This window comes from Marinobacterium lacunae, assembly GCF_000705555.1.
In the GTDB taxonomy this organism is placed as follows: Bacteria; Pseudomonadota; Gammaproteobacteria; order Pseudomonadales; family Balneatricaceae; genus Marinobacterium_D; species Marinobacterium_D lacunae.
Genome location: NZ_JMQN01000048.1, coordinates 1 through 184,090 on the forward strand (window position 1 = coordinate 1; position 184,090 = coordinate 184,090).

Consider the following 184,090-nt stretch of genomic DNA (forward strand, 5'->3'; position numbering starts at 1 on the left):
CGGTTTCGATTCAGCCCCGAGGGGCGTTCGTCTCAAGCGAGGAGGCGCATTCTACAGACCTGCCCGAGGGAGTCAACAGGGGAAATGTAAATTTTTTACCGCCGAGATGAAAAAGCGAGGTAGCCAATATTAGATATCCGCTTCCTCGCCCTCTTCAACCCTGTTTTCACGGCGTTCACGGCGGGTGACCCGCGCCATAATAAGGCCAAGCTCGAAGAGCAGCCACATCGGCACTGCGAGCAAGCTCTGAGAGATAATATCGGGAGGCGTCAGCAACATGCCAACCACGAAGCAACCGACGATCACATATGCACGCTTGGCAGACAGCGATTCCACATCCGTCATACCGGACCACACCATCAACAGTGTCGCCACCGGTATTTCAAACACGATGCCAAACGCGAAAAACAGTTTAAGCACAAAGTTGAGATAGCTGCTGATATCCGTCATCACTGCCACATTTTCGGGCCCAACACTGGTGAAGAACCCGAACACCAGCGGAAACACGACAAAATAGGCAAAGGCAATACCGAGATAAAACAGAACAACACTGGAAAGCAGTAACGGCACAGCCAAACGCTTCTCGTGCTTATACAACCCGGGCGATATAAAGCCCCATGCCTGATGCAGCAAAAACGGCATCGCTATGAAGATGGCCGCAACCAAGGTCAGTTTAAAAGGCGCAAAAAAAGGCGAGGTTACGTCTGTCGCAATCATGCTGGCCCCTTCCGGCAAAAGAGCCGTTAACGGGGCGGATAGCCACTCATACAGATCATTGGCAAAATAGAATAGCGCCAAGAAAATGGCCAATATGATCAAAACACTGTGCAGCAGCCGTTGGCGCAACTCGACCAGATGAGAAATCAGTGGCTGCTCAGGATCGATATGTGGTTCAGTCATTGTCTGTCGACTTCTTCAGGCTGGCTTCGTCGGCTCCTGGCTTTGAGTCCTGACGAGCCTCCGCCCTGGACTCTGGCACGGCAGCATCAGATTCAGTGGTCGAGAACGGCTTACGCATTTCAGAAAGCTCCTCGTCGAGCTTTTCCTTGTTGATCGCTGTTGTGCGGCGCATCTCCTCCACACGCAGCTCTTCATTGATCTCGCGCTGAATGTTGCTCACCGTGCGTCGAACGCGCCCCAGCCAAAGACCACAGGTACGCGCGGCCATGGGTAATTTTTCAGGCCCCAACACCAGAAGCGCAACAACTGCCACTACCAGCAGTTCGGCAAAGCCGATATCAAACATCTTTGAGCCAGCCGCGTGTTATTTGCTTTCAGTCTTTTTGTCGGACGTCTCTGCAGCTTTGTCGGCAGCATCGAATTCAGCATCGTCCTTGCTGATCGTCTTCTGTGCGTTGTTTTCCTCTTTGGCGCTCTCTTCGTTCATTGCCTTTTTAAAGCCTTTTACAGCACCGCCAACATCACTGCCCAAGTTGCGCAGCTTTTTGGTGCCGAACAGCAGGATGATAATGCCGAGTACGATTACCAACTGCCAAATGCTGATACCACCAAATCCCATGATCGTCTCTCCACTTCCAAAGCCGAACGGCTTCTGTTGTTATCTATTTAGGCGTGCGGGACGCTTTTTCTTCAAGCCCCGACAGATCAAAGCGACGGGCCAGCTCATTGAGCACACTGTCCGGCGTTTCTCCCAAGTGCGACAGCATGACCAGAGTATGAAACCAAAGGTCGGCGGTTTCATAAATCAGGTCGGCATTGTCGCCGCTAAGCTGGGCGTCCTTGGCCGCGAGAATCGTCTCAGTCGCCTCCTCGCCCACCTTCTCCAAAATCTTGTTCAACCCTTTCGCATGCAGACTGGCAACATAAGAGGTATCGGCCGCCGCACTCTTGCGCTGCTCCAACACTGCACCAAGCTGTTCAAGCACTATGCTCATTAATTGCTGCCCTGCTTCGTGTAAATTTCATCCGGATCCTTGCGTACGGGATCCGTCACTTGCCACTTACCCTGCTCGTCCAGCTTTCTGTAGAAGCAACTTTCACGACCGGTATGGCAAGCGATCTCGCCAAGCTGCTCAACCTGCAACAGGATCACATCACCATCGCAGTCAAGTCTCAGCTCATGCAGCGTTTGAACATGGCCCGACTCTTCGCCTTTTCGCCACAGCTTACCTCGCGAACGTGACCAGTAGATGGCACGGTTCTCACTTACCGTAAGCGCTAAAGCCTCACGATTCATCCAGGCAACCATCAGAATTCTGCCGGTAGCCCTGTCCTGCGCTATCGCGGGCACCAGACCCTGTTCGTCCCACTTTACCTGTTCCAGCCAGTCATCATTCATCGAAAACAACTACGTTATAAGCCCATTGTCGACGGCGAAGCATACCGGATCGGTTCGTGCCCGACCACATCTAGACTCGCCACAAAACCAGCAACCCAACTAAGGCACTGAGCCATCCATACCAAGGCATCTGTTCAACAAGTGCTCGCCCTTCCGGCTGAGCACTGACCAGTGCAAAAAGCATTAACAGTGCCGCCACACTCAAAGAACGCCGCCCACGGGTATTGCGACGAACCTTATCCGCATCATATTGCTGAACCAGTTGCCGCTGAGTTTCTTCCAGACGGCGCATCTGCTGCAACCCGTCAAATACCAATTGCGGCATGTGCGGGAGCTTATCCAGCCAATCCGGTGCCTGCTGCTTCATCTTACGGTAGACTGCTTTTGGACCCATCCGTTCATGCATCCAGTTTTCCAAAAATGGCTTGGCGGTCTTCCACAGATCAAGCTCCGGATAGAGCTGCCGCCCCAACCCCTCGATATTAAGCAGTGTCTTCTGTAACAGCACCAGTTGCGGCTGCACTTCCATATTGAAGCGCCTTGCAGTTTGAAACAGACCCAGCAGCACCATACCGAAGGAGATATCCTTGAGAGGCTTTTCGAATATCGGCTCACAAACACTGCGGATCGCTGTCTCAAATGCATTGACGTTAGTATCCGCCGGCACCCACCCTGAATCGATATGCAGCTGAGCAACCTGTCGGTAATCACGCTTGAAAAAGGCCAGTATATTACGCGCCAGATAGCTTTGATCCTCAGGAGAGAGTGCACCAATGATGCCAAAGTCGACGGCTATATAGCGGGGATCCGACGGTGACTCTGTTGATACGAAGATGTTGCCCGGGTGCATATCGGCGTGGAAAAAGCTGTCTCGAAACACCTGAGTGAAGAAGATCTCCACTCCACGCTCCGCCAAAACTTTCATGTCGGTGTTACGCCGCTTCAGCGCCTCAACGTCAGCCACCGGCGTGCCGTATATGCGCTCCATTACCAGCACATTCTGCCGGGTCAGGTCCCAGTAGATCTCCGGAACATATAGCATGGCGGAATTTTCAAAGTTACGGCGCAATTGCGAGCCATTCGCCGCTTCTTTTCGCAGATCCAGTTCATCGAAGATGGTTTGCTCGTATTCAGCAACCACTTCCACTGGACGCAGACGACGCCCCTCGGACCAAAGCTTCTGAACCAGATGCGCCAAAGTGTAGAGCAATGCGACATCCTGTCGTATCACAGTGGCGATACCCGGCCGGATGACTTTAACCACAACATCCTGACCATTGTGCAGACGCGCACCATGGACCTGAGCGACCGATGCCGATGCAATGGGATCGACGCTGAACTCGGAAAACAGCTCGGTAATCGAGCGCCCGAGCGAGCGCTCCACAATACGCTGCGCATCTTTTCCGGCAAACGGCGGCACCCTATCCTGTAGTCGGGCAAGTTCGACAGCCAGATCATCGGGCAGCAAATCCCGTCGCGTCGAGAGCATCTGCCCGAACTTGATAAATACAGGACCCAGCGCCTCCAGCGCCAGACGCAATCGAACGCCTCTTGGCTCCCGTGCGCGAATGAACCAGCGCGAGGGGAGAAACAGCAGCAGGAAACGCAGATAACCCGGTAATGGCGCGTCTTGAATAAAGGTATCGAGGCGGTAAAGCGCAAATACGTGCGCAATTTTAATCAGACGGAAAACCGTTCGCACTGAATCAACTCCGGAAGATAGGTAAGCGGGGAGCAGACGGACGGTGTTGCTAGGCAGACACCACCTTATTTCGCCCTTCCTCTTTTGCCCGATAAAGAGCGGCATCGGCGCGTGCGAACACGTCTTCTTCCGCGTCTTCAGCTCCCACCTGCGCGACCCCGATCGACGCCGTTACTTGCACAGGCTCGCCTCGAAAGTGGAATGGGCTGTTCTGAACGGCATCGCGGAGCTTGTCCGCCGCCGATTTTGCGTCGGTGCCGACCGTAGACGGGAAGATAATAACAAACTCTTCCCCGCCATAGCGGGCGATGAAGTCACTGCCTCGAAGGTTGCGTTGCAAGACCCGGGCGACCAGACGCAGCACTTTATCCCCGGCCAAGTGACCATACGCGTCATTGATCTCTTTAAAGCGATCAAGATCGACGACCGCAATGGCAAAGGGGGTTTGATACCGCTGCCAACGTCCCAGCGCCTCTTTCAGCTGGTCGTCATATGATACCCGGTTCGGCAATCCGGTAAGAGGATCCGTGCGAGCACGCAGCTGCTCCTCTTCCATACGCGAGCGCACTCGGCTAGCCTCAACCTCCATCTGATCGACTTTTTCAAGTAGCGACTCGTAACGGACCTGCATCCGCTTCTCGCGCTCACTCTCATGAGAGCGATATTGGTCCATCGTGCTTACGATACTGGCCAACTGCTGGGATACGGCCAGTTTAAGGGATGGGAGATCATTCGAGGCTTTTACACTCTGGTGCAACTGCCTGACATTCTGACGCACGGCATTATCGAGGTGCTGATGCGCCTCAAACGCCTGTCGCTCTTCGTCCTGACTTTGGCTTAAAAATTCCTGCACATAAGCGAGCTGCTCATTCAGGTTAATCAGGTAATTTTCAAACTCCTGATGCTCAAGACCAGCCGACAGCCTCGCCAACCGAACCAATTCGGACATCAGGTCGGGAATATCGGCAGATTTCAGGCCAGCCTCTATGCGCTCGATCAGCTGCCTCGCTAATGCGAGCCCAGAGCTCTGCACATTCAAGGCATCGATCAGCTTGAGCATTTCGTCTGCGACGCGACGCTCCAGCATCTCGACTTCGAGTGCATCGGTATCGCCTCGACCATTCAGCTCATAGGTTTCGGTCGAAGAGGAAGCGGGAAGCAGGCCTTTCTGGAGCTCGACCATTTCGAGCAGCAGGCCTGAGAGTTTATACAGATGCTCTGAGGCATCAGGAACACGTTTGGCCGTATTTTTCAGCAGATTAGCAAAGGCTTCACTCTGACTCAGCCCTTTCAGTTGACCAATCCAGCGGTCAAACGCATTGCGAATATCGCCTGAGACCGACAGGCGCTGATCATCCAGCAGTTTGATCTGCCGTTCAACACGACCAAAAGTCTTGTCGAGGGTACCCGGGTTACCGGGTTTAAGTAGAAGTTCGCGGAGCTGATCCAGCTCGGCATCAAGTGTGGCGCTCTGTCCACGCACACCCAATGCCAGCTGAGCCGTCAGAGAGCGATTGAGCGCATGTGCAGCTTCAACATTCTGCTGCAACGCCTCACACTCTTGAGCCAGCTCCTTGAATTTTAGTTTCCAATCTTCTTGCTCTAACGCCACGGGAAAGCTCCGCGCCACGACTGCACTGTGCAACGCCTGATTAAACCATGCCCGCAATATATCACGACGGGGGGCACTGAACAGGTCGAACCGAAGCGCGAGAGCACATTTCCTGCATTAGATCAGGTATATCACTTCGCTTCGCGTTCTTTTTCGACCAGATAGTCAACAACCTTGAGCATCGCTTCATGACCACCGGCGGTACTCGCGGTGATGCGATACTTGCCATTGACGATCATGGTCGGAACGCCGGTGATTTCATATCCCCGAGCCTTGGCGTCGCCCTGTTTGAGCTTCATGTTGACAGCAAAGGAGTTGTACTGCTTCACGAAGTTGTCTTTGTCGACACCGAAATCAGCGTAGAAATCAGCGAGATCTTCCTCGGAACGCATCCGGCGACGCTCCTTGTGAATCGCGTCGAACATCGCCTTGTGAGTTTCATCAACCTTGCCGAGCAACTCAGCTACGTAGAAAGCACGCGCAAACGGCTCCCAGCTGCGGCCGAACACAACCGGAATGGTGACCAGCTGCACGTCATCTTTCTGCTCCGCTTTCCACTTTTCGAGCAACGGCTCGAAATTATTACAGTGCGGGCAGAGATAACCGAACATCTCCACGACCTCGATCTTGTCACCGGTCGTCGTCGGCACAGGACGAGAGATACGCTCGTACTGAACACCTTCTTCATAGCGGGGCGCATCCGCGGCCCAGGCCGATACTGCAAAACAGGCTGCCACCACAGCCAACAACCATTTTTTCATCGCGCTATCTCCAATCCATAGGCATTCAACGTCGTTCAGAGACTGTACTAAGAGGAGTAAAGTTCATTCCACTGCACAGAAACAGCAAAGGCAGCTCTAGGCTGCCTTTGTATTATGTCACCGCTGAATCAGCGATTAATGCAGGCCCTGTACGTACTGGGCGACCGCTTTGATCTCTGCGTCATTCATTTTGACGGCGATATCGCGCATCATGCCAGCCGGATCGTTGGCACGCTCACCTGCTGCGAACTTCTTCAGAGAGCTCTCGACGTAAGCAGCGCTCTGACCACCCAGCGCCGGGAAGGCTGCAGAGTTGTTGCCCTTGCCCTGAGGACCGTGGCATGCGGTGCACGCCGCGACACCCTTGTCGGCGATACCGGCGCGGAAAATCTCCTGACCTTTGGCAACCTGGTCGGCAGCGGCCTGACCCAGCTGGACTTTCTGGCTGGAGAAGTATGCCGCGATATCTTCCAGATCCTGATCGTTCAGGTTATTCAGCATACCGGTCATCTCCAATACGGTACGATCGCCAGCCTTGATGTCCTTAAGCTGCTTGAGGAGATATTTCTCGTTCTGGCCCGCCAGCTTCGGGAAGTTGGGGGCAAGACTGTTACCGTCTGCACCATGACAGGCCGCACACACGGCAACCTTCTGTTTGCCCTGTGCAGCGTCGCCTGCGGCGTGCGCGACACCGGTGAGACCGAGAGTAACCAGTAAGCTGATCAGTAGTTTGTTCATTGTGAATAACCCAGACCCTGTAAGACTAAAATTGTGTCGCTTCCACCGCGTAATGTGCAGTAAAAACATCCGAAGTCGTGCTATCCCTGACTGGAGCGCTAACCAGATCGCGGGTAAAATTGGCGGCATTATAAACTAATATCCCCACAAACTGGAACGTAAATAAACGTATCTATTCGTCGGGGAGCCAGCAGCGGAATCCCATGTCCTTAAGCGAACCGGTCATCCATTACTCCTCAGCGCGCTTCAATACCAGTGCCTCCAAGCTCAGCCAATGTCCTGCCGACGAAGGCGCTGAAGTCGCATTTGCCGGTCGATCCAATGCGGGCAAATCCAGCGCCATCAATACGCTGACGCAACACACCCAACTGGCCCGGGTGTCGAAAACCCCGGGACGTACGCAGCTGATCAACTTTTTCGATCTAAACATCGAAGGCCTGCGTCTGGTCGACCTGCCAGGCTACGGCTATGCCAAGGTGCCGATTGCACTGAAACAGCACTGGCAGAAACACCTCGATGCGTACCTTCAGCATCGTCAGTGCTTGCGCGGCGTGGTGCTGGTCATGGATATTCGCCATCCGATGAAAGAGTTCGACGAAATGATGGTGCAGTGGTGCCAGTCGACCGGCGTACCCTTGCATGTTCTGCTGACCAAAACCGACAAGCTCAAGCGTGGCCCAGCGCAGAGCACGCTACTGCAGATACGCAAGTCATTGAAAGCGGCGCTGGGAGATCTGGTCTCGGTACAGACGTTCTCGGCATTGAAAAAGACCGGTGTGGATCAACTCAAGGAGCGACTGGACGCTTGGCTGCTGCCGGATAGCGAAGACGACGCTGACGATCAGGCATAAAAAACCCCGGTACCGCGAAGGGGAAGGGAAACGGTTACCGGGGTCAGTCGATTTGTCATGACACAGAGGCCGCCTCTTCTTACATGCTACGTCCTGAACACCAACGGCCTCTGTTGTTAAGAGTAGTCAAAATTTGAAAAGTTCACTGGTGTTGAAAAAAAACTCAGTGAGCTTGCTCCCAGTTATCGCCCGCCTGCGCCTCAACCAGTAATGGCACGTCCAGCTGTACCGTTTTTTCCATCAGCGGATGCACCTGCGCGAGAAACGCGTCGACTTCGGATTCTCGTACCTCAAATACCAGTTCGTCATGCACCTGCATGATCATGCGGGCATCGAACCCGCTCTGACGCAGCCAGTTGTCGACACTGACCATCGCCTTCTTGATGATATCGGCCGCCGTCCCCTGCATCGGCGCGTTGATCGCGGTGCGCTCCGCGGCTTGGCGGCTCATTGGGTTACGGGCGTTGATCTCGGGCAGATAGAGTCGGCGACCGAAGATGGTCTCGACGTAACCCTGCTCGCGCGCCTTCTCGCGGGTGCTGTCCATATAACGTTGCACGCCGGGGTAGGTCTCGAAATAGTGATCGATATAGGTCTGAGCCTCCTTGCGCCCCAGCCCCAACTGTTTGGCAAGACCAAACGCCGACATACCGTAGATCAGTCCGAAGTTGATCGCCTTGGCGCTTCGACGCTGATCCGAGGTGACCTCATCACGCGACACCTTGAACACCTCGGAGGCTGTTGCCCTGTGGATATCTTCGCCGTGCGCAAAAGCCTCCAGCAGCCCCTTATCACCGGACAGGTGCGCCATGATACGCAGCTCGATCTGCGAATAGTCCGCCGCCACGATCTTGTAGCCCTCAGGTGCAATGAACGCCTGGCGAATACGACGCCCCTCACTCGTGCGCACCGGAATGTTCTGCAGATTGGGATCAGAGGATGACAGACGTCCTGTGGCCGTCACCGCCTGATGGTAGGAGGTGTGGATTCGCCCTGTCCCCTTGTTAATCATCTGCGGCAGTTTGTCGGTATAGGTCGACTTCAGCTTGCTTAAGCCCCGGTGCTCGATGATTACCTTCGGCAACGGATAGTCCAGCGCCAGCTCCTGAAGCACCTCTTCCGCCGTGGAGGGTGCCCCTTTGGGGGTCTTCTTCCTCACCGGCAGCCCCTGTTTCTCGAACAGGATCTCCTGCAACTGCTTGGTCGAGCTCAGGTTGAACGGACCGCCCGCCAGCTCATGCGCCTCGATCTCCAGCTCCTTGAGCCGCTGTTCAATCTCCATGCTCTGCTGCGCCAGCAAGGTGGCATCCACCAGCGCGCCGTTGCGCTCGATACGCGACAGCACCGGGACCAGCGGCAACTCGATCTCATTGAGCACCGAGACCAGATTGCCCTCCGACTCAAGTTTTGGCATCAGCGTCTGGTGTAGACGCAGGGTGACATCCGCATCCTCAGCGGCATAGGGCGCGGCCTGTTCGAGATCGATCTGGTTGAACGTCAGCTGTTTTTTGCCCTTGCCGGCGATATCCTCGAAGCTCACCGTTTCGGTATTCAGGTAACGCTGTGCCAGCGTATCCATATCGTGACGGCTGCCGGTGGAGTTGAGCACGTAGGATTCGAGCATCGTGTCCGAGCCGATGCCCTGAAGCTCAATGCCGTAGTTCGCCAGTACATTCATGTCGTATTTGATGTGTTGGCCGATCTTTTTCAGGCTGGCGTCTTCCAGAAGCGGCTTAAGCTGCGCGAGTACCGCCTTGCGGTCAAGCTGATCCGGCGCGCCGACATAGTCGTGCGCCAGCGGCACGTAAGCTGCCTTGCCCGCCTCGACGGCGAAGGACACACCGACGATCTCGGCCTCCATATAGTTGAGGCTGGTGGTTTCGGTATCGAAGGCAAAACTGCCCACCGCTCTCAACCTGTCCAGCCAGCGATCCAGTTCAGCCTGTTCAAAAACCGTCTCATACTCGATCTCCAGCGCCGGTGTTTGTTCAACTGCCGCATCAGAGGCCGGTGAACTTTCAGCACGCTCAAGTTCGGTAACCCAGGTTCTAAACTCGAAGCGTTTGAACAGCTCCAGCAGTTTTTCCCTGTCGGGTGCAGGCAGGGTGATATCACCCAATCCGACATGCAGCTCAACATCGGTCTTGATGGTGGCCAACAGGTAGGAGAGCTCCGCCATTTCGCGGTTCTCTTCCAGTTTCTTGGGCATGGTTTTGGCGCCGCGAAAGCCAAGATCCGGAATCTTGTCGAGATTTTCATAGAGGTCCTTAATACCGCCGATCCCCTGCAACAGCGCCAGCGCGGTTTTCTCGCCGACACCCGGTACGCCGGGAATGTTGTCGACCTTGTCACCCATCAATGCCAGATAATCGATGATCAACTCTGGCTCGATGCCGTATTTTTCGCGCACGCCTTCCACATCCATCACCGTATCGGTCATGGTGTTGATCAGTGTCACCTTGGCATCGACCAGCTGCGCCATGTCCTTGTCGCCGGTGGAGATCACCACATCACAGCAGGCCGCTTCCGCCTGACGCGCCAGCGTACCGATCACATCGTCGGCTTCGACCCCCTCCTCAACGAACATCGGGATACCCATGGCGCGGATAATGTCGTGAATAGGCCCGATCTGGTCGCGCAGATCATCCGGCATTGGCGGGCGTTGCGCCTTATACTCGGTATAGAGATCGTCGCGGAACGTCTTGCCCTTGGCATCGAACACCACGGCGACTGGGCTATCGGGATATTGCTTGAGCAAACTGCGCATCATCGAGGTCACCACGCGCACCGCGCCGGTGGGGAAACCCTCTGCCGTTCTCAGGTCTGCCTGCTGGGAGGCGAAGAAGGCTCTATATAAATAGGAGGAGCCGTCTACTAGAATAACGGGAGGTTTCTGTGCGCTCATCGGTGGTTTCCATCGACTGGTGAATTCTGGTGCGGGCTTGTCCAGCCTGCCGCAAGGGCCCACAATCATAGACAAATAAGGCCGCTTCCACCAATGTACGACGGCCTTTGTTCAAACAGGGAAAATGCAATGATGAAAGAGTTTCTGCTGGCGGGACTGCTGGCCATGGCTCCGTTGGCGCAGGCCGAGGTCGTAACCAATACCGAGACCAGCGAACCCGAGATCACAATCTCCCACGACAAGGAAGCCACCTACTACGAGTACAAGATTAACGGCCAGCTCAAGGAGATAAAAGTGGTGCCCAAGGTCGGCAAGCCCTACTACCTTGTACCGGCCCCGGGCTCAGGCGACGAGTACATTCGTGCCGAAAAATCACAAATCCTCCTGCCCAAATGGGTCATTTTCAGCTGGTAACAATCGATCGTGGCAGTCTACACCTCCGTATCCAAGGCCGAGCTGAACAAGCTGCTGGCTGATTATGACCTTGGCATCTGCGTCGACCTCAAGGGGATCGATGGCGGCATCGAGAACACCAACTATTTCGTCACGCTGGAGCACGAGGGCGCGCGCGCAGAATATGTACTGACACTGTTCGAAGAGTTCAGCTACGACGAGATGCCTTTCTTTGTGGAACTGGGCAAATGGCTGGCCGAGCGCGATGTCCCTGTGCCCTATGCCATCGAGGACCGCAACGGCATTGGTCTGAAGCAGCTCTGTGGCCGTCCCGCCTTTTTACAGCCGCGATTCAAAGGTGGCCACGTCGCTCAGCAGGAGCTCACCCCTGAGCACTGTGCCAGTATCGGCAAGGCACTGGCCCGACTGCACCTGGCCGGGAAAGACTTCTACCTGACCCGCCAGGCCCATCGAGGTGTTTTCTGGTGGCGCAGGGAGAGCGAAAGCATCGCGCATCACCTGAGCGAAGAGGATGCCAACCTGCTGCGTGAAGAGGTCCGCCTGTTCGATGAGTTGCGCCAGAGTGCGGAACAGCTGCCGATGGGCATCACCCACGGTGACCTGTTCCACGACAACGCCCTGTTCGTCGGCAACGACGTCGAGGCGATTCTGGATATCTACAACGCCGCCACCGCTTATTGGCTCTATGATCTCGCCATCGTCGCCAACGACTGGTGCGTCAAACCCGACGGTAGCATCGATAGCGCGCGCGAGCGTGCCCTGCTCGACGCATATGCCAGTGTACGCCCGTTCAACGACGCCGAGCATCAGGCTTGGCCGCAGCTGTGCCGTACGGCTGCGATGCGTTTCTGGCTCTCACGCCTGATTCCCTGGCTTGGCATCGCGCAGGCATCACGCCAAGGGGGCGAGATGAAACTCAAGGACCCAGACGAGCTCAAACGCATACTGCTCGCACGTATCGCCCATCCGGCGCGCCTGAGCTGAACCATGATCGATAATGGCCCCGGAAACGGGGCCATTTCCTGTATACTTTTCCAGTATTCCGTCACTTCGGTATACTGCCCTTTCCTTTCATACACCTGACTGCACAGATCCCATGGACGTTACCCACATCATCGACTCCCTCAACGATGCCCAGCGCCAGGCGGTCACCGCCGACGTGAAGAACCTGCTGGTACTGGCCGGCGCCGGGTCCGGCAAGACCCGCGTGCTGGTGCACCGTATCGCCTGGCTCATCGAAGCCGAGGGGATCTCGCCCTACTCGATCATGGCGGTAACCTTCACCAACAAGGCGGCTCGTGAGATGCGCGGGCGTATCGAACATCTGCTTGGGCTCAACACCCACGGCATGTGGGTCGGCACCTTCCACGGCCTTGCGCACCGTCTGTTGCGGGCGCACTGGCAGGATGCCGGGTTGCGGGACAACTTCCAGATCATGGACAGCGATGATCAGCTGCGTCTGGTCAAGCGTCTGTGTAAAGAGATGAATCTGGACGAAAACCGCTGGCCACCAAAGCAGATGCAGTGGTACATCAACGCGCAGAAGGATGAAGGGCTGCGCAGCAAACATATCGAACGCAGCGGCGATCTGTTTCAGGACACCATGGTCCGCGTCTATGAAGCCTACGAAGAGGCCTGCGAGCGCGGCGGCATGATCGATTTCGGTGAGCTGCTGCTGCGCGCACTCGAGCTGCTGCGCGATCGTGCACCGGCACTGCTCAAGCACTACCGCGAACGCTTCCGCTATGTGTTGGTGGACGAGTTTCAGGATACCAACGCCATTCAGTACGCCTGGCTGCGCCTGCTGTGCGAAGGTGACGACAAACTGATGGCGGTGGGCGACGACGACCAGTCGATCTACGGCTGGCGTGGCGCGCGAATCGAAAACATCCAGAACCTGCCGGAGCACTTCCCTGGCACCGAAACTATCCGCCTGGAACAGAATTACCGCTCCACTGCCAACATACTGGGCGCTGCCAACGCCGTCATCCGCAACAACTTCGGACGCCTCGGCAAGGAGTTGTGGACAGATCTGGGCGATGGCGAAGCGATCAGCCTATACGCGGCCTTTAACGAGCAGGATGAAGCCCGGTTCATCATCGACCAGATCAGCAAGTGGATTGACGAGGGCAACCGCCGTGACGAGAGCGCCATTCTCTACCGCTCCAACGCCCAGTCCCGTGTACTTGAGGAAACCCTGATACGCGCCGGTATCCCCTACCGCATCTACGGTGGCCAGCGCTTCTACGACCGCCTCGAGATCAAGAACGCGCTTGCCTATATGCGTCTGGTAGCCAACCGCGACGATGACACCGCCATGGAGCGCGTGATCAACGTGCCCACCCGAGGCATCGGCACCCGCACCATCGAGCAGATTCGCGAACATGCGCGGGCCGAAGGCGTCTCCATGTGGCGCGCGGCCAACGAGATCATCGAGTACGGCAAACTCGCCGCCCGCGCCGGCAACGCCCTGCAGGGGTTTCTCGATCTGGTCAACAACCTGGACAGCGCTACCCGCGATACCGAGCTCCATGAGCAGACCGAGCATGTGATTCAGCACTCGGGCCTTATTGCGCACCACGAAAAAGAGAAAGGCGAGAAAGCGCAGTCGCGTATCGAGAACCTTGAAGAACTGGTCACTGCCGCACGTCAGTTTGCAGGACAGTGGCAGGAGGACGAAGCACCCGAGGGGTTCAACTCGGTACTGGCGGCGTTTCTCGATCAGGCGGCACTCGATGCGGGTGACGCTCAGGCCGATGTTCACACCGACAGCGTACAGTTGATGACGCTGCACTCCGCCAAGGGTCTGGAGTTTCCGCTGGTGTTCCTCGCTGGCATGGAAGAGGGCCTGTTCCCGCACAGCATGTCGGCTGAAGAGCCGGGCCGGCTGGAGGAGGAGCGCCGCCTCTGCTACGTGGGCATCACCCGCGCCATGAAAAAGCTGTTCCTGACCTACGCCGAGTCGCGCCGACTCCACGGACAGGAGAACTACAACCGGCCCTCACGCTTTATTCAGGAGATTCCGCAGGGGCTGGTGGAGGAGGTACGTCTGAACGCCACGGTGCGCCGCCCCTACGGCAGCAGCGACTATCAACAGGAGGGCAGTTCACTGTTTGGAGGCTCTTCAAGCCTTGCCGGCAGCAACATCCCCGACACCGGCATTAGTCTGGGGCAGCGTGTACGCCACCCCAAATTCGGTGAAGGGCTGGTGGTCAACTTCGAGGGCAGCGGCCCGAAAGCCCGGGTACAGGTTAACTTCGATTACGAGGGCAGCAAATGGCTGGTGGTCGGATTTGCCCGCCTCGAAGCGATCTGACCCTCTCTACGCGGTGACCGCCCGGCCCTGCTCGGCCCGGCGCGGTCCCGACTGCATGTCAAACAGCCCATAACGCGCCACCACCAGAAAACATACCGCCGGTACCAGAAACGAAGTTGCGGTTCCCCAGGTATCGATTACCGCACCCTGTACCATCGGCAGGAGCGCCCCACCGAGAATCGCCATCACCAGACCTGCCGCACCGAATTTGGTATCAGCACCCAGGCCCTTGAGGGCAATCCCATAGATGGTCGGAAACATCAGCGATAAACAGCCAGAGATCGCAACCAGCGCCCAGACTGCCGCATATCCGGAGCCGACGGTCAGGTAAGCGCTGAGCAGTGCAGCCAGCACCGAGAGTCCTGCCAGCAGTCGTGAGGCACTGACGTATCCCATCAGCCAGGTCATGGCAAAACGCGCCAGCAGAAACAGAATAAGGCTGTATTGCAAGTAGTCACCGGCGCGGGCCTCGTTTACCGACAGCGCGTCCATGACATATTGAATGGTGAAGGTCCAGATACAGGTCTGGGCACCCACATTGAAGAACTGGGCGATAACGCCAAAGCGATAATGGGGGTTGCGCACCAGCCGCGTTAACGTCTCGCCGAAGCGCACATCGCGCGTATGAGCCACGACCTTTTCACGTGTGGGGCGGATCTTCAGCGCCGCGATCGCCAGCCAGATCAGTACCAGCGCACAGGCCATGCCCACGTAAGGCAGCATAACCGCATCCAGCTCCGCTGCCTGAATCGCGCTTAGCTGATCGGCCGCCATTTCGGCTCGCTGCTGGGCTGTGGCCGGGTTGAGCTGGGTCAGAATCAGGGTCGCGCCGAGAAAAACACCTATATTACAACCGACGGGATTGAAGGCTTGGGCAAAGTTCAGACGTCGAGTGGCGTTTTCCACAGGCCCCATTGCGATAACAAAGGGGTTCGCGGAGGTTTCCAGAATCGACAGCCCAGCCGCCAGAATAAACAGCGCAGCCAAAAAATAGCCGTAGCTCATCGACTGACTGGCGGGATAAAACATAAACGCGCCGGCAGCGGCGAACCCGAGGCCCGTCAGCACACCGGTTTTGTAGGAGAAGCGCCGATTGATAAACGCTGCCGGCAGTGCCAGACAGAAATAGGCGCCGTAGTACGCAAATTGAACCAGCGCGGACTGGAAGGCACTCATGGTGAATATCTTGCTGAACACCTTGACCAGAGGGTCGGTCATATTGGCTGCGACGCCCCAGGCCGCAAAGCAGGTGGTGAGCAGGATAAAAGGGAGAATCATCTCCCGGAAAACCATTGGGGTACGTGTATTCATGGCCGCCTCGCCTGTTGTTTTAGTTTGACCGAACCCTCAGTGGATTCGCTGGCTAAAGACAGTGTCTGTCCGAGTCTGTGATTTCAGCAGAGGCTTAAAAACCGAGAATGAACACCCCAAGGGGGATCTGTAACATTTGTAACCGACAGGCTCGGCGCTGGTTAGCACACCGGCGGCGCTGTAGAATCCCCAGCCTCAAAAAATTGACCGAAGAGTCACCGCAGATTTTTTTCAGGAGTTATGCCAGTGCCCGGTAGTAAAATCACCTTCCCTCTTGCCCTGATAGTCGCTGCGGCGATCTATTTTCTGACCGACTTCGATCCTGCCCTTAAGACCGGACTCTCGGTTCTGTCACTGGTGGCGATCCTGTGGATGACCGAAACCTTCAACATCACCGTTACCGCACTGTTGATACCCGTGTTGGCGGTGCTGACCGGCATCTTTTCCGTGGCGGATGCGTTGAAGAACTTTGCCAACCCGATCATTTTTCTGTTTCTGGGCGGGTTTGCATTGGCGGCAGCATTAAACGAGCAGCAGCTGGACCGTTACATCTCGAACCATGTGCTGCGCATTGCCCGTGGCAAACTCAGTCTCGCCGCGATGCTGCTGTTCCTCACCGCGGCGGGGCTTTCGATGTGGATATCCAATACTGCAACCACGGCGATGATGCTGCCACTGGTGCTGGGTCTGCTCAAACAGCTGCCCTACGAAGAGAACAAGCGCACCTACTGGTTTGTACTGCTGGGCCTTGCCTACTCAGCCAGTATCGGCGGGATAGGCACACTGGTGGGCAGCCCGCCCAATGCGATTGCAGCGGCCGCCGTGGGTCTCACCTTTCTGGACTGGCTCAAGATCGGCATGCCGCTGGTCATCGTATCCTTCCCGCTGATGATTCTGGCGCTCTGGCTGGTTATGCGTCCGGATCTGAATCACCACTTCGAAAAAGAGATGCACCATGAGCCTTTAAACGCCACCCAGTGGATGACGCTCGGCGTCTTCGCGCTAACTGTCTGCCTATGGCTGTTCAGTGCGCCGCTGTCTAAATGGGTCGGGGTGACCAAAGGGTTTGATGCCCTGATCGCCATCGCCGCCATCCTCATGCTGTGTATGCTGAAGCTGGTGTCGTGGAAATCGGTAGAGAAATCAGCGGACTGGGGCGTACTGTTGCTGTTCGGGGGCGGCCTGACGCTCTCGGCCATGCTTAAGGAAACCGGCACCAGTCTCTATCTGGCGCAGTCGATCAGTGACCTGTTGCACGGCGCGCCGGTGGTGGTGTTTATCCTCGTGGTATCGGGATTCGTCGTCATGCTGACCGAGATCGCCAGCAATACCGCCAGCAGCGCACTGCTGGTACCCATCTTTGTCGGCATTGCCGGTGCCATGGGCATGTCTGAAGTGGTGATGGCGATGGTAATTGCGGTTGCCGCATCCTGTGCATTCATGCTGCCGGTGGCAACACCGCCCAACGCCATCGTGTATGGCTCGGGCGCTGTTCCACAGTCACAGATGATGCGCGCCGGTATCGTACTGAATGCGGTGATGACGGCCGTTATCACCGGCGCGGCGATGCTGATGCTTTAAGACTGATGCTCGGCAGGTGGCAGACGTCGGATGTGACCATCGGCGTCAATCGCCACCTGTACACACTCGCAGGCCGTCACTTTACGTGGCGCTCTGCCATCCGGGCACTGGCCCCAGCATTCAACGACGATGCGCAGTGAGCTGTGCCCACGCTCCAGCACCCGGGTATAAAAGCCGAGAATGGTGCCTTTCATGACCGGTGACATAAAGGTCATCCTGCCCACCGAGACCGTGGCAATACGGCCCTTGGCTTCCTGACCTGCGCGAATCTCGCACGCCAGCACAGCCTGGGCACTCACCCAACCTCCGTAGACGTCACCGAACATGTTCACCGCATCCGGACCGGCCGGGAGCTGTAGACTCAACTCTCCTTCGGGCTGGAGCAGTTGATCATCCTCTATTTTCATTGTTCTTGAGCCTGCTCTGTAAAAAAGGGGGCCGAACGTCGGCACCGATACTTTGTTGCAGTGCATTATACCGTTCGCGATCCCGTCCAAAATAGAAATTTACGTTTCGTGACACACTGTAACATTGCGGTCATATAGCACCCCTATAGTACCCCCACGAATTAAACACCAATGCACCGATCAGGAGCGTATGATGAAACCGATGAACAAGCTGTTCGCAGCCGTAGCGATCTCCGCTGCAGCAGTGACTGCGAATGCCGCTGACCTGCTTGACCCGAACCTGCCGGCCTACGAAAAGGCGTCCGGCGTGTCTGGCAACCTGTCCAGCGTGGGTTCCGATACTCTGGCCAACCTGATGACTCTGTGGGCTGAAGAGTTCAAGCGCAACTACCCGAACATCAACATCCAGATTCAGGCAGCCGGTTCTTCTACCGCTCCCCCAGCTCTGACCGAAGGTACGTCTAACATCGGCCCGATGAGCCGCAAGATGAAGGACAAGGAACTCGAAGCGTTCGAGAAGAAGTTCGGTTACAAGCCGACTGCTATCCCGGTTGCTATCGACGCGCTGGCTGTATTCGCGCACAAGGACAACCCGATTTCCGGTCTGAGCATGGCTCAGGTTGACGCTATCTTCTCCTCTACTCACAAGTGCAGCGAAGGCGACGCCAACAAGTGGGGCGATCTGGGCGTAACCGGTTCTCTGGCAGATCAGAGCATCCAGCTGTTCGGTCGTAACTCTGTATCCGGCACCTACGGTTACTTCAAAGAGCACGCACTGTGCAAAGGCGACTACAAGAACAGCGTTAACGAACAGCCGGGCTCTGCTTCCGTTGTTCAGTCTGTTTCTACCTCTATCAACGGCATCGGCTACTCCGGTATCGGTTACAAGACCGCTTCCGTCCGCGCTCTGCCGCTGTCCAAGGAAGGCACCAACTACGTAGAAGCGACACCGGAAAACGCTGCCAACGGTACTTACCCGCTGTCTCGCTTCCTGTGGGTGTACGTGAACAAGAAGCCGGGTCAGGAACTGGCTCCGCTTGAGCGCGAATTCGTGAAGCTGGTTCTGTCCAAGGTTGGTCAGGAAGTTGTCGTCAAGGACGGCTACATCCCGCTGCCGGCCAAGGTCATCGAAAAGCAGCGCGCCGATCTGGGTCTGTAAGCTTTAGATAACCTCTAAAGCCGACCCACGGGGGAGTCCACAGGACTCCCCTTTCGCGTTTCCCGCACGCTGTAACATTACCGTCATACAATTGACTTATCGTACGCTGCAAATCACGTTCAGAGCCCCTCAGGATCCTCAATCATGAGCATTGACCAAACCACTGCTGCGCCGCCGGATCTCGACTTCACGACGCCGGCGTCCCGGCGTCTGCGTCAGCGTCGCATGCTGCAGGACAAGCTGGCAGCCGGTGGCATCGCCGTTGGCGGTGTCAGCGTCATCATCGCTGTCGTTATGATCTTCTTCTACCTGCTGTATGAGGTAGCCCCGCTGTTCGAGTCTGCCAAGGTCGAACCCTGGAATGTTCAGGGCAAGCCGATGGTGCCGTATACGCAGCCAGGCAGTAGCGCCGACACCCTGTATCTTGCAGTAGAAGAACAAGCCGAGATCGGTTTCCGCGTCAGTGGCGATGGTCAAATGACATTCTTCAGAGCGGCCACCGGTGAATTGGTCGACCAGGCGCAGTTGAGCCTGCCTGAAGGGGTCGAGATCACCAGTTTCGCCCTGCTCTCAGAAGCCAGCCGCATTTTCGCCTTCGGCCTTAGCAACGGCGAAATCCGTGTGTTGAAGCACAGCTACACAGCCACCTACCCTAACGGCGTGCGCGTGCTGACTCCGGTGATCGAGTATCCGCTGGGCGAGGCAGGCATTCCCGTGGCGGACGGTCCGATCGAGAAGTTCACCATCACCAACGATGGTGATCGCTGGGGCGTTGTGGCCGCTAGTGGCGGCAAACTCGGCTTTACCCGTTTGGCAATGACCGAGAACCTGTTTACCGGCGAAACCACCGTTGAGCGCAGTGAGAAAGATCTGCCGCCGCTGGGCATCAACCCGCGCAAATTGCTGATGACGCCGGACCTCGCCTGGCTGATGGCCAGTGCCGCCGATGGCAAAATCGCCGTGGTCAACCTGCGTGGCACGCCGGAAATCACCCAGCTGCTGGACGCCTCCGAAGGCCAGATCACAACGTTCAGGCTGCTGCTCGGTGCTAACTCCCTGCTGATCGGCGACGACAAGGGCAAGCTGTCGCAGTGGTTCTTCGTGCGTAGCGATGCCGGTGCACCCGAGCTGACTCATATCCGTGATTTCGACCATGCAGGCAATGCGGTCGTCAGCCTGACCACCGAACAGCGCCGCAAGGGTTTGGTCAGCGTCGACCAGTCCGGCGAGCTGTCGCTGTACAACTCCACCGCCCGCCGCACCGCCTTTAATGAGTCGATCTTTGGCGGCCCGGTTGGCCAGATTGCGCTGGCTCCGCGCTCAGACGCTCTGCTGGTCGAGCAGGACGGCAAACTCTCATTCTGGCACGTGGAAAACGAGCACCCGGAGATCTCCTGGTCGGTGCTGTGGGAGAAGGTCTGGTACGAAGGCTATTCGGAGCCTGCCTTTATCTGGCAGTCGTCCGCATCGAACAATGACTTCGAGCCCAAATACAGCCTGATGCCGCTGGCATTCGGTACCCTGAAAGCGGCGTTCTACGCCATGCTGCTGGCGACCCCGCTGGCGATCTGCGGTGCGATCTATACCGCCTACTTCATGGTTCCGGCCATGCGCCGCAAGGTGAAGCCGTTCATCGAACTGATGGAGGCGCTGCCGACCGTTATTCTTGGCTTCCTCGCTGGTCTCTGGTTGGCACCGTTCATGGAAGCGAATTTGGCCGGTATATTCACCTCCTTGCTGGTGATCCCTGTTGCGGTTGTTGGCTTCGGCTTCCTCTGGCAGAACATGCCTGAGCGTATCCGCTTCCTGCTGCCAGAAGGCTGGGACGCCGCGCTGCTGATACCGGTCGTCATTCTGGCTACCTGGTTTGCACTGGGCATTGCCCACCCGATCGAAAACCTGCTGTTCGCCGGTGACCTGCGCACCTGGCTGACCAACGAAGCGGGCATCCCTTACGATCAGCGCAACGCGCTGGTAGTCGGCATCGCCATGGGCTTCGCTGTCATCCCGACGATCTTCTCGATCACCGAGGACGCGATCTTTGCCGTGCCGAAACACCTGAGCTACGGCTCTCTGGCCCTGGGCGCGACCCAGTGGCAGACGCTGATCCGCGTGGTTCTGCCCACCGCAAGCCCGGGTATCTTCTCGGCGCTGATGATCGGCATGGGCCGTGCCGTGGGTGAAACGATGATCGTACTGATGGCCACCGGTAACACCCCGATCATGGATGTGAATATCTTCGAGGGGATGCGTACGCTGGCGGCCAACATCGCCGTCGAGATGCCTGAATCCGAAGTCGGCAGTACCCACTTCCGCATCCTGTTCCTGGCCGCGTTCGTGCTGTTCCTGTTCACCTTTGTCGTGAACACTCTGGCGGAGTCGATTCGCCAGCACTTACGCAAGAAATACGGTTCACTTTAAGGCACCATTGAGGATTGACTATGCGTATCTCATTCAGCGAATGGACCAAGTCGGGCTCTCCCTGGGTCTGGCTCAACGCCGGTGCCGTGGCGATCTCGATCATCATGGTGGTCGGCCTGCTCGGCCTGATCGCCGTGCGTGGCCTCGGCCACTTCTGGCCTGCCGATGTAATTCAGGCAGACTATGAAGAGAACGGCAAACAACACACCATCATCGGCGAACTGGTCGACCGTGAAATGGTACCCGCCCCGCAGCTGCGCGGTGCCGGTATCGAGGTTCCGGAAGGCGTCGAGGCGATGGCCCGCGATCTGCTCAAGGTCGGCAACCGTGATTTCGGCAGCGCCGACTTCATCTGGGCGATGGACCATTTCATTACCCATATTCAGCGCCCGGCCATGCTGTTTGCCGCCGAGCGTCTTGAGTGGGGCAACTTCTACGGCTACCTGCGTGAGGTCAAGGAAGCGGGCAAGAGCGTCGGTCACTATGACGGCTACGACAAGACCCAGGAATACCTGGCACTCTGGGGCGAGTTCCAGCAGCGTATCGACCGTGTACTCGATATTCGTGAACAGATCCTGACGATCGAAAAGAAAGAGATCGGCAGCATCAACTACGAGATCGAGCGCCTGCGTCTGAAAGAGCGTCGTCTGGATCTGGATCAGTCCACCGATACCGATGCCTATGCCAAGATCGATGCGCGTCGTAAAGAGCTGAACGCCGACTACGAAGAGTTGCAGAAGCGCCTGGGCGACCTGTACCAGCAGATCAACCGCGACACCTTTGTCGCCGAGATCGCAGATGGCCGTAAGGTAGAGCTGCCGGTGGCCAAGATCGTGCGTGCGTTCCTACCCAATGACATGGGTATCGGCGCCAAGATCGTGCATTACGCCGACAAGGTGTGGGAGTTCCTCTCCGACGAGCCCCGTGAAGCCAACACTGAAGGCGGTATCTTCCCGGCGATCTTCGGTACCGTAATGATGGTTATCCTGATGTCGGTACTGGTGACACCCTTTGGCGTGGTTGCGGCGGTCTACCTGCGCGAATATGCCAAGCAGGGCTTCATCACCCGCCTGATCCGCATCGCGGTAAACAACCTGGCCGGTGTGCCGTCCATCGTATACGGCGTATTTGGCCTGGGCTTCTTCGTCTACTTCCTGGGCGGTCACATCGATGACCTGTTCTTCCCCGAAGCCAAGCCGTCACCGACCTTCGGTACCGGCGGTCTGATGTGGGCGTCGATTACCCTTGCGCTGCTGACCGTACCGGTGGTGATTGTCGCCACCGAAGAGGGTCTGGCCCGTATCCCGCGTGCGGTACGTGAAGGCTCACTTGCGCTCGGTGCGACCAAGTTCGAAACGCTGTGGAAAGTCGTGCTGCCGATGGCGAGCCCTGCAATGATGACCGGTGTAATCCTGGCGATCGCCCGTGCAGCCGGTGAGGTTGCGCCGCTGATGCTGGTCGGTGTGGTCAAGCTCGCGCCGAGCCTGCCGCTTGATGGCAACTACCCCTATCTGCATCTGGATCAGAAATTCATGCACCTGGGCTTCCACATCTATGATGTGGGCTTCCAGAGCCCCAACGTCGAAGCGGCCCGTCCGCTGGTCTACGCCACGGCGCTGCTGCTGGTGATTGTGATCGCGCTGCTTAACTTCTCGGCTATTGCGATTCGCAACCACCTGCGTGAGAAGTACAAAGCGCTTGAAATGTGATGCCGGCACCGATTACTGAATAAAGGTTTATAGACATGACTAGCGAAATCAAAACTCACGCCATCGACATCGCCTCCATGCAGCGTGATACCCGCACACTGCGTCCGGAAGAGGAAACCCATACGCTTCAGGTCCGCGACCTCAAGCTGTACTACGGTGAGAAAGAGGCGCTGCACGGCATCAACATGGATATCGCCAAGAACCGCGTGACCGCCTTCATCGGTCCGTCCGGTTGCGGTAAGTCCACACTGCTGCGCTGCTTCAACCGCATGAACGATCTGGTCGACAGTTGCCGCATCGAAGGCCAGCTGCTGCTGGACGGCGAAAACATCTACGACCGTACGGTCAACGTGGCCGACCTGCGCCGCCGTGTCGGCATGGTGTTCCAGAAACCGAACCCCTTCCCGAAATCGATCTATGAAAACGTAGCCTATGGCCTGCGTATTCAGGGCGTGAAGAAGAAGCGCGTAATTGACGAAACCGTCGAGTGGGCACTGCGCTCCGCCGCACTCTGGGATGAGGTGAAGGACCGCCTGCACGAATCAGCTCTCGGTATGTCCGGCGGTCAGCAGCAGCGTCTGGTTATCGCCCGTACCGTGGCGGTAAAGCCTGAAGTGCTGTTGCTCGACGAGCCGGCCTCCGCACTGGACCCTATCTCGACACTGAAGATCGAGGAGCTGATCCACGAGCTCAAGCGCGACTTCACCATCGTCATCGTTACTCACAACATGCAGCAGGCGGCCCGTGTTTCGGATTACACTGCCTTTATGTACATGGGTGATCTGATCGAGTTCGGTGTCACCGATACACTGTTCACCAACCCGACCGAAAAGCAGACCGAAGATTACATTACTGGTCGTTACGGTTGATGACGCCTTGGCGCCATCCCTGAACTGCCCAGCAACATTCCGTAACGGAGACAGAGACCGTGGAATTCGAAAAGGATAGTTACTCCACCCATATCTCTCAGCAATTCAATGAAGAGCTGGAGACCATTCGCACACAGATGCTGACCATGGGCGGAATCGTCGAGCGTCAGGTACATGACGCCATCGAAGCGCTGCTGACCAGCGATAACGAACTGGCCGAGCAGGCCCGCCGTATCGACAAGCAGACCAACGAAATGGAACTGATGATCGACGAGCAGTGCACCATGACCATTGCGCGCCGTCAGCCGGCCGCATCGGACCTGCGCCTGATCATCTCCATCAGCCGCGCCGTGGCCGATCTGGAGCGCATCGGCGATGAAGCCAGCCGTATCGCCCAGCAGGCGATCGAGATGGCCGAAGGCACCCGTACCCAGCACGGCTTCCAGGAGGTCCGTCATATCGGCAACCTGGTCCGTGACATGGTCAAGGATGTGCTGACCGCCTTTGCCCGCAACGACCTGGAGATGGCCTACCGTGTCGCCAAGCAGGATCGCAGTGTCGATCAGGAGTACCGCACCGCCATGCGTACGCTGGTGACCTACATGATGGAAGATGTACGCTCGATCTCCAGCATCATGAACGTGATCTGGGTACTGCGCAGTCTGGAGCGCATTGGCGATCACGCGCGCAATCTGGCCGAGCACCTGATCTATCAGGTCAGCGGCACCGACGTCCGTCATCAGAGCCTGCAGGCGATGAAGAAAACCGTGCGTGAGGAAACCGGTCAGGCCGACGACGAAGCCGACGACATCGAGTAAGCGCGCCTGCGCTTACTCAGGCCAGTAATCGGCCAGAGGCGGGAACTGCGCCAGCAGACCCGCCTTGCCCATCTCCTTCAGCCTCGCGATATTGCGCTCGGGGATAGACTCGGGGTCGCGATAGCTCGCCAGCGCCCGGCTCATCTCGTCTTGCCGGATCAGATGTAGCGCCGGATAGGGTGCTCGGTTGGTCCAGTGACTGATGTCGTCCTCATCCACACCGTCGAACAGATAGCCCGGATGGAAGGTCGCGATCTGGAACAGATCCTCAACCCCTGCCCGCTCAATCAACGCCTCGGCATCCTCAACCAGATCCAGAAAATCCTCAAAATCGGCCAGCAACCAGGGTGTGATCAGCAGCGTGGTGGAGAGTTCGGCCTCCGGCGTTTCCACCAGGTCCGACAGCTGCTGCAGGAAATCGCGCAGGAAATTATCTTCGTCGCGGGCGTAGGATACCTGATACCGAATGGTCCCTGCGCGCACGACAGGGGCCGCAAAGGGGCAGAGATTCAGGCCCACGACCATCTTCTCGACCCAGTCTCGGGTCAGCGATTGAGCCTGTTCAAGCAGGCGTTGTTCATCAGTCATCGTTGTCATGGCGCGATCCTACCGCTAAGTGAAGAAAAAGTAACCTGCCAGCACCGGGCACAGATGATACACTCAGCCCCCCTTGTAAACGTGCCCAGGCACGCCTTTGATCAACGTCGGGACCACCGTGAACGCTGAAGTATTGCTGCCCAGACCTGAACGTACCCGGCACTGGCGTACGCTCAAGCACCCGACACAGGCCCCACGCCCGCTGCACCGATGGCTGACCGACGACAGTTCACTGACCCGACTGCTCCAGCGCGCCAGCCAAGGCCGCTTTTCGGTGCGTGTGCTCAGTCAGCGCTATGCCCACCCCGGCGCCAACGAAGCCGTGGCACTGGGCATGGGCGTGCGCCGAACCGCACTGATACGCGAGGTACTGCTGTGCGGAAACGGCGTACCCTGGGTATATGCGCGCACCGTGATACCGGTCGATACGTTGCGCGGGCGCCATCGCACACTGAAAATGATCGGATCGCGCTCACTGGGCTCATTATTGTTCAAAGACCCGGGTATGCAGCGCGACCCTCTGCAGATCGCACGTGTGCTTGATGACAGCGGCCACCGCTATTGGGCACGACGCTCGATCTTCCATCTCGATCGCAAGCCGCTGCTGGTATGCGAGGTTTTTCTACCACCACTGCTGGACGTACAATACCCAGCCTGACCAACCGGGGGACTTCATGGCAATGTCGATGACCAACAGCCCGAACAGCGACAAGCTGACCGCCTATATCCAGCTGATGCGCGCTGACCGTCCCATCGGTACCTACCTGCTGCTCTGGCCCACGCTTTGGGCGCTGTGGATCGCTGCCGAAGGCGTACCGCCGCTGCACCTGCTGGTGATCTTTTCGCTCGGCGTATTCCTGACCCGCTCCGCCGGATGCGTGATCAACGACTATGCCGACCGACATTTCGACGGCCACGTAAAGCGCACCAAAGAGCGCCCAATGCCCACCGGTCGTGTCACCGAACGTGAGGCGCTATGGCTATTCGCCGGCCTCATGCTGGGCGCGTTCGCACTGGTACTCTTTACCAACGGCATGACCGTCCTGATGTCGATCGCCGCGCTGGCGCTGGCGTTCAGCTATCCGTTCATGAAGCGCCATACCCACCTGCCACAGGTCGTGCTCGGCGCCGCGTTCGGTTGGGCGATCCCCATGGCCTTTACCGCCGTCCAGGAGCAGCTCCCGCTGCTCGCCTGGCTGATCTTCATGGCCAAGATATTCTGGACCGTGGCCTACGACTCGATGTACGCCATGGTGGACCGTGACGATGACCTGCTCATCGGTATCAAGTCCACAGCCGTGCTGTTTGGCCATCACGACCGACTGATTATCGGCCTGCTGCAGGTCTTCACTCTAGTGCTGCTGATCGGTGTTGGCCTGCTGGCGGGCCTTGGAATCTACTTTTACATCGGTCTAGCCGGGGCTGCGAGCCTGTTCATCTATCAGCAATGGTTGATTCGCGAGCGCGAGCGCATGCCCTGCCTGAAGGCGTTTCTGAACAATCATTGGGCCGAACTGCTGGTTCTGATCGGGATCATCGCCGATTATGCACTTCGCTAAGGTGCTCTGATCACTGCTACCTTTGGCTTAACCTCTGCTATTGTCATATTTATGTAACCTAAACGTCTTGTAATAGTCGCGGTTGATAACAGCAGAGAACTCAGAGGCAGAAGACAGATGTCTGCATCAAAACGCGTGTTGATCGTTGACGACGAAGCCCCGATCAGGGAAATGATCGCTGTGGCCCTGGAGATGGCAGGCTATGAATGTCTGGAGGCGGAAAACGCCCAGCAGGCTCACGCCCTGATCCTGGATCATAAGCCCGACATGGTGTTACTGGACTGGATGATGCCCGGCACCAGCGGTGTCGAATTTGCCCGTCGCCTACGCAAGGATGAGGTCACCGCCGATGTGCCGGTGATCATGCTCACGGCTAAGGCCGATGAAGACAACAAGATCAAAGGCCTCGAGGCTGGCGTCGATGACTACATCATCAAACCCTTCTCGCCGCGCGAACTGGTTGCACGCCTGAAGGCTGTGCTGCGTCGTGCCACGCCGAAAGGCGTTGAGGAGCCGGTGACCGTAGACGGCCTGACACTGGACCCGGTTTCCCACCGTGTCACCGCCGACGGCCGTCCGGTAGAGCTGGGCCCGACAGAGTTTCGCCTGCTGCAGTTTTTCATGACCCATCAAGATCGTGCATACTCTCGCAGCCAACTGCTTGATATGGTCTGGGGCGGTAATGTCTACGTCGAAGAGCGTACCGTTGATGTTCATATCCGCCGGTTGCGCAAGGCGCTCGGCGAGCGCCACGACTACCTGGTACAGACAGTCCGCGGTACCGGTTACCGATTCTCGGCCCAAGTCGCCTGATCAACGGCCCCCGCGGATCGAACATAAAGGGATAGTATGCGACGTTCGCGCCCATCGATGTTTTACGAGTTCCTGGCCTACGTCAGCGCCGGGTTCCTGCTGGGGTTGTTGGTCTCCTACCCCGGTTGGGGCGTGGCGTTGGGCGTCTGCCTCTGGGCGCTGTACCAGATGCGCCAGTACAACCGCCTGATGAACTGGCTGCAGCGCGAAGACCAGAGCGAACCGCCGGAGAGCCCCGGGGCCTGGGGCGAGCTGCTCGATGAGCTGGCCCGCCATCAGAAGCATGCCCAGAGCCGCGAACAGGATCTCAAGGCGATCATCGCCCGCTTCCAGCAATCCACGGCCGCTCTGGACGATGCCATCGTCATTATCGACCGCCACAACTGTCTGGAGTGGTGGAACAGCACGGCCAACACCCTGCTCGGGCTCAGACCCGGCGATCGCGGCAAGCCGCTGCTCAATCTGGTGCGTGATCCGCGCTTCGTGCGCTACTACCGCAAGAGCAACTATCAGGAACCGCTGCAGCTATCGTCACCGGCCAACCCCGATATCCACCTGCAATACCAGATCAGCCGTTTCGGCGAAGGCGACAGGGTACTGGTGGCGCGGGATATCACCCGTCTGGTCAAGCTGGAACAGACCCGTCAGGACTTCGTCGCCAACGCCTCCCATGAGCTGAGAACGCCGCTGACGGTGATTCGCGGTTATCTGGAAACCTTCCTCGACCAGGAACTGCCGCGTCCTCTGCAACGGGGCATGTCGCAGATGCAGCAGCAGGCCAAGCGCATGGAGAGTCTGGTTGCCGATCTATTGCTGCTCTCCCGTCTCGAATCCACCCAGCATATCAGCGACGAGCAACCGATCCGGATTCAATCCCTGATCGCACAGATCGCGCAGGACGCACGGGACCTGTCCGCCGACCGCGGCCACATCATCAGCCTCGAGGTGGATCCCGAACACGATCTGATCGGGCAGGAGCTGGAGTTGCAAAGCGCATTCTCCAATCTGGTATTCAACGCCGTGCGCTACACACCGGGTGCCGGAGAGATCCATATCAGCTGGAAAGTGGATGCCCGCGGCGGACATTTTTCGGTGCGCGACAACGGCATAGGGATCGACCCGATGCACATCCCCCGCCTGACCGAGCGTTTCTACCGGGTGGATGAAAGCCGCTCATCAGCCAGCGGCGGCACGGGACTTGGGCTGGCCATCGTCAAGCATGTGTTGATGCGCCACGGCGCCCAGCTCAGCATCGAGAGCCGCAGCGGCAAGGGCAGCACCTTCAGCTGCCACTTCCCGCCGGATATGCTGCGCAGCCTGAACTATCAGGACAGCGCCGCCGGTTGATCATCGATTGGCAATACGCCCGACGCTGACCAGACGCTCATCGCCATGATCGCCGGCGTACTCCTCCACCCAGTAGATCGTCGCGCCGACGACGGCAGCCGGCATGATGATCAGGTTAAGGAGCGGTATCAGCATACCGAACTGCACCAGTGAGCCAAAACCCACCGCGGTAAACCGGTGCGACTTCAACAGCCCCTTCATGTTGGCGAAACTGACCTTATTGTTGTCCATCGGATAGTCGCAATACTGGATCGCCATCATCCAGGCGCCGAACAGAAACCACACCACCGGCATCGCCAGATTGATCACCGGGATAAAACTCAGCACCAACAGCAACAGCACACGCGGCAGATAGTAAAGCAACTTGGCGAGCTCTCGGTGCAGCGCCCGTGGAACCATCTTGATCACTTCAGCCCAGCCTTCGTTACCCAAGGGATCGCCTCGTAACTGGCGCTCCACCTTTTCCGCCAGAAAACCGTTGAACGGCGCGGCGATGAAGTTGGCCACGATCGAGAAGCTGTAATAGACCACCACCAGTACCAGCAGTGCGAACAACGGCCAGAGTATGTAACGCAGAAAATCCAGCCACTGCCAATCCGGCAGCCATGCCTGCATCAGGTAGTCGATCCAGTTGCCGAACTGGCTCATCAGCAGCCAGATGGCACCACCGAACAGCAGAATATTGATCAGCAGCGGAACCAGCACAAAACTGCGAATGCCCGGCTGTGGCAACATCGCCAGCCCCCGCCCCAAATATCCTGCCCCCCTGACCGGGTTACCCCTCATAAAACCTCCTTAGGCCATAAAATAGATAACGAACCGAATCACCACGGCGACCAGCATCAGCGACAGGCCGATGCGGTTGATTCTAAACTCCAGTGGTGTAAAGCTGATCAGCGGCTGCCAGAACCTCAGCACGGCTTGCCAATCCTGGGTACGTTTTACGTAAAGCCCCAGCGAGGCCACAAATACCAGCAGGCCGCCCCAGAACAGGAACGGCTCGATCAAGGCCAGATAGATCATCGGAATCCTTACCTTTTACCTTAAACATCATGGGTTAGCGCCAGGGTCGGCAACCGCCCTGAGCTGATAGACCACGGAGATTAACATGAAAGCGATACGACTCCATGCCTTTGGCGGGCCGGAAAACCTGACGCTGGAGGAGGTCGACACCCCGATTCCGGCCCGTGGAGAAGTACTGATCCGAAACCGCGCGGCAGGCGTCAACCCGATCGACTGGAAAACCTGTTCCGGCGGCGGTGCCAGCGCCTTCATCGGCGAGCTGCCTTATATACCGGGCTGGGAGTGTGCCGGCACCATCGAGGCCCTTGGCGACGGTGTAAGCGAATTCAGCGTCGGTGACGAAGTGTTCGGTTTTCTGCGTTTTCCCGAAGCGGCCGGTTGCTACGCCGAATATGTCTGCGCACCGATCAACCAGATTGCAAAACGACCCCAGGCGCTTTCCGTAGAAGCCGCCGGAAGTCTCGGTCTGGCGGGGTTGACTGCCTGGCAGGCACTGCATGACAAGGCCGGTATTCAGGCCGGGCAGCGGGTGCTGGTGCTGGCAGCGGCCGGGGGGGTCGGCCATCTGGCAGTCCAGCTGGCAAAAGCTGCCGGCGCCCATGTCATCGGCACCGCCTCATCCGCCAATCAGGATTTCATCGCCTCTTTGGGATGCGATGAGTGCATCGATTACACCAGTGCCAATCTGTCCGTGAGCCTGCGTGATATCGATATCATCATCGACGGTGTCGGCGGTGCTACCGCCATAGAGGCCCTGCCCTGCCTGAAATCAGGCGGCGTAATGGTGACCCTGCCGTCGGTAACCGCGGCTGAGGTCGCGCAGGCAGGTGAAAAGAGCGGCTATCAGGTCATGGGTATACGTGTAGAGCCCAACGGGGCAGACCTTGCCAAACTGGCGGCACTGGCCGAGACCGGCCAATTGACGCTGAGTCTGGCACAGGCGCTGCCGCTGGCCGAGGCGGGCGAGGCTCATCGGCTTAGCGCCAGCGGCCACCAGCGCGGCAAGTTGGTACTGACACTGGCGTGATCAGGGCTGGCCGGTGGCGCTCGCGCTGCCGGTCGCCGCGTCAGAGTCGGGGTTCTGGCAGAAAAACTGTTGCTGACGCATCAGCAGACGGCAACCCTCACCGCGCACATCACGGGCCCAGCAGCTTTCGCGGGCCCAGCTCTTATCCTCTTCGGTTTTCTCTTCCCGGTAAGGCGGCACGCCGTCACAGAATCCGGCCTTTTGTGCAGCCGTTTCAAGACAGGCATTGAGAAACTTGCCGTAGCGCACGGTACAGCTAAAGCCGCTGCACTGGGTATCAAACTCCTCCAGTGCCTTATCCAGACAGGCCTGCTGATCATGGCTGCGCCCGTATTCGAGCCCCTCGTTCCTGAAACGCTGCGCTTCTTCAGCCCGCTCCTGATTGAACTCGGACAGGAAGCTGTCTTTGTTCAACCAGAGATATCCGCTACCGAGCAGCGCTACAACCAGCAACACCAGCAGGATCTTTTTAAACATTCGATACTCCGAACAAGATCAGGTACGGCCGCGGTAGAGCCCCACCATGCAGAACAGCAGTCCCACAACAGACAACAGCATGCCACCGTTCACCAGAACCGGGTGACGCATCATGAAGGGAACAAAGGGAAAAGTGCCGGACGCCGCATCATCTACACACACACGTTCAACGTAGTTCCAGGCACCGCCGGCATCCAGACAGGCATCGACCTCTGCCTGCTCCATCATGTAGCCCGTCATCAACGCCAGGGGCGGCAAAATCAGCAGTAGGAGACCAACCTTCAGCATCAGGCATCGTCACCGCTGATACCGATGTTGCTCACGCCTTCGTTCTGGGCCAGAAGGCGCAGATCACGAATAAACCCAGCATTGGCAGTAGGCTGAGCACGCAGGCGCTCGAGCACCTCCTCACGGAAGGCATCTTCGTCGAGCATCAGCTCATGGGTGTTGATAAAGCGCACCAGCTCTTCGTCAGACATCTGGTCGTTTGCCGCGGTCACCTCAATGAAGTTGGCCACGCACTCATAGGACAGATTGGCAACACCGGCCGCTTCTGCAGCGTCCCCCTCGATCAGGCAGGTCAGCGTGGAGTATATGGCCACGGCGGCATCGTAGGCGGGCATGGCGCCATACATGTCGAACTCATCGAGATTTGGAATGTTGGCCTCAACATTGTCGAGCTGCACTTCCGCATTGATTTTGGCGCCGCTTCCGGCCAGCTGATTCCAGATGCCATCCAGAATGCCGCGCAGTTGCTGGTGGTCTCCGAACCCTACCAGACGGGAGAACAACTGATAGTTTGGAAACAGGCGCTCACTCATAGCGGCGCTGAAAGCCACCAGCTGCCAGCCCTCCAGACCCTCGAGTTGCTTTTCCAACTGTATCAGTTCAGTCATTCATCCTCTCCGCGGCTTGATTACATCGTTACCGGTTATTGTACGGCCTCATTCTCCACATCTGTAGGAAAAAGCGCTTACATAGCTTAATAACATCAAAATATCGTTCATATTTTTCCGTTATCCTCCGATCAAGCGCATGCCAGCCGGTTTACCGCTTGGGCGTCTGTAATACTCGGGAAAACCTTGTACCCAGACTCCAATGACAGGCAACATCTGAACATTCATAACTCAAACCCGGACACGACAGGTGAAAGATGGCTTCTACCCTCTGTGTATTCTGCGGCTCCAGTGAGGGCGTAAAACCTCAATATCGACAGCTTGCCTATACGCTGGGCGAGAAACTCGCCCAACAGGGACATGCACTGGTCTACGGAGGCGGTTCCGTTGGGCTGATGGGTGCGGTCGCCGATGGCGTAATGGAGAACGGCGGCCAGGTAACCGGCGTGATCCCCGAAAGCCTGTTCAACGCCGAAGTTGCCCATCAAGGGCTGACATCCCTGGAAGTGGTGCCCGATATGCACGCCCGCAAGGCACGCATGGCCACACTGGCCGATGCCTTCATTGCACTGCCAGGCGGTATCGGCACCTTCGAGGAGCTGTTCGAAGTCTGGACCTGGGCGCAGCTTGGCTACCACAACAAGCCTATCGGCCTTTTAAATGCCGATGGTTTCTACGACCCGCTACTGGCGTTTCTCGACCACACCCAGGAACAGGGCTTTATACGTCATCGCTGTCTGGAACTGCTGTGGGTCGAAACGGAGATCGATCCGATACTTGAGCGGCTACTGTCGAGCGTCGACCTGAGCCCGGTCAACTGGGAGCCGAGCGAAATTTGATCGGTTAACATCTGTCTGGTAATTGCCCCCTGCTTCTCGTACTCTCCTACTCTTCAGGTTAATACGATAGAAGTTATCCACATACGATGCCACGGCAGTACTCGCGCACGTCTGTTTCCCTGTTCAGCTATTTCATGCTGATACTCGGCGTCGCCGCCATCCCGGTATCGCTGTGCGCCCAACCTCTGGTGATCGCTCAAGTCAGCGAGCGGCCGAAAAAGGATTATGCCCACCTCAGGCCGATGGCGAGCTATGTTGCCGAACGCTTGGCCGCTTTTGGATTCGACTCAGCAGAGGTCAAGCTGTACCGCAGTGCAGACGACCTGATCCGCGCAGTAAAGACCGGTGAAGTACACTGGATCACAGAGACGCCCTACACCGCCGCACGAGTGATTCAGGAAACGGGGGCCAGGGCGCTGGCAAAAAAGTGGAAAAATGGCCAGCGTGAATATCAAACCCTGATCTACACCCGACAGGAATCGGACGTCAGGAATATTGAGGACCTGGTCGGCCAAAGTATCGCCTTCGAGCACCCCTACTCATTCAGCAGTTACTACCTGCCCAAGCATATACTCGAGCGCAGCGGCTTGACGCTGGTTCCGCTGGAGGGTTCATCCAGCATGCCCTCGCGTCACCAGGTGGGATACGTTTTCAGCCGCAATGAAAAAAACAATGCTCTCTGGGTCGATAAGGGCATCGTCACGGCGGGCGCATTGAACGACGGAGACTGGAATAACCCTGAAAGAGTCCCGCCGAATCTACGCAAACGACTGAAGATCATCTACCGGTCGGAGTTCTATCCGCGCGCGTTCGAAGTGGCCACCAATGCCCTTTCTCCAGAAGCGGCGACCGCCTTGCAATCACTTTTGCTGAGTCTGCATCGCCCGGAGCACGAGGCCTTGCTGGATCGGTACGAAAAAACCGAAGCCTTTGCCGCCGTTCAGCCGGAAGATCTGGCACTCCTAACGGAGATGGTCATCAACGCGGGTAACGAAGCACCATGAACCGCCAGTTCTCTGTCATCACCCGCCTGTCTCTGCTGCTGACGCTGGTGTCAGCCATCATGATGGTTGTGCTGATGATGGTCGTGGATGACACCCTCAAAGCCTACAACGAGCAGTCCGCGCAAACCGACCATAGTTATATCACCGGCACCATCCGCGAGCAGCTTGAAGATGACGCCCGCTTGTTGGTAAAGGCGCTGGGCGCCAACCTGAGCGAGTCGATCTATCAACTGGATTTGAGCCGAATCGGTGCATCGTTCAAGCGGCTGCGAAACTATCGGAAATACGATTACATCTATGTATTCGACGCCGAAGGCAAGATCATCCACGATGGTAGCGCCGAGGTATCGGCCTATGGTGATGATATCGCCGATTACGTGCCACAGGCTTCGCGGCCCACGCTTGAAGGTCAAATGAGCTGGGACGGCACCCACTTGAGGCTCGTATGCCCCGTCACAGCAGGCGGCGCGCCCTTTGCCGCAATTGCCGTCAGTTTCGACTTTGCGGGACCGATTAAGGCCGCCGCCGACAGCGCGCAGGAGCTTGAAGCCCACGAACAGGAGATGTTCGACACCGTGCGTCAGGCGATCCTGATCGCATTCTCTCTGTTGCTACCATTGGGTATGCTCAGTGCCCGCATGGTCACCAAGCGGCTGCTCAATCCGCTTCAGACACTTACCGAGCGCAGCACCCGCTACGCCGATGGCGAGCGCGATATCAGCTTTGACCTGCACCGCGCCGACGAGATTGGTCGGCTAGGCACGGCCCTTGAGCGCATGCGACAAGCTCTGGAGGAGAGCCACCATCAGGTGCACCAGATGGCATACGAGGACGCCGTCACCAGCCTTCCCAACCGGCGCAGCTTCCAGCACAAACTCAGCGACCTTATGCACCGCAGCGCCAGCCTCGATAACCGCTTTGCCGTACTGTTTATCGATCTGGACCATTTCAAGCAGGTCAACGATACCGCCGGACACGCTCAAGGCGATCAGCTCCTGCGCGAAGTCTCGCGACGACTGACACAAACCCTGCGTGAGCACCGCAACCGCCGACGCCCCGATCCGTTCCTGGCACGTCTAGGGGGTGACGAATTTGTCATCCTGATGCCGTCGATCGACAGCGCTGAGGAGGCGGCCGAGCTTGCGCGTACCCTGTCCGCCTCTTTGGCCACGCCATTCCTGATTTCCGGTCAGTATTTCTCTATCTCATGCAGTATCGGCATCACGCTGTATCCGGACGACGGGGTCAGCAGCAGCGAGATCCTGAAACATGCCGACATCGCCATGTATTCGGCGAAACAGCATGGCCGCAATCAGTTCGCCTTCTTCCAGATGCAGATGACGGACGACATTCGCGAGCGGATCGAGATACAACAGGGTATACGCGAGGCGATTGAGCACGATCACCTCTATCTGGATTATCAGCCGATCTACAGCATGAGTAACGGCCGGATACAGGGTGCCGAAGCGCTGCTACGCTGGAACCACCCGCAGCATGGCCTGCTCTCGCCCGCCCGCTTCATACCGATTATTGAGGAGTCCGATCTGATCGAGGATGTCACCCGCTGGGTAGCCGAACGTGCGGCGGGTGACCTCATATCCTTGCTTGAACTGATCCCCGACTTCAACCTGTCGATCAATATCTCCGGTGCAGCCCTGCATCAGTCCTCAATCTGCGATTACATCTGTAATATCAAGCAGCGCTTAGCGCTGCCCGATAACAGCCTGTGTATCGAGATAACCGAGACCAGCATGATCACCCATCTGGAGAGCAGCGAAAAAGCGCTGCGTCGCTGGAAAGCTGCCGGTATTGAGATCTGGATCGATGATTTCGGCACCGGCTACTCGTCGCTGGCCTACCTCAACAGCCTGTCCATCGATGGCCTGAAGATAGACCGCTCTTTCGTCCACAACTTGATCGACGGGCATTCCCGCCCACTGATCGAGGCGATGATCGCACTGGCCGAGTCACTCTCCATCCAAACGGTCGCCGAGGGTATCGAAACCGACCAACAACTGGCCGCGCTGAAGGATATGGGCACAGGGCTGGCTCAGGGCTTTGGGCTGGCCCGCCCCATGCGACTGGACAACCTTATCCACAAGATCCAACAAGAGCTCAACGAGACAGCATGAAGCGTTATCCGGCCCCCCTACTTCTGGTGCTGTTAACCTCCCCCGCCATGGCGCTGGAGGGAGAGATCAAGACCCAGCTCAAGTACCTCGATGGTGCCTCGACAAACACCATCGAGTACGAGTCCGACGGCAGTTTCGATCAGCGGGAGGAGCGACGCAAAACCCGTTGGGAGAGCGAAACCCGGCTCGACCTTGAACTAACCCCCGAATCGGAGTGGCGCTGGACAGCACGCCTTGGCCAGAATGTTCGCCGCACGCGCGATCACAAGCGTACCTTCCGGGAAGATGACAGCCTCAAAAAGGACAAGACCCGTACCGAGTGGCGCCGTTACCCCTATCTGGGCGCTGGCCTGCGCTATGACCTTGGCTCCCTGCTCGGTGGCGACGCCTGGTCGGTGCGCCTCTATCACGACCGATTTCTCGATGTAGCCTACGATGCCGGTGAACTTGCCCCCGACGCCAAGCCAATATCGGGACGTGGCACCGGTTACGAAAGCGAGCTGAGTGTACAAGCCGAATACATGACACCCTGGTACAGCCTCTACCTGTTGCCAAAACTATCGCTGACCCACACCCGGTTCAGCGCCTGGAACAACACCGCTCAGGACAAGGTCGAGAAAGCGGAGCAGGAACTACAGTACGAAGCCCGCCTCTGGCTGGACTGGATCACCCCGATGGATGGCTGGGAGATGATGTTTGGCCCCACCTGGCAGTTGGAAGATCAGGCCGAGCGTAAACCGGGCGACCCTTGGGAGTGGGAAAATCAGGAGCAGTGGCTGGCCACACTACGTTTCGAATATGCCTCCCCCGCCCCCGGTTTCGAAATGGAGTTGCAGGCCGAGCAATGGCTGAACGGCTCAGACCGCGACGACACCCGCTACAAACTGGAACTCAGCTACGAGTTCTGACACCCCACCGGCGCTGCAGGAGGCAACGCCGGACGACCCAGAGGAGAGACAAGGATGTCCGCCACCCTGATGTACCCAAGTGCCCTGGCACTTCTGACCCTACCCGCCATCGCCGTTGCCCAGGCGCCTGCGCTAATGAGCGGCGTTACGCTGCAGTCCCATCAGGCTATCGAAACCGCCGAGTATCTGGTCAGCGAAAAGCTCGACGGAGTTCGCGCCCGCTGGACAGGACAAGCGCTACTGACCCGGAGCGGCCACAGAATAGCCGCGCCTGATGCCTTGACCCGCAATCTGCCACCGGTACCGCTCGATGGCGAGCTATGGCTTGGGCGCCAGCGGTTCGACGCCCTCAGCGCGCTGGTCAGACGTGCCGATCCAGCCGACGACCTCTGGCAGGAGGTCAGTTTTCAGCTGTTCGACCTGCCGGCACACAGGGGAAGCTTCAGCGAACGCACCGAAGCGCTGGCGCAGATTGTCGCCGCTGTGGATAACCCGCATATACAGGTCATAAAGCAGCATCGCGATCTCACACGTGCACAGCTGGATTCACGGCTTGGGCAGATAAAGCAGGCAGGTGGTGAAGGTCTCATGCTGATGCACGGCTCGGCGCATTATATCCACGGTCGCAGCGAGCTGCTGCTCAAATACAAAGGGTATGAAGATGCCGAAGCCGTCGTCGTCGGCTACACCGAGGGCAAGGGCAAATACGACGGCATGACCGGCGCACTGATCGTGGAAACGAAATCCGGTGTGCGTTTTCGCATCGGCTCGGGACTGAGCGATGAAGAGCGCATCAGCCCGCCGCCTCTGGGCTCGACCATAACCTACCGCTACAACGGCCTGACGGCTCACGGCAAGCCGCGGTTTGCACGGTTCATGCGCCTGTACAGTGCCGAGCTCTAAACATTGCGGGTGCAACGCGCCCGGTTATGACCGCTAGAAACAAAAAAGCTCCCGTTCGGGAGCTTTTTCGACAGGGCCAGAGGCTTAGAGGCGAACCTCGATTCCGCGCTCGCGCATGTACTGCTTGGCCTGAGGAATGGTGTACTCGTTGAAGTGGAAGATCGACGCCGCCAGTACCGCGTCCGCCTTGCCTTCGATACAACCCTCAACCAGGTGGTCCAGATTGCCGACGCCGCCAGAGGCGATCACCGGTACGTTGACCGCTTCGGAGATGGCGCGGGTAACGCCAAGGTCATAGCCGTTCTTCACGCCATCCTGATCCATGGAGGTGAGCAGGATCTCGCCGGCGCCGTATTCGACCATCTTCTTCGCCCACTCGATGGCATCCAGCCCGGTCGGCTTGCGTCCACCGTGGGTGAAGATCTCCCACTTGTCCGGCTCGCCGGGCTGGGACACCTTTTTGGCATCGATGGCGACAACGATGCACTGGCTGCCGAAACGCTCGGCCGCCTCACGCACGAACTCCGGATTGAACACCGCCGCGGTGTTGATCGACACCTTGTCGGCCCCGGCGTTAAGCATCTTGCGGATATCCTCGCAGGTGCGGATACCACCGCCCACGGTAAGGGGGATGAATACCTGCGATGCCATACGCTCTACGGTATGCACCATGGTATCGCGGCCCTCATGGCTGGCAGTGATATCGAGGAAGGTGATCTCATCCGCGCCCTGCTCGTCGTAGCGCTTGGCCACTTCGACCGGATCACCGGCGTCGCGGATATCAAGGAACTTCACGCCCTTGACCACACGGCCGTTCTCCACGTCCAGACAGGGGATGATGCGTTTTGCCAGTGCCATGGTGCTTAACCTTCTTGACTGTTTTTACGTACTCAGCTTTTGCTCAGCTCATCGCTGAGTGTCTGCGCCTCGGCCACATCCAGCGTACCCTCGTAGATGGCGCGCCCTGTGATGGCACCGAGAATGCCCTGATCGGCCACGGCCGCCAGTTTGCGGATATCCTCGATATCGGTCACGCCACCGGAGGCGATCACCGGAATGCCCGCTTCACGCGCCAGCTCGACGGTCGCTTCCACGTTGACACCCTGCATCATGCCGTCACGACTGATGTCGGTGTACACGATGGCGCTGACGCCGTCGTTGCGGAAACGCTTGGCCAGATCAACCGCCTTCACATCGGTGACTTCTGCCCAACCATCGATCGCCACGTAGCCGTCCTGCGCATCCAGACCGACAATGATGTGGCCCGGGAACTGCTTGCACATCTCGGTGACGAACTCCGGCTCTTTCACCGCCTTGGTGCCGATGATGACATAGTCGACGCCGGCATCCAGATACGCCTGAATGGTTTCGGCAGAACGGATACCGCCGCCGATCTGGATCGGAAGATCCGGATACGCCTTGGCGATGGCGTTGACGATCTCGCCGTTGACCGGGTTACCGGCAAATGCGCCGTTGAGGTCAACCAGGTGCAGTCGGCGGCAGCCCGCTTCGACCCACTTGGCGGCCATATCGACCGGGTTGTCGGAGAAGACGGTGGAGTCGTCCATACGGCCCTGACGCAGGCGTACGCACTTGCCGTCCTTGAGATCAATCGCGGGGATAATCAGCATTGTGGATAAAACCTTGAAATAGTGTCTCGTCGGGCCGCTCAGGCGCGGCCGTCCCAGTTAAGGAAATTCTTCAGCAGTTGCAAACCGGCGGTGTGGCTCTTCTCCGGGTGGAACTGCACGGCAAACACGTTGTTGTGCGCCAGCGCCACGTCGAAATCGACACCGTAGTTGCAGGTGGCCGCGACCTGTTCGCGCTGCGCCAGCTTCACGTAATAGCTGTGCACGAAATAGAAACGGGTACCGTTGTCGATATTGGCCCAGAGCGGGTGATCGATGCTCTGCTGCACCTCGTTCCAGCCCATATGCGGCACCTTCAGGCGCTCACCGGCCTGATCGCGCAGATCGTCGCCAAAGTAGTTAACGCGACCTTCGAACTCGCCCAGACAGTCGATGCCCTCGTTCTCCTCGGAGAACTGCATCAACGCCTGATAGCCGACGCAGATACCAAGGAACGGCTTACCGGAGGCGATCGCTTCACGCACCTCTTTGTCTACACCCAAACGGCGGATCTCGGCCATACAGTCGCGAATCGCACCCACGCCGGGCAGCAATACACGGTCAGCCGTACGCACCTGCTCGGGATCGGCGGTCACACGCACTTCGACACCGGGCTGCACATGCTCAAGCGCCTTGGCGACCGAGTGCAGATTGCCCATGCCGTAATCGATGACTGCAATGCTGCTCATGGCTTACAAGCACCCCTTGGTCGACGGCATGATATCGGCGGCACGCTGATCCACCTCCAACGCCATGCGCAGTGCACGGCCGAACGCCTTGAAGATCGTCTCGGCCTGATGATGGGTGTTCTTGCCCTTGAGGTTATCGATGTGCAGCGTGACCCCGGCGTGGTTGACGAAGCCATGGAAGAACTCGCTGAACAGATCCACATCGAAGGCGCCGACCCGGCCACGGACGAACTCCACGTCCATCGCCAGCCCAGGGCGACCGGAGAAATCGATCACCACACGCGAGAGCGCCTCATCGAGGGGTACATAGGCGTGTCCGTAGCGGCGGATGCCCTTCTTGTCGCCCACCGCCTGCTTGAACGCCTGGCCCAGAGTGATGCCGATATCCTCCACCGTGTGGTGATCGTCGATATGCAAGTCGCCAATGGCATTGATCTCCATATCGATCAGGCCATGACGGGCGATCTGATCCATCATGTGGTCAAGGAAAGGTACGCCGGTATCGGCCTCGAACTGGCCTGTGCCATCGAGGTTGATCGATACGGTGATCTGGGTTTCCAGAGTGTTGCGGGTCACTCTGGCGGTACGATCGGCCATCTCTGTCTCCGCCGTTGCGCGTTGGTTTTAATGCGAAACGATCATTATACAGGCAACCGGCGTCCAACGGCAGATCAGAGCGGGATCAATAGTGCTTGAGCTTGAAGGCCATAATCTGATCATCAATGGGTTTGATGATCACCTCGTTGACGCCCATTCCCAGCACCAGTTCAACCTTCTCCCGGTCGCCGGCCTGGGCCATGACAAACAGCTTCGCGTTCGATAGCGAGGGCGATTTCTTGATCTTCTCGATCAGATGAAAAGCGGGCATATCCGGCAGGGTCAGATCGAGCAGGACAATATCGGCGCTCAGACTGTCAACTTCGCGAGCGAAATCGCTACCGTAACTGAAGCAAAACGTCTCGCAGCCGTTCTTCTCCAATATCGCCGTCACCTCCTGCATCGACGCTGCGTTGTCCTCAACAACGACGACACGCTTGCCTCGCGGTGGGATATCCGAATACTCACGGCCGATGGATACCCGCTGATCGATCGCCATATCGGCCATCTCGGCGGTCACCTCTTTTACCCGGCTAACGGCCTCGCTGACATGGGAATGGATGGGTTTGTGCACCAGATCGTTCGAATGCTGGGAAATCAGCTCACTGGCAGACACCCCCTGGCCACTGCTGACCTGTTGTTCTACCGCATTGGCCAACGTACTCATCGCCAGCTGGATAGTGTCACTTAACCGCTGCAGCATCTCAGCGTTGATTCCGGATACACGGCTATCGGTCTGGGCTATCTGTTCAAGAGAGTCGCAAATGGCACTGATCGAAGAAGGCTTCACCGAGCCCATGTGCCCGTCATCCTGAAGCGCCTTGAGCTGTTTGAAGCGCAGCAGCAGATGATAGGGGTCGTATAGGGGATGAACGATGTAATAATCGTTGAACAAACCTTTGCGACAAAGCTGGAACGCCTGCTTGACCTCATTGCGATCACACAGCAAAAGCGTAGAGCCGATGTACTGCTCGATATCAGGGTCTGTCTTGAGCAGCCGAAAGTACGCCACTTCGCTCTGTTCAATGGTGGCAAGACCGAAGATCAGCGCATTGATCGGCTTGGTGTGAGCACGGCGGATCAACTCCTCGACGTTGCTGATGATGGTGAAGTCACGGCAACTCTTGCTGAGGATTTCAACCAGCTGCTCATGTTTCTGGCGGGATTCGACAAGCAGCACCACCGAAAAACTGGAACTTGCAGGCATTGGCATCTGTCCCTTTGAAAGCTCAACCCTATCACTTAAGAGTCCAGTTGAGAGACTCAGACCGGCTTTTGCTGTGTATTTTACGCTCGATTTTAGTCAAACCGGACAGCAGTTGGCTAGAATGGCACACTACCCCTAAGAAGACCGACGCATACAGGAATCTCTACGCATGAAACTTCTGACAAGGTTGTTAATCGGCATACTGGTGTTCGTTGTACTGGTAATCGGAGCGGGCGGGATCATCCTCGGCTTCGTTATCGACCCGAACGACTACCGCACCGAGATCGAGCAAGCCGCGCTCGAAAGCGGTGGCGTCGAGCTCAAAATCAATGGCGAGATCGACTGGTCGGTATTTCCCTGGCTCGGTCTTGCGGTGAATGACATCAGCATCCGCTACCCCGAACAGCCTCAGCTGGCGACCCTTAATCAGGCCCAGCTATCGGTCAAGCTGATGCCGCTGCTCTCGGCCAACGTAGAAATGAGCAGTATTCTGGTGGATGGCCTGAAGCTGAACCTGATCACCACCGGTCGCGCCAATAACTGGTCCCGTATCGATGCAACGAAAGAGAGTGCTGCAGCGACAAACAATGGTGATGAGAAGTCCGGCTCAGGCAGCCCGCTCAGAGGGCTGGATATCGAGTCCATTGCACTGACCAATGCCCAGATCCGTTACGTCGACGAAGCGCTCGGCAATCGCATCGAAATCAACAACCTCAACCTCAACACCGGCCGCGTGTTTCCCGACCAGCCGGTACCGGTTGAGCTCAGCGCACAGGTGAACCAGTTTCAGGGCGATACTCAAACCCTCAACGCCACCACGTCGCTCTCGACTGCGGCCCTGCTGAACCTGGCCAAGAAGCAGTATCAGCTGGATAAGCTCAACGCTAATCTGGAGCTGACCCACGCCGCCCTTGGCGACAAACCGCTGAAGCTGGCACTGAAAGGCAAGCTCGACGCCGACGCTGCCGCGCAGAAGATCGATCTCAATCTTGAAACGCTGTCACTGGCCAATTTGGTCGCCAGCGGCCAGATCGGCATTCAGAGTTTTTCCGCACCGATCTTCAGCGGCGAAATCAATCTGGCCACATTCAACCTCAAAGAGCTGCTTGAGCAGCTCGGCCAGAGCGCGCCCCAAACTCAGGATGCCAAGGCGCTCACGGCGGTCAGCCTGAATGCCAAGCTCGACGGTCCGGCCAATACCCTCGGTCTCAACCCACTGACATTGACGCTGGATGACACCCAGTTCAACGGATCCCTGTCGGTCGATCTGAAATCTCAGGCTCAGAACATCGTACTCAAGGGCGGCAGTTTCAACGCCGACCGCTACCTGCCACCGGCAAGCAACAACGCCGGTACCAAGCCGGCGGACAACACCGGCAACGCAAGCAACAGTGGTGAGCGCTGGTCAAAAGAGGAGATCATTCCCGTTGCACCAATCAAGGCGCTTAACCTGGATGCCAAGTTTGACCTCCAGTCGCTGAAGGTCTCCGGCCTCGATGCCAGCAATCTGGGCCTGACGGTCAGTGCCCATAACGGTTTGGTGAAGATCAGCCGCATCAATGCTGATCTGTACTCCGGCACCGTCCGCAACGCGGTGACACTCGATGCCCGTAAGTCTCCGCTGCAGCTCGCCATCGACAAGAAGGTCAGCGGCGTTCAGATCGGTGAGCTGCTCAAAGCGATGAACGGCGAAGCACCGATCACCGGTGCCGTCAGCGCGAATGCCAAGCTGACCGCTCAGGGCCAATCGCTGTACGCCATCATCAACTCCCTCAACGGCACCGCCAACGTCAACGCTGCCGATGGCGTGATCGAAGGAATCGACATGGCACAGACCATCTGTCAGGGCATCAATAACGTGGCCAGTCTCGGCATCAACACCACACAGGTAGACCAGTCCACGCCGTTTGCGAACATGGGCGGCAACTTCACCATCACCAACGGTGTCGTCAGCAACAAGGATCTGGCCGCTACGCTGGATGCCATGTCACTGGCCGGACGCGGCAACGTCAACCTGCCCAAGGCTCTGATCGACTACCGCCTTGGCCTCACCATCAAGGAAAACCTGTTCAAGCAGACCTGTTCGGTTAACAACCGACTGGAAGGGGTCGAGTTCCCAGTCAACTGCAAAGGCTCGTTCGACACCCCGCCTGCGAAGATGTGCAAACCCGACGCCAGCGTCTTCACTAACCTTCTGAAGGCTGAAGCCAAGAAAAAGGTCGAAGAGAAGGTCGGCAAGCAGATCGAGGAGAAACTCGGCGAAAAACTGGGTGACGAAGGCGCTAAGTCCCTGCTCAAGGGGTTGTTCGGAAATTGATGAACAGCGCCGTTAACACCCTGTCGCCGCAGCAGTTCCACGGCGCCGTGCTGGAGTGGTTCGACCAGCACGGGCGCAAGGACCTGCCCTGGCAAAAAGAGAAAACCGCTTACAACACCTGGGTCTCGGAGATCATGCTGCAACAGACCCAGGTCGCGACGGTTATCCCCTATTACCAGCGCTTTATGGAGCGCTTCCCCGATGTGGAAGCGCTTGCCGATGCCGAGATCGACGACGTCCTGCACCTCTGGACAGGGCTTGGCTATTACGCCCGTGCGCGCAACCTGCATAAGGCCGCGCGTATTGTCAGCCGGGATTTCGGCGGCCAGTTTCCCGACAGTGTCGAGGGCCTTGAGGGTCTGCCCGGCATTGGCCGCTCCACGGCCGGTGCCATCCTGTCGATCTCTACAGGCAAACCCGCCGCCATTCTCGATGGCAACGTCAAGCGAGTGCTTGCGCGGTTCTACGCCGTAGAAGGCTGGCCCGGCCAGCCCGCGGTGATGAAACGGCTCTGGGCCCTGGCCGAGCGCAACACGCCAACGGCACGGGCCGGCGAGTATACTCAGGCGATGATGGATCTTGGGGCAACGCTCTGCACCCGTAGCAAACCCAGCTGTCTGCTCTGCCCATTGCAGCAGGAATGTAAAGCCTTTGCGCTGGGGCTTACGGCGAGCCTGCCCTCGCCTCGCCCGAAGAAGACACTGCCGGTGAAACAGACGCACATGCTGATCATTCGCGACAGCAGCGACCAGATCCTGCTGGCCCAGCGACCGCCCAGCGGCATCTGGGGTGGCCTCTGGAGCCTGCCCGAGGTGCAGGACCTGCGCGACGCACCAAGCGAGCTGGGCATCGATATCCTTAACGCTGACGCCATGGAGCCGGTACGCCACACCTTCAGCCACTACCATCTGGATATAACGCCGGTGCAGATCACGCTGAAAAACCCTACAAACTCAGTCATGGAAGGCCCGGCAACACTCTGGTATAACACCCGCCAACCACAAAACATCGGTCTGGCCGCGCCGGTCAAGCGTTTGCTTGAAACACTCGCCAGCGACAGCCACAAGGGAGGTAAGCGATGAGCCGTACAGTCATCTGCCGCAAATACAAAAAAGAGATGGAAGGACTTGAGCGCCCACCCTACCCCGGCGCACTGGGTCAGGAGATCTTCGACAACGTGTCCAAACAGGCCTGGCAGGAGTGGACCGACCACCAGACCATGCTGATCAACGAGAAGCATCTGAACCTGATGGACCCGCAGAGCCGCAAATACCTGCAGGAAGAGATGCAGAAGTTTCTCTCCGGCGAAGACTATGACAAGGCCGAAGGCTACGTCCCGCCATCGGAAGGCAAGTAACGGAAAGAAAAGTGAAAACAGGGCGTTGACACCCACCATCAAGTCGGGTTTAATACGCGCCTCGTTGCCCGGATAGCTCAGTCGGTAGAGCAGGGGATTGAAAATCCCCGTGTCGGTGGTTCGATTCCGCCTCCGGGCACCACCTCTTTCAGAAGCCCTGCATCATTGATGCGGGGCTTCGTCGTTTCAGGCGCTGGCAAAGCGCTTAGCCCCCGCCACACAACCTACTGCACCCAGTGCTGCGCCCAGCATCGCCCCGCTGACGGTTTCCTGTAGCAGCAGTGCAGCCAACGCCAGCCCGAAGAAAGGTTGCAGCAGTTGCAGCTGACTGACCGAGGCGATGCCGCCCAGTGCCAGACCGCGATACCAGAATACAAATCCGATCAGCATGCTAAATAGCGCCACGTAGGCAAGCCCAATCCAGGCAGGTGTGCCTGTCTGTCCTAGCGTTGCCGGCAGCGTATACAACGTTACCGGCAGCATTACCGGCAATGACAGCACCAGTGCCCAGCTGATCACCTGCCAGCCCCCTAGCGAGCGTGACAACTTCGCCCCTTCGGCATACCCCAGTCCGCATACGACAATGGCCGCGAGCATCAGTAAGTCGCCCTGAAGGGTGGCGGTCAGATCGCCAAGGGCGGCATATCCGGCGACGCAGGCGCTACCCAAAAGCGAGAACAGCCAGAACGCCGGTCGCGGGCGTTCCCCGCCACGCAACACGCCGAAGATGGCCGTGCACAGCGGCAACAAGCCGATAAACACCAGGGAATGTGCAGACGACACCTGTTCCAGCGCCAGAGCGGTCAGCAGTGGAAAACCGACAACGACCCCGAGCGCGACCAACACAAGTGAAGGCAGCTGCGCCCTGTCCGGACGCCGTTGTCGAAGCAATACCAGCAGCGCCATACCCAGCAGCCCCGCGATGCTCGCCCGTGCACAGGTTAGAAACGTGGGCTCGAAATCACCCACGGCGATGCGGGTTGCCGGCAAGGAGCCAGCAAAGATCAGCATGCCGATAAAGCCGCTAACCCAACCGCTCAGCGTTTTGTCCATCTCACGACCTCCTGTTCTTGATCAGCCGTCAGTAGACCACCGCAGGCAGCCGCTCCCCAGATACGATCCAGTACAATTTTGAAGAACTGTTATGTATGCTGAGGCAATACAGCATGAGGGAGTGAACGTGAGCCAAGCCAAAACCCGTATTGCGGCCGTGATGGACGAGATCCGCCTGAGAATCGCCTCGCGATCCTATCTGCCGGGTACGCGGCTGCCGTCGGTACGGGCGCAGGCCAAGGCGATGACGGTTTCGGTATCAACCGTGGTGGAAGCCTATGAAAGACTGGCAGCAGAAGGCGTTATCCACTCGCGCCCCGGTTCAGGCTTTTTTGTCTCGGGACCGGTAGCGCCGTTAGCGCTGTCGGAGATGGGCCCAAAACGGGAGCGCGAAATCGACCCGCTATGGATATCACGACAGTCACTTGAATCCAACGCTTCGACACTGATGCCCGGATGCGGCTGGTTGCCGGACTCATGGATGTATGAGGCAGGTCTTCGTCGTGCGCTGCGTACGGTGGCACGAGCCGACAGTTCGGTGCTTGCGGACTACGCCACGCCGCTAGGCTTACCGGCCCTGCGGGAGGTTTTGGCCCGGCGCATGATCGGCAGCGGTATCGAGGTACCGCCCGAGCAGATCATGCTGACCGAATCGGGCACCCAGGCGATCGACCTGATCTGCCGCTTTCTGCTGGAGCCGGGGGATGTGGTGCTGGTGGATGATCCCTGCTACTTCAATTTCCACGCCCTGCTGAAGGCACATCGTGTCCGCATCGTGGGCATCCCTTACACACCGAGCGGACCGGATCTTGACGCGTTTTCAGCCGCGTTGAATACCCTCTCGCCCCGGCTGTATATCACCAACTCCGGCATCCATAACCCCACCGGCGCGACGCTCTCGGCGACCACAGCACACCGCCTGCTGTCACTGGCCGAGCGCTCGGATCTGGTGATTGTCGAGGATGATATCTTCGCCGATTTCGAAGTTACGCCCGCGCCCCGACTCGCCGCATTCGACGGCCTGTCACGGGTTATCCACCTCGGCAGCTTTTCAAAGACGCTCTCCGCCTCGCTGCGCTGTGGCTATATCGCAGCCCGTGCCGACTGGATCGACAGTCTGCTCGATTTGAAGATCGCCACCAGTTTCGGCGGCGGCAATCTGGCGGCCAACGTCGTGATGAGCGCGCTCACCGACAGCGGCTATCGCAAGCATATTGAGTCGGTGCGCCTGAAGCTGGCCAAAGCGATGGTTACGACTGTCGAGCGGCTCGAGACCCTGGATATACGGCCCTGGCACACTCCGCAGGCCGGCATGTTTATCTGGTGCCGGATACCCAAAGGGCGCGATGCGGCCGACATCGCCCGGGCCTGCCTGCAGGCAGGTGTAGTGCTGGCGCCGGGCAACGCATTCAGTCAGTCGCAGAGCGCGGGGGATTTTCTGCGCTTTAATGTGGCGCAATGCGGTGATGACAGGATATTCCAGACGCTGGCCCGCGTGCTCTCGAGCTAACCGGGTACGGTTCGATCAAGTGGAAGACGGTGCCACGCCAAACTGGCGCTTGTACTCGCGACTGAACTGGGCCGGGCTGTTGTACCCTACCCTGTAGCCCGCATCACTGACACTGTGTCCCTCTAAGATGTAAGTCCGTGCGCGGTTCAGGCGGATCAGCTTGATGTACTGCAAGGGCGAGAGATGCATCACCTCTTTGAACTTCTTATGAAAGCCGGAGACGCTCATGTTGACGGTAGAGGCCAGCTCTTCCACCGGCACAGCCTTGTCTAGATTATCGTGCAACAGCTCTACCGCCTTGGAGATCTGTTGAATCTGTCCGTGCTGTCGCAGCAGTAACTTCAGTGCACCGCCCTGCTCATCACTGAGGATGCGGTAGTAGATCTCGTCGATGATCGACTCGCCCAAAACCCGCGCTTCGGTGGCATCGTCCAGTGTCTGCATCAGCCGCACGGCTGCATCGAGCAGCTTGTCGCTGACCGGCGCCGAGAACACACCGGAGCTGTTGTCCGCCTCAGCACGATTATCGCCCTGTGTGGTCGATTCCATCTTCAGCAGCAGGTTGGCCAGCCGGTGGCGATCAAGCCGAATACCAATAGCCAGCAACGGCTGCTCAACCGTGACGCCCACCAGCTCGCACTCGAACGCCATCGGTGTAAACAGGGCGAGAAACTGGCCCGCACCGTATTCAAACCGCTCCCCCTCCAGGTACACATTCTTGCGCCCCTGTGCGGCCAGAATCAGCATCGGCTCATACACCGCGGGGGTACGGCACTGCTCTTCGGAGGCGCGCACGGCGATGAGGTTCGCGATGGGGGTCGCGTTAAGCCCCTCATCATGCGTGTGGCGGTCGATCAGATCCCGCAGTTGAAGCAGCTTTTTTTCGGTGTGTGCCATGGTCTACCTCCGAAAAGGGTTATAGCAGCAGAGGAAGCCACGCCAAAGTCCGCCCTGTTTATTTTAGAGTTTTGTGCAAGAGATCTGGATCTTCATGCATCCGCCCACCCGTCTACCTCGCCTATATTGGATGACTTGACGCGCTACCAGCGCCGCCCCTTTTTACCTACCCGAATACGACAGGACGAGGTCATCATGGAGTATCAACTGAAGATTAACGGCCGGATGCGCTCCCTGAACGCGGAGCCGGGTACGCCTCTGCTCTGGGTCATCCGCGACGAACTGGCGCTGACCGGCACCAAGTTCGGCTGCGGCGTCGCCTCCTGCGGTGCCTGTACCATCCACTTGAACGGCAATCCAACGCGCAGCTGCATTACCCCGGTTGAGAGCGCAGTTGGCGGCGAGATCACCACCATTGAGGGTCTTGATGACCCGATCTCGGCGGCGGTGCAGAGCGCCTGGCGCGAAAAGGATGTGGTGCAGTGCGGTTACTGTCAGTCGGGCCAGATCATGTCGGCAGTTGGCCTGCTGCGCCAGAACCCCCGCCCTAGCGACGAGCAGATCGACAGTTTCATGTCGGGTAACGTGTGCCGTTGCGCTACCTATGTACGGATCAAGGATGCCATCAAACTGGCGTCCGACACGCTGGAGGCCTGAAGATGAGCGCTCAACTATCACGTCGTAATTTTCTCAAGGCCGCCGGTGCGTCAGCTCTGCTGGTGGGCTTCACGCCCAGAGGCCTGCTTGCGGCCGGTTATGAAGACAGCACACTCAACCCCTTTGTACGGATCGACAGCGACGGTGTCGTGACCGTAATTCTCAAGCACTTCGAGATGGGACAGGGCACCAGCACTGGCCTTACCACGCTGATCGCCGAAGAGCTGGATGCGGACTGGGCCAGCGTGCGCATCGACTTTGCCCCGTCTGATACGGCGAAATATAAGAACCTGTTATTCGGTGCTCAGGGCACCGGTGGCTCCACGGCCATCGCCAACTCGTTCATGCAGTACCGTAAGGCTGGCGCGGCCGCGCGGGATCTGCTGGTACGGGCCGCCGCCGAGCAATGGGGTGTCGGTGTCGACCGGATTCGTATCGACAAGGGCGTCATCACCGATGGCCAGCGCACCGCGGGGTTTGCCGATGTTATCCACAGCGCCGCCCGCCTTGAGCCCAACCCGGAGCCCCAGCTGAAAACACCCGATCAGTTCAAGCTTATTGGCAAGCTCAAACTGCCACGCAAGGACTCCATTGCCAAAACCGATGGCAGCGCTCAATTCGCCATGGACGTGAAACTGCCGGGCATGGTGTATGCCGTGATCCTGCGCAGCCCCCGATTCGGCGGACGGCTCACCGGTTTCAACGCCGACAAGGCGGCCGAGATCGCCGGCTTCATCGATGCCAAGGCGTTGCCCAACGGTGCAGGCGTCGCGGTATATGGCAAAAACACCTGGGCGGCGCTCAAGGCCCGGGATGCGATCACCGCCGAGTGGGATTTCAGTGACGCCGAAATGCGCAGTACCGGTGCGTTGATCGAGGCACACCGTGAGCTTACCGCAGCGCCTCAGTATCAGGCACGAGCGCTGACAACGGACGCGGTACAGGCACGGCTATCGGCAGCACCGCGCACGCTCGACGCCGAGTTTGTCTTCCCGTTTCTCGCCCATTCACCGATGGAGCCGCTGGTCTGTGTCATTGAGCCGACCGCATCCGGTGTGCGGGTACACGATGGCTGTCAGTTCCCGACCGTTGCACACGGTGCGCTGTCCAGCGTACTGAAGCTGAAACCTGAACAGGTGGAGATCAAAACGCTCTATGCCGGGGGCTCCTTTGGCCGGCGCACCACCCCAACGGCCGACTATCACGTCGAAGCCGCAATGGCGTTCGCCCTTCTCGGCGGCAAGACGCCGGTGAAGATGCTATGGAGCCGCGAGGACGATATCCACGGCGGCTACTACCGCCCGATGGCGCTGCACAAAGCCAGCATCGCGCTGGACGCCGACGGCGCTATTCTCGGCTGGGACCACCGTGTCGCGGCCAAATCGATCGTCAAAGGCTCAGCCTTCGAAAGCGCGCTCGTTCACGAGGGGCTCGACCACACCACCGTTGAGGGTCTGGCCGATACGCTTTATCAGGTGCCAAACATGGCGCTCGGCGTCAGTGACTTCCTGAGTCCGGTACCGGTGCTCTGGTGGCGCTCGGTCGGCAATACCCATACCGCCTACGTTATGGAGAGCCTGATGGACATGCTCGCCCACGAGCGTGGCGAAGATCCGATCGCGCTACGCCTGTCCCTGCTCGACAGAAGCAACAAGGAGCAGGCCCGAATGGCGGGCGTCATTGAGGCAGCCAGAGACATGTCCGGCTGGCAACCGGGGCAGAAGCGCGGCTTTGCCGCCCACTACTCGTTCAACACCTTCGTGGCCGTGGTGGCAGACATCACCGTGGAGGGTAACAAGGTACATGTGGATAAGTTGCACATGGCCGTGGATTGCGGCGTGGCGATCAATCCGGACGTGATCCGTGCCCAGATGGAAGGCGGCGCCGGTTATGCGCTCGGCGCGATCATGCGCAACGAGATCACCCTTGATCAGGGCCTGGTGGTACAGGACAACTTCCCGCAGTATCTGCCGCTGCGCATGCCGGATATGCCCGAGATTGCGGTGACCATCGTCCCCTCGGCCGAACCGCCAACCGGTGTGGGTGAACCCGGCGTTCCACCCACGGGGCCTGCGCTGGCCAACGCCATCTTCGCCGTGACCGGCAAGCGGATTACCGAACTGCCGATGACCACGGCCGGTTTCAGCTTTGTCTGACCGCCATACGCAGGAGTCTCGCCATGAGTAACCAACTCTCGGATCTTCTGGCCGCTTGGCAGAGTGACAGCTCCGGCACCCAGTGGGTGCTGGGCACGGTCTATAAAACCGAAGGCTCGGCGTACCGCAAGGCGGGTGCGCTGATGCTGATCAATGGCTTCGGTCAGCAGTTCGGACTGCTCAGTGGCGGCTGCCTGGAGTCTGATATCCTGCGCAATGCCCGCCGGGTCATGCTCAGCGGCAAGGCAATGACGCTGGTGTATGACGGCAGCGACGAGGACGATCTCTCGTTCCGCCTCGGCATCGGCTGCGGTGGCAAGGTGTACATCATGCTGCAGTTGATCAGTGCCGATAACGATCTCGGTTTGCAAGCACTTGCTACCGCACTTAAACGCCGCCAGCCAGGTACTTATTATCAGAAGATCGGTGGCAACCAAGCCTATTTCAAGGTGGGAGAGCACCGCCCGCCACAGCGCAGCCAGATCAAAGATGGCTGGCTGGTCACACCGATACGGCCCGAACCGCACTTGCTGGTCATCGGGGGCGGCATCGATGCGCGCCCACTGGTTGGCATGGCCAAACTGATGGGCTGGCAGGTCACGCTGGCCGACCCAAGGCCCGCCAATGCACGGGCCGAGCACTTCCCTGAGGCCGACCACGTTCTGCGCGACTGCGATAACCTGTCCGCTATTGTAGCCGACACCTCGGTGGATGCCGCGGTGCTGATGTCGCACAGCATCGCGCTGGATGCACATGCGCTTGGCCAGCTGCACAACGCAGGTCTCAAGCACATTGCCCTGCTCGGCCCACGTCACCGCTTTGCACAGGTGCTGGGCCGGGCCGGTTTGAAGGAGTCCGAGCTCAGGTGCCGGGTATCGGGCCCTGCCGGGCTTCCCATCGGCGGGCAACTTCCGGAGAGCATCGCGTTGTCGATTCTCGCCGAGTGCCACGCCGTGTTGCATCAACACACTCTGCAGCCCGAGCTTCGGGTTGCCGTCGCGCAGTGAATATCGCCGCGCTGGTACTGGCCGCTGGAGCGGGTTCCCGCTTTGGCGGGCGCAAGCAACTGGCGTTGCTCGAAGACCGGGCACTGGTTCAGCACGCCCTCCAGCCCCTGCTGCCCCGGTTTGAACACCACCTGTTCTGCGTGATCGGCGCCTATGCCGACGAGGTGCGCCCACTGGTAGAGGGGTATGCAAGGGTCATCGAGCATCCCGACTGGTCGCAGGGGCTGGGTACCTCAATCGCCAGAGGCGTACGGGCCATCGCCGATGACGACTACGACGGCGTGCTGATCACGCTGGCCGATCTTGCCTGCCTCGACACCGAGCACTACCGACAGCTGGTCGAGCGTTTCGACGGCCAGTGCATCGTCGCCTCCCACTACGCGGGCAAAACAGCTGTGCCGGCGCTGTTTCCGAAAGCCCTCTTTGCGCAACTGATGCGACTTGAGGGTGACCGCGGAGCACGCAATCTGTTGCGCGACAACGCCGACCGGGTCGTCACCCTCCCCATGCCCACCGCAAGTCAGGATATCGATACCCCGGAGGACCTGCTCGCGCTGGCGAAAGGCCCTTGGCGATAGTTGTATATACTGGTGGGCAGATCATGACCGAGCCGGACAAACACATGGACAGCAACGACCACCTGCTTCCCCTCCCGATCGAGGAGTGGGACTCATCGCTTGAGCCGATCATCAACGACATGAACGGCCGCCCGATCAATGTGCACAAACTGATGGCACACAACCCGGTTTTGCTCAAGGCCTGGTGGGATTACCGCAACTACTCGGTTACCGGCGGCACGCTGGGCAAACGTCTGGGCGAGCTGATTATTCTGCGCGTGGCAACGCATATGCGGGCCTGGTACGAGTGGGGATCCCACGTCGAGCGGGGCCTTGCATGTGGCCTGTCGCGCGAAGAGATCGAGCGCATCAAGGACACGCCCAATCCCGATGAGTGGCTCGAAAAGGAGTACCTGCTACTGCTGGGCGTCGATGAACTGATCATACGCAAGGGTCTCTCACCCGAGCTGCTTGCCCAGTTGCGAACACACTACACCGATGCCGAGCTGATGGATCTGATCGCGATTCACGGCATGTATGTCACGCTGGGCTGCATGATCAACACCTGGGGGCTAGAGCTGGACACACATGTCCGCGACAAACTGCCGGCTGACGAGACGCGTGAGCGCTTCGAGTCACGCTTCCCCCGGGAGCTCTGAACTCGCCGGTTCGCGGTTTGTGCATCGCCGTTACGGCAACTATAGTGAGGTTTACTCTCACCCCAAGCATCTCTCGGCGCCCTCCGGGCTATCTGACTCATCGGGTGAAGGGAGTAGGTAATGGAGCAAACCTTATTCGACAAGTATGGGGGCTTCGCCACGGTCAGCCGCATCGTGTCCGCCTTTTATGACGAAGTCCTCGATTCACCCCGCCTGAGCCCCTACTTCGACGGCCTCGACATGCGTCGGCTGGTCGATCACCAGACCAAGTTCATCGCCTCCCTGATGGGTGGCCCTGCCAGCTTTTCGAACGAGGCGCTGGTGCGTGCCCACGCCAAGCTCGGTATCGACAGCGACGACTTCGACGAGGCGGTCAAGATACTCAAGTTCACGCTTGAAGACTTCGATCTGGAAGAGGGCGACATCTCACGCATCATCGGCGACGTGGTCAGCCGACGGCATTATATAGTCACCCAATCCTGAGGGCCGAACGATGGACGACGATCAGATCGACACCCGCGCCCTGCTTCAACAGCTCCATCTGGCCGTGGCCCTGACCGATATCGAGGCGGATACGGTCTGCTTCGAAAATGCCTGCTTTTTCGACTGGTTTCCCCCACCGGCCGGTGAACAGGGCCGCCTGAGTGAGCGCATAGTGACGCTGGAGCTGGAAAAGGCACGCAGCCGGCTGTCCGATCGTGGCAGTTTCCGCTTTGAGGTAGAGGTCCAGATCAAGGGCCGCGCAACGCCGATCAGGCTGGAGATGCGACGGATCGACCATCAGGGCAAGCCGATGGTGCTGATCGAAGGACGCGACATCTCAAAGGAGAAAGAGAACCAGTACATGCTCGACTCCTACTCCCGCATGGCGGAGCGCAACGCCAAGGCGCTGGAGAAGGAGAAAGATCGGGTCGAACGCCTGCTGCTGAACATCATGCCCAAGCAGGTATATGAAGAGCTGAAGGACTACGGCACCACGACGCCCCAGCACTTCGAGCACGCAGCCATTCTGATGCTGGATTTCGTTCGCTTCACCGATATGCAGATCTCCAGCGACGCCAGTGCACTGGTTTCGGAGCTCAATGACATCTTCTCCGCCTTCGACCGCATCGTCGAGATGTTCGGCTGCGAACGCATCCGCACCATCGGCGACTCCTACATGGCGGTATCCGGTGTACCCGAAGAGAGCAGCGAAGATACGGCCAACATCGCCCGGGTCGCCCTGCGCATGCGCCGTTATCTGGAAAAACGCAACGCCGCCCATACCAACCAGTGGAAGGGCCGCATCGGTATCAATACCGGCCCTGTCATCGGCTCGCTGGTGGGCATACAGAAATATGTCTACGACCTGTTCGGCCCCGGCGTGAATCTGGCTGCCAGAATGGAAAGCCTCTCGGAGCCGATGCGGATCACGCTCAACGCGGCCACCTACGAGCTAATCAAGGACGAGTTTATCTGCAGTGAACGCGAAGAGGTCGACGTCAAAGGCTTCGGCCCGATGACGCTCTACTTTCTTGAAGAGGAGGCGCGCCAGCACTATCGCTAGCGCGCCGGTGGTTCAATCGGATGCCCGCGTCAGAATGGGGTCCAGCCAGCGGGTCGGCAGCAGTCTGCGCATCCAGCCCATGAAATAGGTCGGCAGCGTGACATAGTAACGCGGCCGCGGCCGTCGGCTTTCCAGCGCGTGGCGCAGCGGTTTGAAAACCGCTTCGGGTGAAAGCGTAAAGGCTGGCTCCTTCCCCGGTGTCTGGTTGCTCAGGCGCTTAACCACCGCCTCATAAGTGGTGCGGTGGGCACTGTTCTTCACATCGATATTATCCTGGAACGCCTTGAACGCATTCTTGCGAAATGCACTCTCGATCGGCCCCGGCTCGATAAGGCTGACATGTATGCCGCTGCCTGAGAGCTCCAGCCGCAGGGTGTCGGTCAGCCCCTCAAGCGCGAACTTGGAGCAGTTGTAAGCCCCCCGGTACTTCAACGCGACCAGCCCCAGCACCGAGGAGTTCATGACGATACGGCCCCGCCCCTGCCTGCGCATCACCGGCAGGACAAGGTTGGTCAGCTCAAGCCACCCCAGCACGTTGGTTTCCAACTGGGCACGCAGTGCTGCCCTGCTCAGGTCTTCCACTGCACCGGGCTGGCCATAGGCACCATTATTGAACAGCGCATCCAGCGTACCACCGGTGCGCGCGAGCACCTCGTCCACCGCCTGCCTGATCGAGTCACTGTCATCCAGATCAAGGAGGATGCCCTCAAGCCCAAGGTCAGTAAGCGCTTGCACATCTTCGGGCTTTCGTGCACCGGCAAATACGCGGTACCCCTCCTCTTTCAACCGTAAGGCACAGTGACGCCCTATTCCGGTTGAACAGCCGGTAATCAGAACCGTCTTGATCAAGCCCTCCCCGTGCATTACTCAGCGCCTCCCGCCTGTTCTTTCGCATCGAGCTTCTGCTTGAGGTTCTTCAGGGTGTAGCGCAGGGAGTCCAGGTTCATACGATCCTCCACACCCTGTATCTGCAAACGAAAGTTCTCGTCTTTCAACTCTTTGTACTTGCTGTACTGGTAAAGATTAAGACCAAAGGCGACGAGGAAAAGCAGCAGAATCACCACTGCCGCATCCAGATGCAATGTGAACTTCTTCAAGGCCGTTTCCTTAATTGATAAACGGGACTGGCGTGCAATTGGCACCGCCGATACTGACTGCGCATCACGATACCACAAGGTTGAACGCTTCACGTCTCTTGCCGACGCATGCCGCGCTTTCCAGACAACACCGGCTACACTATCGATATCTCCAGTCACTCCAATGTATGAGGTGGCGCCATGAACAAGAGTATCTGCAAAAAACTGATGGCCACACACGATGGCCTTTCCCCCCTGATTCTGCGCGTACCGGTCGGACTGGTACTGATGCCCCATGGCGCGCAGAAGCTGTTCGGCTGGTTCGGTGGCGGCGGCCTGGAAGGCACAGGTCAGTGGATGGCCTCCATAGGACTCGAACCGGGATTTCTGATGGCCTTACTGGCCGGTAGCGCCGAGTTCTTCGGTGGCCTTGCCCTTGTACTCGGCCTGTTGACCCGCCTCGTCGGTCTTGTGACCGCTTTCACCATGCTGATCGCGATCCTGTTCGTTCACCTTGGTAATGGTGTGTTTGTCAGCGAAGGTGGTTGGGAATACGCGCTGGTTCTGCTGGCAGCCTCGCTGTCTCTCACCGTCTCCGGTGGCGGACGTTTCAGTCTGGACCGCCGCTGCGCCTGCTAAAGCGCCCATAAAAACTGCCTGAGCTGACATGCAATTTTCAATTTGTCATGTCATTTCAGGCAGCACGCTATAAAATCTGCCACACCCGATACAACAATATCTTTTATATCAAACACTTAAAAACATTCAGGGATAATAAAAAACTGGCACCCATGTTGCGATATCCGAAGCAGAGAAACAGTCACATGAGGAGAATCAACATGGCTGCTATGCACGAAGACGAACGTTACGAAGAGCTGGGTCTGGCACCGTCCATCGCCATGGTGCTGGTGGGGTTTGTAATCGCGATAGTCCCGGCACTGGTACAACTTGGGCTGCTGATCGGCGGCTGACACCAGCGTGCCACGGATAAAATGCCTCGGTATGATGCCGGGGCTTTTTTATAGCGCGGGCTTTACTACCGAAAACGGCTGGATAACCCACCACACGGGTTATGCAGGCAAATGCCAAGCACGAAAACACGCACAGAAGACAGATCAATAAACGGGATTTTCTATCAGGAGAGACCTACCGGGAAGAGAACCCGGTGGTGCAGATGGGGAGACTCGAACTCCCACGCCCGTGAAGGCACTAGCACCTGAAGCTAGCGTGTCTACCAATTCCACCACATCTGCGTCGGTTTGCGCGGGTTTAGCCGTTCAGGCCTGCGGTGCGCACCGCATTTCGTCACTTTCGTCAGTTACTGCGCCACTCTTTTGGGGGAGTGGTGCAGATGGGGAGACTCGAACTCCCACGCCCGTGAAGGCACTAGCACCTGAAGCTAGCGTGTCTACCAATTCCACCACATCTGCTTCGAAAGTGGGGCGCATTATATAGAGAGGGCTTTTTGTTGTGAAGCCCCCTCAGTGAATCTTTTTTACTCCGCCAGACAGGACTCGATACGCTGCGCCAACTCAAGCAGGTACAGCGGGTAAGCATCGGCGGTCGGCGACACGCCCATAGCCAGCGGGTCAAGCTCGGCATGGTTCAGCGGCAGTCCACTGGTAATCGCGTCGACCACAGCGCTGCTGAACTGCGGCTCACTGAGCACACACACGGCATGCTGCGCCTCCAGCTGCTCGCGTATCTCAGCCAGGTGGCGCGCTCCGGGCTTCTGGCTTGGATTGAGCGTGAAGTAGCCCAGCTGGTTCAGGCCGTAATGCCCGACAAAGCCACTGTAGGCATCGTGAAATACGTAGAAACCCCGCGTGCTGACGGGCTTCAACATTTCATCGATGCGCTCGTCCACCGCCGCCAGTGAGGATTCAAAAGCGCGCAGATTACTGGCGATCAGATCGGCGTGCTGGGGGTAAATCTTCTCCAGTTCCGCCGCGATCTCGTGCGACATCTCGAGCGCCTTGCCCGGATCAAGCCAGGGATGGACATCGACGCCGTGATGATCGTGTTCGTGCTCGTCATGTGTGTCGCCGTGATCATCATGCGTATCCTCGTGCTCGTGCTCGTGATGATCCGCCTTGTCCGTCGCGTCGTGGCTCTGGGTCAAGGCCAGTGTATGGGCCTGAGTGCGAGATAACGGCTTGTCGAGAAAGCGCTCGAGATCAGGGCCGACCCAAACCACGAGTCGCGCGTCTGTCAGGCTGCGCATATCGGACGGCTTAAGTGCATAGTGATGGGGAGAGGCACCATCCGCGAGCAGAATGCGGGGTTCACCGATACCCTCCATCAGTGCGGCTGTAATCAGCGCCAGCGGTCTGATGCTGACCACCACGTCCCCGTCCGATGCAGGCTCCTGCGCTTCAGCCTGCGCACTCGCCGTTGCCACCAGAAACAGCGCTAAAAGAGCTGAACCCCGCGCCATACGGCTTATCCAGCCCATACAGCCATCTCCATTCACATTCACTTAAATTCCTCATCTCATACGGATCATTATGTTATACTATAACAATCACTTTTTCCGGAAGAGTCAAGATGAATCAGGAAGACCCGGGATTCGAGTCAGATCACAATCACCAGCACTGTATCGCGCAAGCGCTTGAGACCGCGCACACACTGTGCCGCACCCGGCACCAGCGACTGACGCCGGTGCGCGAACTTGTGCTCAAGCTGGTATGGCAGAATCATCAACCACTGGGGGCATATGAATTACTGCCGGCGCTGGCCGACGCGGGCTTCAACTCCGCACCGCCAACCGTGTATCGTGCGCTGGAATTCCTGCAGGAGCAGGGTTTCGTGCATCGCATTGCTTCACTCAATGCCTATGTCGGCTGCCCCCACCCTGAACGTCCGCACCGCAGCGGATTCCTGATTTGTCGAAACTGCAAGCGTGCGGTCGAGCTCAACACCCACGATGTGCACTCGGCACTGAAAGACAGCGCGGCCACACTCGGCTTCGAAATTGAACAGGAGATGGTGGAAGTGGTCGGCTTATGCCCTGACTGTCGCACCTCGGGAGCAGACCATGCCCAATAGCGATCTTATCCGCCTGAGCGAAATCGACGTGCAGTTCGGCAGCGACAAGGTGCTGAACCATATCGATCTGAACCTGCACACCGACTGCATCACCACGTTGATCGGCCCCAACGGCGCGGGTAAAACAACGCTGGTGCGTGTCGTGCTCGGCCTGCTTAAGCCCACACGCGGCACGATCTGGCGCCAGCCGGGTCTACGGGTCGGCTATATGCCGCAGAAGCTGCATATTGATCGCACCCTACCGCTCACCGTTGCGCGCTTTATGCAGGTTCCCCACCGCATCGACAAGGAAGCGGTGCTGGCCTCGCTGACATCCGTCGGTGCCGATCACCTGCTGAACAAGTCGATCCATGACCTCTCAGGCGGTGAAACCCAGCGCGTACTGCTCGCCCGGGCGTTGTTGCGCAATCCGCAGCTGCTGGTACTGGACGAGCCAGTGCAGGGCGTCGATATCAACGGCCAGATCGAGCTGTACGAGCTGATCGCCCGCATCCGCCGTGAGCGCAAGCTCGGCGTACTGATGATCTCCCATGACCTGCATCTGGTGATGGCATCAACCGACCATGTGGTCTGCCTCAACCACCACATCTGTTGCTCTGGCCACCCTGAAACCGTGAGCAACGACCCGCTGTTTCTGGAGATGTTTGGCCCTGCGCAGGCCAGCGCGCTGGCGCTGTACAACCACCACCACAATCATCAGCACGATATCCACGGCGATGTAATCGCCGATCAACCCTCTGCACACTGCTGCGACGGACATTGACCTCATGGCTGAATTCTTACTCCTGGCTCTGGCCGGCGGCGTCGGCATAGCCGCTATCGCGGGGCCTTTGGGCGCATTCGTGGTCTGGCGGCGCATGGCCTACTTCGGTGACACCCTTGCCCATTCAGCCTTGTTGGGGATCGCACTTGGCTTTCTGTTCGACATCAACCTCAATCTGGCGGTCGTCGCCTGCTGCGTGCTGCTTGCCCTGCTGCTGGTGAGTCTGCAACGCCAGCATATTGTCGCCACCGACACCCTGCTCGGCATCATGGCCCACAGCTCACTGTCACTGGGTCTGGTGGCCGTGGCCCTGCTCGACAATATCCGCATCGATTTGATCGAGTACCTGTTCGGCGACCTGCTGGCGATAGCGCCCGAGGATCTTTACTGGATCTACGGTGGCGGTGCGCTGGTAATGCTGCTGCTCTGGCGCTTCTGGGATCAGCTGCTGGCGATCACCATCAATGAGGAGCTGGCCTCCGTCGAGGGCGTGAACGTACTGCGCGTACGTCTGGCACTGATGCTTCTGATCGCGACTGTTATCGCGGTGGCGATGAAGCTGGTGGGTATTCTCCTGATCACATCGCTGCTGATCATTCCCGCGGCCGCCGCCAGACGCCTCGCCAGCACCCCCGAGCAGATGGCGATCTATGCATCGGTGCTTGGTGTGCTCGCAGTTGTCGGCGGTATTACGGCGTCCTGGTTCTGGGATACCCCGGCCGGCCCCTCTGTAGTGGTTGCGGCGCTGGCCGAGTTCCTGCTGCTGTATGCCGCGCCACGTGGCTTATCCAGGGCATGATGCAGGCGCTTAAAGGCTGGCGTTACTGGCCGGACAAGACACTACACCGCAACATCTGGGCGCTTGCCTGGCCGATGATGCTGTCTAATATCACCGTGCCATTGCTCGGCTTAGTGGACACTGCCGTGATCGGCCACCTGCCCTCGCCCCACTATCTTGGCGCCGTCGCGGTCGGCGGCATGATCTTTTCCATACTGTACTGGGCGTTCGGCTTCCTGCGCATGGGCACCACCGGGCTGGTTGCCCAAGCCTCGGGACGGGACGACGGCACCACCGTGCGCACCCTTCTGGCCCAGTCGCTGATTCTGGCGACGCTGATCGGCAGTGCGCTTATTCTGCTGCGCACGCCACTGATCGAGCTGGCACTGACACTGATGGATCCAGCCGCCGATGTGCTGGCCGAAGCGCGAGAATACAGCGCCATACGGGCTTTCGGGGCACCGGCTGCGCTGTGCAACTACGCCCTGCTGGGCTGGTTTGTGGGCAATCAGAACACCCGAGTCCCCCTCTTGCTGCTCACCTTTGGCAACCTGCTCAACATGCTGCTGGATCTGCTGTTCGTTTATGGATTCGGCATGCACGCGGCCGGCGTCGCGTTGGGCAGTGCAATCGCCGAATGGTCGTGTCTGCTGCTGGGGCTCTGGTTCTGCCGCCGCATGCTCAGGACCATACCCGGTCAGTGGCAGATAGAGCCACTGAGACGGCTTAAAGCCTATGCGGCCATGATCAACGTAAACCGGTACCTGTTCGTGCGCACGGTAACACTGCTGCTCACCTTTGCATTCTTTACGGCTCAGGGCGCCAAGCAGGGCACCGACATCCTCTCCGCCAATGCCGTATTGCTGAACTTCCTGATTCTCATATCCAATGCGCTGGACGGCTTTGCACACGCCACAGAAGCCCTAAGTGGACGCACACTGGGCAAGCAGGATCAGGTGCGGTTTTATCGCACTGTCGTCAGCGCCGGCATATGGTCTTTGGCCAGTGCGCTGCTACTGACGCTGATCTTTGCTTTCGGCGGCAATCTGATCGTTGCGCTGCTCACCGGTATCGAAAGCGTACGTGAAGAGGCCGCGCGCTACCTGCCCTGGCTGGTGGCACTGCCACTGATCGGTATCTGGAGCTTTCTACTCGACGGCATTTTTATCGGCACGACTCAGGTCCGGGCGATGCAGAACACCATGCTGTTTTCCGTATTCTGCGTCTTCGCACCGATCTGGTGGCTGACCCAGCCGTTGGGAAATCACGGTTTGTGGATTGCATTTTTGAGCTTCTTTGCCGCTCGGGGGATCAGCGGCGGCTATGTGTACTGGCGTATTAGCCGCGAAAATGGCTGGATGAAGGGGTAACAGATTAGGCTTTATATCTAAGCCAGCCGGTATGTGAACATTTACACACCGGCTAACCCAGACGTAGAGTTATTCGACTAGTGGTCGCGGCGTTTCTGGCCAGGGTTCGGATCGAAGTTGATCACCTGAATACTGTCACGCTCCTGCTCAGAGACTGACGGGGCTTTGTCATCCCGCTCCTGATTGACGCGCGTTTGCAGCTCCTCAGGATCGGGCCTGCCATCGAGGCGCAGCGAGTCTTCAAAACCGCATTTTACGCACTCGCGATACTCTCGCTCTTCATCACGGTACATGCGTACGCAGTCCATCTGCGCACAGCGCGGACAGACAGCCCCTGCGATAAACCTTTTCGTCACACTCATGATCTTTCTCCGCGGCTGTTACAGACTACGGTCGAAAAAATCCCGGATCTCGCGATTAAGTTCGGTATGGAAAACCGCACGGTCGAAACCATCGCTATCGATACACACCATCTGCCAGATACGGGGATTAACCTCTTTCAGCCGAGGGTTACAGGGTACCATAAAAGCGAAATGCCCGGCGTCTTCGACCCGGTGCAACTGAGCGCCATTGGGCAGATCGCGCGCCAGCGGCACGGCGTTACTCGCATCGGGCACACGCTGATCCAGCTCACCCGACCAAATCTGAACCGGAACGCTTACCCCTTGCAACCCCTCGCTGTCGAAGGCGAACGCCAAGCCGGGAGCCGCGATGGAGATAGCGCCGATCCGGCGATCACCAGCAACCGCACCTACAAGCCCTGTCTGCACACTGGGATCAAGATCGTCCAGCACACCTTCACTGCAGATGAACTCGTCCGGTGCCTCATTGCAGTAGTTTGACGCCTTAACGAAATCAGGTTTGCCACCGGCAGCGACCAATGCGGTGTAGCCGCCAGCCGAGAATCCGTAGACGCCAACGCGGTCAGCATCGATACGCGATGCATCCGACCAGCTCTGTAGCATGAAATCCAGCACGCGCGTGATATCCATCGGGCGCGACACCAGCCACCGCGCAGGCGGGGCGCTCTCATCGTTGCTGTTGTTACCCGGGTGCTCAGGCGCCACCACGACATAACCCGCTTCGGCCAGCGCTAACGCCAGATCGGCATGCCCTCCCATCCAGCCACCGTAGCCGTGCGATATCACCACCAGCGGACGGTGAGTACCGGCAACCGGCGCATCCAGCGCCAGCGCCTGTCGAAAAGGGGTATTGGCTTGCTCTGGCACCGGAGTATCCGACGGATACCAGACCCCCAGCGCCATTCCTGCAGCTTCATTGTCCACTATCCGGGTAAAGCCCACGGCACCCGCCGAGGCCGAGACAATACACAATACAAACGTCAGCAGTGCCGCAGCACCCATCCTTCCCTGGTTCATGCCTATCCCTTTCAATCGTTTGAGTAGCCGGATACACCGCCTGCCGGCTTATTCAATGCCCGAGTGGCGCAGCAGCGCATCGACCTGTGGCTCACGGCCCCGGAACTCGACAAACAGATCCATCGCTTCTCGCGAGCCGCCCTGCTCAAGTATTGCCTGGCGGAAAGCCAGACCGGTTTCGGGATTGAAGATGCCATCCTCCTCGAAACGTGAGAAGGCATCGGCCGAGAGTACTTCAGCCCACTTATAGCTGTAGTAACCGGCGGCGTAGCCCCCGGCAAAGATATGCGAGAAGCCGTTCTGGAAGCGGTTTTCACGCGGCGGCTGGAAAACCGCCACTTCATTTCTCACCTCATCGAGCACCGCCTGAACCTGTGTCCTACCCGGCTCGTATTCGCGGTGCAGTCGAAAATCAAACAGTGAAAACTCCAGCTGACGCAGCATCATCATGCCGGCCTGGAAATGCTTGGCCGCCAGCATCTTGTCGAGCATCTCCTGGGGTAGCGGCTCGCCGGTTTCATAGTGACCGGAGATCAGCGCCAGCGCCTCCGGCTCCCAGCACCAGTTCTCGAGGAATTGGCTGGGCAGTTCTACCGCATCCCAGGCCACACCGTTTATGCCGCTGACATCGGCACACTCGATCTTGGTCAACATATGGTGCAAACCGTGACCAAATTCATGGAACAGAGTTGTAACCTCATCATGGGTCAGCAACGCCGGATGGTCGGCCGTTGGCGGGGTGAAGTTACACACAAGGTAGGCCACCGGCAGTTGCAGGGAACCATCCGGCAGACGACGGCGTACACGGCAGTCGTCCATCCAGGCTCCTCCGCGCTTTTTGGCCCGTGCAAAGGGGTCCAGATAGCAGTAGGCGATCGCCTGGCCATCGCGGCTTAAGCGGAACAGGCGTGCATCCTTGTGCCAGCTGTCGAATTCGGTGATCTGTTCGAACTGGACGTCGAACAGCCGTCCGACAATCGCAAACAGTCCATCAAGCACCTTGGGCAGCGGGAAATAGGGCCTAAGCGCCTGCTGTGAAATATCAAAGCGCGCAAGCTTCAACTTTTCGGCGTAGTAGCTGATATCCCAGGCACAGAGCTCGTCCAGACCATCGGTTTCCAGCGCAAACCCTTTCAGCTCCCCCAGCTCACGTTCTGCCATCGCCCGGCTCTTGGTCGCCAGATCCTCGATAAATCCAATCACCTGATCGGCAGACTGCGCCATTTTGGTCGCCAGCGAGTAATCGGCGTAACTGTCAAAGCCAAGCAGCTTGGCCAGCTCTGTGCGCAGCTCAAGAATCTCGGTCATAACCGCCGAGTTGTCCCACTGGCCCGCTGTCGGTCCCTGATCGGATGCCCGGGTGCTGTAGGCGCGGTAAAGCTCTTCTCGCAGGCTGCGATCTTCGGCATGGGTCATCACCGCATAATACGACGGGAAATCCAGCGTGATCACCCAGCCCTCCAGCTCACGCTCCTGCGCAGCCTCTCGGGCGGCGCTGACCGCGTGTGAGGGCAGTCCCTGGAGCTGCGCCTCGTCGGTGACATGGCGATACCAGCCCTGAGTCGCATCGAGTACGTTCTCGGAGAACTTGGTGGTCAGCTCCGACAGCTTCTGCTGTAGCTCGGCATAGCGCTTCTGCTGCTCTGGCGCCAGCGCGATACCGGACAGCCGGAAATCCCGCAGCGAGTGATCGATCACCGTTTTCTGAGCCTGGGACAGGCCTGCGTAGGCATCGCTTTCCGACAGAGATTTGAACGCCTGATACAACGCCTGATTCTGGCCAAGCTCAGTCCAGTACTGCGACAGTTTCGGCAGGCAGCGGTTATAGGCTTCGCGCAGCTCGTCGGAGTTCATCACCGAATTCAGATGCGATACCGGAGACCAGGCCTGGCTCAACTCATCGTTCATCTGTTCAAGCGCACCTACCAGAGATTCCCAGTCCGGTTGCGCTGTATCCCGCGTCAGCTGGGTTATGCGGTCACGGTTGCGCGCAAGCAGTTCGTCGATTGCCGGCTCCACATGCTCGGGGAGGATACGGCTGAAAGGCGGTAACAGATGCTGCTCTAGCAAAGGATTGGACATGGTATAACACCTCCGGAGTCTGTGCGGGCCGATACCGGAATCAACGGCATCAATGGCTGAATCTAATGCTATACAATGGAGTCCATCCGGAGCCTTTTCAACAGGAGCGAAAGAATGAAGATCCGCAGCTATCAGGGTATGACGCCAAAACTGGGCGATCGGGTGTTTGTTGACCCCAGTGCAGTCGTGTTGGGAGACGTTGAGATCGGAGATGATTGCTCCATCTGGCCCCTGGTGGTGATTCGCGGCGACATGCACCGCATACGGATTGGCCACTCCACCAGCATTCAGGACGGCTCGGTGCTTCATATCACCCACGCTGGCCCCTACAACCCGGATGGTTTCCCGCTGGAGATCGGCGATCACGTCACGGTTGGCCATCAGGCGATGCTGCATGGCTGCAAGATTGGCAGCCGTGTCCTGGTCGGCATGGGCGCCATGGTCATGGATGGTGCCATTGTCGAGGACGAAGTCATCATCGGCGCAGGCACTTTGGTGCCTCCGGGTAAGCACCTCAAAAGCGGCTACCTTTACGTGGGCCGGCCCGCGAAGCCGCAACGGGAGCTCACCGAGAAGGAGCGCAGCTTCTTCACCTATACTGCGAATAATTACGTCAAACTGAAGGACAAGCACCTTCAAGAGGCATGGGCCAGCCTCGACTGAGTCAAATCGGCCGGGGCCTCCACGCCTCGGCCACCACCGTGAACCCCGCGTCAACCGGCTTATCCAGCCTGTAACCCTGTGTCGTTACAATCCCCCTTACCGCTACAAACCTCATATAAATTGTGGATTTATATGCAACACGCATTGCTATTGATAACGGTTTTCATTTAGATTAGCGTGTAACGCAATTCGAGACAGGATTAAGGAGCCCATCGCATGACCCTTCGACGCGCCCTCGGAGCAGGCCTGATCAGCGCCGCACTGTTTGCCCCGCTAACACTGAGCAGTGCCGTTCACGCTGCCACTGAAGCGCCCACGGCGGACGCTGTGGTCGATCATTACGCGGAGCTTGCTCTGACTGTGTACAGCGACGCACTGACCAGCGCCAACACACTGCATGATGCGGTCAAAGCGCTGATCGAGAATCCGTCGGAAGAGACGCTCAAGAGCGCCCGAGAGGCGTGGATAGCGGCGCGCGTACCTTACCAGCAGTCAGAAGCTTTCCGCTTCGGCAACAGCGTAGTCGATGACTGGGAAGGTCGGGTCAACGCCTGGCCGCTGGATGAAGGGCTCATCGATTATGTCGATGCCGACAGCTACGGTGCCGAGTCCTATGAGAACCCCTTCTACACCGCCAACGTGATAGCCAATCCGTCATTGAAGATCAGTGGCCAGACCATTGATGCAACGACTATTACACCGGAGTTGATCCAGCAACTGCACGAGATCGATGGCGTCGAGGCCAACGTGGCCAGCGGCTACCATGCCATCGAGTTCCTGCTTTGGGGTCAGGATCTGCACGGAACCAAGCCCGGTGCCGGTGAACGACCTTACACGGACTACGCCATCGACAACTGCACAGGCGGCAATTGCGATCGCCGTGGGCAGTACCTGGAAAGTGCCACCCGCCTGCTGGTTCAAGACCTGCAGGAGATGGTCAACAACTGGAAAGAAGGCGGCGCGGCGCGTGCCGAACTGGAGGCGAAGAGTGCCTCCGAGGGCCTTGCCAGCATCACCACAGGCATGGGCAGCCTTGCCTACGGTGAGCTCGGCGGCGAGCGCACCAAGCTTGGCCTGATGCTACATGACCCGGAAGAGGAGCACGATTGCTTCTCCGACAACACCCACTGGTCGCACTATTACGACGCCAAGGGTATTCAGAACGTTTATCTCGGCCAGTACACACGCATCGACGGCACCGAGGTAAAAGGTCCGTCTCTGTCCGATCTGGTCAGTGCATCCGACGCTGATCTGGACAAAAAGATGCGCGCGCAGCTCGATAACACTCAAGCAGCAGGCCAGGCGATGGTCGACTCCGCCGCCAACGGCGCCCCCTTTGACGTGATGATCGCATCCGGTAACACCGAGGGCGGTCAGCTGGTGCAGAACTTCGTCGACTCTCTGGTTGCCCAGACCGGCATCACCGAAGAGATCATCGCCGAACTGGCGCTTGGTGACGTTGCCATCGAAGGCTCCGACAGTCTGGACAACCCCTCAGCCGTAGGCGCTGAATAATCTCGATGGCGTCGCCCGTACTCACTGTACGTACCCCACTCTGCTTCGGCCTGCTCGTACTGATACTCGGTACGCATCAGGCCGAAGCAACGCCTTCACACACGGCAGCATCCTTGGCAGCCGGTGGCGATACCACGCTCACCGGCACACCCGGACGCCACCCCTTCTCGCAACCGGCGGCCAATCTGGATCTCCAGACCCGCATGTCGTTTGTGCTGGGCGAGGCGATTTTTAACAAGATCTGGGTACCCTCGCCCTCCTCGACCACTGCCAGCGATGGTCTGGGCCCACTATACAACGCCCGCTCCTGCGGCCAGTGTCATGTCAACGATGGCAGGGGAAACCCCATCACCGGCAGCGGTGTCAACGCGCTCTCATCGCTGCTCCGGCTCAGCGTGCCCGCTCACAGCGCCGATCAACACGCCCGTGCCCGCACAGACGGTCTGGTTGGGGACCCGAACTATGGCACCCAGCTGCAGCCCTTCTCCGTCGCCGGTGTACCCGCCGAAGGCCGCGTTGAAGTCGACTACACCACGCAGCAGGTCAGTCTTGCAGATGGCACGCAGGTTGAGCTCAGAGCCCCCGTGGTCAGGGTTATCCAGCCAGGTTACGGAGACTTTGATCCTGCCCTGCGCACCTCATTTCGCATAGCACCGCCCATGATCGGACTGGGGCTGCTTGAACGCATCCCGCAGGCGGATCTCGAACAGCAGGCCGATCCTGAGGATCGCGACGGCGATGGCATATCCGGGCGAATCAACCGTGTATACGACCACCACAACAACAGCTTCACAGCCGGTCGCTTCGGCTGGAAAGCCGGGCAACCGACGCTTGCCCAGCAAAATGCCAGCGCCCTGGCCAACGATATCGGTATCGGTAATCCGACCTATGCTTCTGCATTCGGTAACTGTACCGCCCGCCAAACCGCCTGCCTGAACCGGCCCGATGGCAACACTGCGCAGCAAGGTGGCTTCGAGGCCTCTGAAGAGATGATGTCGGTGTTGGCTTTCTACACAGGCCACATCGCCGTTCCCGCGGCACGAGACCGTAACGATCCTCAGGTTAAACTCGGCCGGGAGCTGTTCTCCCGTGCCGGTTGCGCGGCGTGCCACAGCCCTGTGCAACGCACCGGCGATTCTCCGGACTGGCCTGCTTTGGCGCATCAGCAGTTCCAGCCCTATACCGATCTGCTGTTGCACGATATGGGCCCGGGTCTGGCTGATCGCCACCAGGAGTTCGAAGCACAAGGCAGTGAGTGGCGCACAGCACCGCTATGGGGGTTGGGTTTGACACGCCAGGTCAGCGACAATGGCTATTTTCTGCATGATGGGCGAGCCCGCACCCTGCTGGAAGCCATACTCTGGCACGGTGGCGAAGCCGAAGCCTCGCGGAACAACATCATCAATATGAGTCAAAAGGACCGGAATGCACTGATCCGGTTTCTGGAGTCGTTATGAAACATGCAATCAATACCAGCCTGCTCCCGACCCTGGCAGGCGCCAGTGCCATCTTTTTACTGGCGGGTGTCATCCACATCAACCATGCAGCGGCGCAGTCCGCCGACTGGCCAGCCTACAACGCGGAAACACTGCAGGAGGATATCCTGCCCCGTTATCAACACTTTGCCTCAGAAGCCAGCGAACTGGCCGATGCGGGCACCGCGTTGTGCCAGAAGCCGGACGTGCAATCACTTGAGCAGACCCGGGCCGCTTTTCGCAGCACGCTTAATGCCTGGCAGGGGATCTCCCATATCCAGTTCGGTCCGGTCACCTACCTGATGCGAAACTACAGCATCGAATTCTGGCCCGACCGCAAGAGCATTGGCCGCAAACAGCTGCGTGCCACCCTCGAGCTGCCTGCCGACACGGCTTTCGACGACGAGTTTTTCCATCAGGCCAGCGTTTCAATCAAAGGACTCCCCGCCCTTGAACAACTGCTGTACGGCCCTGATGCACTGTCCAGACTACAACAGGAGACGACCTACTGCCGTCTGACTCAGGCGATCTCCGGCAACATTGCCGACATGGCCAACGGTATCTATCAGGACTGGCAGAAGAACGGCGAACAGTTGCTTGCTGCAAGCAGCGACGGCGGTGAGGACGAGACCTCAAGTGCAGACATACCGGCCATCAGTACCGATCTGATGAAATCACTGGTTGAGCCCATCGAGCTGATCCGTGACACCAAGCTGCTCGCGGTCATGGGCAAGGGCCCCGATGCGACCTATCCGCACCGCGCCGAGAATTGGATGAGTGAGCAATCACTTGCCAGTATCCGAGCCAACCTTGATGCCGCACACGACATGTTCACGGGCAGCACGGCCGGTCTTGCGCAGTTGCTGCGCCAGCGGGGTGAGCCCGACATGGCCAAGGCGATCGAGCAGCAGTTCCAGTTGATCGACGACCATCTGGAGCCTCTGGGCGACTCACTGACCGCCGCACTGGATAACCACTATGAAGCGCTGAAGTCGATCACCGACTCGCTCAAGGTGCTCGATGTACTGCTCAACAAGGCGGTACAGTCACTGGATATACAGCTGGGATTCAACAGTCGTGATGGAGATTAACCGCCGCAGGCTTCTGCAACTGATGGCCGGCGCCGCGGTTTTGACGGCACTGCCGTCCCGGGCTCAGCCGGCGCCCATTCTGATTGCCAGCGCCGCCGACACCACCGATGGCAAGCACTGGCTAATCGTGATGGACGATTTGGGTGTAGAGCGGCTACGCCACCTGTTGCCGGAGCGCGCCCATCATGTGGCCGCGCACCCTACACGCCCTTGGGTGGCAGCTGTGGCCAGACGTCCGGGGTATTACATCGACGTTGTCGACTACAATAACGCCCAACTGGTGCACAGGATCGAGCCTCAGTCTGGGCGACATTTCTACGGCCACGCGATATTTACGCCGGATGGCAACGGTCTCTGGGCAACGGAGATGGATATGGACAGCGGCGAGGGGCGCGTAACCCTGCGCACGCTAGCCGATCCAGCCAAACCCTTGCTTGATTTCAGCACCGCCGGCATTGGCCCCCATGAGTTGCTGCTCTCGCCAGACGGCTCCACCCTTGTCATCGCCAATGGTGGCATCCTCACGGACGGGCGCGACAAGCTCAATATCGACAGCATGCAGCCCTCGCTGGCCTATCTCGATGTCGCCTCAGGTGCCCTGCTGGAGCAGCGTTTCCTGGCGCCTGACGACCACCAGCTCAGCATTCGCCATATGGATATCAATGCCAACGGCGAGGTGATCATCGCGCTTCAGTATCAAGGAGAGGCCACTGATGACAAACCGCTGGTTGCTCTGCACAGGCGTGGCGAGGCACTTCTGTTACTCAGAGCCCCGGCCGATATCAACCGTCAAATGGCGCAGTACTGTGGCAGCGCCCGCTTTGACAGCAGCGGGCGCATCGCTGCCGTGAGCGCCCCCCGGGGTAATCTGATTACATTCTGGGACGTGGCAGAAAATCGCTTTCTGACCAGCCTGAGAACAGCTGACGGCTGCGGTCTGGCCGCAACCGATGAGCCCGAAGTGTTCATCGCCAGCAGCGGTCGTGGCCGCTGCTATACGCTCTATCCACGGGACGATTACCGAGAACCCCTTCTCCTGCCCCCTCAGCTTTCCAGCCTCGCCTGGGACAATCACATGGCGCTGTTTCACGCCCTCGGTTAGGGCGTAAAAGAAAGGGGCCAATTCGGCCCCTTGTAATATACGGTCTAGGCTTTCGCCTTGGCGATCTCCCGTAGCCGCTTGACGATCTGCGCACCGACGCTGCGCTGGGTGAAATGTCCATCGTCCTTGAGCCGTCCAGCCGGTTTACCCGTCAGTATCTCCAGACACTGGTCCACCGTAGCCACTGCGTACACATGGAAGAGACCTTCATTGACGGCATCGACCACTTCGCGCTTCAGCATCAGGTTACGCACGTTGGCCTGGGGGATAATCACTCCCTGCCTGCCGGTAAAGCCCCGCGTCTGGCATAGACGGAAGAAGCCTTCGATCTTCTCGTTTACACCGCCGATAGCCTGCACCTCGCCATACTGGTTGATGGAGCCGGTAAGTGCATACTGCTGCCGAATCGGTATATGGGTCAGCGCTGAGATCAGCGTACAGATCTCGGCCAGAGAGGCGCTGTCACCGTCCACATAGCCGTAGGACTGCTCCAGCGCGATGCTGGCCGACAGCGAAAGCGGAAAGTCACGCGCATACTTATGGCCGAGATAACCGGAGAGGATCAATACGCCCTTGGAGTGGATCGGCTGGCCAAGGGTAACCTCTCGCTCGATATCGACGATACCGCGATTCCCCGGGTGTACCGTGGCGGTGATACGCGCAGGCGTACCGAAGGATACATCGCCAACCTGAAGTACGGTGAGCCCGTTGGATTTGCCCACCGCTTCGCCATCGGTATCGATCAGCACCGTTTCATTGAGGATGCCATCAAGAATTTTCTGCGCCAGACGTCCGGTGCGGCGCTCCTTGGCCGCCAGCGCATGTTCCACGTGGATCGCATTGATCAGATCATCACCGTTCTCGCGTCGACGGTAGTCTGCCTCGCACAACAGATCGACCAGCTCTCCGATGTGCGCAGAAAGCAGTTCCTGATCCTCCGCCAGCCGTGAGCTGTGTTCGACCAACCGGGCAACCCCCTCACGCGTCAGGGCTGCAAGGTGCTCCTCACTCGACAGCGTCTTCATCAAACGCGCATATTGACGAATCGAATGTGGTGTACGACTCACATCCTCATCGAAGTCCACCACCACCCGGAACATTTTCTCGAAATCGTGATCCAGCTCCTGCAGCAGATAATAGGTATCGCGGCCCCCGATCAGCACAATCTTGACCGTTAGCGGAACGGGCTCAGGATTCAGGGTAATGGTGGTGACCCCGGTATATTCGTTGACCGGGTTCTCAATACGGATCTCATGGGCTTTCAGCGCCCGTTTTAGCGCCCCGTACACAAACGGCTGCTCAAGCAGCTTTTCGGCCTCCAGAACCAGGTAACCGCCGTTGGCCCGGTGCAGCGCACCCGGGCGGATCAGCTGGTAGTTGGTGACCATGGCACCCATCTCGCTGGTGTACTCAATACGCCCGAACAGGTTGTCGTAACTCGGGTGCGCCTCGAACACCACCGGCGCGCCCTTGGTCTTGTCGTTGTCTACCAGCAGATTAAGGCCGTAGTTGTCTTCGAGCCAACTGCGACGCCCCGCCTCGGTTTTCGCCTCGATAGCACCGTCCGCCACCAGCTCGGCACCGTGCTTGATCAAGTCACGTTCAACATGATCGAGATGCGCGGGCACACCGGGCAGATTGGTATAGCTCTCTTTAAGTGCCTGTATCGGTGCAGATACGGCCTGACGCGCCGTATCGCGCTCAAGATCACGCATCTGTTCGGCAGCTTCACGCCGCCACTTCGGCAGCTCTGTCAGGTTGTCATTGAGCATATCCTCAAGCTCGGCGATGTTGCGCTGAAACGCTTCGCGCTCCTCCTCGGGAAGAGCCGAAAACTGCGCTTCATCCATCGCCTGGCCGTTGGCCACAGGGGTGAATCCTATCTGTCCGGCCTCACGGTACACCGCGATGCTGAATTCACGCCCCCGTTTCTCGATCTCCTCCACTGCGCTGTCGTAGCGGCGGTTGAAATCACGCTCGATCCGCCCTTTCAGGCGCTGATAACCAGGGCTTTCGAACGCTGCCGGAAGCTCGCTGAGAATGGTATCGAACAGCTTGCCCAGATCACGGCGAAAGCGTGCCGCCTTACCGGCCGGCAACTTGAGACAAACCGGGTAACGGTTGTCCTTGAGGTTGTTCAGATAACACCAGTCATTCGGCTTTTGCTGCTTTTTCGCGACATTTTTAAGATTCACGGTCGCGAAAGAGAAACGCCCGGTATGCGGGTTACCCATGACAAAAAGGTTATAACCCGGGCGCTGCATTCCGATGCCAAACTCCATCGCTTCAAGCGCACGTTCCTGACCGAAGAACCCGCTGAAGTTCTCCAGTGTTTCAGTGGTGCGGAATGGGAGTAGATCGGTATCGCACGTGCGATAGAGGGCCTCGGGCGGTAACGGAGTATGCTTTTCCATGGGACGACCCTAAAGCAGAGAGTTCTATCCCGTTATACCGCCCAACGCTTTGATTATGCAAGGGATAGTGTGCAGACCAATATGTCAGCCTGCCAGCTCGCGCCTCACCTCGGCTATTACGCCGCGGGTCTCGGGTTTCACGCCCCGCCAGATACGGAAGGATTCGGCAGCCTGCTCCACCAACATGCCGAGGCCGTCGATCACGATCGCTGCCCCCTGCTGTTTAGCCCAGATACAGAAGGGCGTAGGCTCTGCACCGTACATCATGTCATAACAGGCAGTGTCTGGGCCGACAACGGCATCTGGCACGGGTGGCAGCTCGCCCTGGAGGCTTGCGGAGGTGCCATTAATAATGACATCGAATGCACGGGGTTCCACATCGGAGAAACCACAGGCCGACAGATGCCCAAGATCGCCGAACAGATCCACCAGCTCCTGAGCGTTCGCCACAGTACGGTTGGCAATAACGATCTCCGCTGCACCGGCAGCCAGGAAAGGCTCCAGAACCCCTCTCACAGCACCACCTGCGCCAAGCATCAGCACACGCGCACCTTTGAGGCTGACACCGTTATTATCCTGCAGATCAGCCACCAGCCCGACACCGTCAGTATTATCACCGCATAGAACACCGTCGGCGCTCTGGTAAAGGGTATTCACCGCACCTGCGCGCTCCGCCGCGCTTGAGCGCTGCGCTGCCATATTCCAGGCGTTCTGTTTGAACGGCACCGTGACATTGAGGCCCTTGCCACCTTCGGCGAAGAACCGAGCCACATCGTTTTCAAACGCTCCGAGTTCAACCAGTTGCGCCGAGTATTCAACTGCTTCGCCGGTCTGTTCGGCAAATGCGGCATGGATCCGCGGCGACTTGCTGTGCTTGATAGGATTGCCGAAAACGGCGTAACGATCAGCCATTACACGCCCTCCACCCATTCATGAGGCTTGAGATACCGCTCATACAGCGTGGCCTCTTCGCTGCCGGCCGCCGGTGCCCAGTCGTAGTCCCAGCGCACCTCCGGCGGTAACGACATCAAAATAGATTCCGTGCGCCCGCCCGACTGCAAACCGAACAGCGTACCGCGGTCATAGACAAGGTTAAACTCAACGTAGCGTCCCCGGCGGTGCAGCTGGAAATCACGTTGACGCTCGCCATACGCTGTATCGCGGCGCCGCTCGACGATGGGCAGATACGCCGGGATATAGGCATCGCCTATTGATCGCATCAGAGCAAAACTCTGATCAAACCCAAGTTCGTTGAGATCATCGAAAAACAGGCCGCCCACGCCACGCGGTTCATCACGGTGACGCAGATAAAAGTATTCGTCGCACCAGCGCTTGAACCGCGGATATATATCCTCTCCAAAGGGGTCGCACGCAGCCTTTGCAGTCCTGTGCCAGTGCACACAGTCTTCGTCGTTGCCATAGTAAGGCGTCAGATCGAAGCCGCCCCCGAACCACCAAACCGGTTCTTCACCCTCCTTCTCGGCGATAAAAAACCGAACATTGGCATGGGAGGTGGGTACGTAGGGGTTATGAGGATGAATCACCAGCGACACCCCCATCGCCTCAAACCGGCGGCCAGCCAACTCCGGACGATGGGCAGTGGCCGATGCTGGCAACCCCTCACCAAATACATGGGAGAAATTGACGCCGCCCTTCTCGATGAGTGCGCCGTCTTTTATGACCCGCGTGCGTCCACCACCGCCCTGTTCTCGCTGCCAGCTATCCTCAATGAAGTTCGCACGACCATCGGCCCGCTCAAGCGCAGAACAAATTCTGCCTTGCAAATCAAGCAGATAGGCTTTAACTGCTGCCTTATCGGGTGCTGACATAACAATCTCCGAAGTGAGTAGTTACTTACGTTCTAACTACTGAATTATCTGACAGGTTACGTATGGTTGTCGGCCTATCCAAACCACCCAGTGCACCATCTACAATAAAATCAACACCAGAGCCGAAGTAAGCCCTAACTTTCGTTTTGCTTTTTGCAGGTGGAGCACTGCTGACGTTTGCCGAGGTAGAGACCAGTGGCGCGCCGAACGCTTCGCACAAGGCGCGTACAATTGGGTGGGCACTAACGCGCACGGCCACGCCTGAATGCTGGCCCTTTATCCACCGCGGGATCAGTTGTTCGGTATCCGGCAACAACCAGGTGTTTGGCCCAGGCCAAGTCTCTGAAAGCTGCGCGCGTTGCTGATCGGAAAGGTGCACAAGCAAAGGCTCGATCTGTTCTTCGCTGGCGGCTGCAAGAATTAACCCTTTGTACTCGGGTCGACGCTTGATCTCCAGCAGGCGCTGTACCGCTGCAGAATTGAAGGGATCACACCCGAGGCCCCAAACCGCTTCCGTCGGGTACGCAATGATGCCACCGTTGCGCAGTACCCGAACAGCTTGACGCAGATGCCAGTCGTTCACGCTCTAATGCCCCATAACGAACAAAAAGGGCAAACTAACCACTCAGTCTTCTCTTTGCAACTGGATAATTGCTCAGACTGTTCTCAGTATGAACGCCCCGCGCAACTCAAGATAACCTTCCAGCTCCAGACGCATCAGTTCCTGCTGCAACTTCGCAGCCGGTAAATCCACCCTGTCAGCGAGCAGATCAAAAGCGATAGGATCAAATGGAATTTGCTCCAGCAAAGGATCCTGTAAGTCATTCGGACGCCGGTCGTCATCAGGGTTACTGACCGGCAGCGCCAGGCAGCCCAGTAAAGCACCGAGCTCGGACAGTATGTCGTCGCTGCTTTCTGCCAGTTTAGCACCCTGTTTGATCAGGCTGTGGCAGCCTTTGCTGAGCGGGTTGTGAATGGAGCCCGGTAGCGCAAACACCTCGCGCCCCTGCTCAAGCGCTTCGCGCGCCGTTATCAACGAGCCGCTACGAGGAGCCGCCTCGACCACCAGCGTACCGATACTCATGCCACTGATGATGCGGTTACGGCGCGGGAAATTGTGTGCCACAGGCGCCGTTCCCGGCGGATACTCGGTCACCAGAGCTCCGCCGCCTTGCACGATCGCCTCTGCCAATGCCCGGTGCGCAGCGGGATAACATCGATCAAGCCCCGTGCCCAATACCGCCAACGTCGGACGCCCTGCATCAAGTGCGCCCTTGTGCGCGGCCGCATCGATCCCCCTTGCCAATCCACTGGTGATCGCAAGCCCGCCTGCAGCGAGATCCAAGGCAAAGCGGTAGGCATGATCCACACCTCCTGCGCTTGCGTGACGACTGCCCACGACAGCCAACTGGGGCAACGCCAGCACATCTGGATCACCGTGAATCCACAGCAAAATCGGGGGGTCATGTATCTGTTTCAGCAGATCGGGGTATTGAGGCGAGTCAATCGTCAGCAGAGTCCAGCCACTATGTGCGGCCCGCTGCTCAAGCTCGCATGCACGGCGATACAAGGCGCCGCCGGATCGATAGTTGTGGATGGCGTCCAACGTTTCGGGACGCAATTGAACAGTACCGGGGAGTTGTTCGGAGTGCATAAGCTCCGACGCTGCAACGCCTGCTGAGCGCAACCGGGCCATAGTGGCCGGTCCCATCCTTGGCAGCAGGGTTGCAGCGATCCAGTCCTTTGGATCGCTCATGTTGCTATGTCCGTTAGATCAGGGGGTCTTGAGGCGATCGCCCACGGATATCACGTTGTTGGCGCGCATGATCAGGCCGTAACTGACCTTGTCGAATACTTTGAACACCATCAACATTCCGGCACGCTCGGACGGCAGCGATATCGTCTCGTTGGTGACTGGATCACGAACCATCTCGCCCTCGTTATACACCGCGAAGACGTTACCGATTTCAACACCCTCTCGGGCCCCAACGTTAAGTGCCACTGCGTCGAACTGACCGATCTTGGCAACGCCGCCGAGCACATCCAGAATCACGGCGTTTTGCAGCTCAGCACCGGCAGACGGGTAAAACACCGACTGTATACGGCTCTCGTCGTTCGGCACCACGCGATCGCGTACGCGTACCTCTTCGTTGGTGTCGAGCAGATCCATGGTCATCACCTGGCTGTCGGTATCACGTGCCATTATCCGGCCGTCTGCAACCCGATATGCCTCGTAGCCAAGCAACTCATCGGTGAACGGATCGTTATACGGCTTCGCCGGACGATAGATGCCCTGCAGCGATACGTTCTCGACGGGTTTGCCGCGGGCGTAAACACGATCCCCGGCGCCGGCGATAATACGCTCGTTCTTGCCACCGATAACGTAGGGTGCGTGATCCAGCAGGTCCTGATCCATCACCATGTTATCGTTCAGGAAGGCTGCGATATCCTTCAGCGGAATAGCCGGTATTGCGCTGTCCAGCGGCGATACACGCGCATGCGGGCTTAGCTTGCGTACACCACGCTTGAGGCTGAGACGCGGCTGACCGTCGACCCAGGTCAAATAAATAATATCGCCCGGATAGATCAGATGAGGGTTGTCGATCTGCGGGTTGACGTACCAGACATCGGGCCATAACCAGGGTGATTTCAGGAAGCGCCCGGATATATCCCAAAGCGTATCGCCTTTGACAACGACATACTCGGTCGGATGTCCTTCAGCCAATTCGATCCGGTCCTTACGGACCTCAGCCTGAGCCGGGCTGCCCAACAGCAGAAAAGCGGCGGTCAGCGTTGCGCAAAGCAATCGGTTCATTTTCAGTTCCCTTGTAACGCAAACAACCTCCGCATCCCGGCCCGGTCGGCAGGTTCAAAGGCGTCTGAGCATGCATTAGACAACATTATCAGTATAATAGGACGCATCATACTTTACTCCATCCGACGCCTCCGTCGAACATCCGTTTAAGCAGATACTATGTCCAAGCTCAAGATTCTTGAATTCCCAGATCCTCGACTGCGCACAATCGCCGAACCGGTTGATGTCGTTGATGATGCGATTAAACAGCTCATCGATGACATGTTCGAGACGATGTACGATGCACCGGGCATAGGCCTGGCTGCAACACAGGTAAACGTCCATAAACGGGTCGTCACCATCGATCTGTCGGAGGATCAGTCGGAACCTCTGGCCTTGATCAACCCCGAATATACGGTACTCGACGAGACACTTGAAGAGATGCAGGAAGGTTGTCTGTCCGTTCCGGGTTTTTATGACAACGTAAATCGGCCTCAGAAGATCAAGGTAAGCTCGCTAGACCGTGACGGCAACGCGCAGGATTTCATCGCCGAGGGCCTGCTCGCTGTCTGCATTCAGCACGAGCTCGATCACCTGGACGGTACGCTGTTCGTTGATTACCTCTCCACGCTCAAGCGCAATCGCATTCGCGGCAAGCTGGAAAAGAAACACCGTCTGGAAGCGTCGGGTAACTGAGCCCGATCCGAATTGAAAACAGGTTTGCCACGGCAAGCCTGTTTTTCTTTGTTCACCAAGAGTTTCACCGATGACCAAGCGCCTGAAAATCATCTTCGCCGGCACCCCTGAATTCGCCGCTGCCAGTCTATCCGCCGTATTGAAAACAGACCATGAGGTGGTGGCTGTCTACACCCAGCCAGACCGACCCGCTGGCAGAGGCCGGAAGCTCACCCCAAGCCCGGTCAAGCAGCTTGCCCTGCAACACGATATTGAGGTGTGCCAACCGCTGACGCTTCGCGATAGCGCCGCACAGGCTCAACTGGCCGCATTCGAGGCTGATCTGATGATCGTCGTCGCGTATGGTTTGATCCTGCCACAGGCAGTGCTCGATACGCCTCGGCTCGGCTGCATCAACGTACACGCATCCCTGCTGCCGCGCTGGCGAGGCGCCGCCCCTATTCACCGGGCACTACTGGCCGGTGATACCGAGACCGGTATCACAATCATGCAGATGGATGCTGGGCTCGATACCGGCGATATGCTGAGCATCGCGCGCTGCCCGATCCACGCCGACGACACCAGTGGCCTGCTCCATGACCGGCTTGCCGAGCTCGGGGCTCAGACATTGGTTCAGGCACTTGCCCCTCTCTCAGAGGGCGAACTTGAGGCGGTACCTCAGGACGACAGTTTGGCCTGTTACGCGGCAAAGCTTGAGAAAAGCGAAGGCGTTCTCGACTGGAACCGCGATGCAATTGAACTGGAGCGGCAAGTCCGAGGTTTGAATCCCTGGCCTGTCGCCTACACTGAGATTAACGGGCAGACGCTTCGGGTCTGGGGTGCACGGGCGGAATCGGGCGATGCTAGCCAGACTCCCGGGACAATCCTGGCTCACTCGGCTGACAGCCTGGTTGTTGCTACCGGCAAGGGACGTCTGGCGCTTACCGTGCTTCAGCTGCCCGGCGGAAAGCCCACTGCCGTATCCGCGCTGCTAAATGCGCATAAGGAACGTTTCTCTACAGGCACAGTGTTGGGTTGATGCGATGAATATCAGGGTTGAAGCGGCGCGTGTTATCGAGCCATTACTGAACCAACGCGGCTCATTGAAGGCGGTTTTACCGCCTGCGCTCGAGCGCTGTCCGGCTCAGGACCGACCTCTGCTCCGGCAGCTCTGCTACGGCACGCTGCGTGATCTGTATCGGCTTGAAGCCATATCGGCGGTATTACTCAAGCGCCCCTTCAAACCGCAGGACCGTGACCTTCAGGCCCTGTTGCTGGTCGGCCTCTATCAGCTGCGCAGTATGCGCATACCGGCTCACGCCGCCGTTAGCGAAACTGTTCAGGGCACTCGCGATCTGCAAAAAGAGTGGGCGGGGAAACTCTTCAATGCCGTTTTACGCCGCTTCCAACGTGAGCAGGCCGATATCGAAACCCGTCTTGAGCACGATGAGCAGTTCCAATGGAACCACCCAAGCTGGATGATCGACAAGCTAAGGCACAACTGGCCGGATCACTGGCAGTCGATCCTCAAGGCCAACGATATACAAGGCCCACTTACATTACGGGTAAATAAGCGCTTACTAACTCGAGATGAAGCGATCGACAAGCTTTCTCAAGAGGGGTTTGAAGCAACGCCCTGCACCCATTCACCACACGCGCTCACACTGTCAGAAGCGATCGATATTCATAAGTTGCCAGGCTTTGATCAGGGCTTTTTCAGCGTGCAGGACGAAGCTGCCCAGCTCGCCTGCGCCCTGCTTGATGCTCAGCCTGGCGAGCGCATTCTCGACGCCTGTGCAGCACCTGGCGGAAAGCTGTGTCACCTGCTTGAAACCCAACCCTCCCTGGCCGAGGTAATCGCCGTAGAGATGGAGCCTTCACGGCTGGAGCGCGTACGCGACAACCTTGAGCGCCTCAAGCTCTCCCACGAATGCGTGCTTCATCTCGGCGATGCCAGCGCCCATGACTGGTGGAACGGACGACCTTTCGACCGCATTCTCGTCGACGCGCCCTGCAGTGGCACCGGCGTCATACGCCGCAACCCTGACATTAAGCTGCTGCGTCGCAACGAGGATATTCTTGCGCTTGCCAATCTACAGCTCAGCATTCTTGAGAATCTTTGGGGCTTACTCGCGCCCGGCGGTCGGCTGGTGTACGCTACCTGTTCACTTTTTCCTCAGGAGAATGAGCGCATCGTGGAGCGCTTTGTTAAACTCCACGCCGACGCCCGGACGATTCCTGTACCGCTCTCCTGCGGTATTGAACGCCCATATGGACGCCAGCTGTTCCCTGTCGAGGGAGCACATGACGGTTTTTATTACGCCATTCTGACAAAGGACGCTTGACCACCCTACCGGTCAGCAACGACAGAGGCTTTGAATGAAGATCATTATTCTGGGTGCTGGGCAGGTTGGCGGTTCGCTTGCCGACCATCTCGCCAATGAAGCCAATGATATTACCGTAGTCGATACCGATACCGGCCGCTTGCGCGAGCTGCAGGACCGACTGGACATTCGCACCGTTGAGGGCAAGGCCTCATACCCCAGCGTGCTGGATCAGGCCGGCGCACAGGACGCCGACATGCTCATCGCCGTGACCAACAGCGACGAGGTCAACATGATCGCCTGCCAAGTGGCACAGACGCTATTCAACGTACCGACCAAGATCGCTCGTGTACGTGAGCACGACTACCTGCAGAAAGACAAGGCGATCTTCGACGCCAAAGCGATACCTGTCGACGTTCTTATCAGCCCTGAAGAGTTGGTGACCCTGCACATCAAACGCATGATCCAGCATCCAGGCGCGCTTCAGGTTCTCGATTTCGCCGGCGGCAAGGCCCAGTTGGTTGCTGTCAAAGCGTACTATGGCGGGCCGCTCGTCGGGCGAGAGATCGCCTACCTGCGCTCACATATGCCCAATGTCGATACCCGTGTTGCCGCCATATTCCGTCAGGATCGGCCAATCATTCCCAAAGGCGATACCGTTATCGAGGCAGACGACGAAGTGTTCTTCATTGCCGCACAACGCGACATACGTGCGGTCATGAGTGAGCTGCGCAAGCTCGATACACCCTACAAACGGATCATCATCGCAGGCGGCGGTAACATAGGCGCACGCCTGGCGAGCACCATCGAAAATCAGTTCCAGGTCAAGATCATCGAGCGTAACATCACCCGATGTAACCTGCTCGCCCGCAATCTCGACAACACCATTGTGCTGCACGGCAGCGCGTCGGACAGAGAACTGCTGCTGGAAGAGAATATCGAAGACACCGACGTTTTCTGCGCGCTCACCAACGACGACGAGGCCAACATCATGGCGTCGATGCTCGCCAAACGCCTCGGCGCCCGCACCGTCATGACACTGATCAACAACCCTGCATACGTTGATCTTGTTCAGGGTGGCGTGATCGATATCGCCATCTCTCCGCAGCAGACAACCATAGGCGCTCTTCTGACGCACGTGCGACGCGGTGACGTAGCGGCCGTACATTCGCTGCGGCGCGGCGCTGCCGAGGCGCTTGAAGCGGTAGCGCACGGCGATCCGCGCAGCTCCAAGGTTGTAGGTCGCACCATTGAAGAGATTGCGCTGCCGCCGGGCACAACCATCGGCGCAATCGTACGCAAGGACGAGGTCCTTATTGCGCATGACGACGTTGTCGTCGAGAACGGTGATCATGTCATCCTGTTCCTGGTCGACAACCGCCGCATAAACGATGTTGAACGCCTCTTCCAAGTGGGCCTGACGTTCTTCTAACCGGTATCTGCGCCAGCAACGGATCTAAAGCATGCATTTTAAAGTGATATGTCGCATCCTCGGTATTCTGCTGATGATATTCAGCATCACCCAGATACCTCCGATGCTGGTATCCCTCTACTATAACGATGGTGCTGTTCATGCATTTGCCGTCGCATTCGCCATCACGCTCCTTACCGGCTTTGTGATCTGGATACCGGTTTTCAATGTTCGACAGGACCTGCGCACACGCGATGGCTTTCTGATTACTGTACTTTTCTGGAGCGTTCTAGCAGCGGCCGGTTCATTACCACTGCAGCTATCAGAGTCGCCACACCTAAGCTTTACCGATGCGATATTCGAGTCACTCTCCGGGCTGACCACCACCGGCGCTACCGTCATGACCGGACTGGACACCTTGCCGAAGTCACTCCTCTACTATCGGCAGCAGCTACAATGGTTCGGCGGCATGGGCATCATCGTGCTGGCAGTTGCCATCCTGCCGATGCTTGGCATCGGGGGCATGCAGTTGTACCGCGCAGAGACGCCCGGACCTGTAAAAGACTCAAAGCTGACTCCACGCATCACCGAAACCGCGAAGGCGCTCTGGTACATTTACCTATCACTCACAGTGGTGTGCGCACTGGGTTATTGGGCGGCTGGCATGACACTGTTCGATGCCATAGGGCATAGCTTCTCAACGGTGGCCATCGGCGGCTTTTCGACACATGATGCCAGCATGGCCTACTTCGACAGCCCCCTGATCGAAGCGATCTGCATCTTCTTCATGATTGTGTCTGGCGTTAACTTCGGCCTGCACTTTTTCGCCTGGCGCCAACGAACGCTGCTCCACTATCTGAAGGATCCGGAGTTCAAGTTCTATCTCGTTTTACTCGGCAGCATTACCGCCTTCGCTTTCATATCGTTGATCCTGACAGGCGCATTCGAACCACTGGACAGCCTGCGCAAGTCGGCATTTATGGTGGTTTCCATCGCTACCACCACTGGCTTTACAACGTCCGATTTTTCACACTGGCCATCCATGTTGCCGTTCCTGCTTTTTGTCGCGGCATTTGCCGGGGGCTGCGCAGGTTCTACCGGCGGCGGCATGAAAGTCATTCGCATACTGTTGATCCTCAAACAGGGGCACCGTGAGATCCTGCGACTGATCCATCCCAGCGCCATCATCCCCGTCAAGCTCGGTCGCAGGGCGATCGGGGACAACGTTCTGGAAGCGGTCTGGGGATTCTTCTCGGTTTATCTGCTGGTGTTTGTGATCATGCTGATCGGGTTACTCGCGGTAGGACTCGATCAAGTCACCGCTTGGTCAGCCGTGGGCGCGACGTTGAACAACCTCGGCCCGGGGCTTGGGGGCGTCGCCTTACACTATGGCGACCTGAATGACTCGGCAAAGTGGATTCTCTGCCTGGCCATGCTGCTGGGACGACTCGAAGTTTTCACCCTGCTCGTACTCTTTTCACCGGCATTCTGGCGCCGATAATAATATCTGAGCCGTTAGCGCTTCATCCGCTTATAAGGCCCCTTGGACCGGTCTTCCCGTGTATTGAAGCGCTTGTACTCCCACTGGTACTGCTCGGGACACTCATTTACACAACGCTCGATACTGGCATTCATGGCTGTCGCTGCCTCTACCAGATCTTTACTGCCCACACCGGGTTCAGCCGCCGAAAACCTTAATTCGTACCCTTCGCCGTCAGGCAGGCGCTTACCGTACCCGCAGAACACTTTCACGCCCGTTTGGGCGGCCAGTTGAGGCAGGAGCTTCATGGTCAGCGCGGGTTCGCCAAAGAATGGTGCATAGACACCCCCGCTTCTTTCAGGCTCCTGATCGGGCAGGATACCGACAAGCCCTCCCTTGCGCAGCGCCTTCATGACCATGCGCACGCCCTTGGCATCTGCCGGCGCCATTTGCGAACCCAATCGTGCGCGGCGCTTCAGTATCAGGTTATTCAGCACTTTGTACTTTGGAGGCTTATACATCGCCGTAACCGGATAGTGCTTCGCTAGATACAGGTTCATCACTTCCCAGTTGCCTAGATGCGGCGCAATCAGCAGGATACCTCGGCCAGCGCTCAACTCTTCGGCAATCAGCTCTTCGCCGACCACATTTTTGACGGTTTTAAGCGCTCTAGTCGGAGACCAGAACCAGGACATCCCCGTTTCGGCCAACGAACACCCCGTATGTTCGAGACTTTTCTGGAGCAGTGTTTCACGTGAAACATCATCCAGATTCGGAAAACAAATATCGAGATTGGTACGGGTTACCGCGTAAAGGCTTTGAGCTTCCCCCTTGCGATACACGCGACGCCCGAGCCAACGACCCAGCGCCTGAGCACTTCGAAGCGGCAGCAGAGAAACGATAGCCATGGCGCCAATCGCGGGTAAAACCTTGAGATCTTTCAAAGCAGCTCCAATCACATCCGTAAAGACGAGCCATTATAAACCGCATGCCTGACCTTCCAAGTCCCGCGAAGTACGCTCAAAGCGATCATTTCAACGATTATCCATCCCGAACCCGTTTCTATGGAGCCACTAACCATCGTCGATCATGTATAATTCGGGCCTAATTTTGTCCACTTCGAACTCAATGGTGATTTCCGTGACTGACAAGGTGAATCCAGACGTTAGCACTTTCCAGGGACTGATCCTCGCCCTCCAGCAGTATTGGGCCGAGCAGGGCTGCGTCATCGTTCAGCCGCTGGACCTAGAGGTCGGTGCCGGAACCTTCCACCCGGCCACATTCCTGCGTGCTATCGGGCCCGAGCGTTGGCGCTCTGCCTATGTTCAGCCCAGCCGCCGCCCTACTGACGGGCGCTACGGCGAAAACCCAAACCGCCTTCAGCATTACTATCAGTTTCAGGTTGTCCTGAAGCCCAACCCCGACAACTTCCAGGAACTGTATCTCGGATCCCTCGAGCGTATCGGCATCGACCCACTGGTCCACGACATCCGCTTTGTAGAAGACAACTGGGAATCGCCGACACTCGGCGCCTGGGGCCTCGGATGGGAGATCTGGCTGAATGGCATGGAGGTAACCCAGTTCACCTACTTCCAGCAGGCAGGCGGCCTTGAGTGCTACCCGGTGACCGGCGAGATCACGTACGGTCTCGAGCGTATCGCGATGTACATCCAGAAAGTAGAAAGCGTGTACGACCTTGTTTGGTCACGCAGTCCGGACGGTACGATCGTTACCTACGGTGACGTCTACCACCAGAACGAAGTGGAGCAGTCTACGTACAATTTTGAGCACGCCGACGTCGACACGCTGTTTGGTAACTTCGACTACCACGAGCGCGAGTGCAACAAGCTTCTGACGCTTGAAAAACCACTGCCGCTGCCGGCCTATGAGCACGTACTCAAAGCATCACACACATTTAACCTGCTCGACGCGCGGCATGCGATTTCGGTTACCGAACGCCAACGCTATATTCTGCGTGTCCGCACACTTGCCCGTGAGGTTGCCCACGCCTATTTCAATGCGCGTAAGGCACTAGGATTCCCGCTAGCAGACCCGGCACTGAGAGACGAGGTTATTGCTGCCAGCCAGGAGGAGAAGCGCTAATGTCTGCCAAGGATTTCCTGTTTGAGCTCGGCACCGAAGAGCTCCCACCAAAGGCATTAAAATCACTTTCGGCCGCACTCGAACAAGAAGTTCGAAGCGGTCTGATCGCACTGCTCGGTGAAGACGCGCTCGACGCGACCGGGTTCATTTCCTATGCCGCCCCCCGACGTCTGGCGCTGCTTGTCACCGATCTCAATACAGAGGTTGCTGAAAGCCGGACGCTAATCCAAGGACCGCCAGCCTCCATCGCGTACGACAAGGAAGGCAATCCGAGCAAGGCCCTCGAAGGCTTCGCACGGAAGTGCGGCACAAGCATCGATCAGCTGACAGAAGTGGATGGAAAGATCAGTTTCGCGCAGACCAATCCGGCTCAGCCCGTCGCACCGCTCCTGCCGGAGATTGTCGCTGCCGCACTCGATAAGCTCCCGATTCCAAAGCGCATGCGCTGGGGCGCTTCACGCAACGAGTTCGTCCGCCCTGTAAAATGGGTTGTTATGCTTTTCGGCGACGAAGTCATCCCCTGCGAAATTCTTGGCCACAAAGCCGGTCGCCACACCCGCGGACACCGTTTCCACTATAACGAGCAGATCGAAATATTCGCCGGTCGTGATTACGCCTCGCTGTTGAAAGAGAAAGGCAAGGTGCTGGCCGACTTCGACGAAAGACGGGGCTTGATTCAAAGCCAACTGCTGGCCGAAGCCAATCGCGTCGGTGGAAACGTTGTAATCGAAGACAGCCTGCTCGACGAGGTTACGGCGCTGAACGAATGGCCGGTTGCGCTTACAGGCCGGTTTGAAGAGCGCTTCCTGGAAGTACCCGCTCAGGCTCTAATTTCAACCATGGCGGACAACCAGAAGTATTTCCATCTACTGGATGGAAATGGCGCACTGATGCCCTACTTCATTACGGTCGCCAACATCGAGTCGCGTGACCCTCAGCAGGTCATCGAAGGCAACGAAAAGGTCATCAGGCCCCGCCTTTCCGACGCTGCATTCTTTTTCGAAACCGACAAGAAGCGCACACTCGATTCACGTATCGACTCGCTCAAGAAAATCGTCTTCCAGAAAGATCTGGGTACCGTCTATGACAAGACCGTGCGCATTGCGGGCCTGGCACGGATTGTCGCCGACGCCATTGGCGGCGATGCCGATCAGGCTGAGCGTGCTGGCATGCTGTGCAAAACCGACCTCACATCAGAGATGGTGCTGGAGTTTCCGGAACTACAGGGCCTGATGGGCTATCACTACGCCACCCATGATGGCGAGGCTGCCGAAGTCGCACTGGCCCAGAATGAGCACTACATGCCCCGGTTCCACGGTGACGAACTGCCACAAAGCCGCACCGGTATCGCCGTTGCCGTTGCCGACCGCATCGATACACTCACCGGTCTGTTTGGCATCAACCAGCCACCTACCGGCTCCAAAGACCCCTTCGCGCTACGCCGCGCAACACTCGGCGTTCTGCGCATCATTGTGGAGAGCGATCTTCAGATTGATCTGAAGACCCTGCTCGAGGCCGCCGCAGCACAGTATGGCAACCTGCCCGCTCAGGACACTGTCGTGAACCAGGTGCTTGAGTTTATGCTCGAGCGCTTCCGCGCATGGTATGAGGAGCGCGGTATCAGCGTCGATAACTACCTTGCCGTTCATGCACTGCGCCCAACCAAGCCGCTTGATTTCGATCGCCGCGTTCGTGCGGTGGCACATTTCCGTGCACTGGCTGAAGCGGCTTCACTAGCAGCCGCTAACAAACGTGTCAGCAATATTCTGAGCAAGCATGAAGGCCAGGTTAGCACCGAGGTTGACCAGTCTCTGCTAACAGATGCTGCTGAGCAGGCACTGGCCGTCCAGGTCAGCAAACTTGAAGTGGAACTCCAGCCCCTGTTCGCGGAGGGCGCTTATGAACAGGCGCTTGAAGCACTGGCTCAACTCCAGGCGCCTGTCGACCGTTTCTTTGAGGATGTCATGGTAATGGCGGATGATGAAGCGGTACGCAACAACCGCCTAGCGCTTCTGCAGCGCCTCAGGAACCTCTTCCTGGGTGTCGCCGACATCTCACTGATCGCCTCCTGATCCTCCTATCCGAGACAGTCAGTACACATAAAAAAACGCCCCTCGGGGCGTTTTTTATTTCTCTCTGCGCTAGGCTGGATTGCGCCTATCACAGCACGATAGCAGGCGCGTTCCACGTGGAACATTTTCACGGGCGCGAGCCTACCTGGGCAGTTAGCCGAACTCGGTCTCTTTGGCACTCCCCCCAATACGGTCGTAAATTGTGGTATCCAGCTCACCTTCGCTCTTGCCCACCAATACCGAGACCGCCAAGTCACCACAGACATTCACACTGGTACGCGCCATATCCAGAATGCGGTCGATACCCGCGACGATCGCCAGCCCCTCCATGGGAAGGCCTACGGTAGTCAGCACAAGCGACAGCATTATCAGCCCGGCCCCCGGGACACCGGCGGTCCCGATCGACGCCAGGGTCGACGTCATGATGATCAGCAGATAGTCAGATAATTCCAGGTCGATCCCAAACGCCTGGGCGATGAACAGCGCGCACACACCCTGGTACAACGCCGTTCCATCCATGTTGATAGTGGCGCCCAAGGGCAATACAAAGCTGGAGATTCCCTTCGAGACACCCAACTCTTGTTGGGCCGCCTTTATCGTTGCCGGAAGCGTGCCTGAGCTGCTGGTCGTAGTGAAAGCAACCGCTGCCGGGTTAACCAGTCCCTTGAGGTATCGCACGGGATTCAAACGACCAATAAGGCTGATCATGCCGGTATAGACCACCAGCACGTGAATGACACAGCACAGGTAGACCACGGCGATCACTTTAATCAGCGGCAGCAGTATCTCAATTCCGTATTTGCCCGCAACCCATGCCATCAGGCCGAAGACACCGTAAGGCGCAAGCTTCATGACCAGCTCCGTCATCTTGTACATCGCCTCAGCCAGACTCTCGAACATAGCCACCGCCGGCCGTCCCTTATCACCGCAGAGGTTAAGCGCAATACCCAGTCCCAGCGCGAACACAATGATCTGCAGAATATTGCCGGCCGCCAGCGCGCTGATAGGGTTCTTGGGAATCATATCAAGCAGCGTCTGCACCATCGCAGGCGCCTCCTTGGCGGCGATAGCACCATCGCTGGCCACCATATTAACGCCTTCGCCCGGCATGAAAACCGAACCCATGCCCAAGCCAATCGTGATCGCCACCGCAGTAGTTGCCATGTATAGCACCAGTGATTTCAATCCAATGCGACCCAATTGACGGGTATCCTGCATCGATGTCACACCCACTACCAGCGAGCAGAATACGAGGGGCACGATAAGCATTTTGATCGCATTGACGAACAGCGTACCCAAAGGCTTAAGCAACTCAGCGTCAGGCCCCATCACGATGCCGACCAGCATACCCAGAGCCATCCCTATCAGAATCTTTTTCCACAGTGCCAGATTTCGCCAGAATCCAGAGCGGTTTTGCTCCATAGTCGCGTCGATCATCTCGTTATCCTCTTTGTTGTTATCTTCAAATCGTCAGGCCGCTCAACCGGCAACCCGCTCTGCTGCTGCCACACGCGGTCTTGGGCGAATCATGTTGGCAGGTCTCAGCACCTCGTTGAGCTCCTCTTCACTCATCAGGGCCTCTTCCCGAATCAGCTCGAGCACACCTCGCCCACTCTCCAGTGCTTGTTTGGCTATGCGCGTTGCGTTCTCGTAGCCGATGTAGGGGTTAACCGCGGTCACAATACCGATACTCCGGTCCACCATCGCCTCGCAATTCTCACGGTTCGCGGTAATCCCTCGGATGCAGCGATTGCGGAACATCTCCATCGCCTGAGTCAGCATGCGGATCGACTCCAGCACGTTGTAGGCGATAAGCGGCTCCATCGCGTTCAGCTGCAACTGCCCCGCCTCGGCCGCCATGGTGATGGCGATATCGTTACCGATCACCTGGTAGGCAACCTGGTTGACCGCCTCGGGAATCACCGGATTGATCTTGCCCGGCATGATGGAGCTACCCGGCTGTTGAGGAGGCAGATTGATCTCGTTAAGCCCGCAACGCGGGCCCATGCTGAGCATGCGCAGATCGTTGGCGATCTTGGACAGCTTGACCGCAAGGCGCTTGAGCATGCCGGAAAAGAGCACGAAGGCCCCCATATCCGAGCTGGCTTCAACCAGGTCTGAAGCCCGTTTGAATTCGAAACCACTGAGCTGCGACAGATAACCCACAGCCAGCTGAGCGTAGGCAGGATCGGTATTGATTCCGGTTCCGATCGCGGTCCCGCCAAGATTCACTTCCTTGAGCAGTTCAGACAAACCGCCGATCCGTTCGATATCCTCGCCCAGCGTACTGGCGAATGACTGGAACTCCTGGCCCAGTGTCATCGGTACCGCATCCTGTAACTGGGTACGGCCCATCTTGATGATGTCGGCAAACTCTTCGCCCTTGGCTGCAAAAGCATCCCTCAAAGACGAAAGCGCCTGCACCAGTTCACCGTGTTTCAACACGATCGCCAGACGCACGGCGGTCGGATAGGCATCATTCGTGGACTGAGACATATTGACGTCATTATTGGGGTGCAGATGTGCGTATTCCCCGCGTTGGTAACCCAAGTACTCAAGCCCGATATTGGCCAATACCTCATTGGCGTTCATATTGGTCGAGGTACCCGCGCCACCTTGAATCATGTCCACTACGAATTGGTCATGATGACGCCCCTCCAGTAGTGCTTTGCCGGCAGCCTCAATCGCTTCGGCCTTGGTATCGTCAAGCAAACCCAGTCGATTATTGGCTTTGGCGCAGGCCATCTTTACCAGCGCCAGAGCCTTGATCAGCTGCGGAAACAGACTCAGGCGTACGCCACTGAGATCGAAATTCTCTCGGGCACGCTGTGTTTGTATGCCGTAATAGGCTGAGGCGGGCACCCACGCCTCGCCCAATAGGTCTTTTTCTCGTCGACGCGCAGGCTGTTCTTGTTGGGCCGAAGGCTTCTTTTCCATTACAGGCTCTCTTGTTATTTATCGTCAGGATCGAACACCGCCGGGGAGTTGGCGTTACCTGTTATAGAGAGCAAGGAGGGTGCCACTTCAACGAATGGCGCGTAAGCCATTGTTTTAAAATGGTATTTCGGATATGACCAAGGGGGTCGGCATAGCCTAAGACGGTATAACCAGATTTATAGCCCGGCCATGTGAACGAATTAACTCTTTTAAAAACAGAGCTTTAGGATCGCTATAACCTTTTTCGGATTATAACTCTGGTTATAGGGGTTAGATTGAGCGCTGAAGGCTATTCCGGCTGAGATGTTTTCTTGAGACGCTTGCTCAGCGCGGGCTGCGATATGCCCAATAAACGTGATGCCAGAGATTGATTGCCCCGCGTCCTGCGCATCGCTTCAGCGACAAGCATATCGGCAGCCTGCTGCAACGTTGGCAATGGCTGCTCCTCGGCGAATACGGGCGCCAAACTAGCCGCTGACGGCTCTGCCGAGGCCCCGCTTTGGATAACGGCACGCTTGAACACCTCCATCGATAACACACCACCTCGATGCTGGCCCAAGGCGTCGTAACAGAGCGCTCTAAGCTCGCGCACATTGCCAGGAAATGCATAGTTCATCAGCAATACCGTGAGCTCACCCGGCAACGTCGGCTTAGGGCGCCCCAACTCATCAGCCGCTTCCGACAAGAAGTAATCGAGCAGCAGGCCAATATCCTCCTTACGTTGGCGCAATGGCGGTAACTCGACCTGGTGAGTGCGCAGGCGGTAATACAGGTCTTTACGAAAACTGCCCTCTCGCTGCTTGCGCTCCAAATCATGATGAGTGGCGACCAGTATTCTGGCATGACTGCGTTTGGGACGGTCACTGCCCAACGGGTAATACTCTGCCTCCTGCAGTAAACGCAGCAGCTTAACCTGTGAGGCCGGGCTCAGATCACCGATCTCATCGAGAAACAGCGTGCCGTTACCGGCTTGCTCGATCATACCGGCACGCGCCTTGTCAGCGCCGGTAAAAGCGCCGCGACGATGCCCGAACAGGGTGTCAGCAAAGATGCTGTCGTCCAGTCCCGCCACGTTCACGCTCACCATCGGCCCTGGCCGGTTACTGAGCTCATGAATCGCCTGCGCTATCAGCTCCTTCCCGGTTCCACTCTCACCGGTAATCAGCACCGGCTGACTGCTGGTAGAGATCGCCTCAAGGTACTGGAACACCGAGCGCATCCCTTTGTCCGCGGTCACTATATGCTCGAACGCCGCCGGTCGTTCCAGCGTGTCGGTCATAAAGCGCCGGCGCATCTCCAGGTTTTCGCGCCTCATCTCGAGCATACTGATGGCCCTGCGAATGCCGTCGATCAGACGGTTCTCTTCAGTCGTCTTGATGAAATAATCAAACGCTCCTAAGCGGATACAGCTCACCGCCGTCTCCAGTTGGTTCAGGCCACTGACGACAATGACACCAACGTCTGGGTACTCCTCCACGATCTGCTTCAACAGCGCCTCTCCCGACAGATGCGGCATGGTCAGATCCAGCAGCACCAACCCTATCGGCTCACGCGCGATGGTTGCCATGGCATCACGGCTGTCATCACACAGGTAAAGGTGGTTGATGCCAGCCTGACTCTCGAGCATCAGGCTGAAGGTCCGCAGAAAAGAGGCTTCGTCATCAACCAATAACACGCCGAAATTGGGATAGAGGTTTTGTTTCATGTCGCTGCTACAACGCTGTTGACGGGGATCGAAAGGATAGCACGTGTCCCCCGACCAGGCTCCGAGTCATACTCGAGAGCGCCGCCGTGTTCACGAACAATACTGTAGGACACCGAGAGACCGAGCCCCATACCGCCTTGTTCACGCTTGGTAGTGAAGAACGGATCGCTCAGCCGCGACAGGTTTTCCCGCTCGATACCACAGCCCTGGTCCTCGACGATGAGTATCACCCGCGTGCTTTCAGCATCATATCGGGTCGCTATGCGTATCCCGTTTTGGTTATCAGACAGGGCCTGACAGGCGTTGATGATCAGGTTGATGACGACCTGTTCAAGCTTTTGGGCATTACCCTTCAATCTGGGCAGTGTCCTGTCATAGTCGACCTGAAAATGGTCTGTGGCCTTATGGATGCTGTTATCGGTAAGACGGATCGCCGCGGCCACAACCTCGTTTAGGTCGACGGATTCGTTTAACTCCACTACCCCCTGGCGCGCAAAATCACGCAGATCATCGACTATGCGCCGTATCCGCTGCGCACCGCTGGACATGTTTTCAAGCATGCGCGGGATCTCGTCCTTCATGCGGGTATAGGGCAGGCGCCCAAGATCAAAATTGCCGTGCTGGTTGAAAAACTCCTCGTACACCTCTTCGCTATCCCGATGTACCTCTTTCAGCATCGACAGGTTCATCAGCAACAGGCTGCAGGGGTTATTGATCTCATGTGCCACACCGGAAACCAATATCCCTAACGAGGTCATCTTATCGGCTTGCACCAGCTTCTGCTGCTGCAGCTGCAGTTCCTGGGTGCGCCGGCTTACCTCCCGGGTCAGCATCCGGTTCCACACCATGATCACTCCCAACACCAGCAGCAACAGTGCCGACAGTGCGGCCGCCACTTTGCCCACCTCCTTCCACGGAATCCCGGTGCTCTCGAGCGGACCAAACCACTTGTCATATATCGCCTGCTGGCGGCCGGTATTTTTCAGGATCGCCAGCCCTTCACTGAACTGAGCCAGAAGATCCTCACTCCCTTTCATCACCGCATAGCCGTAGCGTTGCGTCGCGTAGGGTTTGCCGACAGGCACCAGGTTCAGCAGCGACAGCTCACGTCCTAGATAGAGCCCGGGCAGGTTCGCCACTAAAGCATAATCATGCTGACCTGACGCCAACAGACGCAGAGCATCGGCATGGGTATCAACTTCTACAAGTTGTGCCCCAACATCACTCTTGCGCATCAGCTCTTCCATGATTCCGCCTTTCTGGACGATCACCTCCTTGCCCTTCAGATCACGCAGATCCGCCACCTCGGGTGCGCCCTTGCGAGCGAATATCGACTGGTGGATCAACGCATGGGGGGGAGAAAAAGCATAGTGCTCTGCGCGGTCGGTGGAGAACGACATGCCCTGCAACACGTCCACTTCGCCAGCCTCAAACGCCTGTCGCATATCCGCCCAACTGCCGAGCCGGAACTCAACCTTCATACCCATCACCTCGGCGATGGCACGGGTTAGCTCGGTGTTGTAACCGTCAGGCGCACCCTCGTGATTGATGAATTCGTACGGTGGATAGTTATGATCACCGGCGACTAGGATCAGGCCACCACGGTCTGGAAGCTGGGTTCGGGTCCGGGTTTCTGCTTGCGCCACTACAGTGCCGATCAGCATGAGGCTGAGCAGCGACAGCATTGCGCAAAGTCGAAGGATTGCACGGCTCATCGGACAGCTTGTCTCTTTATTATGCCGGCACCCACGAGGGATGCAGGGGTGAATTTACGATAACACTCCGAGCAAAGTACTCACTAGAGAGGGCTGGTTTCACGTGGAACCAAAGAACAGGCGGGTTTAGTCCGAGACCGTACACAGCGCCTGAGCACTGCGCTTGGCCGCATCGACCAACGCGACGTCGTATCCCTGTACCTGACTGGCCACGATCAGCCCTTCGCCAAGCAGAAACAGCGCCCCGGCGGTGTCAGTCTTCCCTGCCTCGGTGCACAGCTGCTGCAGGTATGTCCGTATCTCCGACTTGTGAGCATTCGCCTGTCGGTGCGGCCCTTGGCCTTGCTCCCCATATTCGGCTGCCGCGTTGATAAACGCGCAGCCATGAAAGCCGGGTTCAGCGACCCAGGCTGACAAAAACTCGATGTACGCCAATGGCCGCCGCTCCACAACCGCCCGCTCCACAGACGTCTTCATCGCGGTCATAAATTGACGATGGCGTAGCTCCAGCGCCGCCTCAATCAGCTCCTCTTTACCAGGGAAATATTTATACAGCGTCCGTTTCGTCACCCCCGCCTGCTCACTGAGCAGATCAACGCCGGAGGCATGAAAACCGTTACGGTAGAAAAGCGAGAGTGCGGATTCAACGATCCGATCGGAAGTAGACATTATTGACTCCAGGTACACCGATCTGTATACATATGTACACCGATCGGTATACTACCACACTATGAGCTGTTACAGAGAGCCCAACAATGACTCGACATCGACTGATCCAATCCTCTGCCCCACCCGCGCCCCCGTTCAGGTTTATCCTGCTCTCGTCACTGGGCGCAGGTATCGCGATCGCCATAACCGGTTGGTTAAGCCTGATATCCGGTACGCCCTGGCTGATGGCCCCTTTCGGCGCCAGTTGCGTACTGGCGTTCGGGGTGCCCGATTCACCACTGGCACAACCAAGAGCCATCATTGGCGGACACCTGGTCGCCACGTTGGTGGGCCTGATCCTCGGCCAGCTTCTGGGTGACGGCTGGCTTGTCTATGGCCTCGGCGTGGCATTGGCACTGGCGGCTATGCAGCTGACCCGTACCGTACACGCGCCGGCGGGAGCCGACCCTATTATCGTGATCGCCGCGCAGGCGCCGTTCAGCTACCTGATATCACCGGTACTGGCGGGCTCAGTGGTGATTGTGCTAACCGCCTGGGCCATGAATAACCTGCACGGCGCCAAAAGCTACCCCCGCTATTGGTTGTGATCGGCAAATAGAAAAACGCCTCAGACGGTCAAATAGAGCCGTCTGGCGCCCCCTTATCAAGGCAACAACAGGCAGCCCCAAGACCACTGTGTCCCATAAAAAACAGTAAATGAAGTGGGAGGATGGACTCTGGCAGGAAGCCTTCTTGGATGACAAATGAAAAAGCAGCCAATCGGCTGCTTTTTCATTTCCGTTTCATCCTAAGTGAGACGGCGTTTCACTCGAGATGAGATTCGACAGACACCTGTAGGATCTCACTCCCTCTGAGAATCACCACTCAATAAAAACATCCACTTATCGGCCTTCGTGCGCACTAAAAATCTCATCGCTGTTGCAATGAATCTCACGAAATCTCATAACTCATGAAACAGCTTAAATTTCAGCCAGTTACGAACACGCCTAGAGACTTGAGCAACTTCAAGGAGGTTATGGCTTTCCTCGCTGAGGTTTCGGATCAGCTGAAGAGCTCGGTTCCTGAAGATCTGAATCTTTACTCTGCCTCCGGCGCTTGAGCTCCTCTTTCATCCATTGGCCCGCTTCCCTCATTTCATTCCTGAGATCTTCTATTTCTTGCTCTGTTAGACGCTGGTAGCTCACCTTCAAACCTCAGTTGCTTTTTCGAGTACGCGGGATTCCGCAGATAGCCTCTCCTAGATAAGCTAGCAATCCTAAGAGGCAAACAGTCACACTAGGGATAATTGCAATGGACGCAGCAACATTTGAAATCGTAGCCGACTTCTTACCCGGGCTATCATTTATTCTTTTGATCATCTTCGCAGCGATATGGTTTCGCCTTAGAGCGGGAACATCATATGGACTGCTAAATCGGCTCTACGCCATCGTAATCGGCGGCAAAGAGTTCCATGACAGCAGCATCGCTGAATACTGGAACGAACGGAAAGACGTTGAGCGATTCAACGCGCTGTTCAATACGAGAGCCAAGTCTCTCAAAGACATTCAGCACTTTAGGCTCTGGATAGAGAAACACGACTTAGACTCCCGAACTTTCACAAGCATCCAGCGTTGGTTCGACTTCGAGAAACGGAAGGTCAAAAAGCTCAATACTTGGCAACTAGCTTTGCCATTTATCGGCACATTCTTATATGTATTGCTGAGCTCTCCATTAATCCCGCTTGCAACCGCCAGTTCTGCGCTCCTCAAATTCAAAGACGAAGAGCAGTGGATGTGGGTAAACGAAACAGCGGCGTCCAGCTTCAGTTACAACCCCTTTCGTAACAAAAACAGCGATTGGAGGATCTCACCAGAACTATGCAGCCAGTCGACCTTCGATCCAGCCGAGGTATCCAAACAAGTAAAGCTGCAACCAAAAAACGTTCAGATCATCTGCAACGCTTTTGACGACCCGAAGAGCACTAATCAAATTAATGAATTCATAGCAGACCAAAGGCTTCTATGGATTGCCGTAGTTATGTCCTGGCTATTTGCATTTAACTCCTTCAAAGAGGCAATTCGCAGAGCCGACGCACACCGAGCCAGGCCCTACCTACACAACAAGCTAGTTATGGCACGGCTGCGTAAAGAGCCCTCCATTGGCTCATCAGGCAAGGCATCGAAAACAAAGGAAGCATCACCCAAGATCGCCAGCTAAATATACTTTCTGCCTCAACTGCTGATCCCAATCAGCATCAACCGGCCGAATCCCCCGAGAAGCCAAGTCGTTCATCACACTGGCTGAACTCCTACCGGCTTCTCGGGCCAAATCACGCAGCAAGACATACTCCGAGCAGAACTTGTCTATCGAGTTCTGGCTGACCAGCTGCCCCGGCGAATGGTTGCTGGAGTATGTTTCAAGAAGACCTGTATTGGCGAGCTGGTAAGCAAACTCCTGATGAATCCCCATACGCTTCGCAGCTTCGGTTATCGAAAAGAGTTCCGAACCTGATGATTGATCCCGATACCAATCCTCGAACTGCTGACCATCGAAAGCCAATTCCCGGATTGTTGGTTCCTGGCTCGGTGCGTATGCGCTCAACGCACCCTCTCTGATCGCCTCGATGATTATCACCAACGGCTCTTTCACCCCGGCCCGAAACCGTCTCAGAGCGTGGCTCAGGGTCATAGCCTCGGGAGGTGCTAAGCTGCTGTGAACAAGCGACGTCAGAAACTTGGACAGCTCATCCTTTGAGAATGCCCACACGCCCCTGGATGCCGATTCTGGAGCCGCTAGGTGTGTAAAATATCCACTCTGGCGTAGCTGCCCAAACTGCTTCTTGGTAACGCCGAGATAGTCGGCCGCATCCTTAGCTGTCAGCGAGCCTGCCAACCGCACCTTGAGCCTCACCACGTCAGGCTTCCACACCAGTACCGATTCTCGCTTCGGGCCTTGTACCGTCATGCTGCGCACTTCATCGCCCTCGACAGCGCGTCTCATGTGGGATTTAGGGATCGTAAAATCTCGGCAGGCTGTTTGTAGTGCCAGCCAGGGATGCGACTGAATGGTTCGATCCCTGAAGAGTGAGTTCCGGCGGCTCAACGCCTTTGGCCAGTGTTGATTGAGGTACTGTTCCAGCAGGTGCTTGTAGGGATCGAAGCAGTCATCTTCAAAGGCCCTGTAGAACGCTTTATAGAATCGATTCAGCCGCCGCTCTCCCTGCTCAGAGGCGCCCACCGAAAAAGACGTACCGAGGAACCTGGTAAAGCCCTCGGTCCCACCAAACAGCACATCAGCTACCAGGGTCATCACGTCGGCAGCCGTATCCATTTGGAGTACCCGCGTATCGATCCCGGTTTTACCCACACCGTCACGACCGACAAAACGAGAAAACAACAGAATGAGCTGTGATCGCATTTGGAGATCCAGGTTGTGCCCTGCGGCTATCAAAGACCCTGACACAGAGCCTCGCTCCAACCATTCTTGCTGCCGCCTTACCGTATCAGGTGCCAGGCACAGGGCTGATTCAGATAGATCAGCGCCACACTTACACAGCTTGGTACTGCGAGACTTGAACGACAGTGGGCTGTCACAAGCCGGACAGGTGTCTCTAAGCCAGCCTCCATGTTCAGCACACACCACTGACGCTTTCAGATGCCACGCAGCCTTCCAGCGTTGAGTTTCCCTGATACAGGCCGGACAATAACGTAAGCGACCCAGGCGGTCGCTCTGATCGACCACACAGACCGCGGTCGAGATCGATGACGTTTCTGTCCCCCAACCAGTCCAACCCGCACCTGCGAGCAGGCCCTGGTACAAATGCAGCTCAGATAGTCGCGGTAGTTGCCCCCCTGCGCACATCCAGCGGGTAGAGCCATAGCGATTCAGCTCCGCCACGCGAACCAAATAGCCTATCGGTGACTCGTCTGGGCAGCTGGCAGGATGGATCAGAGGGTATACCAGCGCACAGTCGTGACTTCTGATTGGCGCCCGCATACCCTCCCGGCCCTTACTTCGGGTCATGCGGCAGCACCTGCCACTCGGCGTACTCCCATAGGTCGGCGATATCGGATGACCGCCCCTGCTCTTGGTCTAAGGCCTTTCTCAGATGCACCCAGTAGCTGAGAGCCTGGTGCTTCAGGGTGTCGAAGCACGGTTGTGGAAAGTCGATATTCAGCCGCAGAACAAGCTTCAGTATGAGGGAGGTGTAATATTCGGGACTATCTCGCTGAGATAAGCGGAACAGAAAGGTCTCCAACCCTCCGGGCAGAAACAGCAGCTCGGAAGCGTTCACCAGGTGAATCCGCGCCGTGCCACACTGCTTAAGCTCGCGATTGAAGTTATGCACTGTGAGCTTCGGATAGTCTAACCAGTTACACAACAAGCTGATCAGCGCGGTCCGGGCCGAATAGTCCAGACCGTGTTCCTTGGGAAGGATCGAATACGCTCCGTCCGGCACACCCCCTTCATCCAGGAACATCTGCATCTGCTCGACGGGGCTATCGATGATCTCCACAGGCGCTTCTGCTAACCGAGCACCACAGGCACAGTGCGATAGGTTCGTTGACGCCAATGGGAGCCGGGAATGACAGCTTGGGCACCGATCAACCAGCCAGATTTGATGCTTGGTGCAAGCGCAGGACACCCAGCTTTGCCAAGCGCTACGCCAATAGCCTCTCTCCGCGATGCATAGCGGACAATATCTGAGGTGTTGGGTGTTCGCACCAACGGCACTGGCTGTTGACTGATTGCCTGCCCAATCAGCGGCTGATAGCTCAGCAACGGAGAGCGCGGAGGTTTGAAGTGCGCTTCGTGAAGACAGGTTCCTGAATAACCAGGCTGGGCTTTCGTACTGATTCAGTTCTGCCAAACGCTTCAAATAGCCGTAAGGCAGCTCGTCCGGGAAGCGATCTGGATGCAGCGGTGGTTTAATCAACTCCATGACTCTCCTCCTGACTTGGAAGCCCTTACAGCAGATGCAGGCTCGAACAGATTGAATGGCATTCCGGGGCTATCGAGCCGCTTCCAGCGAAACCCCTCATTGAAAGGGTTCAGCGTGTCCTTACCTTCGTGCCACACCCAATCGACAAATGCCCTTCCTAGTACGGAGCGATCGATGGCCGGCACGGAGTTCTGAGTGGCCCAGGCGTAGCTCCCCGTCATCAGCCGAACGACATAATCGATAATGCCGTTAGTGGCGAAGTGGAAACGTCTCAACAGGTCGCCATCCAGCTGCAAAGGTCTTTTTAATCCGAGCTTTTGATCGAAGTGAGTAATCACACCGGCAAAGATCGACTGTTCATGCGGCGATTCGATGGAGAACGGATTCAACTCCAGGCGCCGACCATAGCGCCGCCTCAGTTGCTCGTTTACTTGGAGGATCTGTTCACAGCGCGGAAGCCCCATCAGAACCGTTGAAACCTGGGACTGATCAATCAGCGTCTTCAACCAATCAGAGACCTCCAAAGGCGCTCTGCGGCGCCCACGGTCGATGAAGTGCTGGAGTTCATCCACGATGATCAGGCGCACCTGCTTCTCTTTGATCAGGTTGAGAATCCGGTTTGTCTTGTCGATGGCGGAGCCGCGCATAAAACAAGGCTCCCCAAGCTGGACCAGCATCGCTTCAGCCATATTGCGTATGGTTGGTTGCGACGGCGTATCCACACAGAGCACCGGCAGTAACTCTCGGTCTGACAGTGGTTCGGGTGGATACTCATCAAATATCAGTGACTTCAGCGTCGACTTGCCGGTACCGGACTGACCAACACACAGCAAATGCTGAGGGAGCCCAACTTGGGCACTCATCTGGTAGGCATCGCGGATGGCGTCGAAAGCCACCTGGCATTGAGGATGGAAGATCACGACTTTGCGGAGTTCAGCGATTTTCTGATGGATGTTTAGGCTGTCAGTCATCACCTTGCCCCCGCGTGACTACCTTGAAGTTCAGGGGCTCAAATAGTGACTCAGCGGTCGTATCAGGCTCCTTGGGGATTTCCAGTGCCGGGTTTGAGCTCCAGGAAGGCGGAACAGGCATGGCGTCCCTGGCAGCCTTCTTGCGCTCGCGAATCAGCTTGTTGCGGCTCAGATCCTCGATCTTCTGCTGGAACCTGGCCTTACTCTCCAACAGCTCCTCCTCGTCCTGTTCGTCCAGTCCTCGCTGCTTGGTATCCTTCAGGATCTGGTCGTGTTGACGCAGCGTCAGGCCTTCCGTGTAGTCCGGGTTTGTGCAGGGCACATGGATGTAATCACCCTGAAGCTCGTCGTAGACCCATACTGCGCCCATATCTTCCGGGTCGTAGCGCACCGACACGTCATAGCGGGCGTTAGAGCGTATGCGTAAAAGCCCAAGTTCCGCCGAGTTATAGAACAGGTGATGAACCTGCACGCCCTGGTGGGAAAGTCGGCGGGTCGTTTCCTTGGTGAGGATCAAATTCAGCTGCATCAGGCTTTCGGGCAGAAGCGGTTCAACCATACCGAGTCCATCTGTCCACATCGCTGTCGGCGTTCGGTGCGTAGTTCTATGCACCTCCTGGTGGTAGATATCGATGATCCACTCATGAATAAGCGATTTCAGATCAGACAGGGTGATCCGTGCCATGTCGGCAGAGTTGTAGTCACCACGATGTGCGATGTTGGAGAATGTAGTGCCGGGGATACGATGGCAGACCGCTCGGTTTAATGTTCCGAGGAATCGCTCCACGGCCCCTTTGTAGTGGGGTTGCTGCTTAGGGCAAAACTGAAGCTCGATATTGAGCTCCGCGCAGACACGCCGCAGTTGATGGGAATGGAACTCCAGGCCGTTATCGCAGATCAGCGTAAGTGGAATACCGTAAGCTAGCCATGTATGGAGAATATCCGGGTACTGCTCTTTGACGTAGGCTTTGGACAAAATCGCGTGACGTAAGGCTCTCATCACCGACAGTTCAGAGGGTGGCTCGAACCCGATAGAAAAACCCAAGACCATACGCGAGTGACGACACAACAGGAGGGTCAAGGTAGGTCTGCCATCCGCCAGACCTGTCCGCTCGTTAATAACAATCACATCCAGAGGGGTATGATCGACTTCCACCCGCTCTAGGATGTGGTGTGTAACTGCCCCTGCGCCGGTTGCCCGAAAATGCTTATCGGCGACACGCTTTCCCTCCCTGGCGGCCATGGCATCGTATTTATCGATCTGACCCACAATTCGATAAAACTGCGCACGGCTGGGAAACTTCAACGGTGTAAGTCTCAGGCCATTGAGTTCATTCATACGATGACAGAACGCGTCATATACCGCTTTTATTGGCAGTTTTTCTCTGGTGAACCATAAGCGCTCAACGAGCGTGTGGAGCTCACTCATCACTTCTTTGGAAAACTTACTTCTCGGTGACGACTTGTTGCCCTTTGGCGCCAACGACATCAGATCCTGCCCGGAGTCGAGCCAAGTTCTCCACCATCCGTAGAGAGTTTTCGGATGCGGTGGAGCGGCATCGTCGATAGATTTTACGATTTCCATTATCGCGGTATTTAAACCTGTGGACGTCGGATTCCCGCCCCTGTATCGAATGGCTGCTTTGATGTACTCGTACTTCCTCAAGAGTTCCGTGCGCTCGACACCCGATAACCGAAGAAGGTCTGCCCGCGCCCTGCTTGCCTGAGACTCTGTGGGAGTACTCTCCTTTTTGATACTCGTACCCGAGCTTTTTAGGACCAGTTCCCCAGACGATAACAGCCCCACCAATTCCGGCTTGCTTTTGCGCAGTAGTGCCCCGTCACTCAACCGCTCCAGGTAACAGTCGCCCTCGGCCAGAATCCTGTCGATTCGATAGGGCACACTATTCAAAGTCAGGTGCAGTCCGGTATGAAAAGAGACGACTTTCATGTCCGATACCCTCCGGTAAATGCAGTGCTGAAGTAGGCGAAAAAGGTGTGAATAGATCGACGTTCAGCGCTCGCTGAGCGATCAGAGCATAGACCTGTGTTGGCGAGTTCAGGAGCTCGGCTAACTGTTCGAAAGTGGCGGGGCCTGCGGTAGCGATCCAATGGACTACACGCTGGCGAACCTCATCTGATAAATGAACCCGTTGGTGGGCTCTCAGCAGCTTCAGATTGAGCTGCAAGGTGGGGTGGCAAAGCTCTACATCGGTGATAACGCCAAATTGCCGACCATTCAGCTCCCAGAACCTGGCGATCTGCTGAAACCGTCGCTTGAGATCAGCGTTTAGGAGCTTGGCTAAGGGTTTAACCTCCAGATAGATCGATCTGCCATCCTGGAACTGGAGTTCGAAATCAGGCGTGTACCGGCGCATCTGGCCATCGCATTCAAAGTAGACCGAGATAGGCTGCTCTCGGTAGCGAACAACATCCGGCGAGAACTCGAAGAGGGCGCAGGCCTTCTGCTCAAGCTGTGATTCCCAGGCCACAGGCCGGTTGTTCTTGGTGGATGGGTAGAAACCGACAACTCGTCCCGTTGTCGGTCGCACTGGCTCCCGAGCTCGCTTCTCTTTGCGTAGCGGCCCGGATTTCAGGCGTAGCTGCGCTTCCTGCCGTGTGCCGAACGGCACGACAGTATTTTTTGAAGACATGTGTACCCCTTACTCTAGCGAGTAACGAAGATAAATGACTGGATTAATGTCTAGGCGGGTCGATTGACGGGCAGGGAGCAAGCAAGGATACTTAGATTGTCTATGTCGTAGGTACCAGTACTTGCGCCAATAGCGGGGCAATCCACCCGGTGCGTCCCGTTATATCTACATGGCGATACCCTCCTGCGAGCCAGAACCCAGTCCCAACACTTTTCGCATGATCAGCACCTGATCCCCGCTCAGTGTTCCCAGGTGGCTCTTCAGATCGTGAACGAACTCAAACTCGTCCTGCGACATGCCATCCGGCAAACGGAACGTCATCTCAGACAGTTCTACGGAGTGCCAAAGTCGCTCTTGCTCCTCCCGAGACAAGTTCAGATTCTTGATGAGTCGCTTGAGTACAGCTGTTGATGGTGGCCCTTTCCGACCGCGTTCCAGAGTGCTGACGTAGCAAGGATTGATGCCCATCAGGTCAGCAAGCTGCTTCTGCTGCATACGGCGGCTACGCCTAAGATGTTCAAGATAGGTACCGAAGGGGGTCATAGACTCACGGTCCAGAACTGTGCATTTATCGTACAGAATAGAGAAAATATTCGAGGGCAGTCAAACAATAAACTTCAATATTTTCCTTTAAAATCAAAATGATATATTTTGATTGTCAATGTGTGCATTTTGATAGAGAAGTGAGAACACCCCCACTTGCAGCGGGCTGCTCCCAGGCGATGTCGTACACTCGGGGGAAAATATGCTCAATAAAGGATTTTCTAAACAAATTGTCTAATTTTCTATTGAACAAATAGTAGACAGCCCCAATGTATCAAAGATGAAACACTCGAAGGAGAGAGCATGTCAGACAGCACTCAGAAGGATACCGTACGCGTATTAGCTCTCAATGGAGGTGGAGTTAGGGGTCTATTCACCATCTCTGTTCTAGCAGAAATCGAAAGAGTGCTGTCGGATGGAGATCCCGATGTCTCAATCGGAAGCTACTTCGACCTGATTGCTGGAACGTCTATTGGAGGAATCCTAGCGTTAGGTTTGGCAGACGGAAGAACCGCCCGAGAATTAGAGAAAAGCTTTCGAAAACAAGCTCCTACGATATTCCCGAAGAACAAGTTTACACCCTCCTTCATCCATAAAAAGTGGAAATCTCTATGTGCTCTTTTTGGGCATAGGTATGACGGTTGTCGAATTAATGCAGCTGTAGAGTCAATATTAGGGAAAGATCGTACAATCAGAGGCCTTAAACGCCGAGTTTTGATTCCGACTGTCAATTTGACAACTGGTCACCCGTACTACATCAAGACCTGCCATAACCCTAGATTCACTCGCGATGACCAATTCAATCTAGTCGATGTAGCTCGCGCAACATCTGCAGCTCCAACCTATTTTAGCCCACACTTCATAGAAGTTGTAAATGCATACTTTGTAGATGGCGGATTAGTAGCCAATAATCCAAGCTATGTAGCATATCACGAAGTGATGACAGATCTTAAGGACGAATTCAATAATATAAATTCTGATAATATTAAAATTCTAAACATTGGGACATTATCTAGTGAATTCTGCGTTAATCCAGAAAATATAAAGAGCCTAATACCTGGATATATAAAACTCTGGGGTGTTGGGCAAAATTTAATTGAGACTGTGATGACTTCTAATCAGCTCATGCATGGATACATGGCTAAAAGGATTATGAACTTAAACAGTACTTCGAAAAGCTACTTTGAGCTTGACGATGCTGTTCCCAATGAGCAAGCAGGTATTATTACATTAGATAATGCTAGCGATGAAGCTCTTAAGGTGCTTAGCGCTAGAGGTAAACAAGTGGGAACCTATGCCTGTTCCGATAGCGTACTTTTTGAAACATTTTTTAGTACTCCAGCACCAGCCTTCGTCCATCCTAAAGACCGATAGGAGAGTCCAATGACTTGGAATATTCATTACTACTTGGCCAACCAACAAGAAGGTCTAATCAGTACACTGGAACTATCAACTAGTCAGAAGTCCTTTCTGAGTGGTCTTAAAGATCAGGTTAGGAATAGAACAAAAGAAGTTTTTGACGAAGCGAAACGTATTGCTAGAGAAGTAATTGAAGAAAATCTCTCGACTGTAAGTCTTCAAAGCAAGATATCAAATAGTTATTTAGGATATCTTTCAACAGCTGAGCGTACAGAGATTAGTTTATTACTTCAGAATATGTCAAAAAATGAAAGAGATGCATTCCGTAGCATAAGTCCAAGGTTTTGGATTCAGGGAAGCTACAAATACAACACTCTAAATCAACCATACCACAAACCACCGCAAGAGATGGACATAGATGACGGAACTTACTTACCTATGGACATCTTTGATAATAAGCCATCTGTCGGTCACAGATTGCTGATTTTACTTGTAGACGCTTCACTCAAGTCCTTAGAGGTTCAAAACAAGCACAATGGCTGGGAGTTTATCGGTGACAAACCAACGTGCAGTCGCTTGAAAATTCCTAGTAAGCATGTGCATATTGACGTACCAATGTACGCAGTACCTAAAGAAGAATTTAAGCGGAAAGAAGAAGCTCTTGCAATTCTGAAGGCAAGTGAAGCGTATCGAGATTTCTCAATGCAGGCACTGTCGGAGAGTACACAACTAGAATCAGATAGTGTGTATCTAGCAGTTAGAACGGAAGATAAGTGGAAAAAGTCAGATCCTAAAATCGTAGCAGACTGGTTTGCTCAATCAGTAAAAGAGATAGGTATTCACCTGCGTGTTCTTTGCCGAATATTGAAGGCTTGGAGAGATGTGCAGTGGGACAAAGGCGGTCCATCCTCAATTTGCCTGATGAAATGTGCTGTAGATACCCTCAGACGAAATCCACATGACGGCTCAGACTTAGGAGAGACATTACGACTTTTGGCTTCTCACCTCCCGAACCAACTCCTCGAGGGAGTTCGCAGTCCAGATCCAACTGATGGAGACCGTCTATTATTTCCTTCGGCCAACGAGCATTCCCGCAAAGAGACGGAGATAGTCGAGCGGGCTCGAGACCTTACTAGTACGCTGGAACGTGCACTGGTAACAGATACAAAGTCTGAAGCACTTCGAATCCTTCAAACTCTATTCGGAAGCCGCGTCACTAATGAAGAGCTGATCAAACATCGCGATGCGGCTCCCGCATACAAGGAAGAACCCGCTAAAACAAAACCAGTTTATATTTCAGATACAATGGCGAGCGGATAATTTGTCAACACTGCACAATGGCCTATTAAAAGCAGGTTTTCTGTGGGTTGATTCACAGGACCTGCCTTGGCTAGCTAGGAAAGAAGCAAAATTTGGTGGCGGTTATAGAAAAAAATACCATACAGCGAAAGGCGATTTCGAAGTAACGATAATTGTTACCAGTCCTGATGGGAGTAAGTTACCCACAGCTTACGTTACCTATATCCCAGATCAACTTCGAGATAAGGCAATTCCCCATATAAGTCCTTTTCGACGACTTTGCTATGCAGACGAGGACTCCTCTGACTGGGACCCTGTTCTAAAAGATCAGCTGGCATCAGCTATCGACCGGCAGATAGCTAGAACCTTACATGAGAGTACGTCTCCTGAAGAGATAGAGTCAGCTTACCAAGCGGATTTTCTTAATTATTGGTTCTCTAACCGAGAAGCTTACTGTTTTGCATCTCCAGAAGCGGAAATAGGCTCTAGTCCATTAATGTTTCAGGCATTAGATGTAACTACATCGAGCTCTGGAGCTTTAGAAAATGAACTTGTCATTTTTGACAACATAGAGCAAAGGGATGCCTGGATAAAGCTCCGTAATAGTTCGTTATCGGGAGTTAGCGGTGATGTAGTCATTATACGTGTAAGGACTGGTAACCTTGCCCCAGAAAGCTGGCCTCCTAGAAAACTTAGTGATATTTTCGATTGGCTAAAATCTGCTGATAGAAGTGCCCATGATACGCTAGCGGCGAAAATAATAAGATACTTTAGTAAAAATTTAACAGTACTATTAAATATTGAGAATGAAGGTTTAATGGCCTTCAGAGTTCGTTTTAATGATCGCATTGTAACCATTATGAATAGTCATAGTGGTAATAGAAAAAATAGTACCAAGAAAAGAAGAGGCCCAAAGTCATCAACTCTATTACCAGTTCTAAGAGGAAAATACGCCCACGATGCTTTTGTTAGATATCACATTAATCCTATAGATGAAGCTTCATTATATCTACGAAATCGCAAAGACCCGTCAGCAGGAGATCTAAAAAATAAGCGTATATGCCTTATAGGATGTGGCACAATTGGTGGTTACGTCGCAGAGTTGCTAGTAAAAGTAGGCGCAGGAAAAGGCCCCCTTGGTCGATTACATCTGTACGATAATGATACCTATAGCCCTGGGAACTTTGGTCGCCATAGACTTCCAGCAAGATATTTTGGTTGGTACAAATCGGAAGCTTTAGCTGATCTACTTATTAAAGATACACTCGGACCTTTAAACGTATTTGCTATAGATTCAAAATTCTTAGTAACTTCAGAAAATGTTAAAAAATTCGACATCATAATTGATGTGACAGGACGTCCCCCTGTAGGAAGAATGCTTGCAAACTGCACGAGAGACATTATTAATCCACCTTATCTAATTCATGGCTTTAATGAAGGTCACGGCAGAGCTTCAGTAGTATTTATAGATAATGGTCAAGCTTGTTATGGCTGTTTGAAAAAGATGGATGTTTTTTCTAAATTACCTATCGATCGAGAAGAACGATACTCTTGTGGATCTATGTACACTCCATATGATGCTAATGTAAGTGTAATTACAGCTGGGCTGGTACAAGAAGCTACCCTTAATACGCTATTAAAAAAGCTCCCATGGACTTATGCTGAACACATATCAGATGGATATAAAACCCGCGAGCGTTGTAAGTTAAAACCATACAGCAAATGCGCGGTCAATAAACATGATTCTCACTGAAGCCACTTTCAGCGTCATTTACAATGGTGAAGAACGCTTACTAGTAGTCGAACCAGCAGCCCTCCGCGTTCTGTTGGAGCACAGACAGCAAAACCTTCATCAAAACGAATCTGGCGGTGTTTTGATTGGGGAAAGAAGGGGTAAAGCCTTCATTATTCAAAGAGCTACCCCCCCGAGCAAAAAAGACCAAGCTGGAAGATTTCGCTTTGTTAGAAATGGCTCTTCCCATCAGCAGTTAGTCGATGAGGCTTACAGAAAAACTGACGGAACGTCTAATTATATCGGCGAGTGGCATACCCATCCTCAAACTATCGCCGCTCCTTCATACACTGACTACACAAATTGGTCCAAGGCCCTGAGAGGTATGGGTATATCGGTAGTTGCAGTAGTAGGGAATATGGAGAGTTGGTGGGGCCTTCATGACGCAGGTAAGTTCCTGCAATTCACGAGAGTTAGCTAAAAAGTAGCCTGCTATACAGAGATTGAAAAGCCGGATCTCCCATCTCACGCAAATGAGACGGGAGAGCACGTAAATGAGACGTCAGATCACGCTAGATGAGATCTGACAATTCGACAGATCAGACGTCCAGGTTCGAGACATTAAGCGCGTTGGCCTCAATGAAATTCCTGCGCGGCTCGACTTCGTCGCCCATCAGCGTTGTGAACAGCTGGTCGGCGGCGATAGCGTCATCGACAGAAACCTGAAGCATACGACGCGCATTCGGGTCCATGGTGGTTTCCCAAAGCTGATCCGGGTTCATTTCGCCCAGACCCTTATAGCGCTGGATGGTATTACCGCGGCGGGAAAGATCCATCAACCAGCGAATACCGGCGCCCATGTCCGACAGACTGAAGCGACGTTCGCCCCGTTGCAGGAAGGCTCCGTCCTCAAGCAGCGACTGGAGTTCTTCCCCGAGCTGCACGATGGACTGGAAGTCGCGGGAGCGGAACAGGTCGAGATCGAGCCTGTAGTCGGTTTCCACACTGTGATGGATGTGGCGGATGCGCGGCAGATACAAACTGTGCTCACGGTCCAGCTCAACATGGCACTCATAGCTTTCGGCGCTGTTGGTGGCGTGAGCGATCAGGGCATCGTTCAGGCGCGCAACCCAACTATCCACCGCGTCTTTGGATGAGAGATCCTCGACGCTGATCGACGGCAGATACAGCAGTTGGTTGAGTACCGCTTTCGGATAGATCTTGCCCAGACGACTGATCGTGCTCTCAACCTTGCGATAACGGCTTACCAGCTCTTCCAGCGCCTGTCCGGAAACCGGCGGCGAATCTTCACTGATATACAGTGCAGCGCCGTCGAGCGCGCCCTGAAGCAGGTAGTTCTCCATCGCGTCGTCGTCTTTGAGGTACTGCTCCTGCTTGCCCTTTTTCACCTTGTACAGAGGCGGCTGAGCGATGTAGATGTAGCCCTTCTCGATCAGTTCGGGCAACTGACGGAAGAAGAAGGTCAGCAGCAGCGTTCGGATATGAGAGCCGTCCACGTCCGCATCGGTCATGATGATGATGCGGTGGTAACGCAGCTTCTCGATATTGTACTCGTCGCGGCCGATGCCACACCCCAGGGCGGTGATCAGCGTACCCACCTCGGCGGAGGTCAGCATCTTGTCGAAACGCGCCTTCTCCACGTTGAGAATCTTACCTTTGAGCGGCAGGATGGCCTGAGTACGGCGATCACGACCTTGCTTGGCTGAACCACCAGCGGAGTCACCCTCCACCAGGTAAAGTTCGGACAGCGCGGGATCTTTCTCCTGACAGTCGGCCAGCTTGCCGGGAAGACCGGCAATATCGAGCGCGCCTTTACGACGGGTCATCTCTCGCGCCTTGCGCGCCGCCTCACGGGCGCGGGCGGCGTCGATCATCTTCTGTACCACCGCCTTGGCGTCCTGCGGATTCTCCAGCAGGTAGTCGTTGAGGAACTGCGCCATCAACTGCTCCACCGCCGTTTTCACCTCGGAGGATACCAGCTTGTCCTTGGTCTGGGAGGAGAACTTGGGATCCGGCACCTTGACCGAGATGATCGCGGTCAGACCTTCGCGGCTGTCATCACCACTGGTGCTAACCTTGCCGTTCTTGTTCAGCTGCTCCGACTCGATATAGCCGTTCAATGAGCGGGTCAGTGCAGCACGGAAACCGGACAGATGGGTACCGCCATCGCGCTGCGGAATGTTGTTGGCAAAGCAGTGCAGACTCTCCTGGAAGCTGTCGTTCCACTGCATCGCGACCTCGACGCCGACGCCGTTCTCGTGCATGGCGTTGAAGTGAAATATCTTGTTGATCGGCGACTTGTTCTGGTTGAGGAACTCAACGAATGCGCCCAGACCACCCTCGTACTCGAAGATCTCTTCACGACCGCTGCGCTCGTCCTTCAGACGGATACGCACGCCGGAGTTGAGGAACGAAAGCTCACGCAAGCGCTTGGCCAGAATGTCGTACTGGAAACTGATATTGCTGAAGGTCTCTTCCGAGGGCTTGAAGCGAACAATCGTGCCGGAGCCTTCGGTTTCACCGACCACCGCCAGCGGCGCCTGAGGCACACCATGGTGATAGACCTGCTCATGCACCTGCCCGGCGCGGCGAATCGTCAGCCGCAACTCGCTGGACAGTGCGTTTACAACGGAAACCCCCACGCCGTGCAGACCACCGGACACCTTGTAGGTGTTGTCGTCGAACTTACCGCCGGCATGCAGCACGGTCATAATGACTTCCGCCGCCGAAACACCCTCTTCCTTATGGATGTCCGTGGGGATACCGCGACCGTTATCGGATACGGTAACGCTTTCATCCTGATGGATGATGACGCCGATTTCGGAACAGTGACCGGCCAGAGCTTCGTCGATACCGTTATCGACCAGCTCGAACACCATGTGATGCAAACCACTGCCATCATCCGTGTCCCCGATATACATGCCGGGGCGCTTACGTACAGCATCCAGCCCTTTCAGTACTTTGATACTGGACGAATCATAGCTTTGGTTTTCACCACTCATCTCATTCTCCTGGTGCAGCAGACTGCGATATTGTTCCCTGATCAACCCTGAACAGCGCCAAGTCGGTGGTCTCTTCCCAAACACGACTGAGCAAACCGGGGTCAACGCAGGTGATAAAGCACTGGTTGGCGCTCTTTTCCAAAAATTGGCAAAACTGGCGACAATGCCGTTCATCCAACTCAGACGGCAGATCGTCGATTAAATAGATGCACGCGCGCTGACTCTGACGATGAAAAAGCGCCCCCTGAGCCAGCTTAAGCGCACTGACGACCAGCTTTTTCTGACCTCGGGATAACCGCTCGGCGGCATCCTGACCTTCAACCCTGAAACGCAGGTCCGCACGTTGCGGTCCACTACTGCTAAACCCCTGACGCAGATCCCGCTCGAAGTTCTCTTCCAGCACCTGTGCCAAGTCGCGTTTTGCATCCCATCCGGGTGAAAAACGAAGCTGGACCTGTACATCCTTGAGCAGCTCGCCAAGAATCTCTTCGAATACCGGAACCAGCGCTTCTACGTACGCGCTTCGGAGTTCAGTCAACGGCTGGGCGAAGGCAACCAATTCCGCGTCCCATAGCGCCCTGACGCGGGCGTCAATCTTACCACATTTCAGCAGGGAATTTCGCTGTTTCAGAACCCGATGAAAGCCCCGCCAAAGCCGAATAAAGCCGGGATCGGCATGGAAGCCTCCCCAGTCGATAAACTGGCGACGAACCGAGGGCGAGCCTTCCAACAATGCAAAGGTATCGGAATTGATAACCAGCAGCGGCATCAGGCTTGCCAGCTCTGCCGCCCCGATGCTTTCACCGGCGTAGCGTACCCTTAACTCGCCTTCGCGCGCCCGGGTCACCCCAAGGGGACGCGATTCCCCCTTGTTGAACGGATCAACCTGGGCGAACACCAGCAACTCCTCCTGACCGCTCTGAATCAGCTGCCGGTACTGCTGAGTACGAAACGATCGCCCAAGGCCGAGCAGATGGATGGACTCCAGCAGACTGGTTTTTCCACTGCCGTTTTCGCCAAAGAGGAGATTGATACGGGAGGCGGGCTGCAATTCGGCCGTGCTCAGATTGCGCACGTGCCGGACCTGCAGTTGGGAGATGAGCATAGGGGCAAGAACACTAAAAGTAAGTACACACTAACAACGTTAGTATGTACTTACATCGGCTATTACATGCGCATTGGCATGACGACGTAGGTAGCGTCCGGCTCTTCAAAGCCTTCGATCAACGCACTGGAGTTGGAATCGAACAGCGTGAAGCGAACCACATCCGAGTTCAGAATCGACAGCACATCAAGCAGATAATTGACGTTGAAACCGATCTCCAGCGAGCCTCCTTCATAGTCGACCGCAACGGTTTCTTCCGCCTCTTCCTGCTCAGGGTTGTTGGCCATCACCTGCAACATGCCATCAGACAACGACAGACGTACGCCACGATACTTCTCGTTCGACAGGATCGCGATACGGCTGAATACCTGACGCAACTCGAGACGATCACCGAGAAGTACCTTGTCGCCGTTACGCGGGATAACGCGCTGATAATCCGGGAATTTGCCATCCACCAGCTTTGAGGTGAAGGTGAAGTCACCAACGTTGGCGCGAATATGGTTGGCACCAATCACCAGACTCACCGGGTTGTCACCGCCCTGCAGCAAGCGAGCCAGTTCCAGGATACCTTTACGCGGCACGATAATCTGGTGCTGTATGCCGTCATCGACCTCGACATCGCTGATCGCGGTGGCGAGTCGGTGTCCGTCTGTGGAGACCGCACGCAGAGTACCGTCACGCACCTCAAGCAGCATGCCGTTGAGGTAGTAGCGTACATCCTGCTGCGCCATCGAGAAGCCGGTCTGCTCGATCAGATGTCTCAGCGCTGCCTGCGGCAAGGTCAGCTGCATCGCCTGCGGGCTGTCCTCGACATTGGGGAACTCGCTGGCCGGCAGCGTCGAAAGCGAGAATCGGCTGCGGCCGGATTTGATCACCATCTTCTGACCGGACAGCTCAAGCTCGATCCGGGCATCGTCGGACAGCGATTTACAGATGTCCATCAGCTTGCGCGCCGGTACGGTCACAGAGCCTGCATCGGCTGGCTCGTCCAGCTCAACGCGCCCGATAAGCTCTACCTCCAGATCCGTACCGGTCAGCGAGAGCTGGTTGCCCTCGGCGACGAGCAGGATATTGGATAGCACGGGCAGCGTCTGACGACGTTCCACCACACCGGCCACCAGCTGTAACGGCTTGATAAGGGCTTCACGGGAAATTACGAATCTCATGGCTGTCTACCTTGTCAGGATCCGAACACTACGCCGTCAGATGACGCAGCAGGTTTTTGTAATCTTCGGCGATGTCCGTATCAGTCTCTCGCAACTCTTTGATCTTGCGACAGGCATGGAGCACCGTTGTATGGTCGCGGCCACCGAACGCGTTGCCGATCTCCGGCAAACTGTGGTTGGTTAGCTCCTTGGCCAGACTCATCGCCACCTGGCGAGGCCGGGCCACCGAGCGACTGCGTCGTTTAGACAGCAGATCGGCAACCTTGATCTTGTAGTAATCGGCAACAACGCGCTGAATGTTGTCAATACTAACCTGTTTGTCCTGCAATGCCAGCAGGTCCTTAAGCGACTCTTTTATAAAGGGTGTATTGATAGCATTGCCGGTAAAGTGGGCATTGGCGATGACGCGCTTGAGCGCGCCTTCAAGCTCACGCACGTTGGAGCGAATTTTCTGCGCCAGGAAGAAGGCCGAATCGTCGGGCAGGTGCACTTTCGCCTCCTGCGCTTTCTTCATCAGAATCGCGACACGCGTCTCCAGCTCCGGCGGCTCGATCGCGACCGTCAGCCCCCAGCCAAAGCGCGACTTCAACCGCTCCTCCACACCATTGATCTCTTTCGGATAGCGGTCGGATGTGAGGATCATCTGCTGACCACCTTCAAGCAGGGCATTGAAGGTGTGGAAGAACTCCTCCTGGGAGCGCTCCTTACCGGCGAAGAATTGGATATCGTCAATCAAAAGCGCATCGACCGAGCGGTAGTAGCGCTTGAAATCGTTGATCGCATTGAGCTGCAGCGCCTTGACCATATCGGCAACGAAACGCTCCGAGTGCAGATATACAATACGCGCGTTGGGATTGCGCTTAAGCATCTCGGTGCCCACTGCGTGCATCAAGTGGGTTTTACCAAGGCCGACCCCGCCGTAAATAAAGAGCGGGTTATAGGCGCCGCCCGGGTTATCCGCCACCTGCTGAGCCGCCGCCAGCGCAAGCTGGTTCGACTTACCCTGCACAAACGACTGAAAGGTAAACGAAGGATTCAGGTTGGACTGATGTCGGACACTGCCCTCCACCTCGACGCGGCGCTCAGCAGGCCGTGCGCGGGGCGCCTCTTCACTGGGCAACATATCCAGTTCAAGCTGAGGTTCCGGCTGAAATCCATTCAGGGTTACAGACTCGACGGGCATACTGACCGCCGTTTCGATGACCTCCGGCTCGGGCGCTGCAAAACGTGCTCTGGGCGCCATATCGGGCACAGCGCTGACTGTCGAACGCTTGCGAATAGGAGCGGTTCTGCGACGTGCACCCGCAGTCGGTCCTTCGCTGGCACCGGCTGACGCACGTCCTGCAATATCGAGGCGCACCTCGGTACTGATATCACCACTGATGTCCGCCACGACTTGGCGAATACGTGAGAGAAACTTGTCTGCAACCCAGTCTCGAACGAAACGATTGGGCGCCAGCAGTACCAGTGCATTATCAGCGCCATCCGCACGTAACGGACGTATCCAGGTGTTGAACTGCTGGGCAGGAAACTCCTGCTGCAGGCTCTGCAGGCACTGCTCCCAAAGTTCGACCGACATCCCTATAACCCCTGATAAAGCACTTTGATAGTTATTGAAGCTGGCTCTGTCGGAGAGGGACAGGCCGCTTTCTTAATATGAACTGGCCGCTATTCTAACCATTCGAAAGGCAGTTATACACAGCTGTGGGCAAACTTTTTCAGATTCGATGACTAAAGGCCCTCAACGCCTGTCGACGCGGCATCATAGGGGCGTTATCCACGCTCAGGCCAGCTCACACAAGTTGAAAACAAGCTTTCAATAGCCTTATAAACATCATAATTATTTGTTATATATTGTTTTTTTATACTTACAAACAGAATTTTTCATTTAGGTGTCACGCGCGTGACAGAAGCCCCAAATAAACAGCCTATATCGCCCTCTGCTGCGGTTTGCTCTCTCCTTATAAAGGCAAGACCAGAACGGCCGCCTGACAAAAACTGTACAAATGATTTGCATCTGATCTGGCGATTAACTAGAATCTCGCGTCTTGATTTTTACCTATACGTGGATCAGCACCTCACGTACAGAACGTAAGTAGGACTGAGGCAATGAAAAGAACTTTCCAACCTAGCGTACTCAAACGCGCTCGTACTCACGGTTTCCGTGCTCGCATGGCAACCAAAAATGGCCGTCAGGTTCTGAACCGTCGTCGCGCCAAAGGCCGTAAAAGCCTTACTGTTTAATTCTGCCAGCAGGATTTAACGTCTGCATGGCTGAATTCGAATATCCCCGTCGGTTACGTTTGCTAACCGGCGGGGATTTCAAGCGCGTGTTCGATAAAGCCGCGTTCAAGGTATCCGAGCAACCGCTGCTCATCCTCTCCTCCCCCAATGACCTTGGACATCCGCGCGTCGGCTTTGTTATTTCTAAAAAAAACATCCGTCGGGCTGTCAAACGCAACCGCGTTCGGCGTATCATTCGCGAGTCTTTTCGCCTGCATCAGCATCAGCTCCCCAACGTGGATATCGTTATTCTGGCCCGTCGCGGTCTGGATGAGCTCGAAAACCCCGAGCTGCATAAAATGATTGAGCGTTGCTGGTCCAGATTGATCAAAAAAGCCCAAAAAGCTCACAAAAAAAGTTGATGGTCCCATCGCCATGGATGTACAGCGAGTCATACTGATTGCCGCCCTGGCACTCATCTCCTACATGTTGGTACTGCAGTGGAACGAGGACTACGGTCCCGCCCAACAGCAGGCAACAGCCCAGCAGCAGGCACCCAGTGTCTCGGCCTACAGTAGTAATGGCAGCAGCAGTGAGCTGCCAACCGCAGGTGCTGCGTCAGACGCCCACGCCGATATTCCGCAGGTAGCCAACCCTGCCGATCAGGCTCAGGCAGCCGTCTCCGCCAACTCCGGCCAGCTGATCAGCGTCAGTACCGATGTACTGCAGGTCCTGATCGACCCACATGGCGGCGACATCATTCAGGTCGCACTACCCAAGCAGGAGTCGGCCCTCAACTCCGGCGAACCCTTTATTCTGCTGGAGCAAAACGCCAACCGTACCTACGTCGCCCAGAGTGGCCTGGTCGGTCGCGACGGTCCTGATGCCAAGAAGAGCGGTCGTCCGGTCTATCAGGCAGCCAACGCCAGCTACGAGCTGGGCGATCAGGATAGCCTGAACGTGGATCTGGTATTGACCCAGCCCGACGGCGTCAAGATCACCAAGCGGTTTGTCTTCAACCGCGGCCAGTACCGTGTCGGCCTTGATTACATTGTCGACAACGAAAGTCAGGAGCCCTGGCAGGGCATTCTGTTCGGCCAGATCAAGCGTGACGGCAGCGCAGACCCCTCCCAGCAGACCTCCATGGGCATGCAGTCCTACCTGGGCGCAGTATTCTCCACCGCCGAGAATAACTACCAGAAGGTCAAGTTCGGCGACATGGACGAAGAGCGTTTCAGCGCCAGCAGCCAGGACGGCTGGGTCGCGATGGTTCAGCATTACTTTGTCAGCGCGTGGATTCCGGCACCGGGTGCCGAATACAGCTATCAGTCTCGTAAACTGAACGGCAACTACATTGTCGGCTTCCTGTCGCCCTCCTTCGAGGTAGCGCCGGGCCAGAGCCAGAGTGTCAGCGCGACTTTCTATGCCGGTCCCAAGGATCAGGAGCAGATGGAAGCCACTGCACCGAACCTGAAACTGACTGTGGACTACGGCATCCTCTGGTGGATCGCGACCCCGCTGCACATCATTCTGACGTGGATCCACTCCGTCGTAGGCAACTGGGGTCTGGCGATTATCGGCATCACCCTGCTGGTCAAGCTTGCGCTGTTCCAGCTCAACGCCAAGGCGTTCAAGTCGATGGCCAAGATGCGCAAATTCGGGCCCGAGATGCAGCGCCTGAAAGAGCAGTTTGGCGACGACCGTCAGAAGATGTCTCAGGAGATGATGAAGCTCTACCAGAAGGAGAAGATCAATCCTCTGGGCGGCTGTCTGCCGATTGTGGTGCAGATGCCGGTATTCATCGCCCTGTACTGGGTACTGATGGAATCCGTTGAACTGCGTCACGCGCCTTTCTTCGGCTACATTCGCGACCTGTCGCAGATGGACCCGTACTTTATTCTGCCGATCCTGATGGGCTGCACCATGTTCATTCAGCAGTTGCTGAACCCGACGCCGCCCGATCCGATGCAGGCGAAGATCATGAAGCTGCTGCCGATCATCTTCACCTTCTTCTTCCTCTGGTTCCCGGCAGGTCTGGTGCTGTACTGGCTGGTCAACAACATCCTGTCGATCGCACAGCAGTGGCTCATCAACCGCCAGATCGAGGCGGGCGATACCAAGAAGGCTTAACGGCTACACTGATAAAAAGGCTCCTGAGGGAGCCTTTTTTACATGACGAATTTGAACGCACTCATCTCCGTCTTTGCACGGCGTGAATGGGAAATACAGCATGCAAATCACTCAGGACACTATTGTTGCTCAGGCGACACCACCCGGCCGGGGCGGTGTGGGCATCATCAGAGTATCAGGCCCTCAGTCGCTGGCGCTGGCACAGCGGATGCTGGGATTTACCCCCCAACCCCGGCACGCCCATTTCGCCGCCTTTCACAACCAGCAGCGTGAAGAGCTGGATCAGGGCATCGCGATCTACTTCCCGGGTCCAAACTCATTTACCGGTGAAGATGTGGTCGAGTTCCAGGGGCATGGCGGACCGGTTATTCTTGATCTGCTGTTGCAGGAGCTGATCGCGCTTGGCGCCCGCCCGGCGCGTCCCGGCGAGTTTTCAGAGCGCGCCTTCCTTAACGACAAGCTGGACCTTGCCCAGGCCGAGGCGATCGCGGATCTGATCGACAGCTCGTCCGAGCAGGCCGCCCGTTGTGCGCTGCGCTCGCTCCAGGGCGTGTTTTCACAGCGCGTCCATGAACTGGTCGAAGCATTGATTCAGCTGCGGATCTATGTCGAAGCCGCGATCGACTTCCCCGAGGAGGAGATCGATTTTCTGGCTGATGGAAGGGTGCTCGGTGATCTTGAGACTATTCTCAACCAGCTGGCCGATGTCCGCCAGGAAGCCAAACAGGGCAGCCTGCTGCGAGAGGGTATGAGCGTCGTCATCGCCGGACGACCCAACGCCGGCAAATCCAGCCTGCTCAACGCGCTTGCCGGTCGCGAGACAGCGATTGTCACCGATATTGAGGGCACCACGCGTGATGTCTTGCGCGAACATATCCACATCGATGGCATGCCGCTGCACATCATCGATACCGCTGGCCTTCGCGATGCGCCGGACGAAGTGGAGCGCATCGGTATAGACCGTGCCTGGGCCGAGATACGCAACGCCGACCGCATTTTGATGATGGTGGACAGCACCCGCTCCGCGACCACGGATCCACTCAGTCTCTGGCCCGAACTTGGTGAACATCTGGATGACCTGAGCCACCTGACGCTGATTCGAAACAAAGCGGACCTGAGCGGCGAAGCAACGCGAATTGAACAAGTAGGTGAGCACACACTTATTGCCTTGTCAGCGAAGGATGGCGCCGGAGTCGAGTTACTGCGCGAACACCTGAAGGCGGTGATGGGCTTTTCCAGCACCACCGAGGGCGGTTTCATGGCACGCCGCCGTCATATCGATGCCCTTGAGCGCGCACGGGAACTGCTCGAAACCGGACGGGGGCAACTGAAGACCGAAGGTGCCGGTGAACTGCTGGCGGAAGACCTGCGTCTTGCTCAGCAGGTACTTGGCGAGATCACCGGCGAGTTCACACCCGATGATCTGCTCGGGCGGATTTTCAGCTCCTTCTGCATCGGCAAGTAAGGGTAAATTTCACGCAGGCCATAGCGTCTCTCGTTCAACATCACAGAAAAGAACGAGACGATGATTGCAGAAGCACACCTGCCCCTACCCGATACCGTTAACCGCAGGGTCCGGTTCGCTACGGCCGATACTGCCCGATTGACGCATCAGAGCATTCTCCGCTGCGCCACCGTGACCCTGCCGCAGCCGTTACGCCGGGCAATACCGGCGCGGCAACTGGAGTTCCGGGTCGGCCGACTCTGTGCGCAGAAGGTTATCCACAGCCTGACCGGCGAAAACCTCTGCCCAGGACGGGGTGCGCATGGCGAACCGCTTTGGCCCAGCGGTGTGGTGGGCTCGATCAGCCACAGCGGATCGCGTGTTCTGGTCGCCGCCGCACGAGAGTCCGATGTTCCAGCGCTGGGGCTGGATATTGAGGCCCTGTTCGATGCACCGGAACTGGCCGATCATATCCTCACGCCGCAAGAGCGGGTGCGTTTCCACCATCGTATCGACAGCCAGCTGCTGACCACCGTCTTCTCCGCCAAAGAGAGCCTCTACAAAGCCCTGTTCCCGCTGACATCGACGGCGTTCTACTTCCACGATGCCGAAGTGATCGACTGCACCGACAATGGCCGTATCAGATTGCGGCTGCTGACCAGCCTGTCGGAGCATTGGCCTGCCGGTGCACTGGTACAGGCCCGTTGGTGCCGCCTTGAAAACTATATCGTGACCGCCGCTCTACCCTGACCGTCCCGTCAGGCGGGTACGGCCGGCCGTGGCTCGATCAGCTGGCCGTTCTCCAGTTTCAGGCAGCGATCCGCCACCGGGAAATAGCGGTCATCATGTGTCACCACCAGCACCGTTTTTCCGGCGGCTCTCAGCTCTGGCAATAACTCCTGATAGAAAACCTGCTTGAACACCGGATCCTGATCGGCTGCCCACTCATCGAACAGGTAAAAGGGTCGGTCTTCAAGATACGCAACCACCAGGGCCAATCGCTTGCGCTGACCCTGTGACAGGGCCTGGGTCGAGAAACGTCCATTGCGGATACTGACCTTGTGTGCCAGCTGCAGACGTTCGATCCAGTATTGCGCCGACCGATCAAGCGCCTCGGCAGAGCAGTTCTCCTCCAGCCTGTGCAGGGATTCGAACAGATGGAAGTCACTGAACACGGCACTGAACAGCTGCCGGTAGTTATCCTGTTGATCCGGCGCCAGCAACTGGCCATTCAGCTCAATATGCCCCTGTTGCGGCGTGTACAGGCCGACTATCAGTTTTGCCAGCGAGGTTTTACCGCTGCCGTTACCGCCAACCAAAAACACCAACTCCCCCGGCTGGAAGTGCAGGGTGATCGGTCCGAGCGTAAACAGATTATCCTCGGCTTCCCGGTAGTACTGGTGGCTGACATTGACCAGCGCCAGATGCTGATATGCCAGCGCCTGTGGCGCCCCGACCGGCTCGGCCTCCTGCGTCTGCTCCAGCACTGCACCTATACGCTCCAGCCCGATCCAGGCCAGATTGATGGATGAAATATTATTCAGCAATGCATCCAGCGGCAGCAGCATGTAGAGAAATATTATCGTGTAACTGGCCGCCTGAACGGCATCGAACAGTGTTCCGGACGCCGCCAGAAGACACATGACGCTGATAAATCCGTAGATCATCAGACTGGCCCAGCCACTGGCCAGAATATAGGTTTTCAACCCGCCGACGCGGTCCCGCTGCACCTGGTCGATACTGGTGTTCAGCTCATCGTGCAGAAAGCTCTGCGCCCGGTTACGGTTCAGTTTCAGCTCCTTGGCCCCCAAAAACAGTCCACCAAAACCCTGAAACAGACGATCCTGCATCTGCCCCGCCTGTCGAAGCCGGGTCAGCGCCCGTTTGTGTCCAAAGTGGAAACCGCCGGCACCGAGCAGTAACGCAACCGCCGCCAGCAAAAATGCTGTCCCGGACAGCCAGGCCAGGTAGGCCATGCAGCCCAACAGGATGGCACCATTTATCAGGATATTGGGTAAACAGACGAGAAACTGGGCAACCTGCTGCGCATCGTCGGTCATCACCGACTGCGCCCGCGCCGCGCCCATCAGCTCCACCTGTCTAAAGGGCGCACGTTGAATACGCTCGGCCAGATGGCGCCGCAGTTCCGCCAGCGTACCCTGGCTGAGCTTGACGAACAGCAGCCCCGAGAGCATGCGCATGCCCACCGCCAACACACAGAGCAACAGAAACTGTCCGGCCAGCCAGATCAGGTTCGAAGGTGAAAACAGTGTCGCCTGACCATCGGAAAAGGTTTCGTTGATCAAGCCGATCAACAGCACACTGGACAAGCCGCTTGTCAGACTGGCGACCACCGCTATCAGCAAGCGGCGCCGGAATGTGCCGAGCAAACGCAGCAGCAGTTGGTTAGCCGGACGTTGTCGCCACTCGGCGGACGTCGACATCTGTGCTTGCGGTCTTTCCGATCCGTGGGTTGTCAATGTACTGGACTCCTCTGTGTGACACTCGCGCCAGCTATTTCGCAGCTGGCGATCAAGACACCGTAATCGGCCGAAACAGCCGGCACGGTGCCACACCCAGTCGACTGACGTTTTCACCACGCCAAAATTTACCCCCTCTATTGCCTGCACCTGACAAATACTGCCGGGGCTAAATCTACGGCGGACAAATTCGTCTCCCCCTGCATATTGCCCAAAGATCCATGTCGGAGGACGGATGCAAACCACCACGCTTATCGACCGTATCGCCCAATGGGCGCTGCGCACCCCGGATGCCGTTGCGGTGAGCGATGGCACCCAAAGCCTGAGCTACAGCGAACTGGAGCAACAGGCGTGCCGCATCGCTCACGTACTTTTTCAACACCTGCGCGATCAACCCGAAACGTCCCGGAAGCAGGAGCCGGTCATCGCGCTGTGTGTATCGCGATCCGTTGAGCTCTTCCCCTTGCTGCTGGGCATCTGGAAGGCCGGCGCCGCCTACCTGCCAATCGATCCGTCCACCCCCGTCACGAGGGTGCAGACAGTGCTTGAGGACAGCGGCGCGACGCTGCTGATCGCCGACGCCGAGATCCTCTCCGCAATGGCCGATCAGGTGCCCTGCGAGGTGATCGGGCAGCACCGGCTCGCGATAGCACCAGCCACCGCGGAGTCTGCGCTGCCGCCACCGCGTCCGTCGCAACTGGCCTATATAATCTACACCTCGGGCTCACAGGGTCTGCCCAAAGGTGTGGCGGTGGAGCACCGGGCCCTGCAGCGCCACATCGAGGCTATGGCCGGATTTTACGGCGTCACCTGCGAGCAACGTCTGTTACACCTGCAGTCGATCAGTTTCGACGGCGCAACCGAGGCCTGGCTGTTGATGCTCACGCAGGGTGCGCAACTCCACATCAGCCCCACGTCTGTGCTGGCGCCGGACGTGCTGTTCTCCCGTCTGGTGCAGCTGAAAATCGATACCCTCGGTATCGCACCCGCCTACCTTCAAGAGTTGGTGCAGTATCTGGAGCGACACAATCTGGCGCTGGGTCAGATCCGTTTCCTGACACTGGGCGGAGAAGCCTCTCCAACCGAAAACCTGCACAGCCTGCGTACCCGCTTTCCCAATGCGCGCATCAGCAACGGATACGGCCCAACCGAAACGGTTATCACACCGATGATCTGGTCCTCCCCGGCGGACGCCTCGACCCTGCCCGAAACCCGCTACCTGCCCATCGGCACAGCCATCGGGGCACGTAACGCCTACCTGCTGGATGAACAGATGCAGCCGGTTGCAGAGGGTGAGGTGGGTGAGCTTTACCTCGGCGGCGATATCCTCGCGCGCGGCTATCTGAATCGTCCGGGCCTCAGCGCCCAGCGCTTTATGCCGGACCCCTTCGCCAACCGCCCCGGTGCACGCCTCTATCGCACGGGCGATCTGGTGCGCCAACACGCCGACTACTGCGAATTTATCGGTCGCAACGACGATCAGATCAAGCTGCGCGGATTGCGCATCGAGCCCGGCGAGATCGAATCCTGCCTGCGTAGCCACGAGGCTATCGAAGAGGTCTGCGTACTCGCCTCAGGTGATAAGACAGGCAAGCGGCTTATCGCCTGGTATGTGCCAAAAGACCGGGACGCTACAATCGGGGAAGCCGCCCTGAAAACCTACCTGAGCGAACGCCTGCCCGACTGGATGGTGCCTGCCGCGCTGCAACCGGTATCCGAACTGCCACGCCTGAGCAGCGGCAAACTCGACCGTCAGAGTCTGCTGGCCAGCACCGGGCGGGCGGAATCAACACCCTCGGTCAGCAATAGATCGACGCCTACGGATCGCGTACTGCGGCTGCGTGCAATCTGGGAGCAGCTGCTTGAGCGCCGCGACGTTGACTCCGCGGCGTCATTCAGCAGCCTTGGCGGCCACTCACTGCTCGCGTTGCGCCTTGTCCACGGTATCGAGATTGAGTTCGGCGTGCGGCTGTCACTTGAGCAGTGTCACCTGCATGTGAGCCTTGATCAGCTCGATCGCACACTGGAGCGTGCCATCAATGAACGGCGGGATGATCACCGGTTACCGATTATCGCCTCACAGATGCGTGCAATCGAAACCGGCAGCACCGACCAGACCAGGGACGACTCAAACGCTACCCAACTCGCCTACCGGTTCTGCCTGCTCGATAACCATCAGCGCGAGGCGTTGGTCGGTTCCCTGCAACAGACATCGGCGGACTTGAGCCCGCTGCCTCCGCTACCGCTGACACCTCCGGCCGACACCGGCTGCGTCGAAAAACCCAGCTCGCCTTCGCAACAGCAACTCTGGCATCTGTGGCTGGCGGATCCGAACAATGGCGACTACCGGATTCCAGCGCAGCTTGAGTTCACCGGTACCCTCGATGTAACCAGACTGCAAAGCGCGCTGGAGTACATCGAGAGACAACAGGAAGCGCTGCGCACCCGTTTCCGGGAGCGTGAGGACGGTACTCTGATGCAGGTAATCTCGCCGCCTGGCGGAATCGAGTTGGCGCAGATGAGCGTCGATACCCGATCTCAGGCCGCGCTTGATGCGCTCATTGCCAGGGAACAGGCACAACCGTTCGATCTGGAGCAGGGGCCGCTGTGGCGCTTTCAGCTGATACGCTGTACGCCAACACGACACCTGTTGCTGATCTGCGCCCATCACAGCGTCAGCGACGATCACTCCATGACACTGCTGTTCCAGATGCTCTGTGCCCGGTTGGGCAACAGCCAGTACGAAACACAGTCCGCTTCTCCGCTGGTCACTCAGGGCGACATGGCTCTGTGGCACGACTATTGGCTCCGCAGTGGTGTCGAAGCACGGGAGTTAGCTTATTGGCGTCAGCAATTTGCCGGCCGTGAGGATGCAGGGCTGCCCGATTTTCCCACCCACGCAATAACCACCACGGACGGTGCAGGCAACACACAGGTCCGTTGCGCACAGCAGTTATCGGAAGCATCGACACAGGCACTGCACCGGCTGTGCAAGACACACAAGGTCAACCTGCACACCCTGTGTCTGGCGGCACTGGAGTGGTCTCTGGCCCCCTATGCCGCGGGGCAGCCGTTCGATATCGCCTTGCCGGTATCACTGCGCCAGCACAGCGAACTGGCCGATAGCATGGGATTCTTTGTCGACACCCTCGTCACGCGGGCCGATCCGGCGCCCGAACAAGGCTTTGCCGATCTGCTCGGTTCGCTGCAACAGCAGATGTACGCCGCCCAGCAACATCAGACACTTCCGTTCGTTCGGCTGAACCAGCTCAGGCGCGAGCTGCAACCCAAAGCACCGCGTATCTTCGTCAAATTCACCGAACATCTACCACTGCCGGAAGCGGTGACCCTGAACGATGACCTGAGCCTGAGCCCCTGCGAACAGAACGCACTCCCGGTCCACTATCCATTAACGCTGGATATCGTCGAACAGAAGGGTCGACTGAGTTGTCGGTTCGCCAGCCGCCCGACCAAGGTGTTTGGCGAGACGCTGGCCCGCGGCTTCTCGCCGGAAGCGCTGCACCGGTTCGCCACGCGCTACGCCGAACTGCTCGAACAGCTCCCGGCGCGTCCCGACATTCAACTGAAGGACTACCTTGCCGGGTACGCAAATGAACCCAATCTGCCACCGTTACTCAAGGCCTGGCAGCACCAGCTAAGGCAGGCACCCGAGAAGCCTTTACTGTTCGATAGCAAGCATGGCCTGACCGTACGCCAGGTCGACACTCTGGCGCACAACCTGGCAACCCAGCTGAACCGGTATGCCAATGCCGAGGACGGCGAAACACCCCGTGTCGGGGTTGCGCTGTCGCGTTCCGTTGCGCTGCCGGTAGCGATACTGGCCATATTCAAGGCCGGCGGTGTCTATATACCGCTGGAAACGGATCAGCCCGAAGCGCGGCTCGGTTCAATGGCAGAGCATGCCGGTATAGACCTGCTGTTGATCGATTCAAGCTTTCCCCATGCCCATGATCGCTTCGCGATGCCGGTATTGAAGATCGATCTTGACCACCTGATGGTACCCACAGGCGAAGCCCGATCTCCGTCCCGCCAAAACAGCTACGCCGGGGCCGGTCAGCTGGCATATGTGATCCATACCTCTGGCTCCAGCGGCCGCCCGAAAGGGGTAATGATCAGTCATCAGGCGCTCTGGCAGTATCTTGAAGCGATATCGGCGCACTTGGCGCTCGCGCCCGAGGCACGGGTCGCGCTGGCCTCCACACCGGCAGCGGATCTGGGACATACGCTGCTGTTCCTTGCCCTTAAGCAGGCGCAGCCGTTAGTGCTGCTGCCAAAACAGAGTCTGTTCGACCCGAACGCGTTCGCCCAGCAGATCGAGCATCATCAGATCGATGTCATAAAGCTGGTGCCCAGCCACCTGCAGGCTCTGCTTGAACACGCCGAGCCGACGCGCGTGTTGCCACAACAGGCGCTGATACTCGGCGGCGAGGCGCTCACCCCCGCACTGCTGGCGCAGGTGCGGCGCCTCAAACCGGAGCTGTCGGTGTACAACCATTACGGTCCGACTGAAACGACAGTGGGGGTGGCACTGAACCCCCTGCATAGCCAGGATCCGGCACTGTTTACCGGTTCAGCTTCGGTGCCGATCGGTCAGGCACTGGGCGAAGTGACACTGCACATTCTCGATCGACAGCTGAAACCGGTCGCCGAGGGTGAAGAGGGCGATCTCTATGTCGCAGGTGCCACTCTGGCACGCGGCTATCTGCACCAGCCAGGCGAGACAGCCCGCGTCTTCATTCCCGACCCGGCCGGACACGGCACTCGGCTTTACTGCACCGGTGACCGCGCAGTCCGGCGTGACGGCATCATCAGTTTCCTCGGCCGTCGCGATGACCAACTCAAGATCAACGGTTATCGCATTGATCCATCCGAGACAGCGGCAGTACTGCTAGCCTGCAACGGAGTCCGTCAGGTGCATATGACGGGGGTTATTGACCCTGTACGCCGGCGACCCGCACTCTGTGCCTACGTGGTAACAGGGCCGGACTACGATCATTCAACAGTGATGTCGGCACTTGCAGGGCAACTGCCGGTTGCGGCTATTCCGCACTGGCTCGTTCCCCTCGATACGCTGCCGCTGACAGCCAACGGCAAGGTCGATCGCGCCGCTCTGCCCGCTCCGACCCGTGACCATCAACTGGCCGTAACGGCCCCTACATTGTCCGATGCCCCCCGGAACACTCAGCCGACCGAAAAGCCTGCTGAATCCGCCAGCGGCGCACTGAGCCTGCTTAAGCAGCTGTGCGCTCAGGTACTCGGCTGCGAAGCGGTGGATGGACAGGACAACTTCTTCGCCCTTGGCGGGGACTCCATACTGGCACTGACCCTGATTGCCCGGCTGCGCAAGCAGGGCTGGAAACTGCTGCCCGGCGACCTGTTCAATGCGCCGGATATGGCCGCGGCCGCGGCATCCATGACATCACTTGAACTGGCGACCCCCTCCACCACCCAACATGTGCCCCCCGCCTCCGCCAGGCTGACACTCTCGCCCATGCAGCGTCGCTTTCTGAGCCAGTTGCCGCCCCACGCCGGGCACTGGAACCAGAGCTTGTTGCTGCGCCTGCAACCGGATATGTCAGACGATCGCGTAGCCTGCGCACTCAATCGTGTACTGGCAAACCACCCCATGCTGCGGTGTCAGTTCATCCCCTCCACCGACGGCTCCGGATGGCAAGCGCACATTGGCGACGACAAAACCTTCCCGCTACATACCTGCGAGGTCGCGGACGCCGCGCTGATCGGGGCGCACATAGAACACGCCCAACGCCGTCTCAGTCTGCAACAGGGTCCACTCTGCTGTGCCCTGTTGATACACCAGCCGGCCCAGGCCCCGGAGCTGCTGCTGGTTGTGCATCATCTGGTGATCGACGGCGTTTCCTGGCAAGCGCTGCTCGGTGATCTGGAGATTGCCCTGAACAGTGCCTCAGCGACGTTGACCCCGCCAAGCTGCGAGCCGGCTCAATACGGACGGCTCTGGCAACATCTGCAACAAGCGTCAGCCCCCGACAGCGAGCAGGGCCGTCTTCTTGCCCAGTGGCAACAGGCATTGAGCAACTGCGACGCACAACCGCCGTCACTGCCGAGTCAGGCGACTCACGGCGAGAGCCGACTGCTGAGCCAGCACCTGCCGCTGACACAGACCGAGGCGATACATGAGCGCCTCTATGCCGCCTTCTCGAGTGCCCTGTCTCGCTGGCTGCCGGGCCACACACTGGCCATCGACAGCGAGGGACATGGCCGGGGAGACGCGATGGCAGCGGGTATCGATCTCAGCCATGCTATTGGCTGGTTTACGGCGCTCTACACCCTGCCGTTGCCGCTGCACCGCGATCCTCGAACGGCGCTGAGTGCGCTCAAACCCATACTGGAACGGGCACGCCGCGTCGGTGATCACTTCAGCCTCGCACGCGCCGACTCTTTGCTCAAAAGGGGTAAAGATCAAGGCAGCACGCTGCGTTTCCACTATCTGGGCCGGATCAGCACCGACAACGGCGCCGGACGTCAGCTGGTCCCGATACGTCCGCCGGTGATGGACGAGCGCGACCCGCGTGCCCCATTGCAGTACGTGCTCGATGTCGATGCCCGCGTCAGCGATCAGCAGTTGGAAGTGAACTGGCGTTACCTGCCGGGATCTCTCGCGGCCGCTGATCTGCAACGGCTGACTGACGGCTTTCGCGAAGCCTGGTCGATGCTCGATAATCAGGCCTCTGTCGCCGATGACACCGCTGAGTCCCCGGCGATCACGGACGAAACCCGGCGCTACCCGTTAAGTGCGCTTCAGCAGGGTATGTTGCTGCACGCCATGGACGCCACGCGGGAAGCCAACGGCAACCGGACGGGTGACTATATCGGCCAGTTGCGTCTGACCCTGTGGTTGAGTGATCCGGCCGCGCTGGTCCGTGCCTGGCACAACGCGGTGGCGCGCCATCCAATCCTGCGGACACGTATCCTCTGGCAGCAGGGCGAGTCACCCTGTCAGACGGTATCGCCGTCCGCCAGACTCGATCTGACCGAGATCGACGGCCGCAACCGGGCAAAGACCGGGGAGTGGCTTGAACAGCTCGCCGAAGAGCAGCGCGCGCAGGGGTTCGATCTGCAACAGCCGCCCCTGATGAGGCTGCTGCTGATCCGCCTGCCAACCGATGCCGATTGTGCGCCCACGCCCGGTGCCGAGCGCTACCATCTGATCTGGACCCGCCATCACATCCTGCTCGATGGTATCAGCAGCGCATTGCTGCTGCGCGAGGTACTGGCAACGATCAACCCGAGCGCCGTGACGGCGCAACCGGAACCTTCACCGCACTGCTATCCGGCATTTGTACACTGGCTGGAGACGCAGGACGGCGAGGCGGCGCGCGAGTACTGGCGCCGCAGGCTGCAACCGTTGCATACCCCGACGCTGATCGCACGCCAGTTGCCGCCGCCCGCGACAACGCAGGCCGCGGCAGCAGCCCGACAGAATATCGAGCTTCAGTTAGAGGGGGATAACGCCCGGCGCGTGATAAGCCGGGCGCGGGAGGGTCGAATTACGGCCCACACGCTGATCGGCGGACTCTGGGCCATCCTGCTATCGCGTCTGACCCGCGAGTCGACCGTCAGCTTTGCAACGCCCATATCCCTGCGCCGCGATCAGATCGAGGGGATCGACCGTGCACTGGGCCTGTTCCTGAACACCGTCCCGGTGGTCTGCCGACTCGACAGAGCCCTTGGCGATGGCCGCCCCAGCGCGCTGATCGACTGGTTGCAAACCCTGCAACAGCGCCAGTTCGAGGATTTCGAACACGCCTGGCTGCCCCTGGCCGATATTCAGCAACAACACGACAGTCGTGGCTCGCTGTTCGACTCTATGCTGGTATCCAATCCCGGACTGCGTCAGAGCGATCTGGACCATTTCGGTATCCAGGTCGAGCAGGCGGTGGAGTTCGACACCAACCACTACGCGCTCACCCTGACCTCAAGCCTTGCCGAGGACAGTCTGCATATCCGGTTCGGGTTCGACAGCAACCGGCTGGCATTGGCGCAGGTAGAACCGCTGGTGTCGGCAATGACCCGCCTGCTGGAGCAATTTGCCGACGATCCACACCGACCGCTCAACGAGCTTGATCTCTGGCCACCGGCACCGGATGACACTCTGCCCGAGCAGGCTGCCCCTGCATTGCTACTGCAACGTATAACCGAATTTGCACACGAACGGGGAGATTGCCTGGCCATCGCCACGGCTGATCGACAACTGGACTATGCCGAGCTCGAGCGGCGCAGCAATCGATTGGCACACCGGCTCAACGCGCTGGGCGTGCGTGCCGGCGGCATCGTCGCTATCCAGCAGGCGCCGACGATCGAAACAGTGGTCCTGATGCTGGCCGTGATGAAAACCGGCGCCGCTTACCTGCCGCTGGAGCCGGATCTGCCGTCTGCACGGCGCGAAACCTTGCTCAGCCTTGCCGGTCCCGATCTGCTGGTCAGCGACGATACCGATCCCCCCGCCGGTTATACAGCCGTCACGCTTGAGCACCTGACGGCCTCCGCCGGAGATTGCGACGATACCCGTGCGCCAGAGCCGGTTGCCGGTAGCGGTCAGCGCCGGGCCTACCTTATCTTCACCTCCGGCAGCAGCGGCACACCCAAACCGGTGGCCGTCACGCAGCAGGCACTGGCGCACTACTGCCACAGCCTCAGCGCCCGTATCGGACTGGAACCGGACTGGCGCTGCGGATTGATCTCAACGCTGGCAGCCGATCTCGGCCACAGTTCGCTGTTCGGCGCACTCTACGTCGGCGCCACACTCTGCCCCGCACCCGAACAGGCCATGCGCGATGGCGATACATTCCGCCGCTGGATGCAGCGAATGCAGATCGATCTGCTCAAGGCGGTACCCGGTCATCTGCACGCACTGCTCGATGCCGCCCAGCTGCTCGATGCCTCTGGCACAGGGACACTGCCCCGGCGCGCACTGCTGCTCGGTGGCGAGCCGCTTTCTTCCGCATTCGCCAACCGACTGCTGCAACAGGCGCAGTGTTCGGCACCCGGCATGCGGCTGTTTAACCATTACGGCCCGACCGAAACCACGGTCGGGGTATTGATGCACGCCATCGAGCACAGTATCGAGACAACCCAAGTGCCCTTGGGTACCCCGCTGGCCCACGTACGCCTGTGCATTACCGACAGTCAGGGCGAACCCCTGCCGCGCGGTCTGCCCGGTGAGCTCTGGATCGGCGGCCCCTCCCTGGCCGATGGCTACTGGCAGGCAGAGGAGGTAACCAACCAGCAGTTCGTTGTGGATGCCCGGGGCCTGCGCTGGTATCGCAGCGGCGATCGTGTCTATCAGGATGATCAGGAGCGTTACTGCTTCCTGGGCCGCCTTGACGATCAGGTGAAGATCCGCGGCTATCGCATCGAGCCCGGCGAGATTGAAGCACAGCTGACACAGCATCCCGAGGTCAAAAGGGCACGTGTACTGCTGCACACGTCCGGGGCCGGTGACGGCACGCTGACCGCCTACGTGGAGTGCACACCGACCCGCTGCAGTGAAGCGGCACTGCGCGACTGGCTGAGTGCACGGCTGCCAGCCGCCTGGTGTCCCGACAGCATCCTGCTGCTTGAGCAGATGCCCCTGACCCGCAACGGAAAACTCGATACCCGGGCATTGCCGCCCCTATCTACCGCAGAGGCGCTGCCGCAGCACGCGGCGATACCGCTGAGCGATACCGAACACCAGCTGGCCGGTCTCTGGCAACAACTGTTGGGCGGCCCCCTACCTGAGCGCAACAGCCACTTCTTTGCCTGTGGGGGTCATTCACTGCTGACCATCCGGCTTAACGCGCTGATACAGCGGCATTTCGGTATCAGTCTGCCTGTGCGCCAGCTATTTGAAACACCGCGACTGGCCGATCTCGCTGCAGCCATTGATGCACAGGGCAGGGACACGCAACCACTGGATCAACTGGACGCCCTGCTCGATGAATTGGAGGAGATAGAATGAACGTGGCTTCATCGACCCCAAACGAGCGCCAGAGCCAACGACTGGAACAGGTCGCGCGGCGCTTTCGAGCCCTGCCTGCGGACAAGCAGCAGCTTTTCCTGCAACGGCTCGACGAGCAGGGGATCGCCTTTCATCAATTGCCGGTGGTACCCGATCCGGCACGCGGCACCGACACCAACGCAAGGCGGGAGCATCCCGCCACACCGGGACAGCTGCAACTCTGGCTCGGCTGGCGGCTGGCGCCGGAGGCGGACCCCTACACGGTTCATGGTGTACTCAACCTGCGCGGAGCGCTCGATGCGGATGCCCTGCGGCGATCGGTTGCGTTGCTGGTCTCACGGCATGAGGCGCTGCGCACCCACTTTATTCACTCGGACTCCAGGGGCCTGTTGCAGGTGATCGCCCCGGCGTCCGAATGCGATCACTGTCGTCTGGTGGATGTCAGCAGCGAACATCAAGCCCGCGAGCATGTCAGGCACACACTGCACACCCCGTTCGATCTGGAACGCGGGCCGTTGGTGCGCTTCACGCTGTATCGCTTCGATGATCGCCACCACTGGCTGGAGCTCTGCCTGCATCACAGCATCTCCGATGGCTGGACACTGCGCCTGCTCAACCGTGAACTCGGTACCCTGTATCAGGCGCTGACCGACCGCCCTTCGGCGGACGCCCCGCTGGAGCCTCTGGCGCTGCAATTTGCCGATCTGGCGCACTGGCAACAGGCCTATCTCGATGCCGGTGGACGTGCAATGCAACGGGCGTTCTGGCACTCCCTGCGCCTGCACCAATCCACGCCCATGCCACTGCCCACCGACCGTATGCCAGCCCAGGGTTCAACAGCACGCAAAAGCAGCGCGTGCACCCGAACGCTGTCCCCGGAGTTGAGCAACGCGATACGCCGGGCGTCGCTGGACGGGGCGAGCACGACGTTCAGGGTGATGCTGACGGCCTTAATGGCCCTGCTGTATCACTATACGCGCCAGCAACGCCTCACCGTTGCAATACCCAATGCCAACCGGCACTGGCCCGGCAGCGAACAGGTGGCCGGCTACTGCGTCAATCTGCTGCCGATCTGTGTGGACGCCGATCCCGACCAGCCGCTTGCGCGTTGGTTGAATCAGGTCGGCGCGATGCTGGATGCGGTGCAACAGCATCAGGACCTGACGCTGGAGGAGATGCTTGGGCGTACGGAGCAGCAGGCCGGTGCCGACCCTGACGCGCTGCTACAGGTGGTGTTCAACTATCAGGAAGCGCGTGAGGCGCTGGCGCTGGGCGGGGTGGACGTCGAAGCCCTGGCCGATCTGAGCCGGCCCAGCGCCAAGTTCCCGCTGGCCTGGGGGGTCGAAAGCGCTCGCGATGGCACACTCCAACTCTCGATATTGTATGACGCCAACCTGTTCAGCCCCCAGCGGATCGAACGACTGATCGACGACTGGAGCCTCATTTTGCAGCGTTTTGCCGCCGATAGTCGCCAATCGGTGCGTGCCTCCCTGTTCAACCACCCTCGTCCGGCTTCAGCCAGTGGTGCCGGTGCGTCCGAAGCGGCTGCCCGATCTGGCCTCACGCCCTGGCAGCAGATCGCTGACTGGGCCAAACGGACACCGCATGTAAAAGCACTGATCGGCGACCGGGACTCGCTGAGCTTCAGCGAACTGGACGGACAGGCCAATACGCTGGCCGAACGTCTGCGCCAAGCCGGCATCGGTCGGGACGATCGCATCGCGGTGTGCCTCGAACGGGGAGCCGGGCTGTTCATTACCCTGCTGGGGATACTCAAGGCCGGTGCCGCCTATGTGCCGCTCGACCCCGACTACCCGCCCTCCCGACTGCGCTTCATGCTGAAGGATAGCGGTGCGAAGCGGCTGATTACGGCCTCCGGCCTGCTACCGCTGCTGACAGAGTCCGAGCCGGTAACGGTCGATACCTGGATCTATGAAACCATGCCGGCAAGCCAATCACCGGCCGGCCTTCCCGACACGCACCCCGATCAGCTGGCCTACCTGATCTATACCTCAGGGTCCACCGGTACGCCCAAAGCGGTCGCCGTCAGCGTCGGTGCCATCAGTCGTCACCTGGCGGCCATCGCCGAGTACTACGCCTTTGCGCCCGACGACCGGCTGCTGCACCAAATATCGATCTGCTTCGATGGCGCTATAGAAGCCTGGCTGGGTGCTCTGTCACAGGGGGTTGGAATACACGTAACGCCCCAGCAACCGCTGGGTGCAGAGGCGCTGATCGAGCGCATCAAACGTGACCGGATCACACGACTGGGCATGCCACCGAGCTATCTGTTGCAGATCGTCGAGCAACTTGAGCAACATCCGCAACGTCTGGCTCTGCGCTCGGTGACACTGGGCGGCGAAGCGGTCACCTTGCCGGTGTATCAGCGCATACGGGCCGCGTTTCCCGGCGTCCGCCTGCATAACGGCTACGGGCCGACCGAAACCGTGATCACACCGATGCTCTGGAGCAGTGATGACGCACCGCTACCGGCAGACGACAGCGCCCCCTACTTGCCGATTGGTCGCGCCATCGGCCAGCGCCGACTGCATGTACTGGACCGACAAATGGCTCCGGTGCCGGTCGGCGTCCCCGGCGAGCTCTATATCGGTGGGCCTGAGCTTGCACGCGGCTACCTCGGTCGACCGGGTCTGACGGCACAACGCTTTGTGGCCGATCCGTTCGGGCCACCCGGCGCCCGGCTTTACCGCACCGGAGACCGCGTGCGCTGGCGGGAAGATGGCGGTGTCGATTATCTGGGCCGCCTCGACCATCAGGTCAAACTGCGCGGCCTGCGCATCGAGCTTGGCGAGATTGAGGCGCGCCTGCTGACGATGCCGGCCGTGGCCGAGGCGGTGGTGCGCATCGAAGGTGAAGCACCGGACCAGCATCTGGCGGCACATCTCTCGCCAACAGAGGGGCTAAGGTTTGAAGACAGCGATGCGACCGGCAATAGCGACTGGATTGAGCGCATCAAGGCTCAGCTCAGCCGGCAACTGCCCGCCTACATGCTGCCCTCACGCTGGGCGGCATACGCCCGGTTGCCACGGCTGCCCAATGGCAAACTCGACTACGCTGCCCTGCCGTCACTGGCGGCGAGCGCGGGCCGGGGCACCCCCCCTCAGGGCGATGTCGAACAACGCCTGGCAGCACTCTGGCAACACATTCTCGATGACCGCTCACCGTCGCGCGAAGACCGCTTTGATCAACTCGGCGGCCACTCGCTGAGGTTATTGAAGCTGCAACACGCCATCCAAGAGCAATTCAACCTATCGGTAAGTCTCCAGGCGCTGGTCTCCGCCCCCACGTTGAGTGAGCAGGCCGCTCTGCTGACACGTCAGCGGCAGGCAACGGACGGCATACCTCGGCAACAAAACAACAGCGACAACTTGGTCCCGTTGAGCCTTGGCCAGCGGCGGCAGTGGTTCAGTCACCGGGATCCGGGCGCCTGCGACAACCAGATCAGCTGGCATGTGCAGCTGACGGGCGAACTCGATGTCGCGGCACTGGAGCGGGCATTAGGCCAACTCACACGCCGTCACGACGCCATGCGTCTGGCCTTCCGGCCCAACTGTCAGGGCGATATCGTCCAATACGACAGCGGTATCGACAGTCTGCCCCTGAGCCGGATAGACCTTCGTCCCCTGCCACCGGCCGAGCGAGTTGAGCAGGCACACGCCCTGACCCAAACCTTTCTCGACACCGACATCGCGCCGGACACGGCCCCTTTGTGGCGTATCACGCTCATACAACTGGAGGATAACGCGTTCTGGATGCTCGGTGCCGTCTCGCATCTGGTGATCGACGGCGCAGGGTTGATGCTGTGGATGCATGAACTGTCGGTGCTCTACAACGCGCACCTGAGCGACGAGGATGGCGGCGGCATACGCAGTCTGCATCCGCTTGGCAGTCGCTACCTCGATCATATCGTCGATGAGCTGGAGCGCGCACAGACTAAGGGTGCCGACTGGCAAGCGGCAGTGGCGTTCTGGCGCGCGGAGCTGTTACAGCCGCTCAGACTGGACTGGGGTCAGACACCACCCGTTGATCGCACCGCCTTTCGCTGCCGCCAGACACTGCCCGATGAGCTCTCGGCGCGCGTATTTGCGCTGCATACCCGCCAGGGTATCGATGTCGAAGCGCTGACACTAGGCGCCTATCTCCTGTTGCTGGCCCAGTGCGACCAGCTCGTCGATGACCAGATCATGATCAAGATGCCCCATGCAGGCAGGCGCAGCGAAGCCGGCGTCATCGGTCTCTATGCCGACCTCATCACGCTTCCATTTCAGCTGCAATGTAACGACGCCACTGAGCGCTGGCTGGCGCGGATCCACCGACAGCTGACCCGGGCCAAAGCTCACGCACACCTACCCTGGCTGGGTGTCTGCGAAGCACTGGCGATAGACCCGGAGCATCCGGCATTTGCCAGAGCGGGGTTCAATTTCATCTGGCGTCCGGCACCGAGTCTGGTTGGCTTTCAGGCGGTGAAGATCGAACCGCTGACCTTCGAGCGCCATCGTACGGACGTCGATTACGGGCTGGTGCTGAACCTGTGCCGGGAGACTTCGCAGATCGAAAGCTGCTGGACGCTTGCCTGCGAGCGGGATGCTCAACCGGATGCCGAAATCCGCGCACGACAGGCCGATCGCATGTATCGCGCGCTGCTGGAACAGCTCTGTCAGGCGGTGGAATCGAAAGACCCGCGGCTGTTGGCCGATCTGCTGCAAAGCCGAGTCGAGGCCTGAAAAGCTATTAATTGTGCGTCGGAACTAAATTCTGCCGGCCTGCGTACGTCTTCATGAAAATCGACCCTTCTGCCAGCGTCTGTTCAGCAATACGTTCAGGCGCGGCAAGGGGCACAAGGACACATACCATTATGGAGGTACAGCACATGCACACCCTGGAACCCTATGATCTGGTCGGAGTCGGCTTCGGCCCATCCAACCTGTCGCTGGCGATTGCACTCGCCGAGGCCGGCGAGGCACGTCTGGGCAATACCCTTTTCCTGGAGCAGCAACCCGGGTTTTGCTGGCATGGCAGCATGCTGCTTGAGGGTTCAACCATGCAGATATCCTTCCTCAAGGATCTCGTGTCCCTGCGCAACCCTCGCAGCCGCTTCTCATTCATCAACTACCTGCACGAGCAGGGGAGGCTGTCCGATTTCATCAACCTTCAGACCTTCTTCCCAACCCGACTGGAGTTCAACGACTACCTGCGCTGGAGCGCAGACAAATTCGCTGACAACTGCCGCTATAACAGTCGCGTCACATCGGTATCGCCGATACTGGAACAGGGTCGAGTAACAGAGCTTGAACTGTCGGTCGAGACACCGGAACGGCCAACCACACGGATACGGGCACGAAATCTGGTGATGGGTGTTGGCGGTCGCCCCAATATTCCGCAGGCGTTCGCACCGCACCGGGATAACGACCGCGTCATCCACTCCTCGGATTATCTGCGCCGGATGGACGAGATCATTCGACAGAACCGACCTCTGCGCAGGGTTGCCGTGATCGGTGCCGGTCAGAGCGCCGCAGAGATCTTCCATGATCTGGGCAATCGCTTTGGCCACCTTGAGCTGAGCTTAATCTCCCGGTGTCGCAGCATGAAGCCCTCGGACGACAGCCCCTTCGTCAACGAGATATTCAACCCTGAATACACCGACTACCTCTACGACCGTCAGGATAGCCAGCGCCAGTCGCTGATGGAGGAGTACCGCAACACCAACTACAGCGTCGTCGATATGCCCCTGCTGGAAACCCTTTTCCAGTGGCGCTATCAGCAGCAGATCACCGGTGAGACGCGACTGAGTTTCATGTTCGACACCCGGGTCGAGCAAGTCGAAGCACGGGATAACGGATTACAGTTGGCGCTCAGCAGCGGCGAGAGCACTGCTATGCAGACTCTGGACGTTGATCTGGTGATTCTTGCCACCGGCTATCGTCGGGATGGCGCAACCCGGATGCTTGAGGCGATCCAGCCCTACCTGGCGACACAGGATGGAACCCCGCAGGTCACACGACAGTATGAGCTGCAAACGGATGACCGTTTCGAGCCCCGCATCTACCTGCAAGGAGCCTGCGAGCGCAGTCACGGACTGAGCGATACCCTGCTTTCGGTACTGCCCACCCGTGCGCAGGAGATCGCACAGTCACTCGCCGCGGGTTCGCAATCTCCAGCAGCCCACAAACCGATCAATGCGCGGATCTCCGCATAATCATTAACGATTATCATTCGATTTACGTTTACGCTTAACAAGAAGGACCCCTTCAATGCATCCAACACACAAGGCACCACTTGCCCGGTCATCGCTTTGCAACCGCACTCTGCTCGGTGCCGGAACACTGTCGGCCAGTCTTATGCTCAGCTGGCCGGTCATGGCCGCTGATACCACCGCCGCCATGGAGTTGCCGGCACTTCCGGTCTCTGCCGAGCGTATCGGCGATGACAACGTGGACGGCTATGTTGCCCGGGAATCCAGCGCCGGCAGCAAAACCGACACCCCGGTGGACGAAGTCCCGCAGTCGATCAGTGTCATCACCCGCGAACAGATTGAAGATCAGGCGCCGTTGCGCGCCGTCGACGCCCTGCGCTATACCCCCGGCATCGCGCCGGAGGTATATGGCGGCAGCATGCGCTCGGATACCTATACCGGTTCCCGCGGTCTGGGACTGGATTTCTACGTCAACGACCTGCCGGTACCGCAGGGCAAGAACTATTCAGGCTGGGCGATCGACGCCTATCTGATCGAGCGCGCGGAATATCTGCGTGGTCCGGCCTCCGTGCTCTACGGCCAGGCAACGCCGGGTGGGGTGCTGAACTACGTCACCAAGCAGCCAAGCTTTCAGGATATTCACGAGATCCACGTCGAATACGGTACCGACGACTGGAAAAAAATCGGGCTCGATCTTGGCGGCGCGATCAACGATCGTGACGATCTGGCCTATCGACTGGTCATCTCCGGGCTTGATGCCGATCAGAGCGTTGACCCCTTCGATAACCAGCGACTGACCATCGCCCCGTCACTGACTTGGCTGATCGATGATGACACGAGCCTGACGCTCGAAGCCGGATATTACGACGAGGACTCCTCCAACAATGCGCACTTCCTGCCATCCGTTGGCACGGTGGTGGACAGCCCCTATGGTGAACTCGATACCGATCTGTTCACCGGCAGCGAAGACTTCGAGACCTACAAAAAGAAACAGTACTGGCTCGGCTACCGTTTCAGCCACGACCTGAACGATCAGTGGCAGTTCCGGCAGAACCTCCGCTACGCCCGCACCCAGTCCACCATTCGAAACGTCTACGGTATGGGTGCCTTCGATACCGGCACCACACTGGCGCTGGCACGGATCGCGGCCGACACCAAACCTGACTATGAGCGCTACTCGCTGGACAACCAGTTGGAAGGATCTCTGCAGCAGGGCAATACCGAGCACCGTCTGCTGCTCGGTCTGAACTATGAGCAGGCAACCAACGACGATCCGTTGCAGTACGCCCAGGCCCCCTATCTGGACCTCTATTCACCGACGTATCTGCCGGTTGTGGATAACCTGCTCACGCCCTGGTTCGAGGAGGATGTGACACAGAAGCTGACACAGGTCGGCATCTACGCCCAGGATCAGATCACCTTTGCCGAGCGTTGGGCGCTGACACTCGGTGGTCGCTATGACTGGGCCAAAACCGAGCAGATCGATCATCTCAACTCGGCAAACAACAGCGTGCAGCATGACCGTGCATTTAGCGGCCGTGCAGGTCTCGTCTACCTCTCCGATATCGGGCTTAACCCCTATCTGAGCTACTCCGAATCCTTCGAACCCCAGCTTGGCGCCGATGCCGACGGCAACGCCTTCGAGCCCAGCGAGGCCAAGCAGTACGAGCTCGGTGTGAAGTACGCGCCGGACCAGAGCCACTGGGAACTGGCTGCAGCGCTGTTCGATCTGCGCAAATCCAACGTCCCCACCACTGATCCGAACGACCCCAGCGAGGAGGTGCTTACCGGCGAGGTACGTTCCCGCGGTGTCGAGCTCAGCGCAGTCGGCGAGGTATTGCCCAACCTGACCGTCCAGGCGGCCTACACCTATCAGGACGTGGTCAACACCAAAGCCAACGATGACAGCCTGGACAATCACCCGACGGCCGTTCCCGAGCGGATGGCTTCGCTCTGGGGCAAATACACCGTGCGCGGGGGCACGCTGGACGGTCTCGGCATCGCCCTGGGCGTGCGTCACATCGGTGAGAGTCAAGCCAATACCGAGAACAGCGTTCAGGTGCCCGCCTTTACCCTGCTCGATGCGGGCCTGAGCTACCGCGTGAACAACAACTGGCGTCTGGCACTCAACGGCACCAACCTGGCCGACAAAGAGTACGTATCGGCGTGCTCATCCGAGAGTGCGTGTTTCTGGGGTCCGGGACGCCGCATCGTCGGTTCACTGACCTACAACTGGTAAACAGATTTGCAGGAGCAACGGATATGAATGCACGACTTGATACCGATCGCCTGGCAACACTGATTTCGGACTCAGCTGTGGATAATAACACCGCCGATGCCGACGCCGTCCGGCCCTCGGGAGCGGCGGCGGACCCGCTGCTCCTGCAACTCGACACATCCCGTTTCGATACCGGGGACATGGCCAGCTGGCGACAAATCATTGAGCAGGCGTGTTATCACTATCCCCAGGCACGCACATTTGCCTTAGAGCCAAGTGAGGCTGTGGATAAACAGCACGCAGCCGACCTGCTGCTGATGTTCGATACGCTGGATACCGCCGGTCATGCCATCACCCGCCTGAATCTGGACCAGTCACGGTTCTGGCAAACCCCATCCCTGTGGATGGCTCAGGAAACCGAGCACAGCCGACGCTCGTGCAGCGATGAGCCTCCGCTCACGCGGCGCCAGCCCGAAGGGCTGCTGTACAGACGCTATCTGCCCGCGCAGAAAAAATGGATGGCGATCCACGCCGCCAATCTGGATGACCACGTGGACCTGCTGCACCGCTGGATGAACGATGATCGTGTCGCCCACTTCTGGGACATGAAAGGGCCCCGTGAGCGTCATCTGCGCTATCTGGAAAGCTGCGCTGAAGACCCTCACCTGTTCAGCACCATCGTCACCCTGAACGACCGGCCCATCGCCTACGCCGAGTTTTACTGGGCCAGCGACGATGCACTGGCGGACTACTACAAAGCCGACCGCTTCGACCGCGGATTGCACTGCCTTATCGGCGACTGGCGCTGTCGCACCACGCGCATGATTCAGGCACTGCTGGAAACCTGCACCCACTATGTGTTTCTCGACGATGTACGCACGCAGCGCATCGTCGGAGAACCCCGCGCCGATCACAGCCACTATATCGAACGGCTGCTCAGGCTCGGCTTTGAGCGAATCAAGGAGTTCGACTTTCCACACAAGCGCGCCGCACTGATGAGTTGCAGCCGGGAGAGCTTTTTCTCCCGTTTCAGCGGCTAATCACTACAGGTGTTATGACGCTTCAATATTCGACCGGTCTATTTCAACTAAAAATGTTGCAATTGATACTCATACTCAAATAGTATTGATTATCATTTAGATCGATAGAGTATCGTAACGTGAAATGGACGCAACCTGTGGCACACGGAACCGCCAACGAATCGCTGTTGGCGGCCTACCAACAACACCGTAGTAACCTGCTGGCGTTGGCCCGGCGCTATGTGCACACCCACTGGGCTGCCGAGGACGTGGTCCACGATGTACTGATCAAGTGTCTTGAGCGACGCCTGAGCACCCCGCTCAAGCAGCCGGCCGGCTATCTCAGCCGCATGGTCCGGAATCAGGCAATCGACTATGCCAGAACGCGCGCCAGAGAGATGCGCCTGATCTGCGACGGTGTGGATTGCGCCGAACTGGACTGCCCGATTAGGGGACCTGAGCCGCTCGCCGAAGCGCATGAACACCTGCAGTGCATCCTCTGCGCTCTGGAGAAGATGCCTGCACGCAAACGCGAGGCCTTTGAACGACACCGACTCGAGGGTGACAGCCAAAAAAGTATTGCCCATGCCTTTGGCGTATCCCCAACCCTGATCAACTTCATGATCAAAGAGGTACAGCGCGGATGCGAACAGGCGCTGTGCGACGACCCGACATGATTGCGGGCATTAAGCCCGGTCAAAACGAAAAGGAGATCATCATGAATAGTGCCGATTCCAATGACCTGTTTACCGTGGTTATCAACGATGAGGAGCAGTACGCCATCTGGCCGGCTTCTCTGGCAGTACCTCAAGGCTGGCGCGAGATCGGATTCAGCGGTTCCATGGAGGCGTGCACCGCCCATGTGGATGAGGTATGGACCGATATGCGCCCGCGCAGCCTGCGCGAAGCCATGGCCGCCCAGGTAGCCGATTCTGCGCCAAGCGTACATCCGGTTTGAGGGGGACGGGCATGACTGCGACACTGACCGAACACCGCCTGCCCACGCCAAGCCTGGCCGAACCCGACGCCTCGATCTCCATGCTGTGCGCAGAACCCGGTGCAGCCCTTTCACAACTGGAGTCGCCGCAACTCGAGATGATCGAGCGTTACCGACAGGCAAACGGAGCCCTGCTGTTGCGGGGCTTCGCCCTGGACGGAGCTGCCGCATTCAGTCGTTTCTGCGCCTCGTTCGGCTACCCGCTGCTCTCTTACAGTTTCGGCTCAACACCGAGAAGCAAGGTCGACAGCGGCATCTATACCTCCACGGAGTATCCCGCCCACCGCGCAATTGCGCTGCACAATGAGCAGGCCTATACACGGGCCTGGCCATTACGACTGACCTTTTACTGCCACCGGCCGGCCGATCAGGGCGGCGCCACCCCGATTGCCGACAGCCACCAGATCTATAGGGCGCTGGATCCGCGCATCACACGGTCGTTTGCCGAACGTGAACTGCTCTATGTACGCAACTACGGCAATGGCCTGGATCTACCCTGGCAGCAGGTGTTCGGAACAGAAGAACGGGCGGAGGTCGAAGCGTTCTGTCAGGCGCAATCGATCGAACTGCAGTGGCTGGACGGCGACGGACTGCGCACCCGCCAGCGCTGTCCCGGTATCATGCTCCACCCGATAACCGGCGCCCCGCTCTGGTTCAATCAGGCGCATCTGTTTCATGTTTCCGCCCTCGAACAAGAGATGCGTGAGGTGTTGATCGACAGTGTCGGCGAAGAGTACCTGCCACGTAATACCTACTTCGGCGATGGCAGCACCATTCCCGATGCTATGCTGGACGAAATAAGAGCGGTTCTGGATGCGCACAGCCGGGTATTCGAATGGCAACAGGGCGATCTGCTGCTGCTCGACAATATGCGGTATGCACATGCACGCCAGCCGTTTAGTGGAAAACGCGAAATTCTGGTGGCAATGGCCGAGGAGTATCGCCTCTGATCCGGTGACGATCAGTCAGGCCATTCGCAACAGCGAATCGCGCATCTCCCTGCTAAGACGGATGGCGGACGAGAGACTGCCAAAGGCCCAGATATTGGGCCTGAGCAGTGCGATTCGCTCCGACTGTCGTGCCGGCACCAACTGCCACATCGGATCCGCCAGCGTCGTCTCCAAATCCTGCCCCTGCCGATAGGCGATCAGCAGCAGATGCAGATCCTCCTGCCGAATCAGCTCATCAACCCTGACATACTGCATGCCGTCCCCGGGGCGGCTATCCGGTGTATAGACCAGGCCGTGATGGCGGGCGATGCCCGCCGCCATGCTGTTGCCGGCGTAGGCCCAGAAGATATGACCAAGCCCAAGGTCATGCATCAGTGACACCTGGCGGCCCCGTTGACCGACCAAGGCTTGTCGATCCTCTTCCAGTGCTGCTGAAAATTGCTGTAACTGATGCTCAGCCTCGTCCATCTTGCCGACAAGCTGTGACAGCGACTGCATTGCCCCAACGGTATGTTCCAGTTGCGTGACGCCGCCCGCGCCGGGGTCGTAACGCATCATGATCGTCGGCGCCAGACTATCCAAGGTATCGAAGAGGGTCATATGGCGGTAATCAAGGGCAATGATCAGATCGGGCTCGAGCATCGCCACCGCTTCCAGATTGGGCTGCTGGCGGGTTCCGACATCGACGACATCAACCAGCTGCTCAGAGGCATAGCCCAGCCACTGGGCGTAATGCTTGGGCTCCGGCATACCCACTGGGGTAATGCCCAGCTCCAGCAACATCTCGACGAAGGTAAACTCCAGCACCACGACCCTGAGTGGACGCGCGGGCAAGGCTGCGCTGCGACGTGCCACCTCGCCCTGTACAGAAGCCTGCAACCCCGGCGCACCGGCGGCCAGCAGCAAAGCCATGACGCTTCTGCAGAACCGCCGTCGTTGTCGGTTCATGACGAGACACTCCTGTTCAGGTGACGTGGTTGTTGCTGACGGCCATGCCGCCACAGCAGAAACAGGAAGTACGGCGCGCCCAGGAAGGCGGTCATCACTCCGGCGGGGATCTCGTTCGGCGCCACCAGCGTGCGGCCGAGCAGATCGGCCACCAGCAGCAGGATCGCGCCGACCGGTGCCGCGATCATCAGACGCGACACTACCGAGCGAGCGCCAAGAAGACGCGCGATATGCGGCGCGATCAGGCCGACAAAGCCGATTGGCCCCAAAACCGCCACCACGGCGGCTGCCAGCAGTGCGGCCAGCAGCAGACTCAGGGCCCGTATGCGCGCCACATTAATACCCAGCGCCAGCGCATTGTCATCGCCCAGATCAAGCATCCTCAGCGGCCCGGCCAATAATAACAGTGGCACTACCGCCAGTAGCCACGGCAGTAGCCAGTACAGGTCCTGCCAGGAGCGGCCATAGGTGCCACCGGCGAGCCATGTCAGTGCCTGCACCGCCTGTACACTGTTGGCAACGACCAGCCACTGGGTCAATGCCGCGCAGAGCGCACTCAGTGCAATGCCGGTAATGGCCATGGGAACCGCTGCAAACCGGTTATGCCGATTGAGCCAGAGCGCAATGAACAGCGTGGTACAGCCACCAACCAGCGCAGCCGGCAGTCGCAGCGACCCGGCCGCTGCCGGAAACAACAGCAGGACCAGCAAGGCGAACAAAGCGGCGCCCTGGGTCAGGCCGATGATTTCAGGCCCTGCCAACGGGTTGCGAATCACGCTTTGCATCAATACACCGCTGACCGCGAGCAAAGCCCCGCCGAGTAACGCCAGCGCTGTTCTGGGCACCCTCAATTCGAGCAACCGATCATAGGGCGCGACACCCTGAATCCCCTTCCAGAGTGCGGCGGGCGAGAGCATTTCACTGCCCGCCAGCCATCCCGATATCATCAGCACGATCACCACGACCATCAGGCCCGCCACCTGAGAGGCGATACGCCGCGGGCGTCCGATCAGGCTGATCCGGTTGTCACTGCCGCTGCCAGTATCGGCGGTTCTGAGCACCAGCCAAAGCAATAACGGGGTGCCCAGTAATGCGATCAGCGTGCCGCTGAACAGCTGACCCCGGCCATCGAACACCGATACCAGGGTATCGGCCAGCAACAACAGCGCGGCCCCCCAGAGCGCCGAAAGCGGCAGCAGGGCACTGAGACGTCCCCGCCCGCTCAAGCGCACGAGATTCGGGGCCAAGAGGCCAATAAAGCCGACCGGGCCGGCCAGACTGACTGCGACGGATGAAAAGGCCACCGCCACCAGCAGCGCCGCGATTCGAGTGCGCGTCAGATCAACACCCAGCGTACGGGCACGCTCGACACCCAGCTGTATCGCCTCCAGTGGCTTTTTCAGCGGTACCAACAGCGCCATCGCCGGAACAATCCAGAGCGCCACGAGCGCCAGATCCTGTAACGATCCCTGATACATGATGCCGCTGCTCCATACACCCACTGCCACCACGCTTTGTGAGTGGATCACCAGCAGCAGTGTCACCACCGCACCGAACATCATGCTGCACGCCGTACCTGCGACGATCAGCCGGAGCATCGACGCTTTCAGCCCGCCAGCCAGAATAAACACCACCAGCGCCGCTGCCAGTGAGAACAGGAACAGCACCGGGGGCGACATCAGTGCGCCGATTCCCGGCGCCAGCAGCAATAGGATCAAGCCCAGTTGAGCCCCTCCGGTGATCCCCAACAGATCCGGCGCCGCCAATACGTTGCGCGTCAATGCTTGCAGTACGGCACCACTGACGCCCAAAGCCCCACCGGCGATCAGTGCCGATAGAATCCGGGGCAGGTGCAAGTTCATCAGCTGCAATCCGGCGGCATCCAGCCACTGCAACCGGGAAAGCGACGACAGCGCAGAAAGATCCAGCGCCAGTCTCAGCAGGATCAGCACCAGCAGCAGCGCGCAGGAGGGTCCGAGCAGTGAGCGTCGATGCAATACGCGCTTAGCCTGGTTGAAACATCCGGTCCCGACCGTCCCGTACATGACGCGATCGTTCATCGGGGTGGCGAATCCAGCAGCGGAGATTGATGGGCCGGGATCATCAACGGCGCACCGCTTTGCGGGTGTCGCAATCTCAACATGTCGATCTCGTACACCTGCTTCATATGCGTGGGATCCATGACGGATTCAACATCGCCGGTGTGCAGGATACGACCGCCCCGCATCAGCAGGATGTGGTCGCTGTAGCTGGCGGCCTGATGCAGATCGTGCAACACCCAAACCAGCGTGATGTTGCGCTCGCGCTGAATGCTGCGCAACTGTTCAAGTACCTCGATCTGGTGGTGAATATCGAGCCAGGTCGTCGGCTCGTCCAGCAGCAGCACCGGGCAATCCTGCGCCAGCGCCATTGCGATCCAGGCCCTCTGCCGCTCACCGCCGGATAACGCGGACAGCTCCCGGGCGGCATAGTCCTGCAACCCCACCCGGGCAAGCGAGTCCAGCACGATATCGTGATCCTCGCCCGACAGACCGCCAAGCCAGGAGGTATGTGCATAGCGGCCGAATGAGACCAGCTCGTACACGCTAAGACCTGCGGGTACCTCGTTAAACTGCGCCAGCAACGCCAGACGCTGGGCCATCTCCCGCCGTGCCAGCCCCGAGAGCGGCGTATCGCCAAGATAAACGGTCCCCGAATCAGCCGGAATCAGACCGGCCATCGCCCGCAACAGAGTGCTTTTGCCGCAGCCGTTCGGTCCACACAGTGCCGTGATTCTGTTCGCTTCGATCTGCGTATCGACCTGGTGCAATACGCGGCGTCCGACATAACCGACACTTAGCTGTTCGACCCGAATGGCGCTCGCCACTTGTTTCGTCACACCTTTCTCCCTGGCAGGCTAAAGCGATCACGCAATACCGCCTCTCAGCCAAACATTAACGAGAATCGTTATCATAATTGAATAATTATCATAATTAAATACGGTAGAAATACGGCGAAATCCGACCCAGCGCCCAACAACGCGTTCTCGACAACGCGATGACTTGGTAGGATCAATGTTCACATCTGTCATCGCAGAGGAAGCCACTGGATGAAACCGCTGCTCACAACCTATGCCCTGCTGACGATTGCCATCGTTTTGGAAGTGACCGGTACCACCTATCTTCACAAATCGGAGCAGTTCACCAAGGCGATCCCGACACTGCTGATGGCCCTCTGTTATGTCAGTTCGTTCTTTTTTCTGTCCCAGGTGCTTAAAAGCATGCCGATCGGTCTGGCCTACGCGATCTGGAGCGGCCTGGGTATCGTCCTGATCTCCATTGCCGGTTTTGTCATGTTCAAGCAGACGCTGGATCTGGCGGCCATCGTCGGTCTGGGCTTCATTATCACCGGGGTGATGATCGTTAATCTGTTCTCCCACTCCATTCAGCACTGAACACGGCCCTTCACTTCCCTTCTCATCCCGACGGGAACATGACAGGCTAAGACAGGGAACTGACAAGCTGCGGGAGTTTTACACCAGATATGGGCCATCACCACCACGCCGGTCACGATCACCACCATCACGGTGATCCCCAGTCACAGGGCAAGGCTTTTGTAATCGCCATTGCGCTCAACAGCGTGTTTGTCGTTGCAGAGTTTATATTCGGTTTTTTGGCCAACTCCACAGCCTTGATGGCCGATGCAGGACATAACCTATCCGACGTACTCGGGTTGGTACTGGCCTGGAGCGCCGTACTGCTCTCGCGCCGGGTACCCAGTCAGCGCTTTACATTCGGATTGCGCGCCAGTTCCATACTGGCGGCACTGGGCAATGCCATGCTGCTTTTACTTGCATGCGGTGCCATCGGTTGGGAAGCGATCGAGCGCAGTTTCAATCCACCCGAGGTCGGTGGTATGACGGTAATCGCCGTCGCCGGTGTGGGAATTGTGGTCAACGGCTACTCTGCGCTGCTGTTCATGCGCGGCCAAAAGCACGATATCAATGTGCGGGGCGCCTGGTTGCATATGGCCGCCGACACGGCCGTGTCACTGGGCGTTGTACTCAGCGGAGTACTGATCCTGTTTACCCAGTGGTACTGGATCGATCCGCTGATCAGTCTGGTGATCGTGGCGGTTATTCTGTTCGGAACCCTGGGCCTGTTCAAAGAATCGCTGCAGCTGGCGTTGAACGCCGTCCCTCCGCATATCGATCCTGAAAAGGTCACCGACTATCTGCAGCACCAGCCCGGCGTACGTGAGGTAAGGGATCTGCATATATGGGGCATGAGTACGACCGAGAGTGCGTTGACAGCGCACCTTGTGATGCCCGATGGCTACCCGGGAGACCAAACAATGGCCGCCATCCGACAGGGGCTTGAACAGGAGTTCGGCATTGCACACTCGACGCTGCAGATTGAGCTGGGGAATACCAACCACAGCTGCAGCCTGCACGTCCACCCGCATTGACAGGGCCTCAGCCTGCGCGCCTGAACGTGAGGTTGACTCGCCACTCACCCAATAAAGGATGATGGCCCGCCTTCAATGGTGCGACACCGTGATACACCATCCGGGAGACACCACCCCACACCAGCACATCACCGTGCTCGAGCGGAAAACGTTTAACCGCATCCGAGCGTTTAGATCCGCCGAACATGAAGACTGCAGGCAGGCCAAGTGACACCGACACAATCGGCGCGCTGAGATCCTTCTCATCACGATCCTGATGTAATCCCATCTTTGCGCCGGGCTGATAGCAGTTGATCAGACAGGCATCGGGTTCGAAGGCGCCAAATCCAACCTCGGCAGCGGCGTCGCGCGCCAGAACCTGCAATGCAGTGGGCATCGCAGGCCAAGGTTGCCCCGTAAGAGGGTCTGTATCGGCATAGCGATATCCAAGCGCATCGCTGACCCACCCCAGCGCCCCACAACTGCTGGTTTTGACCGACATCCACTTCCCCCCCGGTACCTGCATGGTCCGCAGCGGCGACTGGCGCAGCACCCCGCGCACGCTTTCGATGATCTGCGGGGCTGACTCCCGTAAGTAGCCACGCAACAACCAGGCGGCTTGTGCAACCGGTACGGGATCGGGATCTACGAACAGATCATCCATCATTTCGGGTGGCTCCATCGGTGCATAACGATGAAATTCAGAGGAAGACGTAAAAAAATAGGTGTCTGTGGATAACTTTATGGCGAAGTTACTCACATTTCAGCCTCGATTCCGACATCTTTTTCATCCACATTTGCTAGGGAGTCTCTGTATGTGGATAGATATATCTGTGGATAAACGTACCATTATGCTCTTCTATCTACATGTTAATCACAGTTAAATATAAATCAAACAAGCCATACCTTATTGTTTTTAAATAAATAAATCATATTCTGTGTATAGGGACAATAAAGATATTCACACTTTTTGGTTCTGTTGGTTTACCTTTGCATCTTAAACGTTAACCACAGCTGATACAGAGTTCGTACATAGATCGCGAAATATTATTCCCGATTATCCTCACATTGTTCACCCTATGTTCGATCAGTGCTCAACAGAGGCCAAATTTCAGAAGTTATCAACAATAGGCTGTGCAAAGACTGTATAACTGCAGGACTGCAAGTTGGGGATTAGATGTGGTCGAATTTTGCTTGTGCGTAACTACCACTTTTATCAACAAACGGTCCAAAGGCTGTTGTCACCTCATACGCACAGCACAAACAGTCTTTGCATGCTTATAAAATAATGTTTTATAAGGAAAAGTACTGGTTACCCAACGAATTGGCCCTGACTAAGAGTAGTAAACACAACAATCTCTCTTCATATAAGAGATCTTTCTTTATCTCTTTTAAAAAGAAGAGAAGCTGTACAAAACAGTCCTGATCATTTTTTAACCATTTCTTCTGTCGATCACTGAGGCTATAATCAGCCCCCTTTTCTTGCAGTCCCCATCCGTACGACTGTGTCATCCCCAATCAGAGAGGTGTTAAGTGGACTATCCTGACCACTTTGATGTGATCGTCATCGGTGGCGGTCATGCCGGTACTGAAGCAGCCTTGGCGTCTGCCAGAATGGGTGCGCATACCCTGTTGCTGACACACAACATCGAAACTCTGGGCCAGATGTCCTGTAATCCGGCTATTGGTGGTATCGGAAAAAGCCATTTGGTCAAAGAGATCGATGCACTGGATGGCGCCATGGCCCGTGCAACCGACCGTGGTGGTATCCAATTTCGTATCTTGAATGCCCGCAAGGGACCGGCAGTACGAGCCACCCGCGCACAGGCTGACCGTATCCTTTATAAAGCTGCTATCCGGGATATTCTGGAGAACCAACCCAATCTCCAGTTGTTTCAGCAGGCAGCCGATGACCTGATTGTCGAGGGCGAACGCGTTCGTGGTGTCATCACGCAAAGTGGTATTCGATTTCGTGCCAAGACAGTCATCCTGACCGCCGGTACCTTCCTCGGCGGTGTCATCCATATCGGTCTTGATCACTATTCCGGTGGACGGGCAGGTGACCCCCCCTCGATTCGATTGGCGGAACGATTACGCGAGCTCCCGTTGCAGGTCGAGCGGCTTAAAACCGGCACACCGCCGCGAATTGATGCTCGCAGCGTCGATTTTTCCGTCATGCAGACGCAACCCGGCGATACACCTACGCCGGTGATGTCCTTTATCGGCAGCGCTGCAGATCACCCACGTCAGGTGAACTGTTTCATCACCCACACCAACGCCCAGAGTCACGAAATCATCCGGGAAGGGCTTGATCGTTCACCGATGTACACCGGTGTAATCGAAGGTGTCGGCCCCCGTTACTGCCCGTCGATCGAGGACAAGATCCACCGCTTTGCCGACAAGGACCAGCATCAGGTATTTGTCGAGCCCGAGGGTTTGACCACGCACGAGCTCTATCCCAACGGTATCTCCACCAGTCTGCCGTTTGATATTCAGTTGGCACTGGTGCGCTCCATCCGCGGGTTTGAACAGGCACATATCACCCGTCCGGGCTATGCCATCGAGTACGACTACTTCAACCCCCAGGGGCTCAAGCACACGCTGGAGACCAAAACCATCGCCGGTTTGTTTTTTGCCGGCCAGATCAACGGCACAACCGGCTATGAAGAAGCGGGTGCTCAGGGGCTGCTTGCCGGTATCAATGCCGCCGCTCAGGCGCTGGAAAAGGACAGCTGGTATCCACGTCGCGATGAAGCCTACATCGGTGTCATGGTTGACGACCTGATCACGCACGGCACCTCCGAGCCCTACCGCATGTTCACCAGCCGCGCCGAGTACCGCCTTATTCTGCGCGAAGACAACGCCGATCTGCGCCTGACCGAGCAGGGCCGTAAACTCGGTATTGTCGGTGACGAGCGCTGGGCCCGTTTTTGCGCCAAGCGTGAGGCGATTGAGCGCGAGACCCAGCGTCTGAGGGAAACCTGGATTCAGCCGCGCAGCGATGAAGCGGAGCAATTGGCCGATAAATTGACCTCACCCATGGCGCGTGAGTACAGCCTGGCCGATCTGGTCAAACGTCCCGAGTTGAACTACGCCGATGTGGCGGGCTTAAAGGGCGAACCGGCAGAGGACTCCCAGGTTGCCGAACAGGTCGAGATCCAGTTGAAGTACTCGGGCTACATCGATCGCCAGAAGGATGAGATCGCGCAGATGCAACGTCAGGAGAACACGCCGCTGCCGGCCGACTTCGACTACGACGGGGTTGGCGGTCTGTCCAATGAGCTCAAGGCCAAATTGAAACAGCATCTCCCCGAGACGCTGGCTCAGGCTTCACGTATTCAGGGGATGACGCCGGCGGCTATTTCACTGCTGCTGGTGTATCTGAAAAAACGTCAGCTTCAGCAGAAGGCCGCAGGTTGATGCAGGAATACAAAGCTCAACTGGAACAGCAGCTGTCTGCGCTTAAGATCGCTGCCGATCAGCATCAGGTCGATAGTCTGCTGGCCTATCTTGCTCTGCTGGTCAAATGGAACAAGGCCTACAACCTTACAGCGGTGCGTGATCCTGCTGAAATGGTGACACGGCATCTGGTGGACAGTCTCAGTATTTTGCCCTGGATCGGCGAAGGCCGTTTGATCGATGTCGGCAGCGGTCCCGGTTTGCCCGGTATCCCGCTGGCGATTATGCGTCCAGAGCTGGATGTCACCACCTTGGATAGCAACGGTAAAAAAACCCGGTTTCAGAATCAGGTGAAACTGGAGCTGGGGCTTAGCAATCTGGACGTGATTCACGGTCGTGTCGAACAGTGCGATAAAGGCCCCTATGAGCAGATTGTTTCGCGCGCCTTCGCGTCACTGGCCGATATGCTGAACTGGACCGGCCACCTCTGTTCTGATCAGGGTGTTTTTCTTGCCATGAAAGGGCTGTATCCTGAGGCGGAACTTAACCAGCTGCCGCCAGGTTATGCGTTGAAAGCCTGTCACCGGCTCGACCTGCCGGATACGGATGGTGAGCGGCACCTGCTGATCCTAGGGAGAGCCTGAGCGTGGCGAAGATCCTCACGATCACCAACCAAAAGGGTGGTGTCGGCAAAACGACGACTGCCGTTAATCTGGCCGCTTCATTGGCGGCAACCAAAAAACGCGTGCTGATGATCGACCTCGATCCTCAGGGCAATGCGACCATGGGTAGCGGTGCCGACAAGCACCAACTGGAACGCTCCGTCTATGAAGTGCTGACGGATCAGAGCAGCGCCGAAGAGGCACTGGTTACCGGTTTGCCCAGTGGCTATGACATGATCGGCGCCAATGGAGATCTGACCGCGGCGGAGGTTGAGCTGTTGCAGCTGCCGCGCCGGGAGTTCCGCCTGAAGATGGCATTGATGCCACTGCATGATCGCTATGACTTCATTCTTATCGATAATCCGCCGTCACTGAACCTGTTGACCGTCAATGCGCTGTCGGCTTCGGATGGCGTGATCATACCGATGCAGTGCGAATATTACGCACTGGAGGGGATCAGCGCGCTGGTCGGCACCATCGACAAGATCAACAAGCGCCTCAATCCCAAGCTCAGGATCGAGGGTATCCTGCGTACCATGTTCGACCCGCGGATGAGTCTGACCAAAGATGTTTCGGATCATCTGGTGGAATATTTCGGCACTCGCGTATACCGCACTGTGATTCCGCGCAATGTGCGCCTGGCTGAAGCGCCCAGCCACGGTATGCCGGCGTTGCAGTACGACAAGAACTCTCGCGGTGCACTGGCCTATCTGGCCCTGGCCGGCGAACTGATCCGCCGCACCGATCAGGAACGCTCCAGTGACGCAGTGGTAACAGAACAGGAAGGTTAATAGCGATGGCTGTCAAAAAACGTGGTCTGGGGCGTGGCCTGGATGCCCTGCTTTCGAGTGTCGGTGCAGATGAAGAGCCGATGGAAGTGGGCAGAGAATCCGCCCCGACGAGCGCCAATGGCGAGCTCCGGGAGATGCCTGTCGGCCTTATCCAGCGCGGCCGCTATCAGCCCCGGCGAGACCTTGAGCCTCAGGCACTGGAAGAGCTCGCCGCGTCGATCAAGCTTCAGGGGGTTATGCAGCCGATCGTGATCCGCCCGATCAGTGCCGATATGTTCGAGATCATCGCCGGTGAGCGGCGCTGGCGCGCGGCGCAGATGGCCGGACTGGAAACCATCCCGGTGGTGATCCGCGATGTGCCCGACGAAGCAGCGATCGCGATGGCCCTGATCGAAAATATTCAGCGTGAAAACCTCAACCCAATGGAGGAAGCGATCGCGCTTCACCGTCTGCAAACCGAATTCGAGCTGACGCAACAGCAGGTTGCCGATGCGGTCGGAAAATCGCGCTCCACCATTACCAATCTGTTGCGGCTGATGAATCTGACCGAAGAGGTCAAACGGATGCTGGAATATGGCGATCTTGAGATGGGCCATGCCCGCGCCCTGTTAACCCTGACCGAAGAGCAGCAGATCGAAGCGGCCAAAGAGGTGGTGGCAAAAGGTTTTTCCGTGCGTCAAACCGAAGCGCTGGCACGCAAGATCGCCGAGGGCCGTCATCTGCCCAAACCAAAGCCCGAGCCAAGTGAGCGCTGCAAAACCCTGTCTACTGAGTTGTCGGCGCGTTTTGCCGTGCCCGTTCAGGTAAAAGCCAACGACAAGGGCAAGGGTTCAATAAGCCTGAGTTTCAAGTCTGAAGAGGAACTTGAGGCAATTCTCGAGCGCCTGGGCTAAGGAACGGGGGCTCCTGAGTCCCCTAAGCCTAAAATGCCGCTACCTTTGCCCAGTTTGTTAAGACATTAGTGCAAAAGCCTTAACGTTTTGTTGAGTAGAGGGGCCTTACACCCTATAATCTTGCCGCTATTTGAAGGGGACAGTGCGTCCGAAATAGGGTGGCTTTTGCAAAACACAGTGCCTGAAAAGCAACCAATAGTCCGGTCGACAGTGAACAGCGGACGGTTGCAGAAGCGCAGCAGGCAGGCGTTTCTCAAGGTATATCTGATGCAAGGCGGGATACTGCTGGCGGTTTCAGCGGGCCTGCTGGCCAAAAGCCTGGTCGAGGCATACTCGGCGTTCATTGGCGGTCTTTTGTATTTGCTGCCCAATCTCTATTTCACCTGGCGTGTTCTCTACAGCAAGCGCCCTGCCGAGACGGCTCAGCAGGTGGTGATCAGTCTGTATGCAAGTGAAATAGGGAAAATGGTTTTGGCGGCCGGGTTGTTCAGTGCAACCTTCATTCTGGTCGATCCGCTGAGTCCATTTTCCCTATTTCTCACCTTCATACTGCTGCAACTGTCCGGGTGGATGCTGCAGTGGAGGCTGAATAACCGTTTCCTGAAACTTTGAAAATGAGAGACTGAGAATGGCGAGTGGAACAGTTACATCCTCAGAATATATATCGCACCACTTGACCAACCTGACCTTCGGTAATCATCCGGAGCACGGTTGGGGCTTCGCACACAGTGCTGCAGAAGCTGCCGAGATGGGATTCTGGGCGATCAACGTCGATACCATGTTCTGGTCAGTGGCTTTGGGGCTGCTTTTCGTATGGTTCTTCAGCAAGGTAGCCAAAGCGGTTACCTCCGATGTTCCGGGCAGCGCCCAGAACTTCGTTGAAACCATCATCGAGTTCATCGATGACAACGTAAAAAGCATCTTCACCCACAAGAATACCGTGATTGCGCCGCTGGCGCTGACCATCTTCGTCTGGATCTTCCTGATGAACCTGATGGACCTGGTGCCGATCGACTGGATTCCGTTCGTCGCCGGTGAGATGGGTATCCACTTCATGAAAGTGGTACCGACCACCGATGTCAACGCGACTGGCGGGATGGCAATCAGCGTTTTTGCCCTGATCGTCTACTACAGCATTAAAATGAAGGGCGTAGGCGGTTTTATCGGAGAGCTGGCGTTCCAGCCGCTGCCGAAAATCTTCGCACCGTTCAACCTGTTCCTTGAGATCGTCGGTCTGCTGGCCAAGCCTGTATCCCTGGCGCTGCGACTGTTCGGCAACATGTATGCCGGTGAGATGATCTTTATCCTGATCGCTTTGCTGCCGTTCTGGGCGCAGTGGGTTCTGTCCGTGCCTTGGGCGATCTTCCATATCCTGATTATTACGCTGCAGGCGTTCATCTTCATGGTACTGACAATCGTGTACCTGGCGATGGCCCACGATCACCACTAAGCGTAGTGCCAGGTACAGGTAGTAGAAAACCGAGTTTGTTTCAAACCTTTAAACTTTAACCTTGAAAATTGCTGGAGAAAAAAAATGGCTGAACTGCTGTATATCGCTGCTGCTCTGATGATGGGTCTGGCTGCAATCGGTGCTGCTATTGGCATCGGTATCCTCGGTGGTAAGTTCCTGGAAGGTGCTGCTCGTCAGCCGGAACTGGTACCGCTGCTTCGCACCCAGTTCTTCATCGTAATGGGTCTGGTCGACGCGATCCCGATGATCGGCGTAGGTCTGGGTCTGTACGTCCTGTTCGCTGTTGCTTAATAAGTAGAAATGGCGTTTTACCCCGTATCGGGTAACTACTACTTACACAACAACCGCGAGAGGTAATGGCGTGAATATCAATCTCACCATCATTGGTCAGGCCATTGCATTCTTCATCTTCGTCGTATTCTGCATGAAGTACGTATGGCCGCCGATCACCGGCGCCCTGGCAGAGCGCAAGAAGAAGATTGCCGAAGGTCTTGATGCGGCCGACCGTGCTGAACGTGATCTGCGACTGGCTCAGGAAAAAGCCGCCGCAGACATGCGTAAAAGCAAGGAAGAGGCAGCCGCCATCATTGAACAGGCCAACAAGCGGGCTAACCAGATCGTCGAAGAAGCCAAAACGCAGGCGCGTGTCGAAGCAGACCGCGTGAAAGCATCTGCTCAGGCTGAACTCGAACAGGAAGTTAACCGGGCGAAGGAAACCCTCCGCGCCCAGGTGGCTACGCTGGCAATCGCCGGTGCTGAAAAGATTCTGGAAGCCTCTGTTGACGAGAAAGCACACGCACAGCTGGTTGAGAAACTGGCGGCTGAGCTTTAAGCGAGGTTTACGATGGCTGAACTCAATACAGTCGCTCGGCCCTACACCAAAGCCGCGTTCGAATATGCGTTGGAGAAGGGCAACCTCGATCAGTGGTCCACGATGCTGTCCGCAACTGCACAGGTTGTGCAGGACAGCACCATGGCCCAAGTGCTGACAAACCCGGCCCTGACTTATCAGCAGAAGGCCGAGGTGCTGATTTCCGTTTGCGAAGAGCAGATGGATGATGCCGGCAAGAACTTCACTGTTCTGCTGGCTGAAAATCAGCGACTGGCTCTGCTACCGGAGATTGCTCTGCAGTTCGCCCGGCTGAAAGCGGCACAGGAGAAAAAGGTCGATGTCGACCTGACCACCGCTTTCCCGCTTGACGATGCTCAGCAGCAGAAACTGGCTCAGGCACTCAGCACCAAGTTGGGTCGCGAAGTGAAACTGACCTCCCAGGTGGACAAGTCCATCCTCGGCGGTGTGGTCGTTCGCTCCGATGACCTTGTGATCGACGGTTCCATTCGTGCACGACTGGCGAAACTGGCCGAAGCGATGAATTCCTGAGTAATGGGGAATAACAATGCAGCAACTGAATCCTTCTGAGATCAGCGAGATTCTCAAGAAGCGTATCGAGAAGCTCGATGTGTCTTCTGATGCCCGTAACGAGGGCACGATCGTCAGCGTTTCCGACGGTATCATCCTGATCCACGGTCTCGCCGACGTAATGTACGGTGAAATGATCGAATTCCCGGGCGGTGTCTACGGTATGGCACTGAACCTGGAGCGTGACTCTGTTGGCGCCGTAGTACTGGGCGACTATCAGACTCTGGTTGAGGGCATGACCGCTCGTTGTACCGGTCGTATCCTTGAAGTACCGGTCGGCCCGGAACTGCTCGGTCGCGTCGTCGACGCCCTGGGTAACCCGATCGACGGTAAAGGCCCGGTCGAAACCAAACTGACCGACGCAGTCGAAAAAGTCGCGCCGGGCGTTATCGCCCGTCAGTCGGTTGATCAGCCGGTTCAGATCGGTCTGAAAGCGATTGACGCAATGGTTCCGGTTGGTCGTGGTCAGCGCGAGCTGATCATCGGTGACCGCCAGATCGGTAAGACTGCGATCGCGATTGACGCGATCATTAACCAGAAAGGCACTGGCATCAAGTGTATCTATGTTGCCATCGGCCAGAAGCAGTCCACCATCGCCAACGTGGTACGCAAGCTCGAAGAGCATGGCGCTATGGATCACACCATTGTGATTGCAGCGGGCGCAGCTGATCCTGCAGCGATGCAGTATCTGGCTCCCTACGCCGGTGCAACCATGGGCGAATACTTCCGTGACCGCGGTGAAGACGCGCTGATCATCTATGATGACCTGACCAAGCAGGCCTGGGCGTATCGTCAGATCTCCCTGCTGCTGCGTCGTCCGCCGGGCCGTGAAGCTTACCCCGGTGACGTTTTCTACTTGCACTCCCGCCTGCTCGAGCGTGCGGCGCGTGTCAACGCTGATTACGTTGAGAAGTTCACCAACGGTGAAGTGAAAGGCAAGACCGGTTCTCTGACCGCGCTGCCGATCATCGAAACCCAGGGTGGCGACGTTTCCGCATTCGTTCCGACTAACGTAATCTCCATTACCGACGGTCAGATCTTCCTGGAAACCAGCCTGTTCAACTCCGGTATCCGTCCGGCGATCAACGCGGGTCTCTCTGTATCCCGTGTAGGTGGCGCTGCTCAGACCAAGATCATCAAGAAACTCGGTGGTGGTATTCGTCTGGCTCTGGCTCAGTACCGCGAGCTGGCGGCATTCGCTCAGTTTGCTTCTGACCTCGATGAAGCGACCCGCGCTCAGCTTGAGCACGGTCAGGCTGTCACCGAGCTGATGAAGCAGAAGCAGTACTCTCCGATGTCCGTCGCTGAGATGGGTCTGAGCCTGTACGCGGCGAACGAAGGTTTCCTGAAAGACGTGGAACTGGACAAAATCGGTGCTTTCGAAGCGGCTCTGATCTCCTACTTCAACAGCGAACACGCTGATCTGATGGCGAAGGTCAACGAGAAGGGCGATTACAACGACGAAATCGCTGCGTCCTTCAAAGCCGGCATCGAGAAGTTCAAGTCTACCCAAACTTGGTAAGTGCTCTGATTGATCAATCGTCAGAGTCGGGGGTCGGTCACTGACCGGCCTGAACCGAGACAAGTTTAATAGGCGGAACTATGGCAGTCGGAAAAGAGATTAAGACGCAAATCGCGAGTATCGGCAGCACGCGCAAAATCACCAGCGCCATGGAAATGGTTGCTGCGTCGAAAATGCGCAAGGCTCAGGATCGCATGCAGTCTTCACGTCCGTACGCCCACAGCATCCGTGGTGTGGTTCAGCATCTGGCCAAGGCCAATCCTGAGTACCGTCACCTCTACATGCAGGAGCGTGAGGTCAAGCGCGTCGGTTTCATTATCGTCGCTTCTGACCGCGGCCTATGTGGCGGCCTGAACGTTAACATGTTCAAGGCAGCCATTGCCAAAATGAAGGAGTTCAACCAGCAGAATGTCGAGATCGATATCTGCGCACTGGGCTCCAAGGCAATCAGCTTCTTCCGGAACTACGGCGGTAACGTCGTGGCAGCGAAAGGCGGGCTGGGTGATGCACCCGAGCTTGGTCAACTGCTGGGCTCTGTGAAAGTGATGCTGGACAGCTATGAAGAAGGCAAGCTGGATAAGCTGTACATCGTGTCTAACGACTTTGTAAACACGATGACCCAGAAGCCCGCTGTCGAGCAGCTGTTGCCGCTGAAGGCAGGTGAAGACGAAGAGAAGCTCAGCCATCACTGGGACTACCTGTACGAACCGGACGCAAAAGAGCTGCTGAACGGCCTGCTCAAGCGTTATATCGAGTCTCTGGTGTACCAGGCAGTGGTTGAGAATAACGCCTGTGAACAGGCAGCACGAATGCTGGCGATGAAGAACGCAACAGACAACGCCGGCAACCTGATCGATGAGCTGCAACTGGTCTACAACAAGGCCCGTCAGGCGGCGATTACTCAGGAAATCTCCGAGATCGTCGGTGGTGCTGCTGCTGTCTAACGCAGTGAACAGGTTTAAATGTTAAGAGGATCCGAACATGAGTAGCGGACGTATTGTTCAGATTATCGGCGCGGTCGTCGACGTGGAATTCCCGCGTGACAACGTGCCGAAGGTTTACGACGCACTGGTCGTCGCTAAAACCGGCCTGACACTGGAAGTTCAGCAGCAGCTGGGCGACGGTGTCGTACGTGCAATTGCAATGGGACAGACCGAAGGTGTGTCTCGCGGACTTGAAGTGTCCAACACCGGCGAAGCGGTTTCAGTACCTGTCGGTGCTGCGACCCTGGGTCGTATCATGAACGTTCTGGGTGAGCCGATCGACGAGTGTGGTCCGATTGGTGAAGAAGAGCGTTACCCGATTCACCGTAAGGCCCCGTCCTACGCTGATCAGGCTTCTTCCAACGCGCTGCTGGAAACCGGCATCAAGGTTATCGACCTTGTTTGCCCGTTCGCCAAGGGTGGTAAGGTTGGTCTGTTCGGTGGTGCCGGTGTAGGTAAGACAGTCAACATGATGGAGCTGATCAACAACATTGCGAAGGCACACTCCGGTCTGTCTGTATTCGCAGGTGTTGGTGAGCGTACTCGTGAAGGTAACGACTTCTACTACGAAATGGCTGAATCCGGCGTTGTAAACCTGGATGACAAGGCCAAGTCCAAGGTAGCAATGGTCTACGGTCAGATGAACGAGCCGCCGGGCAACCGTCTGCGTGTAGCGCTGACCGGTCTGACCATGGCTGAGAAGTTCCGTGACGAAGGTAAAGACGTACTGCTGTTCGTCGACAACATCTACCGTTACACCCTGGCGGGTACCGAAGTATCGGCACTGCTGGGTCGTATGCCTTCAGCGGTAGGTTACCAGCCGACTCTGGCGGAAGAGATGGGCGTTCTGCAGGAGCGTATCACCTCGACCAAGACCGGTTCTATCACCTCTATCCAGGCGGTATACGTACCGGCGGATGACTTGACTGACCCGTCTCCGGCGACCACCTTCTCCCACCTTGACGCGACCGTGGTACTGTCCCGTCAGATCGCGGAGCTGGGTATCTACCCGGCGATCGATCCGCTGGATTCCACCTCTCGTCAGCTGGATCCGCTGGTTATCGGTCAGGAGCACTACGAAGTGGCGCGTGGCGTGCAGTCTACTCTGCAGCGCTACAAGGAGCTGAAGGATATCATCGCGATTTTGGGTATGGACGAGCTGTCTGAAGAAGACAAGCAGATCGTATCCCGCGCGCGTAAGATCCAGCGCTTCCTGTCTCAGCCGTTCTTCGTGGCGGAAGTCTTCACTGGTTCCCCGGGTAAGTACGTATCGCTGAAAGACACCATTAACGGCTTCAAAGGCATTCTGGAAGGTCAGTACGACCAGCTGCCGGAGCAGGCGTTCTACATGGTCGGCACCATCGACGAAGCGGTAGAGAAAGCTAAGGGCCTGTAATCGGTTCACGGCGGAAACCTTTAAGAGGTAATCAAGATGGCTATGACTGTTCATTGCGACATCGTAAGTGCCGAAGAGGAGATCTTCTCCGGCCTGATCGAGTTCGTGTCCGTAACAGGTAGCCTGGGTGACCTGGGTATCTACCCGGGTCACGCTCCGCTTCTGACGGAACTGAAACCAGGCCCTGTCGAGCTGCGCAAGCAGGGCGGTGACGAAGATGTGTTCTACGTGTCCGGTGGCTTCATCGAAGTGCAGCCGCACAAGATCACGGTACTGGCAGATACTGCTGCCCACGCTGCTGATCTGAGCGAAGCTGCGGCTCTCGAAGCCCAGAAACACGCCGAGCATGCGATGGCTGATAAATCCGGTGAGTTCGAGTACTCACGGGCAGCCGCTCAGCTCGCGGAGGCTGCTGCGCAGCTCCGCACACTGCAGCAGATTCGTCGCAAAGCGGGCAAGTAATACAGCCTCGCTTGGCAGCGATCAAAAAAGGCAGCTTCGGCTGCCTTTTTTCGTTCTCAGAGCAGTCCCCACAGCGTATCGAACACGATCTTCTGAGCCATCGCCACCTCCCGCGAATCGATCACCACGGCTGTTGGGTAGTTCTCTGACGCCAGCGAGATAATGGCGCAGCGGGGAGGATAGATGGCGATATAGGCCGCATCGACCGGACCCTCCGTACGGATCCACTTGCGCTCCGATAGCTCTGCGCTTTCCCCCCCATCTCCAATCGCGATGACGCGCACGCGGATATCACGTGCGATACGTTGTGCTGTAAAGGTCGGGAAGGGACGGTAGAGGTGTTTTCGGATCGGTTTCGATGAGAACACGGAATAGACGCGTTGAGGCTGCTCCGACACCCGGTTCAGGATATCGCGCAGGACCTGTTCTATCCCTACATCCCCCTCGAAAAACTGCACATTGGCTGCACTGAAATCGGGTTTCAGGTGGTGCATCTCCGGGATGATGCGCCCCTTGAGCTGTTTGAGTGCTGAGGCGAGTCGCTGTTGGCGCTCTTCACCGAGTTGCAGCAGTACCTCGGGCTCCCTGGCCGAGAAGAAACGCCGCTGCCCCTTGGGCAGATAGGTCACGATGCCCTGCTGTTGCAGCGCCTTGAGGCACTCATATGTCGTACCCCGATTGACACCGGCGCGCTCGGCAATGGTGCGAATTGAGCTGGGTCCTAGCTCAAGCAGTGCCTTGTAGATAGCGACATCGCGCGGCTCAAGGCCGAGTTGGGCAAATATCTCGTCGTCCATATTGTCAATTTTTTTATGACAAAGAATATTGATCCCATCCTGACATACTGTAGGCTGCTGTCAATGAGCGATTACAGGCCGGCACGTCTGCCAAGTTGTGTTGTCAGTTGGATGACAGATCGGTCAAAAACATATCGGGAACGACGGATGAGTACAGACGTAGTGATTCTGGCCGCAGGTCAGGGAAGCCGCATGAAATCAAAGCTGCCCAAGGTGATGCACCGCCTGGCGGGCAAGCCCATGGTTCAACATGTCATCGATAACGCGCGTGCACTTGGCGAGGTGAACCTGCATGTAGTGATTGGCCATGGCGCCGATCAAGTGCAGTCGGCACTGTCGGATCAGTCCCTGCGCTTTGCCGTACAGCTTGAACAGCTTGGCACCGGTCACGCGGTGGCGCAGGCGCTGCCGAGCATCGGCGAAGATGCGCAGGTGCTGGTGTTATATGGCGATGTGCCGCTAACGCGTCCTGAGACGTTTGAGGCGTTGCTCAAAATAGCCGCGCAGGGTCACTTGGGTCTGCTCACGGTGGCATTGGCTGATCCCACCGGCTATGGACGGATCATCCGCAATCCGGTTGGCGATGTGGTCGCCATTGTTGAACACAAGGACGCCACGGATGAGCAGCGCCAGATCGCCGAGGTTAATACCGGCATCATGGCACTGCCAGCGCAATATCTGCATGAATGGTTGCCTCAGCTGTCGTCCGATAACGCTCAGGGTGAGTACTACCTCACCGATGTAATCGCGATGGCCGCGGACAACGGGGTACGTGTGCAGGCGATTCAGCCTGGCTGTGAGCAGGAGGTGCAGGGCGTCAACAACCGGTCGCAGCTGGCCGCTCTGGAGCGTTGGCACCAGATGCAGCTCGCCGAGCAGTTGATGACCGAGGGCGTTACGCTGGCTGATCCTGCACGTATCGATGTGCGCGGTGCGCTATCGGTTGGCCGCGATATCAGCATCGATATCAACTGCATATTCGAAGGCACGGTGGAGATCGGCGATGACGTGCGTATCGGTCCTAACTGCCTGATCCGTAACTGCCGTATCGGCGCCGGTACGGTCGTTGAAGCGAACTCTGTCATCGATGGTACCGTTGTTGAGTCCGCCTGCGTGATTGGTCCCTTTGCCCGCTTGCGTCCGGGTACAGAGCTTGCCGAGGGTGTAAAGGTCGGCAACTTTGTCGAAACCAAGAAGGCGCGTATCGGCCAGGGCAGCAAGGTTAACCATCTCAGTTACGTGGGGGATGCGCTGATCGGTCGCGACGTCAATGTGGGTGCCGGTACCATCACCTGCAACTACGATGGCGTGAACAAGTCGCTGACCGAGATCGGAGACGGCGCATTTATCGGCTCCAACAGCGCGCTGGTGGCGCCGGTCAGTGTCGGTGCCGGCGCAACAGTCGGTGCTGGCTCAACGCTGACCAAGGCGGTTGGCGATGGTGAGCTGGCGGTTGCACGTGGCAAGCAGAGCAATATTTCCGGTTGGAAGCGACCGGTCAAGCGTAGCTAAGGAGCACAGACCATGTGTGGAATAGTAGGTGCCGTAGCGGCGCGTCAGGTATCGGGAATACTGCTGGAAGGCCTGCGCAGGCTCGAGTATCGCGGTTACGATTCGGCTGGTATGGCGTTGTGGGATAACGGTGAAATTCATCGCCTGCGCCGTGCCGGCAAGGTTCAGGCACTGGCTGATGCCCAGGCTGAGCAGCCGCTCAACGGTACACTGGGCATCGCCCATACCCGTTGGGCGACCCACGGCCGTCCGTCGGAGCGTAACGCCCACCCCCATATGTCCGCCAACCGGGTGGCTGTGGTGCACAATGGCATTATCGAAAACTTCGAGCTGTTGCGTGAGGAGCTGATCGCGGCCGGCTACAACTTTGACTCGGACACCGATACCGAAGTGGTGGCGCACCTGATCGATCGCGAAGTGCAGTCCGGTGCAACCCTGCTCGATGCGTTGCGCAAGGCGATGAGCCGTTTGGAAGGTGCGTTTGCACTGGGTGTGATCCAGATCGACCATCCCGATCGATTGCTGGCCGCCCGTAAAGGCAGCCCGCTGGTGATCGGTGTCGGTATTGGAGAGCATTTCATCGCCTCCGATCAATTGGCCCTGCTGCCGGTAACCGACCGCTTCATGTTTTTGGAAGATGGCGATATTGCACGGCTGACCGTGGATCAGGTTGAAGTCTGGGATCGGGATGGACAGCCGGTCGAGCGCAGCGTCAGCCGTTTCGAGCATGGCTCGGGCAGTGCCGAGAAGGGTAACTTCAAGCACTTCATGCTCAAGGAGATCTACGAGCAGCCCGCTGTGATGCGTTCAGTGATGGAGGGGCGTATCAGCGGTGAGCGCTTGCTGGAGCAGGCGTTCGGCAATGACGCGTGCTCCCTGTTCGACCGCACCCGTCAGGTACAGATTGTTGCTTGCGGTACCAGCTACCATGCCGGTGTCGTGGCGAAATACTGGATCGAGTCGCTAGTGGGTATCCCCTGCATGGTGGAGGTGGCCAGCGAGTTTCGCTACCGGCCGGTGGTCTTGCCCGAAGGCACGCTGCTGATCACCCTGTCCCAGTCCGGCGAGACCGCCGACACGCTCGCCGCACTGCGCGATGTGCGTGAGCGTGTGCTGGGTACGCTGGCAATCTGCAACGTACCGGGCAGCTCTCTGGTGCGCGAATCCGATATCACGCTGATGACCAATGCAGGCCCCGAAATCGGCGTTGCTTCGACCAAGGCGTTTACCTCGCAGCTGGTGGCGCTGATGCTGACCACACTGGCACTGGGCCGTCGTAACGGCATCCTGAGCGAAACCGAAGCGCAGATCATCGCCGCGCTAAAACAACTGCCGGATCTGTTGCAGCAGCTACTGGCGCTGGATCCAGAGATCGAGCAGATGTCTTCTGCTTTCGCGGAGAAGCACCATGCGTTGTTCCTTGGCCGTGGCGCACTCTATCCGATTGCGCTGGAGGGAGCGCTGAAGCTCAAGGAGATCTCCTATATCCATGCCGAAGCCTACCCGGCCGGAGAGCTCAAGCATGGTCCGCTGGCACTGGTCGATAAGGATATGCCGGTGGTCACCGTGGCGCCGAGCAACGATATGCTCGACAAGCTCAAGGCCAACCTGCAGGAGGTACGTGCACGCGGCGGAGAGTTATTCGTGTTCGCGGGGCAGGATCAGAGCATCAAGCCGGAAGCTGGTGTGTCGGTTATCCGCTTGCCTGCCATGCCGGTACTGCTTGAACCGATCGCCTATACACTGCCGCTGCAACTGCTCTCCTACCATGTGGCGGTGCTCAAGGGCACGGATGTAGACCAACCGCGCAACCTCGCCAAATCGGTAACGGTCGAATAAATACCCAACTTCCCCCGTCGGTTTTATTCAGCCGACGGGGAACTCCCGCCCTTAAACGCGAATCTTATTGAGGCAGCGGTTTCCCTCCCTTCAATTTTCCCGGCCGGCCCTATCCGGCGGGCCCGAACAGGCGGCCTTTTAATGACCGAAAAGTTCATCCGTGATGCCTTGATTCTCTGGACCACCATCGACCCCATCGGCACGTTGGCGATCTTTTCAGCGATTACGGCACGTATGACATCCAGCGAGCGCAAGCGGACCGCGATCAAGGCGATCTTCTACGCATCGGTGATTCTGGTGTGCTCTGTCGTGGTGGGGCAGTTGCTGTTGTCGGCCATGGGGATACGCCTGATTTCACTTCAGTTGGCCGGAGGCCTAATCCTGTTCCTGTTCGGGCTGAAAATGATCTTTGGCGACATGAACAAGGACGTGAAAACCGGTGAGGAGAGCGGGCACGATATCGCGGTGTTCCCGCTTGCGGTGCCCTCCATCGCAACACCGGGTGCGATCATGGCGGTGATTCTGCTGACCGATAATCATGTCTACCCCATACCCGTGCAGGCGGTAACGACGTTGATCATGCTGGGTGTTATGGCGATCACCTTCCTGCTGATGCTCGCGGCAGGACCGATCATACGGGTGATCGGTAACAATGGCTCGGCGATTCTGGTCAAGGTTATGGGGATGATACTGGCAGCTCTCTCCATCGAATTTGTCATGGAAGCGCTTAAGGTAGCGCAGTGGATGGGAGGCGATCCGATCACCTGATCGCGCCCTGCACGGCAGCGTCACGATGTCACCACCAGATAGTGATGGATGAGGTGAAGAGGGGCCCGATATGAACCATTACCGGTTCAGACCGGTCTATCTGGCATATTGGGAGAGAACATGATGCTAATGAAACTCAAGTCTCTGGTGGAAACACTGCTGCCACTGGATGCCGAGCAGCAGGAAGATCCTAAAGCGCTGTTTACGCTGGCCTCTGCCGCGCTGATGGTCGAGGTGCTGGCGTCGGATTACGACCGTAAACCCGAAGAGAGGACGATGCTGCTGGCGCTGGTGAAGCGCTCCTTCGAGCTTGACGACGCGGCGGCCGATGCCCTGCTAGAGCGCGCAGAAGCTGCTCATCGGGATTCCACCGATTACTTTCGCTTTACGTCGCAAATCAATCAGGCTTGTACGCCCGAACAGAAAGTCGCGCTGATCGAGAATCTCTGGCGTGTGGCCTATGCCGACGGTGAACTGCACCGGTACGAAGAGCATGTGATCCGGCGAATCGCCGACCTTATCTATGTTCCGCACATCGATTTTATTGCCGCCAAGCATCGCGCATCCGGCACAGCCTGACTGTGTCTACCGGACGGATCGGTTAGGATAGGGCCATTCAGGTCTGGAGAACCCGTTATGAACGATACGATCTCGATGCTGGCGATCAACTTCATCGCCCTCATCGGACTGCTGTTGCTGTTGCTGATTCTGGGAGGATTAGTTGCCGCGGTCATCATGTACCAGGTTGATAAACGGCAGACGGCTCACACAATCAGGCGCAACTACCCGCTTCTGGGACGTTTTCGATACTTGTTTGAGTCGCTGGGCGAATTTTTCCGCCAGTACTTTTTTGCCATGGACCGGGAGGAGATGCCGTTTAACCGTGCTCAGCGCTCCTGGGTGTACCGTGCGGCGAAGAATATCGACAACACCGTGGCGTTTGGCTCGACCCGCGATCTGCGTCGCCCCGGTACTTACTACTTCTTGAACTGTCCTTTTCCGACGCTCAGCGAAGATGCGGCCAAAACCCAGTCGATGCGCATTGGTCCCTATTGTCGGGAGCCCTATGATGCTCCCTCGCTGCTCAATATCTCTGGCATGAGCTATGGCGCGCTGTCACGGCCTGCGGTCAAGGCGCTATCGCGCGGCGCCAAGATTGCCGGATGCTGGATGAACACCGGCGAAGGTGGGTTATCGCCCTACCATCTCGAAGGTGGCTGCGACATCGTCTACCAGATCGGCACGGCCAAATACGGTCTGCGTGACGAACAGGGTAAGCTCAGTGACGAAAAACTGGTGCAGGCCTCCGCACTGCCGCAGGTGAAGATGTTCGAGATCAAGCTCAGTCAGGGCGCGAAGCCTGGCAAGGGCGGTATTCTTCCCGGTGACAAGGTCACGGCGGAGATCGCCGAGATCCGCGGTATTCCGGTCGGGCACCCGTCGATCAGCCCCAATCGCCATCAGGAGATCGGGTCGAATGATGATCTGCTGGATGTAATCGAACATATCCGTGTGGTGACCGGAAAGCCTGTGGGCTTCAAGATGGTGCTGGGCACGACGGACTGGCTGGACGGTTTTTGCGAGGCAGTCAATAAGCGTGGCAGCGAGGCGGCGCCCGATTTTATTACACTGGACAGTGCCGATGGCGGTACCGGTGCTGCGCCGCTGCCATTGATCGACAGTGTTGGACTGCCGTTGAGGGAGAGCCTGCCGATACTGGTCAACAAGTTGATCCAGCATGGGCTGCGCAACCGCATTCGCATCATCGCATCGGGCAAATTGATTAATCCCACCGACGTAGCGGCCGCTATCTGCATGGGGGCTGATTTCGTCGTGACGGCGCGTGGCTTCATGTTCGCGCTGGGCTGTATCCAGGCGTTGCAGTGCAACAAGAACACCTGCCCTACCGGTGTGACCTCGCATAATCCCCGCTTGCAGCAGGGGTTGGTGCCGGAGGACAAGGCCGAGCGCGTGGCCCACTTCCACCACAATCTGGTACATGAGGTGGAGATGATCGCGCACTCATGTGGCGTTGCGGAGCCACGGCAACTTAAGCGTGAGCACGCCGCCATCGTCTTGGATGGCGGTACATCCGTTCCGCTGAATATTCTGTATCCCGACTCCTGAGGGTACAGAAACGCGAAAGGCCAGCGTTTAAGCTGGCCTTTCACTGTCGGCTACTCTTCGTCGAACCAGGAGTCGTTGTCGATGAAGGGTGATAGCTCTTTCTCCTCCCGGCGTCGCTCGATGGCGCGTCTTGCTTCCAGGAGTCGCTTGGATGCGTGTTGTTTGCGGCGGTTTTTCTCTTCGACATCGTAACTGACAAGGATGTCGAACACTTCGGTCTGAATTTCGTTCAGGTCCTGCTCTTTCCGTACCAGCATAATACTTGCTCCGATCAACCGGTTCAGCGGCGACCAACGGAGCGTTCAGAGGCCCGTCGGGAACCGCGAAAACGTCGCTGTAGACCCCGTTTTACCCCAATGTCGATCAAAATTCAAACAGGCTGGGGTAAGCGGTTGATCAAATACTAGGCGTGTGCTGTTGCACGAAAGTGACAGGGCGCCTTAAAAAGGCGGCCTGTTAAAAGAGGATCTTCGTTCGGCTCATTCGTCGCAATCGTCGTCTTCGGGGCGGCGTAGCAGCAGCCGTTTGTCATTCTGGCGAAGACTGCGCAGGCTGCGCTTGATCGTCTTGAGATGGTCGAAAAGCGCAGGGCCGAGTTTCATCGCCACGCCGACTGCGAGCACGTCGATCACCACCAGGTGCACGATGCGTGACGACATCAGCGTGCTTAGATCCTTGTCCTCTTCCACATCGATATGGATGGGAATCGTCGCTAAGTCAGCCAGCGGCGTATTGCCCGGGCAGAGCGCTATGACGGTCGCGCCGGTTTCGCGTACCAGCTTGACGGTATGAAGCAGATCCTTGGTGCGCCCGGTCTGGGAGATCGCAACGACCACGTCGCCTTCACCCAAGGTGACGGCGGATATCGTCTGCATGTGAGGGTCGGAATAGGCGGCGGCGGATACCTTCAAGCGGTAGAACTTGTGCTGGGCATCGGCGCATACCGGCGCAGACGCCCCAAAGCCGTAAAACTCCACGCGATTAGCCTTGGCCAGGGCGTCAATCGCCTCCTCCAGCGTGGTTGGATCGAGTTGTTCCCGGATGTTGATCAGGTTGCCGATCATCGAGTCGAAAATCTTCTGCTTGAACTCGATCACCGTGTCGGTGGAGTTCAGGGCGAATTGCTCGAAGCTGGTATTGCTGGCCAGCCCCTGCGCCAAGGTCAGCTTGAAATCCTGGAATCCGTCATAATTCAGCGCACGACAGAAGCGAACGACGGTCGGCTCACTGACATTGGCCTCGGACGCGAGATCGACGATCCGCATATGGATCACTTCATTGGGGTTAGCCAACACATATTCCGCTACTTTCTGTTCGGATTTACGCAGTTTTGAGCGGGCATCAGCGATCGATTTAAGCAGATTGAAGGAGTTCAATGGTCTTTCCTGCAAGAATCAGGGAATAGCGAATCCTGTGAGTATACCAATCCTCCCAGGCCAGGGGTAACTTTCGCACTTTTTATCTAAACTGTTGACTGAAAAAGGGAATCATATGCTAATGCAGGGATTCAAACCGGAGGAGTGTGCGTTGGTAGCGCGTTGATTTATACTCTCGTGCAATATTCTTTGCCGTTTTACGGCGTATCTCAGTAGACGAAACGGAATGATGTTGTATAAAAGCCGAGCGATACTGACCCTTTTCCTGATGTTACTGGCCGAGCCTGTTCTGGCGGCCGGTCTGAAATCCGATCCTTCCCGTCTGCACCTGGCGTCTGTCAATGCCATGGTTACCGATATCGATACCGGTGAGGTGCTGTATCAGAAGAATGCCGATGCCGTCGTGCCCATCGCATCCGTGAGCAAGTTGATGACGGCGCTAGTGACGCTTGATGCCAAGCTGGATATGGACGAGCGGATTCCGATTCGGGTGCATGACTCCATCCAGATGAAGAACGTGATTTCACGTATTCGGCTTGAAAGCGAATTGCCCCGTGGTGATGTCCTGCATCTGGCGTTGATGGCATCGGAAAACAGGGCCGCAACGGCGCTGGCGCACGCCTATCCCGGTGGTTACTTTGCATTTGTACGGGCGATGAACCTGAAAGCACAGGCGCTGGGCATGAACAGTACCCGTTTCGTTGAACCGACGGGACTCTCCTATTTCAATGTTTCCACGGCACGCGATCTGACGAAGTTGATCAAGGCGGCACGCAACTATCCGGCAGTGCATGAGATGACTACCAGTTCTAAGCTGGATGCACGCTTCAGCCACCCGAACTATGTGCTCGCGTTCTACAACACCAACCGTCTGGTCAACAACGACGAGTGGGATATTCTGCTCAGCAAGACCGGCTACAACGACGAGGCCGGACGCTGTCTGGCGCTGCTCAGTCGCATCCGAGGCCATCGAATTGCGATGGTGTTTCTCGATTCCTTCGGCAAGCGCTCCCACATCGGTGATGCATCCCGCGTACGACGGTGGCTTGAGACCGGCGACAGCGGCTCGGTACCGGCATCGGCGCGCCGGTACGAGCAGGAGAAAAATCGTGGCGGACGCAGTGCGACATTGCTGGCTGAGAAAAGCCGCTAGCGCATTGCTTAACGCGTGATAGCAAAAGGCCCCTGACCGACAGATCGGCAGGGGCCTTTTTGTGGGTGTACTGTCAGTGAAACCGGCCAACGGCATTCGTTGCCGTTGGCCTATGTTGCGCGTTACACCTTGGAATAGATCTGGGCACCGGACTCGCGGAACTCCTCCGATTTCTCCTGCATACCCTGCGCGGCCTGGGCGTTGATGGCGGCGACCTGGGCCTCGTCGAGCTCGCGCACCTCCTGAGAGATCTTCATCGAGCAGAACTTCGGACCGCACATCGAGCAGAAGTGCGCCACTTTGGCAGACTCCTTCGGCAATGTTTCGTCGTGGTAGGCCCGAGCAGTATCCGGGTCTAGACCGATATTGAACTGATCTTCCCAACGGAATTCAAAACGCGCCTTGGACATGGCGTTATCGCGGATCTGCGCGCCGGGGTGGCCCTTAGCAAGATCGGCAGCGTGGGCGGCGATCTTGTAGGTGATGATGCCGGTTTTGACGTCATCCTTGTTCGGCAGACCCAGATGCTCCTTCGGCGTTACGTAGCAGAGCATGGCGCAGCCATACCAGCCGATCATTGCGGCGCCGATGCCGGAGGTGATGTGATCGTAACCCGGTGCGATATCGGTGGTCAGCGGGCCAAGCGTGTAGAAGGGCGCTTCGTCGCACTCCTTGAGCTGCTTGTCCATGTTCTCCTTGATCATCTGCATCGGCACATGGCCGGGGCCTTCGATCATTACCTGCACATCGTGTTTCCACGCGATCTTGGTCAGCTCGCCCAGGGTTTCCAGTTCGGCAAACTGAGCTTCGTCATTGGCGTCGTAAACAGAGCCCGGACGCAGACCATCGCCAAGGGAGAACGCCACATCGTACGCCTTGCAGATCTCGCAGATCTCTTCGAAGTGGGTGTAGAGGAAGTTCTCTTCGTGGTGGGCCAGACACCACTTGGCCATGATCGAGCCACCGCGGGAGACGATGCCGGTCATGCGCTTGGCGGTCATCGGCACGTAGCGCAGCAGGACACCTGCATGGATGGTGAAGTAGTCCACGCCCTGCTCCGCCTGTTCGATCAGCGTATCGCGGAACACCTCCCAGTTCAGGTCTTCGGCCACGCCGTTGACCTTCTCCAGCGCCTGATAGATCGGCACGGTTCCGATCGGTACCGGCGAGTTGCGCAGGATCCATTCACGGGTTTCGTGGATGTTCTTGCCGGTGGAGAGGTCCATGATGGTATCGGCGCCCCAACGGGTGCCCCAGGTCATCTTCTCGACCTCTTCCTCAATGGAGGAGGTCAGTGCAGAGTTGCCTATATTGCCGTTGATCTTCACCAGGAAGTTGCGGCCGATGATCATCGGCTCCAGCTCCGGATGGTTGATGTTGCACGGGATAATGGCGCGACCGGCCGCAACCTCTGAGCGCACAAACTCGGGCGTGATCTCGGCTGGCAGGTAAGCGCCGAAATTGTGCCCCGGGTGCTGTTGCGCAACGATGCTGCCTTCAGCCTGCGCCTTGGCCAGCTTCATGTTCTCGCGGATGGCGATGTATTCCATCTCCGGGGTGATGATGCCCTGGCGTGCATAGTGCAGCTGGGTGACGTTCTTGCCGGCCTTGGCACGACGTGGCTGGCGGGTCAGTTCAAAGCGCAGCTCGTCCAGACGCAGGTCGGCGGCGCGGGCGCGGCCATACTCGCTGGTTAGTCCATCGAGCTGTTCGGTATCGTCGCGCTCAAGAATCCACTGTTCGCGCAGCGGATTGAGGCCCTTGCGCACGTCGATCTCGACAGCTGGATCAGTGTAGGGGCCGGACGTGTCATAGACATACAAGGGGTCGTTCTTTTCGCCACCGAATGCGGTCGGGGTATAGTCCAGCGTGATCTCGCGCATCGGTACGCGGATATCGGGACGGCTCCCTTCGATGTAGACCTTGCGCGATTTCGGGAAAGGCTGGACCGAGTCGGCATCGACACGGGCACTTTGGCTCAGGTGTTGGGTTGTCATAGTGGCTCCAGTATTCGGGTCGAGTCAGAAAGTTAAGTTCAGGGAGCGGTCGCGTAGGTATCGACCGACGGGGTTGCCTTGGTCAGGCCCTGTTGCTGCATGAATTCGCCAAAACGCTGGTAACGCTCGGTGTCCAATGCCGCGGGGCGCAGTGCAAATCGGGTCAGGGTATCGGCCCAGGCACGCTTGTTCAGCTCGTTATCAAGCTCGTCAGGCTTGTAGCTGACAAAGCTCTGCCAGGCCGCTTGCGGATGGTTGACGATAAACTGCGTCGCCTTCTCCACCGCTTTCATGAAACGGCTGTAGCGATCATCGCCGCGATCCTTGGCGTTGATCACCAGAATCAGTTCGTCATAGGCCGGTACGCCCTCCTCTTCGACGAAGAACGCACGTCCCGGATGTCCCTCGATATCCATCTGGTTCAGTTCGAAATTGCGGAAGGCGCCGATAACGGCATCAACCTGACCGGAGATCAGCGACGGCGATAACGACCAGTTGACGTTGACCAGTTCGATATCCTTGAGGGTCAGACCGTTTTTCTCCAGCATGGCGTGCAGCAGGGCGTCCTCGAAGCCGCTGACGGAGTAGCCGACTTTGCGGCCCTTGAGGTCGGCGATCGATTTGACCGGCCCATCCTTCAGCACTACCAGTGAATTCAGAGGTGTGGCGACAAGGGTGCCGACCCGCACCAGTGGCAGGCCTTCATCAATCTGCTGATGCAGCTGTGGCTGGTAGTTGATCGCCATGTCTGCCTTTCCGGCTGCGACCAGTTTTGGCGGCATGGAGGGATCGGCCGGTTCGACCATGGAAACCTCCAACCCCTGCTCGGCGAAGTAGCCTTTCTGCTGGGCTACGATCAGTGGGCCATGGTCAGGGTTGATGAACCAGTCCAGCAGCAGCTCAACTTTGTCCGCTGCCAGTGCCTGTGCCGAGAACAGCATGGCCAGGATCAGTGTGCTCAAGCGTTTCATGAGACTCCTCTCGTTATCGGCTCCGGCTTCTGCCGGTCGTGGGTGAATTCAGGGTATCGCTCTGCCAGGGCACCAGTCGGCGCGCGATCAGATCGATCAGGAAATAGAGGCTGACGGCGATCAGCGCCAGGATCAGCAGCGCGGCGAACATGAGGTCGACCTGCATGCGGGCATTGGCATTGAGCATCAGGTAACCAAGACCGGTGGAGGAACCGACCCACTCGCCGACGACGGCGCCGATCGGTGCGACAGACGCCGCAACCCTTAAACCCGAGCCAAACGCCGGTAGTGCTGCTGGCAGGCGTATCTGTAGAAGTTGTGTCCGTTTGTCAGCGCCAAGGGTGCGCGCCAGTTTCAGATAGGCGGTCGGTGTCTGGCGCAGGCCGTCGAAGCAGGCAGCGGTGACCGGGAAATAGATGATTAACGTTGCCATGGCAATTTTAGAGGCCATGCCGTAACCGAGCCAAAGCATCAATACCGGCGCAAGCGCAAATACAGGGATCGCCTGGCTGATCACCAGAACAGGCATCAGCCAGCGTTTCAAGCCACCCCAGGTGGCCAGAGACAGCGCGCTGATAAGGCCCAGAACAACGCCGAGCAGCAGGCCGATCAGAATCTCCGCTAATGTGACACCGGCATGGCGCAGCAATAGCGGCAGCTGTTCGATCAGTGTCGCGATGACAGATAGCGGTCCGGGCAGAATGTAACGTGGCGCGTCCGTGGTCCAGACAATGCATTGCCATAACAACGTAAGACCGAGTGCGATGATGACAGGCCGCAGCAGCTGGCTCATGCGCACTCCTGTGCCAGTAGCGTCAGCAATTCGCCTTGCAGATGAAGCAGGGCCTCATCTCTTACCGATCGGGGCGTATCGCCCTGCGGCTCAATCGGGTTGGACAAACGTGCCGGCTGGCCCTGCAACACAAGAATACGGTCGGACAGGCGCAAGGCTTCAAGTGGATCGTGGGTAATCATCAATACCGTGCGCTCACTCAGTAACGACGCAGCCAGATCCTGAAGGCGCAGACGGTTGATGGCATCCAGCGCCGAAAAAGGCTCATCCATGCACACCAGGGGGCGATCCTGAAACAGGGTGCGGGCAAGGGCGACACGTTGACGCTGTCCGCCGGAGAGATCGCTCGGCCTTACATCGGCCTTGTCGCCAAGACCAACCTGAGAGAGCAGGTAGTGTGCAAGCTCTTTCTGTTCGGGCCTGACATTGCGCTTCTGGCTCAGTCGCGCGCCGAGCAAGACGTTGTCGAGTACATTCAGCCAAGGCAGCAATAGATCGTCCTGAGCCATCCAGGCAACGCGGCCGGACAAGGGTTTTCCGTCGCTGCAGGTCAGAGTGCCCCCGATCTCCGCGTCATCGGCGATACCGCAAAGCAATTGGAGAAGTGAGCTCTTACCGACTCCGGACTGCCCCAAAATACTGGTCCAAAGACCCGACGGCAGATCAAGGTTCAGGTCACTGAAGACGCAGTGCTGCTGCCAGTGCAGGCTGGCGTGCTCAAGCCGGATATCCACGTGTTCACCACCACCGGTGGAAATGGTGGGTTGGGCCGTGACCGGAACCGACCTGAAGCCGGTCGGCGGCTTGAATGGCATCCGTTATATAGGCTTTTGCTGCCTCGACGGCTCGGACGATGTCCAGACCGCGGGCGAGTCCCGCTGCAATGGCCGACGAGAGTGTGCAGCCGGTGCCGTGGGTGTTGCGTGTTGCGATGCGCTTGGCCGGTAGCCAATGTTCACTGTGATCGAGCAAAAGCAGATCTGCGCTGTCGTCACTGCTTGATTCGCTCAGATGACCGCCTTTGATCAATACGCCCTGAGGACCCAGTTGCCGCAGTGCTTGCGCCTGTGCCCGCATGTCATCCCGCGATTCGGCTTCGTCTGTGCCCAGCAGGACAGCCGCTTCCGGCAGATTAGGGGTTATCAGCCTCGCAAGGGGAACCAGTTCGTTGCGTAGCGCAGAGACGGCTTCATCGAGCAGTAGCTTGTCGCCGCTCTTGGCAACCATAACCGGGTCCAGCACGATATTGGTGATGGCTCTCTCGCGGAGAATACCCGCGATGGTCTCAATGGTTTCCGGGCGGCTGAGCATGCCGATCTTGATCGCGTCGACGACCAGATCATCAAGCACGGTATTAAGCTGGTCTGCGATAAAGGCGGCTGGAACGTCATGGATTGCGCGCACTTCACGTGTGTTCTGTGCAGTCAGCGCGGTAATCACCGACGCGCCGAATACGCCGAGTGCCGAAAAGGTTTTCAGGTCAGCCTGAATGCCGGCACCGCCGCCGCTATCGGAACCGGCGATGGTCAACGCGATGGGGGTTGAATGTGTCATATCAGGCTCCTGTGCCGTGGATAAACCGCACAGTCGGCCCGAACAGCAGATAGTACTGGGGCATACGGAATATCTCGATTTCCTACGCCGGTCCAAGCCGGATCAGGTTCAGCGGGTTTAATCTCAGCCCGTACCATTCGCGTTCCAACGCCAATGACGGGGCACCCCGACCAAGATAGATGTCGCGCCCAGTTTAGGTGGAGTCGGGTTGTCTGTCCACAGCTCCGGCAAAGCGCGCCGGATCAGCTATAAATGAAGGGGAGCGTTCGATCTTCGTGAGGTGAGATATGAATCCGCAGGAGGATGTCGATGTCAGCTGCCCTTGGTGTAACGAGCCGGTAACCCTCGTTGTCGAGTGTATCGAGCCGGATCAGGAGTACACCGAGGATTGTCCGGTCTGCTGTGCGCCGATGCTGGTCAGGGTTGTAATACCCCAGTTCGGTATGCCGCAGGTGGAGGTGGATCGGGAAGGCGGTTGATTGTTTTAAAGCAGAACCGGGTGGGATTGAAATGTATGACAAGGAGATAAAGTCCCTGCCAAAAAGGCCCAAGGCACATATTAGAACCTTGGGCCTGTCGATACTTCGGGAAGCACAGGGCTGTGCTCAAACCCCCGAACAACTGGGCCAGAAGGAGACGATTCACCGGGTCCGTGTTGCGATGAAACGAATGCGCGCTTTGATCCGCTTGTTGCACGCGTGCCTTCCATCCCGCGATAGTGCGGTGCTGGATCGTCTGTGCCGGCAGATCGCCGCTGACCTGTCGTCCAATCGCGATGCGGATGTGGCGATCGATACGCTGATTGTGTTGGCCGGAGAGGATCGCGATGCCGGTGTCTGTCAACGATTGCTCGCAGCATTAGAGTCGTCCTCGAGCACGTCCGATCAAACCGACTGCGACCAGCCGCCGGACTGGCAAGGGGTCTTGCAGCGGCTTGAGCAGATAGAAGGCGTATTCATCTGTGCCCCGCTTAAAGGGCTGCGCAAGCGGCATCTGCGTAAAGGCGGAGATCGCGGCATGCGACAGGGGCGCAAATTGTGGCGACGGGTCCGCAAAACGGAGGAGGTCGAAGCGCTGCATGACTGGCGTAAGGCGGTAAAGCGAAGCTTCTACCAGTCCCAGCTGTTGTCCGATGGCGAAAGCGGTGACAAGGATTTGAAGGCGCTCGGTGGTTGTCTCGGTGATCTGCATGATCTCGATATGCTCGAGCAGCGTCTTAACGAGCGCAGAAGGCTGTATTGGTTGGAGGACCTGCAGTGGGTGCTACCTCGCCTGCAGCGTCGTCGTCGGGACCTTCTGGCTCAGGCCCGGAAATTGGGCGGCAGGATCTATTTCAATTAGTGTCGCACATCTTCAGCAAATAGTTGGTTCGCGAAACAAAGCGGTGCTAGTCTGGCGTTTGCACTCTCCGTGCTTTTGTCATTGGTGACCGGGCATTTCGATCCGTTCCCTACCCTAATATGTCCCATGGAAAATGGAGTTTGTCCATGAGCTTATCGAATCTGTCTGTGCGAGGAAAATTGTGGGTTCTGATACTGGTGGCGGCCTTCCTGTTGGGGTTGGTATCGCTGCTGGCACTGCAGGACATGCGCTCATCCCTGTTCAGCGAACGCGAACAGAAACTTGAGGCGCTTGTCAGTGTCGCCTGGCACGCTCTGGAGCGGGAGCAGAGCCGGGTTGATGCCGGTGAGCTGACGCTTGAGCAGGCACAACGTAATGCCCGTGAGCTTCTGTCCGGCATGGACTACGACGAGGACGGTTATTTCTTTGCACTGGACAAGCAGGCACGCTTCGTGGTGCACGGTGCGGACGAAAAGCTCGTCGGTAAGGCGATGGCCCAGACAAAGACTTCCGATGGCCAGCCGATTTTTTCCGAGATGGCTAGGCTGATCGGTACGTCCAACAATGATCGGTATTTTCATTACATGTGGCCCAAGGCCGGAGAGCGTGAGCCTCAGAGTAAAGTCAGTTATGTGCACACCTTCAAGCCTTGGGGGTGGGTCATTGGCACAGGTCTCTATGTACAGGATATCAATGCGGCCTTTCTCTCTGAGGCGATGCATATTGCTATCCAGTTGCTCGTGGCACTTGTCATCATGGGGGCGATCGCCTGGATTATTGGACGGGCGATATGCCAGCCACTTGATCGTATCGCTGAGGTAATGATCAAGGTTGCCGCAGGCGATCTGCGCGAGCGCACGGGGCTGCAGAGCCGTGATGAACTGGGCAAGGTCGGTCGGCAAATCGACAAGACGCTCGAAGTATTCCGTAATCTCGTGCACAGCATATCGGCAAGCTCTTCCCAGTTGACCGGCAGTGCCTCCGAATTGGCGCACAGTGCAGAGATGACCAGTGGCGCCCTGAGTCAGCAGGCTCAGGAAGCCGAGCTGTTGTCCACGGCTATGAACGAAATGGCGGCCAGTATCCATGAGATTGCGCGTACGGCGGGCGAAACCTCCAGTGCCATCGACAGTGCCGATCATGAAGCGGACGAAGGCAGTCGTGACGTCGACGATACCGTTACCCGTATAAAGGCGCTTGCCAAGGAGGTTGAAGAAGCCTCAAGCGTGATCAAGGCCCTCGAAGGTGACACTGAGCAGATCAGCGAGGTGCTTGGCCAGATCGAAGCGATATCGGAGCAGACCAATCTGTTGGCGCTGAACGCGGCGATTGAAGCAGCAAGGGCCGGAGATTCAGGTAGAGGTTTTGCTGTGGTGGCCGACGAGGTACGTCAGCTTGCTCAACGTACGCGGGGGTCCACCGAACAGATTCGCGACATGAACGAGCGCTTGAGCAAGGCCGCCAAGCGAGCCGTCGATGTGATGGAAAGGTCCAGCCAGCGTGCGGATGAAAGTGTCGAACGAGCGCTGCTTGCAGGCGAGGAGCTGTCCCGCATCGTATCGGATATGAATGCTGTCCGCGATATGGGGGTACAGGTGGCTGCGGCCACAGAGGAGCAAAGTGCTGTTTCCGAGGAGATGAACAATAATCTGTTGTCGATTACCCAGGCTTCCGAAGCGACTGTCAGCGCCGCGAACACAGTAGCGGCCAGCAGTGAGCAGCTCAAAGCTCTGGCCCAACAACTGCAGAGCGAAATTAGCCGTTTCCAAACCTGATTGGGCCGTCCAGGCACCCTGCGTATACTGGGTGCCTGTTCTTCCTGATGTAGAGAGTGTTATGAAATTCCGTATTATTCCTGTGACGCCCTTCCAGCAGAACTGCACGCTGCTCTGGTGTGAGAAAACCCGAGAGGCGGCGGTGGTCGATCCCGGCGGAGACATCGATAAAATTCTGGCCGCTATCGAGGAAGAGGGCGTGAACCTGACGCGCATCCTGCTGACGCACGGTCACCTGGATCATGTTGGTGGTACCGCTGAACTCATGCAACGTAAAGGGGTGCCTGTCGAAGGGCCTGAACGTAATGACCAGTTCTGGATTGACGCACTGACACAGCAGTGTGCCATGTTCGGTTTTGGTCAGGTGGAAAGCTTCGATCCGGATCGCTGGCTTGAGGAGGGTGATCAGGTTCAGGTAGGCGACGAGACTCTGGATGTACTCCACTGCCCCGGACATACCCCCGGCCATGTGGTGTTCTTTCATAAGGGGGAGCAGCTGGCACTGGTGGGTGACGTGCTGTTTCAAGGTTCGATCGGCAGGACTGACTTCCCCCGGGGCGATCACGATCAGCTGATCAGGTCCATCAGGGAAAAGCTGTTTCCCCTCGGGGATGAAGTCCGTTTCATCCCTGGCCATGGCCCCATGTCCACATTCGGTGCCGAGCGCCTGAGCAATCCTTTCGTTGCAGACCGGCGCGGGTGAGGGTCAGTCCTCCGCGCGATTGCTGGTGGACACGCCGCCGCTGACGATAAAGGTGGTCACTTGGCTGGCTTTGGCTTCAATAGGGGTAACGCGCTCACGCGGCACGATCACCAGATTGCCGGCAAAGTTGTAGGACTGTGGCAGGTAGACGGCAATATCATCCTTTAAGCCGAACATCGACAGGTCGTCACGAGTGATGAAACCGGCTACCCGAAGACCTGGGTCAGGAGTCAGTTGCACCAGAACCGGGCGGTCGAATCCGCGGTTGTCCCCCAGCAACGCCTTGAACAGGTCGGACAGAGATGTGTAGAGCAGTCTGACCAGCGGAATACGCTGCAGCAGTCGATCAATGCGGCCAAGCAGAAAGCGACCGAGATACATCGACGCTAGCATGCCGGTCACCGTAATTAGCCCCAATACCATGAGCAGACCCATAATCGAGGTCAGCCAGGTGGGTAGCTCAAGCTCGAACAGCTGCACCAGATGCTCTCCGATCAGCGAAAACATCAGGTCATTAAGCGTGCCGACGATCAGCCAGAACAGGTAAAAAGTGAGCACTGCCGGTAACAGCACCAGTAATCCCTGAAAAAAGAAACGCAGCAACAGTTTCATCCTGTCTCCTATCGGTGGACCTGCAGTGCGAGCTCGAGAAGTGTCGGATCCAGCCCCTTGCGGAAGCGGATCACATCCTCGAGAGGCACGTCGATTATCTGCCCGTCACGTACTCCCACCATGATGTCCGAATAGCCAGCACAGAGGTAACTGACAGCCATGGCGCCCATGCAGGTAGCCAGTACACGGTCATGTCCCGTTGGACTGCCACCGCGTTGAATGTGCCCCAGTATGCAGACGCGAGGGTCCTGCCCATGCTCCTTGAGCTGCTCGGCAAGGCGATAGGTAAGGCCTGGCTCCGGGCCTTCTGCGACCACAATAATGCCACTCGAGCCTGTCCCGGCACGTCGGGCGGCGGCGAGTTCTTCGCTGATACGGGATATCTCGATGGCGCGTTCCGGTACCAGAATCATCTCGGCCCCGGCCGCCATCCCGACATGAATGGCGATAAAGCCGGACGCCCGTCCCATCACCTCGACCAGAAAGTGTCGTTCATGGGAGGAAGCCGTATCGCGAATTCGGTCGATCGCCTCAAGTGCCGTGTTCACGGCTGTGTCGAAGCCTATTGTATCGTCAGTGCCAAATATATCGTTATCGATTGTGCCCGGCAGCCCAATCACTTCTATTCCGGTTTCCTGCTGGAACAGATGAGCGCCGGTCAGCGAACCGTCTCCGCCGATTACGACCAACGCGTCGATGCCCCGGGCTTTTAGAATGTCGGCAGCGCTTGAACGCACCTCCGGTTTCTTAAAAGCCTCGCAGCGGTCACTTTTCAGAATTGTGCCGCCGCGCTGAACTATGTTGCTCACTGATGAGGAGGACATGGGGGCCATATCGTCACTTATCAGACCGCTGTAGCCGCGGTTAATCCCGAATACCTCTATACCCTGATGCAGAGCGGCGCGAACAACACCGCGTATTGCAGGGTTCATTCCCGGCGCGTCACCTCCGCTGGTCATAATGGCAATGGATCGGACCGGTCTCTGAACCGTTAATGAAGGCAGCGTATACATCCTACTCTCCTTGTTGCAGCCAGCAGGAAATAGCGAGTTTGGGCTTGGTGGCAAATACCTCGACACTATCATCGGTTGATGACAACCGAGATGTCCAGATGCATAGCATTGATAGTGGAACAAGGGAGTTGGTTCCCGAATTACGGGTGTGTAGATAGCTGGGAAAAGAGAGGCAATGCTGCATATAGATACGTGGTTAAAAAATTATTACATTCCCCTGTTGACTCCCTCGGG

Annotated in this window: 161 protein-coding genes, 3 tRNA genes and 1 riboswitch; of the genes, 94 read left to right on the plus strand and 70 right to left on the minus strand. The window is 57.5% G+C overall.

Translation table 11 applies throughout. The features are described from left to right. Positions 1–129 precede the first annotated feature (129 nt). The 9 genes from tatC to ADIMK_RS16540 form a co-directional block, all read right to left on the minus strand. On the minus strand, positions 130–900 hold the full coding sequence (gene tatC / locus ADIMK_RS16500) for a twin-arginine translocase subunit TatC (protein ID WP_036190589.1): 771 nt from the start codon (positions 898–900) through the stop codon (positions 130–132). Continuing rightward, complete coding sequence (tatB, locus tag ADIMK_RS16505) at positions 893–1,246, minus strand: Sec-independent protein translocase protein TatB (RefSeq protein ID WP_036190592.1); 354 nt, start codon at positions 1,244–1,246, stop codon at positions 893–895. Before tatB ends, tatC begins: the two co-directional genes overlap by 8 nt. A gap of 18 nt (positions 1,247–1,264) precedes the next feature. After that, the gene (tatA, locus tag ADIMK_RS16510) at positions 1,265–1,519 is read right to left on the minus strand and encodes a Sec-independent protein translocase subunit TatA (RefSeq protein WP_036190595.1); all 255 of its coding nucleotides are present in this window, start codon (positions 1,517–1,519) and stop codon (positions 1,265–1,267) included. Positions 1,520–1,562: 43 nt separating this feature from the next. Next, positions 1,563–1,895 (minus strand): phosphoribosyl-ATP diphosphatase, encoded by a 333-nt coding sequence (locus tag ADIMK_RS16515; RefSeq protein ID WP_036190598.1) that lies wholly within the window; start codon positions 1,893–1,895, stop codon positions 1,563–1,565. Continuing rightward, entirely contained in the window at positions 1,895–2,299 is a 405-nt protein-coding gene (gene hisI / locus ADIMK_RS16520) for a phosphoribosyl-AMP cyclohydrolase (protein WP_036190600.1), read from the minus strand. Before hisI ends, ADIMK_RS16515 begins: the two co-directional genes overlap by 1 nt. Positions 2,300–2,369: 70 nt before the next feature. Further along, positions 2,370–4,001, minus strand: coding sequence for a ubiquinone biosynthesis regulatory protein kinase UbiB (ubiB, locus tag ADIMK_RS16525; RefSeq protein WP_036190602.1), 1,632 nt, complete (start codon positions 3,999–4,001; stop codon positions 2,370–2,372). Between the two features lie 49 nt (positions 4,002–4,050). Next, complete coding sequence (locus tag ADIMK_RS21470) at positions 4,051–5,613, minus strand: GGDEF domain-containing protein (protein ID WP_051693042.1); 1,563 nt, start codon at positions 5,611–5,613, stop codon at positions 4,051–4,053. A gap of 131 nt (positions 5,614–5,744) precedes the next feature. Continuing rightward, positions 5,745–6,374: a thiol:disulfide interchange protein DsbA/DsbL gene (locus ADIMK_RS16535; protein WP_036190604.1), complete on the minus strand. Its 630-nt coding sequence runs from the start codon at positions 6,372–6,374 to the stop codon at positions 5,745–5,747. Positions 6,375–6,509: 135 nt separating this feature from the next. Next, the gene (locus tag ADIMK_RS16540) at positions 6,510–7,112 is read right to left on the minus strand and encodes a c-type cytochrome (protein WP_036190607.1); all 603 of its coding nucleotides are present in this window, start codon (positions 7,110–7,112) and stop codon (positions 6,510–6,512) included. 203 nt (positions 7,113–7,315) lie between these two features. On the opposite strand from ADIMK_RS16540, the gene yihA reads away from it, so the two are divergent. Beyond that, entirely contained in the window at positions 7,316–7,963 is a 648-nt protein-coding gene (gene yihA, locus ADIMK_RS16545; RefSeq protein WP_036190609.1) for a ribosome biogenesis GTP-binding protein YihA/YsxC, read from the plus strand. A 163-nt stretch (positions 7,964–8,126) separates the two neighbouring features. Here yihA and polA read toward each other — a convergent pair whose 3' ends face one another. Further along, complete coding sequence (gene polA, locus ADIMK_RS16550; RefSeq protein WP_036190610.1) at positions 8,127–10,868, minus strand: DNA polymerase I; 2,742 nt, start codon at positions 10,866–10,868, stop codon at positions 8,127–8,129. A 129-nt stretch (positions 10,869–10,997) separates the two neighbouring features. On the opposite strand from polA, the gene ADIMK_RS16555 reads away from it, so the two are divergent. The 3 genes from ADIMK_RS16555 to uvrD all read left to right on the plus strand — a co-directional run bounded on the left by ADIMK_RS16555 (position 10,998) and on the right by uvrD (position 14,598). Next, complete coding sequence (locus tag ADIMK_RS16555) at positions 10,998–11,282, plus strand: DUF2782 domain-containing protein (protein WP_036190612.1); 285 nt, start codon at positions 10,998–11,000, stop codon at positions 11,280–11,282. Between the two features lie 9 nt (positions 11,283–11,291). Beyond that, entirely contained in the window at positions 11,292–12,266 is a 975-nt protein-coding gene (locus ADIMK_RS16560) for a homoserine kinase (RefSeq protein WP_036190615.1), read from the plus strand. A 112-nt stretch (positions 12,267–12,378) separates the two neighbouring features. After that, the gene (gene uvrD / locus ADIMK_RS16565; RefSeq protein WP_036190617.1) at positions 12,379–14,598 is read left to right on the plus strand and encodes a DNA helicase II; all 2,220 of its coding nucleotides are present in this window, start codon (positions 12,379–12,381) and stop codon (positions 14,596–14,598) included. Positions 14,599–14,604: 6 nt separating this feature from the next. Here uvrD and fucP read toward each other — a convergent pair whose 3' ends face one another. Next, positions 14,605–15,909 carry an L-fucose:H+ symporter permease gene (gene fucP / locus ADIMK_RS16570; protein ID WP_156042967.1) on the minus strand — a complete coding sequence of 435 codons (1,305 nt, stop codon included), beginning with the start codon at positions 15,907–15,909 and terminating at the stop codon, positions 14,605–14,607. A gap of 240 nt (positions 15,910–16,149) precedes the next feature. On the opposite strand from fucP, the gene ADIMK_RS16575 reads away from it, so the two are divergent. After that, positions 16,150–17,490: an SLC13 family permease gene (locus tag ADIMK_RS16575; protein WP_051693043.1), complete on the plus strand. Its 1,341-nt coding sequence runs from the start codon at positions 16,150–16,152 to the stop codon at positions 17,488–17,490. On the opposite strand, the gene ADIMK_RS16580 is transcribed toward ADIMK_RS16575, so the two are convergent. Next, positions 17,487–17,897 (minus strand): acyl-CoA thioesterase, encoded by a 411-nt coding sequence (locus ADIMK_RS16580; RefSeq protein ID WP_036190623.1) that lies wholly within the window; start codon positions 17,895–17,897, stop codon positions 17,487–17,489. The two genes, ADIMK_RS16575 and ADIMK_RS16580, sit on opposite strands and share 4 nt — an antisense overlap. Before the next feature lie 193 nt (positions 17,898–18,090). On the opposite strand from ADIMK_RS16580, the gene ADIMK_RS16585 reads away from it, so the two are divergent. From ADIMK_RS16585 to phoU, 5 genes are all read left to right on the plus strand, one after another. Further along, complete coding sequence (locus tag ADIMK_RS16585; RefSeq protein WP_036190624.1) at positions 18,091–19,056, plus strand: PstS family phosphate ABC transporter substrate-binding protein; 966 nt, start codon at positions 18,091–18,093, stop codon at positions 19,054–19,056. 144 nt (positions 19,057–19,200) lie between these two features. Beyond that, the gene (locus ADIMK_RS16590; RefSeq protein WP_036190626.1) at positions 19,201–21,477 is read left to right on the plus strand and encodes an ABC transporter permease subunit; all 2,277 of its coding nucleotides are present in this window, start codon (positions 19,201–19,203) and stop codon (positions 21,475–21,477) included. Between the two features lie 20 nt (positions 21,478–21,497). Beyond that, positions 21,498–23,186 carry a phosphate ABC transporter permease PstA gene (gene pstA / locus ADIMK_RS16595; RefSeq protein WP_036190629.1) on the plus strand — a complete coding sequence of 563 codons (1,689 nt, stop codon included), beginning with the start codon at positions 21,498–21,500 and terminating at the stop codon, positions 23,184–23,186. A 35-nt stretch (positions 23,187–23,221) separates the two neighbouring features. Continuing rightward, positions 23,222–24,055: a phosphate ABC transporter ATP-binding protein PstB gene (pstB, locus tag ADIMK_RS16600; protein ID WP_036190632.1), complete on the plus strand. Its 834-nt coding sequence runs from the start codon at positions 23,222–23,224 to the stop codon at positions 24,053–24,055. 59 nt (positions 24,056–24,114) lie between these two features. After that, positions 24,115–24,873, plus strand: coding sequence for a phosphate signaling complex protein PhoU (gene phoU / locus ADIMK_RS16605; protein ID WP_036190635.1), 759 nt, complete (start codon positions 24,115–24,117; stop codon positions 24,871–24,873). Positions 24,874–24,885: 12 nt separating this feature from the next. On the opposite strand, the gene ADIMK_RS16610 is transcribed toward phoU, so the two are convergent. Further along, positions 24,886–25,470 carry a DUF1415 domain-containing protein gene (locus tag ADIMK_RS16610; RefSeq protein WP_051693044.1) on the minus strand — a complete coding sequence of 195 codons (585 nt, stop codon included), beginning with the start codon at positions 25,468–25,470 and terminating at the stop codon, positions 24,886–24,888. A gap of 118 nt (positions 25,471–25,588) precedes the next feature. On the opposite strand from ADIMK_RS16610, the gene ADIMK_RS16615 reads away from it, so the two are divergent. The 4 genes from ADIMK_RS16615 (at position 25,589) to phoR (ending at position 29,189) form a co-directional block, all read left to right on the plus strand. Beyond that, on the plus strand, positions 25,589–26,128 hold the full coding sequence (locus tag ADIMK_RS16615; RefSeq protein ID WP_051693064.1) for a chorismate--pyruvate lyase family protein: 540 nt from the start codon (positions 25,589–25,591) through the stop codon (positions 26,126–26,128). A 16-nt stretch (positions 26,129–26,144) separates the two neighbouring features. Then, on the plus strand, positions 26,145–27,029 hold the full coding sequence (gene ubiA / locus ADIMK_RS16620; RefSeq protein WP_156042969.1) for a 4-hydroxybenzoate octaprenyltransferase: 885 nt from the start codon (positions 26,145–26,147) through the stop codon (positions 27,027–27,029). A gap of 117 nt (positions 27,030–27,146) precedes the next feature. Further along, the gene (phoB, locus tag ADIMK_RS16625; RefSeq protein ID WP_036190638.1) at positions 27,147–27,842 is read left to right on the plus strand and encodes a phosphate regulon transcriptional regulator PhoB; all 696 of its coding nucleotides are present in this window, start codon (positions 27,147–27,149) and stop codon (positions 27,840–27,842) included. 36 nt (positions 27,843–27,878) lie between these two features. After that, positions 27,879–29,189, plus strand: coding sequence for a phosphate regulon sensor histidine kinase PhoR (gene phoR, locus ADIMK_RS16630; protein WP_036190640.1), 1,311 nt, complete (start codon positions 27,879–27,881; stop codon positions 29,187–29,189). On the opposite strand, the gene cysZ is transcribed toward phoR, so the two are convergent. Further along, positions 29,190–29,975, minus strand: a complete 786-nt coding sequence (cysZ, locus tag ADIMK_RS16635; RefSeq protein WP_036190642.1) for a sulfate transporter CysZ — start codon at positions 29,973–29,975, stop codon at positions 29,190–29,192. It abuts the gene before it with no gap. Positions 29,976–29,984: 9 nt separating this feature from the next. Beyond that, entirely contained in the window at positions 29,985–30,212 is a 228-nt protein-coding gene (locus ADIMK_RS16640; protein ID WP_036190645.1) for a hypothetical protein, read from the minus strand. An 85-nt stretch (positions 30,213–30,297) separates the two neighbouring features. Here ADIMK_RS16640 and ADIMK_RS16645 point away from each other — a divergent pair, with 85 nt between their 5' ends. Continuing rightward, positions 30,298–31,239 carry an NADP-dependent oxidoreductase gene (locus ADIMK_RS16645; RefSeq protein WP_051693045.1) on the plus strand — a complete coding sequence of 314 codons (942 nt, stop codon included), beginning with the start codon at positions 30,298–30,300 and terminating at the stop codon, positions 31,237–31,239. On the opposite strand, the gene ADIMK_RS16650 is transcribed toward ADIMK_RS16645, so the two are convergent. The 3 genes from ADIMK_RS16650 to ADIMK_RS16660 are packed head-to-tail and all read right to left on the minus strand — an operon-like array spanning position 31,240 to position 32,612. Further along, positions 31,240–31,716 carry a hypothetical protein gene (locus ADIMK_RS16650; RefSeq protein WP_036190650.1) on the minus strand — a complete coding sequence of 159 codons (477 nt, stop codon included), beginning with the start codon at positions 31,714–31,716 and terminating at the stop codon, positions 31,240–31,242. 18 nt (positions 31,717–31,734) lie between these two features. Beyond that, entirely contained in the window at positions 31,735–32,004 is a 270-nt protein-coding gene (locus tag ADIMK_RS16655) for a hypothetical protein (RefSeq protein WP_036190651.1), read from the minus strand. After that, positions 32,004–32,612, minus strand: coding sequence for a YjaG family protein (locus ADIMK_RS16660; RefSeq protein WP_036190655.1), 609 nt, complete (start codon positions 32,610–32,612; stop codon positions 32,004–32,006). Before ADIMK_RS16660 ends, ADIMK_RS16655 begins: the two co-directional genes overlap by 1 nt. Positions 32,613–32,869: 257 nt before the next feature. Here ADIMK_RS16660 and ADIMK_RS16665 point away from each other — a divergent pair, with 257 nt between their 5' ends. From ADIMK_RS16665 to ADIMK_RS16685, 5 genes are all read left to right on the plus strand, one after another. Beyond that, positions 32,870–33,451: an LOG family protein gene (locus tag ADIMK_RS16665; RefSeq protein ID WP_036190658.1), complete on the plus strand. Its 582-nt coding sequence runs from the start codon at positions 32,870–32,872 to the stop codon at positions 33,449–33,451. A gap of 86 nt (positions 33,452–33,537) precedes the next feature. Further along, a complete protein-coding gene (locus ADIMK_RS16670; RefSeq protein WP_036190660.1) occupies positions 33,538–34,455 on the plus strand; it encodes a phosphate/phosphite/phosphonate ABC transporter substrate-binding protein in 918 nt (305 codons plus the stop codon). Beyond that, positions 34,452–36,587, plus strand: a complete 2,136-nt coding sequence (locus tag ADIMK_RS16675; protein ID WP_036190662.1) for an EAL domain-containing protein — start codon at positions 34,452–34,454, stop codon at positions 36,585–36,587. Before ADIMK_RS16670 ends, ADIMK_RS16675 begins: the two co-directional genes overlap by 4 nt. After that, a complete protein-coding gene (locus ADIMK_RS16680; RefSeq protein WP_036190665.1) occupies positions 36,584–37,495 on the plus strand; it encodes a hypothetical protein in 912 nt (303 codons plus the stop codon). Before ADIMK_RS16675 ends, ADIMK_RS16680 begins: the two co-directional genes overlap by 4 nt. A gap of 54 nt (positions 37,496–37,549) precedes the next feature. Beyond that, the gene (locus ADIMK_RS16685) at positions 37,550–38,398 is read left to right on the plus strand and encodes a DNA ligase (protein ID WP_051693046.1); all 849 of its coding nucleotides are present in this window, start codon (positions 37,550–37,552) and stop codon (positions 38,396–38,398) included. 84 nt (positions 38,399–38,482) lie between these two features. Here the strand turns inward: ADIMK_RS16685 and hisF are convergent, their stop codons facing one another. From hisF to ADIMK_RS16710, 5 genes are all read right to left on the minus strand, one after another. Further along, positions 38,483–39,256, minus strand: coding sequence for an imidazole glycerol phosphate synthase subunit HisF (hisF, locus tag ADIMK_RS16690; RefSeq protein ID WP_036190668.1), 774 nt, complete (start codon positions 39,254–39,256; stop codon positions 38,483–38,485). 32 nt (positions 39,257–39,288) lie between these two features. Then, a complete protein-coding gene (gene hisA / locus ADIMK_RS16695) occupies positions 39,289–40,029 on the minus strand; it encodes a 1-(5-phosphoribosyl)-5-[(5-phosphoribosylamino)methylideneamino]imidazole-4-carboxamide isomerase (protein WP_036190671.1) in 741 nt (246 codons plus the stop codon). 38 nt (positions 40,030–40,067) lie between these two features. Further along, the gene (gene hisH, locus ADIMK_RS16700; protein WP_036190674.1) at positions 40,068–40,715 is read right to left on the minus strand and encodes an imidazole glycerol phosphate synthase subunit HisH; all 648 of its coding nucleotides are present in this window, start codon (positions 40,713–40,715) and stop codon (positions 40,068–40,070) included. A 3-nt stretch (positions 40,716–40,718) separates the two neighbouring features. Then, positions 40,719–41,312 carry an imidazoleglycerol-phosphate dehydratase HisB gene (hisB, locus tag ADIMK_RS16705; protein ID WP_036190677.1) on the minus strand — a complete coding sequence of 198 codons (594 nt, stop codon included), beginning with the start codon at positions 41,310–41,312 and terminating at the stop codon, positions 40,719–40,721. Positions 41,313–41,397: 85 nt separating this feature from the next. Next, positions 41,398–42,519, minus strand: coding sequence for a response regulator (locus tag ADIMK_RS16710; RefSeq protein WP_036190679.1), 1,122 nt, complete (start codon positions 42,517–42,519; stop codon positions 41,398–41,400). A gap of 169 nt (positions 42,520–42,688) precedes the next feature. Between ADIMK_RS16710 and ADIMK_RS16715 the strand changes: the two genes are divergently transcribed. From ADIMK_RS16715 to ADIMK_RS16730, 4 genes are all read left to right on the plus strand, one after another. Next, positions 42,689–44,836: an AsmA family protein gene (locus ADIMK_RS16715; protein WP_036190681.1), complete on the plus strand. Its 2,148-nt coding sequence runs from the start codon at positions 42,689–42,691 to the stop codon at positions 44,834–44,836. Beyond that, the gene (gene mutY / locus ADIMK_RS16720) at positions 44,836–45,918 is read left to right on the plus strand and encodes an A/G-specific adenine glycosylase (RefSeq protein ID WP_051693047.1); all 1,083 of its coding nucleotides are present in this window, start codon (positions 44,836–44,838) and stop codon (positions 45,916–45,918) included. Before ADIMK_RS16715 ends, mutY begins: the two co-directional genes overlap by 1 nt. Continuing rightward, positions 45,915–46,193 (plus strand): oxidative damage protection protein, encoded by a 279-nt coding sequence (locus ADIMK_RS16725; RefSeq protein WP_036190684.1) that lies wholly within the window; start codon positions 45,915–45,917, stop codon positions 46,191–46,193. The genes mutY and ADIMK_RS16725 overlap by 4 nt, the downstream gene beginning before the upstream one ends. 66 nt (positions 46,194–46,259) lie before the next feature. After that, a tRNA-Phe gene (locus tag ADIMK_RS16730) sits at positions 46,260–46,335 on the plus strand. Between the two features lie 44 nt (positions 46,336–46,379). Here ADIMK_RS16730 and ADIMK_RS16735 read toward each other — a convergent pair. Continuing rightward, the gene (locus ADIMK_RS16735; protein ID WP_036190687.1) at positions 46,380–47,246 is read right to left on the minus strand and encodes a DMT family transporter; all 867 of its coding nucleotides are present in this window, start codon (positions 47,244–47,246) and stop codon (positions 46,380–46,382) included. A gap of 127 nt (positions 47,247–47,373) precedes the next feature. On the opposite strand from ADIMK_RS16735, the gene ADIMK_RS16740 reads away from it, so the two are divergent. After that, complete coding sequence (locus tag ADIMK_RS16740; RefSeq protein WP_036190839.1) at positions 47,374–48,756, plus strand: aminotransferase-like domain-containing protein; 1,383 nt, start codon at positions 47,374–47,376, stop codon at positions 48,754–48,756. A gap of 15 nt (positions 48,757–48,771) precedes the next feature. Here ADIMK_RS16740 and ADIMK_RS16745 read toward each other — a convergent pair whose 3' ends face one another. Beyond that, entirely contained in the window at positions 48,772–49,653 is an 882-nt protein-coding gene (locus ADIMK_RS16745) for an AraC family transcriptional regulator (protein WP_051693048.1), read from the minus strand. Between the two features lie 195 nt (positions 49,654–49,848). Between ADIMK_RS16745 and ADIMK_RS16750 the strand changes: the two genes are divergently transcribed. The 7 genes from ADIMK_RS16750 (at position 49,849) to ADIMK_RS16780 (ending at position 56,235) form a co-directional block, all read left to right on the plus strand. Next, entirely contained in the window at positions 49,849–50,310 is a 462-nt protein-coding gene (locus tag ADIMK_RS16750) for a (2Fe-2S)-binding protein (protein WP_036190690.1), read from the plus strand. Positions 50,311–50,312: 2 nt separating this feature from the next. Continuing rightward, positions 50,313–52,466 carry a xanthine dehydrogenase family protein molybdopterin-binding subunit gene (locus ADIMK_RS16755; RefSeq protein WP_036190692.1) on the plus strand — a complete coding sequence of 718 codons (2,154 nt, stop codon included), beginning with the start codon at positions 50,313–50,315 and terminating at the stop codon, positions 52,464–52,466. 23 nt (positions 52,467–52,489) lie between these two features. Then, positions 52,490–53,473 (plus strand): XdhC family protein, encoded by a 984-nt coding sequence (locus ADIMK_RS16760; protein ID WP_036190695.1) that lies wholly within the window; start codon positions 52,490–52,492, stop codon positions 53,471–53,473. Further along, the gene (locus tag ADIMK_RS16765; protein WP_036190698.1) at positions 53,470–54,051 is read left to right on the plus strand and encodes a nucleotidyltransferase family protein; all 582 of its coding nucleotides are present in this window, start codon (positions 53,470–53,472) and stop codon (positions 54,049–54,051) included. The genes ADIMK_RS16760 and ADIMK_RS16765 overlap by 4 nt, the downstream gene beginning before the upstream one ends. A gap of 23 nt (positions 54,052–54,074) precedes the next feature. Further along, the gene (locus tag ADIMK_RS16770; protein WP_036190700.1) at positions 54,075–54,689 is read left to right on the plus strand and encodes a carboxymuconolactone decarboxylase family protein; all 615 of its coding nucleotides are present in this window, start codon (positions 54,075–54,077) and stop codon (positions 54,687–54,689) included. Positions 54,690–54,809: 120 nt separating this feature from the next. Continuing rightward, positions 54,810–55,172 (plus strand): group I truncated hemoglobin, encoded by a 363-nt coding sequence (locus tag ADIMK_RS16775; protein WP_036190702.1) that lies wholly within the window; start codon positions 54,810–54,812, stop codon positions 55,170–55,172. A 10-nt stretch (positions 55,173–55,182) separates the two neighbouring features. Continuing rightward, a complete protein-coding gene (locus ADIMK_RS16780) occupies positions 55,183–56,235 on the plus strand; it encodes an adenylate/guanylate cyclase domain-containing protein (RefSeq protein ID WP_036190704.1) in 1,053 nt (350 codons plus the stop codon). A 12-nt stretch (positions 56,236–56,247) separates the two neighbouring features. On the opposite strand, the gene ADIMK_RS16785 is transcribed toward ADIMK_RS16780, so the two are convergent. Continuing rightward, positions 56,248–57,084, minus strand: a complete 837-nt coding sequence (locus ADIMK_RS16785; RefSeq protein WP_231517070.1) for an SDR family oxidoreductase — start codon at positions 57,082–57,084, stop codon at positions 56,248–56,250. A 14-nt stretch (positions 57,085–57,098) separates the two neighbouring features. After that, positions 57,099–57,332, minus strand: coding sequence for a hypothetical protein (locus ADIMK_RS16790; RefSeq protein ID WP_036190706.1), 234 nt, complete (start codon positions 57,330–57,332; stop codon positions 57,099–57,101). A gap of 180 nt (positions 57,333–57,512) precedes the next feature. On the opposite strand from ADIMK_RS16790, the gene ADIMK_RS16795 reads away from it, so the two are divergent. Both ADIMK_RS16795 and ADIMK_RS22325 read left to right on the plus strand, forming a co-directional pair. Then, positions 57,513–57,950 carry a DoxX family protein gene (locus ADIMK_RS16795; RefSeq protein WP_036190709.1) on the plus strand — a complete coding sequence of 146 codons (438 nt, stop codon included), beginning with the start codon at positions 57,513–57,515 and terminating at the stop codon, positions 57,948–57,950. A 200-nt stretch (positions 57,951–58,150) separates the two neighbouring features. Then, positions 58,151–58,282, plus strand: a complete 132-nt coding sequence (locus tag ADIMK_RS22325; RefSeq protein WP_255344302.1) for a hypothetical protein — start codon at positions 58,151–58,153, stop codon at positions 58,280–58,282. 195 nt (positions 58,283–58,477) lie between these two features. Here ADIMK_RS22325 and ADIMK_RS16800 read toward each other — a convergent pair. The 3 genes from ADIMK_RS16800 to znuA form a co-directional block, all read right to left on the minus strand. Next, positions 58,478–58,564 (minus strand) — tRNA-Leu (locus ADIMK_RS16800). Positions 58,565–58,654: 90 nt separating this feature from the next. Further along, positions 58,655–58,741 (minus strand) — tRNA-Leu (locus tag ADIMK_RS16805). A gap of 65 nt (positions 58,742–58,806) precedes the next feature. Further along, positions 58,807–59,790, minus strand: coding sequence for a zinc ABC transporter substrate-binding protein ZnuA (znuA, locus tag ADIMK_RS16810; protein WP_156042971.1), 984 nt, complete (start codon positions 59,788–59,790; stop codon positions 58,807–58,809). A gap of 68 nt (positions 59,791–59,858) precedes the next feature. Between znuA and ADIMK_RS16815 the strand changes: the two genes are divergently transcribed. The 4 genes from ADIMK_RS16815 to ADIMK_RS16830 are packed head-to-tail and all read left to right on the plus strand — an operon-like array spanning position 59,859 to position 63,270. Continuing rightward, complete coding sequence (locus ADIMK_RS16815) at positions 59,859–60,359, plus strand: Fur family transcriptional regulator (protein ID WP_036190710.1); 501 nt, start codon at positions 59,859–59,861, stop codon at positions 60,357–60,359. After that, on the plus strand, positions 60,349–61,122 hold the full coding sequence (gene znuC, locus ADIMK_RS16820; protein WP_036190713.1) for a zinc ABC transporter ATP-binding protein ZnuC: 774 nt from the start codon (positions 60,349–60,351) through the stop codon (positions 61,120–61,122). Before ADIMK_RS16815 ends, znuC begins: the two co-directional genes overlap by 11 nt. A gap of 4 nt (positions 61,123–61,126) precedes the next feature. Further along, positions 61,127–61,921, plus strand: a complete 795-nt coding sequence (znuB, locus tag ADIMK_RS16825; RefSeq protein WP_036190715.1) for a zinc ABC transporter permease subunit ZnuB — start codon at positions 61,127–61,129, stop codon at positions 61,919–61,921. After that, positions 61,918–63,270, plus strand: coding sequence for an MATE family efflux transporter (locus ADIMK_RS16830; protein WP_231517071.1), 1,353 nt, complete (start codon positions 61,918–61,920; stop codon positions 63,268–63,270). The genes znuB and ADIMK_RS16830 overlap by 4 nt, the downstream gene beginning before the upstream one ends. 77 nt (positions 63,271–63,347) lie before the next feature. Here the strand turns inward: ADIMK_RS16830 and ADIMK_RS16835 are convergent, their stop codons facing one another. From ADIMK_RS16835 to prlC, 3 genes are read right to left on the minus strand one after another with little or no spacing between them, the layout of a single operon-like run. After that, on the minus strand, positions 63,348–63,632 hold the full coding sequence (locus ADIMK_RS16835; protein WP_036190717.1) for a YheV family putative zinc ribbon protein: 285 nt from the start codon (positions 63,630–63,632) through the stop codon (positions 63,348–63,350). Between the two features lie 18 nt (positions 63,633–63,650). Beyond that, the gene (locus tag ADIMK_RS16840) at positions 63,651–64,649 is read right to left on the minus strand and encodes an alpha/beta hydrolase family protein (RefSeq protein ID WP_231517072.1); all 999 of its coding nucleotides are present in this window, start codon (positions 64,647–64,649) and stop codon (positions 63,651–63,653) included. A gap of 48 nt (positions 64,650–64,697) precedes the next feature. Continuing rightward, positions 64,698–66,731, minus strand: coding sequence for an oligopeptidase A (prlC, locus tag ADIMK_RS16845; protein WP_036190721.1), 2,034 nt, complete (start codon positions 66,729–66,731; stop codon positions 64,698–64,700). 114 nt (positions 66,732–66,845) lie between these two features. Here prlC and ADIMK_RS16850 point away from each other — a divergent pair, with 114 nt between their 5' ends. The 5 genes from ADIMK_RS16850 to ADIMK_RS16870 all read left to right on the plus strand — a co-directional run bounded on the left by ADIMK_RS16850 (position 66,846) and on the right by ADIMK_RS16870 (position 72,577). Then, positions 66,846–67,394 carry a gamma carbonic anhydrase family protein gene (locus ADIMK_RS16850; RefSeq protein WP_036190722.1) on the plus strand — a complete coding sequence of 183 codons (549 nt, stop codon included), beginning with the start codon at positions 66,846–66,848 and terminating at the stop codon, positions 67,392–67,394. A 216-nt stretch (positions 67,395–67,610) separates the two neighbouring features. Continuing rightward, positions 67,611–68,909, plus strand: coding sequence for an imelysin family protein (locus ADIMK_RS16855; protein ID WP_036190724.1), 1,299 nt, complete (start codon positions 67,611–67,613; stop codon positions 68,907–68,909). Between the two features lie 5 nt (positions 68,910–68,914). After that, a complete protein-coding gene (locus tag ADIMK_RS16860) occupies positions 68,915–70,366 on the plus strand; it encodes a di-heme oxidoreductase family protein (protein ID WP_036190726.1) in 1,452 nt (483 codons plus the stop codon). Then, positions 70,363–71,475, plus strand: a complete 1,113-nt coding sequence (locus tag ADIMK_RS16865) for an imelysin family protein (protein ID WP_036190728.1) — start codon at positions 70,363–70,365, stop codon at positions 71,473–71,475. Before ADIMK_RS16860 ends, ADIMK_RS16865 begins: the two co-directional genes overlap by 4 nt. Further along, positions 71,465–72,577, plus strand: a complete 1,113-nt coding sequence (locus tag ADIMK_RS16870) for a DUF1513 domain-containing protein (RefSeq protein WP_036190731.1) — start codon at positions 71,465–71,467, stop codon at positions 72,575–72,577. Before ADIMK_RS16865 ends, ADIMK_RS16870 begins: the two co-directional genes overlap by 11 nt. Positions 72,578–72,621: 44 nt before the next feature. Here the strand turns inward: ADIMK_RS16870 and ADIMK_RS16875 are convergent, their stop codons facing one another. From ADIMK_RS16875 to ADIMK_RS16900, 6 genes are all read right to left on the minus strand, one after another. Further along, complete coding sequence (locus tag ADIMK_RS16875; protein ID WP_036190733.1) at positions 72,622–74,991, minus strand: Lon protease family protein; 2,370 nt, start codon at positions 74,989–74,991, stop codon at positions 72,622–72,624. 84 nt (positions 74,992–75,075) lie between these two features. Beyond that, positions 75,076–75,903 carry a shikimate dehydrogenase gene (aroE, locus tag ADIMK_RS16880; protein ID WP_036190735.1) on the minus strand — a complete coding sequence of 276 codons (828 nt, stop codon included), beginning with the start codon at positions 75,901–75,903 and terminating at the stop codon, positions 75,076–75,078. After that, on the minus strand, positions 75,903–76,820 hold the full coding sequence (gene hemF, locus ADIMK_RS16885; protein WP_036190737.1) for an oxygen-dependent coproporphyrinogen oxidase: 918 nt from the start codon (positions 76,818–76,820) through the stop codon (positions 75,903–75,905). The genes aroE and hemF overlap by 1 nt, the downstream gene beginning before the upstream one ends. 25 nt (positions 76,821–76,845) lie before the next feature. Beyond that, a complete protein-coding gene (gene tsaC, locus ADIMK_RS16890) occupies positions 76,846–77,403 on the minus strand; it encodes an L-threonylcarbamoyladenylate synthase type 1 TsaC (protein ID WP_036190740.1) in 558 nt (185 codons plus the stop codon). Between the two features lie 72 nt (positions 77,404–77,475). Beyond that, the gene (gene dprA / locus ADIMK_RS16895) at positions 77,476–78,576 is read right to left on the minus strand and encodes a DNA-processing protein DprA (RefSeq protein WP_036190742.1); all 1,101 of its coding nucleotides are present in this window, start codon (positions 78,574–78,576) and stop codon (positions 77,476–77,478) included. 18 nt (positions 78,577–78,594) lie between these two features. Then, positions 78,595–79,635: a LysM peptidoglycan-binding domain-containing protein gene (locus tag ADIMK_RS16900; RefSeq protein ID WP_036190744.1), complete on the minus strand. Its 1,041-nt coding sequence runs from the start codon at positions 79,633–79,635 to the stop codon at positions 78,595–78,597. A 159-nt stretch (positions 79,636–79,794) separates the two neighbouring features. Between ADIMK_RS16900 and def the strand changes: the two genes are divergently transcribed. The 5 genes from def (at position 79,795) to ADIMK_RS16925 (ending at position 85,525) form a co-directional block, all read left to right on the plus strand. Further along, positions 79,795–80,310 (plus strand): peptide deformylase, encoded by a 516-nt coding sequence (def, locus tag ADIMK_RS16905; protein WP_036190747.1) that lies wholly within the window; start codon positions 79,795–79,797, stop codon positions 80,308–80,310. A gap of 70 nt (positions 80,311–80,380) precedes the next feature. Then, the gene (gene fmt / locus ADIMK_RS16910) at positions 80,381–81,328 is read left to right on the plus strand and encodes a methionyl-tRNA formyltransferase (RefSeq protein WP_036190749.1); all 948 of its coding nucleotides are present in this window, start codon (positions 80,381–80,383) and stop codon (positions 81,326–81,328) included. 4 nt (positions 81,329–81,332) lie between these two features. Further along, positions 81,333–82,634: a 16S rRNA (cytosine(967)-C(5))-methyltransferase RsmB gene (gene rsmB, locus ADIMK_RS16915; protein ID WP_036190750.1), complete on the plus strand. Its 1,302-nt coding sequence runs from the start codon at positions 81,333–81,335 to the stop codon at positions 82,632–82,634. 34 nt (positions 82,635–82,668) lie between these two features. Continuing rightward, on the plus strand, positions 82,669–84,045 hold the full coding sequence (trkA, locus tag ADIMK_RS16920) for a Trk system potassium transporter TrkA (RefSeq protein ID WP_036190753.1): 1,377 nt from the start codon (positions 82,669–82,671) through the stop codon (positions 84,043–84,045). 31 nt (positions 84,046–84,076) lie between these two features. After that, on the plus strand, positions 84,077–85,525 hold the full coding sequence (locus tag ADIMK_RS16925; RefSeq protein ID WP_036190755.1) for a TrkH family potassium uptake protein: 1,449 nt from the start codon (positions 84,077–84,079) through the stop codon (positions 85,523–85,525). A gap of 14 nt (positions 85,526–85,539) precedes the next feature. On the opposite strand, the gene ADIMK_RS16930 is transcribed toward ADIMK_RS16925, so the two are convergent. Continuing rightward, positions 85,540–86,448 (minus strand): lysophospholipid acyltransferase family protein, encoded by a 909-nt coding sequence (locus tag ADIMK_RS16930; RefSeq protein WP_036190758.1) that lies wholly within the window; start codon positions 86,446–86,448, stop codon positions 85,540–85,542. A gap of 184 nt (positions 86,449–86,632) precedes the next feature. On the opposite strand from ADIMK_RS16930, the gene glyQ reads away from it, so the two are divergent. Both glyQ and glyS read left to right on the plus strand, forming a co-directional pair. Then, positions 86,633–87,607: a glycine--tRNA ligase subunit alpha gene (glyQ, locus tag ADIMK_RS16935; RefSeq protein ID WP_036190760.1), complete on the plus strand. Its 975-nt coding sequence runs from the start codon at positions 86,633–86,635 to the stop codon at positions 87,605–87,607. Beyond that, positions 87,607–89,679: a glycine--tRNA ligase subunit beta gene (glyS, locus tag ADIMK_RS16940; RefSeq protein WP_036190762.1), complete on the plus strand. Its 2,073-nt coding sequence runs from the start codon at positions 87,607–87,609 to the stop codon at positions 89,677–89,679. Before glyQ ends, glyS begins: the two co-directional genes overlap by 1 nt. 153 nt (positions 89,680–89,832) lie before the next feature. Here glyS and ADIMK_RS16945 read toward each other — a convergent pair whose 3' ends face one another. The 5 genes from ADIMK_RS16945 to ADIMK_RS16965 all read right to left on the minus strand — a co-directional run bounded on the left by ADIMK_RS16945 (position 89,833) and on the right by ADIMK_RS16965 (position 96,705). Continuing rightward, a complete protein-coding gene (locus ADIMK_RS16945; RefSeq protein ID WP_036190764.1) occupies positions 89,833–91,116 on the minus strand; it encodes a dicarboxylate/amino acid:cation symporter in 1,284 nt (427 codons plus the stop codon). A gap of 42 nt (positions 91,117–91,158) precedes the next feature. After that, on the minus strand, positions 91,159–92,616 hold the full coding sequence (locus ADIMK_RS16950; protein ID WP_051693050.1) for an aspartate ammonia-lyase: 1,458 nt from the start codon (positions 92,614–92,616) through the stop codon (positions 91,159–91,161). Positions 92,617–92,905: 289 nt separating this feature from the next. Further along, entirely contained in the window at positions 92,906–94,321 is a 1,416-nt protein-coding gene (locus tag ADIMK_RS16955) for a sigma-54-dependent transcriptional regulator (protein ID WP_036190766.1), read from the minus strand. Next, complete coding sequence (locus ADIMK_RS16960; protein ID WP_231517073.1) at positions 94,318–96,036, minus strand: transporter substrate-binding domain-containing protein; 1,719 nt, start codon at positions 96,034–96,036, stop codon at positions 94,318–94,320. The genes ADIMK_RS16955 and ADIMK_RS16960 overlap by 4 nt, the downstream gene beginning before the upstream one ends. Before the next feature lie 126 nt (positions 96,037–96,162). Further along, positions 96,163–96,705, minus strand: a complete 543-nt coding sequence (locus ADIMK_RS16965; RefSeq protein ID WP_036190767.1) for a TetR/AcrR family transcriptional regulator — start codon at positions 96,703–96,705, stop codon at positions 96,163–96,165. 86 nt (positions 96,706–96,791) lie between these two features. Here ADIMK_RS16965 and ADIMK_RS16970 point away from each other — a divergent pair, with 86 nt between their 5' ends. Both ADIMK_RS16970 and ADIMK_RS16975 read left to right on the plus strand, forming a co-directional pair. Further along, complete coding sequence (locus ADIMK_RS16970; RefSeq protein WP_036190769.1) at positions 96,792–97,292, plus strand: HPP family protein; 501 nt, start codon at positions 96,792–96,794, stop codon at positions 97,290–97,292. 703 nt (positions 97,293–97,995) lie between these two features. Continuing rightward, entirely contained in the window at positions 97,996–98,901 is a 906-nt protein-coding gene (locus ADIMK_RS16975; RefSeq protein WP_036190771.1) for a DUF6216 family protein, read from the plus strand. On the opposite strand, the gene ADIMK_RS16980 is transcribed toward ADIMK_RS16975, so the two are convergent. The 6 genes from ADIMK_RS16980 to ADIMK_RS17005 form a co-directional block, all read right to left on the minus strand. After that, entirely contained in the window at positions 98,881–100,101 is a 1,221-nt protein-coding gene (locus ADIMK_RS16980) for a hypothetical protein (protein ID WP_036190773.1), read from the minus strand. The genes ADIMK_RS16975 and ADIMK_RS16980 overlap by 21 nt on opposite strands. A 592-nt stretch (positions 100,102–100,693) precedes the next feature. Further along, on the minus strand, positions 100,694–101,626 hold the full coding sequence (locus ADIMK_RS21775) for a TniQ family protein (RefSeq protein ID WP_081849837.1): 933 nt from the start codon (positions 101,624–101,626) through the stop codon (positions 100,694–100,696). After that, a complete protein-coding gene (locus ADIMK_RS16990; protein ID WP_036190777.1) occupies positions 101,617–102,597 on the minus strand; it encodes a TniB family NTP-binding protein in 981 nt (326 codons plus the stop codon). The genes ADIMK_RS21775 and ADIMK_RS16990 overlap by 10 nt, the downstream gene beginning before the upstream one ends. After that, positions 102,590–104,182 carry a TnsB C-terminal domain-containing protein gene (locus ADIMK_RS16995; protein ID WP_197027564.1) on the minus strand — a complete coding sequence of 531 codons (1,593 nt, stop codon included), beginning with the start codon at positions 104,180–104,182 and terminating at the stop codon, positions 102,590–102,592. Before ADIMK_RS16995 ends, ADIMK_RS16990 begins: the two co-directional genes overlap by 8 nt. A 319-nt stretch (positions 104,183–104,501) precedes the next feature. Continuing rightward, positions 104,502–105,251, minus strand: coding sequence for a TnsA endonuclease N-terminal domain-containing protein (locus ADIMK_RS21475; protein WP_051693052.1), 750 nt, complete (start codon positions 105,249–105,251; stop codon positions 104,502–104,504). 165 nt (positions 105,252–105,416) lie between these two features. Next, a complete protein-coding gene (locus ADIMK_RS17005) occupies positions 105,417–105,794 on the minus strand; it encodes a helix-turn-helix domain-containing protein (protein ID WP_036190778.1) in 378 nt (125 codons plus the stop codon). A 303-nt stretch (positions 105,795–106,097) separates the two neighbouring features. Between ADIMK_RS17005 and ADIMK_RS17010 the strand changes: the two genes are divergently transcribed. Genes ADIMK_RS17010 through ADIMK_RS17020 form a run of 4 tightly spaced genes read left to right on the plus strand, consistent with a single transcriptional unit; the run spans position 106,098 to position 110,665 of the window. Beyond that, complete coding sequence (locus ADIMK_RS17010) at positions 106,098–107,168, plus strand: CBASS cGAMP-activated phospholipase (protein ID WP_036190780.1); 1,071 nt, start codon at positions 106,098–106,100, stop codon at positions 107,166–107,168. 9 nt (positions 107,169–107,177) lie between these two features. Then, the gene (locus ADIMK_RS17015; protein ID WP_036190782.1) at positions 107,178–108,473 is read left to right on the plus strand and encodes a CBASS cGAMP synthase; all 1,296 of its coding nucleotides are present in this window, start codon (positions 107,178–107,180) and stop codon (positions 108,471–108,473) included. Position 108,474: 1 nt separating this feature from the next. After that, positions 108,475–110,205, plus strand: a complete 1,731-nt coding sequence (locus ADIMK_RS21780; RefSeq protein ID WP_197027565.1) for a ThiF family adenylyltransferase — start codon at positions 108,475–108,477, stop codon at positions 110,203–110,205. After that, on the plus strand, positions 110,192–110,665 hold the full coding sequence (locus tag ADIMK_RS17020; RefSeq protein ID WP_051693053.1) for a Mov34/MPN/PAD-1 family protein: 474 nt from the start codon (positions 110,192–110,194) through the stop codon (positions 110,663–110,665). The genes ADIMK_RS21780 and ADIMK_RS17020 overlap by 14 nt, the downstream gene beginning before the upstream one ends. A gap of 118 nt (positions 110,666–110,783) precedes the next feature. Here the strand turns inward: ADIMK_RS17020 and gyrB are convergent, their stop codons facing one another. The 4 genes from gyrB to dnaA all read right to left on the minus strand — a co-directional run bounded on the left by gyrB (position 110,784) and on the right by dnaA (position 117,057). Then, positions 110,784–113,207, minus strand: coding sequence for a DNA topoisomerase (ATP-hydrolyzing) subunit B (gene gyrB, locus ADIMK_RS17025; protein WP_036190784.1), 2,424 nt, complete (start codon positions 113,205–113,207; stop codon positions 110,784–110,786). Position 113,208: 1 nt separating this feature from the next. Further along, a complete protein-coding gene (recF, locus tag ADIMK_RS17030) occupies positions 113,209–114,312 on the minus strand; it encodes a DNA replication/repair protein RecF (RefSeq protein WP_036190786.1) in 1,104 nt (367 codons plus the stop codon). A 62-nt stretch (positions 114,313–114,374) separates the two neighbouring features. After that, positions 114,375–115,478 (minus strand): DNA polymerase III subunit beta, encoded by a 1,104-nt coding sequence (dnaN, locus tag ADIMK_RS17035; protein ID WP_036190788.1) that lies wholly within the window; start codon positions 115,476–115,478, stop codon positions 114,375–114,377. Positions 115,479–115,506: 28 nt separating this feature from the next. Continuing rightward, complete coding sequence (gene dnaA, locus ADIMK_RS17040; protein WP_036190790.1) at positions 115,507–117,057, minus strand: chromosomal replication initiator protein DnaA; 1,551 nt, start codon at positions 117,055–117,057, stop codon at positions 115,507–115,509. 530 nt (positions 117,058–117,587) lie between these two features. Here dnaA and rpmH point away from each other — a divergent pair. From rpmH to ADIMK_RS17060, 5 genes are all read left to right on the plus strand, one after another. Then, positions 117,588–117,722: a 50S ribosomal protein L34 gene (gene rpmH / locus ADIMK_RS21785; RefSeq protein WP_036512751.1), complete on the plus strand. Its 135-nt coding sequence runs from the start codon at positions 117,588–117,590 to the stop codon at positions 117,720–117,722. Between the two features lie 26 nt (positions 117,723–117,748). Further along, entirely contained in the window at positions 117,749–118,123 is a 375-nt protein-coding gene (gene rnpA / locus ADIMK_RS17045) for a ribonuclease P protein component (protein ID WP_036190792.1), read from the plus strand. Positions 118,124–118,136: 13 nt separating this feature from the next. Further along, positions 118,137–119,831, plus strand: coding sequence for a membrane protein insertase YidC (gene yidC / locus ADIMK_RS17050; RefSeq protein ID WP_036190794.1), 1,695 nt, complete (start codon positions 118,137–118,139; stop codon positions 119,829–119,831). Between the two features lie 100 nt (positions 119,832–119,931). Beyond that, positions 119,932–121,296, plus strand: a complete 1,365-nt coding sequence (mnmE, locus tag ADIMK_RS17055) for a tRNA uridine-5-carboxymethylaminomethyl(34) synthesis GTPase MnmE (protein WP_036190796.1) — start codon at positions 119,932–119,934, stop codon at positions 121,294–121,296. A gap of 60 nt (positions 121,297–121,356) precedes the next feature. Beyond that, a complete protein-coding gene (locus ADIMK_RS17060) occupies positions 121,357–122,025 on the plus strand; it encodes a 4'-phosphopantetheinyl transferase family protein (protein ID WP_036190798.1) in 669 nt (222 codons plus the stop codon). Between the two features lie 8 nt (positions 122,026–122,033). Here ADIMK_RS17060 and ADIMK_RS17065 read toward each other — a convergent pair whose 3' ends face one another. After that, positions 122,034–123,719: a cyclic peptide export ABC transporter gene (locus ADIMK_RS17065; RefSeq protein WP_036190799.1), complete on the minus strand. Its 1,686-nt coding sequence runs from the start codon at positions 123,717–123,719 to the stop codon at positions 122,034–122,036. A gap of 271 nt (positions 123,720–123,990) precedes the next feature. On the opposite strand from ADIMK_RS17065, the gene ADIMK_RS17070 reads away from it, so the two are divergent. The 8 genes from ADIMK_RS17070 (at position 123,991) to ADIMK_RS17105 (ending at position 145,153) form a co-directional block, all read left to right on the plus strand. After that, positions 123,991–133,755, plus strand: coding sequence for a non-ribosomal peptide synthetase (locus ADIMK_RS17070; RefSeq protein WP_036190800.1), 9,765 nt, complete (start codon positions 123,991–123,993; stop codon positions 133,753–133,755). Then, positions 133,752–138,500 carry a non-ribosomal peptide synthetase gene (locus ADIMK_RS17075; RefSeq protein ID WP_036190801.1) on the plus strand — a complete coding sequence of 1,583 codons (4,749 nt, stop codon included), beginning with the start codon at positions 133,752–133,754 and terminating at the stop codon, positions 138,498–138,500. Before ADIMK_RS17070 ends, ADIMK_RS17075 begins: the two co-directional genes overlap by 4 nt. Before the next feature lie 146 nt (positions 138,501–138,646). Next, positions 138,647–139,972 carry a lysine N(6)-hydroxylase/L-ornithine N(5)-oxygenase family protein gene (locus tag ADIMK_RS17080; protein ID WP_197027566.1) on the plus strand — a complete coding sequence of 442 codons (1,326 nt, stop codon included), beginning with the start codon at positions 138,647–138,649 and terminating at the stop codon, positions 139,970–139,972. A gap of 55 nt (positions 139,973–140,027) precedes the next feature. After that, positions 140,028–142,208 carry a TonB-dependent siderophore receptor gene (locus ADIMK_RS17085; protein WP_051693055.1) on the plus strand — a complete coding sequence of 727 codons (2,181 nt, stop codon included), beginning with the start codon at positions 140,028–140,030 and terminating at the stop codon, positions 142,206–142,208. Between the two features lie 23 nt (positions 142,209–142,231). Continuing rightward, positions 142,232–143,227 carry a GNAT family N-acetyltransferase gene (locus tag ADIMK_RS17090; protein ID WP_051693056.1) on the plus strand — a complete coding sequence of 332 codons (996 nt, stop codon included), beginning with the start codon at positions 142,232–142,234 and terminating at the stop codon, positions 143,225–143,227. A 137-nt stretch (positions 143,228–143,364) separates the two neighbouring features. After that, on the plus strand, positions 143,365–143,883 hold the full coding sequence (locus ADIMK_RS17095) for a sigma-70 family RNA polymerase sigma factor (protein WP_051693057.1): 519 nt from the start codon (positions 143,365–143,367) through the stop codon (positions 143,881–143,883). A 41-nt stretch (positions 143,884–143,924) separates the two neighbouring features. After that, positions 143,925–144,164 (plus strand): MbtH family protein, encoded by a 240-nt coding sequence (locus ADIMK_RS17100; protein ID WP_036190853.1) that lies wholly within the window; start codon positions 143,925–143,927, stop codon positions 144,162–144,164. Between the two features lie 11 nt (positions 144,165–144,175). Next, positions 144,176–145,153 (plus strand): TauD/TfdA family dioxygenase, encoded by a 978-nt coding sequence (locus tag ADIMK_RS17105; RefSeq protein ID WP_081849840.1) that lies wholly within the window; start codon positions 144,176–144,178, stop codon positions 145,151–145,153. Between the two features lie 15 nt (positions 145,154–145,168). Here ADIMK_RS17105 and ADIMK_RS17110 read toward each other — a convergent pair whose 3' ends face one another. Genes ADIMK_RS17110 through ADIMK_RS17120 form a run of 3 tightly spaced genes read right to left on the minus strand, consistent with a single transcriptional unit; the run spans position 145,169 to position 148,979 of the window. Beyond that, on the minus strand, positions 145,169–146,101 hold the full coding sequence (locus ADIMK_RS17110; protein WP_051693058.1) for an ABC transporter substrate-binding protein: 933 nt from the start codon (positions 146,099–146,101) through the stop codon (positions 145,169–145,171). Further along, on the minus strand, positions 146,098–148,161 hold the full coding sequence (locus ADIMK_RS17115; RefSeq protein ID WP_051693059.1) for an iron ABC transporter permease: 2,064 nt from the start codon (positions 148,159–148,161) through the stop codon (positions 146,098–146,100). The genes ADIMK_RS17110 and ADIMK_RS17115 overlap by 4 nt, the downstream gene beginning before the upstream one ends. Then, the gene (locus ADIMK_RS17120) at positions 148,158–148,979 is read right to left on the minus strand and encodes an ABC transporter ATP-binding protein (protein WP_051693060.1); all 822 of its coding nucleotides are present in this window, start codon (positions 148,977–148,979) and stop codon (positions 148,158–148,160) included. Before ADIMK_RS17120 ends, ADIMK_RS17115 begins: the two co-directional genes overlap by 4 nt. A 210-nt stretch (positions 148,980–149,189) precedes the next feature. Between ADIMK_RS17120 and ADIMK_RS17125 the strand changes: the two genes are divergently transcribed. Then, complete coding sequence (locus tag ADIMK_RS17125; protein ID WP_036190802.1) at positions 149,190–149,534, plus strand: DMT family transporter; 345 nt, start codon at positions 149,190–149,192, stop codon at positions 149,532–149,534. Positions 149,535–149,623: 89 nt separating this feature from the next. After that, the gene (locus tag ADIMK_RS17130; protein WP_036190803.1) at positions 149,624–150,547 is read left to right on the plus strand and encodes a cation diffusion facilitator family transporter; all 924 of its coding nucleotides are present in this window, start codon (positions 149,624–149,626) and stop codon (positions 150,545–150,547) included. Positions 150,548–150,554: 7 nt separating this feature from the next. Here the strand turns inward: ADIMK_RS17130 and alkB are convergent, their stop codons facing one another. Continuing rightward, positions 150,555–151,193, minus strand: a complete 639-nt coding sequence (gene alkB, locus ADIMK_RS17135) for a DNA oxidative demethylase AlkB (protein ID WP_197027567.1) — start codon at positions 151,191–151,193, stop codon at positions 150,555–150,557. A gap of 866 nt (positions 151,194–152,059) precedes the next feature. On the opposite strand from alkB, the gene mnmG reads away from it, so the two are divergent. The 13 genes from mnmG to ADIMK_RS17205 all read left to right on the plus strand — a co-directional run bounded on the left by mnmG (position 152,060) and on the right by ADIMK_RS17205 (position 163,525). Further along, a complete protein-coding gene (gene mnmG, locus ADIMK_RS17145) occupies positions 152,060–153,946 on the plus strand; it encodes a tRNA uridine-5-carboxymethylaminomethyl(34) synthesis enzyme MnmG (RefSeq protein WP_036190805.1) in 1,887 nt (628 codons plus the stop codon). Further along, entirely contained in the window at positions 153,946–154,569 is a 624-nt protein-coding gene (gene rsmG / locus ADIMK_RS17150; RefSeq protein ID WP_036190806.1) for a 16S rRNA (guanine(527)-N(7))-methyltransferase RsmG, read from the plus strand. Before mnmG ends, rsmG begins: the two co-directional genes overlap by 1 nt. Positions 154,570–154,571: 2 nt before the next feature. Continuing rightward, the gene (locus ADIMK_RS17155; RefSeq protein WP_036190807.1) at positions 154,572–155,378 is read left to right on the plus strand and encodes a ParA family protein; all 807 of its coding nucleotides are present in this window, start codon (positions 154,572–154,574) and stop codon (positions 155,376–155,378) included. Positions 155,379–155,383: 5 nt separating this feature from the next. Continuing rightward, a complete protein-coding gene (locus tag ADIMK_RS17160) occupies positions 155,384–156,271 on the plus strand; it encodes a ParB/RepB/Spo0J family partition protein (RefSeq protein ID WP_036190808.1) in 888 nt (295 codons plus the stop codon). A 267-nt stretch (positions 156,272–156,538) separates the two neighbouring features. Beyond that, positions 156,539–156,883, plus strand: coding sequence for an ATP synthase subunit I (locus ADIMK_RS17165; RefSeq protein WP_051693061.1), 345 nt, complete (start codon positions 156,539–156,541; stop codon positions 156,881–156,883). 16 nt (positions 156,884–156,899) lie between these two features. Next, positions 156,900–157,721, plus strand: a complete 822-nt coding sequence (gene atpB / locus ADIMK_RS17170) for a F0F1 ATP synthase subunit A (RefSeq protein WP_036190809.1) — start codon at positions 156,900–156,902, stop codon at positions 157,719–157,721. A gap of 84 nt (positions 157,722–157,805) precedes the next feature. Beyond that, entirely contained in the window at positions 157,806–158,033 is a 228-nt protein-coding gene (gene atpE, locus ADIMK_RS17175; RefSeq protein WP_027853452.1) for a F0F1 ATP synthase subunit C, read from the plus strand. 70 nt (positions 158,034–158,103) lie between these two features. Further along, entirely contained in the window at positions 158,104–158,574 is a 471-nt protein-coding gene (locus ADIMK_RS17180; RefSeq protein ID WP_036190810.1) for a F0F1 ATP synthase subunit B, read from the plus strand. Positions 158,575–158,586: 12 nt separating this feature from the next. Then, a complete protein-coding gene (locus ADIMK_RS17185) occupies positions 158,587–159,123 on the plus strand; it encodes a F0F1 ATP synthase subunit delta (RefSeq protein ID WP_036190811.1) in 537 nt (178 codons plus the stop codon). Positions 159,124–159,139: 16 nt separating this feature from the next. Then, complete coding sequence (atpA, locus tag ADIMK_RS17190) at positions 159,140–160,684, plus strand: F0F1 ATP synthase subunit alpha (protein WP_036190812.1); 1,545 nt, start codon at positions 159,140–159,142, stop codon at positions 160,682–160,684. Between the two features lie 80 nt (positions 160,685–160,764). Beyond that, positions 160,765–161,628 (plus strand): F0F1 ATP synthase subunit gamma, encoded by an 864-nt coding sequence (gene atpG / locus ADIMK_RS17195; protein ID WP_036190813.1) that lies wholly within the window; start codon positions 160,765–160,767, stop codon positions 161,626–161,628. 37 nt (positions 161,629–161,665) lie between these two features. Further along, positions 161,666–163,063 (plus strand): F0F1 ATP synthase subunit beta, encoded by a 1,398-nt coding sequence (gene atpD, locus ADIMK_RS17200; RefSeq protein WP_036190814.1) that lies wholly within the window; start codon positions 161,666–161,668, stop codon positions 163,061–163,063. 36 nt (positions 163,064–163,099) lie between these two features. After that, the gene (locus ADIMK_RS17205; protein ID WP_036190815.1) at positions 163,100–163,525 is read left to right on the plus strand and encodes a F0F1 ATP synthase subunit epsilon; all 426 of its coding nucleotides are present in this window, start codon (positions 163,100–163,102) and stop codon (positions 163,523–163,525) included. 56 nt (positions 163,526–163,581) lie between these two features. On the opposite strand, the gene ADIMK_RS17210 is transcribed toward ADIMK_RS17205, so the two are convergent. Further along, positions 163,582–164,322, minus strand: coding sequence for a TrmB family transcriptional regulator (locus ADIMK_RS17210; protein WP_036190816.1), 741 nt, complete (start codon positions 164,320–164,322; stop codon positions 163,582–163,584). Positions 164,323–164,469: 147 nt separating this feature from the next. Between ADIMK_RS17210 and glmU the strand changes: the two genes are divergently transcribed. The 5 genes from glmU to ADIMK_RS17235 all read left to right on the plus strand — a co-directional run bounded on the left by glmU (position 164,470) and on the right by ADIMK_RS17235 (position 170,568). After that, positions 164,470–165,834 carry a bifunctional UDP-N-acetylglucosamine diphosphorylase/glucosamine-1-phosphate N-acetyltransferase GlmU gene (glmU, locus tag ADIMK_RS17215; RefSeq protein ID WP_036190817.1) on the plus strand — a complete coding sequence of 455 codons (1,365 nt, stop codon included), beginning with the start codon at positions 164,470–164,472 and terminating at the stop codon, positions 165,832–165,834. Positions 165,835–165,846: 12 nt separating this feature from the next. After that, complete coding sequence (gene glmS, locus ADIMK_RS17220; RefSeq protein ID WP_036190818.1) at positions 165,847–167,673, plus strand: glutamine--fructose-6-phosphate transaminase (isomerizing); 1,827 nt, start codon at positions 165,847–165,849, stop codon at positions 167,671–167,673. 141 nt (positions 167,674–167,814) lie between these two features. After that, entirely contained in the window at positions 167,815–168,441 is a 627-nt protein-coding gene (locus ADIMK_RS17225; RefSeq protein WP_036190819.1) for a MarC family protein, read from the plus strand. Positions 168,442–168,561: 120 nt separating this feature from the next. Next, positions 168,562–169,020 (plus strand): tellurite resistance TerB family protein, encoded by a 459-nt coding sequence (locus ADIMK_RS17230; protein ID WP_231517075.1) that lies wholly within the window; start codon positions 168,562–168,564, stop codon positions 169,018–169,020. Positions 169,021–169,077: 57 nt separating this feature from the next. Next, the gene (locus ADIMK_RS17235) at positions 169,078–170,568 is read left to right on the plus strand and encodes an FMN-binding glutamate synthase family protein (protein ID WP_051693062.1); all 1,491 of its coding nucleotides are present in this window, start codon (positions 169,078–169,080) and stop codon (positions 170,566–170,568) included. A gap of 50 nt (positions 170,569–170,618) precedes the next feature. Here the strand turns inward: ADIMK_RS17235 and ADIMK_RS17240 are convergent, their stop codons facing one another. Beyond that, a complete protein-coding gene (locus tag ADIMK_RS17240) occupies positions 170,619–170,825 on the minus strand; it encodes a PA3496 family putative envelope integrity protein (protein ID WP_036190820.1) in 207 nt (68 codons plus the stop codon). A 222-nt stretch (positions 170,826–171,047) separates the two neighbouring features. Beyond that, positions 171,048–171,944, minus strand: a complete 897-nt coding sequence (hexR, locus tag ADIMK_RS17245; protein WP_036190821.1) for a transcriptional regulator HexR — start codon at positions 171,942–171,944, stop codon at positions 171,048–171,050. A 226-nt stretch (positions 171,945–172,170) separates the two neighbouring features. Between hexR and pbpG the strand changes: the two genes are divergently transcribed. Further along, on the plus strand, positions 172,171–173,097 hold the full coding sequence (gene pbpG / locus ADIMK_RS17250) for a D-alanyl-D-alanine endopeptidase (RefSeq protein WP_197027568.1): 927 nt from the start codon (positions 172,171–172,173) through the stop codon (positions 173,095–173,097). A 122-nt stretch (positions 173,098–173,219) separates the two neighbouring features. Here pbpG and thiC read toward each other — a convergent pair whose 3' ends face one another. From thiC to thiD, 5 genes are read right to left on the minus strand one after another with little or no spacing between them, the layout of a single operon-like run. Then, entirely contained in the window at positions 173,220–175,094 is a 1,875-nt protein-coding gene (thiC, locus tag ADIMK_RS17255) for a phosphomethylpyrimidine synthase ThiC (protein ID WP_036190822.1), read from the minus strand. Positions 175,095–175,132: 38 nt separating this feature from the next. After that, positions 175,133–176,065 (minus strand): ABC transporter substrate-binding protein, encoded by a 933-nt coding sequence (locus tag ADIMK_RS17260; protein ID WP_036190823.1) that lies wholly within the window; start codon positions 176,063–176,065, stop codon positions 175,133–175,135. A gap of 13 nt (positions 176,066–176,078) precedes the next feature. Continuing rightward, the gene (locus ADIMK_RS17265; protein WP_036190824.1) at positions 176,079–176,858 is read right to left on the minus strand and encodes an ABC transporter permease; all 780 of its coding nucleotides are present in this window, start codon (positions 176,856–176,858) and stop codon (positions 176,079–176,081) included. Beyond that, on the minus strand, positions 176,855–177,673 hold the full coding sequence (locus ADIMK_RS17270) for an ABC transporter ATP-binding protein (RefSeq protein ID WP_197027569.1): 819 nt from the start codon (positions 177,671–177,673) through the stop codon (positions 176,855–176,857). Before ADIMK_RS17270 ends, ADIMK_RS17265 begins: the two co-directional genes overlap by 4 nt. Then, complete coding sequence (gene thiD, locus ADIMK_RS17275; protein WP_036190826.1) at positions 177,597–178,412, minus strand: bifunctional hydroxymethylpyrimidine kinase/phosphomethylpyrimidine kinase; 816 nt, start codon at positions 178,410–178,412, stop codon at positions 177,597–177,599. Before thiD ends, ADIMK_RS17270 begins: the two co-directional genes overlap by 77 nt. A gap of 62 nt (positions 178,413–178,474) precedes the next feature. Next, positions 178,475–178,591, minus strand: a riboswitch (TPP riboswitch). Between the two features lie 108 nt (positions 178,592–178,699). Between thiD and ADIMK_RS17280 the strand changes: the two genes are divergently transcribed. From ADIMK_RS17280 to ADIMK_RS17295, 4 genes are all read left to right on the plus strand, one after another. Further along, a complete protein-coding gene (locus ADIMK_RS17280; protein ID WP_036190827.1) occupies positions 178,700–178,891 on the plus strand; it encodes a zinc ribbon domain-containing protein in 192 nt (63 codons plus the stop codon). 31 nt (positions 178,892–178,922) lie between these two features. Continuing rightward, positions 178,923–179,753 (plus strand): CHAD domain-containing protein, encoded by an 831-nt coding sequence (locus tag ADIMK_RS17285; protein WP_081849841.1) that lies wholly within the window; start codon positions 178,923–178,925, stop codon positions 179,751–179,753. Between the two features lie 146 nt (positions 179,754–179,899). Then, entirely contained in the window at positions 179,900–181,528 is a 1,629-nt protein-coding gene (locus ADIMK_RS17290) for a methyl-accepting chemotaxis protein (RefSeq protein WP_036190829.1), read from the plus strand. Positions 181,529–181,589: 61 nt separating this feature from the next. Continuing rightward, positions 181,590–182,231 (plus strand): MBL fold metallo-hydrolase, encoded by a 642-nt coding sequence (locus ADIMK_RS17295; protein WP_036190830.1) that lies wholly within the window; start codon positions 181,590–181,592, stop codon positions 182,229–182,231. A 3-nt stretch (positions 182,232–182,234) separates the two neighbouring features. Here ADIMK_RS17295 and ADIMK_RS17300 read toward each other — a convergent pair whose 3' ends face one another. Both ADIMK_RS17300 and pfkA read right to left on the minus strand, forming a co-directional pair. Beyond that, entirely contained in the window at positions 182,235–182,843 is a 609-nt protein-coding gene (locus tag ADIMK_RS17300) for a DUF502 domain-containing protein (protein WP_036190831.1), read from the minus strand. 8 nt (positions 182,844–182,851) lie between these two features. Continuing rightward, the gene (gene pfkA / locus ADIMK_RS17305; RefSeq protein ID WP_036190832.1) at positions 182,852–183,856 is read right to left on the minus strand and encodes a 6-phosphofructokinase; all 1,005 of its coding nucleotides are present in this window, start codon (positions 183,854–183,856) and stop codon (positions 182,852–182,854) included. Positions 183,857–184,090 lie beyond the last annotated feature (234 nt).

What these genes read in the sequence shown, in the direction of transcription:
- tatC (WP_036190589.1), bottom strand. Translation starts at nt 900, where the DNA reads ATGACTGAACCACATATCGATCCTGAGCAGCCACTGATTTCTCATCTG.
- tatB (WP_036190592.1), bottom strand. Translation starts at nt 1,246, where the DNA reads ATGTTTGATATCGGCTTTGCCGAACTGCTGGTAGTGGCAGTTGTTGCG.
- tatA (WP_036190595.1), bottom strand. Translation starts at nt 1,519, where the DNA reads ATGGGATTTGGTGGTATCAGCATTTGGCAGTTGGTAATCGTACTCGGC.
- ADIMK_RS16515 (WP_036190598.1), bottom strand. Translation starts at nt 1,895, where the DNA reads ATGAGCATAGTGCTTGAACAGCTTGGTGCAGTGTTGGAGCAGCGCAAG.
- hisI (WP_036190600.1), bottom strand. Translation starts at nt 2,299, where the DNA reads ATGAATGATGACTGGCTGGAACAGGTAAAGTGGGACGAACAGGGTCTG.
- ADIMK_RS16535 (WP_036190604.1), bottom strand. Translation starts at nt 6,374, where the DNA reads ATGAAAAAATGGTTGTTGGCTGTGGTGGCAGCCTGTTTTGCAGTATCG.
- ADIMK_RS16540 (WP_036190607.1), bottom strand. Translation starts at nt 7,112, where the DNA reads ATGAACAAACTACTGATCAGCTTACTGGTTACTCTCGGTCTCACCGGT.
- yihA (WP_036190609.1), top strand. Translation starts at nt 7,316, where the DNA reads ATGTCCTTAAGCGAACCGGTCATCCATTACTCCTCAGCGCGCTTCAAT.
- polA (WP_036190610.1), bottom strand. Translation starts at nt 10,868, where the DNA reads ATGAGCGCACAGAAACCTCCCGTTATTCTAGTAGACGGCTCCTCCTAT.
- ADIMK_RS16555 (WP_036190612.1), top strand. Translation starts at nt 10,998, where the DNA reads ATGATGAAAGAGTTTCTGCTGGCGGGACTGCTGGCCATGGCTCCGTTG.
- uvrD (WP_036190617.1), top strand. Translation starts at nt 12,379, where the DNA reads ATGGACGTTACCCACATCATCGACTCCCTCAACGATGCCCAGCGCCAG.
- fucP (WP_156042967.1), bottom strand. Translation starts at nt 15,909, where the DNA reads ATGAATACACGTACCCCAATGGTTTTCCGGGAGATGATTCTCCCTTTT.
- ADIMK_RS16575 (WP_051693043.1), top strand. Translation starts at nt 16,150, where the DNA reads ATGCCAGTGCCCGGTAGTAAAATCACCTTCCCTCTTGCCCTGATAGTC.
- ADIMK_RS16580 (WP_036190623.1), bottom strand. Translation starts at nt 17,897, where the DNA reads ATGAAAATAGAGGATGATCAACTGCTCCAGCCCGAAGGAGAGTTGAGT.
- ADIMK_RS16585 (WP_036190624.1), top strand. Translation starts at nt 18,091, where the DNA reads ATGAAACCGATGAACAAGCTGTTCGCAGCCGTAGCGATCTCCGCTGCA.
- ADIMK_RS16590 (WP_036190626.1), top strand. Translation starts at nt 19,201, where the DNA reads ATGAGCATTGACCAAACCACTGCTGCGCCGCCGGATCTCGACTTCACG.
- pstA (WP_036190629.1), top strand. Translation starts at nt 21,498, where the DNA reads ATGCGTATCTCATTCAGCGAATGGACCAAGTCGGGCTCTCCCTGGGTC.
- pstB (WP_036190632.1), top strand. Translation starts at nt 23,222, where the DNA reads ATGACTAGCGAAATCAAAACTCACGCCATCGACATCGCCTCCATGCAG.
- ADIMK_RS16610 (WP_051693044.1), bottom strand. Translation starts at nt 25,470, where the DNA reads ATGACAACGATGACTGATGAACAACGCCTGCTTGAACAGGCTCAATCG.
- ubiA (WP_156042969.1), top strand. Translation starts at nt 26,145, where the DNA reads ATGGCAATGTCGATGACCAACAGCCCGAACAGCGACAAGCTGACCGCC.
- phoB (WP_036190638.1), top strand. Translation starts at nt 27,147, where the DNA reads ATGTCTGCATCAAAACGCGTGTTGATCGTTGACGACGAAGCCCCGATC.
- phoR (WP_036190640.1), top strand. Translation starts at nt 27,879, where the DNA reads ATGCGACGTTCGCGCCCATCGATGTTTTACGAGTTCCTGGCCTACGTC.
- cysZ (WP_036190642.1), bottom strand. Translation starts at nt 29,975, where the DNA reads ATGAGGGGTAACCCGGTCAGGGGGGCAGGATATTTGGGGCGGGGGCTG.
- ADIMK_RS16640 (WP_036190645.1), bottom strand. Translation starts at nt 30,212, where the DNA reads ATGATCTATCTGGCCTTGATCGAGCCGTTCCTGTTCTGGGGCGGCCTG.
- ADIMK_RS16645 (WP_051693045.1), top strand. Translation starts at nt 30,298, where the DNA reads ATGAAAGCGATACGACTCCATGCCTTTGGCGGGCCGGAAAACCTGACG.
- ADIMK_RS16650 (WP_036190650.1), bottom strand. Translation starts at nt 31,716, where the DNA reads ATGTTTAAAAAGATCCTGCTGGTGTTGCTGGTTGTAGCGCTGCTCGGT.
- ADIMK_RS16655 (WP_036190651.1), bottom strand. Translation starts at nt 32,004, where the DNA reads ATGCTGAAGGTTGGTCTCCTACTGCTGATTTTGCCGCCCCTGGCGTTG.
- ADIMK_RS16660 (WP_036190655.1), bottom strand. Translation starts at nt 32,612, where the DNA reads ATGACTGAACTGATACAGTTGGAAAAGCAACTCGAGGGTCTGGAGGGC.
- ADIMK_RS16665 (WP_036190658.1), top strand. Translation starts at nt 32,870, where the DNA reads ATGGCTTCTACCCTCTGTGTATTCTGCGGCTCCAGTGAGGGCGTAAAA.
- ADIMK_RS16670 (WP_036190660.1), top strand. Translation starts at nt 33,538, where the DNA reads ATGCCACGGCAGTACTCGCGCACGTCTGTTTCCCTGTTCAGCTATTTC.
- ADIMK_RS16675 (WP_036190662.1), top strand. Translation starts at nt 34,452, where the DNA reads ATGAACCGCCAGTTCTCTGTCATCACCCGCCTGTCTCTGCTGCTGACG.
- ADIMK_RS16680 (WP_036190665.1), top strand. Translation starts at nt 36,584, where the DNA reads ATGAAGCGTTATCCGGCCCCCCTACTTCTGGTGCTGTTAACCTCCCCC.
- ADIMK_RS16685 (WP_051693046.1), top strand. Translation starts at nt 37,550, where the DNA reads ATGTCCGCCACCCTGATGTACCCAAGTGCCCTGGCACTTCTGACCCTA.
- hisF (WP_036190668.1), bottom strand. Translation starts at nt 39,256, where the DNA reads ATGGCACTGGCAAAACGCATCATCCCCTGTCTGGACGTGGAGAACGGC.
- hisA (WP_036190671.1), bottom strand. Translation starts at nt 40,029, where the DNA reads ATGCTGATTATCCCCGCGATTGATCTCAAGGACGGCAAGTGCGTACGC.
- hisH (WP_036190674.1), bottom strand. Translation starts at nt 40,715, where the DNA reads ATGAGCAGCATTGCAGTCATCGATTACGGCATGGGCAATCTGCACTCG.
- hisB (WP_036190677.1), bottom strand. Translation starts at nt 41,312, where the DNA reads ATGGCCGATCGTACCGCCAGAGTGACCCGCAACACTCTGGAAACCCAG.
- ADIMK_RS16710 (WP_036190679.1), bottom strand. Translation starts at nt 42,519, where the DNA reads ATGCCTGCAAGTTCCAGTTTTTCGGTGGTGCTGCTTGTCGAATCCCGC.
- ADIMK_RS16715 (WP_036190681.1), top strand. Translation starts at nt 42,689, where the DNA reads ATGAAACTTCTGACAAGGTTGTTAATCGGCATACTGGTGTTCGTTGTA.
- mutY (WP_051693047.1), top strand. Translation starts at nt 44,836, where the DNA reads ATGAACAGCGCCGTTAACACCCTGTCGCCGCAGCAGTTCCACGGCGCC.
- ADIMK_RS16725 (WP_036190684.1), top strand. Translation starts at nt 45,915, where the DNA reads ATGAGCCGTACAGTCATCTGCCGCAAATACAAAAAAGAGATGGAAGGA.
- ADIMK_RS16735 (WP_036190687.1), bottom strand. Translation starts at nt 47,246, where the DNA reads ATGGACAAAACGCTGAGCGGTTGGGTTAGCGGCTTTATCGGCATGCTG.
- ADIMK_RS16745 (WP_051693048.1), bottom strand. Translation starts at nt 49,653, where the DNA reads ATGGCACACACCGAAAAAAAGCTGCTTCAACTGCGGGATCTGATCGAC.
- ADIMK_RS16750 (WP_036190690.1), top strand. Translation starts at nt 49,849, where the DNA reads ATGGAGTATCAACTGAAGATTAACGGCCGGATGCGCTCCCTGAACGCG.
- ADIMK_RS16755 (WP_036190692.1), top strand. Translation starts at nt 50,313, where the DNA reads ATGAGCGCTCAACTATCACGTCGTAATTTTCTCAAGGCCGCCGGTGCG.
- ADIMK_RS16760 (WP_036190695.1), top strand. Translation starts at nt 52,490, where the DNA reads ATGAGTAACCAACTCTCGGATCTTCTGGCCGCTTGGCAGAGTGACAGC.
- ADIMK_RS16770 (WP_036190700.1), top strand. Translation starts at nt 54,075, where the DNA reads ATGACCGAGCCGGACAAACACATGGACAGCAACGACCACCTGCTTCCC.
- ADIMK_RS16775 (WP_036190702.1), top strand. Translation starts at nt 54,810, where the DNA reads ATGGAGCAAACCTTATTCGACAAGTATGGGGGCTTCGCCACGGTCAGC.
- ADIMK_RS16780 (WP_036190704.1), top strand. Translation starts at nt 55,183, where the DNA reads ATGGACGACGATCAGATCGACACCCGCGCCCTGCTTCAACAGCTCCAT.
- ADIMK_RS16795 (WP_036190709.1), top strand. Translation starts at nt 57,513, where the DNA reads ATGAACAAGAGTATCTGCAAAAAACTGATGGCCACACACGATGGCCTT.
- ADIMK_RS22325 (WP_255344302.1), top strand. Translation starts at nt 58,151, where the DNA reads ATGGCTGCTATGCACGAAGACGAACGTTACGAAGAGCTGGGTCTGGCA.
- ADIMK_RS16815 (WP_036190710.1), top strand. Translation starts at nt 59,859, where the DNA reads ATGAATCAGGAAGACCCGGGATTCGAGTCAGATCACAATCACCAGCAC.
- znuC (WP_036190713.1), top strand. Translation starts at nt 60,349, where the DNA reads ATGCCCAATAGCGATCTTATCCGCCTGAGCGAAATCGACGTGCAGTTC.
- znuB (WP_036190715.1), top strand. Translation starts at nt 61,127, where the DNA reads ATGGCTGAATTCTTACTCCTGGCTCTGGCCGGCGGCGTCGGCATAGCC.
- ADIMK_RS16830 (WP_231517071.1), top strand. Translation starts at nt 61,918, where the DNA reads ATGATGCAGGCGCTTAAAGGCTGGCGTTACTGGCCGGACAAGACACTA.
- ADIMK_RS16835 (WP_036190717.1), bottom strand. Translation starts at nt 63,632, where the DNA reads ATGAGTGTGACGAAAAGGTTTATCGCAGGGGCTGTCTGTCCGCGCTGT.
- ADIMK_RS16840 (WP_231517072.1), bottom strand. Translation starts at nt 64,649, where the DNA reads ATGAACCAGGGAAGGATGGGTGCTGCGGCACTGCTGACGTTTGTATTG.
- prlC (WP_036190721.1), bottom strand. Translation starts at nt 66,731, where the DNA reads ATGTCCAATCCTTTGCTAGAGCAGCATCTGTTACCGCCTTTCAGCCGT.
- ADIMK_RS16850 (WP_036190722.1), top strand. Translation starts at nt 66,846, where the DNA reads ATGAAGATCCGCAGCTATCAGGGTATGACGCCAAAACTGGGCGATCGG.
- ADIMK_RS16855 (WP_036190724.1), top strand. Translation starts at nt 67,611, where the DNA reads ATGACCCTTCGACGCGCCCTCGGAGCAGGCCTGATCAGCGCCGCACTG.
- ADIMK_RS16860 (WP_036190726.1), top strand. Translation starts at nt 68,915, where the DNA reads ATGGCGTCGCCCGTACTCACTGTACGTACCCCACTCTGCTTCGGCCTG.
- ADIMK_RS16865 (WP_036190728.1), top strand. Translation starts at nt 70,363, where the DNA reads ATGAAACATGCAATCAATACCAGCCTGCTCCCGACCCTGGCAGGCGCC.
- ADIMK_RS16870 (WP_036190731.1), top strand. Translation starts at nt 71,465, where the DNA reads ATGGAGATTAACCGCCGCAGGCTTCTGCAACTGATGGCCGGCGCCGCG.
- ADIMK_RS16875 (WP_036190733.1), bottom strand. Translation starts at nt 74,991, where the DNA reads ATGGAAAAGCATACTCCGTTACCGCCCGAGGCCCTCTATCGCACGTGC.
- aroE (WP_036190735.1), bottom strand. Translation starts at nt 75,903, where the DNA reads ATGGCTGATCGTTACGCCGTTTTCGGCAATCCTATCAAGCACAGCAAG.
- hemF (WP_036190737.1), bottom strand. Translation starts at nt 76,820, where the DNA reads ATGTCAGCACCCGATAAGGCAGCAGTTAAAGCCTATCTGCTTGATTTG.
- dprA (WP_036190742.1), bottom strand. Translation starts at nt 78,576, where the DNA reads ATGAGCGATCCAAAGGACTGGATCGCTGCAACCCTGCTGCCAAGGATG.
- ADIMK_RS16900 (WP_036190744.1), bottom strand. Translation starts at nt 79,635, where the DNA reads ATGAACCGATTGCTTTGCGCAACGCTGACCGCCGCTTTTCTGCTGTTG.
- def (WP_036190747.1), top strand. Translation starts at nt 79,795, where the DNA reads ATGTCCAAGCTCAAGATTCTTGAATTCCCAGATCCTCGACTGCGCACA.
- fmt (WP_036190749.1), top strand. Translation starts at nt 80,381, where the DNA reads ATGACCAAGCGCCTGAAAATCATCTTCGCCGGCACCCCTGAATTCGCC.
- rsmB (WP_036190750.1), top strand. Translation starts at nt 81,333, where the DNA reads ATGAATATCAGGGTTGAAGCGGCGCGTGTTATCGAGCCATTACTGAAC.
- trkA (WP_036190753.1), top strand. Translation starts at nt 82,669, where the DNA reads ATGAAGATCATTATTCTGGGTGCTGGGCAGGTTGGCGGTTCGCTTGCC.
- ADIMK_RS16925 (WP_036190755.1), top strand. Translation starts at nt 84,077, where the DNA reads ATGCATTTTAAAGTGATATGTCGCATCCTCGGTATTCTGCTGATGATA.
- glyQ (WP_036190760.1), top strand. Translation starts at nt 86,633, where the DNA reads ATGGTGATTTCCGTGACTGACAAGGTGAATCCAGACGTTAGCACTTTC.
- glyS (WP_036190762.1), top strand. Translation starts at nt 87,607, where the DNA reads ATGTCTGCCAAGGATTTCCTGTTTGAGCTCGGCACCGAAGAGCTCCCA.
- ADIMK_RS16945 (WP_036190764.1), bottom strand. Translation starts at nt 91,116, where the DNA reads ATGATCGACGCGACTATGGAGCAAAACCGCTCTGGATTCTGGCGAAAT.
- ADIMK_RS16950 (WP_051693050.1), bottom strand. Translation starts at nt 92,616, where the DNA reads ATGGAAAAGAAGCCTTCGGCCCAACAAGAACAGCCTGCGCGTCGACGA.
- ADIMK_RS16955 (WP_036190766.1), bottom strand. Translation starts at nt 94,321, where the DNA reads ATGAAACAAAACCTCTATCCCAATTTCGGCGTGTTATTGGTTGATGAC.
- ADIMK_RS16960 (WP_231517073.1), bottom strand. Translation starts at nt 96,036, where the DNA reads ATGAGCCGTGCAATCCTTCGACTTTGCGCAATGCTGTCGCTGCTCAGC.
- ADIMK_RS16965 (WP_036190767.1), bottom strand. Translation starts at nt 96,705, where the DNA reads ATGTCTACTTCCGATCGGATCGTTGAATCCGCACTCTCGCTTTTCTAC.
- ADIMK_RS16970 (WP_036190769.1), top strand. Translation starts at nt 96,792, where the DNA reads ATGACTCGACATCGACTGATCCAATCCTCTGCCCCACCCGCGCCCCCG.
- ADIMK_RS16975 (WP_036190771.1), top strand. Translation starts at nt 97,996, where the DNA reads ATGGACGCAGCAACATTTGAAATCGTAGCCGACTTCTTACCCGGGCTA.
- ADIMK_RS16980 (WP_036190773.1), bottom strand. Translation starts at nt 100,101, where the DNA reads ATGCGATCACAGCTCATTCTGTTGTTTTCTCGTTTTGTCGGTCGTGAC.
- ADIMK_RS21775 (WP_081849837.1), bottom strand. Translation starts at nt 101,626, where the DNA reads ATGGAGTTGATTAAACCACCGCTGCATCCAGATCGCTTCCCGGACGAG.
- ADIMK_RS16990 (WP_036190777.1), bottom strand. Translation starts at nt 102,597, where the DNA reads ATGACTGACAGCCTAAACATCCATCAGAAAATCGCTGAACTCCGCAAA.
- ADIMK_RS16995 (WP_197027564.1), bottom strand. Translation starts at nt 104,182, where the DNA reads ATGGAAATCGTAAAATCTATCGACGATGCCGCTCCACCGCATCCGAAA.
- ADIMK_RS21475 (WP_051693052.1), bottom strand. Translation starts at nt 105,251, where the DNA reads ATGTCTTCAAAAAATACTGTCGTGCCGTTCGGCACACGGCAGGAAGCG.
- ADIMK_RS17005 (WP_036190778.1), bottom strand. Translation starts at nt 105,794, where the DNA reads ATGACCCCCTTCGGTACCTATCTTGAACATCTTAGGCGTAGCCGCCGT.
- ADIMK_RS17010 (WP_036190780.1), top strand. Translation starts at nt 106,098, where the DNA reads ATGTCAGACAGCACTCAGAAGGATACCGTACGCGTATTAGCTCTCAAT.
- ADIMK_RS17015 (WP_036190782.1), top strand. Translation starts at nt 107,178, where the DNA reads ATGACTTGGAATATTCATTACTACTTGGCCAACCAACAAGAAGGTCTA.
- ADIMK_RS17020 (WP_051693053.1), top strand. Translation starts at nt 110,192, where the DNA reads ATGATTCTCACTGAAGCCACTTTCAGCGTCATTTACAATGGTGAAGAA.
- gyrB (WP_036190784.1), bottom strand. Translation starts at nt 113,207, where the DNA reads ATGAGTGGTGAAAACCAAAGCTATGATTCGTCCAGTATCAAAGTACTG.
- recF (WP_036190786.1), bottom strand. Translation starts at nt 114,312, where the DNA reads ATGCTCATCTCCCAACTGCAGGTCCGGCACGTGCGCAATCTGAGCACG.
- dnaN (WP_036190788.1), bottom strand. Translation starts at nt 115,478, where the DNA reads ATGAGATTCGTAATTTCCCGTGAAGCCCTTATCAAGCCGTTACAGCTG.
- dnaA (WP_036190790.1), bottom strand. Translation starts at nt 117,057, where the DNA reads ATGTCGGTCGAACTTTGGGAGCAGTGCCTGCAGAGCCTGCAGCAGGAG.
- rpmH (WP_036512751.1), top strand. Translation starts at nt 117,588, where the DNA reads ATGAAAAGAACTTTCCAACCTAGCGTACTCAAACGCGCTCGTACTCAC.
- rnpA (WP_036190792.1), top strand. Translation starts at nt 117,749, where the DNA reads ATGGCTGAATTCGAATATCCCCGTCGGTTACGTTTGCTAACCGGCGGG.
- yidC (WP_036190794.1), top strand. Translation starts at nt 118,137, where the DNA reads ATGGATGTACAGCGAGTCATACTGATTGCCGCCCTGGCACTCATCTCC.
- mnmE (WP_036190796.1), top strand. Translation starts at nt 119,932, where the DNA reads ATGCAAATCACTCAGGACACTATTGTTGCTCAGGCGACACCACCCGGC.
- ADIMK_RS17060 (WP_036190798.1), top strand. Translation starts at nt 121,357, where the DNA reads ATGATTGCAGAAGCACACCTGCCCCTACCCGATACCGTTAACCGCAGG.
- ADIMK_RS17065 (WP_036190799.1), bottom strand. Translation starts at nt 123,719, where the DNA reads ATGTCGACGTCCGCCGAGTGGCGACAACGTCCGGCTAACCAACTGCTG.
- ADIMK_RS17070 (WP_036190800.1), top strand. Translation starts at nt 123,991, where the DNA reads ATGCAAACCACCACGCTTATCGACCGTATCGCCCAATGGGCGCTGCGC.
- ADIMK_RS17075 (WP_036190801.1), top strand. Translation starts at nt 133,752, where the DNA reads ATGAACGTGGCTTCATCGACCCCAAACGAGCGCCAGAGCCAACGACTG.
- ADIMK_RS17080 (WP_197027566.1), top strand. Translation starts at nt 138,647, where the DNA reads ATGCACACCCTGGAACCCTATGATCTGGTCGGAGTCGGCTTCGGCCCA.
- ADIMK_RS17085 (WP_051693055.1), top strand. Translation starts at nt 140,028, where the DNA reads ATGCATCCAACACACAAGGCACCACTTGCCCGGTCATCGCTTTGCAAC.
- ADIMK_RS17090 (WP_051693056.1), top strand. Translation starts at nt 142,232, where the DNA reads ATGAATGCACGACTTGATACCGATCGCCTGGCAACACTGATTTCGGAC.
- ADIMK_RS17100 (WP_036190853.1), top strand. Translation starts at nt 143,925, where the DNA reads ATGAATAGTGCCGATTCCAATGACCTGTTTACCGTGGTTATCAACGAT.
- ADIMK_RS17105 (WP_081849840.1), top strand. Translation starts at nt 144,176, where the DNA reads ATGACTGCGACACTGACCGAACACCGCCTGCCCACGCCAAGCCTGGCC.
- ADIMK_RS17110 (WP_051693058.1), bottom strand. Translation starts at nt 146,101, where the DNA reads ATGAACCGACAACGACGGCGGTTCTGCAGAAGCGTCATGGCTTTGCTG.
- ADIMK_RS17115 (WP_051693059.1), bottom strand. Translation starts at nt 148,161, where the DNA reads ATGAACGATCGCGTCATGTACGGGACGGTCGGGACCGGATGTTTCAAC.
- ADIMK_RS17125 (WP_036190802.1), top strand. Translation starts at nt 149,190, where the DNA reads ATGAAACCGCTGCTCACAACCTATGCCCTGCTGACGATTGCCATCGTT.
- ADIMK_RS17130 (WP_036190803.1), top strand. Translation starts at nt 149,624, where the DNA reads ATGGGCCATCACCACCACGCCGGTCACGATCACCACCATCACGGTGAT.
- alkB (WP_197027567.1), bottom strand. Translation starts at nt 151,193, where the DNA reads ATGATGGATGATCTGTTCGTAGATCCCGATCCCGTACCGGTTGCACAA.
- rsmG (WP_036190806.1), top strand. Translation starts at nt 153,946, where the DNA reads ATGCAGGAATACAAAGCTCAACTGGAACAGCAGCTGTCTGCGCTTAAG.
- ADIMK_RS17160 (WP_036190808.1), top strand. Translation starts at nt 155,384, where the DNA reads ATGGCTGTCAAAAAACGTGGTCTGGGGCGTGGCCTGGATGCCCTGCTT.
- ADIMK_RS17165 (WP_051693061.1), top strand. Translation starts at nt 156,539, where the DNA reads ATGCAAGGCGGGATACTGCTGGCGGTTTCAGCGGGCCTGCTGGCCAAA.
- atpB (WP_036190809.1), top strand. Translation starts at nt 156,900, where the DNA reads ATGGCGAGTGGAACAGTTACATCCTCAGAATATATATCGCACCACTTG.
- atpE (WP_027853452.1), top strand. Translation starts at nt 157,806, where the DNA reads ATGGCTGAACTGCTGTATATCGCTGCTGCTCTGATGATGGGTCTGGCT.
- ADIMK_RS17185 (WP_036190811.1), top strand. Translation starts at nt 158,587, where the DNA reads ATGGCTGAACTCAATACAGTCGCTCGGCCCTACACCAAAGCCGCGTTC.
- atpA (WP_036190812.1), top strand. Translation starts at nt 159,140, where the DNA reads ATGCAGCAACTGAATCCTTCTGAGATCAGCGAGATTCTCAAGAAGCGT.
- atpG (WP_036190813.1), top strand. Translation starts at nt 160,765, where the DNA reads ATGGCAGTCGGAAAAGAGATTAAGACGCAAATCGCGAGTATCGGCAGC.
- atpD (WP_036190814.1), top strand. Translation starts at nt 161,666, where the DNA reads ATGAGTAGCGGACGTATTGTTCAGATTATCGGCGCGGTCGTCGACGTG.
- ADIMK_RS17205 (WP_036190815.1), top strand. Translation starts at nt 163,100, where the DNA reads ATGGCTATGACTGTTCATTGCGACATCGTAAGTGCCGAAGAGGAGATC.
- ADIMK_RS17210 (WP_036190816.1), bottom strand. Translation starts at nt 164,322, where the DNA reads ATGGACGACGAGATATTTGCCCAACTCGGCCTTGAGCCGCGCGATGTC.
- glmU (WP_036190817.1), top strand. Translation starts at nt 164,470, where the DNA reads ATGAGTACAGACGTAGTGATTCTGGCCGCAGGTCAGGGAAGCCGCATG.
- glmS (WP_036190818.1), top strand. Translation starts at nt 165,847, where the DNA reads ATGTGTGGAATAGTAGGTGCCGTAGCGGCGCGTCAGGTATCGGGAATA.
- ADIMK_RS17225 (WP_036190819.1), top strand. Translation starts at nt 167,815, where the DNA reads ATGACCGAAAAGTTCATCCGTGATGCCTTGATTCTCTGGACCACCATC.
- ADIMK_RS17230 (WP_231517075.1), top strand. Translation starts at nt 168,562, where the DNA reads ATGATGCTAATGAAACTCAAGTCTCTGGTGGAAACACTGCTGCCACTG.
- ADIMK_RS17235 (WP_051693062.1), top strand. Translation starts at nt 169,078, where the DNA reads ATGAACGATACGATCTCGATGCTGGCGATCAACTTCATCGCCCTCATC.
- ADIMK_RS17240 (WP_036190820.1), bottom strand. Translation starts at nt 170,825, where the DNA reads ATGCTGGTACGGAAAGAGCAGGACCTGAACGAAATTCAGACCGAAGTG.
- pbpG (WP_197027568.1), top strand. Translation starts at nt 172,171, where the DNA reads ATGATGTTGTATAAAAGCCGAGCGATACTGACCCTTTTCCTGATGTTA.
- thiC (WP_036190822.1), bottom strand. Translation starts at nt 175,094, where the DNA reads ATGACAACCCAACACCTGAGCCAAAGTGCCCGTGTCGATGCCGACTCG.
- ADIMK_RS17260 (WP_036190823.1), bottom strand. Translation starts at nt 176,065, where the DNA reads ATGAAACGCTTGAGCACACTGATCCTGGCCATGCTGTTCTCGGCACAG.
- ADIMK_RS17265 (WP_036190824.1), bottom strand. Translation starts at nt 176,858, where the DNA reads ATGAGCCAGCTGCTGCGGCCTGTCATCATCGCACTCGGTCTTACGTTG.
- ADIMK_RS17270 (WP_197027569.1), bottom strand. Translation starts at nt 177,673, where the DNA reads ATGCCATTCAAGCCGCCGACCGGCTTCAGGTCGGTTCCGGTCACGGCC.
- thiD (WP_036190826.1), bottom strand. Translation starts at nt 178,412, where the DNA reads ATGACACATTCAACCCCCATCGCGTTGACCATCGCCGGTTCCGATAGC.
- ADIMK_RS17280 (WP_036190827.1), top strand. Translation starts at nt 178,700, where the DNA reads ATGAATCCGCAGGAGGATGTCGATGTCAGCTGCCCTTGGTGTAACGAG.
- ADIMK_RS17285 (WP_081849841.1), top strand. Translation starts at nt 178,923, where the DNA reads ATGTATGACAAGGAGATAAAGTCCCTGCCAAAAAGGCCCAAGGCACAT.
- ADIMK_RS17290 (WP_036190829.1), top strand. Translation starts at nt 179,900, where the DNA reads ATGAGCTTATCGAATCTGTCTGTGCGAGGAAAATTGTGGGTTCTGATA.
- ADIMK_RS17295 (WP_036190830.1), top strand. Translation starts at nt 181,590, where the DNA reads ATGAAATTCCGTATTATTCCTGTGACGCCCTTCCAGCAGAACTGCACG.
- ADIMK_RS17300 (WP_036190831.1), bottom strand. Translation starts at nt 182,843, where the DNA reads ATGAAACTGTTGCTGCGTTTCTTTTTTCAGGGATTACTGGTGCTGTTA.
- pfkA (WP_036190832.1), bottom strand. Translation starts at nt 183,856, where the DNA reads ATGTATACGCTGCCTTCATTAACGGTTCAGAGACCGGTCCGATCCATT.